The sequence below is a fragment of the Tunturiibacter gelidiferens genome (assembly GCF_014201335.1).
Classification (GTDB): Bacteria; Acidobacteriota; Terriglobia; order Terriglobales; family Acidobacteriaceae; genus Edaphobacter; species Edaphobacter lichenicola_E.
The window spans coordinates 1-230,686 of sequence record NZ_JACHEB010000011.1 but is presented as its reverse complement, the minus strand read 5'-3'; the positions used below and the strand labels follow the sequence as shown (position 1 = coordinate 230,686).

The 230,686-nt window shown below is 56.5% G+C and carries 181 protein-coding genes, 1 tRNA gene, 1 pseudogene and 1 riboswitch (1 of these 184 cut by a window edge); of the genes and pseudogenes, 90 read left to right on the top strand and 93 right to left on the bottom strand.

The features are described 5' to 3' along the window. The 5 genes from HDF14_RS20770 to HDF14_RS20750 form a co-directional block, all read left to right on the top strand. Window positions 1-129 carry the final stretch of a hypothetical protein gene (locus HDF14_RS20770; protein ID WP_183980514.1) on the top strand. It extends 165 nt beyond the left edge of the window, so the window shows 129 of its 294 coding nt (coding positions 166-294); the start codon falls outside the window, past its left edge; its stop codon occupies window positions 127-129. A 159-nt stretch (window positions 130-288) separates the two neighbouring features. Further along, window positions 289-1,638, top strand: a complete 1,350-nt coding sequence (locus HDF14_RS20765; RefSeq protein WP_313899652.1) for a carboxypeptidase regulatory-like domain-containing protein — start codon at window positions 289-291, stop codon at window positions 1,636-1,638. Between the two features lie 10 nt (window positions 1,639-1,648). Next, window positions 1,649-2,500, top strand: a complete 852-nt coding sequence (locus HDF14_RS20760) for a zinc metalloprotease HtpX (protein WP_183980512.1) — start codon at window positions 1,649-1,651, stop codon at window positions 2,498-2,500. Window position 2,501: 1 nt separating this feature from the next. Beyond that, window positions 2,502-2,987 (top strand): DUF4149 domain-containing protein, encoded by a 486-nt coding sequence (locus tag HDF14_RS20755; RefSeq protein WP_183980510.1) that lies wholly within the window; start codon window positions 2,502-2,504, stop codon window positions 2,985-2,987. Between the two features lie 120 nt (window positions 2,988-3,107). Continuing rightward, a complete protein-coding gene (locus tag HDF14_RS20750; protein WP_183980508.1) occupies window positions 3,108-3,836 on the top strand; it encodes a ZIP family metal transporter in 729 nt (242 codons plus the stop codon). A gap of 19 nt (window positions 3,837-3,855) precedes the next feature. Here HDF14_RS20750 and HDF14_RS20745 read toward each other — a convergent pair whose 3' ends face one another. Next, window positions 3,856-6,336, bottom strand: a complete 2,481-nt coding sequence (locus tag HDF14_RS20745; RefSeq protein WP_183980506.1) for an Ig-like domain repeat protein — start codon at window positions 6,334-6,336, stop codon at window positions 3,856-3,858. Window positions 6,337-6,530: 194 nt separating this feature from the next. Then, window positions 6,531-8,642: a hypothetical protein gene (locus tag HDF14_RS20740; protein ID WP_183980504.1), complete on the bottom strand. Its 2,112-nt coding sequence runs from the start codon at window positions 8,640-8,642 to the stop codon at window positions 6,531-6,533. A gap of 607 nt (window positions 8,643-9,249) precedes the next feature. Here HDF14_RS20740 and HDF14_RS20735 point away from each other — a divergent pair. From HDF14_RS20735 to HDF14_RS20725, 3 genes are all read left to right on the top strand, one after another. Continuing rightward, window positions 9,250-10,110 (top strand): hypothetical protein, encoded by an 861-nt coding sequence (locus HDF14_RS20735; RefSeq protein WP_183980502.1) that lies wholly within the window; start codon window positions 9,250-9,252, stop codon window positions 10,108-10,110. 97 nt (window positions 10,111-10,207) lie between these two features. Continuing rightward, window positions 10,208-10,819 (top strand): ribosome biogenesis GTP-binding protein YihA/YsxC, encoded by a 612-nt coding sequence (gene yihA / locus HDF14_RS20730; protein ID WP_183980500.1) that lies wholly within the window; start codon window positions 10,208-10,210, stop codon window positions 10,817-10,819. 192 nt (window positions 10,820-11,011) lie between these two features. After that, window positions 11,012-11,527, top strand: a complete 516-nt coding sequence (locus HDF14_RS20725) for a hypothetical protein (protein WP_183980498.1) — start codon at window positions 11,012-11,014, stop codon at window positions 11,525-11,527. An 89-nt stretch (window positions 11,528-11,616) separates the two neighbouring features. Here HDF14_RS20725 and HDF14_RS20720 read toward each other — a convergent pair whose 3' ends face one another. Continuing rightward, window positions 11,617-12,972, bottom strand: a complete 1,356-nt coding sequence (locus HDF14_RS20720) for an inositol-3-phosphate synthase (RefSeq protein WP_183980496.1) — start codon at window positions 12,970-12,972, stop codon at window positions 11,617-11,619. A 149-nt stretch (window positions 12,973-13,121) separates the two neighbouring features. Between HDF14_RS20720 and HDF14_RS20715 the strand changes: the two genes are divergently transcribed. After that, window positions 13,122-13,697, top strand: a complete 576-nt coding sequence (locus HDF14_RS20715) for a KdsC family phosphatase (RefSeq protein ID WP_183980494.1) — start codon at window positions 13,122-13,124, stop codon at window positions 13,695-13,697. Window positions 13,698-13,771: 74 nt separating this feature from the next. On the opposite strand, the gene HDF14_RS20710 is transcribed toward HDF14_RS20715, so the two are convergent. Beyond that, window positions 13,772-14,776, bottom strand: a complete 1,005-nt coding sequence (locus HDF14_RS20710; protein ID WP_183980492.1) for a hypothetical protein — start codon at window positions 14,774-14,776, stop codon at window positions 13,772-13,774. 426 nt (window positions 14,777-15,202) lie between these two features. Here HDF14_RS20710 and HDF14_RS20705 point away from each other — a divergent pair, with 426 nt between their 5' ends. Beyond that, entirely contained in the window at window positions 15,203-15,508 is a 306-nt protein-coding gene (locus HDF14_RS20705; RefSeq protein WP_183980490.1) for a hypothetical protein, read from the top strand. Window positions 15,509-15,571: 63 nt separating this feature from the next. Here the strand turns inward: HDF14_RS20705 and HDF14_RS20700 are convergent, their stop codons facing one another. After that, window positions 15,572-16,198, bottom strand: a complete 627-nt coding sequence (locus tag HDF14_RS20700) for a DedA family protein (protein WP_183980488.1) — start codon at window positions 16,196-16,198, stop codon at window positions 15,572-15,574. 70 nt (window positions 16,199-16,268) lie between these two features. On the opposite strand from HDF14_RS20700, the gene HDF14_RS20695 reads away from it, so the two are divergent. Together HDF14_RS20695 and nth are read left to right on the top strand one after the other, a co-directional pair. Further along, entirely contained in the window at window positions 16,269-17,081 is an 813-nt protein-coding gene (locus HDF14_RS20695; RefSeq protein WP_183980486.1) for a chlorite dismutase family protein, read from the top strand. Between the two features lie 5 nt (window positions 17,082-17,086). Beyond that, window positions 17,087-17,857, top strand: a complete 771-nt coding sequence (gene nth / locus HDF14_RS20690) for an endonuclease III (protein ID WP_183980484.1) — start codon at window positions 17,087-17,089, stop codon at window positions 17,855-17,857. Here the strand turns inward: nth and HDF14_RS20685 are convergent. Further along, on the bottom strand, window positions 17,854-18,819 hold the full coding sequence (locus HDF14_RS20685; RefSeq protein WP_183980482.1) for a hypothetical protein: 966 nt from the start codon (window positions 18,817-18,819) through the stop codon (window positions 17,854-17,856). The genes nth and HDF14_RS20685 overlap by 4 nt on opposite strands. Before the next feature lie 70 nt (window positions 18,820-18,889). Further along, a complete protein-coding gene (locus tag HDF14_RS20680; protein WP_183980480.1) occupies window positions 18,890-19,663 on the bottom strand; it encodes a uroporphyrinogen-III synthase in 774 nt (257 codons plus the stop codon). 120 nt (window positions 19,664-19,783) lie between these two features. On the opposite strand from HDF14_RS20680, the gene HDF14_RS20675 reads away from it, so the two are divergent. Further along, complete coding sequence (locus tag HDF14_RS20675; RefSeq protein ID WP_183980478.1) at window positions 19,784-21,106, top strand: MFS transporter; 1,323 nt, start codon at window positions 19,784-19,786, stop codon at window positions 21,104-21,106. A gap of 64 nt (window positions 21,107-21,170) precedes the next feature. Here the strand turns inward: HDF14_RS20675 and hemC are convergent, their stop codons facing one another. Next, entirely contained in the window at window positions 21,171-22,145 is a 975-nt protein-coding gene (gene hemC / locus HDF14_RS20670) for a hydroxymethylbilane synthase (protein WP_183980476.1), read from the bottom strand. A gap of 245 nt (window positions 22,146-22,390) precedes the next feature. On the opposite strand from hemC, the gene HDF14_RS20665 reads away from it, so the two are divergent. Next, window positions 22,391-24,928, top strand: coding sequence for an ABC transporter permease (locus tag HDF14_RS20665; RefSeq protein ID WP_183980474.1), 2,538 nt, complete (start codon window positions 22,391-22,393; stop codon window positions 24,926-24,928). A 26-nt stretch (window positions 24,929-24,954) separates the two neighbouring features. Here HDF14_RS20665 and HDF14_RS20660 read toward each other — a convergent pair whose 3' ends face one another. From HDF14_RS20660 to HDF14_RS20645, 4 genes are all read right to left on the bottom strand, one after another. Further along, window positions 24,955-25,728: a WecB/TagA/CpsF family glycosyltransferase gene (locus tag HDF14_RS20660; RefSeq protein ID WP_183980472.1), complete on the bottom strand. Its 774-nt coding sequence runs from the start codon at window positions 25,726-25,728 to the stop codon at window positions 24,955-24,957. A gap of 194 nt (window positions 25,729-25,922) precedes the next feature. Then, entirely contained in the window at window positions 25,923-27,755 is a 1,833-nt protein-coding gene (locus tag HDF14_RS20655; RefSeq protein WP_183980470.1) for a glycoside hydrolase family 55 protein, read from the bottom strand. A 318-nt stretch (window positions 27,756-28,073) separates the two neighbouring features. Next, window positions 28,074-29,231 (bottom strand): glycosyltransferase family 4 protein, encoded by a 1,158-nt coding sequence (locus HDF14_RS20650; protein ID WP_183980469.1) that lies wholly within the window; start codon window positions 29,229-29,231, stop codon window positions 28,074-28,076. 149 nt (window positions 29,232-29,380) lie between these two features. Beyond that, window positions 29,381-31,984 (bottom strand): glycosyl hydrolase family 28-related protein, encoded by a 2,604-nt coding sequence (locus tag HDF14_RS20645; RefSeq protein ID WP_183980467.1) that lies wholly within the window; start codon window positions 31,982-31,984, stop codon window positions 29,381-29,383. A gap of 186 nt (window positions 31,985-32,170) precedes the next feature. Here HDF14_RS20645 and HDF14_RS20640 point away from each other — a divergent pair, with 186 nt between their 5' ends. Further along, entirely contained in the window at window positions 32,171-33,382 is a 1,212-nt protein-coding gene (locus HDF14_RS20640; protein WP_183980465.1) for a glycosyltransferase family 4 protein, read from the top strand. Between the two features lie 106 nt (window positions 33,383-33,488). Further along, window positions 33,489-34,421 (top strand): hypothetical protein, encoded by a 933-nt coding sequence (locus tag HDF14_RS20635; protein ID WP_183980463.1) that lies wholly within the window; start codon window positions 33,489-33,491, stop codon window positions 34,419-34,421. Here the strand turns inward: HDF14_RS20635 and HDF14_RS20630 are convergent. The 6 genes from HDF14_RS20630 to HDF14_RS20605 all read right to left on the bottom strand — a co-directional run bounded on the left by HDF14_RS20630 (window position 34,418) and on the right by HDF14_RS20605 (window position 43,378). Continuing rightward, entirely contained in the window at window positions 34,418-35,716 is a 1,299-nt protein-coding gene (locus HDF14_RS20630) for a lipopolysaccharide biosynthesis protein (RefSeq protein ID WP_183980461.1), read from the bottom strand. The two genes, HDF14_RS20635 and HDF14_RS20630, sit on opposite strands and share 4 nt — an antisense overlap. 168 nt (window positions 35,717-35,884) lie before the next feature. Continuing rightward, window positions 35,885-37,240, bottom strand: a complete 1,356-nt coding sequence (locus HDF14_RS20625) for an O-antigen ligase family protein (RefSeq protein WP_183980459.1) — start codon at window positions 37,238-37,240, stop codon at window positions 35,885-35,887. A 155-nt stretch (window positions 37,241-37,395) separates the two neighbouring features. Then, window positions 37,396-38,406 (bottom strand): polysaccharide biosynthesis/export family protein, encoded by a 1,011-nt coding sequence (locus HDF14_RS20620; RefSeq protein WP_183980457.1) that lies wholly within the window; start codon window positions 38,404-38,406, stop codon window positions 37,396-37,398. Then, window positions 38,393-40,693 (bottom strand): GumC family protein, encoded by a 2,301-nt coding sequence (locus HDF14_RS20615; protein ID WP_183980455.1) that lies wholly within the window; start codon window positions 40,691-40,693, stop codon window positions 38,393-38,395. The genes HDF14_RS20620 and HDF14_RS20615 overlap by 14 nt, the downstream gene beginning before the upstream one ends. Window positions 40,694-41,130: 437 nt before the next feature. Continuing rightward, a complete protein-coding gene (locus tag HDF14_RS20610; RefSeq protein ID WP_183980453.1) occupies window positions 41,131-42,258 on the bottom strand; it encodes a glycosyltransferase in 1,128 nt (375 codons plus the stop codon). Window positions 42,259-42,562: 304 nt separating this feature from the next. Further along, entirely contained in the window at window positions 42,563-43,378 is an 816-nt protein-coding gene (locus tag HDF14_RS20605) for a 2OG-Fe(II) oxygenase (RefSeq protein WP_183980451.1), read from the bottom strand. 557 nt (window positions 43,379-43,935) lie between these two features. Between HDF14_RS20605 and HDF14_RS20600 the strand changes: the two genes are divergently transcribed. Continuing rightward, window positions 43,936-45,387, top strand: coding sequence for a sugar transferase (locus HDF14_RS20600; protein ID WP_183980449.1), 1,452 nt, complete (start codon window positions 43,936-43,938; stop codon window positions 45,385-45,387). A 60-nt stretch (window positions 45,388-45,447) separates the two neighbouring features. Here HDF14_RS20600 and hemA read toward each other — a convergent pair whose 3' ends face one another. From hemA to pqqA, 8 genes are all read right to left on the bottom strand, one after another. After that, entirely contained in the window at window positions 45,448-46,716 is a 1,269-nt protein-coding gene (hemA, locus tag HDF14_RS20595; protein ID WP_183980447.1) for a glutamyl-tRNA reductase, read from the bottom strand. Continuing rightward, window positions 46,713-47,522, bottom strand: a complete 810-nt coding sequence (gene ccsA, locus HDF14_RS20590) for a cytochrome c biogenesis protein CcsA (protein WP_183980445.1) — start codon at window positions 47,520-47,522, stop codon at window positions 46,713-46,715. The genes hemA and ccsA overlap by 4 nt, the downstream gene beginning before the upstream one ends. A gap of 184 nt (window positions 47,523-47,706) precedes the next feature. Next, window positions 47,707-47,907 (bottom strand): hypothetical protein, encoded by a 201-nt coding sequence (locus HDF14_RS20585; RefSeq protein ID WP_183980436.1) that lies wholly within the window; start codon window positions 47,905-47,907, stop codon window positions 47,707-47,709. Window positions 47,908-48,204: 297 nt separating this feature from the next. Continuing rightward, the gene (gene pqqE, locus HDF14_RS20580) at window positions 48,205-49,290 is read right to left on the bottom strand and encodes a pyrroloquinoline quinone biosynthesis protein PqqE (RefSeq protein ID WP_183980434.1); all 1,086 of its coding nucleotides are present in this window, start codon (window positions 49,288-49,290) and stop codon (window positions 48,205-48,207) included. Between the two features lie 328 nt (window positions 49,291-49,618). Beyond that, window positions 49,619-49,906, bottom strand: coding sequence for a pyrroloquinoline quinone biosynthesis peptide chaperone PqqD (pqqD, locus tag HDF14_RS20575; protein WP_183980432.1), 288 nt, complete (start codon window positions 49,904-49,906; stop codon window positions 49,619-49,621). Further along, the gene (pqqC, locus tag HDF14_RS20570; RefSeq protein ID WP_183980430.1) at window positions 49,903-50,682 is read right to left on the bottom strand and encodes a pyrroloquinoline-quinone synthase PqqC; all 780 of its coding nucleotides are present in this window, start codon (window positions 50,680-50,682) and stop codon (window positions 49,903-49,905) included. The genes pqqD and pqqC overlap by 4 nt, the downstream gene beginning before the upstream one ends. Continuing rightward, entirely contained in the window at window positions 50,655-51,569 is a 915-nt protein-coding gene (gene pqqB / locus HDF14_RS20565; RefSeq protein ID WP_183980428.1) for a pyrroloquinoline quinone biosynthesis protein PqqB, read from the bottom strand. Before pqqB ends, pqqC begins: the two co-directional genes overlap by 28 nt. 11 nt (window positions 51,570-51,580) lie before the next feature. Then, the gene (pqqA, locus tag HDF14_RS27715) at window positions 51,581-51,667 is read right to left on the bottom strand and encodes a pyrroloquinoline quinone precursor peptide PqqA (RefSeq protein WP_183792039.1); all 87 of its coding nucleotides are present in this window, start codon (window positions 51,665-51,667) and stop codon (window positions 51,581-51,583) included. Between the two features lie 170 nt (window positions 51,668-51,837). Between pqqA and mutS the strand changes: the two genes are divergently transcribed. The 5 genes from mutS to HDF14_RS20535 all read left to right on the top strand — a co-directional run bounded on the left by mutS (window position 51,838) and on the right by HDF14_RS20535 (window position 60,744). After that, complete coding sequence (gene mutS / locus HDF14_RS20555) at window positions 51,838-54,504, top strand: DNA mismatch repair protein MutS (protein ID WP_183980426.1); 2,667 nt, start codon at window positions 51,838-51,840, stop codon at window positions 54,502-54,504. 121 nt (window positions 54,505-54,625) lie between these two features. Then, window positions 54,626-55,810, top strand: a complete 1,185-nt coding sequence (locus HDF14_RS20550) for an anhydro-N-acetylmuramic acid kinase (RefSeq protein ID WP_183980580.1) — start codon at window positions 54,626-54,628, stop codon at window positions 55,808-55,810. After that, window positions 55,810-56,388 (top strand): hypothetical protein, encoded by a 579-nt coding sequence (locus tag HDF14_RS20545; RefSeq protein WP_183980424.1) that lies wholly within the window; start codon window positions 55,810-55,812, stop codon window positions 56,386-56,388. The genes HDF14_RS20550 and HDF14_RS20545 overlap by 1 nt, the downstream gene beginning before the upstream one ends. Window positions 56,389-56,502: 114 nt before the next feature. After that, window positions 56,503-57,963: an ABC transporter substrate-binding protein gene (locus HDF14_RS20540; RefSeq protein WP_313899651.1), complete on the top strand. Its 1,461-nt coding sequence runs from the start codon at window positions 56,503-56,505 to the stop codon at window positions 57,961-57,963. 267 nt (window positions 57,964-58,230) lie between these two features. Continuing rightward, window positions 58,231-60,744, top strand: a complete 2,514-nt coding sequence (locus HDF14_RS20535; RefSeq protein ID WP_183980420.1) for an alpha-galactosidase D — start codon at window positions 58,231-58,233, stop codon at window positions 60,742-60,744. A gap of 472 nt (window positions 60,745-61,216) precedes the next feature. Here HDF14_RS20535 and HDF14_RS20530 read toward each other — a convergent pair whose 3' ends face one another. Both HDF14_RS20530 and HDF14_RS20525 read right to left on the bottom strand, forming a co-directional pair. Beyond that, window positions 61,217-63,520, bottom strand: a complete 2,304-nt coding sequence (locus tag HDF14_RS20530) for an alpha-galactosidase (protein WP_260698454.1) — start codon at window positions 63,518-63,520, stop codon at window positions 61,217-61,219. Between the two features lie 34 nt (window positions 63,521-63,554). Next, window positions 63,555-65,984 (bottom strand): glycoside hydrolase family 95 protein, encoded by a 2,430-nt coding sequence (locus HDF14_RS20525; RefSeq protein ID WP_183980418.1) that lies wholly within the window; start codon window positions 65,982-65,984, stop codon window positions 63,555-63,557. Between the two features lie 193 nt (window positions 65,985-66,177). Between HDF14_RS20525 and HDF14_RS20520 the strand changes: the two genes are divergently transcribed. Further along, window positions 66,178-67,293 (top strand): LacI family DNA-binding transcriptional regulator, encoded by a 1,116-nt coding sequence (locus tag HDF14_RS20520; RefSeq protein WP_313899650.1) that lies wholly within the window; start codon window positions 66,178-66,180, stop codon window positions 67,291-67,293. 36 nt (window positions 67,294-67,329) lie between these two features. On the opposite strand, the gene HDF14_RS20515 is transcribed toward HDF14_RS20520, so the two are convergent. From HDF14_RS20515 to HDF14_RS26895, 7 genes are all read right to left on the bottom strand, one after another. Continuing rightward, window positions 67,330-69,336, bottom strand: a complete 2,007-nt coding sequence (locus tag HDF14_RS20515; protein WP_183980414.1) for a glycoside hydrolase family 97 protein — start codon at window positions 69,334-69,336, stop codon at window positions 67,330-67,332. A 155-nt stretch (window positions 69,337-69,491) separates the two neighbouring features. After that, a complete protein-coding gene (locus tag HDF14_RS20510; RefSeq protein ID WP_260698453.1) occupies window positions 69,492-73,040 on the bottom strand; it encodes a TonB-dependent receptor in 3,549 nt (1,182 codons plus the stop codon). 546 nt (window positions 73,041-73,586) lie between these two features. Continuing rightward, window positions 73,587-75,020 carry a sugar porter family MFS transporter gene (locus HDF14_RS20505; protein WP_260698452.1) on the bottom strand — a complete coding sequence of 478 codons (1,434 nt, stop codon included), beginning with the start codon at window positions 75,018-75,020 and terminating at the stop codon, window positions 73,587-73,589. Window positions 75,021-75,022: 2 nt separating this feature from the next. Continuing rightward, window positions 75,023-78,460, bottom strand: coding sequence for a DUF5107 domain-containing protein (locus tag HDF14_RS20500; protein ID WP_183980410.1), 3,438 nt, complete (start codon window positions 78,458-78,460; stop codon window positions 75,023-75,025). Window positions 78,461-78,652: 192 nt separating this feature from the next. Next, window positions 78,653-79,336 carry a galactose-1-phosphate uridylyltransferase gene (galT, locus tag HDF14_RS20495; protein ID WP_313899654.1) on the bottom strand — a complete coding sequence of 228 codons (684 nt, stop codon included), beginning with the start codon at window positions 79,334-79,336 and terminating at the stop codon, window positions 78,653-78,655. Then, window positions 79,309-79,689, bottom strand: a complete 381-nt coding sequence (gene galT / locus HDF14_RS27275) for a galactose-1-phosphate uridylyltransferase (protein ID WP_313899649.1) — start codon at window positions 79,687-79,689, stop codon at window positions 79,309-79,311. The genes galT (HDF14_RS20495) and galT (HDF14_RS27275) overlap by 28 nt, the downstream gene beginning before the upstream one ends. Further along, complete coding sequence (locus HDF14_RS26895; RefSeq protein ID WP_260698463.1) at window positions 79,686-80,084, bottom strand: hypothetical protein; 399 nt, start codon at window positions 80,082-80,084, stop codon at window positions 79,686-79,688. The genes galT (HDF14_RS27275) and HDF14_RS26895 overlap by 4 nt, the downstream gene beginning before the upstream one ends. On the opposite strand from HDF14_RS26895, the gene HDF14_RS26890 reads away from it, so the two are divergent. Then, on the top strand, window positions 80,052-80,234 hold the full coding sequence (locus HDF14_RS26890) for a hypothetical protein (RefSeq protein WP_260698467.1): 183 nt from the start codon (window positions 80,052-80,054) through the stop codon (window positions 80,232-80,234). The two genes, HDF14_RS26895 and HDF14_RS26890, sit on opposite strands and share 33 nt — an antisense overlap. A 101-nt stretch (window positions 80,235-80,335) precedes the next feature. Here HDF14_RS26890 and HDF14_RS26885 read toward each other — a convergent pair whose 3' ends face one another. Then, window positions 80,336-80,524 carry a hypothetical protein gene (locus HDF14_RS26885; RefSeq protein ID WP_423247788.1) on the bottom strand — a complete coding sequence of 63 codons (189 nt, stop codon included), beginning with the start codon at window positions 80,522-80,524 and terminating at the stop codon, window positions 80,336-80,338. A 65-nt stretch (window positions 80,525-80,589) separates the two neighbouring features. Next, window positions 80,590-80,859 (bottom strand): galactokinase family protein, encoded by a 270-nt coding sequence (locus HDF14_RS26880; RefSeq protein WP_260698451.1) that lies wholly within the window; start codon window positions 80,857-80,859, stop codon window positions 80,590-80,592. 324 nt (window positions 80,860-81,183) lie between these two features. Between HDF14_RS26880 and HDF14_RS20485 the strand changes: the two genes are divergently transcribed. Next, entirely contained in the window at window positions 81,184-82,188 is a 1,005-nt protein-coding gene (locus tag HDF14_RS20485; RefSeq protein WP_183980408.1) for a hypothetical protein, read from the top strand. On the opposite strand, the gene HDF14_RS20480 is transcribed toward HDF14_RS20485, so the two are convergent. The 21 genes and pseudogenes from HDF14_RS20480 to HDF14_RS20390 form a co-directional block, all read right to left on the bottom strand. Then, window positions 82,142-82,390 (bottom strand): hypothetical protein, encoded by a 249-nt coding sequence (locus HDF14_RS20480; RefSeq protein WP_183980406.1) that lies wholly within the window; start codon window positions 82,388-82,390, stop codon window positions 82,142-82,144. The two genes, HDF14_RS20485 and HDF14_RS20480, sit on opposite strands and share 47 nt — an antisense overlap. Before the next feature lie 234 nt (window positions 82,391-82,624). Continuing rightward, a complete protein-coding gene (locus HDF14_RS20475; RefSeq protein ID WP_183980404.1) occupies window positions 82,625-83,371 on the bottom strand; it encodes a hypothetical protein in 747 nt (248 codons plus the stop codon). 340 nt (window positions 83,372-83,711) lie between these two features. Next, window positions 83,712-83,873 carry a hypothetical protein gene (locus HDF14_RS26875; protein ID WP_260698450.1) on the bottom strand — a complete coding sequence of 54 codons (162 nt, stop codon included), beginning with the start codon at window positions 83,871-83,873 and terminating at the stop codon, window positions 83,712-83,714. Between the two features lie 310 nt (window positions 83,874-84,183). After that, complete coding sequence (locus tag HDF14_RS26870) at window positions 84,184-84,330, bottom strand: hypothetical protein (RefSeq protein WP_260698449.1); 147 nt, start codon at window positions 84,328-84,330, stop codon at window positions 84,184-84,186. 470 nt (window positions 84,331-84,800) lie between these two features. Next, window positions 84,801-86,282: pseudogene (locus HDF14_RS26155) on the bottom strand (GH92 family glycosyl hydrolase). Continuing rightward, window positions 86,279-87,196, bottom strand: a complete 918-nt coding sequence (locus HDF14_RS26145; protein ID WP_221304796.1) for a hypothetical protein — start codon at window positions 87,194-87,196, stop codon at window positions 86,279-86,281. The pseudogene HDF14_RS26155 and the gene HDF14_RS26145 overlap by 4 nt, the downstream one beginning before the upstream one ends. A gap of 68 nt (window positions 87,197-87,264) precedes the next feature. Then, window positions 87,265-87,597 carry a hypothetical protein gene (locus HDF14_RS20460; protein ID WP_183980390.1) on the bottom strand — a complete coding sequence of 111 codons (333 nt, stop codon included), beginning with the start codon at window positions 87,595-87,597 and terminating at the stop codon, window positions 87,265-87,267. A gap of 293 nt (window positions 87,598-87,890) precedes the next feature. Continuing rightward, on the bottom strand, window positions 87,891-89,036 hold the full coding sequence (locus HDF14_RS20455) for a TonB-dependent receptor domain-containing protein (RefSeq protein ID WP_183980573.1): 1,146 nt from the start codon (window positions 89,034-89,036) through the stop codon (window positions 87,891-87,893). Between the two features lie 215 nt (window positions 89,037-89,251). After that, window positions 89,252-89,758: a hypothetical protein gene (locus HDF14_RS20450; RefSeq protein ID WP_183980389.1), complete on the bottom strand. Its 507-nt coding sequence runs from the start codon at window positions 89,756-89,758 to the stop codon at window positions 89,252-89,254. Further along, a complete protein-coding gene (locus HDF14_RS20445) occupies window positions 89,755-90,948 on the bottom strand; it encodes a TonB-dependent receptor (RefSeq protein ID WP_183980387.1) in 1,194 nt (397 codons plus the stop codon). Before HDF14_RS20445 ends, HDF14_RS20450 begins: the two co-directional genes overlap by 4 nt. A 610-nt stretch (window positions 90,949-91,558) precedes the next feature. Continuing rightward, window positions 91,559-93,241 carry a patatin-like phospholipase family protein gene (locus HDF14_RS20440; RefSeq protein WP_183980385.1) on the bottom strand — a complete coding sequence of 561 codons (1,683 nt, stop codon included), beginning with the start codon at window positions 93,239-93,241 and terminating at the stop codon, window positions 91,559-91,561. 489 nt (window positions 93,242-93,730) lie between these two features. Then, window positions 93,731-94,147, bottom strand: coding sequence for an EamA family transporter (locus HDF14_RS20435; RefSeq protein WP_183980383.1), 417 nt, complete (start codon window positions 94,145-94,147; stop codon window positions 93,731-93,733). 12 nt (window positions 94,148-94,159) lie between these two features. Continuing rightward, window positions 94,160-94,597, bottom strand: coding sequence for an EamA family transporter (locus HDF14_RS20430; protein WP_183980381.1), 438 nt, complete (start codon window positions 94,595-94,597; stop codon window positions 94,160-94,162). Between the two features lie 37 nt (window positions 94,598-94,634). Continuing rightward, window positions 94,635-95,681: an SIS domain-containing protein gene (locus tag HDF14_RS20425; RefSeq protein ID WP_183980379.1), complete on the bottom strand. Its 1,047-nt coding sequence runs from the start codon at window positions 95,679-95,681 to the stop codon at window positions 94,635-94,637. A gap of 21 nt (window positions 95,682-95,702) precedes the next feature. Continuing rightward, window positions 95,703-96,620 carry an ROK family protein gene (locus HDF14_RS20420; RefSeq protein ID WP_183980377.1) on the bottom strand — a complete coding sequence of 306 codons (918 nt, stop codon included), beginning with the start codon at window positions 96,618-96,620 and terminating at the stop codon, window positions 95,703-95,705. Between the two features lie 5 nt (window positions 96,621-96,625). After that, window positions 96,626-97,786: an N-acetylglucosamine-6-phosphate deacetylase gene (locus HDF14_RS20415; RefSeq protein WP_183980376.1), complete on the bottom strand. Its 1,161-nt coding sequence runs from the start codon at window positions 97,784-97,786 to the stop codon at window positions 96,626-96,628. Further along, window positions 97,764-98,525 (bottom strand): glucosamine-6-phosphate deaminase, encoded by a 762-nt coding sequence (locus tag HDF14_RS20410; RefSeq protein WP_260698448.1) that lies wholly within the window; start codon window positions 98,523-98,525, stop codon window positions 97,764-97,766. The genes HDF14_RS20415 and HDF14_RS20410 overlap by 23 nt, the downstream gene beginning before the upstream one ends. A 37-nt stretch (window positions 98,526-98,562) precedes the next feature. After that, window positions 98,563-99,948, bottom strand: a complete 1,386-nt coding sequence (locus tag HDF14_RS20405; RefSeq protein ID WP_183980366.1) for an MFS transporter — start codon at window positions 99,946-99,948, stop codon at window positions 98,563-98,565. A 46-nt stretch (window positions 99,949-99,994) separates the two neighbouring features. Further along, complete coding sequence (locus HDF14_RS20400) at window positions 99,995-101,089, bottom strand: Gfo/Idh/MocA family protein (protein WP_183980364.1); 1,095 nt, start codon at window positions 101,087-101,089, stop codon at window positions 99,995-99,997. Then, complete coding sequence (locus HDF14_RS20395) at window positions 101,086-103,800, bottom strand: hypothetical protein (RefSeq protein ID WP_183980362.1); 2,715 nt, start codon at window positions 103,798-103,800, stop codon at window positions 101,086-101,088. The genes HDF14_RS20400 and HDF14_RS20395 overlap by 4 nt, the downstream gene beginning before the upstream one ends. A 236-nt stretch (window positions 103,801-104,036) precedes the next feature. Continuing rightward, window positions 104,037-107,381 carry a TonB-dependent receptor gene (locus HDF14_RS20390; RefSeq protein WP_183980360.1) on the bottom strand — a complete coding sequence of 1,115 codons (3,345 nt, stop codon included), beginning with the start codon at window positions 107,379-107,381 and terminating at the stop codon, window positions 104,037-104,039. Window positions 107,382-107,536: 155 nt separating this feature from the next. Here HDF14_RS20390 and HDF14_RS20385 point away from each other — a divergent pair, with 155 nt between their 5' ends. The 8 genes from HDF14_RS20385 (at window position 107,537) to HDF14_RS20350 (ending at window position 119,940) form a co-directional block, all read left to right on the top strand. Continuing rightward, window positions 107,537-108,331, top strand: coding sequence for an IclR family transcriptional regulator (locus tag HDF14_RS20385; RefSeq protein ID WP_183980359.1), 795 nt, complete (start codon window positions 107,537-107,539; stop codon window positions 108,329-108,331). Window positions 108,332-108,382: 51 nt separating this feature from the next. Continuing rightward, the gene (locus tag HDF14_RS20380; RefSeq protein WP_183980356.1) at window positions 108,383-110,191 is read left to right on the top strand and encodes a glycoside hydrolase family 9 protein; all 1,809 of its coding nucleotides are present in this window, start codon (window positions 108,383-108,385) and stop codon (window positions 110,189-110,191) included. A 154-nt stretch (window positions 110,192-110,345) separates the two neighbouring features. Then, window positions 110,346-111,371: an NAD-dependent epimerase/dehydratase family protein gene (locus HDF14_RS20375; RefSeq protein WP_183980354.1), complete on the top strand. Its 1,026-nt coding sequence runs from the start codon at window positions 110,346-110,348 to the stop codon at window positions 111,369-111,371. Next, window positions 111,371-112,423: a dihydrodipicolinate synthase family protein gene (locus HDF14_RS20370; RefSeq protein WP_183980352.1), complete on the top strand. Its 1,053-nt coding sequence runs from the start codon at window positions 111,371-111,373 to the stop codon at window positions 112,421-112,423. The genes HDF14_RS20375 and HDF14_RS20370 overlap by 1 nt, the downstream gene beginning before the upstream one ends. 88 nt (window positions 112,424-112,511) lie before the next feature. Then, window positions 112,512-113,459 (top strand): carbon-nitrogen hydrolase family protein, encoded by a 948-nt coding sequence (locus HDF14_RS20365; RefSeq protein ID WP_183980350.1) that lies wholly within the window; start codon window positions 112,512-112,514, stop codon window positions 113,457-113,459. Window positions 113,460-113,477: 18 nt separating this feature from the next. Then, the gene (locus HDF14_RS20360) at window positions 113,478-114,662 is read left to right on the top strand and encodes a Gfo/Idh/MocA family oxidoreductase (RefSeq protein WP_183980348.1); all 1,185 of its coding nucleotides are present in this window, start codon (window positions 113,478-113,480) and stop codon (window positions 114,660-114,662) included. 101 nt (window positions 114,663-114,763) lie between these two features. Then, complete coding sequence (locus HDF14_RS20355; protein ID WP_260698447.1) at window positions 114,764-117,100, top strand: GH92 family glycosyl hydrolase; 2,337 nt, start codon at window positions 114,764-114,766, stop codon at window positions 117,098-117,100. Window positions 117,101-117,147: 47 nt separating this feature from the next. Next, the gene (locus HDF14_RS20350; protein WP_183980344.1) at window positions 117,148-119,940 is read left to right on the top strand and encodes a GH36-type glycosyl hydrolase domain-containing protein; all 2,793 of its coding nucleotides are present in this window, start codon (window positions 117,148-117,150) and stop codon (window positions 119,938-119,940) included. 468 nt (window positions 119,941-120,408) lie between these two features. Here HDF14_RS20350 and HDF14_RS20345 read toward each other — a convergent pair. Beyond that, window positions 120,409-120,482, bottom strand: a tRNA-Gln gene (locus HDF14_RS20345). A gap of 546 nt (window positions 120,483-121,028) precedes the next feature. Here HDF14_RS20345 and cas1 point away from each other — a divergent pair. Continuing rightward, complete coding sequence (gene cas1, locus HDF14_RS20340) at window positions 121,029-121,760, top strand: CRISPR-associated endonuclease Cas1 (protein ID WP_183980342.1); 732 nt, start codon at window positions 121,029-121,031, stop codon at window positions 121,758-121,760. Between the two features lie 736 nt (window positions 121,761-122,496). Here cas1 and HDF14_RS20335 read toward each other — a convergent pair. Continuing rightward, the gene (locus HDF14_RS20335) at window positions 122,497-122,862 is read right to left on the bottom strand and encodes a hypothetical protein (protein WP_183980340.1); all 366 of its coding nucleotides are present in this window, start codon (window positions 122,860-122,862) and stop codon (window positions 122,497-122,499) included. Window positions 122,863-122,942: 80 nt separating this feature from the next. Further along, the gene (locus tag HDF14_RS20330) at window positions 122,943-125,600 is read right to left on the bottom strand and encodes an arylsulfatase (protein WP_183980338.1); all 2,658 of its coding nucleotides are present in this window, start codon (window positions 125,598-125,600) and stop codon (window positions 122,943-122,945) included. Window positions 125,601-126,113: 513 nt separating this feature from the next. Between HDF14_RS20330 and HDF14_RS20325 the strand changes: the two genes are divergently transcribed. After that, window positions 126,114-126,617 (top strand): DUF1572 family protein, encoded by a 504-nt coding sequence (locus HDF14_RS20325; RefSeq protein WP_183980336.1) that lies wholly within the window; start codon window positions 126,114-126,116, stop codon window positions 126,615-126,617. Between the two features lie 352 nt (window positions 126,618-126,969). Here the strand turns inward: HDF14_RS20325 and HDF14_RS20320 are convergent, their stop codons facing one another. Beyond that, window positions 126,970-127,566 carry a CGNR zinc finger domain-containing protein gene (locus HDF14_RS20320; protein ID WP_183980334.1) on the bottom strand — a complete coding sequence of 199 codons (597 nt, stop codon included), beginning with the start codon at window positions 127,564-127,566 and terminating at the stop codon, window positions 126,970-126,972. A gap of 246 nt (window positions 127,567-127,812) precedes the next feature. On the opposite strand from HDF14_RS20320, the gene HDF14_RS20315 reads away from it, so the two are divergent. Next, entirely contained in the window at window positions 127,813-128,694 is an 882-nt protein-coding gene (locus tag HDF14_RS20315) for an alpha/beta fold hydrolase (protein WP_260698446.1), read from the top strand. A gap of 118 nt (window positions 128,695-128,812) precedes the next feature. Next, on the top strand, window positions 128,813-129,631 hold the full coding sequence (locus HDF14_RS20310; RefSeq protein ID WP_183980324.1) for a carbonic anhydrase: 819 nt from the start codon (window positions 128,813-128,815) through the stop codon (window positions 129,629-129,631). Window positions 129,632-129,650: 19 nt separating this feature from the next. Here the strand turns inward: HDF14_RS20310 and HDF14_RS20305 are convergent, their stop codons facing one another. After that, window positions 129,651-130,820, bottom strand: a complete 1,170-nt coding sequence (locus HDF14_RS20305; protein WP_183980322.1) for a VWA domain-containing protein — start codon at window positions 130,818-130,820, stop codon at window positions 129,651-129,653. 91 nt (window positions 130,821-130,911) lie between these two features. Here HDF14_RS20305 and HDF14_RS20300 point away from each other — a divergent pair, with 91 nt between their 5' ends. Both HDF14_RS20300 and HDF14_RS20295 read left to right on the top strand, forming a co-directional pair. Further along, window positions 130,912-132,738 carry a SpoIVB peptidase S55 domain-containing protein gene (locus tag HDF14_RS20300; RefSeq protein WP_260698445.1) on the top strand — a complete coding sequence of 609 codons (1,827 nt, stop codon included), beginning with the start codon at window positions 130,912-130,914 and terminating at the stop codon, window positions 132,736-132,738. 166 nt (window positions 132,739-132,904) lie between these two features. Then, window positions 132,905-133,912: an NAD(P)-dependent alcohol dehydrogenase gene (locus tag HDF14_RS20295; RefSeq protein WP_183980320.1), complete on the top strand. Its 1,008-nt coding sequence runs from the start codon at window positions 132,905-132,907 to the stop codon at window positions 133,910-133,912. 82 nt (window positions 133,913-133,994) lie between these two features. On the opposite strand, the gene HDF14_RS20290 is transcribed toward HDF14_RS20295, so the two are convergent. Then, complete coding sequence (locus HDF14_RS20290; RefSeq protein ID WP_183980319.1) at window positions 133,995-135,017, bottom strand: glycosyltransferase family 2 protein; 1,023 nt, start codon at window positions 135,015-135,017, stop codon at window positions 133,995-133,997. A 242-nt stretch (window positions 135,018-135,259) separates the two neighbouring features. On the opposite strand from HDF14_RS20290, the gene HDF14_RS20285 reads away from it, so the two are divergent. From HDF14_RS20285 to HDF14_RS20260, 6 genes are all read left to right on the top strand, one after another. Beyond that, on the top strand, window positions 135,260-137,500 hold the full coding sequence (locus HDF14_RS20285) for a hypothetical protein (RefSeq protein WP_260698444.1): 2,241 nt from the start codon (window positions 135,260-135,262) through the stop codon (window positions 137,498-137,500). Then, the gene (locus HDF14_RS20280; RefSeq protein WP_183980318.1) at window positions 137,500-138,147 is read left to right on the top strand and encodes a trimeric intracellular cation channel family protein; all 648 of its coding nucleotides are present in this window, start codon (window positions 137,500-137,502) and stop codon (window positions 138,145-138,147) included. The genes HDF14_RS20285 and HDF14_RS20280 overlap by 1 nt, the downstream gene beginning before the upstream one ends. 136 nt (window positions 138,148-138,283) lie before the next feature. Beyond that, the gene (locus HDF14_RS20275; RefSeq protein WP_183980317.1) at window positions 138,284-139,576 is read left to right on the top strand and encodes an FtsX-like permease family protein; all 1,293 of its coding nucleotides are present in this window, start codon (window positions 138,284-138,286) and stop codon (window positions 139,574-139,576) included. Continuing rightward, window positions 139,569-140,051: a carboxymuconolactone decarboxylase family protein gene (locus HDF14_RS20270; RefSeq protein WP_183980316.1), complete on the top strand. Its 483-nt coding sequence runs from the start codon at window positions 139,569-139,571 to the stop codon at window positions 140,049-140,051. Before HDF14_RS20275 ends, HDF14_RS20270 begins: the two co-directional genes overlap by 8 nt. A gap of 95 nt (window positions 140,052-140,146) precedes the next feature. Continuing rightward, window positions 140,147-140,944 (top strand): ABC transporter ATP-binding protein, encoded by a 798-nt coding sequence (locus HDF14_RS20265; protein WP_260698443.1) that lies wholly within the window; start codon window positions 140,147-140,149, stop codon window positions 140,942-140,944. Between the two features lie 383 nt (window positions 140,945-141,327). After that, window positions 141,328-143,796: an ATP-dependent Clp protease ATP-binding subunit gene (locus HDF14_RS20260; protein ID WP_183980315.1), complete on the top strand. Its 2,469-nt coding sequence runs from the start codon at window positions 141,328-141,330 to the stop codon at window positions 143,794-143,796. A gap of 134 nt (window positions 143,797-143,930) precedes the next feature. Here HDF14_RS20260 and HDF14_RS20255 read toward each other — a convergent pair whose 3' ends face one another. Together HDF14_RS20255 and HDF14_RS20250 are read right to left on the bottom strand one after the other, a co-directional pair. Then, complete coding sequence (locus HDF14_RS20255) at window positions 143,931-144,227, bottom strand: YtxH domain-containing protein (RefSeq protein ID WP_183980314.1); 297 nt, start codon at window positions 144,225-144,227, stop codon at window positions 143,931-143,933. 291 nt (window positions 144,228-144,518) lie between these two features. Continuing rightward, complete coding sequence (locus HDF14_RS20250; RefSeq protein WP_183980313.1) at window positions 144,519-145,235, bottom strand: uracil-DNA glycosylase; 717 nt, start codon at window positions 145,233-145,235, stop codon at window positions 144,519-144,521. A 123-nt stretch (window positions 145,236-145,358) separates the two neighbouring features. On the opposite strand from HDF14_RS20250, the gene HDF14_RS20245 reads away from it, so the two are divergent. The 5 genes from HDF14_RS20245 (at window position 145,359) to lon (ending at window position 153,042) form a co-directional block, all read left to right on the top strand. After that, window positions 145,359-146,669 carry an aldose 1-epimerase gene (locus HDF14_RS20245; RefSeq protein ID WP_183980312.1) on the top strand — a complete coding sequence of 437 codons (1,311 nt, stop codon included), beginning with the start codon at window positions 145,359-145,361 and terminating at the stop codon, window positions 146,667-146,669. Between the two features lie 178 nt (window positions 146,670-146,847). Further along, window positions 146,848-148,281, top strand: coding sequence for a trigger factor (tig, locus tag HDF14_RS20240; protein ID WP_260698442.1), 1,434 nt, complete (start codon window positions 146,848-146,850; stop codon window positions 148,279-148,281). Between the two features lie 15 nt (window positions 148,282-148,296). Then, window positions 148,297-148,917, top strand: a complete 621-nt coding sequence (clpP, locus tag HDF14_RS20235) for an ATP-dependent Clp endopeptidase proteolytic subunit ClpP (protein ID WP_256369948.1) — start codon at window positions 148,297-148,299, stop codon at window positions 148,915-148,917. A 166-nt stretch (window positions 148,918-149,083) separates the two neighbouring features. After that, complete coding sequence (gene clpX / locus HDF14_RS20230) at window positions 149,084-150,370, top strand: ATP-dependent Clp protease ATP-binding subunit ClpX (protein ID WP_183980311.1); 1,287 nt, start codon at window positions 149,084-149,086, stop codon at window positions 150,368-150,370. A gap of 245 nt (window positions 150,371-150,615) precedes the next feature. Continuing rightward, on the top strand, window positions 150,616-153,042 hold the full coding sequence (gene lon, locus HDF14_RS20225; RefSeq protein WP_183980310.1) for an endopeptidase La: 2,427 nt from the start codon (window positions 150,616-150,618) through the stop codon (window positions 153,040-153,042). Window positions 153,043-153,115: 73 nt separating this feature from the next. Here the strand turns inward: lon and HDF14_RS20220 are convergent, their stop codons facing one another. Further along, window positions 153,116-153,265 carry a lmo0937 family membrane protein gene (locus HDF14_RS20220; protein WP_183980309.1) on the bottom strand — a complete coding sequence of 50 codons (150 nt, stop codon included), beginning with the start codon at window positions 153,263-153,265 and terminating at the stop codon, window positions 153,116-153,118. A 297-nt stretch (window positions 153,266-153,562) separates the two neighbouring features. Between HDF14_RS20220 and HDF14_RS20215 the strand changes: the two genes are divergently transcribed. Further along, window positions 153,563-154,450: an alpha/beta fold hydrolase gene (locus tag HDF14_RS20215; protein WP_183980308.1), complete on the top strand. Its 888-nt coding sequence runs from the start codon at window positions 153,563-153,565 to the stop codon at window positions 154,448-154,450. A 66-nt stretch (window positions 154,451-154,516) separates the two neighbouring features. Here HDF14_RS20215 and HDF14_RS20210 read toward each other — a convergent pair whose 3' ends face one another. Both HDF14_RS20210 and thrC read right to left on the bottom strand, forming a co-directional pair. Further along, a complete protein-coding gene (locus tag HDF14_RS20210) occupies window positions 154,517-154,798 on the bottom strand; it encodes a MoaD/ThiS family protein (RefSeq protein WP_183980307.1) in 282 nt (93 codons plus the stop codon). Next, entirely contained in the window at window positions 154,798-156,078 is a 1,281-nt protein-coding gene (gene thrC / locus HDF14_RS20205; RefSeq protein ID WP_183980306.1) for a threonine synthase, read from the bottom strand. Before thrC ends, HDF14_RS20210 begins: the two co-directional genes overlap by 1 nt. A 122-nt stretch (window positions 156,079-156,200) precedes the next feature. Beyond that, window positions 156,201-156,318: riboswitch (SAM riboswitch) on the bottom strand. Window positions 156,319-156,480: 162 nt separating this feature from the next. Here thrC and HDF14_RS20200 point away from each other — a divergent pair. Then, complete coding sequence (locus tag HDF14_RS20200; RefSeq protein ID WP_183980305.1) at window positions 156,481-156,696, top strand: hypothetical protein; 216 nt, start codon at window positions 156,481-156,483, stop codon at window positions 156,694-156,696. A gap of 94 nt (window positions 156,697-156,790) precedes the next feature. Here HDF14_RS20200 and HDF14_RS20195 read toward each other — a convergent pair whose 3' ends face one another. From HDF14_RS20195 to HDF14_RS20180, 4 genes are all read right to left on the bottom strand, one after another. Next, the gene (locus tag HDF14_RS20195; protein WP_183980304.1) at window positions 156,791-157,183 is read right to left on the bottom strand and encodes a hypothetical protein; all 393 of its coding nucleotides are present in this window, start codon (window positions 157,181-157,183) and stop codon (window positions 156,791-156,793) included. Between the two features lie 200 nt (window positions 157,184-157,383). Next, window positions 157,384-160,095: a methionine synthase gene (gene metH, locus HDF14_RS20190; RefSeq protein WP_183980303.1), complete on the bottom strand. Its 2,712-nt coding sequence runs from the start codon at window positions 160,093-160,095 to the stop codon at window positions 157,384-157,386. Further along, window positions 160,092-161,192: a homocysteine S-methyltransferase family protein gene (locus HDF14_RS20185; RefSeq protein WP_183980301.1), complete on the bottom strand. Its 1,101-nt coding sequence runs from the start codon at window positions 161,190-161,192 to the stop codon at window positions 160,092-160,094. The genes metH and HDF14_RS20185 overlap by 4 nt, the downstream gene beginning before the upstream one ends. Before the next feature lie 102 nt (window positions 161,193-161,294). Then, window positions 161,295-161,798: a NuoI/complex I 23 kDa subunit family protein gene (locus HDF14_RS20180; RefSeq protein ID WP_183980299.1), complete on the bottom strand. Its 504-nt coding sequence runs from the start codon at window positions 161,796-161,798 to the stop codon at window positions 161,295-161,297. Window positions 161,799-161,837: 39 nt separating this feature from the next. Between HDF14_RS20180 and HDF14_RS20175 the strand changes: the two genes are divergently transcribed. After that, on the top strand, window positions 161,838-162,389 hold the full coding sequence (locus tag HDF14_RS20175; protein WP_183980297.1) for a molybdopterin-dependent oxidoreductase: 552 nt from the start codon (window positions 161,838-161,840) through the stop codon (window positions 162,387-162,389). 13 nt (window positions 162,390-162,402) lie between these two features. On the opposite strand, the gene HDF14_RS20170 is transcribed toward HDF14_RS20175, so the two are convergent. The 3 genes from HDF14_RS20170 to HDF14_RS20160 all read right to left on the bottom strand — a co-directional run bounded on the left by HDF14_RS20170 (window position 162,403) and on the right by HDF14_RS20160 (window position 165,184). Then, window positions 162,403-162,984, bottom strand: coding sequence for a hypothetical protein (locus HDF14_RS20170; protein ID WP_183980295.1), 582 nt, complete (start codon window positions 162,982-162,984; stop codon window positions 162,403-162,405). Between the two features lie 8 nt (window positions 162,985-162,992). Then, window positions 162,993-163,490, bottom strand: a complete 498-nt coding sequence (locus HDF14_RS20165; protein ID WP_183980293.1) for a hypothetical protein — start codon at window positions 163,488-163,490, stop codon at window positions 162,993-162,995. A gap of 104 nt (window positions 163,491-163,594) precedes the next feature. Continuing rightward, window positions 163,595-165,184: a UbiD family decarboxylase gene (locus HDF14_RS20160; protein ID WP_183980291.1), complete on the bottom strand. Its 1,590-nt coding sequence runs from the start codon at window positions 165,182-165,184 to the stop codon at window positions 163,595-163,597. A 247-nt stretch (window positions 165,185-165,431) separates the two neighbouring features. Here HDF14_RS20160 and HDF14_RS20155 point away from each other — a divergent pair, with 247 nt between their 5' ends. Continuing rightward, entirely contained in the window at window positions 165,432-166,154 is a 723-nt protein-coding gene (locus tag HDF14_RS20155) for an energy transducer TonB (RefSeq protein WP_183980289.1), read from the top strand. Window positions 166,155-166,188: 34 nt separating this feature from the next. Here HDF14_RS20155 and HDF14_RS20150 read toward each other — a convergent pair whose 3' ends face one another. The 4 genes from HDF14_RS20150 to HDF14_RS20135 form a co-directional block, all read right to left on the bottom strand. Continuing rightward, on the bottom strand, window positions 166,189-167,211 hold the full coding sequence (locus tag HDF14_RS20150; RefSeq protein ID WP_183980287.1) for a VTT domain-containing protein: 1,023 nt from the start codon (window positions 167,209-167,211) through the stop codon (window positions 166,189-166,191). 145 nt (window positions 167,212-167,356) lie between these two features. Continuing rightward, on the bottom strand, window positions 167,357-167,953 hold the full coding sequence (locus HDF14_RS20145) for a Dps family protein (protein WP_183980285.1): 597 nt from the start codon (window positions 167,951-167,953) through the stop codon (window positions 167,357-167,359). A gap of 65 nt (window positions 167,954-168,018) precedes the next feature. Continuing rightward, window positions 168,019-169,329 carry an HlyD family secretion protein gene (locus tag HDF14_RS20140; protein WP_183980283.1) on the bottom strand — a complete coding sequence of 437 codons (1,311 nt, stop codon included), beginning with the start codon at window positions 169,327-169,329 and terminating at the stop codon, window positions 168,019-168,021. A gap of 2 nt (window positions 169,330-169,331) precedes the next feature. Beyond that, entirely contained in the window at window positions 169,332-170,855 is a 1,524-nt protein-coding gene (locus tag HDF14_RS20135; RefSeq protein ID WP_183980281.1) for a TolC family protein, read from the bottom strand. Between the two features lie 451 nt (window positions 170,856-171,306). Between HDF14_RS20135 and HDF14_RS20130 the strand changes: the two genes are divergently transcribed. Further along, window positions 171,307-172,380 (top strand): Gfo/Idh/MocA family oxidoreductase, encoded by a 1,074-nt coding sequence (locus HDF14_RS20130; protein ID WP_183980279.1) that lies wholly within the window; start codon window positions 171,307-171,309, stop codon window positions 172,378-172,380. A gap of 132 nt (window positions 172,381-172,512) precedes the next feature. Here HDF14_RS20130 and HDF14_RS20125 read toward each other — a convergent pair whose 3' ends face one another. After that, entirely contained in the window at window positions 172,513-172,902 is a 390-nt protein-coding gene (locus HDF14_RS20125) for a hypothetical protein (protein ID WP_183980277.1), read from the bottom strand. Window positions 172,903-172,948: 46 nt separating this feature from the next. Here HDF14_RS20125 and HDF14_RS20120 point away from each other — a divergent pair, with 46 nt between their 5' ends. The 11 genes from HDF14_RS20120 to HDF14_RS20070 all read left to right on the top strand — a co-directional run bounded on the left by HDF14_RS20120 (window position 172,949) and on the right by HDF14_RS20070 (window position 189,070). Then, the gene (locus HDF14_RS20120; protein ID WP_183980275.1) at window positions 172,949-173,833 is read left to right on the top strand and encodes a hypothetical protein; all 885 of its coding nucleotides are present in this window, start codon (window positions 172,949-172,951) and stop codon (window positions 173,831-173,833) included. A gap of 205 nt (window positions 173,834-174,038) precedes the next feature. Further along, a complete protein-coding gene (argJ, locus tag HDF14_RS20115; RefSeq protein ID WP_183980273.1) occupies window positions 174,039-175,277 on the top strand; it encodes a bifunctional glutamate N-acetyltransferase/amino-acid acetyltransferase ArgJ in 1,239 nt (412 codons plus the stop codon). 247 nt (window positions 175,278-175,524) lie between these two features. Further along, window positions 175,525-178,200, top strand: coding sequence for a pyruvate dehydrogenase (acetyl-transferring), homodimeric type (aceE, locus tag HDF14_RS20110; RefSeq protein WP_183980271.1), 2,676 nt, complete (start codon window positions 175,525-175,527; stop codon window positions 178,198-178,200). 84 nt (window positions 178,201-178,284) lie between these two features. Continuing rightward, a complete protein-coding gene (locus HDF14_RS20105) occupies window positions 178,285-179,157 on the top strand; it encodes a thiamine pyrophosphate-dependent enzyme (protein WP_183980269.1) in 873 nt (290 codons plus the stop codon). Between the two features lie 89 nt (window positions 179,158-179,246). Continuing rightward, entirely contained in the window at window positions 179,247-181,163 is a 1,917-nt protein-coding gene (locus HDF14_RS20100) for a capsule assembly Wzi family protein (protein WP_313899648.1), read from the top strand. A gap of 107 nt (window positions 181,164-181,270) precedes the next feature. Beyond that, window positions 181,271-183,523 (top strand): GumC family protein, encoded by a 2,253-nt coding sequence (locus tag HDF14_RS20095; protein WP_183980267.1) that lies wholly within the window; start codon window positions 181,271-181,273, stop codon window positions 183,521-183,523. Then, window positions 183,520-184,602, top strand: coding sequence for a polysaccharide biosynthesis/export family protein (locus HDF14_RS20090; protein ID WP_183980265.1), 1,083 nt, complete (start codon window positions 183,520-183,522; stop codon window positions 184,600-184,602). The genes HDF14_RS20095 and HDF14_RS20090 overlap by 4 nt, the downstream gene beginning before the upstream one ends. A 52-nt stretch (window positions 184,603-184,654) precedes the next feature. Continuing rightward, window positions 184,655-185,908 (top strand): glycosyltransferase family 4 protein, encoded by a 1,254-nt coding sequence (locus tag HDF14_RS20085; RefSeq protein WP_183980263.1) that lies wholly within the window; start codon window positions 184,655-184,657, stop codon window positions 185,906-185,908. Between the two features lie 66 nt (window positions 185,909-185,974). Continuing rightward, complete coding sequence (locus tag HDF14_RS20080; protein WP_313899647.1) at window positions 185,975-187,186, top strand: glycosyltransferase family 4 protein; 1,212 nt, start codon at window positions 185,975-185,977, stop codon at window positions 187,184-187,186. A 73-nt stretch (window positions 187,187-187,259) separates the two neighbouring features. Beyond that, window positions 187,260-188,435: a glycosyltransferase gene (locus HDF14_RS20075; RefSeq protein WP_183980259.1), complete on the top strand. Its 1,176-nt coding sequence runs from the start codon at window positions 187,260-187,262 to the stop codon at window positions 188,433-188,435. An 11-nt stretch (window positions 188,436-188,446) separates the two neighbouring features. Further along, window positions 188,447-189,070, top strand: a complete 624-nt coding sequence (locus HDF14_RS20070; RefSeq protein ID WP_183980257.1) for a putative colanic acid biosynthesis acetyltransferase — start codon at window positions 188,447-188,449, stop codon at window positions 189,068-189,070. A gap of 86 nt (window positions 189,071-189,156) precedes the next feature. Here the strand turns inward: HDF14_RS20070 and HDF14_RS20065 are convergent, their stop codons facing one another. After that, window positions 189,157-189,540 (bottom strand): response regulator, encoded by a 384-nt coding sequence (locus tag HDF14_RS20065; RefSeq protein WP_183980255.1) that lies wholly within the window; start codon window positions 189,538-189,540, stop codon window positions 189,157-189,159. A 166-nt stretch (window positions 189,541-189,706) separates the two neighbouring features. On the opposite strand from HDF14_RS20065, the gene HDF14_RS20060 reads away from it, so the two are divergent. From HDF14_RS20060 to HDF14_RS20050, 3 genes are all read left to right on the top strand, one after another. Then, window positions 189,707-191,059 (top strand): nitrate/sulfonate/bicarbonate ABC transporter ATP-binding protein, encoded by a 1,353-nt coding sequence (locus HDF14_RS20060; RefSeq protein ID WP_183980253.1) that lies wholly within the window; start codon window positions 189,707-189,709, stop codon window positions 191,057-191,059. Continuing rightward, window positions 191,056-192,846 (top strand): ABC transporter permease, encoded by a 1,791-nt coding sequence (locus HDF14_RS20055; protein ID WP_183980251.1) that lies wholly within the window; start codon window positions 191,056-191,058, stop codon window positions 192,844-192,846. The genes HDF14_RS20060 and HDF14_RS20055 overlap by 4 nt, the downstream gene beginning before the upstream one ends. Window positions 192,847-193,000: 154 nt before the next feature. Then, window positions 193,001-193,750: a PEP-CTERM sorting domain-containing protein gene (locus HDF14_RS20050; protein ID WP_183980249.1), complete on the top strand. Its 750-nt coding sequence runs from the start codon at window positions 193,001-193,003 to the stop codon at window positions 193,748-193,750. 83 nt (window positions 193,751-193,833) lie between these two features. Here HDF14_RS20050 and HDF14_RS20045 read toward each other — a convergent pair whose 3' ends face one another. Then, window positions 193,834-194,310 (bottom strand): AI-2E family transporter, encoded by a 477-nt coding sequence (locus tag HDF14_RS20045; protein WP_183980247.1) that lies wholly within the window; start codon window positions 194,308-194,310, stop codon window positions 193,834-193,836. Window positions 194,311-194,455: 145 nt separating this feature from the next. Between HDF14_RS20045 and HDF14_RS20040 the strand changes: the two genes are divergently transcribed. From HDF14_RS20040 to HDF14_RS20030, 3 genes are all read left to right on the top strand, one after another. Further along, window positions 194,456-195,793: an alpha-amylase family glycosyl hydrolase gene (locus tag HDF14_RS20040; RefSeq protein ID WP_183980245.1), complete on the top strand. Its 1,338-nt coding sequence runs from the start codon at window positions 194,456-194,458 to the stop codon at window positions 195,791-195,793. A gap of 340 nt (window positions 195,794-196,133) precedes the next feature. Beyond that, window positions 196,134-196,832, top strand: a complete 699-nt coding sequence (purQ, locus tag HDF14_RS20035; RefSeq protein WP_183980243.1) for a phosphoribosylformylglycinamidine synthase subunit PurQ — start codon at window positions 196,134-196,136, stop codon at window positions 196,830-196,832. A 38-nt stretch (window positions 196,833-196,870) separates the two neighbouring features. Beyond that, the gene (locus HDF14_RS20030; RefSeq protein ID WP_183980241.1) at window positions 196,871-197,662 is read left to right on the top strand and encodes a tyrosine-protein phosphatase; all 792 of its coding nucleotides are present in this window, start codon (window positions 196,871-196,873) and stop codon (window positions 197,660-197,662) included. Between the two features lie 9 nt (window positions 197,663-197,671). On the opposite strand, the gene HDF14_RS20025 is transcribed toward HDF14_RS20030, so the two are convergent. Both HDF14_RS20025 and HDF14_RS20020 read right to left on the bottom strand, forming a co-directional pair. Beyond that, window positions 197,672-198,400, bottom strand: coding sequence for an SDR family NAD(P)-dependent oxidoreductase (locus HDF14_RS20025; protein ID WP_183980239.1), 729 nt, complete (start codon window positions 198,398-198,400; stop codon window positions 197,672-197,674). A gap of 20 nt (window positions 198,401-198,420) precedes the next feature. Next, window positions 198,421-198,990: a carboxypeptidase-like regulatory domain-containing protein gene (locus tag HDF14_RS20020; RefSeq protein WP_183980237.1), complete on the bottom strand. Its 570-nt coding sequence runs from the start codon at window positions 198,988-198,990 to the stop codon at window positions 198,421-198,423. 307 nt (window positions 198,991-199,297) lie between these two features. Between HDF14_RS20020 and HDF14_RS20015 the strand changes: the two genes are divergently transcribed. From HDF14_RS20015 to HDF14_RS19995, 5 genes are all read left to right on the top strand, one after another. Further along, complete coding sequence (locus HDF14_RS20015; RefSeq protein ID WP_020713919.1) at window positions 199,298-199,597, top strand: co-chaperone GroES; 300 nt, start codon at window positions 199,298-199,300, stop codon at window positions 199,595-199,597. A gap of 103 nt (window positions 199,598-199,700) precedes the next feature. Further along, complete coding sequence (gene groL, locus HDF14_RS20010; RefSeq protein ID WP_183980235.1) at window positions 199,701-201,374, top strand: chaperonin GroEL; 1,674 nt, start codon at window positions 199,701-199,703, stop codon at window positions 201,372-201,374. After that, complete coding sequence (locus HDF14_RS20005; protein ID WP_183980233.1) at window positions 201,343-201,516, top strand: hypothetical protein; 174 nt, start codon at window positions 201,343-201,345, stop codon at window positions 201,514-201,516. The genes groL and HDF14_RS20005 overlap by 32 nt, the downstream gene beginning before the upstream one ends. Window positions 201,517-201,735: 219 nt before the next feature. Beyond that, window positions 201,736-202,698 (top strand): class I SAM-dependent methyltransferase, encoded by a 963-nt coding sequence (locus HDF14_RS20000; protein WP_183980231.1) that lies wholly within the window; start codon window positions 201,736-201,738, stop codon window positions 202,696-202,698. Between the two features lie 231 nt (window positions 202,699-202,929). Next, window positions 202,930-204,984: a phospholipid carrier-dependent glycosyltransferase gene (locus tag HDF14_RS19995; RefSeq protein WP_183980229.1), complete on the top strand. Its 2,055-nt coding sequence runs from the start codon at window positions 202,930-202,932 to the stop codon at window positions 204,982-204,984. Between the two features lie 78 nt (window positions 204,985-205,062). Here the strand turns inward: HDF14_RS19995 and HDF14_RS19990 are convergent, their stop codons facing one another. Next, on the bottom strand, window positions 205,063-205,704 hold the full coding sequence (locus HDF14_RS19990) for a TetR/AcrR family transcriptional regulator (RefSeq protein WP_183980221.1): 642 nt from the start codon (window positions 205,702-205,704) through the stop codon (window positions 205,063-205,065). Between the two features lie 123 nt (window positions 205,705-205,827). Here HDF14_RS19990 and HDF14_RS19985 point away from each other — a divergent pair, with 123 nt between their 5' ends. The 3 genes from HDF14_RS19985 to HDF14_RS19975 all read left to right on the top strand — a co-directional run bounded on the left by HDF14_RS19985 (window position 205,828) and on the right by HDF14_RS19975 (window position 209,913). Then, on the top strand, window positions 205,828-206,607 hold the full coding sequence (locus tag HDF14_RS19985) for a VOC family protein (protein WP_183980219.1): 780 nt from the start codon (window positions 205,828-205,830) through the stop codon (window positions 206,605-206,607). Between the two features lie 101 nt (window positions 206,608-206,708). Continuing rightward, on the top strand, window positions 206,709-207,212 hold the full coding sequence (locus tag HDF14_RS19980; RefSeq protein ID WP_183980218.1) for a VOC family protein: 504 nt from the start codon (window positions 206,709-206,711) through the stop codon (window positions 207,210-207,212). A 352-nt stretch (window positions 207,213-207,564) separates the two neighbouring features. Next, window positions 207,565-209,913 (top strand): protein kinase domain-containing protein, encoded by a 2,349-nt coding sequence (locus HDF14_RS19975; RefSeq protein ID WP_183980216.1) that lies wholly within the window; start codon window positions 207,565-207,567, stop codon window positions 209,911-209,913. A 242-nt stretch (window positions 209,914-210,155) separates the two neighbouring features. On the opposite strand, the gene HDF14_RS19970 is transcribed toward HDF14_RS19975, so the two are convergent. The 4 genes from HDF14_RS19970 to HDF14_RS19955 all read right to left on the bottom strand — a co-directional run bounded on the left by HDF14_RS19970 (window position 210,156) and on the right by HDF14_RS19955 (window position 216,325). Next, a complete protein-coding gene (locus tag HDF14_RS19970; RefSeq protein ID WP_183980214.1) occupies window positions 210,156-211,328 on the bottom strand; it encodes a TIGR03118 family protein in 1,173 nt (390 codons plus the stop codon). Window positions 211,329-211,681: 353 nt separating this feature from the next. Further along, window positions 211,682-212,635: a hypothetical protein gene (locus HDF14_RS19965; RefSeq protein ID WP_183980212.1), complete on the bottom strand. Its 954-nt coding sequence runs from the start codon at window positions 212,633-212,635 to the stop codon at window positions 211,682-211,684. A 94-nt stretch (window positions 212,636-212,729) separates the two neighbouring features. Beyond that, a complete protein-coding gene (locus HDF14_RS19960) occupies window positions 212,730-215,162 on the bottom strand; it encodes a TonB-dependent receptor plug domain-containing protein (RefSeq protein WP_183980210.1) in 2,433 nt (810 codons plus the stop codon). Window positions 215,163-215,269: 107 nt separating this feature from the next. Continuing rightward, window positions 215,270-216,325 (bottom strand): quinone oxidoreductase family protein, encoded by a 1,056-nt coding sequence (locus HDF14_RS19955; protein ID WP_260698441.1) that lies wholly within the window; start codon window positions 216,323-216,325, stop codon window positions 215,270-215,272. 105 nt (window positions 216,326-216,430) lie between these two features. Here HDF14_RS19955 and HDF14_RS19950 point away from each other — a divergent pair, with 105 nt between their 5' ends. The 4 genes from HDF14_RS19950 (at window position 216,431) to HDF14_RS19935 (ending at window position 220,099) form a co-directional block, all read left to right on the top strand. Continuing rightward, window positions 216,431-217,450 (top strand): ATP-grasp domain-containing protein, encoded by a 1,020-nt coding sequence (locus HDF14_RS19950; RefSeq protein ID WP_183980208.1) that lies wholly within the window; start codon window positions 216,431-216,433, stop codon window positions 217,448-217,450. 20 nt (window positions 217,451-217,470) lie between these two features. Continuing rightward, window positions 217,471-218,508 carry an LLM class flavin-dependent oxidoreductase gene (locus HDF14_RS19945; RefSeq protein ID WP_183980559.1) on the top strand — a complete coding sequence of 346 codons (1,038 nt, stop codon included), beginning with the start codon at window positions 217,471-217,473 and terminating at the stop codon, window positions 218,506-218,508. Window positions 218,509-218,654: 146 nt separating this feature from the next. Beyond that, complete coding sequence (bla, locus tag HDF14_RS19940) at window positions 218,655-219,512, top strand: subclass B3 metallo-beta-lactamase (protein WP_183980206.1); 858 nt, start codon at window positions 218,655-218,657, stop codon at window positions 219,510-219,512. 47 nt (window positions 219,513-219,559) lie between these two features. Further along, window positions 219,560-220,099, top strand: a complete 540-nt coding sequence (locus HDF14_RS19935) for a hypothetical protein (protein ID WP_183980203.1) — start codon at window positions 219,560-219,562, stop codon at window positions 220,097-220,099. A gap of 22 nt (window positions 220,100-220,121) precedes the next feature. On the opposite strand, the gene HDF14_RS19930 is transcribed toward HDF14_RS19935, so the two are convergent. The 3 genes from HDF14_RS19930 to HDF14_RS19920 all read right to left on the bottom strand — a co-directional run bounded on the left by HDF14_RS19930 (window position 220,122) and on the right by HDF14_RS19920 (window position 222,412). Continuing rightward, window positions 220,122-221,096 (bottom strand): glycosyltransferase family 2 protein, encoded by a 975-nt coding sequence (locus tag HDF14_RS19930; protein ID WP_183980201.1) that lies wholly within the window; start codon window positions 221,094-221,096, stop codon window positions 220,122-220,124. 128 nt (window positions 221,097-221,224) lie between these two features. Next, window positions 221,225-221,560: an energy transducer TonB gene (locus tag HDF14_RS19925; protein WP_183980199.1), complete on the bottom strand. Its 336-nt coding sequence runs from the start codon at window positions 221,558-221,560 to the stop codon at window positions 221,225-221,227. A gap of 66 nt (window positions 221,561-221,626) precedes the next feature. Then, the gene (locus tag HDF14_RS19920; RefSeq protein WP_183980197.1) at window positions 221,627-222,412 is read right to left on the bottom strand and encodes a DeoR/GlpR family DNA-binding transcription regulator; all 786 of its coding nucleotides are present in this window, start codon (window positions 222,410-222,412) and stop codon (window positions 221,627-221,629) included. Between the two features lie 254 nt (window positions 222,413-222,666). On the opposite strand from HDF14_RS19920, the gene HDF14_RS19915 reads away from it, so the two are divergent. The 6 genes from HDF14_RS19915 to HDF14_RS19890 all read left to right on the top strand — a co-directional run. Continuing rightward, a complete protein-coding gene (locus HDF14_RS19915) occupies window positions 222,667-226,122 on the top strand; it encodes a TonB-dependent receptor (protein WP_183980195.1) in 3,456 nt (1,151 codons plus the stop codon). Window positions 226,123-226,330: 208 nt separating this feature from the next. Next, window positions 226,331-227,266: an N-acetylglucosamine kinase gene (locus tag HDF14_RS19910; RefSeq protein ID WP_183980192.1), complete on the top strand. Its 936-nt coding sequence runs from the start codon at window positions 226,331-226,333 to the stop codon at window positions 227,264-227,266. 168 nt (window positions 227,267-227,434) lie between these two features. Continuing rightward, window positions 227,435-228,181 carry a copper homeostasis protein CutC gene (locus tag HDF14_RS19905; protein WP_183980190.1) on the top strand — a complete coding sequence of 249 codons (747 nt, stop codon included), beginning with the start codon at window positions 227,435-227,437 and terminating at the stop codon, window positions 228,179-228,181. A gap of 913 nt (window positions 228,182-229,094) precedes the next feature. Beyond that, complete coding sequence (locus HDF14_RS19900; protein ID WP_183980188.1) at window positions 229,095-229,343, top strand: helix-turn-helix transcriptional regulator; 249 nt, start codon at window positions 229,095-229,097, stop codon at window positions 229,341-229,343. A gap of 109 nt (window positions 229,344-229,452) precedes the next feature. Beyond that, window positions 229,453-230,382: a hypothetical protein gene (locus HDF14_RS19895; protein ID WP_183980186.1), complete on the top strand. Its 930-nt coding sequence runs from the start codon at window positions 229,453-229,455 to the stop codon at window positions 230,380-230,382. Between the two features lie 23 nt (window positions 230,383-230,405). Next, window positions 230,406-230,686 (top strand): hypothetical protein (locus tag HDF14_RS19890; protein ID WP_183980184.1); only part of this gene is annotated, 281 nt, incomplete at its 3' end.

The following is a 230,686-nucleotide window of genomic DNA, read 5'->3' as shown; positions in this document are numbered from 1 at the left end:
GCTGGGAAATATCCCGAACAAGACTATGCGGATCAGCGGGCGGGGTTGGAGGATGAAGCGGCGCGAGTGATTGCAGAGATGGATTCGCTTGAGGCTCGTGGTGATTTTGGACGACGAAGCCGAGCTTAGTGCGCCCCGCCGTATAACGAGTGGTCCGTTCTTGCTTCACGGTCATCGCAAAAAAACACACCTCCGAGTGCTCCGAATGAATCGTGGGCATGGATGATAACTTCCCTTCCCTGTTTCAATCGCAGATTGCATGGCGAGGGTTTGACGTAAACTTGACGGGTGAGCTTTCTATCCCCTTTCCTCCGACGTTCTGTTGTTGCTGCTGCGATGGTGGCAGCGTTTTCGAGCTTTGCCATTGCCGATTCGATCACCGGCACGGTTACAAATAAGACGACCAATAAGCCTGCGGCTGGCGATGACGTGGTGTTGATTCGTCTCCAGCAAGGTATGCAGGAGGCTACGCGGACCAAGACGGACGCGAAGGGCCGCTTTACGCTGGATGTGCCGGCGAACGAGAGCCAGGCGATTCACCTGGTGCGGGTGACGCATGATAAGGCGAACTATTTTCGGCCGGCGCCTCCGGGAACGCAATCGGTTGAGGTGGAGGTTTATAACGCTGCTGCGAAGGTGAAGGGTGTGAGCAGCGAGGCGGACGTGATGCGCCTGCAGACGGATGAGAGCGGGAAGGCGCTGCATGTGGTCGAGAATTTTTTTGTGAAGAACGAGTCGACTCCTCCGATGACTCAGTTCAGTGACAGGCCGTTTGAGTTTAATCTGCCGGAGGGTGCGGTGGTGGAGGGTTCGGCGGCTCTGGCACCGGGTGGGATGCCGGTGCAGGCTTCGCCGGTTCCGTTGGGAGAGCCGAATCACTATGCGTTTATCTTTCCGATTCGACCGGGTGAGACGCGGTTTCAGATTACGTACAAGTTGCCCTATAGCGGGAGCTTGAAGTTTTCGCCGCGGGTGATGATGCCGACGGACACGATCGCGGTGATGATGCCGAAGAGTATGACGTTCAAGCCGGGGCCGTCGGCTCCGTATACGCCGGTGACCGAAGAGACGACGGCGCAGACTTATGTTGCGCGGAGTGTGGCTCCGTCGCAGGCGCTGGACTTTACCGTGTCGGGGACTGGGCAGATGCCTCGAGATACTGGTGCTGCTGCGGCTGCGGGTGAGGGTGGACCAGCGACGGGGGATGCTTCGGCGCAGGCTGGTTCGGGTGGCGCTGCGGGTACTGCGGGTACGGCGGCGAGCGATACGCGGCCCGGTGGGGGGTTGGGGACGCCGCTCGATCCCGAGGGGACGAATGATCCGTGGGCGAAGTACAAGTGGTGGATTCTGGGTGGGCTTGGGCTGGTGCTGGCGGTGGGTGCGGGAGTGATGTTGAGGAATGGACCTGCGCCGGTGGCGAGTCCGGTTGGAGTGGGGGCGACGGCTGCTGGTTCGGATTCCCTGCTTGCGGCGATGAAGGAAGAACTATTTGCGCTGGAGACGGATAGGCTTCAAGGCAAATTGACCGAGAGTGAGTATGTTGAGCAAAAGGCTGCGCTTGAGGTGGTGTTGCGCAGGGCGCTGGCGCGCGGCGAACGGAGTGTGGATGCGTCTAATGTGGCGGGACCCGTAGTTTGAGGTGTTGGCGATGAATACGTTCAAGTCGACGTTGCTTCTGGTGTTGCTGACGGTGTTCCTGATCCTGATTGGGGATCGGTTTGGTGGACGCAATGGAATGGTGCTGGCGTTTGCCTTGTCGGTTGTCTTCAACTTTGTGACTTATTTCTTCTCGGATAAGTTGGCGTTGAGGATGTACAACGCACAGCCGGTGACTCGGGAGCAGTTGCCACGGGCGTATGCGGCGGTGGAGAGGTTGACGGCGAAGCAGGGACTGCCGATGCCAAAGATTTATGTGCTGCCGACGGAGTCGCCGAATGCGTTTGCTACGGGGCGGAGTCCGCAACATGCTTCGGTGGCAGTGACGCATGGGATTCTGCAGCTGCTGGATGATGAGGAGTTGGAGGGCGTTCTGGCGCATGAGCTGGGGCATGTGAGGAACAGGGATATTCTGACGAGCTCGATTGCTGCGACGCTGGCGGGCGCGATCACGATGGTGGCGCGGATGGGATATTGGGCTTCGCTGTTTGGTGGTGCTGGAAGCGGGCGCGAGAGACGCGGCGGGGGCGGGCTGAGCGGCCTGCTGATGATTATCGTCGCGCCGATTGCGGCTTCGTTGATTCAGCTCTGGATTTCGAGGACGCGTGAGTTTGAGGCTGATGCTACGGGCGCGGCGACGACCGGGAATCCGTATGCGCTGGCGCGGGCGCTGCAGAAGCTTGAGGATTACTCGAAGAGGATTCCGATGCAGGCTTCGCCTTCGAATGCGCATCTGTTTATCGTTGCGCCATTGCTGGGGAGTGGAGGAATTGGGAATCTTTTTTCGACGCATCCTCCCATGAAGGAACGAATTCAACGGTTGATTGGAAGGGATCACGTCTAGGATGCAGATTTTGCTGCGGGCCTTGCGGTTGTTTGCGATGGTGGCATGGGTGGGTGGACTTGGATTTTTTGCGTTTGTGGTTGCGCCGGTGGCGTTTCATAGTTTGCCGAGTGCGCATGAGGCTGGGATTGTCGTGGGGGGGAGTCTGCGGGTGTTGCACTGGATTGGGCTTGTGGGCGGCGCGATCTTTTATGTGGCGACGGGGCTGTTGTGGCTACGGGCCGGAGTGACGGCGAGAGTCGAGTTTGCGATCGAGATGATTCTGGCCGGGATGATGATGGCGGGAACGTTTTATTCGCAGTTCAAAATACTGCCGGCGATGGAGGTGGATCGGGCGCTGGCGGGTGGGGTGGTGGAGACGGCTCCGGTGGAAAATGCGGGGCGGGTGGACTTTGAAAGATTGCATAGGTTATCGGAGAGGTTGGAGGGGTTCGTGTTTTTTTGTGGGTTGGGCGTGGTGTTTGTGCTGTCTCGTGAGTCGCAATGAGAGACGGTAGAATCGTAAGAACATGAAAATCTGTGGTGTTGGTCTGTTGCGGCTGGGCGCGGCTGCTTTGCTTTGTGGGACGGATGGCGATGCGCTGAACATCGTCCTGAGGAGCTAGCGGTGTCGGCGCTGTGGTTGAGCCTGACGCTGGGTTTGGTGGCGGGACTGGCGGACTATCTCGGAGGTTTTTTGCTGGTGCGGCAGTCGCCTTCGGCGCGCGCGCTGCGCTACTTTGTCGCGTTGGGTGCTGGTTTCATGTTGGCGGCGGCTGTGCTTGAGATGATTCCGGAGGGGCTGCATGTGAATCCGCGGTTTGCTCCGCTGCTGATTTTGGTTGGGTACTGCGCGGTGCATCTGGTGGAGCATTCGCTGGTGCCACATTTTCACTTTGGGGAGCAGACCCATGAGCACGAGTTTATTGCGGCGAAGACGAGCTACTCGGTTCTGTTGGGATTAGCGACGCACACTTTTTTTGATGGCGTGGCGATTGGGTCGGGCTTTGTGCTGTCGCATTGGCTGGGATGGATTTTGTTCTTCGCGGTGTTTCTGCACAAAATTCCTGAGGGCTTTACAGTGGCGAGCGTGATGCTTGCCGGTGGAAGAGGCGCGGCGACGGCGCTGAACTCTGCGTTGTTTCTTGGGGCAACGACGGTGCTTGGTGTGCTCGTGATTAATCTCGAGCCCAGCTGGGTGCGGGTGGGGTTGCCGCTGTCGGCCGGGGTGACGATCTATGTGGCGGCTACGGATCTTGTGCCCGAGGTGAACCGCGAGCCGGGATTGCGAATGGCCCTGGTCTTCCTTGCAGGCGTGGTGGTGTTTTTTATTCTGCGCTTGTTGGGGCCAGGTTAGTTGCTGTGTGGCTGAGGAATTAGCTGGCGGGATCGAGAACGAGGGTCACAGTTGCGGAGTGTTGCAGGGCGTTTCCGGTTGGACCGGTGGCCGTACCGGTGACGGTGATGGTGTAGGTTTTCGCCTGACTGGTCAATGCTGGATCGGTCTTGATGCGGTCTCCACAGCCGCTGGCGAGTAGGAGAGTGATGCCGGCGATGGTAAGCAGGAAGAACCTTGTTGCGGTGCCGCGTTTGCGTGGATGGGCTAGACCGGCAATGGGGCTGAGCAGAAAGATTGCGGCGAGGAATGGCTGAAAGAGGCGGACGCGCTGATTGACGTTCGTCGCGGTGGTCTTCGGGGTTGCGATGGTCATGGTGAAGGTGTTGGGCGTACCGCCAGGGGGTAGATACGCGGGGCTGAAGGATGCGGTGGCGAGATTCGGCAGGCCGGTGGCGGCCAGCGTGATTGGACTGGATAGATTGTTCTGCATCTGGACGGCAAAGGTGAAGCTGGTGCTTGCGCCGGAGAGAATCGCCTGAGTGGTGGTGCCGGTTGCGGCGAGTGTGAAGTCGGGGTTTGCGGGTGGGGCCGTTCCGATTGTGATCAGTTGAGGGGCGGAGAGGCTGGGGTTGAAGTTCGCGCTTCCGTCATAGACAGCGGTGAAGTTGTGCGAACCCTGGGCGAGCGTGGTGGTGAGGAAAACCGCGTCGCCTAAGTTTGAGAGTGGGGTGGTGAAGAGGGGGCTATTGCCATCGAGCAAGGTGACAGAGCCTGGTGGGGTGCCGATGGTTGTGCTGGCGACGTGCGCGGTGAGGGTCACCGTCGATCCGGTGGTTCCGGTTGCTACGAGGTTGCTGAGCGTGATGATAGTGGCGGCTGGGTGGATGGTGATTGCTGCGGGTGAAGCGACAGCGTAGTTCCCTGCCGCTGAGCCTTTGAGGACGGGCGTGATGGGATAGCTACCGGCGGGTGAGCCGACCGTGGCGGTGGTGATGAACGTGGCGGTGAGATTTGCTGCGTCCTGGGGAAGGACGCCGGTGATAGTACCGCTCAGATTCGGAATCGGTTGTCCGTAGAGAAGGGAGATTGGCGCGATGGTGGCGGTGAGTTGCAGAGGGGTGATGGTCAGCGCCAGCGGAGGACTCTGTGCGGACGGATGGGTCTGATCGCCGGAGTAGGTTGCCGTGAGATTGTAAGCGCCGGCAGCCAGGGTTGAAGTCGAGAGAGTGGCGTTGTTGGAGACGAGAGGGGACGAGCCAAGGGTTTTAGATGTGGTGTTGACGGTTTCGAAAAATGTAACCGTGCCGATGGCTGGGCTGGTGGCGAGAGAGGCGGTGAGTTGCCCTGTACCGTAGGCGATAACGGAGGGAGCGGTGAGGTTGAGGACTCCCGCGGCGGTGACGCCGATACCTGCGATGGTGGTGATCGAGGTTGAGGTAGGTTGCGTTACGACCTGACGAATGCGCTGATTGCCGGTGTCGGAGAGGGTCAGGTTGCTCGCGGGCGAGAGTGTTGTTGCGGTAGGACTGTCGAGCGAGGCGGCGGTAGGAGGACCGTTGTCGCCGGCGAAGGCCTGGGTGCCATCGCCAACAACGGTTGTGATGATTCCGGTAGTGGCATCGATACGGCGGATGCGATGGTTGGCGGTGTCGGCGAGGTAGAGGTTGCCGGCGGAGTCTGAGGTGAGGCCGTGGGGGAGCGCCAGGTTGGCAGAAGTCGCGGCGGTGGTGTCGCCGGAGAAGCCTGGTGAGCCGGTGCCGGCGATGGTGGTGATGACGCCGGTCTTGGCGTTGATTTCGCGAACGCGATGGTTATGGGTGTCGGCGAGGTAAAGATTGCTGGAGGCGTCCAACGCGATGCCCGTGGGGGAGTCGATGGCAGCAGATGTGGCCGGACCGGTGTCGCCGGAGAAGCCTTGTGTGCCATTGCCCGCGATCGTCGTGATGATGCTGGTGGTGAGGTTGAGCTTGCGGATGCGGTGATTGCCTGTGTCCGCGATGTAAAGATTGCCGGAGGAGTCGAGCGTGAGAGCAGTCGGGAGGCTGAGTTGGGCGGATGTGGCAGAAGCGCCGTCTCCGGAGAAGCCGGAGGTGCTGCCGGCGATCGTTGTGATGACGCCTGTGGTGAGGTTGAGTTTGCGGATGCGTTGGTTGTGTGTGTCAGCGATGTAGAGATTGCTTGCCGTGTCGAGGGCTAAACCCTGCGGGGAGTCGAGCGTTGCAGAGGTGGCGGGGCCGAGGTCGCCTGAGAAGCCCTGGGTGCCGGTGCCAGCAATGATCGTAATGTTGCCGACTGTGTCGACCTTGCGGATGACGTGGTTGCCTGTTTCTGCGAAGTAGAGGTTGCCAGTTGCGTCAAAGACGATGGCAGACGGAAGAATGAGGGGAATCGTCAGTGCGGAGACCGAAGCGGTCTGGGCGGAGAGTCTGGGGAGATAAAGGAGGCAGAGAAGAAAGAGGGCAATCCCGCGGACATCGTATTTGGTGCGGGGAGAATGCGGGAGGCTCTGCTTACCCATGAGAAATCGTCAAATGCATTGTGCGGAGAAGATGGGCTGGATAGTGTTTGCGCAACTGCTCTTACTTTACCGGAAGAACCAGTGCTGTTATCGACGCCGAGACCAATGAATATGGATCGGTCAATTACGGGGTGAATGAAGAAGACCCCGGAGGAATGACTCCGGGGTCTCTTGTGGTTCGGTCAAGCGTTGGGTTAGGGAATGGTCTGGAAGCGGCCCTTCTGCAGACCGAGTGAGTAGGGCTGGAAGATCGGTACACCAGCGCCGACGATCTCGGTGACGAAGTTGATGCCGTCGCCTGCAACCCAGACGTTTCCTGCCTGATCGACCGCAAGAGCACGGCCGCCGGTAAGGTAGGAGGCATCCTTCTGGAAGCCGGTGGAGGGTGAGAGACCCAACGCCGCGCCATTCGTGCTTCCCAGTTCGCTCACGCTCGTATTGCCGGTTGCGTTGTTCGGAATCCATACGTTGAGACGACCATCCACTGCGATCGAGGTGGGAGTTGCGATTCCGATGGTTCCCGGAGTCGTGAAGGGGAAACTACCGAGCGGGACGTAGTTACCGCCAGAGAGGGTGAGGGCGGTGATGGCACCGCTGTCGACGGCAGAGACATACAGATTATTTTGCGGTCCGAGCGATATGCCGTAAGAGTTGCCGCTGGTTGGGATTGTGGAGGTAACAAACCCGTTGAGGTAGCCTGGTGCGGTTGGCAGGGCACTTGGCGAAACTTCAGCCACCGAGGTGGTTCCAGAGGTGACGAAGATGTTGCCCTGGATCGTGACGTTGCTACCATTCTTCTGATAGTCCGGCATGAGCCGCACCGGGTTGGGACCAACGGTGTTGGAGATCTGAATGGGGGCAATGGCTGCGGTCGCGCTTGCACCGCCCGGGATTTGATAGAGGGAGCCAACGCCACCGTTGACAGCAGTGAAGTAGATGTTGCCAAGGCCATCTGCAGTGACGCCGATGGGAGTGACTGTGGCAGGGAAGGCAAGAGTGTTTCCGTTACTGTAGCGGTAGAGGCTTGTGCCTGAGCCAGTCCAGACATTGCCCAAGTTGTCGACGGTTGCTCCGCCGAGAGAGCTGCCAGTGCCCTGGAGGACGCAGGTGAGGGGAACACCAGCTCCGCTGATCTCGGAGAGATTGCCGCCGCCGGTGGCCTGGACGTTGTCGATCCATACGTTATCCGCAGAGTCGATATTGATGTCGATGGGCGAGTTGATGAATGAACCGGAGGCGCTGCCGCAAGTGTTGGTGCTTGCGTAGCTGATCGCGATGGTCCAGTCCGTGGGCTGGGTGGCGAGTGCCGGCTGATATGGGCCGCTGACTCCACCAGCGAGACCGAAGATGGTGCCGATGTTTCCAGAGCCACCACTTGTAGGATTCGAGAGCAAGTAATAGATGGCCTGAAGGGTGTCGATCGCCTGAGGGAAGCTTGCGGTAGTGAAGTTGGCCGTGTAGGCGGTGTTCGGAGGTGTTGCCGAGGTAAAGAGCGTGGTGCAGGCCGGAGTGGCATTGTTGGGGCCATTGATGCATGCGGACAAGATGTTGGCCAGGAGGTTGACTTTGCCGGGCTCGGGCGTCGCTGTGACGGAGACGCTTGGATCAACGTTGCTTCCGCTGGCAGCGATGGTCGTGGAGGTGACCGCGGTGCCTGCAGAAGGATCGGCCAATAGGGCGATCGTGGCTGGTAATTGAGTTACGATGTTAGACTGCTGACCCGTGCCGTCGAAGATGATGGAGTTCTTGATTCCGCTGGCGGGCACGGGATTGAAGAACTGTTGAACCGCAGCCATTGTGGCTACCGTGGTCACTTCTGTCATGTCGACGTGATTGGCCGCGGTGAGTTCCAGGCAGTTGCCATAGACCGAGATGAAGGCTGCGGCGGTATTGGTCTGCGTTGAGTCACCGTTGTTCTGAGTATTTCCGCCTGTCGAGATCACGTAGACCAGTGGGTCGAAGCCTAAAGGGCAGGAGAAGGTGTTTCCGGTATTGGGGTCGCCGTTGGTGGCGTCCTTGCTAAAGGCGAAGGAGCCTGCAGGGTCGGTCGTCGTCGTAGCGGCGAGAACGGCTGGCGTTGTGCTGCCTTTTAGTCCGGAGAAGTACAGGTTGACGGTTGCGCCGATGACAGGTTGATTGCCGCCATGGATCTTTCCGCTGAGTGTGGCAGCGTGGCCGAGAGGGGTTGGGTTCGAAGCCGTCGTCGCCATATTGGCGCAACCGGCTGTGAATACCGCGCTCGAAGCCATAAGCGCGAGCAGATTTCGCTTTGAGCCCGTCAGCCGGGCGAAAGAATTGCCAATCATGGGTGTTCCCTCCGAAGATGGTAGTGCGGTTGCTGTTCAAGGTAGATCCGAAGCGACAAGTTGTGCTGACCAGCGGGACAACGTCAGATTAAAAGTGAGACAGGCTGGGGGAAAAGGTATCGAATTGCCAGGTCAAAGCAAAAGCTCTAATAGAACATCTGGAACATCCTTCGATAACGGAGCTTCTTCGGGAAGGAAGGCCCCTGTGGGGAGGACAATTACCGGAAAACTGAAAACTTCTCGACATCTCAAGATGGAGCATAACCGAGGTTGGCCATTCTGTTGCTAAATAAGTCGTGACACTTTTGGGTCATTGGTACGGCGCAGGTTGGAAGTGTGGACCGCGGAGGCGGTGTTTTGCAAGGGCTTTGACTGCCGCGATATGCAAGTAATTGCAGCTTCCGAATAGCGGGCTAATTGGTTCCATTTGGTTAATGACGGCCAAGAACCGACACCCGGATGACAGAACTGATCCAGGTAAGCGATCAGGTATTGAAGACCTGGCATAGTCAGTGCCCCCTAATTTTCGGACAACTTTCAGTAAAGAAGGCTAATCTATCCCAGTAGAGTGCTTCGCCAATCAGATCATTGCGACCGGAGAAAGACCATGCGTTTGAAAACGATGTATCTCGCAGCAAGCTTAGCCCTTTCGTCGACCCTACTTTTGAGCGGATGCAAGAGCTCAACGCCTGCTCCAGCTCCGGCTCCGACACAAAGCCAGAACCCTGATGGAACACCGGCAGCTCCAAACTCGTCGAGCGCGGCTACGGCCCCGGCAACTCCTGCAGTGTCGCCGACAACCGGGGTACCGGCTGTGCCACCACCGCCTTCCGATCAGGCAATGACTGCGGCTCCCGGGCAGGCGATGACTGCGGCTCCTGTCGCCCCACCGCCTCCTCCTCCGCCGGTGAGGATTACGGCTCCCGCTGGAGCTACGGTTACGGTGACGGTGACCGAACAGCTGAGTGCGAGCCATAACAATGTCGGCGATGGATTTACCGGCGTGTTGGCCGCTCCAGTGAAAGCTTCCGGCGGCGGAACTGTATTCCCCCGTGGGGCACACGTTGTCGGCACGGTAGTGGCTGCGAAGGGTCGCGGTAAGTTCAAGGGGGCGGGTGCGCTCGGTATCGCTGTGACCTCTATTTCGGGAATGTCTGTCAGCACGAGCTCCTACGAGAAGGAAGAGAAGGGTAAGGGAAAACGGACCGCCGGGTTTATAGGCGGCGGTGGGGGTGGTGGTGCTCTGATTGGAGGATTGGCTGGCGGCGGCAAGGGTGCGCTGATCGGCGGTCTGATTGGAGCTGGCGCTGGAACGGCTGGTGCGGCGTTCACGGGCAACAAGGATGTTGTGATTCCGTCGGAGTCCACCGTGACCTTCCACCTGACGGCGCCGGTCACGGTTACGGCGAGGGCGAGGGAGCCGAGGGAATCAGATACAGCTCTGCCTCCACCTCCTCCGCAACAGTAACTTTAGCTGTACGGCACCTGCTCCTTCTTTGGGGCAGGTGTTTTTTTTGCTGCGACGATGTTGGGAGAGCGCAGGCTGCTGACGGTAGACTTGTGAGATGCGGCTCAATCCTGTTTTTTTGTTGTCTGCGACCGACGTCGCGCACTTCCCTTCTGAAGCGAAGACGTATGGAGCGCCTGAGGTGGCGTTCCTGGGGCGTTCGAATGTGGGCAAGTCCTCGCTGATTAATTCACTGCTGGGATCGCAGGAGGCAAAGGTTTCGTCAACGCCGGGACGAACGCGGGCGATCAATTTCTTTGCGTTACATGAGGGTGCGGGCGACAAGATGAAGATTCGGCCTACGTTGATCTTCGCCGATTTGCCTGGATATGGTTACGCGAAGATCTCGAAGTCGATCTCGGCGGAGTGGCCCTCGTTTATTGAACCTTATCTTGCGGAACGGGAGACGCTGGCGCTTTGTATCTGCCTGGTGGATACGAATATTCCGCCGCAGGAAAGTGATACTCAATTGATTACATATTTCAAGCAGACGCAGCGGCCGTACCTGGTGGTGGGAACCAAGGCGGATCGGCTGTCGAATAATCAGCTGGCGAAGTCTATTGCTGTTTTGAAAAAGGCCCACGAAGTTGAGGAGATTCTTCCGGTTTCGGCTAAGACGGATGTGGGGACGAAGATGCTTTGGGCGAAGATGATGGAAGTGGCGGAGTAGCTTTTTCGAACTGTCGCATCTGCAGGCGGGTGTATCTTGGCTTCAAACAGCGAATGCCTGAATCGAAGGCGCGCAGAACTGTGTAGAGTTGACAGTTGGGTCGGCCTGATATCAGATGGCGCCGATCCGTTTTCCGGGCCAGTCGTATGTCGAACATAATACAAACGTGAAAATGAGAAGGAAAAGACATCTATGACGACGAAAAATCTTCTATCGATCAGCCTGGCATCAATTTTGATTTTGACTGGCGTGTCTCGTGGTCAAAGTTCGGCGCAAACACCCTCCAACCCACCGGCCCAGAACACGGTAGATCAGGACGTTGATTTACTCAGGAAAGATATTCGCTCTCAGAAGAAACAGATTATTGCCGCGAATCTTCAGCTGAGTGATGCCGAGGCAGTGAAGTTCTGGCCTCTTTATGACCAGTACACGGCAGAGTTGGTAAAGATCAATGATGCGAAGTATGGGGTCATTAAGGAATATGCCAACACCTTCAACAGTTCGCTCACGGATGAGCATGCCCTGGCATTGACTAGCAATTTGCTGACAGTCGATGCGCAGGCTGCGCAGTTGCGACTGAAGTACGTCCCGATCTTCAGCCAAGTAATCTCCGGCAGAAAGACCGCCCTATTTTTCCAGATGGATCGGCGTCTGGTTATGCTGATTGACCTGCAGCTAGCGTCGCAGGTTCCTCTGGTCCAACCTTAGGATGAGCAGGCGGGTATCTCGTTAAAGACAGAGGCGGCAGTGAAGAAGGTCTTCACAGCCGCCTTTTGTCGTCGGATTTCGACGTGAGGCTAGTCGCCGTAGTAGTCGAGGCCGAGGTGAGTGATGAGGTCTTCGCCCATGATGTGACGGAGGGTGTTCTTCAGCTTGATGTGCTGGATGAAGAGATCGTGCTCTGGGTAGACGCCGGGTGCGGAGTCGGGATCTTTGAAGTAGAAGCTGAGCCACTCCTGAATACCGAGGCCACGCAATAAGGGTGTTCGAGCGGCGAGGTCCATAAAGAGGATCAGGTCAAGGGCGAGAGGTGCGGCGAGGATGGAGTCGCGGCAGAGGAAATCTACCTTGAGCTGCATGGGATAGCCGAGCCAGCCGAAGATGTCGATGTTGTCCCAACCCTCTTTGTTGTCGCCGCGAGGTGGGTAGTAGTTGATGCGGACCTTGTGGTAGAGGTCCTTGTAGAGGTCGGGGTGGAGTTCGGGCTGGAAGATGTGCTCGAGGACGCCGAGCTTCGAGACTTCCTTAGTCTTGAAGGAGTCAGGATCGTCGAGGACTTCGCCGTCGCGGTTGCCGAGGATGTTGGTGGAGTACCAGCCGGCGACGCCGAGGTTGCGGACCTTGAAGGCGGGGGCGAGGACGGTTTTGATGAAGGTCTGGCCGGTCTTGAAGTCCTTGCCGCAGATGGGAGCGTTCATCTTCTTCGAAAGCTCTTGCAGCGCGGGAATGTCGACGGTGAGGTTTGGTGCACCGTTGGCGAACGGGATGCCTTCCTTAAGTGCGGCCCATGCGTACATCATCGAGGGGGAGATGCCGGGGTCGTTGTCGACGAGGCCCTGCTCAAAAGCTTCGAGGGTCTGGTGGACGGCGGTCTGCTCGAGGTAGATTTCGGTGGAGCCGCACCAGATCATGACCTGGCGGTCGGTCTTGGTTTTGAACTCGGCGATGTCGTTGCGAATCTGGTTGGCGAGGTCGCACTTGTTCTTGCCGGTCTTGACCTTCTGGCCAGTGAGGCGCTTGACGTAGTGCTGGTCGAAGACGGCGGGCAGAGGCTCGATGGACTCGAGGAAGGGACGCATCTGTTCGAGTTGGTCGCGGTCGAGGACCTGCGCGGTCTTGGCTGCGTCGTAGAGATTGCCGCCGAAGATGTCCCAGCCGGTGAAGACGAGATCGTTGAGGTCCGCGAGGGGGATGAATTCTTTGATGAGTGGGCTGCGTGCGTCGGTACGTTTGCCAAGGCGGATGGTAGCCATCTGCGTGGTGGAACCGATGGGTTTGGCGAAGCCGCGGCGAATAGCTTCTACTCCGGCGATGAGTGTGGTGGCGACGGCTCCCATGCCGGGAATCATGACGCCTAGTTTTCCAGTGGCAGGCTTGATGGCTGCCGCGTCTTGCGCAGCGGATGCTGGCTTAGCGGCCGGGGGTGTAGACATTCTTGGCGGTACCCTTCTATCGTGCGATATTCCGTGTAATGCGGACTCTTTAGTATCGCTTAGCGGGAAGGGTGGCGGCAAATGGGGTGGCGCGAGGGTATGCGATACGGAGTACCGAGTGCGACCGCGTCTGCATTAGAATCGTTCGTATGACCGACGTAGCTGTTGCCCTCGCTTCGCCCGATGTACTGGCACGCGCCCGGAAGATTAAGCTCTTCCTGATGGACGTGGATGGCACCCTTACTGATGGTGGCGTATGCCTGATTTCATCGACTTCCCCTGATGGTTCGGCGGCCGTGTCCGAAATGAAGGTATTCAACGCCCAAGATGGGCAGGGGCTTTCGCTTGCCCACACGATGGGAATTCAAACAGGGTTCATCACTGGTCGGTCCTCACCCGCTGTAGCCAAGCGCGCCGAGGAGCTGAAGGTCACTTTTGTCTATCTGGGACAGGCGAAGAAGACAGAGGCTTTCGAGGAGTGCATGCGAAAGGCTGGCGTGACGGAAGAAGAAGTCGCATATATGGGCGACGATTTGCCTGATATTCCTCTGGCACGGCGTGCCGGGCTGGCGGTGTGCGTGGCCGATGGAGTACCCGAGTTGCGAGCAGTCTGTCACTTCACTACTCGGCGACTTGCGGGGCGAGGCACCGCGCGCGAAGTGATAGAACTCATTTTGAAAGCACAGGGGCGCTGGGAAGAGGCCGTGCCGCTAGCGCTTGCGTAGTACATCGGGCTGGCCGTTTCGATTTCTGATCTCGCCGTGTTTGTGGACGAATCGACCGCGACTGTTCCCTCGAGCTAGTTGCTGCTCGAATCTGCGGCTGGCGCAGTGGCCTTGTCCCGATAGTACGTCGGTTTCCATCGCAACAGGTTGGCGGCCGACTTGCACGGTGTCATCCAGAATAGGGTCGTCAGATAGAAGCGATTCTTAACATGTTCATGGATCTTCGGCATGATGTAGCGGTCGATCGCATCCTCACCAACATTCCAGCCAAATCCGTACACAGGTGTGATGACGAAATCCTGAAATCCTGTTTCATTGGTCGTGCGGCCAAGATGGGCGACATAATAGGTATTTCGCCCGCTGTTGCCGATCGAAGCTTCACTCACCGGCCCGACTTTCCATTGAGCGCTATACACCGCAGAGTACGCCATCGCCTTCAGCCTGCTCCGCCAGTAATTTCCGTTGTTCTCGAACACAAGCGCGCGCGCCTTCGGGTCGTTCTGTTCAAAGATGCTGCTGACAATTGCGCCCATCATCGGATGGCCGACGTCATGCACGATGAAGGTCGTATCGTCCGACCATTGATACCAGCGGTAGTGCTCAACGCAGAATACGTACGTGGACCAATAAGGATTTGTTGTAAGGTCGTGCCGGGTTTCGGAGTCCAACAGAATGTTGCCCGAGTGCTGCGCCGTAAGAAACTCGAACGACTGCCCCAGTATTGGCCACCAGTGCACCTTGCAGGCCTTTCCGCGGATTCTACCGGTCTCGCATCCCTCGGTCAGCTGCTCTCGGGCGATCTCCTTCTCTGTCGCCGGTGCAGTCGCGGTTGACTCAATGCCCGGATTATCGCTGACTCCCTCGTATCGAAAGTTGGTCACCCTCGCAGTCGAAATTAGGGCGGGAAACGGGGCATCGGGCAGGGGTTGGACCGACGCTGTTCCTTCGGTCAGCTTTGTCTTAGGCTCGGCAGGTTCGCGAGCACCCGCAAAGGCAATGGAAGTGCCTGTCAGAAGAAAAACACCGAACGTTCCAGGCAGTGAACTGAGAAGGCATCTGCGAAAGAGGGATCGGGTCAAGTGAGCTCCGAAGGTTGGGGGACGCGAGCTGGGGAGTGCAATGTTCGAGCGCGAAGGGACGAGATCAAGAGGCGCAGCCGAGCGTACTCGACGAGACTCATCAAAAGCAACGCTAAATTTGTCGGCAGTGTGTTACGTGTTCGAAAGGTTAATGCCGCCATTCTAGGCTTGCTCAGCCTCTTCGCGAACAGCTATAGTGATGCGCGATCCATAGTGAACTGCAAGGGGAGTAGCAGAATCCGCGCCTGCTTTCTACACTTCGTGCTTTGCTTTGCCCTGCTCCTGACTGCTTCGGCAACGGGGCGGGCGCAGTCGTCGACGGCAGGGTGGCAAGTCGTAAAAACTATTAAGTCAGGCAGCTCGATCCGAATCACCCTGAGCAAAGAGAAGTTTTTTTGTTCCTTTGACTCAGCCGACGAGAATGGTTTGGTCTGCCACAAGAGAAAAGCTGGCGTTGAGCATTCAATCTCGCTCCAAAGGGATGAAATCCTGCTTATCCGTGCACGGAACGCGACCGCATCGATCATCGGTGGAACGCTTATTGGAGCAGGTGTCGGTGCAGGGATCGGCGCCATAGTCGACTCCGGGATCAAGAACCCTGAGACTACGAACAACGCGAAGTTCACGGGCGGTCTGGCCCGCGCCGGCGGTCTCTTTGGAGCTTTGATGGGCCTTGCCACGGAGTTCGTGCCGGGCAAGTTGCTTTATCGAAGCGAGATTCAACATCGTTGAAGGCAGCTTGGCTGGTTCAGCTCAGGATCGAAATTTCTGTTTACAAACGGTAAACCGTAATTCCTAAGCGGGTTCGGTGCGGATGCGGTTTTTCCAGTGGGAGACTACGAACCAGATGAAGCCGAGGATGATGACGGCTTCTACGCCGAGGTGGAAGCGGTGGAAGATCTCTTTGAAGCGGGGGTTGGTGTTCCATGTTGCGCCCAGCTTCATGCCGATGTAGGCGAGGGCGTAGCACCAGGGCCAGGAGCCGATGAAGGTGTAGATGTGGAAGCGGAGTTGGTTCATCTTCGCGACACCGGCGGGGAAGGCGATGAAGGTGCGAACGATGGGGAGCATGCGTCCGATGAGCACGGTGATGGAGCCGTATTTGGCGAAGAAGTGATCGACGAGATCTAGGTCGCGACGGCTAAGGAGCATCATGCTGCCGTAGCGTTCGACCATGGGGCGCCCGCCCTTTGCGCCGACCCAGTAGGCGGGGATGGAGCCGAGGTTCGATGCGAGAGAGGCTACGGTGGCGAGGATGATGAGCTGGAGTTGGGTGTGTGCGAGCGCGTAACCCGCGAGCGGCATGATGACTTCGGAGGGAATGGGGATGCAGGCGGATTGGATGGCCATGAGGAGGACAACACTGGCGTAGCCGCCGCTGGCGATGGCGCCGATGAGGAGGGCGATGATCTTCTCTGACATGTAGGTGCAGTATACGAGGTGAGGGTTAGGGGCGGATGAGCTAGCATGGAAGAGTCAGGAGATTTGCACCATGTCAAATACTGTTACTGAAGCGGGAACCTCGATCTCTAGTGAAACTGCGGCGGCTGCACCGACGACGGGACGGCCGGCGAGCAGCTACGGGGCGGCACCACACGATCCGTCGAAGCCGGCGGTGAAGCGGCAGATTGTCTGCTTCAGCTTCTATAAGGTGATGCCGGAGTGGCGGAGACTGCCTGCGGACGAGAAGGCGAAGCATAAGGCGGCGTTTGTCGATGTGCTGACGAAGTGGAATAAGCCGGGAGAGTTTGTTTCGTTGACGTACTCGACGATTGGGACGCGGGGCGATGTGGATATGTGCGTCTGGTCGATTGGGTATGGCGTGGATGAGTTGAATGAGATGCGTAGTGAGCTGATGCGGACACCGCTGGGAGGGTATCTGAACTCGCCACATAACTTTCTGGCGATGACGAAGCGTTCGCAGTATCAGATTGATCGTCCGGATGAGAGTGAAGGCGAAGGACGTGGTGCGATTCGTCCGGGTGGGCAAAAGTACATCTTTATCTATCCATTCTGGAAGACGCGGCCCTGGTATCTGCTGCCAGCGACGGAGCGGAAGCGGTTGATGGATGAGCATATTCGCATTGGACTGATGTATCCGCGAGTGAAGCTCAATACGACTTACTCGTTCGGGATCGACGACCAGGAGTTTGTGGTGGCGTTCGAAACGAATTTTCCGGAGGACTTTCTGGATCTGGTGCAGCAGCTTCGGGAGACTGAGATCAGCATGTATACGCTCGAGGACACACCGATCTTCAGTTGTGTGCGCGTTCCGCCGGCGGAGATGCTGGACCGGCTGGGTTAGAACGCATGGCGAAGACTACCGTTGTTCGAACTGCTGCGAAGGCTAAGGCTGTGGTTGGGGCGAAGGCGCGGGCGATTGCGAAGTCCGAGCCGGTGGCGGCTAAGAAGAAGGCTGGGAAAACGGCGAACCCGCTGGCGCCGGAGCGGGTTGCGGCGATTCTGGATGCTCTGCGGAAGACTTATCCGGGAGTAGTTTGTGCGCTGACCCATAAGAACGCGTGGGAGCTGACGGTGGCTACGATTCTGTCGGCGCAGTGTACGGATGTGCGAGTGAATCTGGTGACGCCTGCGCTGTTCAAGGCGTTTCCTACACCGAAGGCGATGGCTGCGGCTTCCCTGCCCGAGCTTGAGGAGTTGATTCGGACTACAGGATTTTTTCGGAATAAGGCGAAGTCGATTCAAGGTGCGGCGCGGGTGGTGACCGAGGAGTTTGGGGGGAAGGTGCCTCAGACGATGGAAGAGATTTTGACGCTTCCGGGGGTGGCTCGGAAGACGGGGAATGTGGTGCTGGGGTCGTGGTACGGGATTGCTGTGGGAGTGGTGGTCGATACGCATGTGATGCGGCTGTCGAAACGGCTGGAGTTGACCAAAGAGAGTGCGCCGGAGAAGGTGGAGCGGGACTTGATGAAGATCATTCCGCAGGATCGGTGGATCGCGTTTTCGCATGAGCTGATTCATCATGGGCGGCAGATCTGCGTGGCGCGAAAGCCTCGGTGCGTGGATTGCACGCTGGAGAGGCTTTGTAACTCTGGGGATAAGACGTGGAGTTCTCACTAGGTGCTGCTTGGTTCGCCAAAGAGTGCGTGGCGTAGCGGCTTGCCTGAGGACTGCCAGCATTTGATGGTCTCGTAGACGAGGACTGTCGCGTAGGTCACTGCGATCCAGAGACAGACTTCTTCAATCGGAAGCGCTCCCCATGCGGTGATGCGAATTCCTAACATTTGCTCGCTGCGAAAGTTCCACCAGCCGTACGGGATCGCGAGGGTTACTTCCCATAGAAGGCTTATCAACAGAATGAAGAACGCTGCGAAGCTGAAGGCGCGCCAGTTGATGACGGGACGGGCCGATGGAAGTAACGCGGACGATGGGACGAGCGCAGTGAGGGAGAGAAAGATGAAGTAGCCGGGAAAGCCGACGGGCTCGTTTGAGAGATGGCGCTTGTAGAGGATTGCTCCTGCGATGAGGATCACGGCCAAGAGGATTGATTCGGGATGGAGTTTGAGAAGCCGTTGGAACTGTCGTCGCTCAACAGCCTCGCCGTGAATGTTGTAGGCGGCGAGCCAGTACTGATCGAACCAGATGTAGATGAGGAGAATGCATAGAAATCCGGTTAGGTAGAAGGCGTACTCTTCGATCGGGACCGGATCGCCTAGAGCTGGGGCTTTGACTCCTAGGGTGGCGCCTGCGTTGGGGAAGACGAAGAAGTACCTGGCGAAGAAGAAGTCGAGGGCTGCGCCGATGGGAAAGAGGAGAGCGATGGTGCACCAGAAACTTTTCTTTTCGATTCTGACTCCTTCTGATGGGACAAACCAGAGGGCGATCACGAGGATGGGGACTACGAAGAGTAGCGTGCTTACGGTGTAACCGTAGGGGGAGGAGTACGGATTCGTCGCCGTTGCGGGCTTCAGCGCGGAGAGATGTACCGTGTGGAGAGTGAGGGCCGCGGGCAGAACGATCATCGCCAACATTGCGACTACGAGAAGAGAGCTGAGGCGCGGTGAGCGAGATGGATTACGCATACAGCCTGCTTTCTGCGCCATCGGAGTGTAGGGGCCGCTTGCGAAGTCTGAAACAGGAGCAGCGATGATGCTAATCGGATGGGCGAAGATGGTCGAGGAGTGATTGCACCAGCGAGGGGATGGTGGCTTCGGCGGCTTCGAGGGTCGGCTCGTAGCCGAATTCGCGGAGGGCTTGGCTGGTAATGGGGCCTATGGACGCGAGAGCGATGTTCGGTGGGAGCGTCTGGTTGGCGGTCTCAAGGAGTGTGATGAGGTTGCGGGCTGTCGAGGCGCTGGTGAAGGTGATGGCGTCGGGATAGTTTGCCGGGGTGCTGAAGAGGGCTTGAAGTGCGGAGATGGAGTCGGGGGGGATTTGGTTTCGGTAGGCTTCGGCGATGGTGACGATGGCTCCGGCGGCGGTGAGGGCTTCGGGGATTGTGTCGCGGGCTTCGGCGGCGCGGATTAGAAGGAAGGATTTGCCAGGGGCTTCGGGGAGGAGCGCTTGGGCGAGAGATTCGGCGATGTACTTCGGCGGGACTAGATCGACTGTGAGGCCGATATTGTTGGCGGCGCGCAGGGTTGCGGGGCCGATGACGGCGATATGTTTGGGGAGTTGGGTGAGGCGCTGGAACTGGGCACGGTGGTGGAAGGCTTCAACGGCGTTGGCGCTGGTGAAGACGAGCCAGTCGTAGGTGCGGAGACAGGTTAGTGCGGCGTCGAGTGGGGCGTAGGTTTCGGGAGGGGCGATCTCGATGGTGGGGATAAGGATTGGGGTCGCGCCGAGGGCTTCGAGTTGAGCGGCGAGGTCGGAGGCCTGGTGGCGGGTTCGCGTGATGAGGATGCGTTTGTTGGTTAGGGTTGGCATCCTTGGGATATTGTATGTTGTCTTTCTCCTGTCCCTCGGCAGCTAATGACTGCTATCCTTGCCCGCTATGAATTTGACCCTGCATCGCTGCTTGAGGTTGAGGCCAGAGGAAGACCATCGATGAGAAAGCCAAACCGGAGCTTCTGGCAGATATGGAACATGAGCTTTGGCTTTCTGGGGATTCAGTTTGGCTGGGGTCTGCAGATGGCCAATATGAGCGCCATCTACGAGTACCTGGGAGCGAGGGCGGATCAGATTCCGATTCTGTGGCTGGCTGCTCCGCTGACAGGATTGCTGATTCAACCGATCATCGGGCACGCCAGCGATAACACGTGGGGACCGCTTGGACGACGGCGTCCATACTTTCTTGCGGGAGCGATACTCAGCTCGCTGATGCTGCTTTTGATGCCGAACTGTGCGAGCTTGTGGATGGCGGCGGGGATGCTGTGGATTCTGGATGCGTCGATCAACGTGAGCATGGAGCCGTTTCGCGCGTTTGTCGCGGACATTCTGCCGGAGGGTCAGAGGACCCGGGGCTTTGCGATGCAGAGTCTGTTTATCGGCCTGGGCGCGGTGATTGCATCGGCACTTCCCTGGTTACTGACCAACGTATTTCACATGAATCAAGTCGTTGGGGACATGAGGGCTGTACCGACCACGGTGCGGATCTCTTTTTACATTGGGGCGGCTGCGTATATGAGCGCCGTAGTGTGGACTATTGTGACCACTCCAGAATATCCACCAGAAGACATGGAGGCTTTTCGCAGAGCCAAGAGCCGCAAAGCCGGACTCATGGCCAGTGCGAAGGAGATCCTGGCGGCGGTTAAGGATACGCCGGAGACAATGCGGAGGCTGGGGCCGGTGCAATTGTTTACCTGGCTTGGCCTTTTCTGCATGTGGCTTTATTTCCCGGTAGCGGTGGCACACAACGTTTTTGGTGCAAATGATCCTGGTTCACCGAACTATAAAGCGGGGATCGAGTGGGGAGGAGTCTGCTTCGCAGCCTACTCGGCCGTGTGCTTTGCATTCTCATTTGTGCTGCCGGGACTTGCCAAGGCGATTGGTCGCAAGAAGACTCATACTGCGTGTTTGCTATGCGGCGCAGTCGGGCTGATGTCCGTGGTCTTGATGCACAACAAATACATGCTGCTGTTTACGATGGTGGGTGTGGGCATAGCGTGGGCGAGCACGCTTTCCATGCCGTATGCAATGCTGGCGGCGTCACTGCCACCGGAGAGAACCGGAGTCTACATGGGGATCTTCAATTTTTTTGTGGTGACGCCAGAGATCCTGGCATCGCTGTTCTTCGGATGGATTATGACGCACTTTCTTCACAACAATCGGATATACGCAATTATTGCCGGGGGCGTTTGTATGCTGGTCGCCGCTGGCCTGATGCAGCGCGTGACAGATCCGCGAACGTTGAGCGTTCAAGATTTGTGAGGCCAAGGGATCGATTCAACTACGTCCGCTGGGACCGACTCTATCGGGACTTCGTGCACGGCCTTCAGACGGTTGCGACAGCGAGGAGATCGAGTGCTCCCCTGGATTTGAGGTCGTCGGCGACACGGAGGCCAAGGGCGGTGGGATCGGCGTCGTTGGCGGCTTCGGTTTCGACCTGAACCATGGATTCGCCGTCGGGTGAGACGACCTGAGCGGCCATCTTCCACTTCCCTTCTTCGTGGAAGCAATGAGCGCCGATGGGGAGGGAGCAGCCACCGCCGAGTGCGTCGAGGGTGGTGCGTTCGGCGTCGATGGCGAAGCGGGTGTAGGGATGCTCGAGGAAGGCGATGGCGCTGCGGATGTAGGCGTCGCGGGCCTCGTCGATGACATGTGATTCGCTGCGAGTTTCGAGGGCTAGTGCTCCCTGACCAGGAGCGGGGCAGAGTTCGCAGGGGGAGAAGCGCTGGTGGACGGATTCGGTGCGCTTGAGCCGATCGAGGCCGGCGGCGGCGAGGACGAGGGCGTCGCATTGGCCCTGTTCGAGTTTGCGGAGGCGGGTGTCGATGTTCCCGCGGACTTCGACGAAGGTGACGTCGGGTCGGAGCGCGAGGATTTGAGCGCGACGACGAGGACTGGTGGTGCCGATGCGGCCTCCGGTGGGGAGGGTATGGAGCGCCCAGTAAGGTTCGCAGACCCAGACGTCGCGGGCGTCAGCGCGTTTGGGGATTGCTGCGAGGGTGAACTGAGGGGCGAGTTTGGTGGGGAGATCCTTCAGGCTGTGGACGGCGAGGTCGATGCGGCCTTCTTCAAGGGCTTCTTCGATTTCTTTGATGAAGATGCCTTTGCCGTCGAGGTTGGGTGGAGGGACGAAGCCGGGCTGCTGCATGCGGTCGCCCGTGGTGCGGATGATCTCGAGTTCGACGTGATAGCCGGCGTCGCGAAGGGCGTAGAGGATATGGTTGGCCTGCCAGAGGGCTAGTTGAGAGCCTCGGCTGCCGATGCGGATGGGATTGCGAGGGTTATTGTGTTCGGAACTCATATTCCTAACTAGGATACGGGATGCGAAGTGCGATGGTTCAGATACTTGTCATCAATATGGCTGGAATGGAGCAGGTTTTTCCACTTTGGACGGAATGATATGACTCGGACGGTGGAGTGGCGTTCTGAGTGGTTATGGCTGGTATCGAAAGAGTGGCCTTGGTCGAACGAGGTGAAATTGTCTGGAACTAACCGGGCGAAGGGAGCGTAAGAGCCTGAGAGACACGCGAGCGTTGGAGGGACTTCATGCAGGATCTGTGGGTTGCTTTGCGTCAGTTCTACAAGTCACCGGGCTTTGCAATTACGGTTGTGCTGACGATTGCGTTGGGGATCGGGGCAAATACGGCCATCTTTACGCTGGTGCACGCGGTGCTGATGAAGTCGCTGCCGGTGGCGGATCCTAAGACGCTGTTTCGTGTGGGCGATTTGAATGACTGCTGCGTCAATGGCGGCTTCATCAATGACAACGGTGATTTCGATCTCTACTCTTACGAGTTGTACAAGCATCTGCAGGAGACTACGCCGGAGTTCGAACGGCTGGCGGCGATGCAGGCGGGGGGCGAACAAAAGACTACGCGACGAGGCTCTGAGCCGGCGAAGTCTGAACGAGCGCAGTATGTTTCAGGGAATTTTTTTACGACGTTTGGGATCGGCCCGTTTGCTGGGCGAGTGTTGACGGATGCGGATGATATGCCGGGTGCGGCTCCGGCGGTGGTTATGAGCTATCAAGCGTGGCAGTCGGACTATGGTGGCGACCCAAAGGTGGTGGGGTCGACTTTTTATCTGCAGGGGCAACCCGCGACGGTGGTGGGGATTGCTCCGCCCGGATTTTTTGGCGACCGGATCAGGAGTAATCCGCCGGGGTTGTGGATTCCGTTGGCGATGGAGCCCGCGATCGAAGGGAAAAATTCGATTCTGCATGTGCCGGATAGCAATTGGCTCTATGCCGTGGGGAGGTTGAAGCCGGGGGTTAGCGTGACCGCACTGCAGGACAAGATGTCGGGTAGCTTGAGGCAGTTTCTTGCGACGCTGCCTAGCTACTCTCGAAATGGCGGGTCAGCGAATATTCCAAAGCAGCATGTGGTGATCGTGCCGGGTGGCGCTGGGATACAGAATCTGCAGAAGGAGACGGGTAAGGGACTTTATCTGCTGATGACGATCTCGGGGCTGGTGCTGCTGGTGGCGTGCGCGAATGTGGCGAACCTGTTGCTGGCGCGAGGAACGACGCGGAGGGCTGATACTTCGGTGCGGATGGCACTGGGCGCGGCGAGGAGCAGGTTGATTCGGCAGATGTTGACGGAGAGCTTGCTGCTGGGGTGTGTGGGTGGTTTGGCCGGATTGGCCGTGGCTTATGCGGGGACGCGTGTGATTTTGTCGCTCGCATTCCCGGATTCGCCGAATCTTCCAATTGCAGCGAGCCCTTCTCTGGCGGTCCTGGGGTTTGCGTTTTTATTGTCGCTGCTAACGGGAGTGATCTTTGGAGTTGTACCAGCCTGGATTACATCGCGTGCAGATCCGGCGGAGGCATTGCGCGGCGCGAACCGCTCGACGCGAGATCGGGCGTCCCTGCCGCAGAGATCATTGATTGTGTTTCAGGCAGCGCTGTCCCTGGTGCTGTTAGTTGGCGCGGGATTGTTGACGAAGAGCCTGCGGAATATGGAGCACCAGAACTTCGGAATTCAGACGTCGAACCGGTACGTGCTGCATCTTGATCCGGCTGGGGCAGGTTATAAGCCAGAGACGCTTCCAGCGTTTTACAGAGCACTGGAAGATCAATTTGGGGCGTTGCCGGGAGTGCAGAGCGTTGGGCTGGCGCTTTACAGCACGCTTGAGGGAAACAACTGGGGCGAGGGTGTGTTCGTTAGCGGACGACCGGCGCCGGGACCAAACGACCACAACGGATCTTCGTGGGACAGAGTGAGTACGCGATTCTTCGAGACCGTGGGACAGCCGATTGTGCGCGGGCGAGGATTTACGGAGAGCGATACGGCGACTTCGCAGCCTGTGGCAGTGGTGAACCAGGCGTTCGTGAAGAAGTTCTTTCCGAAGGAGGATCCCATAGGGAAGCATTTCGGAATTTTCGAGCAGAAGTTCTCGTCTGCATTCGAGATTGTTGGCGTTGTGGCAGATGCCAAATATACGAGGCCGCGCGATGAGGTAAGGACGATGTACTTTCGTCCGTTGACACAGACGCTGACGGGACTGACGGATCCAAATGAAGCGATGGCTGAAGGACGCGGACTTTTCATCAACTCGGTAACGCTGAATTTCAAGAGTGTGCCGCAGAATCTCGATGCGACAGTGCGGCGCACACTGACGAATATAAATCCAGACCTGACAGTGCTTGATCTGCACTCGCTGGACTACCAGGTTGCCGACAACTTCACGCAGGAGCGGTTGATTGCCCGGTTGACGATGTTGTTTGGAGGGCTTGCGCTGGTGCTTGCTTCCGTGGGTCTGTATGGAATCACGTCGTATCAGGTGGCGCGAAGAACGAGCGAGATCGGACTACGGATGGCGCTGGGAGCAGACCGTGGGAAGGTGGTGCGGATGGTGATGCGAAGCGCGTTCGTTCAGGCAGGACTGGGGCTCGTGATTGGAGTACCGATTGCGATCTTCGGAGCGAGGGTGATGGCTGATCAACTGTATGGTGTGCGCTCGTACGATCCGGTGAGTCTGTTGATTGCGGTGGCAGTGCTGCTGGGATCGGCAACGATTGCTGGGTTTATTCCTGCTCGCCGTGCCGCGAATATCGAACCGATGACGGCATTGCGGACCGAATAGACGATGTTGCCCAGATGCTTCGCTTCTCACATAGAGAAGCGGCGGAGACGGGATAGCTGTAAAAAGCTGAGCCAGATAAATCTTGGATTGTTCAGGAGGTAACGGCGCCAGAGACGTTTCGGTTCTTTGATGAGGCGGTAGAGCCACTGGAGACCGGAACGTTTCATCCAGTCGGGGGCTTCCGCCAGATTGCCGCTGAGGAGGTCGAACGCTGCGCCGACGCCGACCATGAGCTTTACAGGCAGGCGGCCGCTATAGGCGGACATGAAACGCTCCTGCTTGGGCGTGCTGAGGCCGCACCAGAGTATGTCGGCCCGAGATGTTTCAAGCTGTGTTCGCAGATCCTGCTCCTCCTCTGCGTTCAGCGGTCGGAAGGGAGGAGTGTAGGTGCCTACGATTTGCAGGCCCGGATATCGGCGGATCAATTCTCTTCGTAACTCCTCGGCGACGCCGGGCCTGCCGCCGTAGAGGAAGTGGCGGTAGCCGCGCTGCACGGAGAGCTCACACATCTTCAGCATGTAGTCGGGGCCATAGACGCGGGTCATGTGCCTGAAGCCGTGCAGGTGGCCGAGCCATACGGTGGGCATGCCGTCGGGGGTTGATAGGAAGGATCTGTTGAGGATGGTTCGGAAGGACTCGTCCGATTGGGCTTCGATGATGCCGTGGACACCAGTAACGCAGATATATCCGGTGCCGTCGCGGTTCAAGAGCGCCTCGCTCTGCTCGAGCGCGCTCTCCATGGAGAGTGCACTGATGCCGACACCAATGATGTTGATTCTTGGCGGATCGCCCGAGATCATGATCTGCCCCCCAATTGCGAAATAATGCTACGTAAGTTTTCGTATAGGTCGATAGGGAGTTCCACTCGATGGGATCGAGCGCTTGCCTGGCTCCCTGAGCCTGACTGCGTTGGTGTCCGTTGAGTCGAGTATACGAAAGCAGTATGCGGCTGTCGACCGATTGTGTCGGTCGACAGCACACGGTTGAATAACTTCTATTTGTAACCAACGAAGAGCGGCATGCGGAAGTTACTATTGGTCGGTGCTGTGATTTTTTTGGTGACGCCAGAGCGTGTCTCCTGCACCTGAGTGGCATATCCGCAGCCACTGCAGTAGACGTCTTCTTTGTAGATGTAGGAGGTTTGTGCGTCTGTGGAGACGAAGGCGGCTTGCGTGGAGGGGACAGCGATTGCCGGATAGATCATTCCGCCCAAAAGCTCTGTCTCGCCGCCGCTTGCGGTGCTGATGACTGTACCGGCCTGCTCGGTTTTGAGGCCGAGGATCCAGAGAGAGCCGCCGAGGTTGGAGATCTTGGTTGCGGAGATCTCATTGTCGAGTTGACGAATATACGCCTGCTGGCCTTTCTGGATGTTGAAGCTGTCGATCCCGATATCTTCAAGGAAGAGCCTGCCGGCGCCGGGGTAGCTCGCGTAGTTGTTGATGAACCCATCTTTGAGAACGACGGGACGACTGCCGCGATGATCGATCTTTATTCCGTAACCAAACTGCTCGATGATGAGTGGCGTGGTGCTGTTGCTGGTGACGACGAAGCGAATGCCGCCGCCATTTGTCCCTGCGCCGAGGTTGACCACAGAAGAGAATCCTACGATTCGATCGACGGTGTCGGGTACTGTAACGTCGGCTTCGTTGTAAGAGAAATATGCGGCGAACGGGAAGTAGACGGTGTGCTTACCACTGTTGAGCACGGCCTGAAGGCCTGAGGTGTCTCCGTACCACTTAGGCGTGAAGACAGCCCAGTCCGAGAGACTTGTGCTTGTGAAGGATGGTGTCTCTCCAATAGACATGTTGACACCGGTGGTGGAGGATGCGGTTCCCGTCAGGGTTGAGGGAGCGCCGCCGACTACGAGATGGGCGATGGTGCCTTTGGTGAGGGTCGGAGTGGCGGTGCTTGAATCCTGCAAGGTCGCTTCGTATCCGCTCGAGGCTACGTTTCGCAGGTACATCGTGCTGTTGGTCTGGATTGCGGGAACGGAGGCGACACCGCCCGAGAGGCTGCCGTCCAGCAGGACGACGAATCCGCCGCTGTTGGTGATGGCAGGAACCTTGTTGGTGCTGGTGAGTCCGCGAACGTTAACCAATTGATTGCTGTTGCGAATGCCAGCGATGTTCTGGCTGGCGAGAGTTATGCCTTCGATGGTAGTGCTGTACTCGGCGTTCTTGAGATCCACGCCTACGTCGAAGCCTTGTACCTCCGCGTTGCGGATCATGAGAGGACCGGCGTACTGCCGCGTCAAGTCGATGCCTGCGTGGCCTTTTCCGTCTTCGCTTTTTACGAGGACATTGTGGATGGAGCCGATGTTATTGGAGACATAGTTGAGCGCGGTGGCGCCAGGGTTGCCGGGACCGATCGAGAAGCCGAGGTCCCATATGTTTTGACGGAAGGACTGATTGCCAAGTGGGGTGAGGATCACTGGCTTTGGAACTGACGAGTTGTTGAAGCCGCTGGCGTCGGGCGCGAGGCGAATGATGCTGCTGGACGGACCTGATCCCTGCAGCGTGACGCAGCATCCGACCCACTGCAGAGTGTTCTTGACGAGGTAGGTTCCAGGCGGGAAATACAGCGCCTTCGGAACTCCGTAGTAGTCGGCGGATGCATTCGATCGACCGTCGGAGAGGGCGCTCTGAATTGCTGCCGTGTCATCTGTGACTCCGTCACCTTTGGCACCGTAGGTTTCGACGGAGGTCATGAAGCCAGCAGGAAAGGTGAGAGTTCCCGCGTTCAGCTTTGCGCCCGGTATGGTGAGCGGCTGCGGGGCAGCCGTGCCACCCTCTGTGACGGGAATGGTTTGTCCGGAACAACCCGCCAACACGAGGATACAAAGGGAGACGATCGCGGTTATTGCTGCGCGAGAGGTTGTTGGTACTCGATGGATTTCGCGGAGCGCAGAAATCTCAGAGAGAAATTGGGGAGGGGGAGGGCATTTTCTCATACGCAAATAGTTGCATATTTCGCCGGGCGCGACAATGGTACTAAAGAGTGCCTTTCCCGCTTCGATGGGCTGAAGCTCTTCGATGAGACCAAGTTGCGTAGGATAGATATTTTTATCGAGGCATGTTTTTAACGCTCGAGAATTTTTGGATTTTTCATAAAGCACTTTCCTTTGGGTTGCGCTAGCTTGGCACGTCTATCGGTGATTTGCTTGCTCCATTGCCAGGACAAGCCTGCGAGAGATCTCGCTCCAAGTGAAATCGTGCTCGATCATCGATTTTGCCGAGGCTCCCATTTGCATGCGTTCGCTGGCGCTCAGTTTTTCTGCTTCTTGCAGGAGTTCGGCGAGACGAACGGGCGTATTGGGGACAAGTACCATGCCGGAGTTCCAGTGGCGTACGAAATCGGCAAGGTTGGTTTCTTCAGAGACGATCAGCGGTACCCCGCATGAAGCCGCTTCAAGGCATGCTGTGGGGATGACATCGAAGCGGGAGGAGTGGACGAAGAACATTGCCGATTTTAGAGTGGTGCGCAGAGGCGCTCCAAAGATTTGTCCTGTCCAGGTGATAGCGTCGGCAATGCCATGTTGATCAGCGAGCGCTTCCAGCTGAGGCCGGTCAGGACCGTCACCCACCATCGTCAACTTCAACGTGCCTCCTGATTTTCGATATTGTGCGAATCCTTCTACAAGAAGATCTAGTCCCTTTTGAAAGATCGCCATTCTTCCGCAATAGACAATTGAAGGCTCGCTGATCTTCGCGTCTGCCGATTTTTCTTTCATGGCCTGATCGGAGATGTCCTGGGTGGCGGGCAATTCGAAGCCGTTGGGGATGAGGGTGATCTCAGGAACGGCAGGAAATTTCGACTTGAGGTCGTCTACTTCCGTCTGGCCGATAGCGTGAACCAGAGAAGCGTTTCGCAGGGTCCAGCCTTCCCACAAGGAGAGATAGAATCGCTTCCTTAGTCGGCCTGCGAGCGAGCGGCCCTTGCGGTCAGAGAGGTAGCCCCCATGGGGAGTGACACCGAATCGTATGTTTCTTTTGCGAAGAAATTTTGCGACTGATGTGAGCTGCGGAACAAAGACAGAGTGCAGTTGCACCCAAGTACCTTCCGGAAGGTTGGAAAGGGCTGCGCGGAGGTCTTCGGTCAATCCGAACTGCGATCTGCTATTTGGGAAAGCAACCAGCTTGTAGGTGCGGGGGTGAGTGGGAGGTTGCTCCGTTGCGAGTAATGTCCAGACCTCGCAGGCATGCCCCTGTGCCATCATGTTGGTGCCGAGCCAGTGTACGACTTTGTTAACTCCATTGGCCGTGTTTGGATCGGCGGTCCCTGGAATTACATGGATGATGCGCAATCGTCAGGTCTCCTGCGATGTGTTCTGGAATTTAGATGCAATTTGTCCATGCTTTACACGAGATCGCGCTCGGTAGTTGTGGTCGCTGAAGGTTGTATCTGGACGCGATCTTCTTTCGATATCGACGCCGTCAGACGGGGAGGGCTGCTTTAGAAACTAGTGATGGTGTCGTGAATCTTACGGACAGAGTTAACTGCCGCCTTTTTCCCTCCGTAGGAGTAGAAGACGTGGAGGTGTTGAGGGCTGTTGACACCGGGTGCGGCGAGGCGTGAGGTGCTACCGTTTCTGGTTTCAATGACCCAGTTGGGTGCTCCATAACCGGCGATGTTGATGTTCTCGTATCCAGTCGCGAAGAGGTTCGAATCAGTTATCTTCATGGTCGTTGAGTCGGGAGCTGCAGTGGTGAGTTTGTAGAAAAAGAATCCGAAGATCTCGATCTGCGCGTTGGTGGCGACGAGATCTGTGCCATTGTGTTCGGTTTTGTAGCCGAGCATCCAGAGCGTGCAGCCATTGCAGGTTATCTGATCTGCACGGGCTTGCTCCTGATCAAGTTGCCGAGCCCAAATGTGCTGGTTGGGATAGAACGTGACGGTGTTGCCTGGATTGTTGTTGGCGCCGAGGATGGCGTCATCAAGGTAGAGATTGCCTGCACCTGGAGCGGCCGCATAGTTGTAGGTGTTGTCGTCGATCAGAACGAGTGTTCTTGATCCGGTGTGATTGATGTTGCAGGAGGTATTCGGGCACCCTTCAATGATCAGCGGAGTCTTCGAAGAACCGGCGACGTTGAGATTGATGAAGAAGGTTCGGCCCGGCGTGGGCACGGCAGTGAAGAACTGGAGATGATTGACCGTGTCGGGGACTGTTATGTCGAACGAACCACGACCTCCGTATTGGCCTGGCGGAGCGTAGACGGTAGGCGACTTCGATCCCGCGATGGTAGCTGCCCAGGTCGAAACGGACGATCCCAACATTGTCCATGTGCGTGGATCGGGGTCGTTGGGCTGTGGTGTCTCTGATTCGGGAAGATGAAGCGAGCCCGGAGTGGCAGATTGATCGAATACAGTTTGAGCTTCGCCCGACCAGGTCTCTGTGAGGTCGCCTTTGTACATTTTTGCTGGAACTACGCAGTAGTCTGCCTCCGACGTTGCGTAGCCGGTGACCTTGACGTTGCGAGTATAGAGATGACAACCCGGTTGACCACGCTCTTTGCCATTCTGCAGGCCGATGCCGCTGGAGTTGTCTCCGAAGAGCTCCGAGTCGATGATGGTTGTGTTGGCGTGAAAGAGCTCTGCCTGGAGTGCGGGGACGCTGTTGTCGCTTAGGAGATGCCGAATGCTGAACTTCATGTTCGTGCTGCCGATGCCTGCGACGGTCTGACCTTCGAGGGTGATGTCCTCGAAGGTGAAGCTGTACTCCTGCTGGTTGCTGTAAATGCCGTTCTGGCATCCGTAGGCGGCTACGTTGCGCATCATGCCTGGACCGGGATAGGCACGACGGATGTTGAGAGCGTTGACGCAGTTTGAATCGTCGGACCAGATCTGGACATTTCTGACTGCGCCGATGTTGTTCACCTGAGTAGTGAAGATTTCGGCGCTGGGGTTTCCGACGCCTGACTCGAAGCCGATGTTTTCAATGAAGATGTGGAAGTTGTCGTTCTTGTTGACGCTTAGCGGGCTGAAGAACTGAACGGGTGTTGTGCCTGTGTTGAAGGCAGGTGAGTTGGGTGCGAGCTTGATGATGGATGTCTGAGCTCCGGCTCCAAAAATGGACCAGTAGTTGCCGTAGGGGATGATGGTGTCGCTTGCTAGATAGACGCCAGGTGGGAAGTAAAGGAACATCGGAAACGCGCCAAGCTGGCCGCCTGCGCCTGCGCCGTAGAACATATTGACATTTTTGAGTGGGGGCGCGGCGGTGGTGAGTTCGAGGTGGGTTGCATCAGTAACGGATGCAACTTTGTAGAAAGCGCTGCCGATTTGAAGGCTGAAGTTCGGCTTCAGCGCTGCGAAGGTTGGGCCGCTGATGGCTGTTACCGTGGTTCCATTAGTGCTGACTACGTTGGGTGATAGTCGAGCGCTTACGTTGGCGAGAGCGCCGGGGTTTGTGGTGAGCGTAAGATGCTGCGGATCAATAACGGCGGCGATCGTGTAGAGTCCGCCTGCTATTCGGATGGGAGAGCCGGGTGCGAGTCCGGTAAAGACGGAGCCGCTGATCTGGGTCACAGTGTAGATGTTGCCGCTGACAGAGGTGCTGACTTTGCTTTCCGCTGATCCTCTGTCGAAGGCAAATAACTTTTGTAGCCCCGCAGTGTTGTCGGTGGTTCCATCGCCAACGAGATTGGCTATTGGGTTGTGTGTCACGTCGATGATTGCAAATGCAGCTGCGCTCGTGAAGCCTGGAGGGTAGACGATGTTGTTGGTAAGTCGAGCACCGATTCCATCGGCAGGGATGATTGAAAGGGTTCCTTCGACGAAGGTCAGACTGTCAGCCCGATTGACGGTTGCCATGGAGCCTGCTGAGATTCGGATTGGGTAGTTGCCTGCGGGTGCACTCGAAGTGGCGGACGTGCTCAATTTTGGCTGCCCTTTGAAGAGGCTGGCGTAGGTTCCGGAGTAAGACGACATCTTGAAGATCAAAGGCGGCAGAGGATCGCCGACATGCATGGTGAGATGCGTCGCAGTGGCGGTATAGGTTGCGGCCTTTGCGGAGATGCCGCTTAGAAAGAGCAGCAGGAATAACGCCAAGCGCATCTTCATCGTGTGTCCTCAGGTGGAAGTACGATCGGGATGGACGATTGAGGATCTGTTGTCCCCTCATAATTAGCATCAAACATACAGTTCTCGGTAAACTGTTCCTGCAGATGCAATTGCGGCTTGCCGGCCGCTTCTTAATTATACAAACAACGTAGAAAAAACATTTTTGAAGAAGAGGGTCTGTTGCGAATGAATGTTCTGCTTTCTGCCTATGCATGCATGCCAAATTCTGGTTCTGAACCGGGCAACGGCTGGAACTGGGCGATGCATCTGGCAGAACGTGGAATCAAGGTTACAGTTTTGACTCGCCGTGAGGGGCGCGATGAGATTGAAGCTTACCGGCGGGCTCATCCGAATGAGAATCTTGCTTTCGGCTATGTGTCGGTTCCTACGAAATTGTTCAAGCCTGGAACTGGGATGCACTACGCCCTTTGGCAGATGTTCGCGGTCGGTGTCGCGCGATCGCTGAATCGTCAGTGCCGCTTTGATTTGGCGCACCACGTTACCTACACGAGCATTCATGTGCCAACGCAGCTTTGGCGGTTAGGGATTCCAACTGTGTTCGGTCCGGTGGGAGGAGGTCAGACGGCTCCTGCAAGCATGCTTGAGTACTTCGGATCGAGCAGGCGTGCAGAAGAGCGTCGAACACTTTTGACGAAGGCACTTCCCTTCTCTCCTCTTCACAGACGGTGGCTCGGGAAGATGACTGCGGTACTCGCGGCAAACGAAGACACGATGCAACTCATACGGGCCATGGGACGATCGGATGTCAGGCTGCAGTTCGATAACGGAGTTGGTGCGGATTATCTTACACAGGAGCCAAAGAGTTTCAGGTTGAACACGCCTGTGGTGCGGTTGATCTGGGTGGGGAGAATCTTGCCGAGGAAGGCTCTTCCGATGGCGCTCGATGCGCTCGCCAAGGTGCAGCATGACTGGACGCTTACGATCGTTGGGAATGGGCTTGCGGAGGCGACTGTGAGGCAGATGATCGCTGAGCGAGGGTTGAGTGACCGGGTTCACTGGGCAGGAAGACGACTGTCATGGGAGGAGGTTCGTGCAGCGTACCTGGAGCATGACGTACTCCTGTTCACGAGCCTGCGCGAAACTTCCGGAGTGCAGTTGCTGGAGGCGATGGCGGTTGGACTGCCAGTGATTACGCTGGACCTGCATGGCGCCCGTGACGTCGTGCCTGAAGAGGCTGGTATCAAGGTACCGGTCACGACTCCTGTTGAGGTTGTGTGCGGTCTTGCCAATGCAGTCGATCGATTCGCGTCAATGAGCGTTGGTCAGAAGAACGCTATGTCGCGTGCGAGCTGGGATTTTGCCAGGACGAGTACGTGGGCCTCTCGCGCGGCGAAGGCTGAGACGCTGTATGCGGAACTTGTGGAGAGGGAGACGTGACAGCTGAGTTGGCTCAGAGGGAGATTAACACTTCTGTCCGGGGTCGCCGAAGAGAAGAGTCTTTGAACATTTTTGGTCTTTTTCACGATTTACCGGGAGGCACTCGTTGACTCTGCGCGCCGCGAAGACTGACTTGTCGAGTCAAGCCATTCAGACCTGGCTGTTCTTCCTAAGAAACGAGACGAAAGTTACGAAGTTTCAACTAACGCGCTTGCGTTCTCGCAATGAGCGGTCGAAGAAACCGGTGATTGCGCCCGGCGGGCCTGTGGTGTCAATCACTACCTACGGAGAGCGACTAAGTACGGTTCATCTAGCACTGGAATCGATCGCTGCCGGCTCTGTTCTGCCGTCACGGCTCATTTTATGGGTCGATCGCGCTGAAGCCTTCGCCAATCGGTCTCCCGGCCTCAACAGGCTGGTGGAGAGAGGCCTTGAGATTTACCTGAGCGATAACTTCGGTCCGCATACGAAATATTATCCGTATCTTTTGTCTACCGATACCTTCGAAACACCGCTTGCAACCGCCGATGACGATCTTCTCTACAGCAGATGGTGGCTGGAGGGTCTGGTTCGATCGCATCGCGAACTCCCAGAGACGGTTAATTGTTATCGAGCACATCGGATAAAGCTTTCGGAGGGCGTTATCACGCCGTATCACACGTGGGCATCGTGCATATCGACGGAGCCTGAGTTTCTTCACTTTGCTACGGGTGTGTCTGGCTGCATCTATCCGCCGTCACTGTTGCGGAGATTAAAACTTGCCGGAACTGAGTTTCTGCAACACTGCCCGAAGGCGGATGATGTCTGGCTACACGTCAACGCGTTGCGAGCCGGGATGAAGACGCGCCAGATATGGAGTCGCCCTCTGAGGTTTCCGTTTGTTCCTGGGACTCAAGACAGCGGGCTTTATCATGGCAACGTTCTTCTGTCTCGAAACGACGGGCAGATTCAGAATACTTATACGGCGGAAGATATCGCTCTTCTTGAAGAAGCCGCGGCATCGTCCGGCCACCGCCTGTCAGAAAAAGCCTGGCGTTAGTGGGGATGTAACGCTTCGGCGGTCTCTAACGCGGCTTCGCGACGGATCTTACGGATTCGCATCCAGAACGCTATTCCGATCAGTCCCTGGAAGAGAACCTGGCTTGAGACCATTCCCACCATGACTCCATTCATCCCAAGTTTGCGAGCCAAGGGCCCTGCCAATGCTACCGAGAAGACGATCATAACGGGATAGGTCCAGAAGACGGGAGCAGTATATTCAAGGGCCTGCAAACCATAACGTAACGGACCCGAGACGAAGACCACCAGGTAGAGGCAAGCGTACATCCGGAGCACATTCCCGTCGCCGGCATACTTTGATCCATAGGCGAGCTTCAACCAGAACGTTGGAAAACAACCCACGATCCCCGTGAAGGCAAGCGTCACGCCACCCCACTGCAAGAAGATTCGCCTGATGTAACGCAACATGGCTTCAACGCCACCATGACGCATACGACGCGCAGCTTCTGCCGGCACAACATTGTCCAAGCCGAGGAACCAAACATGCGCGACAGCTACGAGGTTCTGCGCAGCGCGGAGAGCGGCCGACGCTGCAGCTCCGAAGTAGACCGGGGCTGACAACTGAAACAGATTACTTGCTCCCCATTGCATAAAGGCTGATGGCGCGAGCCACCGAGACATACGCCAGTGCCGGAGAAAGACGGTTCGAAGGGAATGCCAACTGAAGGTGACGTGCTCATACCAACGGAGGCAGGTGAAGAATCCGATCAGCGAGGTAGCAGCGATGATCCAGAGCATCGTGGACAGCTTCGCACCGTGGCTTCGGGAGAGCCAGAAGATGATTGGCACCTGGGTAATGTAGCTCACGATGTCGCAGGTGAGAGCCCGCTTGCTTTGGCTGGTGCAGAAGAAGTAGCGGCGCAGAAACTCCTGAAGCATGTAAGCGATTGTTGCGAAGCTGATCGGGATAGCCAGATCTGCGACTCGCCACGAAGGGAAAAACCTCGCGGAGAGCCACACGCATATAAACATGACGAGTCCCACAAAGAGACCGAAGACAATCTCCTGGACAAGCACGGAGCCGTAGTAGGCTGGCCGGTCTTCTGGATCTTGTTTGGGCCCGACGCTCATCATGGGCGTCACGATCATGGCATACTGAAGGCTGTTCGCAAACAATACAGCGACCCATGCGAGGGCAAATACGCCATACTCTCGCACACCGAAGGCACGTGCCAGAATAACGTTCGTGATGAAGTTTGCGCCGCTGACCAGGCCCTGATCGAAGAGCGCAGCAGGCGTCTTGCCACCACCAATTCGTGCAAGAATTCGTGCCAAAAAAGTCTGCTTTGTTTCGAGGTGATCAGCGCCCAATGGAACCTCTGTGGGCTTTGGTGGATAAGAATGGGAAGGCATGGTCATCAGGAGAAATCCAAAGGCGACGGCCGAGTGCTCTTGTTGAATCCATGAATTGGGTTAAAGATATCACCGGCCCAGGCAAGGTATCTATGCGCCGACTTCCTGAGGGATCGCGTGAGTTGAAGACCGCGACGCCTTTAAAGGTTTCCGTCGAGATGATTTTATCGACGCTCCGCCGACAAGCCCTATGAATATCAGCAGAAACACACCACCAGGTCTAGTGAAGATGTAGGTCATGTTTGGACCTCCGAGAGATCTGACCGTGAAAAGTATCATTAAGAATAGAAGAAATACCTGATGGGGACCACGATGTGCGGTTCTGAAGCCGGCCCAGAGTGCTCGGGCATAGATACAGAGGGCCAGAAGAGCAGCGAGAATGCCGCCACTTAGAAAAGCATGAATATACTCGTTGTGTGCGTGAGGCGGAATCCAGTGCGCGTAAAGCCAGTGATCTTTCAGCGCGTTCTTCGCGCCGACAACGTAGCCATATCCAAGAATCGGTCTGGCACGAATTGCTTCGATAGCGGCCGCCCACACGCGAGTTCTGTCATTCAGCGTAGCTAGCGAATTGGCATTTTGACCACGAGAGATGTACTCGAAGATCGCGCTTCGAAATAAGATGCCAAGCGCGGCTAAAACTGCTGTGGAGATAATTGTGGCAATCCTCAGAAAGAAGAGGCCCGAGAAAAAGATCGCATACAAAAGGATCAGCATCAGGAAGCTGCCCTGCTCGATGCGCGTATGCGCCAAGACGAGGGTGACGAAAGCGACGACGCATCCGCAAAATCTGACGAGACCACGGGGGAAGAAGAAAAGAGAGTAAAAAAAAGCGGCCACAGAGAGCGTGGAGAGATAGGACGGCGATAGCAATTGACCACCAAGCTGTGCGTGAGCGCTGGCAATTTCGCCTTCACCCGCGCCGCCGTAGACCTGTGACGGCATGATCGGAAGGATGAGGTAGGTCATCGCAATCCAAATCCAAGACATGCGCCCGATGAGCTGAACCATCAGCTCCGTTCCACGTTCTTCGGGAGTACGGGTGTAGAGCGCAAGGACAAGAGCGAAAGCGAGTATCCACTCGTACATGCGGTAGAGAGCGATGAGGTTATCGCTGAATAGGGGAGGGGTGAGGCGACTGGCTGGCGCAAGAGCAGTCGACAACAGCATCTGGAGAAGGAGGACAATCCAGAGCCAACCCGCAATGTTCACTTTGCGGCACAACAGAGGTCGACGCGACAGTAGCACGACGACGATCAGGACATAGGTCGACAGGAAATTGATCGCCATCGTACTGAGGGACGTTGGGTTGAGAAGTCCCTGCGTGTGCGTACGGCCCGTTACATCGAAGTGAATGAAGTTCGGAACCCCTACGAGGAAGATCAACGTCGTCCAGTACAGAAGGGGATTCTGTTTCTGTAATGGGTATGGTTGATCTGCCGTCATAAAGACTTCCATCCTGTCTGAGAAGCGATAGCGTCAGACTGCAACAAAGAGAGATTCGCAGTTGCCACTTTCAACATAATCGCAAAGCGACGTGGCGATCTTCCGGTGTTAGCTGTTCGGCACGGCGAAGCTGCGACTGAAATCAGCAAAGAGACCTAGTGATAGACGTAAAGGGCGGCCTGCGAAGTGCTTGCGAAGATTCCGCTTGTGAGAACTGTCTTTGACTTACTGATAGGAACGTAGATAAGGTCCTCAGCCTGCAACCGCGGGGGCGGAATTTTTCCCTTCTCGATGTCCCTGTATGGAAGGGGGGTCTCCTGTACCCGGCCGTCCGGAAGCTTGCGGATCAGCCGCATGGAAGAGACTGCGGCGTTGAGCGTAGTCCCATAGGCGAGCGCGAGAGCTTGAGTCAGATTCAGTTCGCCGCCTTCCTGCATGACGTACCCGCCTGGTCGAGTCACCCCACCTAGCACGTAGACGACTCCAGCACGCCGCACAGTGACTGTGTCTCCTGGATGAATCTTTGTGTCCACGAGCGTCATGTCGTCCGGGTCGCGGGAATAATGGATCATCTGTTTTTGTGGAGTAAGGCCTTCCGGATGACGAATCTCGATAGTGTTTCCCGCTAACTCGGTTTCGCCGCCGGCCAGAGCGATGATGTCCTCGAGGCTATGAGGCGCCAGCAATTCGATCCGTCCGGGATTGTGTACTTCGCCCAGAACGCTGACGTTTGAACCGGCATATTGACTGATATTCAGATTGACCTGGGGGTTGTTGAGAATCTTTCCGTCCTTGAGACGTGTCTCGATCGCTGTCGCAGCTTCGGTCATTGTCTGGCCGGCGACGTGGACTGGTCCGATCATGGGTAAAGTGATGTCCCCATGGGTGTCAATGCGGGCGTCGGTGGATAGCTCGGGAGCGTCGTACACTTCCATGCTGATAAGAAAGCCGGGTGCGAGTTGAAGGGCCGAGAAATCCTCGGGAACGGGAGTTAGAGTTGTTAGCCTTCTTCTACCTGGATTATCGTTCGCACCGCCACCATCAAAGGTACCGACTCCTCCTACCTTTGGCTGAGGAGGTTGACCCAAGACTGTCGACGAGACTGTAATGATCCCTAAAAACAGCGGAGCGAGACACATCTTTCCATAAAGCTTAGATAGTCGCATGAACCTGACCTTCCTCTTGCCTGGAGTAGCTGTAACCATGGAATCCGTCAGCCGCCGGATTGCGAACATCGTTCAGCACGACACCCAGTACGGGGGTGTTGGCGTGATGCAAGCTGTCGATCATGCTGGAGAGCACCGACTGGGTTGTTCTGCGTGAACGAACCACTGCGATGGTACCGCCCACCTTGCTCGCAATGATCGAAGTGTCCGTGACCGACAGGATGGGAGGACTGTCGATCAGAACGTAATCGTAGCCTGCTGCGCAAACGCGCAGCAGCGTATCGAAGGCCCGCGATTCGAAGAACTCGGAAGGAAACTCGGGCGGGCGCCCGGCGGGGAGCATGTAGAGGTTCGGTAATGAAGTGTGCCGAACGATGCCGAGAACTTCGGGCTCAGTGACCGGGTCTTCGAGGTCGCTTACGCCAGGAGAGATCGCGCATCCGAAGAGACGATGCAGATCGGGGTTGCGAAGATCGCAATCCAACAGAAGAACGCGCGCACCTTGCTGAGCAAAGGCCACTCCGAGGTTATAGACTGCTGTGGTCTTGCCGTCGCGGCCGGCAGCACTGGTGACGAGTAGAGTTCTAGGCCCATTGGATGGGAATACTCGCAGGATCGAGGTTCGGATGACACGGAAAGCTTCGGAGAATGGAGCCTTTGGCGCGTCGATGAGCTTGCTGTCTCCACCCGATACCGTCAACAGACTCTTGGTTCCCATCCGGGGGACATAGCCGAGCATGCGCAGTCCTCCAATGAGTTGGAAATCGCGCGGTCTGCGGACTGTCTCATCGAGAGACTCTCGGAGAAAGGCAGACGAGATTCCGAAGAACATGCCGACGCCTGCAATCAGAGACAGATACTTGAGATAGTTCGGTATGGCCGGGGTTCCGGCGGGACGAGCCTGATCTGCGATATCGATTCGAGTGGCGCGAACGCCCGAGGCAAGGCTTGCCGTCTGCAACTTCGAAAAGAGATTCTCGTAGAGAGTTCGATTGGAGGCTGCTTCCTGTGCCAAGACCTGAAGGTGGACGGTCGAGTCCGCCATCTCGTTGGCGGCAGACTGCTGTTTGACGAACTGCTGCCGAATCGTCTCCTCATTGTTCTTTGCGTAGATATAAGAGTTCTCAGCGCGCTTACTGATGCGCTGAAGCTCGGCATGCATCTGCGCCCTGATAGCATCAAGCTGTTGTTGGGTCTGCACGAGACGCGGATTATTAGCGCCGTACTTCACAGCCTCTCCCGCATACTCCTGGGCGAGTTCAGCCTCTTGAGTTCTAAGGGAGCGGATAAGCTGAATCCCCCCATCTCCAGGAAGTGCGCCCGCGCCGCCTCCGCCGCCGGCGCCCGCTGCTCCCAAGCCAATCACCACCTCAGGATCTTGCGACTGGACGAGGTGGAAGGTTGTCTCCGCGGCGATGCGGTTTGACTCTGCAGCGGTCAGCTCCTGGTTTAGTCCATAGAGCCGATCCGTCACGGTGCTATGTTGTGTTGTGCCTGCGTTCGCACCGTTGTCGCCGGGACCACCGCCAGCTAGTTGCACTCCCGCCAGGCCAGATTCTCTTTGGTAGTCCGCCAACTTCTGTTCAGAATCTTCGACCTGCTTCTTAAGGTCTTCAAGCTGTTTTCGAAGCCAGTAAGAGGATTGAATTGTCGAGTTGTGGCGACGGTCCATCGCGCTGTCGATGAACTTCTGCGCGATTGCGTTTGCTACGTTAGCTGCCACGACCGGATCTGGATTTAGAAACGTAATCGTAATGAGCCGGGTATCCGGCGGCGACTCAACGGTGAGACTCTTCTCAAAGCGTTTGATGAGCTTTTCGCGAGTGAGAGGCGCCTGATCGAGAGGCTTACCTTTTTCGGACGCAACAATAGCTTTGTTGAAGGGTCGCGTCTGCGTCAAGTTGAGGTCATGAATCACGGCGAGCGCCAGACCGTCACTTTGGAGCACGCTGATGTCGGTTTCGATCTCGGCCTTCAACTCATCAGCAGTCGGCGAAGCAGGCACGACATCCGTGGAGACATTTGCGCTGTTGTCTTCTTTGTTGATCTCGATGGTGGTCACTGCAGCGTACTTCGGGGTCATCAACAGACAAACCGCCAAGCCCAGAAGAAAGATACCGAGTGTTACGAGAGCAACGGTCTTCCATCGCCGACGCAGAACCCTGAGGACGCCTGAAAGCGTCTCGTACTCAGAAGGCACGGATCCGAAGAGCGAGCCATCCGATAAGGTGCCCAGAGCAGTAGATTGTGGCCTGGTAAGAGAAGAGTGTGGCTGAAGTGCACTCATAGCAATAATCCTTTTGCGCATTCGCCCTTGGTCGGTGCTGCTCCATGGGGGAATGCTATGAATTGTGCTAGCTCAAGAGGAACACCCTCGTGAGGCTCGAGGGATAAAATTTTTTCAGTGCAGATCAGATATTTACTCATGAATATACCACAGGATCTAGAAGTCTCCTCGAATCGTCTGTCATGCAATAGAGCTCTCTCGGAGCCGTAGACTTGCAGATCGTTGCAGGTCGTAAATGTCATCCATGTTGTATTGCATACGATCATTTGCGAGCTCTGCTTAGGATTTCCGTACTTGGTGAGACCTATCCCGAACTTCAATTTGTTCAAAACATGTAACAAATTTCAGATTACTCTCGTTAGTTGAAAGGGTTGTTACTTTCGCACATGCTGGTCAATCTATGAGACTGACTCTACTGCGAGAAGGTACCGCACTGTTTATTGCTGCAATCGACTCTCCATTCCGATGGGTTGGGGAGAAATGTTAGTGAGGCATTGATGAAAGATATCCATAAGCTGCCGATAGTTTTGATCCTCAGTGTAGACAGCAAGATATTTAGCTCTCGCCTGGATCCTCATTAGATTGAGACGCTCTGAACTTGTCATTAGGATGCTTACAGCGGAGGCGAGGTCCTTGCTGTCGCCGGGCTTATAGAAGAGACCGGTCACGCCATCCTCAATCATTGCCTTCATCGGTGGGGTCATAGCGGCAATAACAGGGGTTCCCTTGGAGTAGGCCTCGACGATTGTGCGACCGAAGGGTTCATACCACTCGGAAGGAAAGACAAGGAAGGCGGCTCTGCCGAGATATTCGCAGACTTCGGAGAGCGACTTTCGTCCCAGGTACTCGATCCTGGGATCAGCATCCGACGCCTGACGGACGATGGACTCGAGGGGGCCATCACCAATGATCTTTAATGAGACTGATTGCGGAACATCCGGCCAGGCCTCTAGAAGCGAGCGAACACCTTTTTCCTCAGTCAACCGGCCGACATATAAACCATAGCCGCCAGAACCGTCGCCGATACCGCTATCTGAGATAAAGTTCGGCTTCACGAGAATTCTCTCCTCGGGAAACCCGCCTTCGATGAGCTGCTGCTTCACAAAGCTGCTGACAGCGATGTAGCGATCGACGGAGTGCGTCCAGGTACCGCGGAGATGAGCATATGCGTTACTGGCAACGACGGCAGCCGACTGCAGATAGCTCTGTCGGTAGCAGCGATGCTGTATGGCGGCGAATGCGACTTTGCTGCCGATGCAGGTAGTACATACGTGGCCTTCGCGAAACAGATTGGCGGAAGGACAGATAAGCCGATAATTTCGGACGGAAAGTGCTGTGGGGACGCCCATTGCCTTCGCGGCGGCGAAAACCGACGGCGAAAGGAGAGGAAAGAAATTATCGACCTTCACAAGGTCAGGCCTAGTTGATCGAATCAAGTCTTTCAGTCGATCAGCTTCTTTGGCGTTCCAGATGGAACGCATACCCACGGTGATCAAATTCTCAGTTTTTATTTCGGCATTGTCGAGCACGTAATCGAGTACTTCTTCTCCGCGAGCGCGAAGCATCGCGATCTCCTGCTCTCGGGATTCATCTTCTCCACCTCGGTATATGTATCGATTGTGTAGAAACAGAATCCGCATCAGACCTCAAATTTCTTCCAGAATTTCGCTGTACCGCAGTCATTCCGACTCTTTCATTGTGAAGCAATATGGTGCAGATTGAGTGAGAAGACTGACTCATCCGAGATGGACGTGAAGCGACTCTCGGCATAGGCACATTAGCTGAGATGCAAATCTCAGTTTGGTTGCCCGTGAAGTTCAGGCCGAAAGCCTGCGGGCAACTTTTGAATTACTACATCTACGAGACGAACTACCTCATCCTCTGACGAACAAAATCGTAGAAGACCGGAGGCGTCCACTTCCGAACGACGCTTCGCACTGTGGGCTTCGGCTGATAGCAGGCCGGAGCATAGATCGAACTGTGCACGCCTAACTCTTTTCCGAGAATGCTTCCAGCGGTGTTGTAGTAGATCATGAAGGAATAGCGCGATCTTCCGTTCGGCTCTACTACCGGATTGATACCGTGGTAAGTGGTCTCCGAGATCTCCATGAGCAAAGTTCTGTTGAAGATAGGCTCTATCTCAGCTTCCTTGTGAGTGGCATCCTTATTCCACAACTCGAGTTGGCCGCCATATTCGGGACTCCAATCGCGATTGAGGTAGATGATCAGGGCCAGGCGACGGATGAGACCACTGGTAATGTCGGCATTGGAATCGATGTGAACATCGAACTTTCCCTTTGGCGGAATAATGCTGTAGCCAGCTCCATGCATATATGGGTCAGGCAAGAGATTCCAGATTCCAGTAATCTCGGACAGAAGATAAAGGAATGGAGCGGAATGGAGCAGAGCCACGAGCTGAAATCCGGCTGGACCGAGCCCCGCTGCGGACTTCTGTCCAAGCTTTTCGAGATTCTTGGAATTGTGATGCACCCAGTCGGAACTTCTGGCCTGGGACATCTCCTGAACCAGGGCCGTGAGCTGCTCTGATTTGAACAAGTCATCGATGGTGAGATGAGGAAACGGCAGACTATTCCGATATCGGCTGGCTAAGCCGGCTGAGCTCTCTGGGATCGAGAGTTGGTCAAGCAGTCTGGAAACATCGCGGATACCCGGTTCGTTTTGCATATTTCTCCGTCACACGGAAACGCCAGAATCTGCATTAACAATAAATTCATTATAGTGCCGTATCGCGGTTAGTGAATGCGACTAAAGTGCACCCGCCGAGATACGAAAGGTACAAAAGTTCCCAACTAGTAGCAATTTTTTAGCACTTCCAGTTTTTCAAAGCAGACAATCTGTCTTTCTCATGGCCGTTCTCTCTTTTCTTTGTGAAGAGATTATCGCTGCCATGAACTTGGAGCATTTTGTAGTCCAAACCGCAAACCCTTTGACACAACTCTCGAGTCTGAGGATTACTGCCCAAAATGGTGTGCCCAGCCGCCTTTATTGTGCTCTTCATTTAGCCGGAAAATTAGCTTCATTGATTGTGTATCCGGCCTCAAAATTGCTTACAGGAGTGAAGATAGCGACATTCGTTGAATATGAGAAGGTTTTCTTAGATCATCCGCTTCATTGCGGAGCCTGATTCAACTAGTTACTCTAGTGATGTGTGGTAATCGATTTTTTCCTTGTTGGCTTCGCATCATAACTTGCTGGAACGCATTGATAAAGGGGCTACACCAATGACGCCACCTAACAGAAAAATGTTTATTGAGTTGGTGGAACTAGGCGACATTTGCCTGTTGTTCGGTACTCTGGGGGCTGTGTATGCCTCTACCTCCGGGCATCGCTTCTTTGGCTTTCTAGAGTCGCTGGAAACTCGACACCCTATACAGGTCTTCCTCGAGACGCTGGCATTAGGGGTAGTATGGCACGGAATTCTCCGGTCGAATAAATTTTATCGGTCTCGAAGAGTGGACGGGCTTCTAAGAGAAGTCAGGGATGTAAGTCTGGCGTGCTTGCTTTGCGCGCTCTCCTGCTTTGTCTGGCTGCGATTAGTGAGCTCGCACTCGAGGCACAGCATCGCCCAGCTCGGTTTTATCAGCATTGTTTTCGGAGTGGTGAGCTTCGGTATCTTCGTGTCCACTCGGCTTGTGGGTCGAGCTTTAGCACGTGTCTTTCGTTCGAGGGGATATAACCTACGTCATATCTTAGTGGTCGGTACAAATCAGCGCGCCCACGGCTTTGCGCAGGATGTAGCGCTTCATCCGGAGTGGGGTTATCACCTGCAGGGTTTTGTCGACGATCAATGGTGGTCTGATGAAACGGCCGCCTCCAACGCGGGTGCTCTGCTAGGGGGGTTGGATTCGATTCCGTCTTTGCTGCGAACGATGCCGATTGACGAAGTGATTGTTGCGTTGCCGCTGGCATCTTTTTATCAACAGATCGCGGAGATAGTCGCCTCATGTCGCGATCACGGGATTGCGGTTCGAAGCATCGGAACGTTTTTCGATCCGGACCAGCCGAAGCGAACTGCATATCTTCCGGGCGGTGTCGGCACGATCACGCTGCATGACGAGTCATGGAATGCCTGGGGTTTCATGATCAAACGGATGACTGATGCAGTGGTGTCTGCGGTGCTGCTGTTGGCTCTGGCACCCGTTTTTCTGCTGGCGACGGCGCTCATCAGGTTGACTTCCAAAGGACCGGTCTTTTTTCGGCAGACCCGAATAGGCTACGGAAAGCGTCCGTTCGAGATTTTGAAGTTCCGTACGATGGTGGTGGATGCCGAGAAGCTGATGGCGCAGGTAGAGCACTTGAATGAGACGAAAGGCCCGACGTTCAAGTTGAAGAACGATCCTCGTATCACACCATTGGGAAAGTTTTTGCGGAAGTCGAGTCTCGATGAGATCCCTCAACTTATTAATGTTTTGCGTGGCGACATGAGCCTGGTCGGTCCTCGGCCGCTTCCTGTGAGAGATTATGAAGGATTCTCGAAGGACTGGCATCGGAGACGGTTCAGCGTCAAACCTGGAATTACATGCCTGTGGCAGGTGATGGGACGAAGCTCGATCAGCTTCGATGAGTGGATGGCTCTGGATATGCGGTATATCGACCAATGGTCAGTGTGGCTTGATATCAAGATCCTGTTTCAAACAATTCCGGCAGTCTTTCGTGGTTCCGGCGCAGTTTAGTTTCGCTTTACTGGTATGGATCAAGATAATTCCGAGTGGCTCGGGCCAAGATGGCCTTGTCTACTCGGAATTTTTTGTGCGCGTGGACTCACGCAAGGCAGCCAGTTGGGGGTGTAGGAGCTTGGCAGTCAGGGAACGGGTGAGGGCTTCTACCGCTTCGCGTTGTTGAGGGGAAAGATCTGCGAGTTTGGATTGGGAACGCGCCAGTTCGGCCATGCGGAGTTGTTCGGCGTGCTGCTGAAGGGCCTTGATGGCGGGAACAGCGTCGCGGGATTGGAGACGCTCCTGGTATTTGTCCACTTCCCTGCTGACGATATTCTCGGCTGCTGCAGCTTCGCGGCTGCGATCGGCCAGATTCGCAGCCGCAACCTGCTGGAGATCGTCGATGTCGTAGACGAAGCAACCTTCGACCTCGTTCATGCGCGGATCGACGTCGCGAGGGACGGCGATGTCAATGAAGAACATCGGGCGGTTACGACGCCGCTGGAGGAAGTGCTGGCCGTGGGAGCGTCCGAAGATCTTTTGTGGTGCGCCGGTAGAGGTGATGACGATGTCGGCGCGATCGGCCTGCTCGTAGAGGGCCTCGAAGGGAATGGCTTCGGTGTGGACGGTAAGGCTACTGAAGTTCTCGGCGATTTTTTCTGCGCGGGACTGGGTGCGGTTGGTGACGAGGATGGACGATGCGCCCTTCTGGATGAGGTGACGGGCGGCCAGCTCAGACATTTTACCGGCGCCCACCAGCAGAACGGTCTTTCCGTAGAGTGATCCGAAGATCTTCGTGGCGAGATCAACAGCAACGGACGCGATCGAAACGGAGCTTGAACCGATTTGAGTTTCAGTGCGGATTTTTTTCGCGACCGTGAAGGTGCGTTGCAGTAGGGCTTCCAGATGGGTCGAGACCGCGCCTGCGTCACGCGCGATGGTGTAGGCCTCTTTGACTTGGCCGAGAATCTGAGGTTCGCCGACGACCATGCTGTCGAGTGAACTGGCGACGCGAAAGAGATGGCGGACCGCTTCTCGTTCGCGGAACTCGTAGAGGTGGGGCTGGATGTCGTGGGGCGAGACGGCGAAGTACTCGTGAAGGAAGCGAAGGAGATCGGTTTTGGTCTGTGGCAGCGTGGCTTCGGCGTCGTCCTGGAGCGTTAGGAGTTCAACTCGGTTGCAGGTAGAGAGGATGAGGCCTTCGCGAACGCCGGGCTGGTGGAGGAGGGTGAGGGTGGCGTCGGCCAGGCGCTCGGCGGGGATAGCGAGCCGCTCGCGAACCTCGATTGGCGCGGTGTTGTGGTTGATGCCGAGAAGGACGAGGCGCCCCTGTGTCAGTGTGCTCATGGGGCGGCGAACCTGTGGACCGCGGAGAATTGGTTTGCGACCCAGACGGTGAGCACGACCAGGAAGACGAAGCTGGAGAGGTAGACGGCTCGTCGGCCACGGAGACCGGAGATGCGGCGTATGTGGATCATCGCTACGTAGACCAACCACATGGCGAAGGCGAGAAGGATCTTGGGGTCGCGGAAGTAGGAAGCGCCGACTGTAGCTTGGGCGATGAGCGATCCGATGAGAAGGCCGGCGGTCATGCAGGGAAGGCCGAAGAGAAGAGCTTTGAGTGCAATCTGATCGGTGGTTTCAAGCGGCGGCAACCAGGAGATGGTTGGCGACTTCTGTTTAAGACGGCGCTCTTGAACGAGATAGAGAAGGGAGGCAAGCATGGAGAGGAAGAGAGCGGCGTAAGCGGCAAGAAGAAGAGCGACGTGGAGGAAGATCCAGCCGGTGTGGAGGATGGGGAAGGTGGTGTTCTCCCGGCCGGGATGGAAGGCTGGAACCAGACCGAGGAGAAAGCAGATAGGCAGAAGGAAGATGCCGAGGGAGACAGTGCGGTAGCGGGCGTAGACGAGGAGGAAGGCCAGGGCCAGGAGGAGGCCAAGGAGGGTCTGAGTTTCGTGGGTGTCGACGGGAAGACGATGGTGGGCCTGGTTGAGCATCTCGGCCAACGATACGAAATGGAAGAATACAGCGGCTACGGTGCCTGGGATGGCTATGTGACGCCAGCGGGGGCGGTCGTAAAGAGCTGCAGGCAAGACCGCGAGCGCGGCGATGCCGTAGAGAGAGACCGCGACTCTGAGCCAGAGGAGAGACATAAGTGACGTACTGGGTGGTGCTTCGCGGAGTTTTCCGCAAACATCAAGTATATCGCTTATGAGTTTGATTCTGGAGGGATGCCGACGGGTTCGCTGTCTATGCTGGGAGCATGCGAATCGGCCTGAATATTCGTTGCTTTACGTGGAGGATCGCTGGCACATCCTGTGTTGACGCGGCTTTGGCTTAGCGAGCGGCGAGGAACATGGCGTGGATGCGGTAGATTCCGTATGCGAGGAACATCCAGGCTATTAGAGAACAAAGAAGGCCGAAGATGATGCCGTAGGCGGCGCTTGAGCCTTGTTTTTTGCGGTTTCTTGCGGATTTGGTGGGTTTCGTGGGGTTGAAGTTGATACCCACTTGCATCGACGACACTGCTCGGGCCATATTTGCTGTCCTTTTCGAACGAAGACGAGAGTACGGCTGTTGGAATACACCTTGATATCCCTCGAAGGGGGTATGTGTGGAAATTTGGGTACGAAATTAAATCCGGCGTGGTGAATGCGTGGATTTTGTGGGGGTTTTGGGGATTTCAGGCGTTTTTGCGGTGGTGAAAACGTGGTGAGAGTGTGGTGGATTGCGTGGCGGAGGTGGTGTTTTGACATCGACTTTTTCCGGTGTCGAAAATACGCCAAACTTTTGAAGTTTATTTTTGGTCGGATTTGAGGATGATCGCACAGCGAATCAGGAGTTTGCGAGGATGCGGTAGACCCATTGGGTTGGGGGCGGATGTGGGGCCTGGGTGATGGCGACTAGGTCGGCGTGGAGGTCGCTTAGGCTGCAGGCTGGGTCGGTGTTTGCGGCATCACCGGTTAGCTGGAAGGCTTGGCAGCGGCAGCCGCCGAAGTCGATCTCTTTGCGGTCGCAGTCGCCGCAGGGGTCTTTCATCCAACTTTGGCCGCGGAAGCGGCTGAAGGCTGGAGATTGTTGCCAGAGCCATTCGAGGGAGTGGGTGCGGACGGAGTCGAACTCCATGTCGGGGATGATGGCGGCGGCGTGGCATGGGAGGGCGAGGCCGGTGGGGTCGATGAGCATCATTTGGCGGCCCCAGCCTCCGACGCAGGGTTTGGGGTAGCGCGCGTAGTAGTCGGGAAAGACGGCCTGGAGTTGGATGCGGCCGCTTAGGCGGGATTGAGCTGCCTGGATGAGTTGGACGGAACGCTCTACCTGGATGGGGGTGGGCATGAGGCGGTCGCGATTCTTTAGGGCCCAGCCGTAGTACTGGACGTGGGCGATTTCGATTCTTTGCGGTTCGAGGGATTCGGCGAGGGCGAGGATGTCTTCGAGGCGGTCCAGATTTTCGCGGTGGACTACTACGTTGACGGTGAAGGCTATGTCTTGTTGGCGGATGAGAGTGGCGAGTTTGAGTTTGTGGGCGTGGGCGCGGGCTCCTGCGAACTCGTTGGCTTTTTTTTCGTCTGCGTCCTGAAGGCTTAGCTGGATGTGTTCGAGGCCTGCGTCTTTGAATTCGGTCATGCGATCGGCGGTGAGGCCTAGGCCTGAGGTGATCATGTTGACGTAAAGGTTCGCTTCCCTGCCCACGGCTATGAGTTTTGCGATGTCTGGTCGCGCTAGGGGTTCGCCGCCGGTGAGGTGGAGATGGAGGACGCCTAGGGCTGAGGCTTGGTGAAAGACCCTGGTCCAGTCTTCTGTTGATAGCTCGTTAGTCGCGGACTGCATTTGGAGGGGGTTGGAACAGTAGACGCAGTGGAGAGGGCAGCGATGGGTTACTTCTGCTACGAGCGAGAGTGGACCGGCGGGTGTCGACATATTTGCTGCTTGAAAAGATTGTATGCGCCCTGCGCGGGCGGCGGTCACTTCGTGACTTGTATACCCCTTCGGTTGGTGCTCCCGTAGGTCGCGGTGAAGATTTTTTGCCGACCATCGGGAGGCCTGGGCGAAGCGGTATACATGTCACGAAGTGACCGCTCCGCGCGTAGCGGGTCTTCTCTCTTCATCTATATAAAGACAGAAGCAGATCCCCTTCGGGGATGAGAACAAGAACGGCAACGACAACAGCAAGAGCTAATACAGGGATCCTTCCCCTTCGGCTTCGCTCAGGGTCAGGATGACGACATCCTTGATAAGGAAGAAGGGTTTAGTTCTTGTAGAGGAGGACGCTGCGTGCGTAGAGTTTGTCGAGGAATTGTTTTACTTCGGCGGCGATTTGCGATGCAGCGGTTGTGGCGTGCTTCTGTTGAAGAAGAGTTGTGATTGCACCTACGGAACGTTGTCCGTCGATAAGGCCGATGATCTCGCTGGCTGCGCCTTTGAGTCGTAGTGCGCCTTCGGGGACTAGAAGCATCGCTTCATCAGGCGAGACGGTACGGACGCGGCAACCTACTGCGAGACGCGGGATTCTTGTGTCTGCGACGGGTTCGCTCATGATAGCTCGGGGCGGAAGACGTTGGGTTGCGGGGGGAGCGATCCGGGTTCGACGTAGCAGTATTGGAGAGCGTCGAGCTGCGCCCAGAGGAGAGCGCACTTTCGCTCAAGCGAGCGGACTACCAACGATTGGAGATGAGGGGTGGTGGCGTGTTCGGCTGCGTAGTCGAACGCGAAGGCAGCGTCTTCGGGAGCTTGGGTGAGCCTGCCCTGAAAATAGGCGAGTCCATTTTGCAGCCAGGGGTAGTGCTTCGCGAGAGCGTCCATACGCAGAGCGATGAGTTGGCCGGCGAAGAGTTCGGTGAGCGAGGAGGAGACGGCTTCGAGAAGAGAGCTGTTGGTGACGAGGTCGATGTAGGCGTCTACTGCGTAGCGAACGCCGGGGAGAATAGCGTTGGTGCTGATGACGTAGTCGCGGTCGAGTCCGGCAGCCTCTGCGAGTTGCAGCCATTTTTCGATGCCACCTGCACCAGTGTCGCCGTCGTGGTCGATGATACGTTTTCGCCAGGCGCGGCGGAGGGCCACGTCTTCGGATTTGGAGAGGATGATGGCGTCTTTGATGGGGATGCGGCTCTGGTAGTAGTAGCGATTCAGCACCCAGGCCTGCATCTGGCCGCGTGTGAGCTGGCCTGCGTGCATTTGCAGATGAAAGGGATGTTTGTGGTGATACATCGCCTCGCCTACCTGTTGGAGGCGTTGACGTAGTTCGGCCTTGCTCAGCAGAGCCGACTCTGTTTGGTCTGTCTTGGTTACAGCGTTATCTCTAGTCCGTCCCATGCCACTTCCCAGCCTGCGTCTTCTACTTCGCGACGCTCTGAACTTTGTTCCTGCAAGATCGGATTTGTGTTGTTGATGTGGGTGTAGATTTTGCGAGTGTTCTTAAGGTCCTTCAGAGTTTCGAGCGAGCCGTCTGGGCCGTTGATTGGCAGATGGCCCATGGAACGGGCTAGCGGGGTTCCTGGTTGGGTCTTTTGTAGTTCGTCGTCGCTCCAGAAGGTTCCGTCGATGAAGATAGTGGAACACGTGGAGAGGAGCTGCTTCAAGGGATCGGAGACGGAGGGTAGCGCGGGAAGGTATGCGGCGCGGGCGCCGGTCGAGTCTTCGAGGATGAGTCCGATGGTTGCGCCGGTTGGGTCAAGGGCGGCTCGGTCTGCTTCGCTTATGTAGGTTGGGAGGTTGTTTGATAGTGCGATTGGAGTGCAGGTGAGGCCGCTACCTGCGTCGAAGGGGATGCTTGGTTCGATCTCGGTCCAGCGGGATTGTCCGGGGAGGCGATCGAGCATGTGAAAGAAACTGTTTTTCTTGAGGATGCTGATAACCGGGCGCGTGGCGTAGATGCGGACGGGGGTGAACTCGCGCATCAGGAGGAGGCCGAGGACGTGGTCGAGGTCGGCACTGGTGAGGATGATTGCGGCGACGGGGGTGTTACGTAGGCCCTTGGTTGGGTCTGGGTGGATTTCGGGGTTGTTGAGGAATTGTTGGCGGAGATCAGGAGAAGCGTTGATCAGAAACCAGGTCGCGTCATCTGCTGTGACGGCTAGCTGAGACTGTGTTCTGGCTTGGATGTTGGGGTGGCGCTGGCGGAGGGAGGTGCAGTTTGCGCAGGTGCAGTTCCATTGTGGAAGGCCGCCACCTGCGGCGGCCCCCAGGACTTTAATCCGCACAGAAACTCTGCTTAGAGTTCTACGGGAGCGTAGGAGTTGATCTCGCAGTTAAGGGATACTTCTTCAAAGTCGGGCGTGGCCCAGGTCGACTGTGTCATTGGGTAGAACCTCTCGTGGAAGATCTAAGACTTCTGGTTATGAGTGTACCGCATTGGCTTTGGGTTGGGTAAAGGCAAAAACGGGCAACGGCGTGCTGCGCGCACGGCGCGATCTGCCATCGAGGCTGACGCGCCTTCGGCGCCTTTGTTGTTGTGGGATTATGAATGGGATGGCGAATGAGACGGTAACGAATTTTGCGGAGGCGGCTGCTGGGGCGACGCCGGCGATGCGGCAATATTTTGCGGCGAAGGAGCAGTATCCCGACTGCCTGGTGTTTTGCAGAATTGGGGATTTTTATGAGCTGTTTTATGAGGATGCAATTCTTGTCTCGCGTGTGTTGCAACTTACGCTGACGGCGAGGGATCGCGAGAAGAAGCAGCCGATGTGCGGGGTTCCGTACCATGCGGCTGAGGTTTATCTGCAGAAGCTGCTGCGCCTGGGGTATAAGGTTGCGCTGCTGGAGCAAATGGAAGACCCGAAGCTGACGAAGACGGTCGTGCGGCGGGAGGTGACGCGGGTGCTGACGCCGGGGACTGCGCTCGATCCGACGTTGGGAGCCGAGCAGAGTAACTATCTGGCAAGTGCGGGGGTGTTGGGTTCGGGGGCGGCGCAGGTTTGGGGGCTGGCGTTGCTGGATCTTTCTACGGGGGAGTTTCGGGCTACGGAGTTTGCGGGTGTGGGCGGATGGGCGGGGCTGGTGGACGAGTTGGGGCGGGTACGGCCGGTGGAGTTGCTGTATGGGAGCGGGTTGCTGGGTGGCGTGAATCTGGCGGGTGAGAGCGAAACGGCGGCGGGACTGGATGGGATTCGAACGAAGACGGCGGTGGAGGAGTGGGTGTTTACGGCCGATCATGCGGTGCCGTTGGTGAGGAATCACTTTAAGGTGCACTCGCTGGATGGGATGGGGTTGGGTGGGCATGAGGCGGCTGCGATGGCTGCTGGGGCTCTGCTGCATTACATGCGGGCGACCAAGCAGGGTGGGCTGGAACATGTGGATGGGCTGCGGTTTTATGAGCGGTCTACTTGTCTCGAGTTGGATGCGGTGAGTGTGCGGAATTTGGAGTTGGTGGAGCCGCTATTTTCGGGTGAGTCGGTGCAGACTACGTTGTTTTACACGATGGATGCTTGTTGTACGCCGATGGGAAAGCGGTTGCTGCGGGCTTCGCTGCTTAGGCCGGCGAGCGGGTTGGGGGAGATTGAGGCGAGACTGGAGGCGGTGGGTGAGGCTGCGGGGGATCTGCGACGGCGTGAGGAGCTGCGGCGGTCGATGGATGGGGTGCTGGATTTAGAGAGATTGCTGGGGAGGGTGGCGCTGGACTCGGCTGGGCCGAGGGAGGTGATGGCGTTGGCGAAGACGCTTGGGTGTTTGCCAGGGGTGGTGGCGGCGGTTCGTTTGTTTGGGAGTGCGAGGTGGCGGGAGTTGGGGGAGAGTATCGATCCGCTGGAGGATCTGCACGAGATGATTGTGCGGACGATTGTGGAGGAGCCGCCTGTTTCGCTTGGAGATGGTGGGGCTATTCGCGAGGGGGTGGATGCGGAGTTGGATGAGCTGCGGGAACTGAGCCGGAGTGGACGGCAGGCGCTGGCGGCGATTGAGGAGAGGGAGCGCGAACGGACGGGGATTGGATCGCTGAAGGTGCGGTTTAACAATGTGTTTGGCTATTACCTTGAGGTGACGAAGGCGAATGCCAAGGCGGTGCCGTCGGATTATGAGCGGAAGCAGACGCTGGTGAATGCGGAGCGGTTTACTACTCCTGAGTTGAAGGAGTATGAGACGAAGATTTTGACCGCGCAGGAGCGGAGTGGGGAGATCGAGAAGAAGATCTTTGCGGAGTTGCGGCGGCAGTTGCTGGACGCCGCGGGGCGGATGCGGGACACTGCGAGGAAGATCGCGGAGATCGATCTGCTGGGGTGTTTTGCGCACCTGGCTGCGCTGCGTGGATGGGTGAGGCCGCAGGTGGAGGAGTCGGGCGTGCTGGAGTTTGTGCAGGCTAGGCATCCGGTGGTGGAGAAACGGATGGAGGAGTCGGGTGGAGGACGGTTTGTGCCGAATTCAGTTCATCTGGATGCGGATGCGGGACCGGCGGTGCTGTTGATTACGGGGCCAAATATGGGAGGAAAGAGTACGTATCTGCGCATGGCTGCGTTGCTGGTGGTGATGGCGCAGATGGGGAGCTTTGTTCCTGCGGAGAGGATGCGGCTGGGGTTGGTGGATCGGATCTACACGCGGATTGGGGCGAGCGACAATGTGGCGCGGGGGCGGTCGACGTTTATGGTCGAGATGACGGAGACGGCGGCGATTTTGAATACTGCGACGAATCGCTCACTGGTGTTGCTGGATGAGATGGGGCGTGGGACTGCTACTTATGATGGATTGAGTCTGGCGTGGGCTACGGTGGAACATCTGCATGACCGGATTGGTGCGAGGACGCTGTTTGCGACGCACTATCATGAGCTGACGCTGCTTGCGGATCGGTTGGCGAGGCTGACGAATTTGCGAGTGACGGTGAAGGAGACGGCGGGGGGGATTGTGTTTTTGCATACGGTGGAGGCTGGGCCTGCTAGTAAGAGCTATGGAATTGAGGTTGCCAGGTTGGCGGGGCTGCCGACAGGTGTGATTGCGCGGGCTCGCGAGGTGTTGAAGGTACATGAGCGGGCTGAGACGCAACAGGTGAGAGAGGCTTCGCCTGCGCAGGGAGCGCAAATGCAGATGACTATGTTTACACCGCTGTCGCAGAGGATTGTGGATCGGTTGGCCGAGGCTGATGTGGATGGGCTGACTCCGCGTGAGGCTTTGAATTTGCTGGCGGAGTTGCAGAGGGAGTTGAAGGGATGATGTCCTGCCGGACGGGCCCGCTGCGCGCGGGGCGGTCACTTCGTGACTCGTATACCTTTTCTGTGAGATGCCAGGTGCGTGGGTCCGGGCTTTGCCCGGTTTGGGAGGATTTGTGAAGAGCATGGTGGTGGCTGGAGTGATGAGTGGTACCTCGGCGGATGGAGTGGACGTTGCAGTCTGCAGGATTTCGCCGCCGCTTCATGCAGGTGGGACGCCTCGGATCAAGCTACTGGGTCATTTGGGGGTGGCTTATCCCAAGGCTGTGCGAGCGGCAGTGCTGTGTGCAATGGATGCTGATGCGATTCCGGTGGCAGAGCTTGCGCGGTTGAACTGGCGATTGGGTGAGGTGTATGCAGATGCAGTAGCGAAGGCACAGGAGAAGTTTGGGGTGAAGGTGAAGCTGGTGGGTTGTCATGGGCAGACGGTGTACCACCAAGGGGCTTCGGAGAACTATCTGGGGAAGGCGACCCGTGCGACATGGCAGATGGGCGAGGCCGCGGTGATCGCGGAGCGGTTGAAGATTCCGGTGGTGAGCGACTTCAGGCCAGCGGATCTGGCTGCTGGAGGACAGGGCGCTCCGCTGGTGCCTATGCTGGACTACTGCATGTTTCGCTCTGCGAAGGTGAGTAGGGTTTTGCTAAATCTTGGCGGAATCGGGAATGTTACCGCTGTGCCAGCAGAGGCGGGAGTGGGTGGGCTGATGGCGTTCGATACGGGGCCGGGAAATATGGTGATCGATGCCTGTATGAAGAGACTGTATGAGCGCGAGTTTGACCGAGGCGGTGCTGTTGCTCGGACAGGACTCGTGCTGCGGGATGTGGTGGAGATGATCCTGAAAGAACCTTACTTCTCTGCCCTGCCGCCAAAGTCTTGCGGGCGGGAGCAGTTTGGAGAGACGTTTGTTTCGCGATTTATTGCGATGTGCCGCAAGGCTGGTGGGAGTGAGGATAGAGACGAAGATGTTGTTGCTACGGCAACTGCGTTGACGTCTGCGTCGATCTTGAAGGCTTATCAGAAGTTTGTATGGGCGCACGTTGGACAAGCTGCACCGCTGTCGCCGGTGGAGTTCGTAGTTGCCGGAGGAGGGACGAAGAATGCTTCCTTGATCGGGTTGCTGACGGAAGGATTGGAGCCGATGGGAGTGAAGGTGCGGTTGATGGAGGAGTTGGGCGTTCCGTCACAGGCCAAGGAGGGCGTGGCGTTTGCGCTGCTTGCGTGGTTGAGCTGGCATGAGTTGCCAGGGAATATTCCTGCAGCTACCGGAGCGAAAAGAGAAGTAATTTTGGGAAAGGTGACCCGCGCGTGATGGTTGGCGATAAAGTTCGATGTTGGAATCGAAACGTACCAATTGGGCGCATCTGTTTTGTTGTCGGACTTATTCTGGTAGCGCTTTGGCTTTTGCCTTATGTAACGATGCCAGCGAGTGATTTGTGCTGGGGATTGAGCCACAACTGGACGCCCACATATCAAAATAGACCACTCAAAGTTCCTTTGATGTGGCGACAAGAACCGACGCCAGCTGGAACACACTCGATTGCACTTCGCCGATCATCGAGACGACTCACTTATCTCGGTTCTGAATCGATTGACATTCAAGATAACAGGCTGAAGCCGTTTGATTCGACGGCAGCGATGCAGCGCTGGAAAAGTATCGAACCTCGTTTGCAACAACCAGGAGATTGGACCGAAGAGTTTTCCGGAAACACATTCGTACAAACGCACTACTCCTGCCTCTCAACCCATCGCATAAGACTTTTGTCTGTCCATGTTGTTTGTTTCTCAAACGATGGAATGTGGTCAGCGGCGCTGATGGGCTCCGAGAAGAGCGTGGAGGATTTTCAAAAAATCTTGCACAACTTGTCTACGTTGTACGACCCGACTTAGGTTATGACTAAAAGAAATTTCCCTTGTACCTCACACATTGCGATCAAGACCTTGTTTCTCATATGCGTATCGCTGTGTGGTTGCAGCCGGCGCGCGGAAGAGCCGGGGTCGGTGGTGGTGATTATTGAGAGCAGTCCGAATAATTTGGACTTGCGGGTGGGCGCGGATGCGCAGTCGGAGCGGGTGGGTGGGCTGATCTTTGATGCTCTGGTGAAGAAGGATGAGCACTATGAGTTGCAGCCCTGGTTGGCTAAGAGTTGGGAGCAGCCTGACCCTTTGACGTGGGTGTTTCATCTGCGGGATGGCGTGCGATTTCATGATGGGAGGCCGCTTGAGGCGGAGGATGTTGCTTACACGATCAGGAGTTTGATTGATGGTTCGGTTGTGACTGCGAAGGGTGGGGGCTTCGCGGCGGTGGACAAGGTTGAAGCGACGGATCGGCTTACGGTTGTCGTGCATATGAAGCGGCCTGATGAGGGTCTATTGTTCAATGTGAGCGATGGTTTGTTTGGCGTGGTGCCGCGTGGGAGCGGGAGAGATTTTGGATTGCATCCGGTGGGGTCGGGGGCGTTTCGGTTTGTGAGCGCGGTGCAGGATAAAGAGGTGATCGTTGCGCGGAATCATGAGTACTGGGCGGGGATGCAGGAGGTACCTGTCGGTGCCGAGCGGATTGAGCAGGTGCGGTTTGAGGTGGTGCCGGATGCGATTACGAGTGCGTTGGAGCTGAAGAAGGGATCGGCGGACCTGGCTAGCAACGTGGTGACGCTGGATATGGTGCATGCGCTGGAGAGCGCGCGGAACCTGAAGGTGGAGTCGGGGATCGGGTCACCAGTGGTTTATGTGACATTTAATGTTACAGATCCGTTGTTGAAGGACAAGCGGGTGCGACAGGCGATTGCGTGTGCGATGGATCGTCAGGCGATTGTGGATGCAATCTGGCGGGGGCAGGCTCGGCTGGCGGATACGTTGCTGCCGGAGGGACACTGGGCAGCGGCGACGGATGCGGAGTTAGCGCAATATCCGCATAATGTGGCGCGGGCGCAGAAGTTGCTGGAGGAGGCGGGCTTCCCTGCCGGTAAAGATGGGGTGCGGCTACGGCTGACGATGAAGACGAGTACGGATGAGACGACTCGGCTGATGGTGACGGTGTTGCAGCAGCAATTGCGGGCTGCGGGGATTCGGTTGGAGATACGGTCGGCAGAGTTTGGGACGTTTTATGCTGACGTGACGAAGGGTGCGTTCCAGATGTATGCGCTGCGATGGATTGGGAGCAATGAAGATCCGGATATCTTTCGGTATGCGTATGCTTCGAGCAGCTTTCCGCCGAAGGGGGGAAATCGAGGGCGGTATTCCAATGGGCGCTTGGACGCTTTGCTGACGGAGGCGGCAGCTAGTTCGGATCGGGCGGCGAGGAGAGCAGATTACGTTGAGGTGCAGAAGATTCTGGCGGAGGATTTGCCAGGAGTTCCGATGTGGTATCCGAACAATGAGGTAATTCATACCCGCCGGGTTGAGGGAGTTGTGCCTCGTGGGGCGGGGAGCTTTGATTTTTTACGGGATGCCTGGGTGAGGTAGCGTTAACGTAAACTTAAATTTTGCGCCAACCTCCCCATTTCTCTCTTCTTCTATCTGCATCACTGGCAAATGGGCGGCTAAAGACCAATATTTATGATGATTTCTCGGTAAACAAATAAATTACATTCTTTTTCTTGACAGATGTAAATCGGCACATCTACAGTCGGCGTGCTTCATTTTTGGCTTAAATAACGTTTACGTTACCGTCTTTAAACTTCGCCACACTCTGCTCTTACGCGAGTACACAAAGTGCCAGGAGGCAATCCCATGGAAACCAGGCTTCACGGTTTTGGTTCGTTCCAGACTTGTAAATATGTTTGTTCCCTATTTCTAGCCGCGACCGGATTTCTCCTTCCGTATTCACGTGCACAGGCACAGGTGAACGGCGTAGGACAGAAACCCTATCTTGGCTGGAGCACCTTCAGCGAGCAGACTATCAACAGCAGTTTTCTTACGCAGGCCAACATTCAGGCGCAATCGGATGCGTTGGCAGCCTCAGGGCTTCAGCAGCATGGCTTCCAATACATCAATATCGACTCGGGATGGATGTCCACGTTTGACGCGAACGGGCGCCCGATTCCCGCTGCTCCAAACTTCCCTGACATTAAGGCATTGATTGATCACATCCACGCGAATGGCCAAAAGGCGGGCATTTACTGGATTCCCGGCATTGAGCAGCCGGCAGTTGACGGCAACTTCCCTATCCTTGGAACGCTTTACACAACGCAGCAGATTGTCGCCATTCCGCTGGCGCAGGGCAATACGTTTGCGGCTGCGCCACCCAATCCTTTCCACGATAAGATCGACTTCACCAAGCCGGGCGCGCAGGAATATATCAACTCGGTTGTGAATCTCTTTGCCTCATGGGGCATTGACTTCATCAAGTTGGACGCTGTGGCTCCGGGTTCAGATGTCGATAGCCTTGCCATTGATGATCGTCCCGACGTAGAAGCATGGTCGAAGGCCATTGCACAGAGCGGTCGGCCTATCTGGCTGACAGTTTCGTGGGATATCGACCAAGACTTCCTCGGTACATGGCAGCAGTTCTCGAATGCTCGCCGCATCGACCAGGACATTGAATGTGAAGGCGGTTGCGCCACGCTGACGGACTGGCCACACGTTGTTCTACGCGAGTATGAGGCCGTGGGTTGGGAGCACAGTGTGGGCACCACGATGGGCTGGAACGATCTGGATACTCTCGATGTGGGAGACGGCACACTTGATGGCCTTACCCAGGATGAGAAGCAATCGGCCATCACACTTTGGGCCATGGTGAATGCACCGATGTACCTGGGAGGCGACCTGACTAAGCTGGACAGCTTCGCCAAGTCAGCCCTGAGCAACGATGAAGTTATCGCGATTGATCAGTCGGAGCATCCGGCTACGCAGGTGCGAGGCGGCTTCACTCCAGTTTGGGTCTCTGACACGAATGACGGATATGAATATGTGGCGCTCTTCAACCTGAATGCCTTTCCTACCAAAGTGGCGGTGAGGTGGAGCGACCTTGGTTTTGCCACTGCCGCCAGCGTGCGCGATGTGTGGAATCGGATCAACCTGGGCGGCTTCTCCAACAGTTTCAGCACAGTTCTGGCTGGGCATGGATCGCGCGTGCTCAAGGTTCGGCGCGTGGGCAGTGTTTCGGAGCCGGGGGGGACTGTTTACGAGGGTGAATCGGGCAGCTTTACTGGAACCGCCACCGTGAGCAACTGCTCGGCATGCTCAGGGGGAGCTGAAGCCGGATTTCTGGGTGGCGCTCCTGGCACGGATACTGTCACCTTCAACAATGTAGAGGCTCCACGCGCTGGAACTTACTTCATGGAAGTGGATTACCTCACCGAAGACCCACGCGCGTATGAGTACAACATCAACGGAGGCCCCTCAGCTACGCTGAACCTTGGTGGGGGAAGCTTCAACCTTCCATCTTCCACCACTGTTCCGGTCACACTGAATAAGGGGCACAACACGATCACCTTCGGTAATGCCGGGACCTTTGCGCCGGGACTCGATCGCATCATTATCCGTGGGAACGGCGATGCGATCCCCAGCACATCCACTACCTATGAGGCCGAGGCCGCGACGCTGACTGGAACGGCCAGCGTGGGCGGGTGCCCGTATTGCTCGGGAGGCGCGATTGTCGGTAGCTTTGGAGGAGGTGCGGGCAATAGCGTGACCTTTAATTCCGTGACGGTTCCTGAGAGCGGCATGTACCAGCTTGAGGTGGACTATGCCACGCAGGGTCCGCGCACTTTTTTCGCAACCGTCAACAATGGGACGCCGATCGAGCTTGATCTTAACGGCAGCACCTTCAGCGACCCACAACCCGTGGTCATTCCGGTGCAGCTCCATGCCGGGGTCAACACTATCTCGTTTGGTAATCCTAATGCGAATGGATTTGCTCCGGGGTTGGACAGCATTACCGTCGCTCCGATTGTGGGCACTCCCAACCTGAGTGCGACGGTTACACGCAAAGCCGGACCCGTCGACCTGCGCCTGTGGCAGGTGACGCTGGCCAATGGAGGCAACTCGGCTGCGGGACAGACGCTGCTAAATAGCTTCACGATTGTTCCGAATACGGGCAACCATGGCTGCAGGGTAAGCGTTCTGCTGCCGGTTCCGCTTCCGGTGGGACCGATTGCTCCTTCGGCGACACGCTCGGTTGAGGTGCCGATCTCGTTCGCCCCGGGTTGCGGGAAGAGCGATACCTTTTCGGTGCAAGCGGTCTTCTCTGCGGGCAACGGAAGCGACGTAGGCACCTTAGCTCTAACCGACGAAACCGAATAAACCCTAACTACGCCGATAGGGGCTTCTTTTGGGAAGGCCCTGTCGGTATTCACAAATAACTACGCTTTCTGTAACGACGGTTAAAAAGCGAAAGGACGAACTCTCTTTCGAGAACTCGCCCCCTGCTTACCGATTTTCGAAGACCAGGTTCGGCGCCCCAGTCACAACTGATTGCAATTTCAGAATTGTTTGGTGACTGCGAGCAGAGCCCGAGCCTTCCATACGTTTCCGCTATCGAATTCGCTGTAAGAGCTTCCTCGGTTTCATCCAAAGCATCCAGTTGCCTGGGTGCTTCTTGAGTTCCGTTGCCGGTTCTCCGGATGGCCTCTGTCTACTCTCTCCTACTGGAAGATTTCTCCTCCGTTGATTCGTAAGATACTCGCAATCTGCTTGAAAGCATCCGGTCGTAATACCTTTTTTTTGTGGAAATAACGCCTGTATTGTGGAAACAAGGTCAGCCGATTGCCATAGGCTACCGCTCCACTATCTCCAATCTGAAAGCAGCGGCCTGGAAATCACCGCGGAGCTCAACATCAACACCATGCTCCATCCAGAAAGCACCACTGGCAACAGGCGGGAGATTTTTGGATAGCTTCCCGTCAAGCGCGTCGATGCGATACATCGCGTCGGTCTTCAATCCTCGAAGATAGATCGTTGGAAAGGGATATAGCATCTGGCTAGAGTGGAGAAAGGCGAAGGCGACTGCATGTCGTTGATCTTCTGACACCGATTCAGTTACAGATTGCTCACTTCCCTTCTGGGGTGAGATCAAGCGATAGAGCGAGCCTCGCTGCACGGTTTCCCGAATTTGTTTGTACTGGGTCACCATTTTTTTCGCAGTTGCAAAATCTTCTGGCTTCCAATTGTTTAGATTTGCACCAACGCCGAGCGATCCCTGCATGGAAGAGAGAAAGCGGTATTCGAGGGACAAAGAGCGTTTATTGACCCAGGTTGGCGAGTCCGTGACCCACGCCATCATCACACCTGGAGCATAAGCATAGGTGAACCCATCCTGTATCAGGAGACGATCGAACGCATCGGTATTGTCGGACGGCCAAACCTCGTCCGTGTAATACATGATGCCGAGGTCCACTCGACTGCCACCTCCGGAGCAACTTTCAATCTCGACGTGGGGATGTTTCGTACGCAGCTCATCGAGGATGGAGTAGAGATTTTGGATATAGGCGATGTAGACCTTCTTCTCGTCCTCAGGCGCCACGGCCGGCCATCCCGGTTCGGACCAATTGCGGTTGTAGTCCCACTTGAGGAATGCGATGTCATTCTCGTTGAGTAGCTTATCGAGTGATTGAAAGACATAGGCACGAACATCTGGACGGGCAAGATTAAGCATCAGTTGGTTCCGGCCTTCAGTCCGCGGCCGGCCGGTGAAGTTCAGCGTCCAATCAGGGTGCTTACGGTAGAGATCGCTATCAGGATTGACCATCTCAGGCTCGACCCAGAGGCCAAAATCCATGCCCAGTGAATGCACCTTGTCGATCAGTGGCTTCAGACCGTGAGGAAACTTGACCGGGTTGACATACCAATCGCCAAGCCCAGCGTGATCGCTTGATCGTTGTCCAAACCAGCCATCGTCAACAACGAAGCGTTCAATGCCGATGCTCGCTGCCTTCTCCGCGAGGGCTTCCTGTCCAGCCTCATCCACCTTGAACTCTGTCGCCTCCCAGGAGTTGTACAAAATGGGACGAAGCTTCGGACTCGGGGCGTGGGGCAAGATGTTTGAGATCTCGAAACGATGTAGAAGTCTTGAAGCCCCACCGATGCCGTCACGCGAGTAGCCGGCATAAAAATCGGGTGACTGCAGGTGCTCTCCAGGTGCCAAACGATAGCCAAAATCAAAGCGATTGGGGCCTCCCGTTACGCGAACTTGCTCTGTAGCATCCTGTTCAATGCTGATCTGCCAAGAGCCGCTCCACCCCAGAGCGCCAAACCAAACGTCGCCATACTCCTGGTCGTTTGAACCGTTCTTATCGATGGCGAACCATGGGTTGTTCTGGGCGCCCGTCGATCCGCGACGGCTTTCGAGAATGGTTTTTCCAGGCTGAACGATTTGTTCGCGGAGGCTCCACTCCCCTGCCCAACGACCGGTGAGGTAACGCAAGCGGTAATCCGTGCCGTGCGGCAAGTTCCACGTGGCCGAAGCAATTTCCTCAACCGTGAGCGGCGCGGAAGTTCTGTTATGTACTTGTGCTGATCGTGTCAGAACACCCGTAGAGGCATCGATTTGATACTGCAACTCGACATAGACCTCCCGCGAAATGTCCTTCAGCAGAATCGTGAGCTGGTTCCCGTCGATCCGATGCGAGACATACTCCAGAACTAGGTCTCTATTTCCATCCGGGAAAGTAACCTTCAGATCAGGTTCAACGTAGAGCCCTCCCCCCCAACCAACGAACTCTTGTCGCGTCGTGTTGGTCGAAGACTCGAAGGAAGATACACCAGGATCGGAATGGGGCATCGCGAAGGTATCAGCTGAACTCAGACGTTTTCCCCAATAAATCGCCTGCAGTTGTTTTTTTTCATTAATTCCAAACACATAGGACATATCAGCCGTATCCATACGAAAGACCTGCGCTTGACTGTCAAAGTGAATCAGAGCTGCATTCGATTGCCCTTCCGCAAACAGAGGAAGGTGCGTGCTCCCGAACGCAATGCAAAGTAAGACTATGAAACGAAGCTTCCGTCTGTGCTTTGCCGCCGCACAAAAGGTGCCCGCGTTCGTCCCTCGTCCAATCATCCTTGCTACCTCAGCAATCATTTGTGGCTCCATCTAATTGTTATAAATAGCTGCATTACGAAGACACTGTCGGTTCGTGTGTTGCTACATTCTCTTTGTTTCGGAAGGACAGTTCCGTCAAGCGCACTCTACGGCCTCGCTCTACGCGAATCGGCAGCACTGTTTTTCCGTAACGGACGTTGCACGTCCCACCGAGTTTGCTCGATATCGCCGCAGAAATCAGTCGGCTCGAACGCCAGCGCATGTCGACCTGAAAGCCGTCTCGAGCACAAAGCCCGCTTACCCGTCCGTCGGGCCACTCCGCCGGCAGCGCAGGTAGAAGATGGAGGAAATCACCCTGTGATTGCAAGAGCATCTCGGCAAGCCCTGCCGCTCCAGCAGTGTTGCCGTCGACTGCGAAGATATTTTGCTCCGCGCCAGCAACGCCACCACGAGAGTAAGTCAGGAGATTGTCTTCGGTCGCTTTTGCGATAAGGCCAACTAAGTGATGGTGTGCCGCCTCTCCATCCCAGAGTCTGGCATAGTAGTTCACGAGATTGGCGCGGCTCCACTCTGTATCCTCCCAATTGGGTTGATTGATACGCCGCTCCAGCGTGACGCGTGCAGCCATGGCGAGGGCAGGGGTCTTTTCCGGGGAGATTTGGTTTTCCGGATATAGGGCGATCAGGTGTGAAGTGTGCCGATGATTCGGCTGAGCCTCTTCAAAGTCTTCCAGCCATTCCTGAAGCTGGCCGTAACGACCAATCTGAAGTGGGGAGAGCTTCTCTCGCGCCCGTCGAAGCTCGCTGCCGAAGCTGGAGTCAATCGAGAGCCTCGCTTGAATTTCCAAAGAGATACTAAAGAGCGCATGGACAAGGACACGATCACACGTAGGTCCCATCGATTCGCTGCATTCGACGCCAGATGAAGTGCGAAACCAATTCTCCGGTGAGTCGGATGGTCCTGTGACGAGCCATCCGTGTTTCGGATGCTCCACCATGTATGCAATGAAAAACTCAGCCGCTTCCTTGAATACCGGATACACACGTTCGCGAAGGAACTCTATGTCCTGCGTAAAACGAAAGTGCTCCCACATCTGGAGCGAAATCCAGATACCCGACGTGACGAAGATTCCCCATCCCAAACCCCATCCGGTTGCCGTATAGCCCCACGGATTTGTGACCACATGGCTGACCCATCCATGTACACCGTAGAGGCTCTGTGCAGTGCGCCTGCCTGAACTCTGTGTGTGCTCGATCAGAGTGAAGAGTGGAAGCTGTGACTCAGTGAGGTTGCCGACCTCTGCTAGCCAATAATTTTGCTCTGTGTTGATGTCCAAATGAAAATCGTCCGTCCAGCCCATACTCGAAGCAAGCCCATCGTTCCAGATTCCCTGCAACGCAAGCGGAAGAGGTGAGTTCGCTCGCGAACCGGCAATCGTAAGGTAGCGCCCATATTGAAAGAAGAGCGCACACAATCCGGGATCGCTGCCGCCTGCCTCCAATGACCGTCGCCTCTGATCGGTTGGAATTCTTTTGGCTTCAGCTCGAAATCCCAAGTCGATCTGAACACGACGGAACAGGGTTTGATGGTCCGCGATATGGTTTCGACGAAGGTCTGCATAACTCTTTGAGGTGGCACCTTCTAATGCCTTATTGCAGTCTATCTCCGGAACGTGGCCACCGTAGCTGGTGGCAATTGCGACGATTAGCGTCACTGCATCTGCACCGCCGATCTGCAGATACTCTTCCCCGCCCGTAACCACTCCCCCAACATGGAGGAGACGAACGCGGCACTCCACCTCAACGCCCTGCTTTCCGTCACTGTGCTTCGATTCGAATGCGTGGCCCTGAAAGATAAGAGTGTCAGATCCGGACCGAATGATCTTTCCTGGTAACTTGATGCTCTCGAAGATCATTTTGAGGCTGACTTGCCCAGGGGTGTCGCTTCGCAGATTTACGACAAGGGCGCCTTCTGGATTTGAAGAAAACGTCTCTCGCGTAAAGCGATGCCCATCGGCTCGATACTCTACACGAGCAACTCCCTGGTCCAGATCGAGGGTACGCCGGTACTGACTTGGATCACCGCGATGAGTCAATTCCAGAACCAGATCGAGCAACGGCAGGTTTGTGCCGAAAGAAGTCGGGTGGCTGAGAAGACATTCTTCACAGAGCTTCCGGGCCTGAACGTAGTCCCCCTGAAAGAGGAGTGCGCGTATTTGATTGAGCTGCGTTGCTCCTCTTGGATTGATATCGGACACGCCTGGCGCTCCGGACCAAACCGTTGACTCAGTCAAAGCGATCCGCTCCTTCATGACGCCCCCGTAGACCATCCCGCCAATCCTTCCATTCCCAATTGGAAGGGCCTCGAGCCAACGCCTCGCTTCGCTGCGGTACCAGAGGACCTGGTCAGCCACCCCCTCTTCGCCAAGTGCAAGGCGGGCGTTCACCGGAGTGGCAGTGAGAGCCAGACCGCCCCGGACAAATTCTCGTCTAGTAGGAGTCATGGAATCTTTCCGCAGAGCCGCTAAAGCCGCTGCCGGCTCGAAGGAACCGATATCTAAGCTTGTTTCCTTGATCAGGATCGACAGGTGCGATGCCTCTCATCAATCTTGGGATTGACGGGCTACGTGAGTCTCGGTAGCCTCGGCAGAAATTCATGACAAAAGGACTGTTCCGTGGACGCAAAATCGCCGTACGATGGAACCTGCGCTCAATGCTGCCACTATAAAACCTATGAATAGCACACCGAAGAACGCGGGAATCAAAGAAATAGCTGAGGCACTCGGGATATCGATTGGAACTGTGGATCGTGCATTGCACGATCGTAGAGGCGTCAGCCTGAAGACAAAAGCGAAGGTCCAAAAGATAGCGGACCAATTGGGATACAAACCTAATCTCGCGGCTCAGGCTTTGAGACTCAATCGCAGAATCAAGATCGCCGTAGTCCTTCCCAAAGAAATCTCTCACTTCTTCGACCCTTTGCGTGCCGGCATACGCGAAGCGGCTGCGGCATCGGTTGGAATGCACGTTGAGGTCACGTTTCACGAATACGCGCGCCTCGGATATGGGGATTCGGAGCTTCTCGAGGCCCGGCTGAAGGAAGACAACGACGGCATTATCTTCACGCCGGGGAACCCTAGAAAGCTTGACTCGATCATTCACCGGTTGACGGAACATGGAACCGCGATGTTCTGCGTGTCGAGCGACGCACCGAACAGCAGCCGAATCGGCCTGGTCTCGACACATGCTTACACCAGCGGAGCGTTGGCCGCCGAGCTTCTCGCTCTGAAACTTAACCGCAGGGCGCATGTCGCCACAATCACTGGTGAGCTTTCCACGCTTGACCATGCCGAAAAGCTCCGCGGCTTTGCGGCAACCCTTGCTATGATTGCTCCTCATCTCAGCCTGCTTCCCGCAATCGAATCGCATGAGCGTCCCAAGGAAGCCTACCGGCAAACGTTGGCGCTTGTCCGCGAAGAGGTGAAGCCTCAGGGGCTGTATATCAGCACAGCGAATAGTGCCCCTGTCCTTAAGGCGCTTCATGAAGAGGGTTTGCTGGGAAAAATCCAGATCGTCACGACGGATCTCTTTGGAGAGCTGGTGCCGCTGATTGAAAATGGTCAAATCCTCGCGACTCTTTACCAGCGGCCATTTACTCAAGGAAAGGTCGCCTTTGAGAACCTCATGACTTACCTGCTTGAAGAGAAGAAGACCTCTTCCGTAGTTCGTCTCGCACCGCATATTATCTTCCGCAGCAACCTTCCTCTGTTCTCAGACCGTGTCTCCGGCCTCGGTGGCACGGAGCCATCTTGAAGAGGGCGAAAGTTTCCGCCCTCTTCGGAGAGTTGCTCAGTTGTTGCTCTCTGGTACAAATCGGATCGCGCAGCCTCCTCCCGGTGCGAGCTTCAGAGTCAGTGTCTCGCTATTGCGTACACTCTGCTTTTTGATCGAGACGTTCTTCGGATTGGTGCCGGCGTCGGAGGCGTCTTGATAGATCTCGGCAGTGTAATGGCCCGCCCCGAGGAAGTTGAGCGGGACACGAAGCTCACGTGGAGTCCAATTCGTGATGCTCCCCAGGTACCACTCTTTTCCATGACTTCGGGCGATGGTCACGTACTCACCTGGATCACCATTCAACACTCGCATTTCGTCCCATGCTGCCGGAACATCCCGAATAAATTGGAAGGCGGGTTGGTCTAAATACGCCTGAGGACTATCCGAAACCATCTGGAAGGGAGTCTGAAAGACGACGTAGAGTGCAAGCTGCTGCGCTCGGGTGCCCATAATCATTGGGCTAACGTCTCTCCCAATGAACTCGTCTTCGGTTACGTTGTTGAATCCGCCCGGCGTGTAGTCAAGAGGCCCTGCGACCATGCGTGTGAACGGAAAGACTGTGCGATCTACTGGACTATCGCGTCGCGCCACCTTGCTGTTCTCGGCTCCTAAGACTGCTTCATAGCTGAGCACATTTGGGTAGGTCCGCTCGATACCCCAGGGCTTGCTCGCGCCATGAAAGTCGACCATCAGATGGTGCTCTGCAGCTTCACGCGCAACGTCATAGTAGAACTTGATCCCATCCTGGTCGTCTCTGTTGATGAAATCGATTTTTACACCGGCCACTCCCCAGCTCTCGAAGAGAGGAAAAGCTTGCTTCATCTGATCCATCACAGAGGTCGAGTAAAGCCAGATCCAGACCTTGACATGCTTGCTCGCCGCGTAACGCACAAGTTCGGGGACGTCGACATTCCCGCGCAGTTTGGTGATGTCGCGTCCGTCTGCCCAACCTGCATCGAGTAGCATGTAGGGAAAGCCGGAGCTTGCGGCAAAATCGACGTAGTATTCCATGTTCCTGGTTGTGTACGCGGCCTTACCGTCAGGACCAACGTCGCCCGCCCACCAGTTCCATGAAGCTTTCCCCGGGTGAATCCAGCTGGTGTCCTGCACCCGATTTGGCGGATTCAGATCCGATACTATGTTGGACTCCATCAGTTTGCCAGGCTCCTCAGCGACCAATAAGACTCGCCAGGCAGAGTGGTGTGGCAAAGTTCCTGTAAGCGCAAGACTTGGATCGTCGAATCGAGGTGAGAGCTTCGAGACGAAGTAATGGCCAGCCCAATTCCCTGAAGGATTAGTAACGTACATGCCGGTATTACCTTCAAGATCGGCCTCTGTCAGCGCCATCCACGCCGCGCCTGGAGAGTGCATCAACAAAGGCAAACCGATTAAGAAGCTGCTTGACACACCACCCTGATTGCTGAACGCCGTGATCGGCAACTTCACATATTCACTCTCATAGCTGCTGCGGTAATTCGGAAGGGCCAGCGCCCAGGTCGTCGCATCCGTACTGATGCGAAACTCAGTGTCTTCCTGCTTTAAACGCAGTTCTTTGAGCCCATCCTGCTCAGGTAAAACATAACGAAACGCAATCCCATCGTTATAAGCCCGTGCTTCAATCACAAGAGACCGATTAGGGGCAGCATTCTCGACAGCGCGTAACTGAACACTGTTGTATTGATCGTGAATTCCGCTCGCTTTACCTGCTATCAACGTGTAATCGTCACTTCCCTTTCCAGGCGTGCTTTCAACGATCTGCACCTTGCTTCCCAAAACTGGCTGATCGACAAGCTCCAGAGCAAGTGCGGACTGATCGACTATTTGCTTCCCAGCGAAGGTCACCGAGTAAACCAGCTTGCCACCAGTTCCAGCCTTTTCAGTTCCGGCTACTGTCGAGAACTGAATGGAAAGCCGTTGATTAGGAGAGGCCAACACGACAGGGCCTATTTCGGAAAATCCGGTTTGGCAACAAACAGTCGCAAAAACGGCCGCGAGAATCCTGCTCTTCGAAAACCACTGCATGAAAAGACTCCCTAAAAAAGTAAGCGAAGGAGGTTTCCCTCCTACCTTTCAGTGTCAATGCTGCGTTCGACAGGTCGGACAAAGGAAGGCCGCACTATGCGGCCTCCTTCGTCCCTTTTCAAATGGAATGTATGGGAAAAACGTTCGCATTTCTGCTAGAACGCATATCTCAGGGACAGTTGAAAGAAGCGGGAGTTCGGGGTATTGCTTTGGATAATCCTTGGAGCGTTCAACAAACCTCCACCTGGACCATCGGACGTATTGGTTGGATTGGCGATCGTCGGATGGTTCAGAACGTTGAAGGAATCTGCCCGGAATTGAAGGTACTGTTCGTGATACGTCGTAAAGTTTTTGAAAACGGACATATTCACTGCGTTGTTCCCAGGTCCATAGAAGTGGTTCGACTTGCCACCGAGGTATTGAATCGCGGTCGCCGGGTCGGTAATTTTTGTACCTGCCGCAAGCGTTGGCAGAGGATTTGCGAATGCGCACGGATTATAGAAATTGACCCGATTTTTTACTGAAGTCGGACACGGGATAAGACCGCCTGAGTTATCAGTAAATGCAGCAATGTTTGAGGGATCAGGTGTGCCTCCAGGAGCAAAGGGATTGCGTACCGGGATAGCTCTTCTTTCGTCTGTTCCAGATACTCCATTGTTGCTTGGAAATACAGTGAAGGGCGATCCGCTCTGGGCAGTAAAGGTCAAACTCGAAGACCATCCTCCGGCCAAGAGATCAACCAGTTTGTTGGAGTTCGCCAAATAGGTTCGTCCCCGGCCAAAGGGCAACACATAGTTCCCATTCAAGGTCACACGATTGCGAACATCGTAAACAGAGTTGGTGTACTCGGTGATGGCCGGAAGAAGAGCTCTCTGCCGTGCGTCGATGCCGGTCGATAGACCGCCGGCTGAGTTGCTGTCGTCAAACGCGTGCGCCCAGGTATAGGTGGCCAGAAAGCTCAGGCCGTGTGAGGTACGCTTCTCCAGCTTGGTTTGCAGGCCGTTATACGTACTGACTCCACCGTAATGAATCGTACCTATTCCACCGAGATCGGGATATGGCTGTAGGGCCTGCGTGTTGGTTCCAGAAGGATACAACGCCTGAACTTGGTTCGGATCGGTGTAGGTACCCAGATGGCGGGAGACATTTCCCACGTAGCTGATGGTCGCAGCCAGGTTCGTCGATATCGACTCCTCAAACGACAGGTTATAGTTCTGCGTATAAGGAGACTTGAACTCGGTATCCGTGGCGTGAAATCCGGGTTGATTGACGGCGTTCAGAAGGCCATTAGTGAGCGTGCCAGCCAGTCCTCCCTCCAGCGTAGTTCCGTTCGAAGGGCAATTTCCTAACGAACAGCCAACAGGATTAGTGTTGACCTGACCCCTGAACGGAAAGTTATCTCCCAGGTTATTGCCGCCATTGCTTTCCAGACCACCAAAGAAGATGCCATAGCCACCGCGGATGACGGTCTTCGGGTCCGGCTGAAAGGCAAAACCGACACGCGGAGCAAAGTTCGTCGATTGAGTGTTTACGAGACGTTCGTTGTTCACGTATCGGACAGTAATGTTATCCTTCGCCAAAATGGCCGGGAATAACGTACCTAAAGAAACCGTATTCTGAATGCTGGTCGGCAACTCCAGGACGCCTGTGCCGGCTCCATTGGCGAGTGGTGCGCCAGGAATGAAGTTTTCCTGACGTCCCGAGTTCTCCTTATAGGGGAGGAAGTAGTCGTACCTCACACCCAGATTCAAGGTCAAGCTCTTCGAAAGCTTCCAATCGTCCTGCGCATAAGCGGAGTTATACCATCGGGCATCGTTGACGTTTGGCGCAGTCGAGATCGCAGAGGTATTGATCTGATCGGCAAGAAAGTCCGCGATACCGGAGCCAGTGGTCGCACTCGACGCTGGATCACTCGTGTAAAGTCCGGTGAAATAGTAGTTGCCAAGGGAAGACGGCGCATACCGGTAGAAGTTTCGGATGGATTGGAAGGCGACGCCAAACTTCAGAGAGTGATTGCCCAGGGTCTTGGTGACGTTATCCAGTATCTGGTAGACGTTTTGGGTTTCGTTCGAAGTGCCCTGTGAGCCGGCATTCGAAAGACCGTTGATATTGCCAGTGCCGTTATTGTAGATAAGGAACAACGGCAGTCCCCCTTCGTTCGGCGAGAATGGAACGCCTCCCAACCCAAAGCTGGGAGCCAGGTCGACATTGGCGTTGGGCTGAAGGAACTGTGATTTCCCCGCGGTGAAGCTAAAACGAAACTCGTTGATAAGAGTCGGGGTAAAGAAATGAGTCTCACTTCCTACAAAGCTTTGATACAGGTTAACGTCGTTCTCACCGCCGTAGGGGCTACCGTCAAGAATGGGACCAAGCGGAAGACCATTAACCGTAATTCCATGAGTATAGCTATATCGTGCATAAGCCTGGTCGTGCGCGCTGATGTTCCAGTCGAGCCTTTGATCCCATTGAATGGTATTTAGGTGCACAGGGACGTTTACCGCGTAATTTTGAAATGTCTTTCCTCCATTCACATTAGGCAACGGATAAAGGTCGATGAGCTTCTTCGCAACCGCATTGAGCCCATTCGGATCGAAGACGTTATTTCGTCCCTGAAAAGATTGCGTGTTTGCCGCTCCTCCGCCTGAGTTCGGGCGATACAGTTGCGTGCTCACGCTGTTCAGCAGGGGGTTGAGCAACTCTGAAAAGTCCCCATTCCGCTCCAGCGCTGTTGGCACCGTGTATGTACCAGGATTATTGAAGGCAATACGATTGGCCTCGATATCACCGAAGTAGAAGAGCTTGTTCTTGATGATCGGGAATCCCAACGTGGCTCCGAACTGATTCTCATGATAGGGAGGGGTCGTCAGAGCGTTGAAGTCAGTCGCATCCAGACTTGTATTGCGGACATACTCCCATAGGCTGCCATGAATCTGATTGGTACCGGATTTAATGCTGGCACTTAGTACTCCGCCTGCGGAGTGTCCGAACTCGGCACTGAAGTTGCTGGTCTGCAGACTGAACTCCGACAGCGCATCCGGCGGAGGGCGAATGATGTAGGTTGATCCATTCAGAAAATCCACGAGGTTCGTGTTATTGTCCACGCCGTCGAGGATAAAGTTGTTCTGTTCCGCGTGCTGCCCGTTCGCTACAAAGTCGCCCGAACCAGAACCCCTTGTCTGATTGAAGGTCGATACGACTCCGTTGGTCAGTTGCGCAATATAAACATAGTTCCGACCATTAAGAGGCGTATTGCTGATGGTATCGGCACTGATCACCTGGCCAATCGAACTCGTCTGCGTTTGCAGAAGGGGTGGAGCATCAGTGACAGTCACAGTCTCTGAAACCGAACCTGGCTTCAGGGCGATGACAAGGTTCAACCTCTGCTGCGCATCGAGATGAACGTTCTGCTGTATTGTTCTCTCGAAACCCGATGCGGAAGCACCAATCGTGTAATTGCCAATCTTCAATGGAGAAAAAACGTAGACTCCGCTGCTGTTCGAGGAACCCTCGAGAACCAGGCCGGTGTCGGTGTTGGTCACGGTCACCTTAGCGCCAGGGACCACTGCGCCGCTGGGGTCCTCCACGACGCCAGTGATGGTGCCTTGATCTACTTGGGCTATCGCATATCTGTTGCCGAACAGTATTCCCAGAACGCACGCGAATAACAACGAATAGTGCCGAATCCTCACGTAATTTTTCTTCAATCTACTCTCTGCCATTTCACTGCCCTTTCTGTACTTCATTCTTTTTTCTGTCGAAACTTCTGGCCACTCGGAATCTGTTACAGCGCCCAAACACGCTCACCGGGAATCAACTCAGCAAAAAAGAGTGTACGTTACCGGAGAAAACACTATGCCTTTATTTGCTGGACTGTCAAGCATAATTCTTTTATCTCTTTTACGTCCGAAAACATTGGCCAATAGTGAAATATTGTCACTTCCTGAGGAGTGAACGTGTACGTTGCCTCAGTTACTCCTCTTCCCTTTACTTCCAGCCCCTTCCAGGCGCTACTTTGACCGGGCCCGAGCAGACCAGTACACGTCACGGGAGGGTATCCGCGGATTGGATGAATCTGGAGTAAGTTGGTTACGAAAAAGGGTTTTTTTCTCCAAGACATACGTCTGATCGTCCCGTCTCTCGCGCTGAAAACTCACAGTCGTCGCATTGATTTCTTGCCGAAGACGCTATGACTGGAATCGGACAACGGAGGCTCAGTCTGCTTTACGCTACGTGTCGAGCAGACTGAATGATTAGTTGGAGGTTAGGACCTTGGCCTCAATCTCTTCGAGCGTTTTGCCCTTGGTCTCAGGCACATAAACGAAGACGAAAGCCGCGCCAAGCATGCAGATGGTTCCGTACCCAAGGAATGTACCTGAGCTGCCGAGGACACGATTGATAAGAGGAAAGGTATAGGTGAGCGCGAAAGACGCTACCCAAAGGGCACTCACGGCCACTGAGACAGCCCTGGAGCGAACATGGTTCGGGAATATTTCCGAGATAAGAACCCATGTCACTGGAGCCAGGGTCAACGCATAACAGGCGATTGCACTGAGGGTTAGCACCAGCACTGCACTGCCGTGAAGTCCGGCTCGGTAGGCATATCCCGAAAGAAGATGAGACAAGCCGACCCCAACACAACCGAGAAGCATCATTGGGCGTCGTCCGACGCGGTCCACGATCAACATGGCGATTACGGTAAAGATCAGGTTGATAGCACCAGTGATAACGATGTTAAGGAGGATGTCATTCTCACCATAGCCGGCGCTGCGGTAGACCTCCGCGGCATAATTGAACAGAATATTGATGCCCGTCCACTGCTGCAGGACAGCAAGTCCGGCTCCAATGAGGACGATCTTCCGCACCCCAGGCAGCCACAGTTCTCGCCAAGACGCTTGTGCGTTCTCTTCCGCCTGAAGGGTCACTTTGATGTTGGTCACTTCACGGATCGCATAGGAAGGCCCCCCAACTCGGCTGAGAACTTTGTATGCCGCATCGCTTCGTCCCCTGGCTAACAACCAACGAGGGCTCTCAGGAATAAAAAGCGACATCATAGTAAACAGCAGTGCTGGAACGACCACCGCGCAAAACATCCAGCGCCATCCATACTGTACGTTCCAAGTCTGTAGGAAGAGAGCCTGGCTGATGTGGTCGGGAATCGGGCGAGCGATCTTCCAATTTGCTATCTGTGCCAGAAGAATACCCACCACAATTGCAAATTGATTCAGACTGACGAGTCGGCCGCGTATCGTCGCTGGACTGATCTCAGCGATATACAACGGCGAAATGTTCGAGCTCAGACCGATCGCCGTTCCGCCCACGATCCGCCAGCAGATAAATGTCGCGAAGGAGTAGGACCAGCCCGTCAATCCGGACGATACCGCAAACAGAATTGCCGAGGCGATTAGCACGCGCCTTCGCCCAAAGCGTTCCCCGGCATAGCCGGCAACGAATGAGCCGGCGAAGCAACCAACTAGTGCGCAGCTGTTTGCCCATCCGATCATCTCCTCCGACGTCAGGTGGAAATAGGCTTCGTAGAACTGCCTGGCTCCTCCAATGACAACCCAGTCGTATCCGAACAGCAGCCCGCCCATCGCCGCTGCGAGGGTGATGGCCCAAAGATAGACAGTTGGTTGAGGCTTCGCCATAGAAGCGCTGGTTGACGGATGAGCCGTGGCACCTACCATCCCTACCTCACAGCCGTTTCGATCGTCGACTGCAAATCTGCGGCTGCGGTATGGTTTGCGTCAAGGCTCCTCACCTCGGCCAACATCTCCGCCCCTTCCACGGAACGACCTGAGCCCAACAGCGCCTGAGCTTGAAGGAATTTTGCGGTAATATCCCGTCGAAGAAACAGATCTTCCTCAAAGAGCAACATTGCTGGAAGCGACGTCGCGAAGTAGTCGATCTTAGGAGTTTGATTCGCAAGCTCGATCGAATAATCGTATATCTGCTGAAGCAATTCTTTCGCTTCTTCCTCTCGCCCCAAGCTGGAAAGGGCCAGGGCGCTCCAGTAGGTATTTTCTGAGACTGCGTGGACCTGCATCTGCTGAAAGTCGCCTCGATGCTCCGCCGCCCGTCGCCAGTGCAAGACTGCCTTCTCGTGATCCCGGTTGGCAGCAAAACTGACACCCAACCAATAATCGATCATGCTGAGATTCATGAGTAGATGCTTAGCCTCACTGATGCTCTGCGGCGGATTCCCGGCGGATTCGAATAGGAGGATGGCCTCTGAGATGTCTCCTGCCGCCAGTGCCTTCTGACCGAGCAGAAGGTTGGCACGGACATACTGAGATAGCACCAGGCCTTCGCCTCCCTCCCATGGCTGAAACTTGCGAGAAAGCAACACCTTCAACGCCTCCTCCGGTTGTCCAGCCTGGTTGTAGAGCAGGGCTAACTCAACCGAAAGATCGTCGCGAGAAGCAACCAGGTTGTTCAACTGCTTCAGAGTAGAGAGCCTGAGTTCTGGCGACTCGCCGGTGCGCTTCATCAACAGATCGTGCTCATATAAGATGCGGGCGTCTGAGGGGGCTGCTACGCGTGCGCGCTCGAAGGCCCTGCGCGCCTTGTCAGCGTCGCCAAAGACGTTGTAATAAGCGATCCCAAGGTTGCGCCACACCGTCGGATAATTGGGGTCCAATTTGGTGGCTCGCTCCCATTGCTCTATCGCCTCTTCATGGCGGCGTCGGTCGTAGAACAGATTCCCCAGGTAGTATGGAGCGCGTGAATCCATCGGGTTCCGCTCGATTGCAGCCTTTAGAAGATGGATCTCCTCGAGTCGGTTGGGAAATACATAGGTACCATCAGCAGCGGCTGCCAACCGATAGGTCTCGGTCCCCTTCTCAGAATCGCCAAGCAGAACGTAGACATGCGCAAGCGCATAGAGCAGCATGGTGGCGGCCCCATCTCGTCCTTCGATCTGATGAAGAGAAAACACATCCCTCGCCTCTTCGAGCAAGCCGGATCGAAGAAGGTCGAGTCCGAGGTCCAAACGCTGCTGTCCGTTGTTTGGCACCGCGCGCGACAAGATGTACCGGCTCCAGTTGTCCAGGGGATCGAGCTTAAGTGTTGCCTCGAGACAAGCGTCGGCCTCCTTTTGTTTGCCTAGCCGCTGAAGGACCACCGCCTTCAAATTGCGCGCGTTCAGGTTGTCCGAATCTGCGCGCAAGGAACGCTCGATATGCTCCAGCGCCTGCTTCCACTGCCGCCGTCTGCAATCGATCTCGGCAAGACGATGGTATGCAGGTCCGCGCCAGGCTGCATTCCAGGTTGACTTGTAAAACGCCTCGTACCCCTCGAATTCTCTTCCTTGGTAACCGAGTGTCAGTCCTAAATTGTAGTGTGGCTCACCGTCGTATGGATTGGGATTGCGCTGCGTCATTCTCTCAATGGCCGCACGTATGTACTGCTCGGCAACCTCAAATTCTCCACGTCTCAAGTGCCAGCGGCCTAACGCATGGTTGGATCGACTGTCTCCGGCGTCCCGACGAACCGCCTCAAGCCAATACTCGTCCGGATTTCGCGTCGCGTGCCTGTATTGCTCCAAATGCAAACCGACAAGGTATAGCTCATCGTTCGATTCGATATCGTGAGGCAGGTTCGGCTCCACTGCAACAATCGGACTCGGCGCAGCAACAGTCTCCGCGGGCGCAAAACGAAGGATGACCTCTTCTTCAGCGCCTTCGCCTGCCTTCAGTGTTAGTTCCAGTCCCTTCGCTTCCGACCCGACCGAGAATTCTTCATGCAGTGGGAGCTCAGGCTTCAACTCTCCGTGCCATGTTGCGATCCCCCCGTTCTCAAACTTAACCGATAGAGTTGCCTGACGCAGTACACGAGTGACGAGCAGGTGAACCACGACCTTGCCCGGAAGCAGCTCCACCCGAACCGCCGCATCTGTGTTTGCGAGATCCGGCACACCGATCTCTCTAACCGGATACCAGAATTGACTAAACGTCTTCGTCTCTCCCGGAGCCAGAAATGAGAAGTCAGGCTGGTTGTCGGTATAGACTCCCGACATCAGTTCGACGTAAGGTCCATCGGAGTCGGTAAGGCTTCGGTCCCACGCGTAACCGAACTCATGATTTCCCCAGGTCCACTGCTTCTTTCCTGGAGAGATGTGGTGATTGGCAACATGCACCATTCCGGCACCTGCGGCGTGATCGTACCCTCCCGCAAAATCTCCCTTTGAGTTCGCAACCATGTAGCTTGTCGGGACAGGAATATTCGCGTACCAACTCAGATCATTGGGAGGATACGAACCATCTGGCACGAAATGCGCGGGCATCTCCTCCACCGGAACCCCGTTGATCGCCCGCTCTCCGTAGTCGATACCGTAATAGCGTCCTTGACTGAAGGGAAACTCTGTGACGGCGCGCTTAGCATGATCAGCGACGAAGCGGACATCGGTGGGAAAGAACGACTGATACTTCTCGTGGACCTTGGTCGCAACGTTTGCCCACCATAGAAAAGTCTGCGTATCCTGCGTTCGATTGTAGAGACGAACCTTTAACTCCAGAAAGCCTTTCCCCGGATGCAGACAAACACCATGCATCCCCTTCATTCTCACCATCGGGTCCTGATCGCTGCACCAGATCGTAACCGATCCATCTTCTTGATTGCGCTCAATCGAAACTTCTACCGGCATGAAGGTCGCAGGTCGATGATGTTGCGGCCAGTTAAACTCCACCCCACCGGAAATCCAGGGACCAGCAAGACCAACCAACGCTGGCTTGATCACGTTCTGACGATAAAAAAAATCATAGCCACTGAGTTTGTCGTACCCGACGTGAATGCGTCCGCCGATTTCCGGCATAATCATCAGTCGGATGAACTCATTTTCGATATGGACCGCCTTCCACTCCTGCGGTCGCGGTTCCGTATCGATTCTGTCGACAACCGCCATCGGGTAGACCCGACCACTACTGCCCTGATAGACCCTCTTTTCGAGAAACAGTGGATTCGGGTCGGGATCTGCAGGAAGGTAAGAGAGCATCACCACCGGCTCTTCCCAGGCTTTTACTGCGCCCGTCTCGGTGGACGGCGCGTTTGGCAACTGCAGCAACTTTGGAAGCCCCTCCCCCGATGGGACGACGCAGCCGCTAACGAAAGAACCGTTCTGTCCTGCCATATCTCCCCCGGATAACGTGCGTGCGCCGACCCCGAGCATCTCAACGAAGCCTGCCCTAATGCCATCGCGACGAAATCAACCGTTTACGTTACCGCAAGTCAGACTCTAGGCTGCCATCGCACCCTTGTCAAGGAAAGATGACACGCAATGCTCTCATCGCCGCCTATGCTTTGCGATGACGAACAACGAAGTCTATGTCGTCGCCAGGGTTCGCGCAGACGCTTTGCGCAACACATCCGCTGCCGACTCTGGAGTAATGTCCCTCTGCGGTCCACCGAGCAGTTCGAACCCTACCATGAACTTCCGAATCGTCGCGGATCTCAATAAAGGGGGACAGAAGTGAACATGGAACTGCCATTCAGGATGCTCTTCCTCATCGTAAGGGGCGGGGTGCAATCCCATCGAATAAGAAAATGGAGTCTCGAAGACCGCGTCGCAGGTCGCGGTGACGGTTTGCAGTATATCCGCAAACTCCAGCTTTTCTGCGGCGGTCATGTCCTCCAGCCGCGCTACAGGTCGGCGTGGCAGAATCATGACTTCGAACGGCCAAACGGCCCAATACGGGACGAGCGCTACAAACCCCGCATTCGCTCCCACGATACGTTCTCCACGAGCCACTTCAATTGCGAGGTAGGCGCACAATAAAACTTCATGCTTCTCTTTGAAGTGGGTCTGCTGCCCCCGAAGTTCTGTCATTACTTCATTGGGAATCGATCGGCTGGCCCAGATCTGTCCATGCGGATGGGGATTGCTCGCTCCCATCATTGCGTCTCTGTTCTCGAAGACCTGGACGTAGGCGATGTCCTTCCGTGTGCCTAGTTCGACAAACTGCTGCTCCCAGACATCGACTACAGCTCTAATGTCCTCCAGCGACATCTTTGCCAAAGTAAGGTCGTGACGTGGTGAGAAGTAGATGCCGCTTTCCCGTCGGCGACCAGAAGCCCCTTCCCGTCCTCATCGTCGGCAAAACTCGGAGCGTCGAGCTTTAAGGCCGCATAGTCATTCTCGAAGACATAGGTATTTGTGTACTTGTCCGTCTGGGCCCCTCCAGCACGACTATTTCCAGGGCAGAGATAACAATCAGGATCATAGGTCAGCGCCACGGCAGTCGCGGTTTTCTCCACCTCCCCCTGCCACGGCCTTTGCGTTCGATTGGGAGACACCAGCACCCACTCTTGCTTCAAAGGATTGAACCGGCGATGCGGATTCATTCGCTCCAGTGGATTCATCGTGCTGTCTCCCGCGGTGCGATCGCCAGAGCACCGTCGGAGGGTTCACACACATAGCAGTTGGCCAAAATCCCTTTGGACCGCTCATACTGTCGTTGTATCGCCTCGATAAACCGGTCGGCATGGTCCGCTCTAACCAGATTCACCGTGCAACCGCCAAAGCCGCCGCCCGTGATTCGAGCTCCCAAACATCCATCTTGTCTGGTTGCGATCTCGACAAGCGCATCGACCTCTTCGCAACTTGCCGAAAAGTCATTGCGCATACTGACGTGCGCCTCCACTAAAAGTCTGCCGAACTGCTCGAGATCCGAGTGCAACAACGCTTCCCTTGCTCTAAGAACTCGAGAATTTTCGGAGATTATGTGGCGGCACCGCGCGAAACTTTCCTCGGACATCTCGTCTCTGCAAGCGTCGAGGTCCTGAAGCGTCGCGTCTCGCAGGAGTTCCACGTGGAGAAACACTCTCCGCAAAACTGCCTGACCGGCTTCAACTTCATCGCGCCGGTTGCCATACTCTCCGGTCGCTACGGCATGCTTGACCATTGAATTGCAGATCACGACCTTCACCTCATCCGGTAGAAGCAGTAATTCATACTCCAACGATCGACAATCAAGCAGCATCGCCCGGTTCGCAACAGCTCCAGCAATCACGAATTGATCCATGATGCGCTCTTCGCCCCGACGAATTCGTTTTCGGCGCGCCGACAGAGATTTGCAACCTTTTCGAGAGGCAACTCGACTTTCGCGTGACTCAACAACGCCGCTACCGTCGCAACCTCGACCGATGCCGACGAACTCAGTCCCGCGCCAAGGGGAACATCTCCGGCGAGACTGATATTGAAGCCACCGATTTCAATACCTTCTTGCAGGAGACTCCACAGTACACCTATTGGATAATCGCTCAGTGGCCCCGAGGGTGGTGGCTCAGACTGGCAAGCTCGAAAATAATTTGCTCCCCGTAGTTTGCCGAGTAGATGACCGCACGATCGTCATTACGCGGGCTAATAGCGGCCGAGGTGTGAAACCCAATCGCCATCGGCATCACGAGCCCGCCCGTATAGTCCGTATGCTCCCCGATGAGGTTTACCCGAGCCGGAGCGACAAAGTTCCGGCCTGCCTTTCCAAACAGCTGCTCGTGCTTCCGCAGTGTCTCTTCCTGTTCCTGCACCATGTAAAATACCAACTTTGTTCGTTTATTTGAGATATGGAACGCTCAACAGAATTCTGTCATCCACGCCCGAGGTCCTTAACGAGATCGCCACGATCTGGATCACACCTTCAACAGTGGATATGCGCACGAGCAGAGTATGATGGACCTCTTAAAAGTGTAGGTACACGAAGTCTTTCATTACTATTGGCTTCACGACAACTACCAACCATTTTCGTGTACGATACCGTCAAAGCAAGGTGTCATATCGAGTCTTTCCTTGTCAAGCCTGTTTTTTCAATGCGACTCTGAAAGTACAGATTGATGAGAGAAAATCATCCAAACCCCATGAGCGAACAAGAACTGCTGTGGCTTCAGAACGACGCGCTGAGGGTCGAGTTCCTCCCCGCCTTCGGTGGAAAGATTACCTCTTTGCGCAGTGTGCGAACGGGGGAAGAGTTTCTTCTTCCACCGCTCGGCGGCTATCACCGTGTCTCCCCTTTCGCGAACTTCAGCGAGAGTGACGGCGGAGGCTTCGACGAATGTCTGCCGAGCGTGGCAGCCTGCGAGCGCTCCCCAGGTCAGGATCCAGTGCCGGACCACGGCGATCTCTGGCGTCTGAATTGGCATGTCGATTCTCAGCGTGACGAAGTCACGCTCTATGCTGAAGCAGAATCGCGTCCCCTTCGCCTGACCAGAAGCGCGCATCTTCAAGGGGCATCTCTCATTCTCGACTACGACCTACTGAACCTATCTGACTCGACCACCGGTTGGCTCTGGTCGGCTCATCCGCTGCTTCGCGTGCAACCAGGAGACCGCATCGTGTTGCCAAAGAGTGTCGACCAGGTTTCGGTCGAATATTCGGCTGGAGATCTGTTCCCTCGAAACACTTTGATCAGCTGGCCAACTGCGAAATCGACGTCAGGTCTTATGACAGACCTAAGCAGAGTCGGCGAGAAGGATGGTGTAACTGCACACAAGATATTTGCGCCAATGGAAACAGCCGCCTGGGGCGCCCTGTATCGGACAAAGTTGGCTCAAGGTCTCGTCTTCCGCTTCAACCAAACCGCGCTTCCCTTCCTCGGCATCTGGATATGTTCTGACGCGTGGCCCCAGGAGAGACAGGACAAGCAATACACGGTGGCGCTGGAGCCTACGACATCGAATGTCGACTCCCTCGCTGACGCAGAGCGAAATGGCACAGCAAGGAGTCTTGCGCCCAGGGACGGCTGCCAATGGCGAATTGAGATTCAACTTGTTGAGGCTTCGTCGTTGGCGGAGTTCGAGTCGTTGTGCTCGAAAGTTCCTAACCTATCCAGTCCATCACATGCCGTAGATTTGTCGACGCAGTAGAGGTCGTTCCTCTCGGCAGAGTGGGAGCAATCGCGCATGCGATTCGATGGCCCTCGAACCAGACCAGAAAACGAGACTGCTCTGCACCGACGAGCCGCGATTGATTGATCCACGTATAGTAAGCGCCCATATCGGCGTCCACCAGAGAGCCTTCTCCATCCTGCGGCTGTTGCAGCGGGTCGCGGACCAGAAGTTGCTCCATCGGAGCACTCACCTGCCGAGTTGAAGAACGGGCAAACATAGTAAGCGGCTGCGCGCGATGCAGACACTCACGCGCAGCCCATTGAACAAACGTTGTACTGTAGATCTGGCATCCTGCCCCCTGGGTCAACACATTCACTTCAAAGTGACGTAACACCGCATCGGCGCGTTACCTCTGAGGTCTAGATCTTCGGGGCTGAGGCTCGCGACATATGAGCTGGCAGCTTCTACCCCATCAGGCCCATTGGGGCTTCGTCCAGAGGCGAGCTGATTCAAAAGCGAGAACTCTCGTCTTGCTACAGGCACAAGTCGTTCGTAAGACATCGCGGTCAGGGTAAGTCGCACCGACACTTGCAGCATGCAGAGCGCCGCCCTCGATATACCAGAGACCATATTCAATCGGATATCGCTGCGCGCGCGACCGCACCTCAGCCAGCAGGATCTCCAATCCGCCAGTGGGATCAAGCTGTGTAAACAGCGTTCCATGGGGTTGGAGCTTCCGAAACAACTGGCGATCTGACTGTTCGGAGCCCTGACCGATAGTGACAATCGTCCATCGCGGGCTGGCGGGCGCTGTCTTCTTAAGAGCTGTCTCGACAAACTGCTGATAGCCTTGAGCGGCCTTATGATAACGATCAATCTGATGCTCCGACCACAGATACGCTGTCAAATGTTCTCTGAACAGCTGCGGATGATCGACCCACTCCATGTCGCGAAGCTCGGAGGAGAGCGTTATTGTGGAAAAAGCCGACATCAGGCCATCGAACGACGCATTGTCCATTTTGCTCATCAGATCGAACTGCCGGGACAACCGTTCGCGCTCTGCCGGAAAGCACCAGGGGAACTGGATCAACTGTCGTAGTATCACTGACACCAAAATCAACGGCATACGCTGCAGCACCTGAGGGTTCCTGATCGCAAAGGAACGCGCCTGTGGCGGATATAGCGTAAAGCTCTCGGCGCGAAGTTCGCCAGGCGTCATCAGAGCACCTCTGGGATGGGCCGTCCCTTGGCCAAAGGAGTTGCGAAGTTATCAAGGCACCGAGCGTCGGGACCAGGTCTACGGAATCAAGTGCTCGATCCACCGTCATATTCTGTCGGATGTGTGGGCCCATTGCCATGATCCATGTAGTTCGAGAGAGAGGGTCGCCGGTGCGATGGTCCTGGAATCCATTGCCGGACGCATTGAAGTCCAAATCGCGACCGAAATCCGGAAGGACAAGCATTGTTGTGCGCCCTTTGTACTCCGGATCGCTCTCGATCATCTGCCATATCTCTGCGCAAAGCCTGTCAGTTCGCCGAATGCCATCCAAATAAAGTGATTATGCGCCGGTGTGAGCAACGTCCATGTCATGAAGAGTGATCCAGAGAAGGCTAGGGGCGAACTGCCGCATCAACTGACGCATCACGTAGACCGAGAGTTCGTCCGGACTCGACAAAGTTTTTGCGTGATGAGCAAAGTCATCCACAGAGAGATGCAACATCTCCATAAGCCTGGGGAGATCGACGTCGGAACGAACAGGAGGGCTTCGTAATTGTCCTGCAGGAGAAATTCGAGTCCACCTAGATTTGTCATCGTCTTTGCCAGAACCGCCGCGAGCATATGCTTCGGCAAAACGACTTATGCTCCGTATGCTGCGGCAAACTGGCCGCCACCACTCTGACCGATCCGGTTGAAACCATTGCTAGGTGCAATCACCCATGTGTCATTCGCGGTCGGCTCAGTCCTTTGCGGAAATATTCAAAGACTGTAGGATTTTCTTGCGCTACGTCTGCGAAGTTGTCGAAACGTTCTTATACCCCGGTCGCCAGACTTGCTGTGGCGACATAGTGGCCCAGAATTCCACGATTCACAACCTGAGTGAAAAACGTCGCCTGAGGGATCAGCTCCTTCATCAGGTGAGGAATATTCCTGTCCCTCCGGTGCAGAGGTCTCTTCATCCCGGGCTCCGCCACCAAAAGTGACCACGACGGTCTTCTGTCCTTTTGGCAGGAGTGCAGCTTGCAGCGGATTGAAGCCGAACAGTCTACTGCCTGCGCCATATACAGTCGCGGAGCGTAGAAATGCGCGGCGGGTGAGAGCTCTTTGTTGCGCTAGATGCTGTAAGGTATCCGTACGAGTAGACCTCGACTACGTACTCTAGCAGCTTTACATCCGGCGCGTAAATGAATCCGGAAACGATAACTACTTTGTAGTAAGTCGACGCTGGAGCAATGCCGATTAGATCAACCGTCGCTCCGGGTATTGGATGAGACTGCGGGGCCGCCCGATAGCTCGCTTGCTTTGAACTTCGAGACATAACAGCGGGTTCCTCTCTGGTCATAACAGATCGCGGCGCAGCTGATAGCTGATTGCGGCTAATAATCCATGGCGTACAGAGAACGCGATTATTTCGCGCGGCGCCTGTCTCTCACACCCTCCCTGGCGAAGCGCTCATCGACGGCGGGAGATCGACGCTGCGGGTTGCCCAGTCCTTGTTTGGCTCAGGTCCCATGACGAACTCCAACACGCCGCCCACGGCAATCTCGCTGTGCCGAATCCATGCGCGCGACAACGGCTTTCCATTGAGCTTCGCAAGTTGGATGTAGGGGTGGTCAGGCGCCTGGTTCTCAGCCGTAATCGTAAATTGCGCTCGCTTGTACCACTCCTCGTCCAAATGGAGCGTTATCCGGGAGAACAGTGGACTCCCGAGGATGTAGATTCCATCTCCAGGACACACAGAATAGAAACCCATTGCGCCGAGAACATACCACGCGGACATCTGGCCCACATCGTCATTTCCGCAGATACCATTCACATCGTTGTGGTAGGCATTGGTTAGGATACGGCGCACCCATCTCTGCGTAAGCCATGGCTTGCCCGCGTACACAAACAAGTAGGGAACATGGTGCACCGGTTCATTGGCGTGGTTGTAATAGTCGTTCCATCCAAACGAGGAAGGCGTCTTTTCAAAGAAGTCTTCCAGTTGACGAGAGAACTCTTCCGCGCCGCCTTTCAGCTCCATCAGTCCAGCAACATCGTGGGGAACAAACCACGTCTGCTGAAGCGGATTGCTCTCCGTGCACCCCTGGCCGAATGCAGTCTTACCCAGCCACGGAATCCCTCCGCCCTCGGCATTTTTCGCTCGCATGCTTCCAACGTGCGGGTCGTATAACTTCTTATAATTTGTCGCGCGGGTTGAAAATAAATTCGCGTCCTCTGTCTTACCCAACGACGCGGCCAAGTTTGCCATGCACCAGTCGAAGTATGCGTTGTCCAGCGTCCACGAAACCTGGCCTGGAACGTATCCATGCTGCATATAGAAATCGTTATCAGGGCGGTTTGTCGAACCGTTCGGACCCGCCGCAGTCTGCCTGCAGGCGGCATAGGCCTTCTCTACATCGAAGCCCCTAATCCCTTTCGAATACGCGTCGAGGATTACCGACGTTGCCGGGTCGCCATCCATGCATCCGCTATAGGAGTTCATAATTTCCCAGCGTTCGAGATACCCTTTTCGGCTCGTCGAAGCCAAGGTGACAAGTGAGTTGATCTCGTCGTTGATCATCGTCGTATTGAGCAGAGTCATCAGCGGAAAATCGCCGCGAAATACATCCCATCCACTAAAGATGGTTCTTCATGTGTACCCATCGGCCGTGTGGATTTTGCCGTCGGCGCCCGTGTAGTTTCCATCCACGTCCGCAATGATCCTCGGATCTATCATGGCGTGATACATAGCGGTGTAGAAAATCTTCCTCTCATCATCCGATGCGCCTTCGATCTCAATGGAGTTCAAAGCATCATCCGAAAGCGCCCGTCCCCTCTTGCGAACCTCGTCGAAATCCCATCCTGGTATGTCGTACGACAGGTTCTTGCGTGCACCCGCTGGACTGGTAAAGCTGATGCCCGACTTCACCAACACCTTATCTCCGGTTGCAAACGAAGGAAACTCGACGAAGAAACCGATATGGTTCCCTTCCTGCTCTGCACCCGGCCAGCACCTCTTCTACGCACAAGCTCCTGATACTGGTCGGTTTGGAAATACGACGTTGCCAGTCCCCGCTGCACGGGAAATGCATCATCTGGAACATCAATCTTCCATACGCCGAAGCGCTTGAGCGGCTTTGAAAATTCCATGTGGAAGTAAACCGTATAGCCTACCTTGCCCTCGCCATTACCCCAGCCGCCGCCAGCCGCGGGACAATGCATCCATCCCTCGATCGCTCGATCTCCCACCACTTTCACATATTGGCGCGTAGAAGTGCCCGCTATGCGTCGCGCCAGATTGATTTGAATACGGGCCGTCTCCGTCTGCGGAAAGCTGAACTGGAGCATACCCGCGCGAGGAGCAGCCGTGAGTTCTGCCTGAATACCATAGTTCTCCAGTGTGACGGCATAGTAGTTTGCCTCAGCGCGTTCGTTTGCGTGACCATAAGTTGAGCGCCAGCCTTCACCCGGATGGTTGACCCTCCCGCTATCAAGCTTCATAGGTCCGATAGAAGGCATAACCTGCAAATTGCCGAAGTCGCCGTAGTATCCCACTCCGCTCATGTGCGTAAAGCTGAAGCCTTCGGTCGTAGTCTGTTCGTAAGAGTATCCCGGGCCGCTGTCGCCTTCATAGGAATAGCCTGGACCTTTGATACCTCCCGTAATCGTGTCAGGGCTGAGCTGAACCATGCCAAACGGTGTTGTAGGGCCAGGGAAAGTCTTGCCTTCGCCGAGCAATATGCTCGTGCTGGCTCCGATGAGCGGATTGATGAAACGCGAGGCCCGATCTAAAGCACTCGAGGACTCTCCTCGCAGTCCCCTGCCGGACCGTAGCGACGACATCCAAATGAGAGAGCCCTTCGCAAACGATCGACGAGAGATTAAGCGTCTCTTCGGTAGATTGATGTTCTTCATTGTTTTCGCAATCCCAATGTCATCTGTCGGTTCTTAAGACAAACAGGAGCAAGGCTGCATACGCGGCCAGGGTCATGAGCGAAGCGGCGGAGAAACAGCAAAAAAGTGTCCCCGCCGCTGATAGCGTAGCTGTCAAACTCAGAAAGTGAGATGGAAACCAACTGAATTTCTCTGGGCGTCGTTACGTTATTCGTGATGACTCCCGCAGTAGGGTCGGAGATGTTGTTATCGGGTACGCCGTAGTTCTGGATGTTGAAGATATTGAAGACCTCCGCCCTAAAGTTGAGCAACCACTGTTCCCTAATTGGAAAGTTCTTGAACAAAGACATATCCACCTCGGCGACATGGGCCGAAGAGAGAGAGTTTGTTCCGGAGTTTCCATAGGTACCAGTTGCAGGCGATACAAAAGCGGCCGTGTTATACCACTCGTTCCTCGTGGGATGAGCAAGCTTAGGGTTCCCGATTACGTTCGGCCTCATGTAGGAAAACCAACTATCACCAGCTGGTGCTTCAATGTTCGCGATGTCTCCACTTATGGCCATGTTGTAGGGTTGACTTGACCGCAGTTGAATTGCGGTATTCGCTTGCCAGTTGCCGAGAATGTAGGAGGCGATGCCATGGTTCAGGTAGCGCTGTCCTTGCCGACCGGTACGGCGTACTGACCAGCTATCGCAAGAAAGTGCGGAATGTTGAAAGCTAACACGCCCATGGATGCCTTCAGGTTATAGTAGTTTTGCCAAATGGAGTACCCGCCCGATCCAGGCCCATTTTCCACGTCGAACAATCCGCTTCCTCCTTCGCCGATGGCCTTAGACCAGGTGTAAGAAACCAGGTATTGGAACCCATTGGAGAACCTCCGATCCAACTTCAACTGGAACGCGTTGTAGTTCGATGTCCCGTTGCTTGTGCTGTAGAAGGCCGAAGTGTTGTACCACGGGAAGGGAGTACGAGCTCGAACCTGGGCCGCAGTGCCAGTTCCTGGGGTTTGCGCCGTGTTCCATAAACCAGTGATACCCACCCGATCATCAAGGCTACCGACATATCCCATTGACAGTGCAGTGTTCGGCCCTAGCTCACGTTCGACACCCAGGTTGTATTGCTGCGAACGTGGATCTTTGATGTGGGGATCCATGAACCAATTGCCCAAGCTCCACGGATCGGCTGCCGGCAGGACAGTGCCGACCTGACCAAAGGTCGATTCAATATTTGCGAGAGGACTGCCCGTCTGATTCATCGCAATGCTCGATACAACGGAACCACCGCCGGGCCAATTACCGGAGTTGCCCTTCCAGTCCTGTTCCATACCCATGGTCGAGTCATAGACGATGCCGTAGCCGCCACGTAGTGTTGTCTTCGGGTCGATGCGCCATGCGATACCAAAGCGCGGCCCCCAGTTTCCCCAACCTCCTTTGGCTCCCCACGTGGTGCCATACGGTGACAATTGAATCGGGGGCTCTGCCGCGTTGTAGTATGGCTTGCCGGTTGTCGGATCAATTGGCGCGACACCACCGTCAATGCCAGCCAGGGAGCCGTCCGCTGACGGAATGCAGGGAGCCGCATTGGTTACATTGCAAGCCGCTGGCAACGCCTTCATGCCAATCCAATAGACCCCATCGGTATTCGGACCGGAGACAATCGTTCCCGAGTCGGGAGCGAAGGGGCGACGGTGATCGAGCCGCAAACCGTATGTGATCGTAATGTTCCGGCTCACCGTCCAGACATCCTGAGCGAAGTAACCATACGAAGAAACCCGGTTACCGCTCGCTATTAGAGCCGTGTTATTTGTTTGCCGACGGTAGACTCAGAAGTGCGGACGCCAGAGAATTACCAGTGGTGCCCACATTGTTCGGATCACCGGTAAGAGCATTCGTAAAGGCATAATTTCCGTAAGGAGGGCTGTCGGAGTCATTACCTTGCCGGATGTACTGCATTCCGAACTTGATGTTATGCACGCCGCGCACCCACGTTACAGTCGGGGTGTAGCTAAGCTACCGGATTTGAGATCGTATTCGGCGCTTGACTGCCAAAGCCGCTTGCAATCCCAGGGATAGCGTATGGAGCACCTAATCCGAGGAATGTTCCGCCGGTACTGGAAAAACCCAGTGCCTTGGCCGGACCATCTCCGTTTATATCGGGAGTACCGCGAAGGAAGGGTCTGGTCGCGATCCCGAAGCGAAAATCGAAAAGAATGCTTGGTGTGAAAGCACGGCTCCATCCAGCGCCCAAACCTTTAGCCGCAACCGAATTCGTAAGGCTCTGGCTGATCGAAGTTGGGGACACGTCCGTCACGTTCAGCTCATCGTAGCGGAAGAAAAATGTGTCTTTGCTGCCAAGTTGCTCATCGATGCGGACCATATAGTGATCAGAATCATCTGTGTGCGGATTCGCTGCGTAGGCGTTAAAGTTCGGGTTACCAGTCAGCGGCTTACCAGTGTCATACGTTTTAATGAAATTGATTATCTTCTGATCCAGCCGCCCAGGAGCGATCACGTTCGGTGTTCCGCCTTAATTAAACTGAGTCCGCGTGTAACCATTCGCGGTTTCCTGAGTTGTTGCAGGATCGTAGATATTTTGAGAGAGAAGGGAGTGAGAAGAGTCGCCTCGCAGTTCCCACTGGTCGGCACGTTATAAAGTATCTCGCTCGACTTGGAATATCTCCAGCCTTCATATCCGAACTGGAAAAATGTGTGGTTACGACCGTTGTAGAGGTGGGGCAACCAGACAGGGCCGCCCACCGTAGCCCCGAACTGATTCTGCCTGTAGGGCGAAGGCGATGAGCTGTATTCGTCAGCAAAGGAATCGCGCGCATCGAAGACGTTATTCCGTACAAACTCCCATGCAGCACCATGGAGGCTATTCGTCCCGCTCTTGGTAACAACGTTGACTACGCCGCCAAGCACGCTTCCGTATTCCGCTTTGTCGTCGTGCGACTGTACCTTGAACTCCTGCATATCATCGATGATCGGCGGAATCACGTAAACGCCGTTGGTAAAGTCCGTGTTCACTACGCCATCCAGAAGATAGAGATTTTCCCGGTTGATCTGTCCCTGAATCGCTGGCTGTGAAAACTGCGCCGATGGAACGCCGAGCACACCCTGATCGTTTACTGCGACTTTGTTGCTCTGGGACGTACTGATAGGCGACGCGCCGGGAGTAAGGGTCAAAAGTTCGGTGAAATTGCGCCCGTTCAGTGGCAAATCATGGATCTGGTGCTCTCCGATCTGAGTGCCCAGCTCCGAACTCGTTCCCGCAACGTCGGTTGCTTGGTCCGTCACGGTAACTGTCTGGGTAGCGGCCCCAATCCTAAGAACAACGTCCAGTGCAAGGCTCGCCTGTACACCTGCCGCTAGGCTCGTAATGGTGGTGTTGTTAAAACCACTGGCGCTCACGGTCATGGCGTAATTTCCTGGCTTGACAGATGGGAAGGTATAGAGCCCTTCATTGTTGGACATTGCCTTCGCTGCGACGCGCGTATCCGATTCCGTCAAGGTGACCATGGCTCCGGGGATAACTGCTCCCGTGGAATCGGTGATGTGCCCGGAGACAACGGCATTGGCCGTCAGCGCACCGCCTGGTCGCACTCCGCAGACTCCAAATGAAAGAATAAGAAAAACTTGTAACCACCAACAACCCGTTCCTTGTACACGTCTGCCTGCTGGCCTCTTAGTCGACTTCTTCATTTTTGAAATCTCCTTGATGTTTCGCAGTGGCTCCTACGCTGCATGGCGTGAGGTTTCTGCTTCTCCTGCGAACATCTGCCATGAAATACCTATTCCACCGAATGAGGAACGTACTAAGCAGTGTGTTGAAAAACCTTTTACGTATAACCTTTTGGCATCATAGGTTTACGCGCTAAACGGTTGATGGGGTTGCTATGGCTTGAGTGGCAAACGAAACAGTTTGCTGTGAGCATGACTACATATGTCATGCTTTTTCATGTATTTACCGTGGTCACGTTTGTTGCCTGTCGGTGGCACCTCTTGGTGATAAACTTTCGCCCATTGTTGAACAGACAAAAATGTTGACGTTGGAAGATTTCGCGAGTAGCCTGCCCCCGCGTCTAAGAGCAGGCACCGCACCACAAGAGGGACTGCCATTCAAGTAGGATGCATCATACCCGGAGGGCAGCCGCCATCGTTTCGAACACTTCCTGGCTATAGTTCCGCGAAGGCCTTAGGCAAAGGCTGAAGCTGCGGTCACCGCTTCTTCTCCAAAGCGTTAAAGCTAACCCCCATTGAATCCCGAACTGATGAAAACCTTCGAGGCGTCCGCATTTCCACCCGCGCCACGCTACTCCCGAAACAAATGATTCAGGATCGCATTCATCAGCGGTTCGATCACCACTACGTCCGCCGGATAAGACCAGAACCCAATCAGGTATCTCACCATCTCGCTGACGCGCTTCTTCACGCCCTCGCGAAATTCCTTTTGCTCCTCGATCGACAGCTGCGACAGTTGCAGCCCGTTCAGGGTGCTGTCGATAGGGTTCGTATGCGTCGGCGTATAGCGTATCGGCCCCAGCTCTCGGGCTTCACTCATCACGGGATCGGTCAACACCATCCTCGCCACCATCCGTCCCCGGTCATAGTCATGCACGCGATACCGCTCATCGAAGAACCCCAGAAAGCCCGTCAAGTCCGCCCCCGCCAGCAACTCCTCCGACACCGCGATTCCATAGATCCGCATATAGTCGCACTGCCCGAGATTCGCCGCCGTCTCAAACGCAAGCACCGTATCGCGAAATGCATCGGAAGCGTAGCTGCCTGCCCCCAGACTCGCAATCTCCTCCTTGTACTGGTGTTCAATCCGCCGCCTGGCCTCAGCAAGAGTTTCTTTTCCAATCTTCGCGACCTGCCTCGTCCCGGTGCGCGTCGGCTGCGTAAATAACACCCTCAGCAAACCGTCCGCGGTCCGCTTCAGGCTTCCGCTCCTGATCTCGCCTGACCGCAGCCTTTCTGCCAGTTCGCTGGCACGAGCGTCCATTAGAGCAATCTGCTCATTCATCTCCACCGCTGTGATCCAGTCCTGAAACTCCGATTGGCCGAGCAGTACCTTCGCCCACCGCTTCATCATCTGAAAGTAGTCTGCGTTCACTTCGCAAAAACTCGAGTCCGCGCTCGAAGTTCTCCCATGCGGCGACACAAACAAATAAAACCGGCTGTCGTTGTGCCAGTGCTTGTCGATCTCATCTACCAGATTCTTTGCCATGCCCAGTGGCTCGTTCTGCAGGATCCCGCCGTCAGTGTACGTAAACCTCGACGGATCATCCGTCCACGGCTCCAAGCCGTTTTTTGCGTAGTCCGCCCGCCAACGGTCCAACTCCTTTGCGCGAAACGCCAACGGATACGCCCCGCTTGCCACTGATGCGTCGGCCAACTCACGCCACACCTCCGGGTTGTCGCTCCCGTCTACACTCACCACTCGTGTCATCTGGTCTTCATGCCGCGTGTAGATAAACTTCCCGCAAGGCTGCATGTCATATCCGTAGTCCACGCCGTTCAGGTTCGTCAGCGTCATTCCGATGGAGATCGACCGCGCAGCCGCCATATGCGTTATGGGAGCGGGCCACTCCCCCGGCGCATATCGTCCCAGTAGCGTATCTTTTGCGATCCCCTCCACCACATTCGACGAAAAGATCGAACGCAGCGGCGGCTCTGCCTCGCCGGTCGTTTTGTCCACCGTCTTCAACAACCCAGCAAGGTCAATGCGTTTTACCCACACGTTGTACAGCGGGTTATCATACGGGCCGCGAAACTCATTGGCCGAGTACAACATCTTATGCGCCACAATCGCGGCCGTCATCGCACCGGCCGAAGCACCCGTCATGACATCGATAAGAATCTTCTCGTCATCAGTCACCCCATCGGCGGAGTTATGCTGATGAATTGCATCGAGCACCTCATACAGAACACCCGCCTCGTAACTCCCCAACGACACAGCACCAGCAATCGTAATAGCCAACCGCTTCGGCATATTTCTCCTCGCAGCGGAATTAGAGCACCTTCCCGAACCGGGAACCATATACCTAATTGGTCATAGCCCCTTAGTGGTACTCACACCATCCGATTGCCTCACGAGCACAAGCCAGTTGTGCATCGATTTGGCACCAGTTATGGATAGTTTGCAACCTGGGAAAGGGGCGTTAGGTGCAACCTACCCAAAGAACAAGGTTCAATAATTGCGCTAGCTGTCCCGTCCTGCTCGCCGCAGTGATGCCAAAGGACATATCATCCTGAGGGCTGAGGTAGTCGGGGCGGCGTTCATCTTACCCCTAAGCAGGAGCAGATCGAGCTTATAAGAGCGAGTTTCCGCAATGCGTGGGGGGGACGCACTCAGACCGCCATCAAGGATGCCGCTGCACTGAGGAGCGGACTAGCAAAGCACAGGACTCGTAAGCAGCGAGTGTTAGGACAGATTGATCTGGCGGAGCGCCTGCCCTTGCAAGATATTCGATGGTGCGGTTCAGGCGGACAGCAGCACGACTGCGATTAGAGAGCAGGCGACTCCAGCCCATTGCAGACGGCTGACTGACTCATGCAAGATCAATGGAACAAGCACAATGACCACCACGGGATAGAGTGCCGTAAGTGGCGCGACGATTGACGCCTTTCCTCCGCCCTTGAGAGCTGCGAAGAGCGCCCAGGCACCAAGGGCGTTGAGCAGACCGCTAACGATTGCATAGGTTAAGTTGAGCTTTGTGTAATGCAGTACCGCAGGTCCTGGGTAGAAAAACGGTTCCAGGAGGAGAAAACCTACTACCAGCCAGATCAGCGACGACTCTGCGGAGATGTAGTTGGTTGAAAGTTTTTGAAGGATACCGACAACGCCCCACGCAAGCACGGTCAGGATGGAGTACCAAAGCCAGGGGGGAATATGCACGACGCAAACCTCCTAAAGGGAAAAGATGACGATGGCAATTGCGGCGAAGAACAGGCCGAGTGCCTGGATAGGACGAAAGCGCTCACGCAGGATCGTGATCGCGAGAACGACGGTGATCATGGGATAGAGCGCTGCAGCCGCAGTGATCAGGGTGGTGTTGCCGTTGGTGTGATACGCGGCGAAGAGCGCAAGGCCGCCGATTCCAGACAGCACGCCGTTGAGTATGCCGTAGGCGATACCCCGAGGACTCTTTTCAAGCTTCCCGCGGCGGGCAATCAGCAGTACTAGTCCGACGGGAACGGTGCCTATCGTGAACAGAAACTGCATCGTATCTGGGGGGATCTCTTGTGAGCCAAGTTTGGAGAGAAGCGCCCAGGCGCCCCAACAGAGCACGCAGATCATCGAGTACCAGAACCAGGATGCGTTGCGCATTTGTTTCAATAGGCTCATCGTTCCTCCTGTAAGTTCCCCTTCACCGCAAGACGTGTCATTGGTTGAAGCTGGCTTCGTCGACCGCCACCTGCGGCGCGTAGCGAAAACTTCCCGGCTCGATTCCTCGCAAAACCGCCAGTTGAAAGGCGGCCGCCTGCAAGGGAACTATCTCAAAGAGGGGTGCGAGGGTTTCGGAGACGGATGGGAGATCACACCAGCGTGCATCGCGGACTTGTGAGCCGGATGGGCCCATCAAGCGGATCTCGCCGCCAAATTGTACAAGGTCATGGGCCAAAGAAAGATTTAGATCCCGCGTAGGGCCCTGCGGTGCGAAGACGAAGCCGCGGAAGTTTTGATCGACGACCTCGACCGGACCGTGCCGAAAGGAGGCGATCGGCATCGCGACCGCCGAACTCTTCGCGACTTCATGAAAGAGCAGTGCACCCTCATGGGCGGATGCCAGAGAAGGGCCTCGCGCGAGCAGATACGGCGTTGCAGAGGGCGACAGAAAGGCGCCCCAACTGGTGAGAGTCTTCATGCTTGCCTCGACGAGAGAGGCGAACGAAGGCAGCAGTGTTCGAACCTCTTCTGCGGCGGCGTCGAAGGAGTCGGCAACAAGATTTCCCAACAGGTGCAGCGTGAGGAGGGTGCCGCTGTAGGTCTGGATTGCGACCATCTCATCATTGAGGCTGGCGATCGAGATGCTGACGTCCGCGGATCGGGACAACTGGCTGAGTGGCTCGTTGGTGACACCGATGATGGGCACCTTGCCCTTCATTTTTTCAAGCAGTTTCGCGATCTCAACGGACTCACCCGACCGCGAGACCAACAAGACGACGGCATCCTTCCAGGCGATGTTCAGGTAGTGCAGGAGTTCTCCGGCTTCAATCGCAACTGCGTCAAGCCCCAATGAGCAAAGGAAGTATTGGAGCGGGATGGAGGCGAACAGCGACGCGCCCATGGCCGTGATGACGATCTTTTTTCCAGAGCGGAGAAGTGTGGCAGCGTGCTTCATGGCCAGTGCGCCGTCTTTGCACTGATGGTGCAGCGTGCGGGTGAGTGATTCGGGCTGGGCGTGAATGTTGCTGGCTAGATTGGGCATGTTTCACCTTTTGTGAATTGTTCAGCATGATGGATTCCGAAGCAGCCATGACTGCGCCGCACCCAGCAAGCCGATGTCGGGTCCGAGCGAAGACAGCGTGATGGTGGTGTATTCAACGGGCACTTGCGTGCACAGGCTTCGCACTATCGCCCGAACATCATCGAGAAACAGATCACTGCTTCGCATCACTCCGCCTCCCAGGCAGATGATCTCGGGAACAAACAGGGTGACAAGGTTGGCCAGGCCCAGTCCGAGGTAGTGGGCCTCGCGTTTGACTGCACGAAGTGCGAGCGGATCGCCCTGTTGGGCAAGCCCGCATATCTCAGCAGCCGTCAGCAGGCCTCTGTTGGGATCGATTTCGGAGAAATACGCAGTCATCGATAGGCCGCTCGCAAGGCTCTCCCAGCACCCGGAGAGTGTGCAGTAGCAACGAGGTCCGGTGGGGTCGATGAGCTGGTGGCCGAACTCGGGATGGGAGCCGCGCACGCCGCGATACAGCTGGCCGCTTTGCACAATCCCACCACCGATGCCGGTGCTTATCGTGACATAGACAAGAGTCCCTGACGTCTGCGTTGCACCCCAGGCATACTCCGCAAGAGTTGCCGCGTCCGCATCATTCTCGACGACGACAGGGAGGCCAAAGCGCTCGCTAACGACATCGGCGAGATGACCCCCCTCCCACCCGGGCAACGTACCCACTTCACCAATGACGCCGGTTAACGGATCGAGTGGGCTCGGGCATCCAATGCCGATGCCGTCGATGCTGCCGCATTGATCGATTGCTGCTTGCAGCATTCGATGAATTCGGTCGACCGCGTCGTGCAATCCGCGCTTCGGCTGAGTGGGACACTCGCTGCGGTGAAGGATCTTTCCGTCATCACTAACAATGCCGGCGGCGATTTTGGTACCTCCAATATCTACAGCCCCGATGCGTCTCATCTTTACTATCTCCCCGGCTGCCTGCCGACTTCGGTGCGTGTATGGACTTGTTCTCCGGCCAGCCAGACATCCTCGATGAGGATCGAGTCCTGCCAGCGGAATCTGAGGAGGTCAGCGCGAGATCCGGTTGTAAGTTGACCTCGGCCTCCGGCAAGTTTTCCGGGATTCGTTGTGGCCATGGCCAGCGCCTCGTGGAGAAGCACGTCGGAGGTTCGGACGAGAGTGCTGATGCCTTGCGCGAGTGAAGCCGTAGCCCCCGCAAGAAGTTCGGAACCGAAGACACAGAGTCTGCCATCGGGCCGAAGCTCGACACGACCTCCAACGGGAGTGACGTAGGTACCTGGGGGCATGCCGGCGAGCGCGACCGAGTCAGATACGAGCACGCTGCGCTGCAGAGTTTTCGCGCGCAGCATTACTTTGAGAACGTCGGGTGGCAGATGGTGGCCATCCGCGATGAAGGTCGCGGAGACACGGTCGTCGGCGAGAAGGGACCAGATGGCATTGCGGTGCCGTGGGATCTCCGGCGCAATTCCGTTTCCAAGGTGGGTTGCAAGGCGTGCCCCCGCATCGATTGCGCGGAGTATCTCTTGAGGCGAAGCGTGCGTGTGGCCGATGGCAACATAGATTCCCTGTTTGACCAGCGTCGCGATATATGCGCAGGACTCTTCGAAATGCGGAGACAGCGTGACCATGCCGACGAGGCCGCCGGAAGCCTGCTGCCAGCGCTCGAACTCCTCAATCGAGGGTGGCCGCACGGTGTGGGCAGGATGGGCGCCGCGGTATCCGTCCAGCGGAGAGATGTGCGGACCTTCCACGTGAACAAACGGAATGCATGCGGCCGCGCGTGGATGGATCTGGCGCGCCTCGGCAATGATGCTGAGGGCGTGGCAGATCTTATCCTCCGGGGCGGTGATGATCGTCGGCGCGAAACAGGTGACACCACGGAACAGCATCGCATCGACCAGCTCCGTGATTGTGTCCGGCGTGAGTTGCGGCGAGTTCACATCAAATCCAGAGCAGCCATTGACCTGAAGATCGACTAAGCCGGGAGAGAGAAAGAGATCGCTACTTGCAGAGCTTTCTTCTACGCGCACAATTACACCCTCGTCGACGACAAGGGTGTAATTGTGTCCGCTTTGCGGATCACGTCCGGTTATGGTTGTCATGCTCATAGATCTCACGCATTGAGCTCGACTCATGATCGAGGTAAAGGGTGCACCGGGGGTGGGTGCGCAGGGCGGTTGCCGGGCAATCCCCGCTAATGGGCGCCTCGAGCGCATCCCGCACCGCAGCGCTCTTATGCCGGCCCAGCACACAGCAGAAGAGCTCGCAGCCTGCAAGAAGTGTGGGAATTGTAAGCGTGACTGCGCGGTGCGGCACGGCGTCGAGGGTGGGAAAACAACCATCAAGAACTTGCTGCTCGCGACACATCGTATCCAGCGTGACGACCTTGACGGGAAGGGGATCGTCGAGGTCCGCGGGTGGATCGTTGAAGGCAAGGTGGCCATTGGTTCCGATGCCGAGCAGAACGACATCCACAGGATCTTCGGCCAGGAGCGCGGCGTAGCGCTTGCACGCTGCTTCAGGATTGTTGCCCGGATCGATTGGCTCAAAGCGGGCAAACGGAAGGTGGCCGACGAACTCCCTTTTGAGCCAGTTGGCGAACCCCTGAGGCGCGTCAGCCGGCAGCCCGATGTACTCGTCCATGTGGAACGCAGTGATGCGGGTCCAGTCAATTTTTGGCTCCTGACGAAGGGCCGCGAGCATATCGCTCTGGCTTGGCGCAGCTGCCAAGATCAAACGAAGATGCGTCTTAATACGCAGACCTTCGCGTAGTGCTGCGCTGATCTCACCCGCAGCGAACCGGCCTAGTTCTGCACGGGATTTCGCTACGTGAACTTTCATGACGTCCTCCATGCGTCCGCTGCTTGAAACAGCCAGGTCATACGGTTGCGACACTCGGGGTACGGGAAGCGCCGAGGTGCGAATCGGGTTTCTTGATGTCATCCGGCTCGTGCCCCGTCGCGATGGAAGCAGGTTCAGCGCGTCCGTCGCGCATGATGTTGCGATAGATAAAGAAGACCACCAGCGCAACGGAACTCAGACCGAAACCGAACCAGAATGCGACGATGTAACTTCCGGTCCACTTAATCAGGAAGCCGGAGATAGCGATGACGGTGCCAGTGCTGAAGTTGCGCACGAGCGCAACTGTCGATGTGTAGGAGCCGGTATCTGCCTTGTCCATGGTCCTCCAGAGAATCGTGTCTCCTGCTACCTGCAACGGAAGGAAGAGGAAGTACAGCGACATGAGAAGGACGAGGCCGTGAGAGTTCGTAACATGGATCGAGCTGAGTACGAGTGTCAGCATAATCAACCACTGGATGCAGAGCGCGAGGTAGCTTCCGAAACGATCGATGAGCCAACCCGCCGGGTAGGAGAAGGCGACCTGCAACAGCAGTCCCCAGGAGATTGCGACGCCGGTATCACCGATGGTCAGACCGAGCTTGCTCTTCGCGTAGAACCACACCCACGTCTTGAAGATCATGGGAAATGAATTGAGCAACGCAACGGCGACGATGAGTACGAGGATTCGTTTGTCGCGGCACGCGATCTTGATGGGCGCCAACAGATTGAAGCTGCTCTTGGCCGGGTGATAGACCGGTGGCTCCTTGATGCGCCAGAGTGCGACCAACGTCATGCTGGTCATGACGGCGGCGGCGATGAAGAACACGCCTTTGGGATTGACGTCCGCCATCTTCGCTCCGAGGCGGGTCGATAGGAATCCGGCCATGCTGACGGTGATGGCGACCAGGCCGGAGACGCGTGCTAGAACTTCCTTAGATACACAGTCGATCGCGAGGAGCGGGTAGGTAGATGCTTTCATATCGTTGAAGAAAAAGTACGTGAGCATCAACGTGATGAGCATCCACTTTTGTGTAGACAACGGAAAGAGCACGAGCGCCACAGCGATGAATGGCAGTGACAGCAGCGTGTAGGGTGTGCGGCGTCCTAATCGGCTGGTGCTGTGGTCGCTCTTCCAGGAGAAGTACATAACCAGAAAACTGACTGCCCACAAATTTGCCGAGGTCAGCAGGCCAACACTCGATTCGCTGACACCGATCGCTTTGAGCCGCAGATTCATGAGCGGCTCGACGATGGTCATCGAGACCGACATGCCAAATTGCCCGAAGGTAATCCAAAGGACGTTGCTCCACATTCGCTTGCGGTCGGCGTAGAAGGCGTTGAGCGCGCTGTTCGTCGCAGAAGGCGGTGTAACCCCTTCTATGGCGGGTATCACAGTTTCCGCGCTCTTTTCGTCCTGCATCATTCATGCCTCCGGCCCAAACACAGCCTCATCTTCCTCAAGCTTTGGTTCATTTGAGTTCATCCAGGCGGACGGGACGCTTTTCAGCAGCCGATAGCTCAGCAGCAAAACAGAGTTGTGTCGTTTCCAGCGCATCGCGCGGGTTGATGCTGGGACACTCACCCTCGGCAACGCGACGCACGATGTCGAGAGCCTGGTCGTGTGTGTTGTGGAAGTAGGCGAAGTCATTCTCCGGATCCCAGGTCTCGTTCTGGATCCATTTGCTGGTTTGACCGTAGTCGTCTTCGCCGAACTCCCAGCGCTTAATCGTTCGCTGAAAGACATCCGTCTCGGCAGCACCCTTTTCCCCGTAAATCATGTAACGCAGCACATGACCGTCTCCGGTCTGTTGCGAGACTGCGTTCTGCAGTGGGTCTCCCTTGAAGCTGGCAGCGGGCCCCATCATGAAGGTGAGGTGACTGACGGCGCCGTTCTTGAAGCGGTAACTGCAGTGATAGTTGTCGTGGACCTCATAGTATGGAATCACGTTGGGAGCGCAGGTTGCGTACACTTCCTCCACCTCGTCGCCGATCCACCAGCGCACCAGATCGACATAGTGACTGAGCTTCTCCCCAAACATGCCGCCGCTGGTTTTGGAGGCAACCCTCCAGACATCGTGACGTCCCCAGGCGCTTGAGCAGTAGGTGCACTGCGTATTGAGCACACGGCCAAGGAGGCCGCGAGCGATCCAGTCCTTCACCGTGGTGTAGAGATGAGAGTAGCGCAACTCGAAGCCGATCTGAAGAAACCCGTTTGTTCGTTCGGCTGCTTCCACCATGGCTTGCGCGTCCGGAATGGTGGTCGCCATGGGCTTCTCGCACATTACGGCCTTCCCCGCCTCGAGTGCCGCCACAGTTAGTTCTCGGTGCGCATTGTTGGAGGCGGTGACAAAGACCAGCTTGATCGCCGGATCCTGCAGTACGTCTTCGAGCGCTGGAGCAGACTTCACCCCGAACGTCGCTTTCAACTCTTCCATGTGCTCTAGGTTTCGATCAAACACCGTGATAGCACGAACCCTCGAGCTGTTTTGAAGCGTACGTAAAATATTCTGGCCCATTTTTCCGCAGCCGAGAATGGCCACCTCGATTGCTTTTTCCCCGCTCATATTCCCGCCTCCGTGTCGTTTTTTTCAGCACCCGTTTTCTTGAAGGACGCACGGTGCGTATTCAGCGTCTTCCAACTTTCCTCTCCAATGTACGTCCAGGGAGCGAGGTGGAAACCAAGTGCATTTTCGGGATCAAGCCTCCCCTGCGCGTAGAGTGTCCCCGTGCCGTCGTCTGCGTCGTAGGTCATGTCGACGCGCAGGGCGAAGGAAATCTCACTGCTCCCGTGGCGCAGCCGGAGGAGACCGAGCGCAGTAATTTTTCGTGCTTCCTCATCCCACAACAGACATTCGCAGTCACACTCGAGGCCGAGCGCTTCGACAGTGCGATCGCCGAAACGGAGGTGGCCGCCTTGCGGCAGGTGGACAACACCGTCAACGTACGCGATCTCTCCAGAACGCGGACTGAGCGCCAGGAGAAATCGACCCTGCACCGCGGGCTCAGCAACTTCGAGGCGCCAGCGCCGATAGCGTGGAAAACGCCCTTCGCTGATGTCTTCCTGACCGGTGTTGTTCAGTCCGTAGATGTATCCCGGGACCCAGCGGGGTTCCTCCCCAACGACACGGGCGGATTCGGGACTCTCCAGGATCTGCACGAAGATCTCTCCTCGTTCGGCATCATCGAAGCCCTTACTGCCACCCTTAATTCCTGCGATCAGGTTTGCCTGACCGCCGGTGAGGCGATACTGCTGGCCACCAAGTTCGGTCACCGATCCAGAGCAATGAAGATGCGTGGCAAATCGTATCGGGCGCTCGCCTTTGAAGGCATCCGAGACAATAATCGCCGCTGTCTTTCGATCCAGCATAAATACTCTGTCGGCGTGTTGGACCTGGAGCCTCGGATCGAGCGCATAGGTGATGACGATGTGGGCGTAGATGAAGCGATCGCTGATGAGACAGCGACGAATGACGCCACCGCACTCCGGCGGCACGGCACCGTTCAGGTACTGACCGTTGGTGAGCGCGCCGCCGTCTTCGAAGCACATCGTGTTGGTCAACGCACTATTGAGACCATAGAGCCCCATGTTGATGTTGCAGATTACCGGTGCTCCGTCGACAGTGATCTCCAGCGCTCCCATCGACGGCGCGAACTCGCGGTTTTGCGGCATCAGGTGGAAGACAGCCTTGCGCCCCGCCTTTGGGCCACCACTCACCGACACCGCTATCGTGTGCTCTCCGCGAACCGAAGCAATGAGATCGCCAACATCTTTTGCAAACAGCGGCCGATCCGGGAAAGAGGCGATGGGGCCGGTAGACGGGGGAGCATAGAGTACGTCGAATATGCCCGGCACCACGTTGCCAGTGGCGCGTTTTTCTCTCTGGACAAACGCGCGATAGATCGAATCGATTCCTTGCGTAGGGTGGAAGCGGCAAAGAAACGCAGTGAGAAACCGATGCTCGCGGGTCCTCAGTCCACGTTGGAGTTCCTGACTATTCGGCACCTCGAAGCTGGCTAAGAGTGCCTCGCCAAGGTGATCGAGGAAAGGGCTTTTGTCGAGCTCTTCCCTCTTTCCGCCGAAGGTATGCGCAGCCGCGAGGTAGAGCACGAGGTGGAAGGGAAAGTATGTTGCCCAGGCCGCCTTGCCGCTGTCTGGAAAGAGAGTAAGGCTTTCGCAGAAGAGACCGTGGAAGAGAGGCAACGCGTGACGCGCGATCGCAAGCTCCTCGAAGAACGCCATGCAGGCGATGGCTGTACCGTTCCATGCGCCGAGCGAGTGCGGATCGATGGCTGGACAGCCCATGTAGCCGCGTTGCAGTAGTGTGAAGTCGTACATCTTGCCGATGTACTGCTCCGCCTTTGCAAGTATGGCGTGGCGTTCGGAATCGCCGAGCAGGGGCTGCAGATAGTCCCAACCCAGCGCGGTGAGGTAGAGCCGGAGGCTGATGCCGCGATCGTTATCACCGCCCATCAGCAGTGGATCGGGGCGGCCGCTCCAGGTCGGAGCATGCGCAAGTTCCAGTATCCGATCTTTGGCGCGCGTGCCGATCGCCGCATCGCCCGTGAGCGCGTAGAAGAGGCAGGCTAGCTCAAGTGTTCCCTGGCTGTTGTCCGTTAGGAAGACAAGCTCTTCAGTGGACAGCCGATTCTTTAGCTCCTCAAATTCAGCGGTATTTCGCCAGCGTTCGCGGAGCCGTCCGAGCTCATCGGCATGCAAGAAGATGCGTGGATGATTTGTCGTGGACGGTCTTAGAGGGGCGGGGTGTCGATCATCTTCGCGCAGTTCGAAGTACGCGAGCTTCCCCCAATCCATGCGAGTGCGGTCACGTTCGATCAACTCAAGGACGAGTTCGTTGACGCCATCCTGCGCTTCAAAGCCGAAGTCTGCCGTGAGACGTCCCTCGGCGATCTCCTGCGGGCCAGGCATAGAGAACCAAAGGCCACCCTTGAGGCTGCCATTGACGTAGGTGCGAACCATCGGGACGGCCATCACGTTGTGAAGGTGATCGAGATCCCACGGTCCTACGGGAACGCGCTTACCGTCGGGAACCTGGACCATATCGATCATCGCGGTGGCCATGTCGAAGGAGCCGGGTAGGGTGGCGAGTACGCCACGATAGAGGCCAGCTGTGAGAGAGAGGTGCAAGATGAGGCGATGCTTGTTCGCCTGGATGTCGGTCACGCGACCGGTCAGATCGATCAGCTGGACAGTATCATCGCCGCTGAACTGAGAGGCGATCGGTTTGAAGTAAGCGATGAGATCGCTGTTTATCATCTTCTCCGTCCGGCGCTCCAATCGCCCGGGAAACAGACGCCATGGATATTGAAAGGCTGTCGAGCGCATCGGCCAAGGCTATTTGCGAGTAAGCGAAGCCGCTGGAAGTCTACCCTACGCAAAGGCGCGGGATTCTAAAGAGAGACACGGCGCCGGACCTCGGTTTAGTGCTGCCGCCCGATAGCCAGACGCCGCGTGATTACAACTGATTGTTTCAGCCGGCGTGTAAGACCGGGTTAGAAGTTATATTTCAGTGCGAATTGAATATTTCGCGCTCCTTCTGACGTTTTGATCTGACCTATTGTGCCGCCATCGGGGTTCGCAATGTCGATGCCTCCGTTGCTCGGCGCGTCGAGAATCACGTGGTTGAAAGCGTTGATGAACTCGCTGCGGAACTCGATATTCTGATGCTCCGTGATGGCAAAGGTCTTGGCAAGGCTTAGGTCAATGTTCTGCTCGCCTGGGCCGTAGACCGAACTCACACTGCAGCTGCCGAAGGTACCAGCGCCGGGCTCCTGGTAGGAAGCGGGATCAAACCACCGGTACCCATAGAATCCGTTTCCGATAGTCTGCTTATGCAGTACACGCGGGGGCGCTATGCAATCCGGACGGTTCTGGAAAGAGTTGGTGCCAGAGTGGTCGCTATTAGAGCTAAGCGTAAGCGGGAAACCGCCGCGGAAGGTCGGTATCACGTTCACTTTCCAGCCACCCACAACAGCATCGGCGGCTCTGTTCATATTGCTGCCGAACTGCCTTCCGCGGCCAAAGGGCAGATCATAGATTACGTAGCCGGTGAAGACGTTCTTAGCGTTGTAGTAGCAGGCTCCGTTCTCACCCGACGGATTGTAGGTGTTCTGCCACCAGGCACTTGGCGCTGAAGATTGCCCGCCTTCCCCCCAGAATCCCTGCGAATCGGTCATGCAGCGAGACCATGTGTAGCTGAGCAGATACGACAGGCCGTGGTTTAGCCGTCCCTGCATCTGGGTCTGCAAAGCGTTGTAGTTCTGGTGTGCCTCGGCGAAAGTGCCGAAGATATACGCTAACTGATTAATTACTGGCCGGTTCTGTGCGAAGAATGGTGATGGGCTAACGACACCCGGCGAGTCCCACACAAGCTGCGTAAGCAGCTCTGCGTTGGTCAGGTGTGCAGTCGATTGCCCAACATATCCCACTTGAAAGACGGCCGACGGCGATAATTCGTGCTGCACGAACATACTCCACTGATTCGATTGTGCTGGCCGTACTCTCTTGTCCCACGAGTAGATGATGGCGCCCTTGTAACAGTTCGGCGCGGCGCTCTCCAAACCGGCAATCGTACATCCAGCAGGAACCGCGACCGGGGTAAAGCCCTGGTCCAGCGTCGTCGTCGGGTAGGCGAGGGCGCTGTAATTGGCGCTGGCCGCAATCGGCTGCGGCGGGTTACCGGGCAGACGAAGCCCCAGACCCGTGCCTTCCATGAACGACGACAATCCGTAAGCCGCACGAATCGTGGTCTTTGGCATCAACTGGTAAGCCACACCGACGCGAGGCTGGTAATTCCCGACGCCGTTGTACGAGTTGTAGAGCGCGCGGCTATTGCCGTTTTGGCCGGGCAATTCGAAGATACCGGTCTGCGGGTCCCAGTTGACCTGGTCGTTGTGGGCTTCGACAAAAGGTGTGTGTGTCTCATAACGGAGACCGAGATTGAACGTCAACCGATCGGTCACCTTCCAGTCGTCCTGAACGAAGCCGGCAAAGACGTTGTTGCGCTGTCCCCACACCGAGCCTAAGTTGCCAACACCAACATTGGTGGGCAAGCCGAGCAGGAAGTCCGTTTCGGGGCTACCTGAGTAGGTGGTATTGAAGCCAAAGCTTCCGGCCTGTCCATTGCTGCCATTGAACAAACCATTGGTACGGATCCGCCATCCTTGGAAGCCAAAACGCATGCTGTGCTTCCCACGCACCCAGTTCACTACATCCGAATATTGAATTGAGGTGTCGTAGTTGTCGGTAACGCTGTCCTTGGTGCCAAAGTTACTCACATACCCGCCACTGAACCCCATGGCGGGAAGGAAGCTTGTCGTCAAACCAGGAATCTTAAACAAGCTAGTCGCGTCTCCTGAAAAGTTTGACGTGGTCTGGTTCTGTCCGACCCTGACGTAGTTCACACCCAGACGCGCATCGTTTAGCAAGGTTGGAGATATTGTCCGCGTGTAGCCGGTGACAAAATTCCACGTCGAAACCAAATTGTATGGGTTGTAGTCGAGGGCAAATGAGTTTACGGTCGGGACCGTCATATCGGAGTACGAGAAGCGACCCATGAAGTGGTCCTTAACACTTGCGGCGTAATCCAGACGGCCATCCCCCTGGTCGCTGTCTGTCTTGACGGCAGTCGTGTTGTGCGCGTTCGCCTGCAGCAAGCCATTGATCGGCGTTGGGTAATACTGCGAATTGATAATGGCCAGAGCTGACTGGCTGAGGCTGTGTTGCGGAATGACGTTACCGGGGAAGGGTAATCCAGTTTGCGGATCCACGATCGTCTTGCCCGCCGCCACCAGTTCAGAGACGTCGCCAGTACGCTCCTTCGTAGTAAATACAGAGATGGTGGATGTTGTCCTGGGAAAGTCAAACCGCTCGCCCTGGTAGTCGGCAAAGAAGAAGAGCTTGTTTTTCAAGATTGGGCCGCCGATTGTGCCTCCAAACTCGTTCCAGCGCAGCTTCTGCCGGGGAATGATGCTACCCGGGATCAGCTTATTCATCCACTGGTTCGCGTTGAGCACGTCGTTGCGGAAGAACTCGAAGGCGGTGCCATGGAAGGAGTTTGTGCCTTCCTTGATCGAGGCGCTGATCACGCCGCCCATGTAGTTTCCAAAGTCGGCAGGAGCATTCTGCGTGAGGACGCGGAACTCCTGGATTGCGTCAGGCTGCGGGGAGTATGCAACGTAATTACTTCCGGCATCGTTATTATCCATGCCGTCGAGCAGGTAGCTGTTCGCATCGAAGCGGTTTCCGTTGATCTCCGGACGAGCGACCTGTCCAGCATTTTGGCCACTCTGAAATCCTGTGGGCTGAACAGTCACAGCACCGGGTGTCAGAAGCGTAAGCTGCAGGTAGTTGCGGCTGGCCAGCGGCAAGCTGACGTTAGTGCGCGCGTCGATGACCGTGCCGACATCGGTCGTATCGGTCTGCAAGAGTGGCGCCTCACTCGTTACCTGTACCGTTTCGCTGGCCGAACCCACGACGAGTTTGATGTTCACCGCAGCCACTTGATTGAGCTGCAGTTCAATCGGCGTCTCCACTGCTGTCCGGAAGCCAGGAGAGACTACGCGAACCTCGTAGCGCCCGACCGGGAGCCGTGTAATGGTGTAAAAACCTGACGCATTGGTATGGGTCGGCCAAATCGTGCCGCGGTCCAGATCCTGAGCCTTGATATCGGCATTCGCCACGATTCGACCAGTTGGATCGGTGACGATGCCAGTGATGGTCGCGGTCACTTCCTGCGCGAACGCAGAAGACCCGGAACAACAGACTGCCAGGATAAAAACGATCAAGGCCCGAACGCCTGAGTGCCTCTTCACCAAACGCGAATGCGCAGTGTTCATGGTTTTCTAGACCTCCCTATCGATGATTGCGAAACCGGGGCCTATCTGATCGAAATGCAGTGTTGTTCCGCATTACGAAACAAATGTTTGTAATGCGGATCAACTTAATCGAACTTGCGTTGCGCTGTCAAGACATATCGTGAGAGTGTTGCTACATGAAGAAGGCATCCACGGCCATGAGCTCCACGCTGCGTTGCCTCAAAGTTTTGGAATTGCTGGCCGAGGAACCGTTTGAACTGTCGTTCACCGACCTTGCTGCGAAACTTGAAATTCCAAAGGCGTCCGCGCATCGACTCTGCACCACTCTCATCGAAGCGAATCTCATCGTCCAGGAGCCAGTGACCCGACGATACATGCTCAGCAGCCATGCGCTATGGGTCGGCTCCGGATATCTTCGCCATTCCCCCATCTACAGGGCCGCGTTTTTTCCTATGCAGGAGCTCGCTCGCCAGGTACCGGGCACGGTGCAACTTGGCGTGCTGGACCAGGACTACGTGCTGTTCATCCATTCCGTCGGATACTCCGGTGCGCCCCATGCTTTCGCGGATGTGGGCTTGCGCCGGCCACTCAACGCCACCGCTTCCGGAAAGATATTTCTGGCGGGCATGTCGCAGGAAGACGTCGAGCGCATCATGGCGAAGAGCGCGGAAAAATACACCAGCAGCACCATCACCTCGATCGTAAAGATGAAACAGGAGATTACGCAGGTGAGGAAGATGCGCTACGCACGCAACGTGGAGGAGCTTTTGCCGGGTTACTGGGTGCTGGCCGCAGGTGTGGGTAGACAGGAAAACAGCCCCGCGGCTGCTATCAGCCTTACGCTCCCGCTCGGAGAATTTTCTCCTGAAAATGAAATCACGATCTCAGCCTTGGTCACGGATGCTGCGCGTAAAGCGTCTCTACAGCTTGGCCCTAATGGAGCGGGGCGAAGCATGGGAACATGGCCGTAGATCGCCGGCGGCGATAGCACGATCGGATCCCGATCATGCATAGTGGTGAGCATGCGACTCAGTTTAAGTCATCTCGGGTACCTGCCCAATAGCCCCAAGACCCTCACGCTGCTTGCAGAGGGCGCCGAGGATCTCCCGGACACGCTGCCTTTTTTTCTTCGCCAGAATTGTCTCCGCCTGCCTCGCCAAACTCCACGTCTGACGGGCTTTTCCGAGCGCTTCCCTGCACCCTACGACCTGATGAAGGGACGGCTCGAGCCAGTTCCCTCCAGCGCTGTGTTCTACAAGGGCGAATTGCGTCGCACAGACACTCGCTGGGGCAGGTTATGGCAGGCAGACTTCAGCAACTTCACCACGCCAGGCAGCTACCAGATTGAAACTGACAGCCAGATCTCTCCACCGTTTGCCATTCGCGAGCGCTTATACGATCGCATCATCCTTGGCTATCTTACGTTCCTGAAAGCACAGCGATGTGGCTGCGCGATCTTTGGCGTGCATGCCGCATGTCATCTCGATGACGGGATTCTGGATGTTGATGGCTCACCGCATGATGCGACCGGCGGCTGGCACGATGCAGGGGATTTTCGCAAATGGCTTGCTTTCACGCTGCCGCACATCGAAGCTCTCTTGAGCATCCGCGAACACTGCGAAGAAGATCTTCGGCGGGGAGGCTATGCATCGGACGCGCTGCTGGAGGAGCTACGCTGGGGCAATCGCTTCTTTCATCACATGATTGCAGCCTCTGGACAAGTTCACGAAGACGTAGCAGGTGGACGCGCTCCTGCAGGAAGTAAGCTCAGTTACGAACACGATTGGTGGTTTGAGAATCATCCGGGCTGCTTTGGCGACGCCAGCGATAACCGATGGACCGACAACATCGCACGCTCCGGCGATGAGCGCACGATCCGCACGACTTACAACCCGCTTGTGCAGTGGAGCTTCGTGCAGATGCAGGCGCGGGCGGCCCTGCATCTGCCGGCTAACGAAGCACGGGAGTGCGCCGCCATGGCAAAGCGCGCCGCCGACTACGGCACTCGGCGCGGACACGATGGACGCACCTTGTTCCTCGCAGCAGAATTGCGTGCTCGGCTGGAGATGCGGATTCTTCACGAAGCTGCTGATGATTCTGGCCCACTACTCGCGGTTGCGCAACGGCTGCTCGACCGGCAGGTGATGCACAGAGACGGACTTGCCGGCTTCTTCCTCGAAGAGGAAACAGCCAAAGATGCTTTCCGGTCGATCGCCTTCGCCGCCGATCCAGCCTTCGCACTGCTGCGGCTCTGGGAGTTGCGTTCGAGATTTGATTCCGATGCGCTCGCGGAGCAGGCACGTACAGCAGTGATTGAATACGTGGAACGCTATCTGCTTGCCGACAGCACCAGCAATCCATTTTCGCTGACTCCCTACGGCGTCTATCCGAATCCTCCACATCCCGAGCGCCAGCTCTTTCGCGATGCCGGAGCGGGTTATGGGATCCGCACGTTCATGCACCCATTCAACGCGCAGGGCATCGTGCACGGAACAAGTTCCGTGCTGATGGCGCACGCTCACCTGCTGGCGCGGGGGGCTGTGCTGCTCGACCGACCACAATGGCGTCCGGCGGCCGAACGACTGCTGCACTGGTGCCTAGGACACAACATGTGCAACCATTCACTCTTTACGGGGATTGGCTATCGTCAACCCGTAGGATATTCGTTCCGCGTACCCCAATTGCCCGAAGCTATGGTTGTCGGTTTCATCGGACGGCCGGACGATACACCCTATCTGGAAGAGTCGACGGCCATTGAGTGGAACACCCTTGAGTACTGGAGCGTGCCCTATCAACAAGCGGCGCAGGCAGCGGTGTGGCTGCGTCGCTGAATGCTCCGAGTGCTTGACAGGCAGACAGCCGCCTAATACTCTTTATCCGTTATTCAAACACGGTGTTCGCATTTCGAAACTATCAACCGTATCTCAACCAACGCAGAGGTGAGAGAATTTTGTCCCAAAACCTCATGTGGAGTATTCCCTACCGATGATTTCGCCTAAATCGGAGCCAGAACTCGATCGATCGCTGACACAGCCGAATGCCGCCGACATCGCGTTTGCGCGACGGATCGAGGGAGACACGATCGTTTTGGGGGCTGGCGGAAAGATGGGCCCCACTCTGGCCAAGCGTCTCCATTTGGCCCTGCGTGAAGCAGGCAGCAACGCGCGTGTTCTGGCTGCCTCGCGCTTCCAGTCTGCCAGTGCCGTCGCTGAACTTCGCGATGCGGGCGTAGAGACCCTTAACTGCGACTTCCTCGACACCGCCAAAGTTCAAGCACTTCCGCGCGTGCCGAATGTGCTGTTTCTGGCTGGCCGAAAGTTCGGCTCCGCTGGTGATCCTGAGCTTACGTGGGCTATGAACACCATCGTTCCAGCGCACGTGGCGGAGCAGTACCGCGATTCGCGCATTGTCGTGTTCTCGACCGGGAACGTTTATCCATTCGTCACCCCGGAGCAAGGCGGCTGCGTGGAAACCGATGCGCCGGCCCCGCGAGGGGAATACGCTCAGTCGTGTCTTGGCCGCGAGCGTGTATTCGAGTATTACTCCAAACAGTATCAGACGCCTTGTCTCCTCTTCCGGCTCAATTATGCAATCGATCTGCGATACGGCGTGCTGGTCGACATCGCGCAGCAGGTCTACGCGGGTAAACCGGTGAATCTCTCTGTGCCCGCGGTGAACGTGCTTTGGCAGGGCGATGCGAACTCGTACGCAATGCGTTCACTGGAGCTTTGTACTTCACCGGCACGCAGTCTCAACGTGACCGGACCTGAAACAATCCAGGTTCGTCGAGTAGCGGAGTTTTTCGCAAAACGCTTCGATCGCGAGGCGTTCTTCAGCGGCGAGTCGTTGGGGGTCGCGCTGCTCAACAACGCAAGCGCCTGTCATGCCGCACTGGGATATCCCGAAGTGACCGCGGATCAACTCATCGAGGCGGTCGCCATCTGGGTGGAGTCCGGAGGCACGACCTTGAATAAAGCAACCAAGTTTCAAGTTACGGATGGAAAGTTCTGATGTCGGATAGCACCCAGGAATTTCGCGCTCTCCTGCAGCAGGGTCTAGTGATCCCCGCACACCCTCTGGCTTTGACAGAGGATCTCCGTCTCGATGAGCGACGCCAGAACGCGCTGACTCGTTACTACTGCGAAGCAGGCAGCGGTGGCGTAGCCGTTGGGGTTCACACAACGCAGTTTGGGATTCGAGACAGCAACGTCGGACTCTTCGAACCGGTGCTCGAACTTGCAATGGAGGAAGTGCGCGCCTTCGAACACCGCACGGGCAAGCGACTCGCCAAGATTGGCGGGATCTGTGGCGACACGCGCCAAGCATGCGCCGAAGCTGCCACGATCCGCAAACTTGGTTACGACGGCGGCCTGCTGAGCTTAGCCGCTCTCGCTGATGCTTCCAATGCGGAACTGATCGAGCATTGCCGGGCTGTTGGCGACAATGTCCCCATCATCGGTTTCTACTTGCAGCCGGCTGTTGGCGGGCGTCCGCTGAATGCTGCGTTCTGGGAAAAGTTTGTAGAGATTGAATCCGTCGTCGCCATCAAGGTGGCCTCTTTCGACCGGTATCAAACAATGGAAGTTCTGCGCACGGTCGCACACAGCGGTCGCGGCGACGAGATCGCCCTCTACACCGGGAACGATGACAACATTGTTGCCGACCTCCTTACCGAATTTCGCTTTGGCGATCGCACTGCCCACTTTGTCGGAGGCTTGCTAGGTCAATGGGCCGTGTGGACGAGCCGAGCCGTCGAACTGCTGCAGACTGTTCAGGAAGTGAAGCGCAACCGCGCGCGGCTCGACACTGTGCTGGCACGAGGTGCTGAGATTACCGACGCCAACGCCGCCATTTTTGATGCCCGACATGAGTTTCGCGGCTGCATCCCCGGCATTCATGAAGTTCTGCGCAGACAGGGGCTCCTCGCTAACCGCGCTTGTCTTGATCCCCACGAGTCGCTCTCGTCGGGGCAGTTGGAGGAGATCGATCGAGTCTATGCAGCGTATCCTTTGTTGAATGACGATCAATTCGTCGCAGAGCACCTGGACCGTTGGTTGTCCTAGCGATTCGGGGTCATCTCGCAGATCCTGTCGTTGATAACTTTCAATCGTACTGCGAGCGCGATTGCAACCAGCAGACCGAGTAGGTGCCATGAACGAGAAGACGATTGCGACAATCGCGCTCAGCGACCAGGGCTTCGCCGATTTGCAGGCAGTGCTTCGCGAGGCCGCCCACTGGGTTGAAGCCGCATCCGTACAGGGGGCGGACTTGGCCGTGCTGCCTGAGACGGTCAACCTGCTGCATCGATCTGCACACGACGCTCCTCCTGAACATTTCGCTCTCGAGGACTGGCGAACTGAGACAGCCATTCTCCGCGAAGCCGCGGCTAAACATCGGATATCGCTTGTGCTTCCACTGTTGGTGCGCGATGGGGCAAGTCTTGCCAACCGATTTTATTTGCTTTCACGTGATGGATCTGAGCTCGGCTTCTATCAGAAGCAGGTTCCCGCCACGGGCGAGCGCCTGGCCGGCGTTCAGCCCGCGCACAATACGCCGCTTCGTTGGGAGGGTCTTACGTTGGGCGGAGGCATCTGCATTGATGTCTACTTCCCCAACAGCGTCTTCGATCCGCAGATGGAGGCTGGAGCGGATCTCTTTGTCATCCCCAGCATGACACCGGCAGGAGCGTTCTTGGATTCTTGCGCAGTTCTGTATGGTGTTCCGTTCGTGCTTGCCTATTCGCCCTGGAGTCGCATCCTCGATCGTGATGGCAAGGAGCTCGCGGCGGGCGGCTTCCGCTCGGAGACGTTGCGCGCCAGCTTGGGTTCGCCGATGCAGCAGGCAAAGATCAACTTCGATGCGGTAAGCCTCTTCGCGGACTTCAATGGGGAAAAAATTCTGGCTCTGCAGCGGCATTACGGCCCCAAAGTCCGCGTTCGTTTCGATCAGTCGAATTGCCTTTTCTTTGTGGAGTCGCGCTCGGTCGACCTTTCCATCGGCGAAATTATGCGAGAGTTTGGTCTTATCTCGCGCCGAGACTACTTTGCTCAGCTTGACCCTGAAATGGCTACACGCTCCTCTGCCAAAAATATTCTCTGAAGGAACAGCACACTCATCGTGACCAGCCTCGCTGAAAATCGACCTCTGCACGTTGCCGTCATCGGTTGCGGCTCTGTTGCTCGCGCGCAACATATCCCTAACATCGTTCAATCTCCGAGAATGGTTTTACATACCTGCGTCGATCTCGATGACGCCATCCTTGCTGAGTGCCGGGACGTCTTTGGCGCGTTGCATATTCGCAAAGACTTCGAAGGATCTATCAACGATCCTGAGGTTGACATGATCTGCCTCGCGACCACGGAAAAGCTTCGGCTCCCCGTGATCGCTCTCGCCGCGAAGGCCGGTAAGGCTGTCTACGTCGAGAAGCCACTGGCGACAACCCTCGAAGAGATGCGCGAGATTCAGCGCGTGGTGATCAGTGCGGGCATACCGTTTTGCGTTGGCCACAATCGCCGCGCCAGCCCCGCAATGCTCGATGCACAACAAATTTTCCGCCAGCACATGACCCATCCGCAACCGTGCCCCTGGCGCTGGCGGCGCGAAGGCGACCATCTTCCGGCTCTTCCGGACGATGGGGTTCCCTCCGTTTCCGTACGCATCAACGATGACTGGTACAGCTGGAAAGGTTGGGTCTTCGACAAGTCGCAGGCACCTCACGGTCCCATGCTCTTCGAGATGACGCACTTCACCGACGTCTGTAATTGGTTCCTTGCGGAAGAGCCCGCGGAGGTAACCGCTGTCGCAACGGGAATGCTTAACCTCGCCGTCATCGTCCGCTATCAGAGTGGCGCGCTGGCAACGATCGTACTCGGCAACAACGGCACTATGGGCTATTGCAAAGAGCTTTATGAGTTCATGGGGAATGGGGCCTATCTCGCCGTCGATCAAATGCTGGAAGTGCGCACGGTTGGAATCGGAGGTGCTGCAGCAAGAACAACCTACCCCGTGGTGCACGACCGTCATCCGCAGATCGGTGTAGAGGGCGGCGTCCCGGGTTGGCTTGCCAAGAAGCGTGTCGCATGCGAAGAGGCAGTGGCACATAACGATCCTGTCCTCCAGTTCACAGCTGAGCCCGACAAGGGACATGCCCACGCGCTGGAGCGGTTCGTCGATCAGATGCTGGGCATTGGCCCCGAAGTCTGCGGCGTCGACGCCGCTGTGCTGGCGACGCTTGTTGCGTTTGCTGCTATCCAGTCGGCACGCGAAAGGAGACCCGTTGCGCTTGCAGAAGTTGGGTTTTGACGGCGCATTCAACGACACCGCCTTTTCGTGATGATGCGGTCTCCTTCGATGTTGGAACCGAATCGAGGAACGTTAGCTTTCTACGCAGCAGAAAGGTCCGAATGCGAAGAAGGACGAAAATTTGGTCGTGCGCGGCCGGGGCACTCCTTGTCTTACTGTTAACACTATGGATGGACACGTCGCGTGCGCAAGACGCGCCTTCGGCCGCGCCGCCTGTAGACAGCGTCCATCCCCTGATCGGCACTGGCGGCGATCCGGACAATGGCGCCAACCTCTACCCCGGATCCGTCAGACCGTTCGGCATGGTTCAGCTCAGCCCAGATACCGAAGATCATGGGTATGGCTATCACACCGTTCAAAGTTGGATCAAAGGCTTCAGCATGACCCACATGAGCGGGGTCGGATGCGCAAACCAGGGCGATGTATTCTTTACCGCGACCACCGGCCCTATCGTCACACAGGTCTCGGACTATCAAACACCTTACTCGCACAGCTCAGAGAGCGCGTCCCCCGGCTACTACCAGGTCCAGCTTCTGCAATGGGGCATCCACGCCGAGCTCAGTGCTACGGAACGAACCGGCATTGCGCGATTCACCTTCCCAGCTCACCAGGTCGCCAACATCCTGGTGCCCATCAGCCATACGCTGAACAACACGGCTGCAGCGTCCATCCGCGTCGTCGGCGACCGCCGCATCGAAGGCTTTGTCGAGAACCACCTCTTCTGCAACAGGACACCGACCTACAAGGTGTACTTTGTGATGGTGTTCGACAGGCCGTTCACTTCCTTCGGCACCTGGTTCGGTAAGTGGGTCGACGACCAGGACCGCGGTGGCACTGTCGCGCCAGGAACACGCTCAGCCGAGCAGACCAGCCACGAGCAATCAACCGGCGCCTACGCAACGTGGGCGCCGGAAGATCATGCGCAGGCAGTTACGGCCAGGGTCGGCATTTCGTATGTCGATATCGCAGGCGCGGATAAGAATCTGCAGTCAGAAGCTCCCGAGGGCGACTTCACCAGCATCCGTCAGGCCGCCACGAGTGCATGGAACAAGGAGCTAAGCAACATTGAAGTCTCAGGCAGCTCCGCAAAAGATCGCACGGTCTTCTATACCGCGCTCTATCACAGCCTGCTCATGCCCTCGCTCTTCGACGACGCCGATGGCCGCTACCTCGGCTTCGACGGAAAGATCCATATGGTCCCTCCCGGTCACCATGTCTACACGAATTTTTCCGGTTGGGACATCTATCGCAGTGAGATTCCTCTGCTTGCCATGATTGAGCCGCAGCGCCTGCAAGACATGGCGCAGTCTGTCGTCTTGATGTACCTGCAAGGTGGCTGGATCGATCGCTGGCCGCAGATCAATCTCTACACAGAAGATATGGTTGGCAGCCCGCTCTCCATCGCGCTCACAACGACGTACCTTGACGGACTTCACGGCTTCGACATCCATACTGCCTGGGAAGCCATGTTGAAGGATGCCACCGAGGCTCCTCCGCCCGGCCATCCCTACGTCGGAGAAGAAGGCATCGACTGGATCAACAAGCTCCACTATCTTCCTGCCGACAAGGTGACGTACGGCTCGGTTGCGATGACCCAGGAATACTCACTCGCCTACGCGTCTCTATTTCGTCTCGCGGCCGCGCTCGGAAAAACTACAGACGCCCAGCGCCTGTACGACCGCGCGCTAAATTATCGCAACCTCTTCGATCTCGAAGACAAGTTCTTCCGCCCACGCAATGCCGATGGTACCTGGGTGCAAGGATTCAATCCCGCGCAGGATAGTCACGGATTCGTCGAAGGCACCGGCTGGCACTACCGGTCGTTCGCTCCTGCCGACCTCGGCTGGTTGGTGAAGGCATTCGGACAAGAACGATTCAACGCAGCCATGACGGAATTCTTCAACTATTCCTCGCCTGGATGGTATGGGCAGTATTACAACCCCTACAACGAAACCGACATTCAGGCGCCGTTCGTCTTCAATTTTTCCGGCCAGCCGTGGAAGTCGCAAGAGGTGGTTCGGCGAGTCCTGAAGGAAAACTACACGGACGCTCCTGACGGCGTCCCCGGCAACGACGATTGCGGAGCCATGTCGTCATGGGCTGTGCTCAGTATGTTGGGCATCTACAGCGTGGACCCGACAAGCCTCGCCTATCAGCTGGTAAGCCCGGTCTTTTCGAAGGCCGTAGTGCATCTGCATTCACCCTATCCGGGAACGACCTTCACCATCACAACCAGTGAACATCCTGACACGACGCCATACATTCAGAACGTCACGCTGAATGGTCTCAAACACTCCCAAAACTGGATCGCTTTTCACAACATCACGGACGGCGGCACGTTGCACTTCGACCTTGGCACTGCTCCCGATCGACACTGGGGTGCAGCTCCTGAAGACGCACCTCCCTCGCTCAGCGACGCTCTGCCCGTAACCCAGTAGCGCATCACGCCGCAAGAATTCCGCACACCGCAGAAAGGATCTCCCGGATGAAACGCCGAACCTTCCTTGAGTTAGCAGGCCTGGGTCTGGCCAACACTCTCACTCCGCGAACTCTTGCAGCGCAGGCAGCACCGCACGCTTCGCCGACCAGGCAGGATCCGCAGCAGACCGCAACTGAGGCCTATGGCTCGGGACACTTTGGCCGTTGGCAAAGCGATGCCCACGGCCTCCCCGCATACCGATATACCTGCAATCAACTCACTGACCCGCTCGCAGTCTTGCCTGTCGACAAGGTTTGGCGCTCGCCCACCGACCATATGCATCAGGTAGGCAACGACCGTCTCGTTGCCATCGCCTCCAACTACGGCCATGTGCAGGTTCGTCAGGATGAAGGCAGCCCAAAGTTCCTCAACGACTTCTGCCCGGAGGAAGATCGCTATGGAGCTGGAATCGGCTTCCTGGCAGACGATAATGGCTTCGTTCTCAGCACGTACTACACTGGCGCCGCCACAACCTTCGATCGCGTCTTCGGCATGGGCTACCTGCAGAAGCGCGTTGCGGCTCACAGGTACGTTGTCGATCAGATCGTCTTTGCCCCCTATGGCGATGACCCAGTCCTCATCTCTCAAGTCACCATCACGAACCAATCCGCTCAAACAGTCAGGCCTCGCTGGGTGGAGTATTGGGGCTGCCAAAACTACCAGTTCTCTTGGCGCTCACTCATGGAGTCCGGCGTTCTCCCATCGCCTCCAACAGCCGTCAAGCGCCGTCGCGACTTCGCCGCTCGCTTCTCTCATCGCTTCCGCAAGCTACCTGGCGGCAAAGGGCTTCTTGAAACGCAGACCTTCCTCGGACGAACCCCTGAAGAGCAGCTTGCCTGGCAACAGACGCAGGAATCTCTCCGTGCGAAACCGACCGGGTTCTTCGGCGGGCCGACCGCTCCTCTAGCTGCCGGCGCCGCAATGGAAGATCTCTCGCCACCGGCCACCTTTCTGGTTACACTTGATGCGCCGGCCGACAACGTTGCGACCAGCGGGAAACAGTTCTTCGGCGGCAGCATCGAGCATCCGCCTGGAATGACGGCATCCCTGGACAACGACATGAGCGCGGAGGGACCCGAAAGCGCATTCTTGCTGGAGCGAAAACTCGTCTTGAAACCCGGCGAGAGCCGGACCCTAAGTTTCCTCTATGGCTATCTTCCTGAGGGCTTCTCCGCGGATGAACTCATCGCCAAGTACAGCATTGAGCCAGAATCACATTGGTCGCGATCCTGTGCTAAATGGAAGTCGATTGCTCCCATCTTTCGCACGCCAGCTCACCTGTGGGTTGAACGCGAAGCTCTATGGAGCAGCTACTACCTGCGTAGCGGCCTTACCTACGACAGCTTCTTTCGTGAACACATTCTTTCTCAGGGGGCGAGCTACCAGTATCTCGCGGGCCTGCAGGGCGCCGCTCGCGATCCGCTTCAACACGTGCTGCCCTTCATCTTCACCGATCCTCATATTGTCCGATCGGTTCTCCGCTACACCCTCAAGGAGATCCAATCCGACGGCTCGATTCCTTACGCGATCGTCGGTTATGGTGTCCCGATGCCGTGCGTCTATCAACCCAGCGACCTGCAGCTCTGGGTGCTCTGGGTCGCCAGCGAATACGTGCTCGCAACCCACGACCGGGAATTTCTCCAGGAGCGTATTCCGCTGTACCCTCGCCATGATGCCAGACCCGACGACCCCACGGTCCTCGATCTTCTGTCCCGTTGCTTTACGTACTTTACTTCCAAGATTGGCGTTGGACGACACGGTTTACAACGCCTCTTCAACGGCGATTGGAATGACAGCATCGTATACAGTCATCTCACGCCAGAGCAGAGAGAAGAAGTAACTCCAATCGGCGAGAGCGTTCTGAACGCTGCTATGGCAACCTACGTCCTCGACTACTATGCGGAGATGCTCGACAGCATCGACCGCAAAGAACAAGCCACCCTGGCCCGCGCAAAAGCAAAAGACCAACGCGAAGCCGTAAACGCCCAGTGGTATGACAGGTGGTACCGCCGCGCGTGGCTCGACGAAAAACTCGGATGGATGGGCGAAAAGCAAATGTGGCTGGAACCTCAGCCGTGGGCTTTGATCGGCGGCTGCGTGCCTGAAGAGAAGATCGCAACCCTGGTGACGACAATCGATGAATTGGTACGCAAGCCTTCACCGATCGGCGCAATGTTACTAAGTCAACCCGACCCGACCATGAAAGATGAACCAGGTACCGGCACTAACGGAGGCATCTTCTACGCGATCAACGGAACCCTCATCTGGGCTCTCTCGTTGGAGAACGGAGAGATGGCTTGGGACGAGTGGGAGAAGAACACTCTCGCTCGCCACGCCGAGATCTATCCGGACAAGTGGTTCGGCATCTGGAGCGGCCCCGATGCTTATCACTCGTCGCAATCCACGCAGCCCGGCGGCACAGGGGTGGACTTTCCTGTCCTCAACATGCACGCGCACGCGTGGCCCCTTTACACATCCGTTAAGCTTCTTGGTGCCGAGTTTCGCCTGGACGGCATCCGCTTCAAGCCAGATCTACCTCTCGACGACTACGAGTTCAACACTCCCCTCCTGGGTTTTAAAAAGACGGCCGCGGGCTACTCCGGCTGGTATGCGCCGATGACGGCGGGATATTGGCACGTCGAAATTACTCTGCCAGAAAAGATATTCCGTCCCCTCAAGAACCTCACCGTTAACGGCAAGCCGGAAGCGCTGCGTTCGGACTATGGGCGGACTAGCTTTGGAGGCAGCAGTTCGCCCGGTGCCCCGCTGCGATGGGATATTAACTTCGGCCAGCTATAGTTAATTAGTAGCAGTCACTTCCCTCCGGTCTCCGTCCGACATTATTGTCGTCGTGGTCTGAGCATTCTTTAACTGAAGATGTAAGCGAGCTATTTCCAATGCCTTATGGAATAGCGATTTCGCAAATAGCGTTTTCGGGAACTCGGCCAAGATTTGGCCGCTGAAGCACCGTTTGCGATCTCGAAGATCAATGACTGTCTCCAATAAACCATTCGATTTTAAGTTCTGGCCAGCACCCTCAACCTCGATAAATACAGCATTATCCATAAAACCTTTGCCGTGCCGCGGCAGAGGTCTAGAAGCATCGAACCTGTCTCCAACATCCGAAAACATACCCACATTATTCCCCACACTTAATCGCCGCTAGAACCCGGCCTGTGTTCCTGAATTTGGCAAGAAGGACGCAACCGCTTGATACGACGGTGCGAAGTTCTAAAGGCCGAACCTTAAGCGGGAGCTTTAAGTGCGTGGTTGCCCCCCAGGGATTCGAACCCCGATTGATCGGTTCAGAGCCGACTGTTCTACCATTGAACTAGGGGGCAAAATGCTTAGCGTTGTGCGCTTTGCGTCGCGAACAGAGTGCTCGCCGACTGCCTCTTAAGAGTGTACGAGGTGAGGGAGATAAGGTCAACGTCTGGCGGGGATAGGAGACAGAGGGCTCTAAAACTGCCCCCCGAGCATTCTCGGGTGTGATCGTCGGCCCAGGGATCGGAGGAATGGACGCAAGTACAAATAACTTATCGGCTTATACATGCTCCTCTGTAGTCGAGAAGCTCAAGAGCAAGGTTTCTCATAACCTCACAGCACATCGACGATCTATTGGCCCATGGAACATAGGGCCGAAACGCGGGCTCGATCAGAACGTTCAATGCTTGAAGTACGGTGCTGGCGGGCAGCTATGAAGGCTCGTTCGTCCTAACCTGGCAAATCACGAGAAAACAGATCTTCAAACTGAATTATGAGGATGTCTATTGCTCCGCGAGTTTGGTTACTCGAAAGTATTCTCCGCCGCCCTCGACCCTGCTAGCACTGCGCACTACTTGCTCCCTCACGTAAGGGTCGTTTTATGCGCAATAGCAATTCCGTGGGTGGCCAAGAGTGACGCAACGCCGCGGCGCACGCTATCTCCGCCGGAACTCAACCTGCCGAGTGTGTACATCCAGTGGTGGTGGACGCGATGCGCGAGGTGCCGTCTCAGCGCATCGCGACAAGTATCAGACATCCGTTTACGCCGCGCCCAGGCATTAGCTCATCACTCGGGTGCGGCGTTTCGGATTAGCAGAGAGCTGATTGATCGAAAGCTTGCGGGACAAGAGCGCGTCGCGAGCGAACACCTCAAAGACGCAGCGATATCGACACCGCTCCAACAAATCAGGTCAGAATTGGCTGAAGTCGAAACCATGGATGAGATCCGCTCAGTAGAGTTACGCGCACCCAAAGTCTATTGGAAAGCTTGGCGGGCAGTCACAAGCAAATTCCCCGACAAGGATCTGCCTCGCATACCCGAACATTGGCGGATCTTTGGCTCACGCGCCTCTGCTCTGTCAGGTTCTCCGCGACTCGCAGTAAATCCGGTCAACGCAATTTTGAACTATCTCTATGCACTGCTGGAGGCGGAGTGTCGTCTGGCTATCGCAGCCCTCGGACTCGATCCGGAGATGGGAGTCTTGCACATGGATACGATCAACCGAGACAGCCTGGCGTGCGATCTGATGGAGGCTATCCGACCCGATGTTGATGCCTATGTTTTAGACCGCATTTTGAAGCAGCCTCTAAAAAAAACTGGTTTTTCGAAGAGCGCAACGGAAACTGCCGTCTGATGGCTGACTTGGCGAGTCAACTCGCGGAAACTACCTCTATGTGGGCGCGCTTAGTCGCGCCACTCGCCGAGTGGACTGTGAAGGCGATTGCCTCAACGACTAAAGCTGGTAGAAGGACGCCTGCAACTCGTCTGACACAAAACCACAAGCGCGAGATGCGAGGCGGCAATCCGTTTGTGGCTTCAAAGAAGCCGATGACCCTGCAGAACGTTAGTAGTGACTGCGGTATTCCAATCATCAATGCAAATGAGAAGTGCAGAGGCTGTTCAGTTGAAGAGTCGAAGCAGCGGCTTACAAAAGTCGCAACAGAGGGTCGCGTCGTCTCTCATTCATCAGTGCACAAGCTAAGCGGTCCGAGACGCAGATAGCAAAGCAAGCCAATATACGGGAATGGTCGATTTCAGACCAACCATCCTGGCTGACAACTGAGTTCTATGCCGAAAAGGTTCAGCCGCAAATCTCGTCTTTGTCTTGCAGCTCGATAACGCGACAACTTGCAGTTTCGCGAGGTTATGCAGGCGAAATTCGACAGGGCCGAGTGCCGCATCCCCGGCATTGGCTAACTTTGGCAAAACTCACGGGTACGTCCGGGTAAAAGTTATCGTGCGAACCCATGTAGAGAAATACCCATTTTTTTGAGATTTATTTTTGGTTGGCTTGGAGATGTGGCTCCAGACGCTTGTCGGTGAGATTCGGACTGGCCGCCGAGTGTGAATTTGGTGAGTGTCTCCCTCCTTCATGACGGAGTGTAGGCGGGCCGGGCTAGCAGGAGGGCGAGGACGCCGTGGAGGATGCAGGCGGGGAGCAGGAGGATGCTGGTGAAGTCACCTTTGAGTTTGAGGTAGCCGAGGAAGCAGGCAGTGAGGAGATTGAAGACGAAGATGGTGCGGCTGCGTTGCGTGAAGTCGCCTTTGCCGATCGGCCAGCAGGCAGCGCCGGGGGAGAAGAGAGCGAAGCCGCCGACGCGGGCTACTGCGTCTCCACCGGAGTTGAAGGTGGCGGAAAAGAGGAAGCTGACGACGAGGCTGGGGACGGCGAAGAGGGCCGCTCCAGTGAGGAGTTCGAGGGAAGAGGCGGCGACGAGAAGGGTCTTGGTTTTCATGGAAGGTTCGGGATGTCGGTGGAATGAACTGCGCTGCCGGATACTCCCTGGGCAGCGCAGTTTGTCTGGACTGAGTTGAGTTAGTCGCTCGCTGAGGCGATTGCGGCCTTCATCTTTTCCTTGTCGGGAGCCTCGAGTTGCTCAGGGCCTAGTTTGTAGGTCAACTTGTCGATAGTGCCGGTGAAATGGAAAGGCAGATCGTAGCTGAAGTCCACCGCCGAACGGGTGTCGGCTCCGATATCGAATGTTTCGTCGATCGACATCATGAGCGGGATGGAATGGGGGATCGTCTTCTTATCAACTTCCTTGCCGTCGACTGAAAGGATGCCCGTGCCGCTTTTGCCGGGGCCGGGACCGTCGTATTTGAAGTCGAAAGAGATGGTGTGTTTGCCTGCTCCAAGAGAAGGACCGGACCAGCGGAAGCGTTCGAGATCGAGGAGGTTGTAGACGAAGACGGGGCGGCCGCGACCGAAACTGAAGAGGCCGGTGAAGAGACCGGCGATGAGCCAGAGCGGAGCGAAGAGGATCATGAGGTAGGCGAGGTATTTGAAGCTAAGCTTCCAGCCGGTCCACCGCTTGTTCCGGGTGAAGAGGAAGAGGAGGAGGCCAAGGATGAAGATGCTCCAGATGATGATCTTCATGGCGGTGCTGCGGAGCCACCAGTCATTGCTTTGGCTGAGGAAGAGGCCGTAGCCGCCGAAGCGACCGCCGAGAGTGGCGATCATGCCTTGAGCGCCCCCTTCAGGGATGTCGATATCGGCGGTGATGGTGTAGTCCTTGTCGAGAATGCTGGGTGCGTTGGCGAGCGGGATGCCGATGTTTTCACCGGTGTAGGTGAAAAGGGTGCGGCCAGCAACGGCGCTTGGGCGTGCCGTGAGAAGCCGCGAGAAGGCGGTGTTGTCGAGAGGAAAGACGTTGTACTTCATCGCTTCGGTTTGAAAGAGCGCCTGCATCTCTTTCAGCTTGTCGGGGAACTTAGCTGCGAGGTTGTTATTCTCGGAGTAGTCCTCATTGATGTTGTAAAGTTCCCACGCGTAGCCGGTTGTTACGTCGGGGAGTTTGCCTGTGGCGAGTTCCCACGGCGGAGCGAAGGGAGTGGTGGCTGCTATCCAGCCGTCGTGATAGATGGCACGATTGGCGGCCATTTCGAAGTACTGTGTGGTGCGGGTGGAGGGGGCGTTGGCGTTGGCTTTGTCGAAGGTGTAGTTCATGCTGACGCCTTCGATGGGCTTCTGCGGGATTCCATTGACGGTGGTGGGTGCAGGGACCCCTGCGGCCTCGAGGATCGTGGGGACGATGTCGATGACGTGATGAAACTGGGTGCGGATGCCGCCCGGATCGGAGATGTGACCGGGCCAGGAGATAGCGAGGCCTTGTCTGGTTCCGCCGAAGTGCGAGGCTACCTGTTTGGTCCACTTGAAGGGGGTGTCGAAGGCCCATGACCAGCCAACAGACATGTGTGGGTATGTCTTATCGGAGCCCCAATCGTTGTAATGCAACATCTGTAAAGCTTCAGGCGCCTTCAGGATTCCGTTGTAGGCCGTGAGCTGGTTGAAGGAGCCGGAGAGTGTGCCTTCGGGGCTGGTGCCGTTGTCGCCACAGATGTAGATGATGAGGGTGTTGTCGAGTTGGCCTTCGTCCTGGACTTCCTGAATGACGCGGCCGATTTCATAGTCGGTGTATGCGGCGTATCCGGCAAAGACTTCTGCCTGGCGCGCATAGAGTTTCTTCTGCAAGGCGGAGAGGGAGTCCCAGCGGGGAATGGAATCTGGCCAGGGTGTGAGCTGGGCGTTAGCGGGGATGACGCCGAGACGTTTCTGGTTAGCGAAGATCTGGTCACGGAGTTTTTCGTAGCCCATGTCAAACTTGCCCTTGAATTTTTCGATCCACTCTTCCTTGGGCTGGTGGGGCGAGTGCGTGCCGCCGGGGACGTAATAGAGGAAGAAAGGCTTGTCAGGAGCGGCAGCTTTCAGGTCGCGCATGTGCTTGATAGCTTCGTCGGCGAGGTCGGTGGTGAGGTTGTAGTCCTTGCGACCGACATATGGCGTGATCTGGGTGTGATCGCGGAAGAGGTAAGGTGTCCATTGGTCGGTTTCTCCACCCATGAAACCGTAGAAGTATTCGAAGCCAAGGCCGGATGGCCATTGGTCGTACGGACCAGCGACACTGTACTGGAAGGTTGGCGTGTTGTGGTTTTTGCCGAACCAAGAGGTGGAGTAGCCATTGTCGCGGAGAATGGTGCCGATGCTGGCGTTATCGAGACCAATGACGGAGTTATAGCCGGGATAGCCGGTGGAGAGTTCTCCGATGACGCCAGAGCCAACGGAGTGATGGTTACGACCGGTGATGAGAGCGGCGCGCGTTGGGGAGCAGAGAGCCGTCGAGTTGAATTGCGTGTAGCGCAGGCCGTTGTTGGCAATGCGGTCGAGAGCGGGAGTGGGGATGATGCCGCCGAAGGTGCCGGAAACACCGTACCCTTGATCGTCGGTCATGATGAGCAGAACATTGGGTGCGCCTTTGGGTGGGACGACGCGGGGTGCCCACCACTGCTTGGAGTCGGTGGCACTGGGCTTAATGACTCCGCCGAATTTTTGGGGAGGTGCGGGCAGTTGGTGGCCTTCGATGGTGGTGGTGGCGTTGGGGGAACCGAGCTGCCCGGTGACAACTTGGGCGGGAGCTGAGGTTGCGAAGAAAGTGATGCCTGCCAGTAGAAGGCCGAAAGGCTTTTTGTTGAACATGAGTGAATCTCCGGTGATGCAGCGTTCTGAGACCCCACTAAAACTTCCGAGGTGTGATGGCACCGAGATGAGCACTGCTAATAAACCGAGTCACGAAGTTAAGGAGTCACAGGGGCATTCAGGTCGATCAAGCTCATCCCTCATATAGATCGAAGTCGACTTTGAACTGGCAATTAGTTGGCCAACGTAGCCCGTTACCCGAAATAAGCATTAGTACCTATACATGTTGTATTTAAGGCGGCCGAGCTGTAACCCTGCGGCGCTCAGACTCCGAGTGGTCGGAGTCTCCTCCGAAGGGTCGGAGTCTCTACGAAGGGATAGTGCAAGGTCATTCTTGTGCGGCAGGCTGCCCTTATGGGGACCATCTCGCTGACGCCGCCGCAGGTAAATCCACATTCTTTTAAACCAGCAGCTGGTTTACTGGCAACCCGCAAAAGGTTGGGGCGCAGTTTGGGGGCTTCTGTCTCCTATCCCGTCAACGTCTGGCGCTGTGGTGCGGGTTAGAATGCTGGGATGACTACGACGCTTGATGCTGTTGCTGCCGATTTTATTGATGTTTCTTGTCGCAGACTCGACATGATGACTGAGTGCTTTGAGGCTTGTTTGCGAAAGCTGAGCTACGAGCAGGTGTGGCAGCGACAGGGGGCGCATGAGAATGCTGTGGGAAATCTGGTGCTGCATCTTTGTGGGAATGCGCGGCAGTGGGTGATGCATGGAGTGGGTGGGGCGGCGGATGTGCGAGTGCGGGATGCGGAGTTTAGTGCCGATGGTGGGATGAGTGGGGAGGAGCTGATTTTGCTGTTCCGGTCGACGTTCGATGAGGCGAAGGGTGTGATCGCGGCGGTGCAGGCGGAGCGACTGGCGGAGAGGATTACTCCGCAGGGACGGGACGTGAGCGTGCTGGAGGCGATCTACCAGGTGGTGGGACATGTGCAGCAGCATGTGGGGCAGATTATTTTGGTGACCAAGCAGATGACGGCTGCGGATCTGGATCTGACGATTCCGAGACCGAGATAGCAGGTTGGGTACCCCCTCCCCTCGCTGGGGTATTTTGCAGGGAAGTTACTTGTTTTGTGCAGCTTGGGCGCTACCCTTTCCGGTAAAATATTGATTACAGATGACTTGCTAGCAAAATACTTGTAATCAATAAGTTAGAGCCAATACATGGCAATTTGGTGAACATGCTTTTTATCTTCTTCTTAAGTATAGTTCGGCGAGATTATCTAATACGCCACGTGGATGTTGCTTGGATTCAAGTATTTAGATAGATGTAGGGCTTGACAGCTTGATTTGCTGGGGTTTGGGTGCACTCAGCAGCTGTGTGGTTCGGGCGAGATGAAGGTGGTGGTTTGTGGTCGTGTTGTGGTGTTTACCTGGTGAGTTGTTGGCGCTGGCGAAAGGCAGCTACCTTGTTGCGGTTGCCGCAGGTGGCCATGCTGCACCAGCGGCGATGGTGCGAGCGCGTTCGGTCGTAGAACCAGAGGACGCATTCGGAGTCTTCGCAGTGGCGGACAAGGTTGAAGTCGCCTGTGGCGAGGAGTTCAGCTGCGGCCTCGGCTACGGGGGCGAGAATCTCTTCGGGCGTCCGCTGTTTCCATTCGCGTTCGAGGTTCAGCGTTCCTCCTTTGCCGGGTAAGAGTTTGAGATTGCTTTCTGATTCGGCAAGGAAGGCGTTGAAGTGCGCTACGTCGGCGCGCTTGCCTGCCTTTCTGGTTTCGACGAGTTTGCGGATCGCCTCACGTAAGGTTCTGGCGCTGTGCAGCAAGGTGTCGGGTTTTGAGTTCGCAAGATTATCCTTGACCGGCCAACCAATGTCGGCAAGCCATCGGAGAACGTCCTTGTCATTTTGGAGAGAGTCTACGAGTTCGCCGTTGAGTACGAAGACCGTATTAAGGAGTTCGAGTGCAAGATGGTCTGCCACGCGAGGGGGCGTGAGTGGTGGAACGGATTGAGAGGGGTTCGGCATAGTGTGAATCTCCTCTGAAATTATGTAACCTTTGAAACTTCTTTGTACAGGTTACATCTTATCAGCAACTCATGAAGTCACTTTTCAGCGATTTATCGGAATTGAATTGCGTTCGGAGGCAGTATGGATCGTCGAAGCTTTATTACCAGTAGTGGGAGCATGCTCGCATCGGCCAGTGTCACGGCTCCTGCTGCCCTTTCACAAGGTTTGTTGGCAGACGCTAGAGATGCCAGAGGAGAAAAAGTTATGGATAAGAGTTCGCAGGTACCGCTGACTACCGTTCATCATGTTGAGGCCGATGGTGTGAGTGTGTTTTATCGTGAGGCTGGGCCGGCTGATGCGCCGGTGGTGCTGCTGTTACACGGCTTCCCTACTTCGTCGTTTCAATATCGCGAGCTGATTCCACGGCTGGCGGATAAGTATCGAGTGATCGCACCGGATCTGCCGGGGTTTGGATTTACTGAGGTTCCGAAAAACAGACATTACAAGTACAGCTTCGATGCATTGGCGCAGACGATGGTGGCGTTTACCGATGCGCTTGGTTTGAAGCGGTATGCGTTGTATGTGTTCGACTACGGGGCGCCTACGGGGTTTCGTCTGGCGATGGCTCATCCGGAGAGAGTGACGGCGATCGTTTCGCAGAACGGGAATGCGTATGAAGATGGGCTGGGGGATGCGTGGGCTCCGATTCGGCGCTATTGGAACGATCCTTCGGCTGCGAATCGCGAGGAGGTACGCAAGGCTGCGGTCAGCTTCGAAGGGATCAAGTTCCAGTATGTGCATGGGGTGCCGAATCCTGAGGCGGTGAAGCCTGAGGGGTACTGGCTGGACTATGCGCTGGTGAATCGGGCGGGCAATACGGATATTCAGCTGGATCTGTTTCTGGACTATCGGAATAACGTGAAGCTGTATCCGAAGTTTCAGGAGTACTTCAGAAAATCCAAACCGCCGTTGCTGGCGATCTGGGGGAAGAACGATCCGTTTTTCATTCCGCCGGGGGCTGAGGCGTACAAGCGTGATATTCCGAATGCGACTGTCCAGTTCCTGGATACGGGACACTTTGCGCTGGAGACGCACGTGGAGGAGATTGCGGCGGCTGTGAGGGAGTTGTTGCAGAAGGCTATTTGATGATCTGAACAGATTTTATTGGGCCGTTCACAGAGTGACTGTGAATGGCCATTTTTATGGCCGGTTTTCGTAACGCATGGTAAAGTGAGCATCCCGGCCCCTAAAGGAGATTTCATAGATGAAGAGGGATTTCGCTCTTGCTGTCCTGGTGTGTGCCTTGTGCGGTATCTCAGCCCATGCGCAGATTCTCGCTGCCGCTGCTGGTGTCAACGCTGACGATTTTGCTTACTCAGGAGATAAAGGTCCGGGCTTCTGGCCGGAGTTGCACGGCAAAGACGGAAAAGAGTTTTCGGCATGCGCTCCGTCGCCTTCTGCCCGACAGTCGCCGATTGACATTGAAACAGTGGTTGAAGACCCGGCACTTCGGCCTCTGGATGTCAGTTTTGTCGAGGCCCCATTCGTGATGAAGAATCTGGGTTTCACGATTCAGGTTACGCCTGCGTTCGGGAGTTCTTTGACCCTGGATGGACGCAACTATTCTCTCCTCCAGTTTCACTTTCATACTCTCTCGGAACACACTGTGGCGGGCAAGCATGGCGTGATGGAAGTGCACTTTGTCTTCAGGCACTCGGATACGGATTTTGCAGTGATTGGAATGTTGTACAGGGTTGGAAGGTCGAACGCGTTCCTAAAAACCTTGATTGATGCTGGTCTGCCTGAAAAGACGACATCAGCGGACGTCACGGTAAAACCAAATCTTGAGAAGGCATTGACCGATTCATCGCAATACTTCACGTATCCCGGATCTCTTACGACGCCGCCCTGCAGTCCGGTGGTGACGTGGCTGGTTTTGAAGCAGTGGGCGGAGCTGTCGCCGGAGCAGGCTGAGACGTTCCGCAAGATTCTTGGGAATGATTTCCGTCCACTGCAAAGCCCAAACAATCGGGTAATACATTCGACCGTGAGGCGATGGCCTTTTGATGGGGGCCAGCCGTAAACCACTCGATAAGTCTGCACTACTCGACGGGGAGTTTTGCGCTGTAGCCGTCGCGGGCGATGACCGAGTATTTTTGCGGTTTTCCCTTTTCGTCCTGCATGCGGAGGGGGTGGCCTTCGTTGTCGACCAGAAGAACTTTCACCTTGCGATAAGTGCCGTCGTTCTTGTTGTTGGTGGGGCGGTAGGTGAGGATGTACTCGTTGCGGATCGATTGGTTGATCTGGGAGAAGATGTCGGGGAGCTCGCCCTGGAAGATGGGGGCGAAGCTGAGACCGCCGGTCATCCTGGCGAAAGTTTGTAACTGATTTTGCGCCTGAAGGTAATCCATTTCGCGAGGGCCTCCGCCGCCACGCATTTCATTCAGCATCGCGCCAGTGCTGATGGTGAAGATGGTGATGTTCTGGGTGGCCTTAACTTTGGCGAGCATCTTGTCGAGGGTGAGCTTTGAGAAGGTGTCGCGGCCGGATCCGATGAGAATGATGTACTTACGGCCTTCGATACGACTGGTTCGATCGAGGGTCTCGTAGAGGGCGTCGAACATGTCGGTGTCGGAGAAGCCGGGGATGATCAGCGAAGAGAGCGACTGCGCGATGAGCTCTTTATTGTTGGTGAAGTCGGTGAGGATGTGGGTGCGCAGGTCATAGGTGACGACGGCGATGTAGTCATCGGGACGTAGTGTGCGGAAGAAGCTATAGGAGGCGTTCCGCATGTCGTTGATGAGGTAGTAGCTGTTGGCGGCGAACTCAAGCAACATGACGGCGGTGATGGGGGTCTGGGTGGTGCGGACGCTGGTGATGGTCTGGGGGACGCCGTCTTCGAGGATGAGGAAGTTGTTGGCTTTGAGGCCGGGGACGAACTGGTGGGTCTTGTCGAGGATGACGCTGGCGTCGATGTTGACAATGGGGACGTCGACGCGGAGGGAGAAGGTCTCGTTGTCGGGATTCTTGACCTTGGGAGCGACGGGGGCGGGAGGGGGCGGGGGCTCGTCAGCCTCCTTCTTTTTCTTGAGGACGATGGTGCCGTTGTCGGTGTCGGGACCGGCGTCGTCTGGGGGAGGGGTGGGTTTGGTTTGCTGGGGCGGAGTCTGGGCGGGGGCGTTCTGGGCGTGGGCGGCGGGCAGGGTGAGAACAATGGAGCAGGAGAGAGCGAGAAGGATGCGAGCCCTGAAATGCGGAAGGATAGTCATCATCTGAAACTTTACTCCGAATGTTGGACGGCTTTTCAATGCAATTGTGAGAGACGAGCCAAGTAAGAGAAGGCTCTAGTACTCTGTAGACGTGATGGCAGCGGTAAAGACTCGATTGTGGATGGTTGGCCTGGCCGTGGGCGGGATGTTGGGGAGTTCTGTGCTCCCGGGTGAGGCTTGGGCGCAGGTTCAGACGGTGAGTGGAGAGGGATGGGCGGCAGTGCCGGTGCCTTCGGCTGCTCCGGCGGTGACGAAGTTCTTTCCGCTGGCTGAGGTGAAGCGGGGGATGCGCGGAGTGGCTTATACGGTGTTCGAAGGGGTGAACCCGGAGCCGATGCAGGTGGAGATTCTGGGGCTTTTGAAGGACGCCCTGGGGCCGGGACAGGACATGATTCTGGCGCGACTGCATGGGGACAAGCCGGAGTATACGGGCGTGGTGGCGGGAATGAGCGGCAGCCCGGTCTATATCGACGGGCGGCTGGTGGGTGCGCTGAGTTATCGGATTGGGCAGTTCAGCAAAGAACCGATTGCGGGGATTACGCCGATCGAGTCGATGTTGCAGGTACGGGATGAAGATGGCGCGGCGGGGATGAGGCTGGCTTCGGTGAGCAAAGAGTTTGAGGGGCAGCCGCAGATGCGGGCGATAGAGACTCCCCTGGTGATGGGCGGGTTCAGCCAGGAGACGGTGGAGCGGTTTGGGGATAGGTTCCGGGCGATGGGATTGACGCCGGTGGTTGGATTGGGTGGCGCTGACTCTGCTGCGGAGCAGCCGGAGCCGCTGGTGCCGGGGAGTGCGGTGAGCGCGGTACTCGTGCGGGGCGACCTCTCGATGGCGGGAACTTGTACGGTGACTTATGTGGATCCTAAGCGGCTGCTGGCTTGCGGTCATCCGATTACGCAGTATGGGCCGGTGGATATGCCTATGACAAAGGCGACGGTGCTTGCCTCGCTGGCGTCGCCGCTGAATGCGTTCAAGATCATCAATACGACGGAGACGGTGGGGGCGTTTACTGAAGATCGGGCCTCGGCGATCATGGGGCGGTTTGGGTTGGAGGCGCGGATGATCCCGGTGGTGGTAGAGGTGGTGCCTCCTCCAGCGGATAAAGGAACGAAGGCGGAGGCGAAGACGCTGCACTTTGAGGTGCTGGATAACCGGCAGCTGACACCTTCGGCGATGCTGGTGTCGGTGTATCAGAGTTTGCAGACGAATAATACAGCGGCGGAGGAGTTGAGCTATCGGCTGTCGGGCGAGATCGATGTGAAGGGTCTGCCAACGGTGAGGATGCAGGGGTTGATGGCACAGAATGAGTTGAACCCGGCGACGATCAATGCGGCGCTGCTGGTGAACGACCGATTCAGCAAGGTTTATGGGAATGCGCTGGATCAACCAGTGGTGACGGGGGTCAGGCTGAAGGCGGAGGCGATTCCAGCGAGAATGACAGCGGTGTTGGAGTCGGCGCGATTGAGCAGGATGGAGGTGCGCGCGGGGGACGAGATTGAAGTAGAGGCAATGGTGCACCCGTACCAGTCCGAGGCGCGGATGGTGCGAGTGAAGATCAAACTGCCCGAGGATTTGGCCGCGGGGTCGATGCGGGTGGTAGTGAGTGATGGCGCGACGGTGGACCGATTGACGACGAAGACCGGGGCGGAGCGGTCTGTGGGGCTGGCTGATACGGTGGCGGCGTTGAACAGGATGCATGCGAACGACAGGGTGTATGTGACGCTGCTGGATCATGCGACGCAGGCGGTGCTGGAGGGAGAGGCTTTGCCGGAGATGCCGTTGTCGATGGCGAATGTTTTCGACCCGTTAAGAGACGCTCAGAAGATGCAACTAACGGGGGAGAGTGTAGTTGCTGCCGGGTCGACCGATGCGGGATATGCTGTGAGTGGCTCTCAGGTGCTGAACATGATTGTGAAGTAGCACGGTGCGAGATACGGCAGGGCCAATAAGTGTTGAAGCAGGTCTTGTTACACGATTGTTGCAATAGTGCGATTAGCGTGTGGATGATTTTTTTGCTCTGGGTGGTGTTGTAGCATCAAAGGGTAGGCGCGACGGTTAGGTTCCGCGCTAAAAGGAAAGATTTCGAATGAGTGAAATACATGGCTTTGCGGTGCACGCAGCCGGTGCACATTTACTGGCGTACAAGTATGATCCGGGCGAGCTGCAGACCCATGAGGTGGAGATCAAGATCTCGCATTGCGGCGTGTGCCACAGCGACGTTCATCTGATCGATAACGATTGGGGGATCAGCAAGTATCCATTTATTCCGGGCCATGAGATTGTGGGAACCGTTGTGGGGGTGGGGTCGGGTGTGAAGGACCGCACGATGGGTGAGCGGGTCGGAGTCGGCTGGCAGGCGGATAGCTGCGGGATCTGCGAATGGTGCCGGCAGGGACAGGAGCAGCTGTGCGCAAAGGCGCAGCCTACGTGCGTAGGCCGGAATGGAGGGTTCGCTGACCGAGTTCGGGTTAACTCGCGGTTTGCGATTCCAATTCCGACGTCGCTCGACAGTGAGAATGCTGCCCCGCTGATGTGCGGCGGAATTACGGTCTATGCACCGCTGATGAATTATGGGGTGCGGCCATCGTCACGTGTGGGAGTCATTGGAATTGGTGGGCTTGGGCACATCGGAGTGCAGTTCGCGAAAGCCTTTGGGGCGGAGGTGACGGCGTTTTCGACCTCGAAGGATAAAGAGGCGGAGGCAAAGGAGCTGGGTGCGCACCAGTTCGTAAACACGCGGGATACTGGCGCGTTGAAGAAGGTGGCGGGGTCGTTTGATTTTCTGCTTTCAACTGTGAGTGCGGATCAGGACTGGCAGGCGTATGTGAGTGCACTGCGTCCCAAGGGTACTTTTTGCATTGTCGGCGCGCCTCCTTCGCCACTGCAGATCCAGGGGGCGTCGTTGATTCACAGCCAGAAGGCGATTGCGGGTAGTAACACGGGTAGTCCGCATGAGCTGAGCGAGATGCTGAATGTGGCAGCGCGGCACGGAGTCAAAGCGGTCACCGAAAAGTTTGCGATGGCGAAGGCGAACGATGCTGTGACCAAAGTGAAGAAGAACCAGGTTCGGTATCGGGCTGTCCTGACGAACTAAGACCTCATGGATTGCGCCGAACGGGGCTTCAGCCACTAGACCATCTACACCCAGCCCAATCCCTTCAAGGGGTTGGGCTTTTTCATCTTTGAGTATTACTGCGATGCTCGCTGCCGGGGAGTTCTGGATGCAGTTGCATTCCCTCTACAGTCGCTCCGCGGAGGTCGCCGCTGGTAGTTACTGGAATTCTTTCCCGGAACAGCATCCTTCCTATTCGTTTCGAAATATCGATCGGGTGGAGAACCGAAGCGGCTGTCAGATTGACTGCGGCTCTCAGATAATTGCCGTCGAGGAGATGTTGTCCAGCGATGCGGGTGTGAAGCTTCCATAGACCCAGTCGACGGCGTTGAAGTCTTGCAGGAATATTTCCGGGCAGCTGGATCAGATATTCCTCGAAAGAGAGTTCGGGAAGATTCTGAATTCGACGACGGTGTGAGTCCTCTGCCCAATATCTCTTTCGCTGCATCTCAGCGAAGATTTTGTAGGTGCTGGCGTCGCGATGGAATCTATACGCGACCAGAGGCTCACACACCACCAGTACCTGTCCTTTCTCGGCAAGACGGCACTCCAGGTCCCAATCATCCACGGGATAATATCGCTCCCGGAATCCACCGATCTCGCGCAGAGCCGAGGTACGAACCAGCATGGTAGAACCCAGAAGACACCCATCGTTTATGGGATCGTAGACCCTGATACAGTTGGTCGCCGTCAGCTTATCTGAGTTTGCCCACGAATGTTTCCTGCCGATCTTGGTGTTGTAGGCGAACACGCCAAGAGTTTCGGGATACTTATCCGCTACTGTAATCTCGCGATCCAACCGATGCGGAAAGCTGATGTCGTCCTGGTCACTACGAGCGATGTATTCACCGCGAGCTTCTTGTATGCCCAGATTCAAAGTGGAGCAAAGTCCCCCATTCTCCTTTTGCATCACGCGTATCCGCGGGTCTGAGAAGGACTCTATGATTTTGACGGAGTTGTCGGTACTCCCGTCGTCGATGATCAGGAGCTCGAAATCTTTGTAAGTCTGAGTGAGCAAAGAAGTTAGCGTCTCACCCAAATGAGACGCTCCGTTATAGACGGGAACCAGGACAGTAATTCGTGGCATTTGGTCTCCTTGCAGTTGCCACACATGCGTAAACCCGCTGCCTTGTATTCACTTCAGATTCTCCTCCAACTGCAGAGGCGCCACACTTCTCCGCTTGCTTCTTTAGCCTCAATAACTTCGTGAAAAGGATCTTAGCGCAAGAAACGGCGAGTGCTGCACTAAAAACACGCATCGTTCGAAGTCTGAGTTGATTCTTCAATGAAATGCCGCTCAGGGCGAACTGCTTTAGACTCAGGATCAGAATGATGCGACGAGTGTTGGTTACGGGATTGGCGGTGGGGTGTTCCCTGCTGTCCGGGTGGGTGAGCGCGCAGGGTACGAAGCTGTGGAGCGTTGAGCGCTACGACGAGATGGAAAAGGGCAACGGTGAGGGTGTGGCTATCCGCAGCGATGGGCGACTGGAGCCAGGACCCGTGACTTCCCTGATGTATGAGAGCGGGAAGAGCTACGCGTGGTCGTTGGCGAGCGATGCTGCCGGGAACGCTTATGTGGGGCTTGGGGGCTCGGCGGCAGGGTCGGCGCTGGTCATGAAGGTGACACCTGCGGGGAAGGCGACGCAAATCTTTGCGGGGAAGGAGCTGGCGGTTCAGGCGGTTCATGTCGCGGCTGACGGAAGCGTGCTCGCGGCGACGTCACCGGATGGGAAGGTGTATCGGATTCCAGCGGATGGAGGGGCAGCGGCAGTTGTGTTCGATCCGGCGGCGACGGAGGAGAAGCCGAAGTATCTGTGGGACCTGGCGGTGGGAAAGGGTGGCGAGGTTTATATTGCGGCGGGGGCTCCGGCGGTAGTGTACCGAGTGCCTGCGGGGGGTGGCAAGGCAGAGGTGTTGTTCAAGACTGCAGATCAGCATATTCGGTGCTTGCTGCTGAGTGCTGATGGGACGCTGTGGGCCGGGTCGGATGGATCAGGTGTGGTGTACCGTTTTGCGACAGAGACAGTCGGGGCGAAGCCGTTTGCGGCGTACGCTGCGGGACGACGAGAGATTACTGCGCTGGCGATGGATGCGGCTGGGAATATTTACGCAGCGGGAGTTGGGACGAAGGGACACTCGACGCTTCCACCGTTGCCGGTGACGGGCGGCGTTGGGGTGACGATTACGTTTGTGCAGCCAGGGTCGTCGACAGCTGCGGGCGCGAATGCGCTGGTGCCGGATGGATCGGAGATCTACCGGATTGCGGCGGACGGCGCTCCGCAGAAGCTGCTGACGCTGAAAGATGATGTGGTGTATGCGCTGACGGTACGGAACGGGAGCCTGTTGGCAGCTACGGGAAATAGGGGCCGCGTGTATCGCGTGGATACGGATGGCAGCGGACGTTTTAGCGATGTTGCTCATTTGGAGGCATCGCAGGGGATGGCGTTTGGAGCAGTGAAGGATGGTTTGCTGATCGCTACCAGCAACAGCGGGAAGGTGTTTCGACTGGGTGATGCGGTTGCGACCGGCGCGACGTATACGAGCGACGTCTTCGATGCGCAAAGCTTCTCGCAGTGGGGACGTGCGGAGGTGAGGGCCGGTGCGCCAGCGGAGTTCGATCTGTTTGTGCGGAGCGGCAACGTCGAGAGTCCTCTGATGGGATGGAGCGAATGGGTAAAGGTGGGAACAGGTGGGAATTTCACGGTTCCAGCGGGACGGTTTGTGCAGTGGAAGGCGGTCCTCCGGCCGAGGGGCACGGTGGATGCGGTGGCGCTGAATTATCTCCAACGGAATCTCGCTCCAGTAGTGGACGAGGTGGTGGTACAGCCCGGAGCGCGGGTAGCGGCGGTTACTCCGGTCGCGGCGAATGCGACGGTACAGGTGGTCTTCCCTGCTGCTGCGGGAGCGGCGCCGGTGATCTTTTCCCCGGATGCGAGTTCCACTCCAATGACAGCGCAGAAGGATAAGACCGCAGTGACGGTTCGGTGGATGGCGCATGATGACAATGGCGATGACCTGATGTTTGCTGTGTGGTATCGCGGCGTGGGCGAGGCGAACTGGCGGCTGTTGAAGGACAAGATCTCGGAGAAGGTGTACAGCTTCGATTCGGCTCTGTTGCCGGATGGTAGCTATGAGGTGAAGGTGGTGGCAAGCGATGCGCCAGACCATACGGACACGGAGGCGTTGGCAGGAGAGCGGGCGAGCGAAGTGTTTGTCGTGGATACGACGCCGCCAGTGCCTGGAGTGCTGACGGCGACGATGGTGCGAACGGTTACGAAGAGCGGCGCCGGAAAAGCGAACGAATATTCCGGGGAGTCGATTCATGTGATGTTGGAGGCTCGGGATGCGACGTCGCCGATTGCGCATGCAGAGTACTCGATTGATGCAGGACCGTGGCAGTATCTGGAGCCGGTGGGGAAGGTTTCGGATTCGCTTGCAGAGCGCTATGACTTTATCGTTGCTGTGCCTGCGGTGGCTGCTCCAGTTGCCGACGCGAAGGAGCATGTGTTGGCGGTGAGAGTGTACGACCGGTATGAGAATGTGGTGGCTGTGAAGACGGTCGTGCGGTAATGGCGCTGCGAGACTGGTTCCCGAAGTACGGGCAGGACGTGGTGCTGCTGTCGGTTGACCTCGTGGGGACGTTTGTCTTTGCAGTAGAGGGGGCGCTGGCTGGAATTCGGGGCGAGCTGGATCTGCTGGGGCTGCTTGTGGTGTCGTTTGTGACGGCGCTAGGAGGAGGGACGGTGCGAGATTTGTTGATTGGAGCGGTGCCTCCGAACAGTATTCGCGACTGGAGATATGGAGCTACGGCGTTTGCGGGTGGAGCTGCGGTGTTTTGTTTTTCTCCGTCGTTTCAACATGTGCCGCAGCAGTTGTTGATTACGCTCGATGCGGCGGGACTGGCCCTGTTTGCGATGGCGGGTGCGGGAAAGGCGCTGGAGTTTGGAATCAATCCGATGATTTCTGTGCTTATGGGCGTGCTGACTGGTGTAGGTGGTGGGACGATTCGTGATGTGCTCATGGCGCGGGTGCCGGGAATTCTGAATACGGATATCTATGCCTCGGCTGCGTTGGTGGGAGCTGCGGTGATGGTGATTGGACTGGCGTTGAAGGTGCCTCGAACGATTGCGATGACCGTGGGTGGTGTTTGTTGCTTTGTGTTGCGGATGGCGGCGGTGGCGAGGCATTGGAATCTGCCTAAGGTGATAGCGCATTAGAATTAGTGTCCTGCCGGACGGCCCACTTCGCGTGGAGCGGTCACTTCGTGACTTCTATACCTTGTTCCGGCCGGTGAAAAGCGCGGGCCTCGCGTTGCTCGGCGCTCGAGGGATGTGAATAGTAAGCTGGGATTCGATGCGATTTGAATTTTTTATTGCGGCGCGTTATCTGCGGGCGAAGCGGCGGCAGGCCGTGGTGGGAGTGATCACGGCAATTTCAGTGATCGGCGTGGCTGCGGGTGTGGCTTCGCTGATCATTGCGTTGGCAATTACGAATGGGATGCGGAGGGATTTGCAGGAGCGGCTGGTGGGGTCGACTTCGCATGTGGATCTGATGCGCGTGGCTGGCGACGGAATACGGGACTGGAGGCCATTGCTGGAGCGGCTTCGCGGTGTACCACATGTGGTGGCGGCGGCTCCGGGATTGTATGGGCAGGTGCTGATTTCGAAAGGAGCCCGGAGTGGTGGCGGGTTAGTGAAAGGGGTGATTCCGGCAGATGAGAAGACCGTGGGGGATCTGCTGCAGAGCGTGGTGCAGGGCTCGGCATCGGCGCTCGAACCGTTAGCTCGGGGAGCGGCTCCTTGCGCGGATGGAGCGCGTCCGCGAAACGACTGTGGGGCCGGTGTGTCGCGAGAGATTCCGCCGATTGTGATTGGGCAGGATATGGCGGACACGTTGGGAGCAAAGGTTGGGGATGGGGTGCTCGTTACAAGCCCGCAGGGCGAGCTGACACCGCTAGGGCTGGTCCCGAAGTATGAGCGGTTTCAAGTGGCGGGGATCTTTAAGTCGGGGTTTTATCAGTATGACTCGAGCTACGCGTTTCTTGGGTTGGCGGATGCGCAGAGCCTGTTTAGCGAGCCGGATCTGATCTCGGTGATCAGCTTCAAGGTGGACGATCTTTATCACGCTGATCGTGTTGGTCGGGCGATTGAAGATGCGGCGGGTAAGGGGTTTCAGACAACGAACTGGATGGAGCAGAATCGGGAGCTGTTTCGTGCGTTGAAGCTGGAGCAGGTGGTGACGTTTATCGTGCTGGCGCTAATTGTTTGCGTGGCTGCGCTGAATATTCTGATCGCCTTGACAATGATGGTGATGGAGAAGACTCGCGATATCGCGGTTCTGATGAGCTTCGGGGTGCGGGCGGATCAGGTGCGGCGGATTTTTTTGATGCAGGGATTGTTGATCTCGGTGATTGGCACTTTGTTGGGGTTGATTGTTGGTTATGGATTGAGTTGGCTGGGTGGGCACTACCGGTTTATTCGGCTGGATGCAGCGGTTTACTCGATTGATTATCTGCCATTCGCGCCGCGGGTTCTGGATGCTGTGATTGTGGCGGCAGTCTCGTTGGGGGTGAGCCTCATTGCTACGATTTATCCAAGTGCAAGCGCAGCGAAGGTGCTACCGGCGGAGGCTTTGCGATATGAATGACCCGAGATTGAAGTATGGGCAGTTGGCGCCGGAGGGTTTGGCGAAGATGACGGCGCTGGAGCACTACCTGAATACGGAGACGGGACTAGAGGCTTCTTTGCTGGGGTTCGTCAGGCTGAAGATTTCGTTGATGAATGGGTGCAAGTATTGCGTTCGCGTCCATACGGCAGAGCTGAAGCGGGCGAATGAGACCGAGGAGCGGGTGGCGGGTGTTGGGGATTGGCGCGGGTCGGAGTTTTATACGAAGCGCGAGCGGGCGGCGCTGGCGTGGGCAGAGGCAGTGACGAATATCCAGGAAGGACATGCTCCGGATGCCGTGTATGACGAGGTAAGGGCGCACTTCGATGAGGTCGAGACAGTGAATCTCACGTTGGTGATTACGACGATGAATGCATGGAACCGCATTGCGATCTCACTGGGGAGACGTCCGGAGCAAGACGCTGCTAAGGGCGTCGGTGAAGAGATACATGGCTAAAAGGCAAATGCAGGGGTCTCTCCACTACGGCGGCAAAAGCGCCACCTCCAGTCGAGATGACGCTTCTATTGGGAATGGATGGATGAGGTGAAGATTTGAGCGATCCGCTGGATGGCGATGTCAGGTTTGAGAATGAGGGGACGCTGGAGCCGCTGCCGGTGGTGCGGGAGCGCACGGTGGTGATGCGTGCGGTGGGCTTGACGAAGACGTATGCGGCGGTCGCTGGGAAAAGTGGTTCGGGCAGAGCGGCGTTGGAGCTGTTTCGTGGGCTAGACCTGAAGGTACATGCGGGAGAGATGGTCGCGATTGTTGGTGAGAGCGGCGCGGGAAAGAGTTCCCTGCTGCATCTGCTGGCGGCGCTCGATACGCCTACGGCTGGAGAGGTTTGGTGCGGGGAGAGCCGATTGAGTTCTTTCACACCGCGGCAGGCAGCGGAGTTTCGCAATCGGGATGTGGGGTACGTCTGGCAATTTCATTATCTGCTGCCGGAGTTTTCAGCGCTGGAAAACATTGCGATGCCGCTATTGGCTCGTGGGATGAGATCGGCGGAGGCGCTGGAGAAGGCACGGTTCTGGTTGGGCGAGGTGGGGCTTGGGGATCGAGGGGAGAATCGTTCCGGGGAGTTGAGCGGAGGTGAACAACAGAGAGTGAGCGTAGCTCGGGCACTCGTAACGGAGCCGAGACTACTGCTTGCGGATGAGCCGACGGGCGATCTGGATGGGAAGACCGCGGAGGCGGTGTTCAGCTTGATTCAGCGCCTGCATGAGGCGCATGGCCTTACGAGTGTGCTGGTCACGCACAATCTGGAGTTTGCCGAACGGTGCGACCGGGTGTTGAAGCTGCGGGAAGGACGGCTCACGGACGGGCGAACGATGGGGCCGGGTCGCGTTTAAGCTGAATGGGTTCGTCGGGTTCAAGCTCTAGAGGGAATTGGCATTATTCGCGAGGTCAAAGCCAATTTAGGCCCTTTTACAGCTTCTTCGGGCTCGGAAAATCTTCGAATAGTGCAAGGACTGGTACTCGACAGAGAGGATGCACCCAATTTGGTGCTGGTTTTACACAGGCGACGTCTAACAAGAGTGCTAAGTTTATGCATAACTTTCGAGTGATTTCGAATATTTTGTACATGCGACTACACTAAGAAGTAGTGGGATGGATGCTTCGCAGGTTGAAGTAGCCTGAGTTGTCTCCGGGAGTGAGCGGTACGGAGACGGTTGTGGGACCAACGGCGCTATGCGGCCTTCGGGCTGGGTGGTGGCCGGCTTGAAGGGGATATATGTTCGAACGCTATACGGAGAAGGCGCGGCGAGTGATCTTTTTTGCTCGCTACGAGGCCAGTCAGTTTGGTTCGCCTTACATCGAGACCGAGCATCTTCTGCTCGGATTGTTGCGTGAGGACAAGGCATTGACGAACCGCTTTTTGCGGTCGCACGCGTCGGTGGAGTCGATACGCAAACAGATTGAAGGGCATACGACGATTCGAGAGAAGGTATCGACCTCGGTCGATCTGCCGCTGTCGAATGAGTGCAAGCGAGTGCTGGCGTATGCGGCAGAAGAGGCAGAGCGGCTCTCACATAAACATATCGGCACCGAGCATCTGCTGCTGGGACTGCTGCGCGAAGAGAAGTGCTTTGCAGCGGAGATTCTTCAGGAGCGTGGATTGCGGCTGCCAGCGATTCGCGAAGAGCTTCAGCGGACGACGCAGGAGAAGGCGCCTTCTTCAAGTGGCGGCAAGGGACAGCGCGGCGAACAGAGTATGCTGGCGGAGTTTTCGCGGGACCTGACGCAGTCGGCGATGGACCAGCAGCTGGATCCGCTGGTTGGGCGCGATAGCGAAGTTGATCGAGTGATCCAGATTTTGTGCCGGCGCACGAAGAATAATCCGGTACTAATTGGTGAGCCTGGTGTGGGTAAGACGGCGATCGTTGAAGGGCTGGCGCAGAAGATTGCCGATGGTGAGGTGCCGAGTTTTCTTGCCGACAAGCGTGTGCTGGCGTTGGATCTTTCGTTGATCGTTGCGGGCACGAAGTATCGTGGGCAGTTTGAAGAGCGGCTGAAGACGATCATGAAGGAGCTGATGGAGAATCAGAACTCCATTGTGTTCATCGATGAGTTGCATACTCTGGTTGGGGCTGGGTCCGCAGAGGGTTCACTCGATGCCGCGAACATTCTGAAGCCTGCATTGAGCCGCGGCGAGATTCAGTGCATTGGCGCGACGACGCCTGCAGAGTATCGGAAGTCAATTGAGAAGGATCGCTCGCTTGAGCGCAGATTCCAGGCGGTGAAGGTTCCTCCGCCGAACGAAGAAGATGCGATCAAGATCATCATGGGGATCAAGGAGAAGTACGAGAAGTTCCACGCGGTGAGCTATACCGACGATGCGATCACGTTCTCGGTGTCGCACTCCAGCCGGTATATTCCGGATCGTTTCCTACCGGATAAGGCGATCGACTTGATCGATGAGGCGGGTGCTCGCGTGAAGCTGCGGCAGACCTCGATGCCTGAGGAGTTGACCGAGGTGCAAAAGCGGATCAAGTTCATCGTGCACCGGATGGAGAACGCGATTGCGAATCATGAGTTCGAGAAGGCTCGGTTCTACTCGGATGAAGAGCGCAAGGAGCGGGAGAACCTGCGGGCTCTGCGGGACAAGTATCATCTGGATGATTCTTCGGCGGGGATCGTGACGCGCGGGGATATCGAAGACGTCGTGAGCCGCTGGACGGGCGTGCCGATTACGTCGCTGAAGGAAGAGGAGACGCAGCGGTTGCTGCGTGTTGAGGAAGAGCTGCACAAGCGCGTGATCTCGCAGGATAAGGCGATCTCGGCATTGGCGCGGGCTATTCGACGGTCGCGTGCCGGGTTGAAGAATCCTGCTCGGCCGATTGGAAGCTTCCTGTTCCTTGGACCAACCGGCGTGGGTAAGACAGAGATGGCGCGGACGCTGGCGCAGTTCCTGTTCGGTAGTGAGAAGGCGCTGATTCGCTTCGACATGTCGGAGTTCATGGAGAAGCACTCTGTGAGCAAGTTGATCGGTTCGCCTCCGGGTTATGTGGGCTATGAAGAGGGCGGGCAGCTTACAGAGCGTGTGAAGCGCAATCCGTATTGCGTTGTGCTGCTTGATGAGATCGAAAAGGCGCATCCCGATGTATTCAATCTGCTGCTGCAGGTATTCGAGGACGGGCAGTTGACTGATGGTCTGGGCAACACGGTCGACTACAAGAACTGCATCATTATCATGACCTCGAATATTGGAGCGAAGCATCTGCAGAAGCGGCAAGGGCTGGGCTTCCAGAGCGAGAAGGAAGACATGGTGCTGGACAAAATGGAAGAACTGGTGCGAGGCGAGGTGAAACGGACCTTCAATCCAGAGTTCCTGAATCGTCTGGACGAGATCATCATCTTCACATCGCTGTCGGATGCGGACCTGATGCAGATTCTTGAGCTTCTGGTGCAGCAGTTGAACGCGAATCTGGTGCACAAGGCAATCACCATTTCGGTGACCGACGATGCGAAGAAGTGGATCATCGAGAAGACGGCGTCGGATCGAAGCTATGGTGCACGACCTTTGCGTCGAGCGCTACAGCGGTTTGTTGAGGATCCTCTGTCAGAGGCTTTGATCGGCGGCGGGATCGTTGAGCGTCCAGCGTTCCTTGAGGTTTACATGGAGAACAACAAGCTGTTCTACCGTCCGATCGCTGCCGATGGCGAGGAGAAGGTAGCTGGGCTTGAACTGACTACTGTTTAGGTCTGGATAGTGAACGAAAAGCCCCGGCTAGCTCGCCGGGGCTTTTCATTTGGAATGTTGGCTCATCGCGAAACATCCCGGAAATCCGGGATGTTTCGCGTTCCAGAGAAGGCAGATTGGTACAGTGAAAAACTTTAGACCAGCGATTGAGCAGACTTTACAGCAGTGTTGACGGCGTCGCCTGCCTTGTCGACTGCGTATCCCACTTGGCCCTTGGTGCGCTTAATGGCCTTCTGGGCCTCGTCGCTGAGGCGCTCGGCTTGATCCTTAAGGTAGTTGCCCGCATCCTCCAGATAATCGCCAGCGTCCTCCGCTCTTTTGCGGATTTGTTTGCGAGTTTTGACTCCGGTTTGGGGAGCATAGAGGAGAGCGATTGCGGCTCCCGCGGAAACGCCGATTCCGAAGGCAAGCCAATAGTTCTTTGCACTCATTCGAATACCTCGTACGAGATTTAACGTCTCTGGATAGTTGGATTCGTAGGGGTGGTATTTGGTTGGATGTTTTTTGATATTGCGAAGCATTTGAAGCAGTTACGAGGAATCTTTCAAGATAATGGCGAAGCGGCTCCCTAATTTTGTATGTGCTGCGAGGATTCAGCAACGGCACGCTACATTGCGGAAGAGGTGAGTAATGAGAGACGTTGTAATCGCGCTTGTTTTTCTTGCAATGATCGTGGGGCCTGCATTTTTTGCCTTGGACGTATTCGGTGAAAAGAATCAGCTTTAGATAGACAATCCGGCCAGTTCCCTTGCCCGCAGAAAAACGCGCGTGAACATCACGCGGTTCAGGCGACCGGTGTTGGTGTTACGCAAAGATGGGTGGTAAGTGGCGAGAAGATGCAGACCATTCGGTAGAAGATATTCGGCTCCGTGCGAGAAGTGGTAGTCAGATTTTCTGGTGATGACGCCTGTTTGCAAGAGAAAGGCCATATATCCATCGAAAGCAATCTTTCCGAGGCACACGACGACGCGCACGCGCGGGAGGGCCTGGATCTCCTGGGCGAGGTGGGTGCCGCAGTTGCGAATCTCCTGCGGGAGAGGCTTGTCGCCGGGCGGGGCGCAGCGGACGACGGAAGCGATCCATGCGTGACGGAGCTTGAGGCCGTCGTCGCGGGTGACAGCGCGGGGCTTGCTGGCAAGCCCGAGTTCGTGGAGGACCGGATACATGAAGTCGCCGGAGCCGTCGCCGGTGAACGGACGGCCAGTGCGGTTGGCTCCATGAGCACCTGGGGCGAGACCGAGGATCAAGATTCGGGCTCGAGGATCGCCGAAGCCAGGTACGGGACGCGACCAGTAGGTCTGGTCAAGGTAGGCGCGACGTTTGGTTTCGCCAATACCACGACAGTAATCGCGAAGGCGTGGGCAGCGCTCGCAAGAGATGATGGTTTCGCGAATCTGCAGCAGGAGTGGGGACGTAGTTTGTGTGTTGGCTGGCGTCACTTTTCTAATGATAGTTGCAGGCAGACGGTCTAGACGGTGGGTGCGTCAAACAACTAAGTAGAATGATGTTCGTATGTCACGACGGGAATAGGCGGGAAGTTGGAAGATCCGAGACTGAGCAGGATGTATTGGGCGCTCCTGAAAGAGTGGGCCGCTAAGCGTCGCAGAAGCATATGGCATGTGGCAGTGATGCGCTCCGGCATGCTGACTATGCTGGTTTTGACGTTGCTGCTGGCGGGTTTGGCCTTTGGATGGCGAACCCACAGACTGGGACAGTTTGCGATGCTCAAGAAGCAGCTTCGGGCTAAGCCGAATCAGGATGTTGTGTTTCGTCCGGGTGGGCAGGAGGTTATCAAACTGCAGCGCACGCAGATGATAGGTGGAAGCGGCCCCGAGTTTCTGTCGGCTACTATACTGCCAGGACGCGGGATGAATATGCTGCAGATTTCTGCTTATCTTCCACAGAAGGGCGAGGTGAATCTGCTTGCCTCGCCGCCAGTGAGCGAAGCGACGGAACAGTTGGGCGGCGGTGGGGAGGACGCTACAGGAGCAAAGAGCCTGGCGATGGGCGCGGCGATTGAAATGCCCTGGGCAGGCCGTCTGTCGGGGACGCGGGCACCGGATGGGACCGATCTGACGGCTGTATGGCGAGGAGTTCATTTGAACCTGCCGACGGGCGTGAAGGATAGCTATGGGCTGGACGGTGCGGTAGCCGCCGGCGGTCTGCTGCTGAAGGAACCCTCCACCTCGGTAAAGACGAGTACTATGCCGGATGGAGGAGAGGCAAGAGCAACGTTTCGGCCCGGAAATTTTGATGGCCACTGGCTCTCGCAAACGGAGATTACTACGACGGTCGAGCTAAGCGGCCGGCTCATTGAGATCCGGATCGTCGCCCATAACATCGGCGATACTGCGGAGCCGATCGGGATCGGTTGGCACCCGAGGTTTGCCATTCTTAGCGGGCATCGCGGGCAGATGGTTTTGCGACTGCCGGAGGGACTGCGAGCGGAGGTGAAGGATCGCCGCACCGGTGAACTGAGTGGCCGCCTGCTGCCGGTTACAGGGACCGAGTATGACTTTACAGGCCGGAATGGAGCTCAACTAGGCGCCTTGAATCTCGACGACAGCTTTGTGCAGTTGAAGCGGGGCATGATGGCAGATGGGCCGGTAGCAGAGTTGCGCGATCCGGAGAGCGACTACGGGCTGCGAATCACCGCGACGTCACCTACCATCAAGGCTTTGCGGGTGTACGCTCCGCTCGATGGATCGTATATTTCGATCGAGCCGCAGTTTAACTACGACGATCCGTTCGGGCGAGAGTGGGCCAAACAGGAAGATACCGGGATGGTGGTGCTACAGCCGGGGCAGTCAACCCAGTGGAGGATTCGGCTAGAGATATTCTCGCTGAGCGCGGCCTCGCCCGAGCACTTTTAGAGCACTTCTCCGTGGATTGAACGATCGGATTGCGGCTTCGGGTCGACCGGAAGAGAGCGAAAGATGGCGCGAGGTTTGACCCCCTCAGTCCCGGACTCGTACAGTAGATAAGAGGCGTGGATCGCGCTCGTCAGGGTATCGGCGACGGTGCGGCATAAACAGACGCTGACTGGAAGGCATGGATTTGACCCCGACTGAGATGACAGAGACAAATGGGACTGCAGAGCTGCAGCCAGAAGTAGCGACTACGCATGAGCACGAACATCATGACCACGCTCACGACCATGAGCATGCGCATCAGCATGCACCCGCACTGAACCCCGAACTGACCCGCGAGATTGAAGTGGAGGTTGGCGCGGATGAGGTGTCGAAGAGCTTCAAGACCGTGGTGAAACGGTACCAGAAGCTGGCGAGGATCCCTGGCTTCCGTGCAGGCAAGGTACCTGAAACGCTGGTGCGGTCGAAGTTTGCCAAGGAAGTTCGACAAGAGGTTCTGGAGAGCCTGGTGTCGGAGCGTTTCCGTAAGGCGATCGACGAACAGAAGCTTCGCCCTGTGTCGGAGCCACAGTTGCTGGATCTGCAGTTATTCGACGGACAGCCGTTGAAGTTCAAGGCAGCGTTTGAAGTCGCTCCTGAGATCGACATTGCGGGCTACGACAATGTTTCGGTGACGAAGCCTGAGGCTGCGTTGACCGATGAGGAGTACGCCGCAGAGTTGGCCCGCGTGCTCGATAGCCATGCGACGGTTGAGCCGGTGGAAGAAGATCGGCCGCTGGTAGATGGCGACTGGGCGGAGATCCAGTTCCGCGGCGATATCAAGGATCTGGCGCAGACGGTGACCGAGGATGGAGTGCAGAACGCTTCGACCAACGAACCGATTACGGGCGAGAATGTGCTGATCGAGATTGGCGGGAAGAATACGCTGGCTGCCTTCAATGAAGCGCTGCGCGGAGCGAAAGCTGGGCAGGAGCTGAAGTTTGAGGTGGACTATCCGGCGGACTTCGGCGAGCGGCGTCTTGCGGGCCAGACGGTGAGCTACGACGTGACCGTGAAAGGCATCAAGCATAAGAGCTTCCCTGAGCGGGATGCGGAGTTCGCCAAGCAGCTGGGCAACTACGAGAGCTGGGATGAGTTCGAGACGAAACTCCGCGAGCATACGTCGGATCGCAAGAAGAGCGCCCTCGAGAATGCCGCGAAGGACAAGATGCTTGGAGAATTCATCGAGAAGTTCCAGTTCCCTGTTCCGGAGGCGTTCGTGCAGCAACAGATCGAGGCACGGCTGGATCGCGGTCTGCGTGCGTTGGCTCAACAGGGCATGAAGGTTGAGGATATGCGCAAGCTCGACTTCCAGCAGTTGCGCGCCTCACAGCGCGATCTCGCGGTGAACGAGGTGAAGGTTTCGATGATCCTCGACCGCATCGCCGAGGTGGAGGGTGTCACGTTGAGCGAAGAGGATCTGGAGCGCGAGCTGTTGTTGCTCTCGATTCAATCGCGTGAGCCATTGGAGACCCTTCGTGACAGGTTGTCGAACGATGGCGGTCTGGACCGGATTCGCGAGCAGATGCGGCGCGAGAAGACTGGAAGCGTGCTCTACGAGAAGCTGGCGTCGTAGAGTGAAGTTGTCGGATTGCTAACGGACAGAAAGAAAGAGAGTGTTATGGGACTAGTACCGATGGTGATCGAGCAGACGAGCCGGGGCGAACGCGCCTACGACATTTACAGCCGTCTGCTGCGGGACAACATCATTTTTCTGGGAACACCAATCGATGACAACATCGCGAATGTGATCATTGCGCAGATGCTGTTTTTGAGCGGCGAGGACCCGGAGAAGGACATTCAGCTCTACATCAACTCGCCAGGTGGATCGATCACGGCCGGCCTGGCGATCTATGACACGATGCAGTACATCAAAAACGATGTGGTGACCTTCTGCATAGGGCAGGCTGCCAGCATGGGCGCGTTTTTGTTGATGGCGGGCAAGAAAGGCAAGCGATTTGCCCTACCGAACTCGCGAATCCTGATCCATCAGCCTTCCATGGGGGGCTTGAGCGGTCAGGCTACCGATATCGACATTCACGCGCGGGAGATTCTGCGGATTCGCGAGATTACGAACAAGCTGATGAGCGCCAGCACGGGCCAGACGCTGGAGCGGATCGAGCGAGATGTGGAGCGCGACTTCATTATGACGGCCGCGCAGTCGAAGGAGTACGGGATTATCGACGACATCATCGATCGGCCTCGCACATAACTACGGCACTTGGATTGCAAGAGCCCGGGCCAACGGTTCGGGCTCTTGCGTATATGACTATTTCGGGGTACTGTCGTGCACCCTCGAACCATGCTTTGTAAGTTGAATCGGGTGTAAACTTACAGTAAGACTTTGTTGCGCGCACGACTCAGGAGTAGTCGCATCTATGAAAACTTCACGGGGCTCAGACGAATCTCTTCGCTGTTCTTTCTGCCATAAATCGCAGGACGCCGTTGCCAAGCTGATCTCATCTCCTTCGGACTATCCACGGGCATATATCTGTGATGAGTGCGTGGCGGTCTGCAACTCGATTCTGGAAGATGATCGCACTGAAACGCAGCCAGGTGCAGCGCCTGCTCACTTGCCTAAGCCTCAGGAGGTAAAGGCGTTTCTCGATGAGTACGTCATCGGGCAGGACCAGACGAAGAAGAAGCTCGCAGTGGCGGTCTACAACCACTACAAGCGCATTCAGATGAACAAGACCCGCGGCAACGATGTGGAACTCGCGAAGTCGAATATTCTGCTGGTAGGCCCTACGGGTTCTGGAAAGACATTGCTCGCGCAGACGATGGCCAAGATGTTGGATGTGCCGTTTGCGATTGTGGACGCCACCACCCTGACCGAGGCGGGTTATGTAGGCGAAGACGTTGAGAACATCATCCTGAAGCTTTTGCAGGCTGCAGACGGCGACGTGCAGCGTGCGCAAAGCGGGATTATCTACATCGACGAGATCGACAAAATTGGGCGCAAGGATGAGAACCCCTCAATTACCCGTGATGTTTCGGGTGAGGGAGTACAGCAGGCCCTGTTGAAGCTGTTGGAGGGGACGGTTGCCAATGTCCCACCCCAAGGTGGACGGAAGCATCCCCACCAGGAGTTTACTGCTGTTGATACGACAAATATCCTCTTCATCTGCGGGGGAGCGTTTGTTGGTCTCGAGAAGGTGATCGGGCGACGGATTGGCAAGAAGGCACTGGGGTTCAAGGCCATTGCCGATCCCGACGCGAAAGATGGAGATGTAACGCCGATTCGGGCTCAGCGAGATGCAGAACTGCTGCGTCAAGCAGAGCCGCAGGATTTGTTGAAGTACGGGTTGATTCCAGAGTTTGTTGGCCGGTTGCCGGTACTCGGCATCCTGGACGAATTGGATGAAGTAGCCCTAGTCGAGATTCTGACCAAGCCGCGCAATGCGATTTTGAAGCAATACACGAAGCTATTCGACTACGAGGGTGTGAAGGTGATCTTCACCGAAGAGGCTGCGCGAGAGATCGCTCGTGAGGCCCTGCAACGGAAGGTTGGAGCGCGCGGTCTGCGGATGATTCTGGAAGAGTTGATGCTGGATTTGATGTATTACGTTCCGGGGAACAAGAAGGTCAAAGAGCTTTCGATCACAGCGGAGATGGTAAAGAAACACAGTCTGACTCTCCCGATGCTATTGGAAAAAGCAGGTTAAGGAAATACGCGGTTGTGGAACGCGGATTGCTACGTATTGTTGTGTTTAATTTGATTTTTTCGATGTTCAGTGTGTCGCAACGGCTTAATCTGTCGTTGCGATTGCTGCTTAAAAGCGGATTGCGGTTTCAATTTTGATCGGGCGCATTTTGTGTAATACCTTTATACCGTCCGAGGAATTACAATCACCTGAAGCCGCGACGCCGTTGCATCATTTCCGGCGTTTTAACGTCTAATTGGAGAGAGATGACAAATCAACCAAAAAAAGCGCTAAGCGGCGATGTTCGCAAACTTCCGATGATGCCCATTCGTGACATGGTCATCTTTCCCCATATGATGACGCCTTTTGTCGTAGGACGCGAGTCCAGCGTTCGGGCCTTGGAAGAGGCGCTATCGGGTGACCGGAAGATCTTTCTTGCAACGCAGCACGACGCTTCCGTGGACGAGCCAAATGCAGACGATATCTACGAGACGGGAACGATTGGCAACATCGTTCAGAGCGTCAAGATGCCGGACGGAAACATCAAGGTGCTGGTTGAGGGTGTCGAGAGGGCACGCGCGACTGAGATCAATGATATCGATGGCTTTTTCGTAGCGACGGTTCGCACCGGCCAGACGCAGCTGGAGATGACTCCCCAGGTGGAGCAGTTGATGCAGCGGGTCCACTCTCTGTTTGAGCAGTATGTGAAGCTGCAGCAGTCGTTGAACTACGAGACGATGGCGGCGAGTGTGCGCGCGGATGAGCCTGCCAAATTGGCGGACACGATTGCGGCGAATCTGCAACTGTCTATCGAAGAGAAGCAGCAGCTTCTCGAAGTTTTCGATCCGGAGAACCGGCTGACGAAAGTTGCGGATGTGCTCGATGTGGCAATCGAAAAGCTGAATATGGATCGCACCATTCAGTCGCGTGTAAAGCGGCAGATGGAGAAGGCTCAGAAGGAGTACTACCTCAACGAGAAGATCAAGGCTATTCAGAAGGAGCTTGGTCGCGGAGAGAAGTCAGAGTTCGATGAGCTGAAGAAGAAGATTGAAGCAGCGGCGATGCCGAAGGACGTTTTGGAGAAGTCGCTTCAGGAGCTGAAGAAGTTGGAGGCGATGCCCCCAATGTCGGCTGAGTCTACCGTGTCGCGGAACTATCTGGACTGGTTGCTCGCTGTGCCTTGGAAGAAGCGGTCGAAGGAGATTCGGTCGATCGAGCATGCAGAACAGATTTTGAACGAAGATCACTACGGGCTGGAGAAGATCAAGGAACGGATCCTTGAGTTCCTTGCGGTTCGTCAGCTGGTGAAGAATCCGAAGGGATCGATTCTCTGCTTCGTTGGGCCTCCGGGTGTAGGAAAGACTTCGCTGGGGATGTCGATTGCCAAAGCTACGGGCCGTAAGTTTGTGCGCCTGTCGCTGGGCGGCGTTCGGGATGAGGCCGAGATTCGCGGGCATCGTCGAACTTACATTGGGGCGTTGCCGGGACAGATTATCCAGTCGATGAAGAAGGCTGGGACCAAGAATCCGGTGTTTATGCTGGATGAGATCGACAAGATGGCTTCGGACTTCCGCGGCGACCCAGCAAGTGCTCTGCTGGAGGTACTTGATCCGGAGCAGAACACTTCGTTCCAAGACCACTATCTGGACGTTGAATACGACTTGTCGCAGGTTTTGTTCGTCGCGACGGCGAATGTGCTGCATACGATTCCGGGGCCGTTGCAGGATCGCATGGAGATTCTGCGTTTGCATGGATATACCGAGATTGAAAAGCTGGAGATCGCCAAGCAGTACCTGGTGAAGAAACAGCGGGAAGCCACTGGGCTGACGGACGAACAGATCATCTTCGAAGACGACGCACTGAAGCTAATCATTCGTGGCTATACGCGCGAGGCTGGTGTTAGGAATCTGGAACGCGAGATCGGAAATGTGTGCAGGAAGGTTGCTCGACGCGTGGTGAAGAACGGCGCGGAGCATAAGGAGACAATCACCGGGGAGAACCTTGGGGAAATTCTAGGCGTAGCGAAGTTCCGCGACTCGCAGGTGCATGAGAAGAGCGAGGTTGGTCTTGTCACGGGCCTCGCCTGGACGGAGATGGGTGGGACAATCCTTCAAACCGAGGTCCAGGTGCTCGACGGCAAAGGCAAGATGACCGCGACTGGGCAACTCGGCGATGTGATGCAGGAATCGGCCCAGGCTGCTTTGACCTATATTCGTTCGCGCTCCCATCATCTCGGTTTGGCGAAGGATTTTTATAAGAACGTGGATATTCATGTGCACGTACCGGAGGGAGCGATTCCGAAGGATGGTCCGTCGGCTGGCATTACGCTAGCCACTGGGCTTGCGAGTGCGCTTACCAAGATCAAAGTGAGACGGGATATTGCTATGACCGGTGAGATCACGCTGCGCGGCAAGGTGCTTCCGATCGGCGGCCTGAAGGAAAAGCTGTTAGCCGCGCATCGGGCCGGAATCTTCGAAGCAATTCTGCCTGAGGAAAACCGCAAGGACATGGCGGATCTTCCTGAGTTGCTTAAGACAAGCATGAAGCTGCATTTTGTCGAGGAGATGGATCAGGTGCTGAAACTTGCGCTTGAGGGCAATCTCCCCGAACTGCAGGAAGAAACTCCTGAAGCCCTCGCAAACGTTATGCCTTCAGCTGGGATCGAGATTCCTCAGCCTATCGCGCATCAGTAGATTTAACTAGTTCAACAACAAGGCCGAGCCCCGATGGGTTCGGCCTTTGTCTTGGATGTTTGTTCATTTCGAGCTAGACGGTGCGTCTGCCGCTAACAAAATTCATGATGATCGAGATTAAAGCAAAGATCAGCAGAAGATGAATGAGGAAGCTGCTCACGTGAAGAACGAAAAACCCACCAAGCCAAAGCAATACCAAAACGACAGCCAGAATGAGAAACATAAGTGACCTTCTTTCTTGCTACAAGTTGCCGCGGGTCGCGGTATGGCTACAAGTCATATGAGGTGCTTTGGCGCTGAATCGTTGCTCCTTCAGCCAAAATTATCGCTGCGAGCAGCCAATCTATAGCTAAATTGCTGGCTAAACTCGGAAGTTGGGCTTTGTTTCATCCATAACTTCCCCATTTTTTCCGGCATCGTTCTTTCTCTCTGAACGCTCCAATCAGCGTAATCGTAAGGGCCTGGATATATTGGGGTGGCTTTCGTCATCCCTGCAAATTTATTGAAATGGAGATGCTCGATGACAACTACGCCCACTTCTGCACGATTCCCTGTTCACTACAAAACGGTTCGAGTGAACGAACAAGACGTGTTCTACCGAGAAGCAGGCCCAGAATCCGCGCCTACGATCCTTCTCCTCCACGGATTTCCCACTTCGTCGAATATGTTTCGTAATCTGATTCCGTTGCTTGCGAACTCATTCCACGTCGTGGCTCCCGACTACCCCGGATTTGGTTTGAGCAGCATGCCCGACCACAAGAGTTTTGCTTATACGTTTGAGAATCTGACGAACATCGTGGAGGGGTTCGTCAAGGCACTGAACCTCACGAGATATTCGCTATATGTGATGGACTACGGCGCGCCCATCGGTTATCGGCTTGCGTTGCGTTTACCCGATCGGGTGCAGGCTCTCGTCGTGCAGAATGGCAACGCATATGAGGAGGGACTACTCGAATTCTGGAATCCGATAAAGACGTATTGGGCTGATCCCACGCCGGAGAACCGGAAGGCACTCAACTTTCTGGTCGATCAAAAGTCAACCCAATGGCAATACGAAACCGGAGTGGCCGACAAGACATTGCTCGATCCGACGGCTTGGGTTTTAGATCAAGTCGGGCTGGACCGTCCTGGGAATCTCGACATACAGATGGATCTCTTTCTCTCGTATGGATCCAATGTGCCGCTGTACCCGGAGTTTCAGGCCTTCTTCCGCAAGTATCAGCCGCCCACACTCATTGTCTGGGGCAAGAACGATTTCATCTTTCCGCCTGAAGGTGCAGCCCCATACAGTCGCGATCTGAAGAATCTCGAGACACATTTATTGGACACCGGCCACTTCGCCCTGGAGACGCATGGCGGAGAGATCGCGGATCGGATCGAAGGCTTTCTCCTTAAGCAGAAACTATGAAGTTGCTTGACAGCTCATGTAGCGCTGAAGCGTCTCTTCGCTGCTGCACGGGAAGACCATTTCCGGTCAGGCGATTCCGCCGGCGATAGAGGGGATCAGCATGATCTCGTCGCCGTCCTGGAAAGCGTAGGTTTCGCCGCCTAGGAAGCGGATATCTTCGTCGTTGACGTAGATGTTGATAAAGCGGCGAAGCTTGCCCTCTTCGTCCTTGATCTGGGTCGATAGCGCCGGAAAGGTCTGGTCGATGTCGGCGATGAGACCAGGAAGATTTGAAGCCGCGGAGTTGAAGTGCTTGCGGCCATCGGTGTGGCGGATGAAGGCAGTAGGAAGAGTCACTTTGATTGACATTAGAGGGCTCCTGCGGTGGTCAGTTCCAGCTCTGTGATTCCGTCGAGTTCGCGGAGGTAGGCGTCAAAGTCTGCTAGCCGCGGGCGGACTGCGCGTTCCTGTTGATAACGGCCGATGAGTGCGTCGGTGGTCTTGAGTCCGTTGCCCGTAATGCAAGTGACCGTGGTCTCATTCGCCGAGATGCGGCCGTCGGCGTAGAGGCGAGCGGTGACGGCGGTGGTGACGCCGCCAGCGGTCTCGGTGAAGATGCCTTCGGTTTCGGCGAGTTCCTGTATGCCAGAGACGATTTCGACGTCGGAGACGTCCTCCGCCCAGCCGCCGCTGCTGCGGATCATCTTGGCGGCGGCGGGGCCGTCGGCGGGGTTGCCAATGGCAAGCGAGCGGGCGATGGTATTGGGACGCTGTGGTTCGATGGTGTCGGTTCCCTCTTTGACGGCGACCGAGATCGGCGAGCAGCCAGAGGCCTGAGCTCCGAAGAAGCGAACCGGTTTTTCTTCGACGAGGCCTAGGTAAATGAGTTCGTTGAAAGCTTTGCGAATTTTTCGGATGAGCGAGCCACCGGCCATCGGAACGACGACGTTGTCGGGAAGACGCCAGCCGAGTTGTTCGGCGATCTCATAGCCGACGGTCTTGGAGCCTTCGGCGTAGTACGGGCGAAGGTTTACATTGACCAGGCCCCATGCGTACTCGTCAGCAATCTGGGTGCACAGACGATTGACGTGGTCATAGTTGCCGTCGATGCGAACGAGGCGTGCGCCATAGACAAGGGTGTTGAGGATCTTGGCGGGCTCGAGGTCTGCGGGGACGAGGATGGTGGCCTTGAGGCCCAGGCGAGCGGCTTGCGCAGCAACTGAGTTGGCGAGATTGCCGGTAGAGGAGCAGCCTACGATGTCGAAGCCAAACTTCTGCGCGTTGGCCAAGGCTACAGAGACGACACGATCTTTGAAGCTGAGAGTTGGGAAGCAGACGGCGTCGTTTTTGACGTAGAGATTCGCCGCGCCGATTCGCTTGCCGAGATTCTTGGCGCGGACGAGTGGCGTGAAGCCTACGGGGAGATCGGGCTGGAAGCCGTCTGGGATCGGGAGGAGAGCCGCGTAGCGCCAGATGTTGGCCGGACCGGCTGCGATGTTTTCCTTGGTGAAAAGGTGCCGGGCAGCCTCGCGGTCGTAGGTAATTTCGAGAGGGGCAAGGCAATCGGGGCAGGCGGAGAGAGGTTGGTTGCCGAACCGCTTGCCGCACTCGTTGCACTTCAGCTCATACCGGCTACAGGAGTAGTTCATCGTGCTCTTTCCGAGGGGAAAGGGTGAACTTTTGCGCTTACTCTCTTGTTTGGGGGTTGCCGGTTAGGCTGGGAAGTTGAAATGCGGGGTGCAAACCTGGAATTCGGGCTTGCGTGCTCCGAATCTCATGTTCCCTGTAGGCCAAAAGGCTCCCAGGAGAGAGTTGACACCGGTACGTCTTTGTTCTGTCCGGTTGTCGTGGCGTCAAAGGGCTCGTCCCTCAACCACTCTGCATGAAATTCAAATCTGCCGAAGCAGACTGGAATACATCGTTTGTATCACAGGCCGGGCGGGGTCGCAACTTGTGGAAGAATTTGATGCAGAAGTTGTATCGACGACGAGCGGGTGGGTGGGTGTACTGGGCAGATGGCGAGTACAAACCTGGTGGAGGAGACGTCATCGATGAAGAGGGAGTTCGAGTTCGCCGGAAACTTCGCGTTGAGTGTGTTGTTGCTGGCTGGTTCGTTCGCGGTGGCACAGAGTGCGACGACTGCGACCGCAAAGAAGACCGGTACGATGACTACGGCGGCAGTTACAGGCAGTTCAAGTCAGGGCGCTCCGGCTGCTCAGCCGACACAGGCTGCTGCAGTCACGAACAGCCAGACGCCGAAGCTGTAGTGCCGACCGCAACACCCCAGAATCAACCAAGCGCGACGACTAAGCCAAAAACGATCGTGAGTGCAGACAAACGGACGATTCCGGTGCCGCAGCTTTAGCTTAGGATTTGATCGCCGTTCGGGGGAATGATATCGCAGACCCCCTGCGCGAAGGCCGCGGGATCGAACTCTGTGCGAACGATCTCGTCCGGACAGTCGGTGAGAATAGCGACGCGCCAGTTGCAGACGAAGGCAACCAATTGTTCGGGCTGAGCCGTTTTGATCTCGGAACACATTTTTTCGGCCTGCGGTATTCTCTCTTCGCCTTCCACGTCGATCAGAACGAGATCATACTGTCGCGCCCAGAACATGGAAAGACCTTCGGTGTGGTTAAGGGTGGAGTCTACGACAAATCCTGAGAGGCGAAGAACCTGGTCACGGAGAGGGCGGATCGTCTCGCGAGTACAGATATGCAGGACGGCGCGCTTGTTGCTGGTCGGAGTTTCCATTGTTTTCTTACTTTCGTTCAAGGTGTGCGCTCCGGAGAGGGAACGCAGGGCGGACGGTCGTGATAGTCCGCTCAAGAAACCCCTGCGAGAGGGTTTTTTATTATTTTATCGAAGATTCAGCAGGACCCGTGCCGGTTTGCCCCTATGTTGGGTAGGCAATATAAGACTTACGGGCTGCCTTCTGCTCCGAGATGTGGTGCCTATTGGCGAGGGTCGTAGTTCAGATTTTGGCCGAGCCATCTCTCTACCTCGGCCACGCTCATTCCCTTGCGTTGGTGATAGTCGTCGACCTGATCGCGGTCGATCTTGCCGAGGCTAAAGTATCGTGATTCCGGGTGCGCAAAATAAAGACCGCTCACGCTCGATCCGGGCCACATCGCGAAGGACTCCGTAATCTGCATGCCAGTGTTGGCCTGGACATCTAGCAAATGCCAGAGCGTCCCCTTCTCCGTGTGATCCGGGCACGCCGGGTAGCCTGCGGCCGGCCTGATACCGCGATACTTCTCCTGAATGAGATCCGCTGGACTGAAACCTTCCTCAAGCCCGTAACCCCACTCATCACGCACGCGCTTGTGCAGGCATTCTGCGAAGGCTTCGGCCAAGCGATCGGCAACAGCCTCCGCCATGATCGCGTTGTAATCATCGTTCTCAGCCCTGAAGCGGTCACAGAGTTCCTTTAGGCCGATCCCACTGGTCACCGCGAACGCGCCGATGTGATCGGCTAGTCCGGTTTGTTTGGGCGCGATGAAGTCAGCGAGCGATCGGCAAGGTTCACTGCCTTCCTTATTTGCCTGCTGGCGGAGGAAGTGGAAACGATCGAGGGGGGTTGTGCGCGACTCATCGGTATACAACTCAATGTCGTCACCCACGGCGTTGGCAGGAAAGAAGCCGTAAACCCCGCGAGCAGTAATCAGGTTCCCATTGATGATGCGGTCCAGCAATGCATTGGCATCATCGAATACCTTCTTCGCTTCGACACCTTGCCGCTCGTCATCGAAGATGCGCGGGTAGATGCCTTTCAGTCCCCAGGTATGGAAGAGCGGCGACCAGTCAATGAATTCGCGCAGCGTAGCGAGGGGAAAGTTGTCGAGCAGCACGCGAATGCCGGTGAACGCAGGACTAGGCAGGTCCTCAGACCGCCATTTTATTGGAGTCCGCCTTGCGCGCGCAGCCTCAAGGGAAACGACCGGTTGTTTGGGCGCGGAGTGTGCTTTGCGAACTGCCTCATATTCTGCACGATACGCAGTAACAAACGTGGCGTTGCCATCTTCACTCAGTAAACTGGTCGTCACCGGTACAGCGCGGCTCGCATCGAGCACGTGGATCACCGGCTGACTGTAGTGAGGCGCAATTTTCACGGCTGTGTGTGCCCGGCTCGTTGTCGCTCCGCCGATCAGCAATGGTTGCTTGAACCCTTGACGCTCCATCTCCCGCGCCACATGCACCATCTCGTCGAGCGACGGTGTGATGAGGCCGCTAAGGCCAACGATATCCGCTTTCTCCGCCTTGGCGCGTTCAAGAATCTTTTCGCTCGAAACCATCACACCCATGTCGATGACTTCGTAGTTGTTGCAGGCGAGAACGACACCGACGATGTTCTTGCCGATATCGTGGACGTCACCTTTGACCGTTGCAAGTACGATCTTGCCCTGCGCCTTGACGACCTGGCCAGATGCCTCCAGAGCAGCCTTCTCGGCCTCCATAAACGGCGTCAAGTGCGCCACGGCCTTCTTCATCACGCGGGCAGACTTGACCACCTGAGGCAGGAACATCTTGCCTGCTCCGAAGAGATCTCCCACCACGCTCATTCCCGCCATCAACGGGCCTTCGATGACCAACAGAGGACGACCTAGCTTGACTCGAGCTTCTTCTGCGTCAATTTCGATGTAAGTATCGATGCCCTTGACGAGCGCGTGAGAGAGGCGCTCTTCGACGGTGCCGTTGCGCCATTCTTCGGCCTTTTTTTCACTTACTACTGCGCCGACGTTCTTGAGTTTTTCGCCATGATCGACCAGGCGTTCCGTTGCGTCGGGACGACGGTTGAGCAGTACATCCTCGACGAGTTCTTTCAGTTCAGGCTCAATCTCTTCATAGACCTCGAGCATGCCGGCATTGACGATGCCCATATCCATGCCTGCGCCGATTGCATGATAAAGAAACGCAGAGTGCATGGCTTCGCGAACTTTGTTGTTGCCTCGAAAACTGAAGGAGATATTCGAGACGCCGCCGCTGACCTTCGCATGGGGCAGGTTGGCTTTGATCCATCGGGTGGCGTTGATGAAATCAACCGCGTAGTTGTTATGCTCCTCCATGCCGGTCGCCACGGTAAGAATGTTCGGATCGAAGATGATGTCTTCTGGCGGGAAACCGACCTCATCGACCAGCATGCGATAGGCTCGCTCGCAAATGCGGATCTTGTCTTCGTAGGTCGCAGCCTGACCCTGTTCATCGAAGGCCATCACCACTACCGCGGCACCATATTTCAGCACTGCGGCAGCGTTGTTACGAAACTTTTCTTCGCCCTCTTTCAACGAGATCGAGTTTACGATCCCCTTTCCCTGCAAACACTTAAGCCCCGCCTCGATGACCTCCCACTTCGAGGAGTCCACCATGAACGGCACCTTGGCCACTTCGGGTTCGCTCCCCAACAACTGCAGGTAGCGAGTCATAGCAACAGCGCCGTCGATCATGCCCTCGTCCATACAGATGTCGAGGACGTTTGCTCCATTTTCAACTTGCTGACGAGCAACGCTGACAGCTTCCTCGTACTTGCCTTCTTTGACGAGCTTCGCGAACTTGGGCGAACCTGCCACATTGGTGCGCTCGCCGATCATGATGTAAACGCCGGGCTGCTGGGTAAAGGGTTGGGATCCGGACAGACGGAGCGGCTTAGGCTCGGTGACCAAGCTCATGCTGCTCTCCCGTTCCGGACTAGCTCTCGCGGAGGCATCCCTTCGAGCGCTTTCGCGATAGCTGCGATATGTTCGGGGGTGTTGCCGCAGCAACCGCCTGCAATATTGATCATTCCTTGGCGTGCAAAATCACCGAGATAACGTGCCATGTCCGGTGGCCCGAGGTCGAACCCGGTCTCCGAAAGCGGATTCGGCAAACCGGCATTCGGATAGCATGAGATCGCCACGTTCGCCTTCTCCGAGAGTTCCTCAAGAAACGGATACATCAGATCCGGTCCAAGGGAGCAGTTGAGACCAACCGACAGTGGCTTCGCATGCTCGACCGCGTTCCAGAACGCTTCGGTTGTTTGTGCCGAGATCAGAGTCTCGCCACCACGTCCTACCGCCGCCGATATCATCACCGGAAGCTCTTTGCCGTCTTGATCAAACACCTCACGAATGGCGACGAGCGCTGCCTTGGCGTTGAGCGAATCAAAGATCGTCTCGACAAGGAGAAGATCTACGCCACCGGCGATGAGGGCACGCACTTGCTGCATGTAAGAGACCTTGACCTGATCGAAGGTGACTACACGGAAGCCCGCATCATCGGCATCGGGCGAGTTCGAGAGAGAGACGGTTAGCGGACCGATGGCTCCCGCTACGAACCGCTGGCGCGAAGTTGCGGTGCCGACACGATCTGCCCACTCCCGGCACTGCAACGCTGATTGCTCATTGATCTCCCACGCGAGGTTGTCAAGCATAGGATCGTCAATGATCTTCTGGTAAAACTCGGGATCCTTCCGGCCACCGTGCTCTCGCGGATCGTCTACGAAGAACTCGCTCTGAGTGATACTGGTCGCCCCAAATGTATTCGTCTCGATGATGTCTGCTCCCGCCTCAAGAAACCTGCGATGAATATCACAGATCATCTTTGGCTGAGTGAGGGAGAAGAGATCGCCATTGTTCAACAGATCCTTGGTAGAGTCTTTGAATCGCTCCCCGCGAATGTCTGACTCCTTCATGCCATAGGTACGGATCGTCGTTCCCATCGCTCCGTCGATGATGGCAATTCGGCTCTCCATAATCTTTTCAAGAGGATGTTGGTTGGCTTTGGTCATTGGTATTAGATGTCCTTGCTTCGTTGCGCAGTGCGTTGGCGCCCGGCGAAGTCCGGCAAGTCCCTAAAGACTTGCCGCTGATTGAAACTTTATCCTGAAGGTTTAAGCGAGAATTTCGGCTTGGTCTTTGTCCGAGCGGACAACGTCCGGAAGCATGGGATTGGGAATCAGGAGGTCTTCTTTGCGCATGACCAGGGTGGTAGCGTTGAGGCTGGCGAGTTCAAAGCCGTGGCCATGCGTGATGGCGTCGGTGGGACATGCTTCGACGCAGTAGCCGCAGAAGATACACCGGTTGTAGTCGATGTTGTAGACCTTAGCGTAGCGCTCGGCGGAGGAGATGCGTACTTCTTCAGTGTTCTCCGCAGCTTCGATGTAAATGCAGTTCGAAGGGCAGGCGGCAGCGCAGAGGAAGCAGGCCACACACTTCTCAAGGCCGTTCTCGTCGCGTTGCAGCTGGTGCTTGCCGCGGAAGCGCTCCTCAAACTTCGCTCCGCGCATAGGACCTTTGCCGTCAGGATAGTTCTCGACTTCGGTCGGCTGGAAGGCCTGCTTCAGCGTGATGCTCATTCCCTTGGCAATGGCTGCGGCGTCGCGGACGATAGACATACCTTGAGTATACGACGGGGGCGCTATAGGCTGGAAGCCATGAAAAGAGCCTCCCTGACAATCCCGCTGCTGGTAAGCCTTTGCTTTGCAGGAGTGAGCGCCGCAGAGGCTCACGCTCAGACTGTACCGAACGGGGGCATAGCGGAGCACCAGCACGCTACTACGCAGCCTTCAACGAGCCTGGTACTGACGGTGGATGGTAAGGCGACTACGCTGTCTGTTGTTGACCTGGCTACGATGCCCCAGAAGACCGTGACCGTGCATAACGAACATACGAAGACAGATGAGACCTACACTGGGGTGCTGCTGGGGGATCTGCTTGCGAAGTATGGGTTTCCAGTGGAAAAAACGACCCACCGGAAGATGCTACGGAGCTACCTCGTAGCTGAGGGGATGGACAAATATTGGGTGTTGTATTCGGTGACGGAGATTGAGGGCTCCGAACATAACGGGAACGTGATCGTTGCGACCAGCATGGGAGGCAAGCCGCTAGGGGAAGATGGACAATTGAAGCTTGTCGACAGCGAAGATAAGAAGCCGCAGCGGTGGGTACGGAATCTGAGCGCGATTACGGTGAAAAGCGCGGAATGACCTCGACCTCGCTCTAATGAGTTGCGGAGTGGATGACGGCCCATGTGGAGATGACACTGGCAGCGGTCGTCAAGCCGCCATATTTTGCATATATCTGAGCCGCTGCGTCGCCAGCCTGTTTGATGCTGTTGGTGGGATTAGGGATCTGAGGATCGGACGCGTTGCGAATGGCATGCCAGGAGAGATTCGGAATGCCCTGTAGCGCGCTGGCGACCATAGCGTCGCCCATATCGCAGGCTTGCCCGAGACCTTGTAGCTTGTAAAAGTTCGTGGAGTCATCGAAGGCGAAGAAGTCGGTTGTGACAATTGCATCGCTGGCGGAGCTCCATATCTTTGGAGTCGCTCTGGCGTTCGGAATGCGCGAGGCATTTGGTTGAGTGAGTGCCGGCGTGATGGCCGCGAGAGCGCCAGCGGGTAACTTCGACGGGGAGAAGACCGCATCGTGCCAAGGCTCGTTCTTGAACTGGGTACGACAGTCGAAGCGCACCTCGCCTGCAATGACAACGTCTCCCAACAGCACTTCGGATCCGATGCCGCCGCCAGTGCCGGTCGTGATGAAAAGCTTGGGACGAACTGTTTGCGCGATTTCGGTCATCAGCTTCTTCACTGGAGTTGCCGGCCATCGTAGTCCAGATGCAAACCGCTCTTGACTAGAAGAACTTTTGCTTTGCCTATCTGGCAGGGGAAGTAGAGGGCGAGGGTGTGATAGTACCGGGCCATCTCGGGCGTGTTGTCGTTGAAGGGAGCTACATTCCCCGTCACTAAGGGGATATATTGGGCGACGTTGTGGCGATAGAGAAACCAGGTACTGGTTGGGTTGGCGGGGGTGAAGAGAGATGCTAGTGCGGCGGCTTCCGCTGAGGTCCAGGTGACCACTACCGCGTCATAGCCTTCGAAGCGCGACAGGTCGTCGGTATCGACCGGAAGTGGAGTGAGCGTGATGGGCGTCGGCGCTGCACCTGCCGGCCAGGGGATCGCATGAGGAAGCTGAGCCGCTGGCGCCAGGAACGCGGCTTCGAGGCCAGCATTGCGAAATCGCTGCTGGGGCTGTGAGGGATCGTAGTTGAGCCTTACATCTGCGAAGTTGAGATTAGCTGACATCGTGTCACCCCTCTCTCTTTGTGGATAGTGACCTGAAAGCTCTGCTCGTTACTATTCGCAAAAACTGAGCTAACCCGAACAAACGACGAGGTAACGATAGCGGACTACTCAATCCCCAATTTTTTCCAGAGTGCGTCGATCTTCGACTTTACCTCCGCGTCCATGGTGAGCATGGGCGGCCAAGGCCGGGTGAAGCCTTCGGCAGCCCATTTGCGTGTGGCATCGATGCCCATCTTGCTGCCGAAGTTTGGCAGGCGACTGGCATGGTCGAGCGAGTCCACGGGCCCGAGGGTGAACTGGATATCACGCTCGGGATCGATGTTGTTGGCGGTGCGGAGCGTGACCTCCGCGAGGTCCTGAACATCGCAATCTTCGTCGACAACGATGATGCACTTGGTGAACATGGCCTGACCCATGGCCCAGATTCCATTCATGATCTTTCGCGCGTGGCCCGCGTAGGACTTTTTGATCGAAACGATCATGAGGTTATGGAAGACGCCTTCGGGGGGAAGGTTAACATCGACAATCTCGGGCATGGTGAGCTGCATCAGCGGAAGAAAGATGCGTTCGACCGCCTTGCCCATCCAGGCATCTTCCATTGGAGGCTTGCCGACGATCGTTGCAGCGTAGATGGGGTCTTTCCTGTGAGTGATACACGTTATATGGAAGACGGGATAGTCGTCCTGCATGGTGTAGAAGCCAGTGTGATCGCCGAACGGGCCTTCCGTTCTGAGTTCGCCTAACTCAACATAACCTTCGAGGATGTACTCCGCATTAGCGGGAACTTCGAGGTCGACGGTTTCGGCTCGCACGAGTTCGAGGGGTTTCTGGCGAAGAAAGCCGGAGATGAGGTACTCCTCGACATCGGGTGGTGCAGGAACGATGGCGCTGAAGGTAGTGGCAGGATCCGTGCCAATGGCGACGGCTACCTCCATACGGTCTTCACGAATCTTGGTGACCGTTGTTGCGTTGAGGGTTTCGAGGGAGGATGCGGCAGCTGTTCCACCCGACGTGATGGCCATGAGATCGACACGGGCGGCGGAGTCCGGGGAAGCTTCGCGGAGGCGTTCGCGCATGTGTTCGGCGGCAACCTTCTGTCGCTGCCAGTGCATACCGGTGGTCTTGCCGTCGTACACCTGCATGCGGTACATGCCGACGTTTCGCTTGCCGGATTTGGGGTCGCGCGTGATGACACAGGGAAGGGTGATGAAAGGACCGCCGTCCTGCGGCCAGGTTTTGAGGATGGGCAACTCAAGAAGATTGACGTCTGCTCCACGGCGAATGACTTGCTTACATGGCGCGTCTTTAGCGGCGATTACTTTGGGGAAGAAGTTGCCTACCTCAGCAAGGATGGGGAGCATCTTGAGCTTGTCCATCAAACTCGTCGGAATCTGTGGCTTGATGAGGGTGCGGATACGGTCGGCGATGGCATCGAGCGAGTCGGTCTCTAGTGCGAGCCTCATGCGGCGTTCGCTGCCGAACTGGTTCATCAGGACGCGAGCGCTCGGGTAGCCCTTCACGTTTTCAAAGAGTAGTGCGGGGCCGCCGGCCTTGGGTGTGCCTCGACCAAGCTTGGCAGTGCGGTCGGCAATCTCGGCCATCTCCAAATCTGGAGATACCTCTGCGGTGATGCGCTTTAGTTCTCCGGCTTTTTCTAGCTGCTTAATCCATTCGCGTAGATCGTTGTAGGCCAATTCCCTCTCCTGCTGCAGTCGGTTAAGGCTGCAAGCCTATGGTAATGGTTTCGGTTGTGTCGCGTTTGCGTCGAAGTTTTGGTGATGATGCTCCGCAAAGAATTGGCCTTGATTCGCGGCCGATGAAATCGTGCACGTCTCGCGATGACCAGCGCGGGAACATAGATGCGTTGGAGGTGTCTAACGTAGTACGGCCGCATTCCTCGCTGGAGGCGCACCTAAAATCCGGACGTTGGAGGGTGCTTCTATGTTTGAGGACAGTCTTGTAGAGTCGCGTGTTGGTGAAATCTCTTCAAGCCGGCGGTGGACGACTGTGGCGTCGATCACCTTACAGTTTGCGGTCGCCGGTTTGGTGATCGCGTTGCCTTTGCTGCATCCGGAGGCGGTATCGTTTGAGATCGAAGCGCCAAAGATGTTGCTTCCGTCGCCTCCGAAACCACCTAAGCCACCGGTGCGCGTGCAGCGAGTAACGGAAGCTGCTTCGAATGCAGCGTCACCTGAGTTATCACGCCCGCCAGTCATCTCGACTATGGTCCCGAGCAGCGTTTTTTCAGCGAGCGAAGAGCCTTCGCTTCTGGCTCCAGACAGCGGAATGGGGATGCGCACTGAGCTACCCGGCGGACTTCTCGGCGGGAGCGGACCTCATCCCAGCGTGACGGTCGGCTCGGGCACTCCTCATAAAAGGATTGACGTCTCTTCTGGGGTCTCGGAGGGGATGTTGATCACGCCGATTCGCCCGGGATATCCGGCAATCGCCAGAGCGGCCCATGTTGAAGGGACAGTTGTGGTGGAGGCGGTTATCTCGCGAAATGGAACCATCGAAAGTCTGCATGTACTCAGAGGGCCTACGATGCTGCAAAGCGCCGCAATTGAGGCAATACGAGGAGCGCGGTATCGGCCTTACCGATTAAACGGAGAACCCGTTGACGTGCAAACGATAATTACCGTTAATTTTCGGATGGGCGCTTGAGGCGCTGCGGGTCGAACCCGAGACATTCGCCGACTTACATCGACGGTACGGCAGTGTTGGAGTTCGCCGGCAGGATCTTCTCCACAACCTCGGAACTCGGCGTCTCAGAGACGTAATCGACCAGAGGGTAACCAGCTTCCTTCCAGCCATCGAAGCCACCGCGGAGAGGACGCACCCGGTATACCCCCATCTTATGCAACTGCAGGGCAAGCTTCGCGCTGGTTTCTTCGCTGGGACAGGTGCAATAGAGGATCACGTCGCGATCACGCGGAATAATCTCACTGTGCTGCTTGAGTTCGTTAGGACCGATGCGGAGCGCTCCCGGAAGCACCCGAGGATCCGGCAGATAGTCCAGTGGGTGGCGCAGGTCAACGATGAACGGAGGCTTCAAACCGCCAGCCTCTGCCGCATCCAACATCCCTTTCAACTCGCTCGGTTCGAGGCGCAGTTCGCGAACCTGCTGGAGGAACTTGCGCTGCTTCCAGATGCGATGACCGAGAAACCCGAGGACCATCAAGACAAAGATGAGGAAGGCAAAGTGGCCTAGCCAGTGCAGGAAGGGTGCGCTCTTTTTGGCAACGTCGCCGAAGAACCGGCCGGCCAGAATGAACGTCTCCCCCCAAATGAACGAGCCGGCAAGATCCCACATAAGGAACCTCGAATAGGGCATCCCGGTTTGACCAGCGATAGGCGCGGCAACGGTGCTGAGGCCCGGAACGAACTTCGCGAAGAGCAGAGTGACCGGTCCGCGCCGAGTGAAGTAACCCTCGGTCTTGCTGACACAGGTGGAAGCTTCAAAGGAAAGCCGACAGAGCAGCTTCAAAACACTGTTGCCAAAACGGCGACCGAGCGCGAACCAGATGGTGTCCGCGATGAGGCACGCAAACAAAACCGAAATGACGACATAGAGGTGACTGACTGTGTGTGTCGCGCTAAGAGTCCCAGCGGTAAGCAAAACCGGCACACTGGGAATAGGAATGCCGACCTGCTCCACCAATACCCAAAGGAAGACGATCAGGTAGGCGTAGTGGACGAAGAATGCGAGTGCGATCGGCATAGGCTTATGTAGTACAGATGATTGGAGCGAGCAGTTGGATGCGGGCTCACAGCCTTTAACATACACAGCCCGGAGGCTTCGCGCGACCGGGCTGCTTGCTTCAGCGTAAAAATCGAATTCGAACTAGTTTAGGAGTGCTCCTCGGCTATTTTTCAAGAATCAACGGCATCTCCACCAAATGCTGGCCAATGAACCAAGACTGCAGCTCATTGGGGCGGAGAATATCGCTGATCACCAGATCGTTTGTTCCCTGATCTCCCGCTTTGTCTGCCAAATCCGAGATGTCTAGGCAGCTCTGAATGATGATCTTGTGAGCCTCGAGGAGACGGGAGATCTGTACCGGAACTTCTTCCCTGCCACGAGGCGGCCGTTGGAGGCGGGTGACCTCGGCTACATCCCCACCCATAGCGATGGTGACGCCGCCGAGTAACTGGACGCGTTCGGCTATGGTATCGACCATCTCAACCTGCTCATCAAAGTGCTTGTCGAAGAGAAGATGAAGCTGATAAAAGGTCGGACCGGAGACCTGCCAGTGGTGCTTCTTGTACATGTCACGCAGGGTGATGGAGTCGGCCAGAAGCTGGTTAAGCTGGGCGACCATGTCGGCCCGGACCTTCGCACTCAGCGGGTGAGGGATATCCTCGACCACGGAGCCGTACTTCTGGATCTCCTTTGCGTGTGCATGCCAGTGCGGCGCCACGTTCGCGTTACTCGAACTTGCCTTCTTGATTGCAACTGCCATTTTCCACCTCGTAAACTAACCTTCCAGTTTTCAGATGCCGCAGAGAACAGCTCGGTTTCCCTTTATCATTTGACCTCTACATCCGGAGTCACCGACATTCCTGGACGCAGGGCATAGTCGCCGTTTTCCTGTTGCAGATTCGTGAAATCAATTCGAACGGGGATTCGCTGGACGACCTTGACATAGTTTCCGGTAGCGTTTTCAGGAGGAAACAGGGAGAGCCTCGAGCCAGTAGCGCCGCCGATTTGGGTTACTTTACCGTGGAACTTACGACCGCCCAGGGCATCGACCTTGAGAGTGACTGGCTGGCCAGGCTTCATCTTTGAGAGCTGCGTCTCCTTGAAGTTTGCGGTCACCCAGAGGTTAGTCAGAGGGATGATCGTCAGCACATCTTGTCCGATACTGAGATTCACACCCACCTGAACGTTCTTTTTGTTGACGATACCCGTGGTGGGGGCGGTGATGTGGGTGTAGCCGAGGTTGAGAAGAGCTTGATCGACCTTCGCCTGCGCCTGCTTGACGTCGGCAAGAGCTGAGTTCGCCTTCGCCTGCTGGACACGCACTTGGTCGGGGCCGGTTTTGACGGATTGCGCCGCTTGGAAACGCGACTGGGCAAGCTTTTGAATTGCCTGACTCACCGCAGCTTGATTCCCAATGACCGTAGCTTCAGCCTCCAGCACAGATGCCTGATTCGCAGCATCTGTCGCTACAGCAGCGTCAAATTGCTGCTTCGAGATGACATCCTTCTCCACCAGCGGGGTGTATCTTTCCACGTCGAGATGCGATTTGATCGCGGTTGCCTTGGCAGCGACGACGCGAGCCTCTGCGGCCTGAGCTTGCTTGCGGGCCTGCTCCACCGCTGCAGAACTGCCAGTGACATCGGAGCCGGTGGTGCTGACACTGGTGTTAACGTTGACGCCAATGATGGGCACATTGACCGTCGCCTGGATCGCAGCGGCTTGCGAGCTAGCGAGGTTAGCCTGGGCCTGCTCGAGCGCTACCTGATAGTCGCGCGGGTCGATCTCGGCGATAGGATCGCCTACTTTGATCTGCTGATTGTCTTCGACATAAACCTTGATGACCTGGCCGGTAACTCGGGAGCTTACCTGATAGAGATCGCCGTCCACCTGGGCGTCGTCAGTGTCCTCGCTGAAGGTTGAACGCCAATAGAAGATTCCCGCTCCGATGACAAGGAGGATAATCACCGCGATGACGATAAACTTGCGGCCGGATTTTTTCTCAGGGGCGTCGTCCTCTTCCTGCTTGTGCGAATCCTCCGGAGGAGGCTGTTTGTCTCCTGTGTTCTGCTTAATTTGCACTGTCCCGCTGATCTGCGCGGTCTGGCCACCTTGCTGCTGATCTGATTGGTCTGGCAAGTTTACTTTCCTCCGAGATAATCTTTGTAATTGGTCTGCGCCACGCCCAGGGCACGGGCCAAGGCAAGCTTGGCGACATTGTGCTGATAGAGCGCGCTGATGTATTGATCGTTCGCCTGTTCTGTCTGCGACTGCGCCTGTGAGACAGGTAGATTGTCCGACACACCGGCATGGAATCGTTGTTGCGCTTCGCTGAGAGCCTCGTTCGCGAGATCCACATTCGAGTGCGTGGATTCGACCAGCTTCGCCGCCGACTGAATATCGAGCAGGCTGTCGCGCACATCCTGGTTGACCTGCTGGATTTGGTCGGAGAGCTTCGCTCGTGCCTGTTCATACTGGGCGTCGGCGACCTGTTCCTGCCCTCGGGTCTTCGCAATCTGGAGGATCGGCGCGCTTACCTGTCCCGTTGCTGTGAAGGTTCCATGCGAGTGGCCTGGCGTGGTGCCAATGTCGCCGTAGTCGCCCGAGAAGCTGGCGACCGGAAGCTGGTAAGCCCAGGCCGAAGTCTTTTCGTCCTTGGCAGCCTTCACCTGTTCGGCGTATGCCTTCAGATCCTTTCGTGTCTTCAGCGCCTGCTGAAACGCGACCTCAGGGTCGACGTGATCGAGGGCCTGGAAAGGAACGCGGTCGGTCAAACGGAAGACCTGGTCAAGAGGCAGTCCAATCGTACGCGCCAGGGCGAGCTTGTCCTTCTCAAGGCTATTCTTCGCCGAAATCAGAGTCTGCTCTTCGTTCTGGTAGTCGACTTGGGCGCGAAGCACGTCAAGCTTTGGGCTAGTGCCGGCATCATGCGCTGCGACGGCCTGATCGAGCGAGACTTTTGACGTTGCCAACTCCGCAGTGACCGCTTCGATTCGCGCGGTGTCCGCAATGCACAGCAGATATGCGTTCCCCACGGTGAGAGCTACGAGGTCGCGTGCGTCCTCTGCGGTAAGACGTGCGCCCTGGAAGTTGTGCTTCGCTGATAGATAATTCTTTAGCGCTGAAACGTTGACCAGATTCTGAGTCAGATATGCGCGAAAGTCGACCACCTGGAACGGCCCAATGATGGGCGCGACACCGGGAAACTTCAAGCCGAATGCAGCAAGATTAATTTGCTCGACTTCTATGCTCGCGGACCCGGTAACGGTGGGCAGAAGCGGCTGCAGTTCCTCCAGACGCTGACCGGCGGCGTTTTTTACCGACGAAGTCTGCAGAATTAGACCGAGGTTCTGCCGCAGGCCACGTTGAATGGCGTCGTCGAGCGAGAGATCGAGCACGCCGTCTGTAGCCTTGCCCGTGACCACGCTTCCCTTGAAGGAGTCCTGCGTAGGTTGAGCGCCGTTTTGCCCGGTGGCGGTGTACAGACTTTGTTGGGCGTTCGCGACGACCGAGCTATTGGTGGCGGTGCCGGGTCCGCTGGCTGGGGTCTGCGGCGCCTGACCGCCCGGTGCCTGTGCGTACGACAGATTGCAGGCTAAAAGGAGGCCGAACCCAACAGAACTAACTGACGCCCTTGCAGCGCCCGTTGTTTTGCTTTTATTCATACGTTTGATCGTACCCTGCATCTTGATTGGATTCACGGTCTAGTTTATGGCAAGCCCGACTCAACTACAGAAGCCATTGGTGTTGTAACAAATTACTCGTATGGGTTAATGATGCGCCCGATTATCAAAAATCTTCAAAAGATGCATTCGTTACACTCTCATCAAACTTGTCTTGAGGACTGCGTACATGCTTTTGGGGATTGACGTTGGTGCCGGGGGTGGCGCGAGCCGTGCTGATCGACCTGTTAGGTTAGCTTGAAGAGGGGCAGCGTTCGGTGCGGCGTTGCTGCCTGGAACAGGCATGGAGTGTGGCAGGTGTGGAGGTAGCTTCTGCGGCGACGGTTCATGGGGCGCAGACCATTGCGCCGAAGAAAGCCGCTGTAGTGGACTAGGCTTACGAACAGTATCGTCGGATCTATCCGGCGTTGCTTGAGATTGCGAGGAGGTGAGGATGGCTGGTGAGATTGGGGTTGCTGTTGTTGGGTTTGGATTGGCAGGACAGGTGTTTCACGCCCCCTTTGTAAGCGCTGTTCCTGGGCTCAAGCTGGAGGCGATCGTTCAGCGTAAGGGCGATGAGGCTGGGAAGGCTTATCCATCGGCTCGGATTCTGCGGTCGTTTGAGGAAGCTCTGAGCGATCCAGCGATCCAGCTTGTCGTGGTTGGAACTCCGAATGAAACTCACTTTGACCTTGCGAAACAGGCTCTGCTGGCGGGAAAGCATGTGGTTGTCGACAAGCCGTTCGCTGCTACAAGCGATCAGGCTTTGGAGTTGAAGGAACTCGGGCTGAAGCAGCGGCGTGTGCTGGCTCCATTTCACAATCGGCGCTGGGATGGAGACTTTCTGACCGTGAAGAAGATCTTGCAGGACGAGTCGGTGGGGCGGTTGGCGACCTACGAGTCGCACTTCGACCGTTTCCGGCCATTGCCTCGCGAGAACACCTGGAAAGAAGGCGCCAGCGGCTGCAACGGACTGCTGTTCGACCTTGCCCCACACCTTGTGGACCAGGTGTTGACGCTGTTTGGTGTACCGGAGGGGATCACGGCCAGCGTCCGGATGGATCGCGACTCAACCGATATCGAGGATGCGTTCGATATCACGCTCGAGTATCCGAAGTTGCGGGCCCACTGCCGTTCGAGCATGCTGGCTTGCGATGCTGCGCCCAGGTTTCTGCTTCATGGGACTCGGGGCAGCTTCAAGAAGTTTGGCCTCGACCCCCAGGAGCCCGCGTTGCTTGGCGGAGCGAAGCTGCCTCGCATGGGTAAAGGCGAGTGGCTGGCCGATGCCGAAGAGCACTGGGGCACGTTGACCATCGCTCCCCATCCGAGCGACCCTGGCACACTGACCCGGACGAAGGTGAGGACCGAACTGGGTGACTACCGGAACTACTACGCCAATGTTCGCGACGCGATCAATGGTTCTGCGGAGTTGGCGGTAAAGCCTGAGGACGGCTATCGGACAATCAAGCTGCTTGAACTGGCTCGCCGTAGTTCCTTGGAGGGTCGTACCTTGCCGATTGCCTTTTGAGCTCCCCCCGGTTGCCTGACGCGCAATTCGTTTATTTTGTTTTGTTTACGAAGATTAAGCCCCTCTGGACTAGAATGGCGGCCTCTATCCGTTCCATCGCGCGTGACGAGTTCGTGAAGGTGATGCAGGAAGTCAAATCCGGTCTTTGATGGGTGACCAAAAATCCAATTGCCTAGCGATATCCGGGAGAACGAAAATGAGAGTTTTTATCTCTGTCCTTGCCGCAGCTTTAGTTGGCTGTTCTGGCGGAATATCTCCGACCGCTCCCCCGACCGTGACATTGCCACCCTCTAACCCAACGCCTCCAACAACTTCCACGCCTCCTCCTACGTCCACAGCGCCACCCACAACAACGGCTCCGCCTACCTCAACTCCTCCTCCAGTAACAACACCGCCTCCGGTCACCTCAAATCCAACGCCGCCCCCGATTTCGACGCCTCCGCCTGTCGCTGCCTCGACACCACAACTCTTAGTCGCATGGGGAAATTCACAGACCGAAGGAATTGGTCTCCCTGACTGCATCGCTCAACCCAACACGTGTGAATCTACCTACGCATGGCCGCAAATCATGGCGACCGACAAAGGCTGGAACCTCGACAATCAGGCTGTCGGCGCAACAACCTGCGGTGACCTCACCACCCAAGGACGCTCTGAATCCTTGTGGGATCTGAAAATCGACGAGAATAGCGTAAACATCTACGCACACTTCCATAATGAAGAAGCAAATTGGGGATTTGAAGCGAGTGGTGTCTACTACACGCACAACTGCATCGAAGCGCAAACCGCGTGGCTCGCCATTCCTGAAAGTCAAAAGGTTCGTGCAATTAACTGTGCTCAAACTGGGACGTGGACGGCAGGGCCGAACTCTGCCGCCGCGATCACAACCGATACCGGTGCAACTCTTACCTGCACGGTTACCGGCACAGTCGTCTATCTCTCCACAGCTCGCACGACAGGCGCAGTAGGCCAAATAGGAACATATTCTATAACCGTTGACGGCAATCTGGTAACCGACACAGAGAGTCAATCTGCCCTATTTAGCGAGTACCAGAACGTTTCACCACAGGCCGTCGCTAACTTCGTGCGCGTTGGGAATCTCCAGAACACAACCCATACGATAAATTACACATGCACGTTTGCTGGCAGTGGTTGTGCCGTCTTCTACGCAGCCGGATTGACCGGAGGGACGAATACACCCATCGCCTATTCCCTATCGCCTGTACCAAACGCATCAACCGTGACCGGAAAAAACTTTGATCCTGCGACCTACGCTCAGTACTATGCCGAATGGAAATCACTGGTAACGGAATTGCAGGTTGACGGCCTCAACATCATCCCAATCGACGTCAACAATCCCAAAATTTACGACCCAAATACACAATCTCAGCCTGATGGAATTCACGAAACCGTTGCCGGACATGCCGCAATCGGCAATTACGCCGCAACACTGTAATTTCGGAGTAATTTGGGGCTTGACAAGTTTTGGGACGGTTCGATTCCGCAAACGTGAAAGATACCGGCAAATCCCCTTCGGGGATGACGACCAGAAATGCAACGGCACACGCACCGGCAAGTGCGACGACAGAAGCTGGAAACATGCGGCTGGCTAAAATGCGTGCGGATTACTTCACTTTGCCGAGGAATTGTAGAGTAGAGGTATGGAGAATGAGCAGGTTTTGAAGGCGCAGGGGTTGCCACAGGGATTTATGTGGGGCGCGGTGAAGGCAGGGATCAAGGTTAGCGGCAAGCCGGATTTGGCCGTCGCAGTTTCCACCAAGGGTGCCAATGGCGCGGCAATGTTTACGAAGAACCGGGTGGTGGCGGCTCCGGTAACCGTTGGGCAGCGGCATATGGCTTCGACCGGTGGGCGCGTGAGCGTGGTGCTGGTGAATGCGGGAAATGCAAACTGCGCGACCGGACAACCGGGAGTCGATGCGTGCGTGCAGACGTGCGTGGCGGCAGCGGAGAGGTTCCACTGCATCTTCGATGAGGTGTTCCCTTCTTCGACCGGAATCATCGGCGTTCCCTTTCCGGCGGAGAAGGTCCTCGTCGCGCTGCCTGAGCTGGAGCAGGTGATGGGCGCGACGCTGGAGCACGCGGATTCATTTGCGCGGGCGATTATGACGACCGATACGAAGATGAAGGTGGCGAGGGCTTCGGTCGACGTCGATGGAGTTGAAGTGCGGATCTTCGGCGTGGCGAAGGGCGCGGGGATGATCCATCCTCAGCTTGGCGCGCCAGTGGGGCCGGCACATGCGACGATGCTGGTTTATCTGTTCAGCGACATTGCGGCTGAGAGCGAACAGCTACGTGCGTTGCTGGAGCCTGCGGTGGAGCGGAGCTTCAATTCGATCTCGATTGACGGCGATACTTCGACCAATGATACGGTGCTGCTGCTAGCCAGTGGAGCGAGTGGGATAAAGCTGGATGCGCGCACACAGGAGCCATTTGCGAATGCATTGAAGCTGGTGTGCGGATCGCTTGCGTATCAGATTGTCGATGATGGTGAGGGCGTGGGGCACGTGGTGACGCTGCACATCGCCGGCGCGCGGACGGAGGCGGAGGCGAAGCAGATTGCGAAGGCGATTGCTCACTCGCCGCTGTGTAAGACTGCGTGGTCGAGTGCGGACCCGAACTGGGGGCGGCTGCTGGCGGCTGCGGGATATAGCGGGGTGGCGTTTGACCCGGCGCTGGTGAATATCACGATTGGGGCGCAGCCAGTGTTCGAGCTTGGGGTGCGGTCGCCGGCTTTTCAGGATTCGGCGGCACATGCGGAGATGCAGGCACGGGATTACACGATCACAATTGACCTTGGGTTGGGTGAGGCCGAGTGCCGGTTTCTGACGTGTGATCTGACAGAGGAGTATGTGCGGATTAATGCGGATTATTCGTCTTAGAGGCGGTGTCCTGCCGGACGGGCCTCCTACGCGGAGGGCGGTCACTTCGTGACTTGTGTACCGGTTTGGGTGGGGCGAGCTGTATGGACCTCGCGTTGCTCGGCTCTTGATTCCGACCAACGGGAGGACCAGGCGAAGCATTAAAAAGGGCGTGCGAACGCCCGCCCCGCGCGTAGCGGGCACCTGCCCAGATGACGTTTTCGAGCAACCCTTATATCGTTATAAGCGTGGGAGCGCGAGAAGACTTATGACAACGAAACTTGAAGAAGCCGCCAAACAGGACTTTACCGCCGAGCTGTCCGAGTGGATTGAGGCGTTTGACGACGTCGTTGCCGCAGACTGGGAGCAAGGCTCCGAGCTGCTGGAGGCTCTGCGCAAGCGCGCGCATGAAGCGGGAGTTCCGACGCCGAGCGAGTTGACGACGCCCTATCGCAACACGATTCCGAAACACGATGAAGTTCCGTATCCAGGCGACCGAGCGATGGAACGGAAGGTCGAGAGCCTGATTCGCTGGAATGCGATGGCGATGGTTCACGGCCAGAATAAAAAAGATGCCGGAATTGGCGGGCATATCTCGACATACTCCTCGCTGGCTACCTTGTTGGAGGTTGGGTTTAATCACTTTTTTCATGCCAAGTACACATCAGCTGGGAAGGAACAGCCGGGAGACTTTGTTTACTTTCAGGGCCATGCTTCGCCGGGAGTGTATGCGCGGGCTTATCTTGAGGGGCGATTCGATGACGACCGACTGAAGAACTTCCGCCATGAGCTGCGGGATACACCTGGACTAAGCTCGTATCCGCACCCCTGGCTGATGCCGAACTTCTGGAACTTCCCTACAGTCTCAATGGGGATTGGGCCGCTGAATGCGATTTATCAGGCGCGGTTTATGCGGTATCTGGAGAACCGGAAGCTGATTGAGCCGACCGAGCGCAAGGTGTGGGCGTTTGTGGGCGATGGCGAGACCGATGAAGTCGATAGCCTTGGAGCGATCTCGGTGGCGGCACGCGAGAAGCTGGATAACCTGATCTTTGTGGTGAACTGCAACCTGCAGCGGTTGGATGGTCCGGTGCGTGGAAACAAGCGGATCATCGATGAGCTGGAAGGCGTGTTCCGCGGCGCTGGATGGAACGTGATCAAGGTAGTTTGGGGTTCGGATTGGGATGCGCTGTTTGAGCGCGACCATACGGGGCTGCTGCTGCGTCGGATGGAAGAGTGCGTCGATGGCGAGTACCAGACGTTCAAGGCGAAGGGTGGAGCTTACCTGCGCGAGCACTTCTTTGGGAAGTATCCGGAGCTGTTGGAGCTGGTAAAGGATATGAGCGATGACGAGCTAGCGTTGCTGCATCGCGGCGGACACGACCACACGAAGATTTACAACGCGTATAAGCGGGCGGCCGAGCACAAGGGCGGTCCGACGGTCATCCTGGCGAAGACGGTGAAGGGCCACGGGCTGGGTTCGGCACAGAGCAGGAATGCGACGCACTCGGAGAAGAAGCTGGCTGATGATGGACTGGCGGCGTTTGTGAAGAGATTCGAGATTCCGATTCCGGAGGCGGCGGCGAAGTCGGGCACGCCTTATCGTCCGGCGCAGGATTCTCCTGAGATTGTCTATATGCAGGAGCGGCGGAAGGAACTTGGTGGATATCTGCCGACGCGCGAGGTGCCGAAGATCGACTTCAAGGCTCCGGGACTCGAGTACTTTGGCGAGTGGACAGCGGGGTCGAATAAGCGTGCGGTGTCCACGACGATGGGTTTCGTGAGCATATTGCGGCACCTGATGAAGGACCCGGTGATTGGAAAGCTGATCGTGCCGATTGTGCCGGACGAGGGCAGGACGTTTGGGCTGGAGTCGGCGATTCGGCAGGTGGGTATCTATGCGCCGGAGGGGCAGAAGTATGAGCCGCATGACGCGGATATGCTGCTGTACTATCGCGAGGCTAAGGATGGTCAGATTCTTGAGGAAGGGATCACGGAGGCGGGGTCGATGGCCTCGTTCACCGCGGCGGGCACCGCGTATGTGAACTACAAGGTGCCGGCGATTCCCTTCTACATGTACTACTCGATGTTTGGATTTCAGCGCATCGGGGACATGGTGTGGGCGTTTGCAGACTCGCGCGGTAAAGGCTTCCTGATGGGCGGAACGGCCGGGCGGACGACGATGCTTGGCGAGGGACTGCAGCATCAGGACGGGCACAGCATCGTGCTCGCGAGCACCGTGCCGACGTGCGTAACCTATGATCCGGCCTACGTGTATGAGCTGGCGGTAGTGATTCAGGATGGGATTCGGCGGATGTATGAGAAGGGCGAGGACTGCTTCTACTACATCACGATGTACAACGAGGATTACGCGATGCCCGCGATGCCGGAGGGTTCGGCTGAGGGCATACTGCGCGGCATGTACAAGCTGAAGCCTGCAAGCGGTGAGGCGACGGTGCAGTTGTTTGGCAGCGGGCCGATTCTGAATGAGGTGCTGCGGGCGCAAGAGATTTTGGCTTCGAAGTACAACGTGCCCGCCGATGTATGGAGTGTGACCAGCTATACGGAGCTGCGGCGCGATGCGCTGGCGGTGGAACGATGGAATCGGCTGCATCCGGCGGAGAAGGAGAAGGTGCCGTATGTGCTCGAAGCCCTTGGGAACTCGGCTGGGCCGATTATTGCTACCAGCGACTATATGAAGTCGGTGCCGGATCTGCTGTCGCCTTGGCTACCTTCGCGGTTGGTAACGCTGGGCACGGACGGGTTCGGCCGAAGCGATAACCGCGAGCATCTCCGGAGGCACTTTGAAGTGAGTGCTGAGGCTATTGTCGGGGCTACGTTGTCGAAGCTGGCGCGTGACGGAAAGTTCAAAGCGAAAGCGGCGCAGAAGGCGATGGCGGAGCTTGGTCTGGATGTCGATGCGGCTGACCCGGCGCGTGCCTAGGGTCTTTTGCAGGGTTTGATTGCGAAGAGGGTTCCTTGGTGGAACCCTCTCGTTTTGTAATCTGAGATTTGCCTGGAGGGTTGGTTGAGCGAAGCAGGGTCGTACGAGAATCCATTGGTGCCGAACAAGAAGCTGCTGCAGATGTATGGAGTGATGGCAGATGCGCGAGCTTTGGACGAGCACATTCAGAAGCTACAGAAGGGCGTGAAGGCGCGGCAGAGGCTTCATTCCACGCGTGGGCAGGAGGCCTGCCGGGTGAGCACCGCTCTTGAACTGTTGCCGGGAGATCTTGTCAGCGACTCGCAGGCCGGGGTGGTGATGGATCTGATCTCTGGCGCACAGTCGAAGACGCAGATCGATTCTCTGCTGGGACGTGTCGCGGAGTTTCATGAAGGAAAGATCGACGGAGCCAAGCTGGCGAGGGAGGGTGCGCTGGCGCGCGTGCTGCCCTGGGTTGATGACGCGGGCGACCGGCTAAAGATGGCAATGGGAGCGGCGCTCTCGTTCAAGACACTGAAGCGCGGAAGCTTGGTCGTCGCTTATGTTGGCCACGACGAACTGGGCAAGAAGGAGTGGCGACAGATCCTGGAGACTACTTCGAAGCTGGAGCTGCCAATGATCTTCGTAGTCTTGCCGGGTACCGGAAAAGATCAAGGCGGAGTGCGCCAACTGAGCGCGAAGGCACGTGGTTGGGGGATGCCGGGAATGCCGGTCGATGCGCATGATGCGGTGGCTCTGTACCGGGTAACGCAGGAGTCGCTGGGGAGGATTCGGGGGGGTGGCGGTCCGGTTCTGATTGAATGCAAAGGATATCGGGTGGAAGGTTCGCAAGAAAACTCTACCGACGATCCGCTGGCGCAGATGAAGACCTTTCTGCTTGGCCGCAAGGTTTGCACCGAGGCCCGGCTGAAAAACGCGGGGGAGCGGCTTCGCAGGCGCATTTCATCGTCTCAATGAGCTGTCAGGTCATTAGTTGGTAACTGCGAGTCGGAAGTTGCTGGCGGTTACACTGGTGTCGGCGTTCAGGCCCCGGGATTGAGGTGTAAGTGCGGACCAAAGCTTCTCTTTGTTTTGCGGCGCTGAGTTTATGGGCCGCATCGGCAGCGATCGCGCAGACGCCAACGCCCCCACCCGCTCCCCCTCCTGCTTCCAATCCTCCCCCGACACCGGTTCCGGACGCGACGTTCCCGAGCGAACCGCCCTACGCGGTGCAACAGGCCCCGCTGCCGAGTTCTCCGGTTCCCACGCCGACGCCTCCGCCGGTCGTAACGCCGCCCGCACAACCAACCCCGGAGAAGCCCTACGTCGGTTATCCCGGCTACGCTCCGCAGGAGCCGAAGGAGCCGACGGATTGGCTGGGATCGACTTATATTCCCGTCGACAGCTGGGTATATCCCGAACTCTCGAGACTCTACTCGATGGGCTTCGTCAATACGATGTTCCTCAGCATGCGCCCTTATACGCGACGAAGCGTTCTGCATATGCTGGAGAAGTCGCAGAGCGACATCATCAACAGCGACAATGAGCAGGCTCAGTCGATTCTCGCGAAGCTGATGTATTACCTGAGCGCAGAGGATCCTGACGGCGGCCTGATCTCGCGCAACATCGTCTATGGGCTGGATACGTCGTACACGCGGGTAGTGGGGATCGACGGACCCATTCTGAATGACAGCTATCATCTTGGCCAGACGATCAGCAATGACTACGGAAGACCGTACCAGTCCGGCTTCAACGCGATTGCAGGAGCCTCCACGGTTGAGGAGTGGGGGCCGGTTTCGCTCTATGTGCGTGGCGAGTATCAGCACTCCCCGTCGGCGACGGGATACTCTACTGACCTGGCGATGCTTCTGTCGATCAACGACTTCATCGACCCCTATCCTGCTGCGCGTCAACCCACGATTCCGCTAGGGCCGATTGTGGAGGAGAATCCGTTTCGCCTGGTAGAGGCGTATGCGTCGGTGCATGTGCTTGGCCATGAAGTCTCCGGGGGCAAAAGCGACGCGTGGCTGGGACCGGCTGCGGGAAGTTCTATGGCCTGGTCGAACAACGCGGAGAACATCTACTCGTTTCGCATCAACCGGGTTGAGCCGCTGTATATTCCTTTCGTCTCTAAGATCATGGGTCCGCTCCGTTATGATTTTTTCTACGGCAGCCTGAAGGGACATACGGTGCCGCGCGCTCCCTGGGTGCACTCGGAGATGTTCTCGTTCCGGCCGACGGACAACTTTGAGTTTGGGTTTTCGCGAACGATCATCTTCGGCGGAGCGGGACACGCTCCGGTGAATCTGCACCTCTTCCTCAAAGGGTTCTTCGATCCCAACGATACGACTGGCGAGGAGAAGCAGGGTCGAGATGACCCGGGTGCACGTTTCAGCGACTTCAGTGCTTCCTACCGGCTTCCCATGCTGCGTAAATACGTAACGTTCGTTGTGGACTCCATCTCGCATGACGATGTGACGCCGATCAGCGCTCCTCGCCGGGCGTCGTATAGAACAGGGCTGTATCTCTCTCAGGTTCCCGGACTGAGGGCGTTGGATTTCAGGGTGGAGGCTGTCTCGACGGACCCGGGCGTTTCGTCGGCCCATCTCGGCCAGTTCGCCTATTGGGAAACCATCCAGAAACAGGGCTACACCAATAAAGGATTCATTATGGGCGACTGGATTGGGCGAGAGGCCAAGGGCGGCCAGGCATGGCTGACCTATCACCTATCGGGCAACGAGTGGGTTCAGCTGGAGTATTTGAACAAGAAGACGCCTGCGAACTTCATTCCGGGCGGAACGACGCAAAACCAGTACAAGGCAACCATCGTGAAGCGGCTGGGAAAAGATGTTGAGCTGAACGCATGGTTTCAGTACGAGCAGTGGAAGGCGCCGGTCTACATGCCGGGGCTTCAGAAGAATACTTCGACCGCAGTGCAGCTTACCTGGTATCCGCAGTTACGTTCCTATCCGTCGATCCACTAGCGTCCTTGGCTGCGGGCTAAGAAACCAGGTAACACTTTTGGACCATATGGACTCCGGCGGTCATCTAATCCTCCTTCCGGAAGGCCCGCTCGGGTAGACTAGAGTGAATGGGTTCTAAAAATACGCAGCCGCCGCTTGTGGGTGTTCCGGAAACGAACCAGGCAGGGTTCAGTACTACGGTTACCGATACTACGCTGTCCGAAGCACTGATTGTGCTGCGGAAACGCAAGCTGATTCTGATAGTTGCGGCATTGCTCGGGCTGGCCTACGGCATATTCAAGGCAGAATCCCAACCAAAGCTCTATGAGTCCTATGGACGCATTCAAGTGCGGTCCGGCTCGGCGAATGAATACCGGGTCAACGCCCAGTCGTACGGCGGCGATTCCAGCTCGAAACTGTTGAGCGAAATCGAGATCCTGAAGAGCGATTCATTGATGCTGACTGTGTGCCGTGAGTTGGACCTGGCCAACAACGCAGATTTTCTCGAGGAGAAGGGCCCTATCGAGCATGCGAATCTGGATGACGGCGAAACCAGGCAGGATACGGTCCATCGAATCCAGAGCAACCTGCACGTAAGCATCGTTCCGAAGACTGACATTATCAGCATCAGCTATAGAAGCCTGAATCCAAAGCTTTCGGCCGATATCGTCAACAAAGTGATCTCGGACTATATGCAGCACACCTATCAGACGCGATTTGAGTCCTCGCAGCGCGCCTCGGTGTGGCTTTCGGGCACGCTGGAGGGCCTGAAGCAGGAGGTCGAGGCGTCGCAGGAACAGATGATGGACATGCAGCGCCGGCTGGGCATCCTGGGATTCGACCCGAACCACAACCAGATCAGCGCGTCGCTTGACGACCTTGCCCGGGCGGCGGGCGCGGCGAAGCTTGCCCGCATCATCGCCGAAGCACGCTATCGGGTGGTAAGCGGAATGGATCCGAACACGATCGAAGGAACGATCGAGTTGACTCCAGGAACGGCGCCAGGAGAGCTCAACCTGCTGCGTGGACAGCTCGCGGGAGCGAAAGCGAGCTATGCGACGCTCGAGTCGTCGCTGGGACCGAATCATCCGCAGGCCAAAGCCGTCAAGGCTCAGATCGATGAATACATCAAGGAGATCGACGAAGAGCAGAACCGTCTGATCACACAGGCGAAGCAGAACTACGTAATCGCGAAGGCGAATGAAGACCAGACGACCGCGGCGCTTGAGGCTCAGAAGACCGATGCCTATAAGCTGCGCGACCAGCTGGTGGAGTACACCCTGCGGCAGCGCGAGTACGAGGCAAACCGAACCCTCTATGACGGCCTGCAACAGCGGCTCCGAACTGCAAGTGTGCAGTCAGGACTCGAGTCGCTGGAGGTCGATGTTGTCGATCAGGCACTGCCACCGGCCGAGCCTCAGCTGCGGCCGCAGTCGACGGTGATCCTGACAGCTCTCGTCTTCGGCCTCCTGGCAGGCATTGTGGCAGCCTTCCTGATGGAGAGCCTGGACACGGGACTGCGGAGCATCGCGGAGATCGAAAGCATTACGGAGTTGCCGTCACTCGCAATTATTCCTCGAGCGCGCAAATCGTCGGTGGATCAGGCCGCGACACTCAGTACGGCACAACGGAATGTCGGTATTCTGACACAGCCAAAGTCGCAGTTTGCAGAAGCGTTCCGTTCCCTGCGAACGTCGCTGCTTCTCTCCAATACCGGACATCCGCCGAAGTACATCGTTTTGACCAGCGCTACGCCCTCTGAAGGAAAGACAACGGCAGCGAGCAACCTTGCTGCGATTCTGGCGCAACGGGACACGCGCGTTCTGCTGATCGATGGAGACCTTCGCCGGCCCAATATCCATCACCGGTTCGGGTTGAACGGGAAGATCGGGTTGACGACCGTATTGACCGGTGCAACCAAACTGGAGGAAACCGTCCAGAGAGTGCCTGAAATTCCGAACCTCGATATTCTGCCGAGCGGCCCTGTTCCGCCATTCCCTACCGAGATGCTAAGTTCGGAGGCGATGGAGACCATTCTTAAGCGCTGTGGAGATCTGTACGACTACATCGTGATCGACTCTCCGCCAATCCTCTCTGTGACCGATGGTGTGATTCTGGCGCGCCAGGCGGACGCCGTTGTGCTGGTGGTACGTCATGGCAAATCGAGCAAGCACGTGGTGCGTCGAGCAAGAGATCTGCTGTTGCGCTCTGGGGCAGCGATTACCGGAATTGTGCTGAATGCAGTTGACCTGAATTCGCCCGAGTACTACGGCTATTACGGCTATTCGGGTTACTCCTACTCAAGTGTGGATTCGGATAGCTGGGAGTCGCAGGCTGTCGCCCACGGAGACCACACCAACGTCGGGGAGACGAAGCGATGAGACAGAAACAGGAAGGCCTCCGGACTAGCGCAAGCACGCTTGTGAATCAGGTCGTCTGGCGCAGGGTATGGTTTGCTTCAGTTGCTCTTCTTCTGATGGTCGTCTCCGCGCGCTATGCCGAGGCACAGTTCAGCGGGCCTGCACTTGGGATCTCGAGCGAAGTAAATCCTCCTTTCACGATAACGACCGATCCGGCAATTCTGTTTCCTGGCCCCCGAGACATCTATCTGGGAACGGGAGACGTACTGGCCGTGCACATATACGGAAACACGGACTACAGCCCGGTGGTGCGGGTCGGTCTCGATGGCACCATTCAACTACCTCTGATTGGAAGTTTGATGGTGGACAATCTGACGGTACATCAGACTCAGGATCTGATAGGGCAAAAACTAAAAGCGGCAGGCATGTATCGCGATCCTCAGGTGGCCGTTCAGCTCACGGAGTCGCCAAACCAGATCGTCACTATCGTGGGTGAGTTGCACGGGATTGTACCGGTGATTGGCGAGCGCCGCCTGTTCGACGTGTTGGCGGCCGTTGGCGCGGGAGGCGGAGGCGGAGGCGGCGTTGGGGCAACGACGGTTGTAGTCGGAGGCGGCGGACTGCCACCGACAGCAAGCCACGTGCTTACCATCAATCGCTATGGCATGGCGCAACCGATCATTATCGACCTCGGAACCGACCCTCAAAAGAGCGCGCTGATTAATATTCCAATCTTTCCACGCGACACAATTATTGTGCCTCGGGTTGGCGTCGTGTATCTGCTGGGCGCCTTCAAGACCCAGGGCGCCGTTCCGTTGCAGCAGAACTCCCCAATCACTTTGATGAAGGTAGCAGCGCTGGCAGGCGGCGCCGGTTGGGAAGGTCGATTCAACGATCTCAGGATCATCCGCACGACTGGCACGACCCGGCAGGTGGTCAAAATCGACATCTCGAAGGTGATTAACGGCAAGGCACCTGATCCTGTCCTGCAGGCCGAAGACATAGTATTCCTGCCATCCAATCCGATGAAGGCAGCAATCAAGAACGGCGGTATCTCCACGCTGTTAGCGATCGTCTCCATTCTGATTCTTGGCGTTTAGTAGCAGTCCTTGGCGCACGAAAAACCAGGCTTTGTGCGAGAACCGAAAAAATATGGTTTCACCACCGTCAGAGGTTGGCAACGGATTCAAGAGAAAGGTGAGGCTGGCCTATCTGGTGAGCCACCCGATCCAGTATCAGGCTCCTCTGCTGCGGCGCATCGCGCAGGAGCCAGACATCGATCTGACCGTGTTATTCGGCTCGGACTTTTCGGTCCGCAGCTACCAGGATGAAGGTTTCGGCGTTGAGGTGAAGTGGGACGTGCCGCTGCTCGATGGATACCGCCATAAGTTTCTGCCGGTGATTCGTGACGACGGCACGCAGACGATGATGACTCCCTTGAACTACGGCATCTTCAGCGAGCTTCGCGGCCGCAACGGCGAGCCCGGCTACGATCTGTTATGGACGCACGGCTACAACATGGTGAATGCACTCCATGGAATGCTGGCCGCCAAAGCGCTGGGGATTCCAGTGCTGGTACGAGCGGAATCGTGGCTGCGCGACCGTTCGCGAAGTGGGCCAAAACTTCTTCTAAAGAAGATGTTCTTTCAGTTCTTGAAAAACATGGTGGCCGGAGTCTTCCCGGTTGGGACGATGAACGCAGAGTACTGGCGCCACTATCTTGGCGACGATGTGCCGTTCTTTCTGATGCCATACGCAGTCGACAATGAATACTTCCAGAAGCGAAGCCACGAAGCGGTTGCAAGGCGCGACGAGTTGCGAAGAGAGCTTGAGCTGGACGCGGCAAGGCCGGTCATTCTGTTTGCTTCGAAGCTGCAAAAACGAAAGCACTGTATCGATCTGCTGGATGCCTACGAGCGTCTGGTCAACGACGAGACGGACCATCCACATCCCTACCTGCTCATCGTTGGCGACGGTGAGGAACGAGCTGCGCTGGAAGAGAGGGCGAAGGCGAAGGGATTGACTGACGTTCGATTCTGCGGTTTTCGCAATCAATCGGAGTTGCCAAGATTCTTCGATCTTTCAAGCGTCTTCGTGTTGCCTTCGCGTCATGAACCCTGGGGGCTGGTCGTCAATGAGGCGATGAATGCCGCCCGGGCTGTGATCCTTTCTGACGATATCGGGTGTCAGCCTGACCTTGTAACCGACGGTGTAGAGGGATGCGTGTTTCCTGTCGGCGATGTGAACGCGTTGACTGAGGCGCTGCGCCGCGTACTTGCTACACCTGAAACCGCGGAACAGATGGGCCAACGTGCGCTTGATCGAATTAACGCATGGAGCTTTGAAGAGGACGTTCTGGCGCTGCGCGCAGCCGTCGCACAGCTGACACGTAAGATCGTTGCGTAGAACGGGCAGCCAACTTCCATGAGGGCTCGCGACCGAAGCCGACAAGGCAACACGAAGAGAGTGAAGGTGGCGTACCTGGTGAGCCATCCGATTCAGTACCAGGCTCCCTTACTGCGAAGAATCGCGCAGGCGCCCGACATTGATCTGACAGTCTTCTTCGGTTCGAATTTTTCCGTTCAGGAGTATGTCGACAAGGGGTTTGGTGTGGACGTGAAGTGGGACGTGCCGCTACTTGATGGGTATCGTCACGAGTTTCTACCCTCGATCTGGGATAAGCGAAGGACCGGGCCGACCGCCCAATTGAGCTACGGCATCTTCAGCCGGCTTCGTGAAAGCAAAGAGGCAGACGGGTTCGACGTGCTCTGGGTACACGGGTACTCGACGTTGAATACGCTGCAGGCAATGATAATGGCGAAGGCGCTGGGGATTCCGGTGCTGCTCCGTGCCGAGTCACGGCTGGGAAAAAAGCGGAGTGGCATGCTGAAGCAGGTAACGAAGAGTTTGTTCTTCAGCGGATTGAAGCAGCTGGTCGACGCAGTGTTGCCGATTGGGAGTGCGAATGCCGCGTATTGGCGCCACTTTCTGGGAGAGGACCTCCCGCAGTTCCTGGTGCCCTATGCGGTAGACAACGATTATTTTCAGAGCCGCAGCCGGGAGGCCGCTTCTCGACGAGAAGATCTGCGGCGAGAGCTCGGCCTCGATCCATCCCGGCCTGTCATTCTGTTTGCTTCGAAGCTGCAAGGACGGAAGCGATGCGGAGATCTGCTGGAGGCCTATCTCGACCTTTGCTCTGAAATCGAGGACGAGCCAGACGAGCCAGTTCCCTACCTCGTGATCGTGGGGGATGGTGTTGAGCGCGCCGCTCTGGAGAGACGTGCGAAAGAGAGCGGAGTCAGCGGAGTTCGGTTTTGCGGCTTCCGCAATCAATCGGAGTTGCCACGATTCTTCGATCTTGCGGCGGTCTTCGTTTTGCCCTCGCAGGACGAGCCCTGGGGGCTGATCGTGAACGAGGCCATGAACTCCGGACGGCCTATGATCCTATCGGATGACGTGGGCTGCCAGCCAGATCTGGTGACCGATGGCGTTGAGGGTTGTGTGTTTCCGGTTGGCGATGTGAAGGCGCTGACCGATGCCTTGCGAAGAGTTTTGACCGAGCCTGGGACTGCAAACGCCATGGGAGAACGTGGGCTAAAGAGAATCTCTGGATGGGATTATGAGCAGGATATGATCGGGCTTCGACAAGCAATCGCGTTCGTGACAAGGAGGTTGTCGAGGTAACTACCACTTAAGTTCGCGCAGCATTGGACGACAACCTCTGCTGCTATGCTTAAGAGTCAATAGTCGAAGATTTATGCGGATTCTGCACATCATTGGAACACTGAACCCCGAGGCCGGCGGCCCAACGGAGTCGGTGCGGGTTCTGCTCAGTTACGGCCCGATTGGATATACCGGCGAAGTGGTAACGCTGGACGATCCATCTGCACCCTACTTGGACGATGTTGGATTTCCGGTTCATGCGCTGGGTCCAGTGCATACCACCTATGGCTTCAACTCGAAGCTGTTGCCGTGGTTGCGTGACAACCGTCATCGCTTCGACGGTGTCGTGGTGAATGGACTTTGGCAATACTGCGGCTATGCTGCATGGCGAACGCTGGCGGGCAACACGCCCTATGTGGTGTTCACCCACGGCATGCTCGATCCCTACTTCAAACACGCGTTTCCGCTGAAGCATATCAAGAAGTGGCTGTACTGGATTCCGGCGGAGTACTGGATTCTTCGCGGAGCGTACCGGGTGCTGTTTACGTCGAAGGCGGAGAAGCGGCTCGCGGAGCAGAGCTTCTGGCTGCATCGATGGAATGCGTATGTGGTGCCGTATGGTGCGAGTGGTCCGACCGGCGATCCTGATGTACAGAAGCGTGCTTTTTTTGCGAAGTGCCCTGAAGCGAAGGGTAAGAGATATCTCGTCTTCCTTGGGCGTATTCATCGCAAGAAAGGCTGCGATATGCTGATCGACGCGTTCGCGAAAGTCGCAGCCGATGACCCGGATCTTTACCTGGTGATGGCGGGACCGGACCAGCAGCAGTGGAGCGCAAAGTTGAAGCAGACGGCCGCGAACCTGGGGATCAAAGACCGCGTCTTCTGGCCCGGCATGGTCACCGGAGATGCGAAGTGGGGAGCGTTTTACGGGTCGGAGGCTTTCATCCTGCCTTCGCACCAGGAGAACTTCGGGATTGCGGTTGCCGAGGCTCTGGCTTGCGGAAAACCGGTCCTGCTGGCCGATAAAGTGAATATTGCAGAAGAGATTTCTGAGGACGGCGCGGGGTTGATGGAGCTTGACACCCCCGATGGCACCTTGAGGCTGCTTAAGGGTTGGATTGGTATGACGGTTGCCGAGCGTCAGCGCATGGCTGAGTTGGCCTACCAGTGCTTCCATCGCCGTTATGACATGCGCGAGAATGCGAAGGCGATCATCAGGCTATTTGGCACAGCTACCGTACTTACTCCCACTGCAGTCGAAGCCGAGTAGGAAGAGCCCTCATGCCGAAACAGATCCACTACAACGCGGCTGAGCATATCCCGGCTGAGACAGCCGCGGACCCCTATCTCCGTCCGGCGTTTTCGGTGCAGGACCGACTGCGCCGCCTGAACTGGAATCTGTGTTGGGCAATCTTGTATAGAACGTCACCACGGCCGTTACATTCGTGGCGCGCGTTTCTTCTGCGTCTCTTCGGTGCGAAGATGGGGCCTGATTGTCACTTCTATCCGCGTTCGAAGGTTTGGGCCCCGTGGAATCTGATCTGTGCCGAACAAGTGACAGCTGGAGACGGCGCCGAGATCTACAATCCCGCTCCCGTCACTCTGGGTTCGCATGCGATTCTGTCTCAGGACGCGTATGTGTGCGCGGCGACGCATGACTATGACGATCCGGCGTTTCCTCTGATTGCTTATGCGATGCAGATCGGGGCGTACGCCTGGGTGTGTGCGAGAGCGTCGGTGGCGCCTGGGGTGAATGTCGGTGAGGGAGCGGTCCTCGGGCTGGGATCGGTTGCGACGCGAACTCTCGAGCCCTGGACCGTGTACGCGGGGGTGCCTGCTGTCAAAGTGAAGGAGCGACGTCAGTTCCCTGTTGCTTCTTCGATCCCTTCATCAATTCAGGAATAACGGTAATTTTATTATTTTGGAGCAAAAGAAAGCAGGACCGACGTGGTCCCGCTGCTTTCGTCGTTTCTTATCACACGGCCGAAGAGCTAGCCGCGCAACTTTGCCAAAAGATCAGTAGGGTGGACGGGCTTCGCGAGGATTTCAAACTCGTGCCCTTGCGCGCGAGCTTTTTCGAGCAGATCCGCTGTAGCGGCCTGGCCTGAAAAGAGCAGGATTTTACAACTCGGCAGCTTACTGCGGGTGATGATTGCTGCTTCGATGCCGGTCATACCGGTCATGATGACGTCGCTGATGAGCATGTCTGGTTTGAAGCTCTCGAGCGACTCGACGGCCTTTTCGCCGCTGAAGACTGCGCGAGCTTCAAAGCCTGCCTGGTTGAGGATTATTGCAAGAGTATTCGCAATCACCTGCTCGTCGTCAGCGACCAGCACCTTGGGCTTGGGTGTTGCGGTAGAGGTTAAATCTGCCATGCTAAGTTTCCCCAAAAGTAGAAGGTTCAAGGTTCAGTTTTAAATTGACGTACGCAGGCGGCAGATTGATATTTCGCCCACACAGTAATGATACGCTGAGCGAAGAGGGGTTGTTCGACAACCACCGCAAAAATCCTCAGACCGCATCCGTACCACCAAATTTCCTATGCAGACAGCCATCATACGTGCCGAACGCGTCGAAAAATACTACGCGCAACCAAGCGAAAATCGCATTCAGGTAATCTCGCCGACAGATCTTTCGATCGGGGCGGGCGAGATCGTTGCCTTGCTTGGGCCGTCGGGCTCTGGAAAATCTACTCTGCTGCGAATGTTGACCGGTCTTTCGACCCCTTCTGCCGGCGAAGTTTACTGGCACGAGAAGCCTATTGCAACGGCCAGTGTGAACGTCTCCATCGTGTTTCAAAGCTTCGCTCTCTTTCCATGGCTCACCGTGCTCGAGAACGTCGAAGCACCGCTGAAGGCCCTTGGCATGGAGCCGGCAGAGCGCCGAAAGCGCAGCCTGAAGATCCTCGATACGGTTGGTCTGGACGGCTTCCAGGCCGCTTATCCGAAGGAGTTGTCCGGCGGCATGCGGCAGCGGGTCGGTTTCGCGCGCGCGCTAGTCGTCGAGCCTGAAGTATTGTTCATGGATGAGCCGTTCTCTGCTCTGGATGTGTTGACGGCAGAGAATCTTCGCAGCGAACTGCTAGAGCTCTGGCAAAACAAAACGATTCCGACACAAGCAATCTTCATCGTTACACATAACATCGAAGAGGCGGTTTTGCTAGCCGATCGCATCATCGTGCTTGGTCGAAATCCTGGCCACGTGCGCACCGACTTTCAGGTCGCGATTCCCCATCCACGCGACCGAAAGGCCACCTCCTTCACGCAGCTGGTCGACTACATCTACAAGGTGCTCACGCAGCCGGATGCACAGCCGCCGGCGCTACCACAGACCTCGACCGGAAAGACCGTACGCGATCAAAGGCAGATGCATTACCAGATGCTTCCGCACGCGCGGCCCGGTGGAATCGCAGGTTTGCTCGAGTTGGTGCTCGACCACAACGGCAAGGACGACATCTACCGGTTGGCGGATGATCTCGCGTTTCAGATCGACGATCTCCTGCCCATTGTGGACGCCGCGCAACTGCTTGGCTTTCTGACGGTTACAGAAGGTGACGCGGCCATTACTTCCACCGGCGCTGAGTACGCCAACTCAGAGATTCTGCGGCAGAAGGAGCTCTTTCGCAATGCCGCAGTGGAGAACGTTCTGCTCCTGCGTCAGATCGTGCGCGCAATCGAGTCCAAAAGCGACCGCAGCGTGCCCGAGGAATTCTTCCACGACATGCTCGACGAGCAGTTCAGCGAAGACGAAACTCTGCGTCAGTTAGAGACCGCGATCAACTGGGGCCGCTACGCAGAACTCTTCGACTTCGATGCTTCGCGGCGGCGCTTCATTCAGTCCGAAAAGTTACATCACGACGCGGACGCAAGCTCTACCGCGGAGATCGATGCATGATGAAGTTTCCGGAGAGCTTCAGCAACATCCCAGGCCGGGAGACGCTGGCGCGTTCGCAAGTGCTGCAGCGCAGCTGGCCGGTATTTCTCGACCTCTGCGTTGCGGGTATCGGCCTGGCCTGTTTCTACGGCGTCGTCGTGATTGCACGCTACTGGTTCGGGCATCCCGAGCCGGAGATCGCCATCTCGCTGAGCCCACGCGCGCTGCCACAGTACGCGTTTTATTCCGTCGTGAGAATCTTTCTCGCGTACCTGTTGAGTCTGATCTTCGCCATCGGCTACGGCTACATCGCGGCATACAGTAAGCGCGTCGAGCCGCTGATGATCGCAGGACTCGACATTCTGCAATCGATTCCGGTGCTGAGCTTTTTGCCTGGCGTCATGCTGGCAATGGTGGCTCTGTTTCCCACCCGGCAGATAGGCGTCGAGATGGGCGCGATTGTGCTGATCTTCACAGGCCAGGTGTGGAACATGGCCTTCAGCTTCTACTCGTCCATCAAAAGCATTCCGAGAGAGCTGACTGAAGCCGCAAGCATCTACAAGTTTTCGCGCCTGCAGAAGTTGATCCAGTTGGAGCTTCCCTACGCAGCCATTGGGCTGGTGTGGAACTCGATGGTTTCAGTTGCCGGTGGATGGTTCTTCCTCATGGCGTGCGAGATGTTCGTCCTGGGGACGCGCGACTTCCGCCTTCCTGGTCTGGGATCATATCTTCAGACCGCAGCTGGAACAGGAAACTACACCGCAATCACCTGGGGATTATTGACGATGGTTGCAATCATCGTCGCCACCGATCAGCTCGTCTGGCGGCCAGTCATTGCGTGGAGCGACAAGTTCAAATTCGAACAGGTGGAGAGTGCATCGCGTGTGCACTCGCCGATGCTGCATCTGTTCCAGCACTCTCGCGCTCTACAAAGCTTAGGGCGGAATACACTGGTTCCGTTAGAGGAGATTCTCTACCGGCGGCTCGCAGAAAAGCGTGTTGATGCAAGCCCTGCCAGCACGCCGAAGGCGGATCGCGGAGCGACAAAGAACGGAATCGTATCCAGGATACTGCGTGGGCTTGTCATACTAGTTGGTGCGATTGCGGTTCTTTACGCAGCGTGGCAGGCGTTGACTCTGCTGCGTGAGGTACATGGGAGCCAGTTCGTCGGCATTCTGAAGGGCGCGGCGGCCACCTTCCTGAGAGTGAATATATCCCTCATTCTCGCGGCTGCGTGGACGATTCCAGCCGGCGTTGCCATTGGGTTTCATCCTCGACTGGCACGAATTGCTCAGCCCATCGCGCAGATTGCGGCATCCGTTCCCGCCACCGCGCTCTTCCCCGTCATCCTCCTTGCTCTTATTCGCATCGGCGGCGGCATGAACATCGGCTCGATTGCACTGATGCTCCTTGGAACGCAGTGGTACATCCTGTTCAACGTCATCGCCGGTGCAATGGCGATTCCCTCCGACCTCAAAGAGGTCGCAACGCTCTTCCACTTCACGACCATTCAGAAGTGGAAGACCGTAATTTTACCTGGAATCTTTCCGTTCCTGGTCACAGGCATGGTGACGGCGTCGGGCGGCGCGTGGAATGCGAGCATCATCGCCGAGTACTTCCGGCTAAAGAATCAAACGCTGCAGACGGTCGGGCTTGGAGCTACCATCAGCGCGGCGACAGACAGCGGACAGTTTCAAATTCTGTTGCTGGCGACGATCGTGATGGCGATCATGGTGGTTACGATCAATCGGCTGGTGTGGCGGCGGCTCTATCGACTGGCTGAGACCCGTTACAAATTAGGCGACTGAACGAGCCGAAGTTAGATATTCATTTCCAAACACCTGTCATTACCCACAGTAAGAGATTGTTTTCTCATTTTTTGCGTATCCTTTGCACATGCAGCACAGGTAAGTTCATGCGGTCCCACTCTTACTCTTTCCCATGCATCCAATCGGAGGAAACATGAACTTTTCGTCTGCCCCAAAAGCGGTGTCCGCAACTCTTTATAGAGCTAATCAGGGATTTCGTTGGAATATTCTCGCCTTGGCTCTCGTCGGCGTGTCTGCACTTGCCGTTACGCCCGCCGCTCATGCTGACTCCTACGCTTTCTCATTCAGCGGTGGTGGTATGAGCGGCTCAGGCGAAATCACGTATTCCCCAACAGCAGTTCCGGGCGTACCGGGCGCGTATCAGGTCACCGGTATCTCCGGTAGCTTCTCCGATACGAATGCCGGAGTCTCAAACGCAGCCATCACAGGAATTCAGAGCACATCCCTGCCCACCGTCAACCCGGACGGCACCTTTCTTCCCCCAGGCGGAGACTCCGCAGGACTTCCATATTCGTTTTCCAACCTCTTCTATCCCGGCGGAAATTCCCCCGCAGTCTGTCCTCCTCCCGCGCCTGGCGACCCAGAGCCGCCATATCCCTTCGGCGGCGGATATTTCGATATCTATGGTCTGTATTTCAACGTCGCCGGCGGCTACAGTGTTGATCTGTGGAGTAACGGCGTCGTCCCCGGATTCGGTCTGACCTACGGTGTAGGCGATGCTCACAACGGAACTGGTCTCAACACCTATGGAGAACCATTCTCGGGCACCAGCGTGAATGTCTCCGTGGCCCCGACTCCAGAACCAGGGACTCTCTTGCTTTTGGGCACCGGAATGATTGGTTTCGCAGGTTCCTTGTCTCGCAGACTGCTTAAGCGCGCCTAAACAACAGCTTCAACAAAACATGACCGAAATAGAAAAGCTATCGTCCCGGCGGACGATAGCTTTTTCTGTCTTTGCCTAACGGACTAGGCGGAGGAACTCGGCTTACGGAACGCAAATACGATAGCCAGCAGCGGGGGCGCCAGCAACACTCCCCAAAACGGGATGAGTATGCCCAACACAATAGGTCCAAGGAACGCTGCCCACCACGGAACTTTCGTGGTGCGGTGCAGTACGTAGGGTCCAATGACGAGCCCTTCAAGGATGACAATCAGTCCATACAGTCCGAGCACCAGACCGAGTCGCCACTCATCGTGTCCGCTGAAAGCTACCGCGAGGACAGGGCCGATCAGCCCGATCATGCCGCCAAAGGTTGGAATGATCTGCAGGACGCCGGCAAGGATCGCCCAAAAAGGCGCGAAGGGCACGCGTATCAATTCGAGGCCGATGAGCCACAACACGCCAACGATAAGTGCGTCGAGCGTAGCAGCTCGCCACCAGTTGAGCAGCGCTCCGCCGGCCGTCTTCAGGTGAGTCGTCGTGTTGCTGTTTCGGTAGTCCATACCAACCTGAGCACCCTTCCGCGCATCTGACCTGCTGAAGCAGAACTATAAACCAAGCCACTTCCTTCGATGCGAACAATACTGGCTGCTTTGGCTGGTCAATGAAGACGCGCGCGCGGACGGCGAACAATGGAGCACGATCAAGATGGCTGTCATGATGCAGGCTTTTTACTGGGACGCCCCCAAACACGAAAAAAAAGAGGGCGAATGGTGGAACTTCATCGCCGAAAAAGTAGAGGACTTGGGCAAGGCAGGTTTCAATGCGCTGTGGCTGCCTCCGGTCTCGAAGGCCTCCGACCATACCTCTGTCGGCTACGACCCCTATGACTACTTCGACCTTGGTGACTTCGACCAGAAGGGCGGAGTGAAGACGCTCTACGGCAACCGGGCTGAGCTCGAGGCGCTGATCGCCAAAGCACATAAGAACGGAATCGGCCTCTATGCGGACATGGTAATCAACCACAACTCCGGTGCCGACGAGGAAGAGGTCAATCCGCTGGATGGTCAGAAGCGGTGGACGAAGTTCAATCCAAAAAGCGGCAAGTTTCCCCGCGACTGGAACTGCTTTCATCCCAGCCGCTACGAACAGGTGATGATTGAAGGCGAGAACTTCGCAGGCTTTCCGCACCTTTGCCATCGCAACCCCGTCGTCTACACGGCGATGTTCGAGTACGCTCGCTTTTTAATTGAAGAGCTTGGCTTTGACGGCTTCCGCTTCGATTTCGTGAAGGGCTTCGGGGCATGGATGATCGGTCTGCTATCGAAATATCGCTACGTCAAAGACGGCAAAGACTTCGCGCCTTACGTCGTCGGAGAGATGTGGTCGGGCTCCGAAGACATCGATGGGTGGCTCGATAGAGTGAACAAAATCACGGACAATCAGATCGCAGCCTTCGACTTCCCTCTTCGCTACAAGCTGAAGGATGTCTGCGACAAACCGAACTACGATCTGCGAAACCTGACTGACGGCGGCGCCGTCGTAATGAAGCGGCCGATGAACGCCGCCACCTTTGTCGACAACCACGACATGGGAGACAACGCGATCATCAACGACAAGATGATGGCCTACTCGTTCATCATGGTGCACGAGGGGTATCCCAGCATCTTCTGGTACGACTATTACAACAACGAGCTAGCGCGGCCGCTGACTCCAAACGGCATCGACGCGCTGGTCATCGCTCATCACAAATACGCCGGTGGCGATTCGCAGATTCTCCACGCCGATCCCGATCTCTACATCATGCAGCGGGTTGGCTTCAAGGACGACAGCGTCGATCAGCCGGGCTTGATCTATGTGCTGAACAACCTCGGCGACAAGTGGTCGGGCACCTCGGTCAAGACGAAGTGGCCCAACCAGAAGTTTGCTCCAATCGCCTGGGACGGACACGACACCGCGCATCCTGACGAACGGACGACGGACGCAGAGGGCAACTCCGAGTTCCCTGCTCCGCCGCGCGGCTTTGCCATCTACGCCCCGGTCTAAGTCACGGGCCTCCCGGTGGTCGGCAAAAGATATTCATCGCGACCAACGGGAGCGCCAACCGAAGGGGTACACAAGTCACGAAGTGACCGCCCCGCGCGCAGCGGACCGTCTGAAAAATAAAGTTGAAAAAAGTGGCGTACTTTTAGCACCCGAAAAACGTGGTGCTAAAACTCCACGTAAGCCACGCAAAACACCACGTTCTCACCAGCAAAAAACCACCAATTTGAACGGTGGAAAACCACAAACCCCCTGTAAAACCGCACCTGCCACCACAACCACAATTTTTTCCAGATTCGCCCCCGTTTTTAAGCTCCCGGGCGACGAATGCTATCCTTAAGGTATGAAATTTGGCGTTTTGGTCTTCCCCGGGTCCAACTGCGACCATGACACCCACCATGTGATCGAAGCGATCGCGCACCAGCCTGCAACCTTCCTCTGGCACGCCTCCGAAGATCTGCAGGGCTGCGACGCCATCCTCGTCCCCGGCGGATTTGCCTACGGCGACTACCTGAGAACCGGCGCCATTGCACGCTTCGCGCCGGTGATGCAGTCAGTAAAGAAGTTCGCGCAAAACGGCGGCCTGGTGATGGGAATCTGCAACGGATTCCAAATCCTGTGCGAGGCGGGGCTGCTACCGGGAGCGCTGATGCGCAATGCCAGCCAGCACTACATCTGCAAGCAGACGTTTCTGCGCACCGAGACAAACGACTCTCCGTTTACGCACGGACTGTCTCGCGGGCAGGTGTTGCAGATGCCGATTGGGCACATGGAAGGCAACTATTTCTGCGATGCAGCCACAATGGATGCGCTGAAAAAGGAAGACCGTATCGCGTTTCGCTATGCGACGCGCGAGGGTGCCGTGACGGCTCAAGCGAATCCGAATGGATCGCTTGAGAATATCGCGGGCGTGCTCAGCGAAGGGCGCAACGTGCTGGGGTTGATGCCGCATCCGGACCGTTCAAGCGAAGCGCTGCTTGGATCGGCCGATGGCCTGTTGCTGTTTCAGGCGATGGCGGGGTCGTTGGCTTCGGCTCGATAGACTGCGGCCAACCTGACGTGGTGTAACCTAGCTACGCAATGATTGACATTCACCATCACCTTCTGTGGGGCATGGACGATGGTGCTTCAAGCCTCGAGACCTCTGTTGCCATGGCGAAGATGGCTGCGGCAGATGGGATCACTCATATCGCCTGTACGCCGCATTCGAACGGACAGTATTTCTACGACCCACCCGAGATTGACGCAAAGATTGCTGAGTTGCAAGGCATCCTCGATCGTGACGCGGTGGGTCTGAAGCTGGGCCGCGGATGCGACTTCCATATGTCGTACGAAAACATTCAGGAAGCGAAGTTGGATCCCCGGAAGTTCAGTATTAATGGGTTGGGATATCTGCTGGTCGAAGTCCCGGACTACGGCCTGCCGCGAGGCCTCACGGAGATCTTCTATCAACTGCAGCTTGCAGGTCTGACGCCGATTTTGACGCATCCGGAGAGGAACCCTACGCTGCAGAGCGACGAGACCCGGGTGGCGGAGTGGCTACAGCGTGGCGTGCTGGTGCAGGTGACGGCGGGGTCTGTCCTAGGGCGCATGGGCAAGCGCGCCGAGCGGATGGCACATGAGCTGCTGGAGAACCGGTGGGTGCATTTTCTAGCAACAGATGCGCACAATACAACCTCGCGCGTTCCAAAGATGCGGGAGGCGTTCGAGCTGGTGGCAAGCAAGTATGGCCCGGACTACGCGCACCTGCTCTGCGTGTCCAATCCTCTGGCGGTGTTTCTGGGCAAGCCGATGCCTCCACAATTGGAGCCGTTGAAGCTCTACGAAGAATTCAAAGAGAAGAGCTGGTGGCGCAGGGTGCTAGGCGTTTAGGAACTGATGCTATAAGCCAAGCCCGCCATCGACGGCGAGGAGCTGGCCGGTGATGAAATGGGGCGCAGTTGCAAAGAAGATGGCGGCAGCAGCCACATCTTCCGCCGTGCCGTTGCGTTGCATCGGGGTCTTGCGGGCCAGGTGCTCGTAGGCTTCGTCGACCTCACCCTGAACGATCATACCGGGGGCGATACAATTGACGCTGATCTCGGGGGCCCAGGCCTTGGCCATGGTCTGCGAGAGCATATGCAGGGCAGCCTTCGAGGTGCAGTAGTGGGCATGGGTAGCCCAGGGGTGCAGGCCGCCTAGCGAGCCTATGTTCAGGATCCGCCCTTTGACTGCGCGAAGATGCGGGAATGCGGCTTTGGCCATCAGAAAAGGTGCGCGGGTGTTGGTGGTGAACATCGCGTCCCATTGGTCGGCAGAGATTTCTTCGAGAGCCTCGGATGCAAAGATGCCGGCGTTGTTGATTAAGAGGTCGATGCGGCCGAAGTCGTTGATGACGGTCGAGACTGTTTGCTGGATATCTTCGGGGTTGCGGAGGTCGCAGCGGATGGCGAGCGCATCGACGTCGTGAGCTGTGAGTGCGTGCACCGTCAGCTCGGCTTCGGCCTGGGAGGCGAGATAGGTGATCACTACGTCCGCGCCGCGCTCGGCAAGAGCCAGGGCGATGCAACGACCGATGCGCTTGGCTGCTCCGGTTACGAGCACAGTCTTTCCTGTTAGCGGCCTGTCCATAAACTCCTTGTTGCTATCCGTTACTGCTGAGGTGTTGAGTTTGGAGTCGTGGGCTGCTGTGAAGTTGCAGGAGGAGTGCTGGGCGCGGGCTTAGTTGCTGGCGTGGTAGGCCTGATCGGCTCCTGCACGCCGGGTTTTCTGGTAGCGTCTTTGCCGTCATTGTTCACGTAGGAGGAGATCTGTTCCTTTGGGCGAACCATGGCGATGGAGATCTCTTTCGTGGGATCGTCCACCTGATACTCCTCGGCAAAGGTGGCGAAGCCTGGAGCGATGACTTGCACACGGACGGTGCTGCCGGTGGGGATGACGTCGATGGTCGCTTTGCCGTCGGGGTCGGTTTTGACTTCGAGGTTGCCCTCGTCCTTGCCGTCCATAGAGGGATTGAATACGACGGCGGCGTTCATGATGGGCTTGCCGTTGAACTTCTTGAAGACGGTGACCTCGATGTGCGAGGTGGCCGGGGGAGCTTTATACTTGCGGCCGCGTTTTACGGGAGCATCCTGATCCTGAGCTTTAGCCGGGAGACAGGATGTGAAGGCCAGGAAGAGAACGAGAATCGAGAGAGACCAGACGGTGCGACGTGACGACATGGGCTCATTTTACGACTTTTTGAGCTAGGATTGTGCGGATAGGCACCAGGCGGGAGAGCCTGGATAAGGCTTGCGCGAGTTTCACTCACATTTCACGTATTCAGGTTGACAACAGGAAGCGGCCTGACTATCGTTAGCAATCGGAAGGCTTGAGTGCTAACGGCTCTCTGGTTTGCTTGCGAGCCGGGCCTGTGGCCTGTTCCACTCATTCATTTGCGGCTGCGGCCAGCGGTTGATGGCCGATGCTGCGCTTGACAATCGCGAACGGCTTGCCGTTCGCCAAATCGCACTAAGGAGATGCAAAGCAATGGCGACAACATCATTTACACCGCTGCACGACCGGATTCTGGTTCGGCGCATTGAAGAAGGCGAAAGCATTCGTGGCGGGATCATTATCCCGGATTCGGCAAAAGAGAAGCCACAGCAGGGCGAGGTAATCTCCGTCGGGAAGGGTAAATCGAACGACGAAGGTAAGGTATTTCCGCTGGATGTTAAGGCTGGCGACAGCATCCTGTTCGGCAAGTATTCGGGTACCGAGATCAAGATCGACGGCGAAGAGTTGCTGATCATGCGCGAAGAAGAAGTTCTCGGCATCCTCAAGAAGTAGCACTCCGTGCCGTATACCTCGGCTTCGCCGCTAATCGGCGCTTCGGGCGCCTCATCACAAACATTTTTCACCGGCTTTTTGAGCTGGTAACAGGAGTAAGACAATGGCAAAACAGATTCTGCATGGAGAAGATTCGCGTCAGGCTATCTTGCGTGGTGTCAATATTTTGGCCGACGCAGTGAAGGTGACGCTTGGACCCAAGGGTCGCAATGTTGTTATCGAGAAGAAGTTCGGTTCTCCGACGATCACGAAGGACGGCGTGACCGTTGCCAAGGAGATCGAGCTTGCAAACGCGCTCGAAAACATGGGCGCGCAGATGGTTCGCGAAGTAGCTTCGAAGACCTCTGATGTCGCCGGTGACGGTACCACCACTGCTACCGTTCTGGCACAGGCGATCTACCGCGAGGGTGTGAAGACGGTTGCTGCCGGTGCGAACCCGATGGCTCTGAAGCGCGGTATCGATAAGGCTGTGGAAGCCATCATCGGCAAGCGCGATGAGAACGGCGCCCCGGTTGGCGGAGAACTGAGCAAGCTATCGAAGCCTGTCTCGGGCGATATGATCGCTCAGGTCGGGACCATCTCAGCAAATTCCGACTCGCAGATCGGCGTGATCATCGCCGAGGCGATGAAGAAGGTTGGCAAGGATGGCGTCATCACCGTTGAAGAGTCCCGCACGATGGAGACTCAGCTGGATGTCGTAGAGGGCATGCAGTTCGATCGTGGCTATCTTTCGCCTTACTTCGTAACTGACGCAGAGCGGATGGAAGTTGCCCAAGAGAATCCCTACATCCTGATCTACGAGAAGAAGATCTCGTCGATGAAGGACCTGCTGCCGTTGCTTGAGCAGATCGCACGCACCGCCAAGCCCCTCGTCATCATTGCCGAGGATGTGGATGGTGAGGCGCTTGCAACTCTGGTCGTCAACAAGCTGCGTGGCACCTTAAATGTTGCGGCCGTGAAGGCTCCTGGCTTCGGCGATCGTCGCAAGGCGATGCTGCAGGATATCGCGATTCTAACCGGCGGCAAGGCGATCACGGAAGACCTCGGCATCAAGCTCGAGGGCGTCAAGATCGAAGACCTTGGCACTGCGAAGCGCGTGACGATCGACAAGGACAACACCACCATCGTTGATGGCGGAGGCAAGGATGGCGATGTCGAAGGACGCGTGAAGGAGATTCGCGCACAGATCGACAAGACCACCTCTGACTACGACCGTGAGAAGCTGCAGGAGCGTTTGGCCAAGCTGGTTGGCGGCGTTGCAGTGATCAAGGTGGGCGCGGCGACTGAGACCGAGATGAAGGAAAAGAAGGCTCGTGTCGAGGATGCGATGCATGCGACGCGTGCTGCGGTTGAGGAAGGCATCGTCCCGGGCGGCGGCGTGGCGTTCATTCGCTGCACGGCTGCAGTTGAGGCAGTGATCAAGAGCCTTGAAGGCGACGAGAAGATCGGCGCAACGATCATCCGTCGCGCAATCGAGGAGCCGTTGCGCATGATCGTCTCGAACGCAGGCGAAGAGGGCGCAGTCGTGATCGGCAAGATCCACGAATCGAAGGAGTCCAACTACGGCTACAACGCCGCTACGGGCGCCTACGAGGACCTGGTGAAGGCTGGTGTCATCGATCCGACCAAGGTGACGCGCACTGCTCTGCAGAACGCGGCTTCGATTGCTGGATTGATGCTGACCACCGAGGCGATGATCTCCGAGATCCCAGAGAAGAAGGAAGCTGGCGGCGGCGGACATCAGCATGGCGGCGGCGGTATGGACGGCATGTACTAAGAAGCTGTTTCAAGAAAAAAAGCAAAGCCCCGGTGAACCCGGGGCTTTGCTGTTTTTGTTGAGCTTTTTAGGGGTGTTTTGGGAAAAACGTGGTTTTGAACGTGGTTTTTCGATGGTGAAGTTGTGGTGTTTTGCATGGTAAACGTGGTGTTTTGGACGCATGTTTTTCGACGTCGAAAAATACGCCAACTGAATCGAAACTTTTTTTGTGAAAATTTCGGTCGTCGATTGGTCTTGGGGTGAAATCGGACGAAGATTTGACGATTGTCTGACGGCGGTGTGACAAGACCAGGATTGGGGAGTGATAGTTTTCTCTTGTTCCCATAATCGCAGGGAAGGCTTGTCGGAAATGCCACAGGAGATGCCAGTCAGAACGTTGTTGAAGGCGACTCTACCGGAGAGTTTGTATGGAGGGCTTCGTTCGGTTAAGAATTCTCCTGCACGTGCGTTTCAGTGGACGATGGATCGGTGCGGATTTGTGGTGGCGCGGAAGAGCGACTACTATTCCCCGCTGCCGTCGCGCGAGGCACTGAAGTCTACGAAGAGACGATGGAGTGGGCCGAGTTCTCTGCGTGGTGTGGAATACGACCTGGAAAAGATGAAGACGAAGCTGGCGGATCTGCTGGGCCGCTATCTCGGCGAATTTTCCGAAATCTTCACCTCGTATGAAGAGGCACTGGAACTGGGGTTTGGGCCGGGGTATCCGAGGTTCGATGCAGAGGTGCTGTACGCGATGCTGCGGGCGAGGAGGCCTGCGCAGTATGTCGAGGTTGGGTCGGGGCTGTCGACCTACTATGCGAGCCTTGCAGCGATGAAGAACGCGCGTGAGGGCTATCCGATGAAGATTACCTGCATCGAGCCTCATCCGTTTGTCGCTCTGAAGACTCTGCCCGGGATTAGCATTCTGCAGCAGGAGGTGCAGGATGTGGGGTTAGAGGTGTTTACTTCGCTTGGCAAGGACGATGTGCTGTTTATCGACTCGAGCCACATCGTCCGGGTGGATGGGGATGTGCCGTTTTTATTTCTTGAGGTGTTGCCGGCTTTGCATTCGGGCCCGTTGATTCATATTCACGACATACCGTTTCCGTATCACGGTCCTTATCCCGCGGAGTACTGGGTCTACGAGAGTGTCTGGCCGATGTGGTGGAACGAGTCGATGCTGCTGCATGCGCTGCTTTGCGGGAACAGCCAGTTTTCTGTGACGCTGTCGACTCCGTTGATTCGCCATCATGATGAGGCGTTTCTTCGGACGGTGGCGCCGGGGTATCGGGGCATCGACGAAGAGCCGAATACGTTTTCTTCGATCTGGATTGAGCGGGTTTAGCAGCGGATCTTGCGCCGACCCAACTCGTCGCCTATGCAACTTCCGGCATTCGGGTCATCCCGGAATAACTGACGAAAAGCGCGTTTGTCAGGACTGATCCTCTCCCAAAGGTGCACCGCCACGATCAAAGTAATCCTCCTAAATGCCGTTATCAGTGTCCGCAACGCTCGTCCGAGAGAGGCCCCGTCGAGGTATGGCGTACGATTGTTATCCGAACTTGAGGCAGCTGAATTGACAAAAATAACTACTTTTCCAGCTGTTATCTGGCTGCTTGGAGCGGCACTTACGGGTGCGTTTCTTTGGCAAATGCTCGCGGTCACCAACCGGGAAGTCATTACCAACGATGAAGGCTTTCACACCTATGCAGGCTATCGGTACTGGCAATGCGCCGATTTCGGAGTGAATCCAGAGCATCCTCCGCTCGGGAAGATGATTGCCGGTTTGGTGCTTCAAGTCGCGAAGATCCCAGCTCCGAGTGGGTCTTGTCCGGTGGTTTCGACGGCTAAGGGGTCAGGATATGCGGATTCAGCGGAGTGGCTTTACGGCTCCACTGGTCCGGGTGTGGAAGCGAAGATCGATCGAGTAATTCCACTCGCACGTCGCGGGATGGCGACATTTGCATTGCTTCTAGCACTAACAGCCTTCTTCTTCACCCGAAGAATGTTCGGTGATCTCAGCGCTCTGGTGAGCCTCGCTCTTATCGCTTTCGAGCCGACCCTCGTAGCACACGGCTCACTCGTCACCACGGATATGGCGCTTTCCGCTACCAGCCTTCTCGCGGTGGCGTCATTTTTCCTGTTTCACCGGCGACGCAACTTTCACGGACTTCTTCTTGCAGGTCTCTCCTGTGGCTTGGCGCTCTCCGTAAAGCACTCTGGCGTGCTGATCGTGCCGACTATTTTGCTCTTGGCGCTTGCGGAGCTCGCATTTGATTGGAACCGCGTCGAGCAGGTGCGAACCAACAAAGTATTAAAAGAAGCAGCGGCCGTCCTTTTCATTCTTTTTTTAGGCTTCGGGGTTCTTTGGGCAACGTATCACTTTCGCTATGCGGCCAGACCAGATGGGGCTCAGATGACCACGTCACTGAACGACTTCATCGCGGACACACGAGCTAAGGAGAATCACAGCGTCATTCTTGAGACCATCCCATTTCTTGCGCATCACCATCTACTCCCAGAGGCGTATCTCTATGGCTTCGTTGATGTCCTCAGCATCTCCGATCCTGGCCAGTCTGCATTTCTTTTCGGGCATTTGTATCCCCACGGTGTTCCGCAGTACTTCCCCTCTGTCATCCTGATAAAAACCACGCTTGGAATGATCGGCCTCGCTCTCCTTTCTCTTCTGGCGTTCAGGAAATACAGCTTCGACATACGGCCCTTCTACTTTTTGGCTCCCAGCTTAGTGTGGCTACTTGCAGGCATGGTCAGCACACTGAACATCGGATATCGCCACATCCTCCCTGCGATCGCACCTGCCTGCTGCCTCATAGGAGCGGCAATCGTTCATCTTTGGCGAACAAACGGGCGCTTCGTTCGCTTCGCTATTGCAGTGTTGTTAGTGGCGCATGTTGCTTCATCGCTTGTCGCATTTCCAAACGAGCTCGCTTACGGCAACGAAGTCTTTGGAGGAGTTTCAAACAGCCACAATCTCCTCACGGACTCAAACAACGATTGGGGGCAGGCTCTGCCGCAGGTCGCGACGTGGTTGAAAGATAATCGAGTCTCTGATTGTTCGTTCGCCTACGACGGCTTCGCAAGACCAGACCATTCAGGTATCGCCTGTAATCGCATCATCGCCAATCTCTTCGAGCTGAACGGGGACAAGGGCGAAGCGCAGTTGTCCAGAATCCAGTCGGGAATCTTCATCATCAGCGGGCTCAGCTGGTCAGGCATCGAGTGGGAGCGCCCTGATCTGAATCCTTATGAGGTGTTTCAGAAAGCCAAGCCGCGCGCCGTCATCGGTGGGGCGGACATGGTCTACACCGGGACATTTGACATGAGCAGAGTGATCGCCGTCAACCAACTCGCTGAAGCGATGAGCTTGAATGGCGACAAAAAGTTTTCTCAAGCACTCGGACCAGCCAGAGACGCTGTGCACGAGATGCCCACAAGTGCATTTGCCCACCTGGCGCTCGCAAATGCGTTGGCTGGAATCGGTCTTAATGATCAGGCCCATCAGGAATACCAGGAAGCCGACACCATCGCGGCTTCCCAACCAGAATGGTATTTCCTTCAGAGAGCAGAAATTCATGCCGGACTCGCAGCTAGTGCCCGTGCCTCCCGATAAAGAGCGATAAGTCGGCTTGTGGGAAGTGACAAGGACTATAGCGGTCGTCTCCGAGGAGCGCGTTTCTCGTTACCGAATCTAGCCCAGACCACGTTCCACCATGAGCACCAGCCGCTCGCCTAGCTCGAGCACCGTTTCTCGTGGCATCTGATGCAGCGGTCCTTCAAGTACCAGGAGTGACAACCCATGAACTGTCGACCATGCAAGATACTCCGCGTCCTGGCGAACCTTCTTACTGAGCAAGCCGCTCTCCTGCATGCGGTCCAGAGCCAGCGAAAGTAGTTGAAACGGATTCAATCCCATAGAGGCTGTGTTCGCAGGGTTTTGCTCATGCACAGCTGGTGGGACCGAGAAAGCTGTGCGAAACATTCCCGGCTCTCTCATCGCGAATCCCAGATACCCCATGCCTACCGCGCGCAGACTCTTTCGCGCAAATGCTTGCGGATCGCGTCCTGCTCTGTGCTTGTTCATCTCATCTTCAATTGCCGCGGCGACTCGCGACAGACATGCCGACCGCACCGCATCCAGCAACTCAGCTTGCCCGGCAAAGTGCCTATAAGCCGCATTCGGAGAGACACCCGCCCGCCGGGTCGCTTCTCGTAGAACAACTGCATTGGGTCCTCCAGCACGGGCCATCTCAAGCCCGGCTGTGACGAGTGCGTTGCGCAGATCGCCATGACGAAAGGTCTTGCGTTTCTCAATGGTGACGTTCTTTTTCATTGTCCGTTCAAAGGAGAGTGTAACGCGGAAATGGCTACTTGTGGACAGTATCCACTTTCCGGTGGTAGCGTATGTGGACTGTGTTTACTTTATGGCGATACGTCGCCCGATGGGAGATGCGAAATGGCGGACGGATTCATCTGGTATGAACTTGTCACCAATGACATGGACAAGGCAGTCAACTTCTACAAGAAGGTCGTCGGCTGGGACATCAAAGATTCCGGCATGCCGGGCATGACGTACATGCTCTTCGGGAAAGACGGCAAAGATGTCGGCGGCATGATGACCTGGGCAGGCGCCGGTGCGCCTGAACTTCCTACTCAGTGGATGGGCCACATTCACACTGCGAAGCTCGACGAAGAGCTGAAGGCTGTAACTGCTGACGGCGGGACTATTGTGAAGCCGGCTCAGGATATCCCCGGCGTCGGACGTTTCGCGGTCGTGCAGGATCCACAAGAGGTGAAATATCTACTCTTCGAACCCGGCAAGGGAGATGTTCCGCCTCGTTTGGATCAGATGGCGGTGGGTAATGTGGGCTGGCACGAACTCCTCACCGATGACGCAGCAAAAGCCTTCGACTACTATTCCAAGCATTACGGCTGGCAGAAAGACTTAGCGCACGACATGGGTGCAATGGGTACCTATCAGACCTTCCGCGCCAACACGCCTCTCTACACTGGCGGAATGATGAATCGCAAAGGCCCCGGGATGCCTGAAGGTATTCCGCCACACTGGCAGTTCTACTTCACCGTCGACGACATCGAAGCGGCCCAGAAACGGGTCATCGAAGCGGGCGGCGAGATCGTAATGCCTCCGATGGACGTGCCAGGGGGCTCGCGCATCCTGCAAGCCACAGACGACCAGAAGGGCCACTTTGCTCTGATGCAGGGACCAAAATCGTAACCGCAATGTACTTGATGCCAGGCGGAGCCGTTTTTCATTCGCAGAAGGGCGGCTGCCGTCGAACTTACGACGAGTTTTAAAACCTGAGAGGAGTGAGCAACATGTCCAAGAAGATGATTACCTGCCTGTGGTTCGACCATGGGAAAGCCCACGAAGCAGCTGAATTTTATGCCGCCACCTTCCCCGACAGTCACGTCGGTAAGGCCAGCGCGTCGCCCACGGACACGCCGTCGGGCCCCAAAGGCCAGGAACTCATCGTCGAGTTCACTGTCTGCGGGCGTGATTTTCTTGGCCTCAACGGCGGTCCGAAGTTCGTGCCCAACGAATCGGTCAGCTTTGTCATCCTCACCGAGGATCAGGCCGAGACGGACCGGCTGTGGAACGCGATCGTCAGTAACGGCGGCGAGGAAAGCATGTGCGGTTGGTGCAAGGACCGCTGGGGCTTTTCATGGCAGATCACACCGCGCGCGCTGTTGGCAGCGACGACAGACCCGGATCGCGCCGCAGCCAAGCGCGCTATGGACGCGATGATGACGATGCGAAAGATCGACATCGCCGCGATCGAGGCCGCGCGCGCCGGTGGGCTGGCGAATGCATCCGCATAAACTTTGAGCAGCCGACAGTGGCGTTTAGCCCAAGCATATAAACGCCGATGCACTCGCCGCCTCAAGTGATCAAATAGCGATAACAGACCATAGCGTTGATGGAGAATGAGCTCGGGGCCAAACTGAGTCTTCATAAACGCGCTTCTCGTCAGTTACTTCAGGGATGGTCAGCTGATCGGAAGCGGTCCGACGTCATGCAGTGCTGACTAGTTCTTTCAAATCGATATTTGCGACGAGTATTATGAGTCAAGCCAACCATGGCCTCGCGACTCACACCGTCGATCGAGGCTCTATGATCTGGTTTCATTCCGGCCCGAGAAGTGCTCATCTTTGCTCGATCAGGCGACCCTACATGAAAAGCAAATTCGAGCAGAGGCCGCCTCAGGAACGTTCTGCTGAAGGTGGAACAAACACCAACCCCGGGGACACTACGGTTGCTTGCTTTCCAGCCACAAGATGCCTGGGACGGTATGTGATCGAGAAGATAATTGGTGCTGGGGGTATGGGCGAAGTGTATCGCGCACAGGACACACGCCTGGAGCGTAAAGTCGCGATAAAAATGTTGCCGCATGACACAGCCGCCGATAGCTCATTTCGACGGCGTTTCCTGAACGAAGCTCGCACAGCATCGTCGCTCAATCACCCCAACATTGTGGCCATCTACGACATTTGTACGGAGAAGAACGTAGATTTCATCGTGATGGAGCATGTCGACGGACTGACTCTCGAGAAGCTCATCGCGAAAGAGACCCTGAGCCTGGATCAGCTGGCTGGATTGGGCTCTCAGGTCGCTTTGGCTTTGGGTGCCGCACACGCGGCGGGCATCGTGCATCGAGACATCAAGCCCGCAAATATCATGGTCACCAAGGCACAAGAAGTCAAAGTGCTCGATTTCGGCCTTGCGAAAGTACACCGGAGCGGAGTGGATACGCAGTTGACCGGCGTAGGCCAGATCGTCGGAACGATCGCGTACATGTCGCCTGAACAAACGCGTGGCGAAGACATGGATCATCGGTCGGATGTCTTTTCGTTGGGTAGCGTGCTCTACGAGGCGGCCACAGGCCGTAAGCCGTTTCAGGCGGCCAGCGCCCTTGGTCTGATGCATGAGATCGCAACCGCCGATCCTGAACCGCCGGGCGTACATCGTCCGGAACTTCAGCCGGAGTTCGTTCGCCTGGTCATGCGGTGTCTCCAAAAGGAACGGCGCCTGCGGCCGGAATCTGCCATCGAGTTGGCCACGGAACTGAAGTCTCTTACGTTCTCCAATCGCCCTCGAACGGAGATAAGGTCGAAGTGCCGTACGGTGGCAGTCGTTCCTCTGAAACTGCGAGGTGCGGCAACAGACCAATATCTATCGGTTTCGCTTGCAGAGGCACTGATCCATCGACTTTCGTCCACCGGCAAGCTCATAGTGCGTCCAATCGCAAGCGTTATTCGTTACTCCGGCGATGAGATTGATTGGCCGAGGATCGCCAGGGAGTTGAACGTTGACCTAGTTGTGGAAGGCGCCGTTCAAATTGCCGGTGGCAAGATTCGCGTCCTGGTGCAGATTCATCGAGCGAGCGACTCGGAGACCATCGCCTCTCTGAAGCAAGACGGCGATTCAGATGACCTCTTCGCGCTGCAGGACCGTCTGGCTGACAAAGTGAGCGATGTCTTCGTCCCTCGCCAGAAGGCCGAAACCGGTGCACGGGAACTTCCAACGAAACACGCCGGGGCGTTTGAACTCTATCTTCGCGCAGTCGATCGCCAGGTTCATGTAGATAAATTTGAAATGGCATCGGCAATCGAGTTGCTGACCCGCGCCACAGAATTGGACCCCACTTTTGCGGACGCCTGGGGGCTGCTGGCCCAGGCTTGTGCTCAGATGGGGTCTCATCTGGATCGTGATCCAAAGTGGTTCGAATTGGGAGAGACCGCTATCGCACGGACCCTCGAACTTGACCCGATACAGTGCACCGCCTTGTGCGCCCGTGCCATGATATTGTTTTCGCCTTCACGAAGCTTTCAAAACCGCGCGGCACTCCGTGCAATAAACGCGGCGGTGAAGATCGATCCCTCAAGACAAACCGCGCGCCACCAGCGTACCGCGATCCTTTGGCATCTTGGCTTTCTCGACGCCGCGGAGCGGGACGCGATCGAGCTGCAGGCGGCGAATCCGTCTATGGGCGCAATGCATCGTGGCGCCATAGCCCTGCAACGTGGCGATTTCGACCTGAGCTCGGAGTTTTGCCAACGTGCGCTCGAACTGGAGCCAAACACCATACTGAACCACGTAATGTCGCCATTTCCAGTTTTATACGCTGGACGGCTGGAAGAGGCCCGGTCAGCAGTCGCCAAATCCCGGCAGATGTTTCCCACGGAGCCGTTCGGTCTCGGTATGACAGCCATTATGGCTGGGATAGAAGGGGACCATAAGCGTGCTGAGGCACTTGCCGATGAAGCGGCCCAGAGCAGCCATAGCCTGACACACACCCACCACACCTGGCACTTGTGCGCTGCGGCATACGCTTTGAGTGGGAAGCCGGACAAAGCTATGCATGAGCTCGAACGGTGTGCAGCGATGGGCCTGCCGAACTATCGCCTGTTCGAAGTTGATCCATACCTTCGGCCTCTGCGCAAGGATCCCCGGTTTGGCGAACTCATGACCGGGCTGCGACGTGAACATGACTCGATGCGGGATGAGTTCGGGTTGGAATGATTAAGACGTGTCGTTAGAATCGACAGTTCGTCAAGACGCTCCATGTCCCGTTTGCACAAGCACTCCCCAAGCCAATCTCACTCTTCACTCAATCGCCAACGCGCTCATTGAGGTCTGGATTAGTACCGAGACGTCGGCTTATCGTCAGCGATCTTCGAAGACTCTTCGATGGGAGTTGCGGCAGCGGGTGGCGTGCGTGAACTTGCGCGTCACCCGCTGCTGGGTTGGGTTTCAGGTCGTGCTTACTGGCTGTTGCCTTCGGTCAGTTCGTCCACGAAGGGTTTGAGGTAACCGAAGAGGCCGCCAGTTCCCTGATTGGGGCCGGCAGTGAAGTAGATTTCAGCGCCAGGGGAGCCTGCGGCGTCGTAGCTTCCGGGAGCGACACTGTTTGCAGGGCTGAGAGCCCAGAGGCCGTTGATGGCTAGTACCGTGCCGACAGAGTTCCTGATCTGACCCTCGAACTGACCGCTTACGAGGTCGTAGATTGCGATGGTTCCGCTGTTTTCGGTTGTGCCCCCGCCGGCAAATTGCCCGATGAGCAGCTTATGGCTGGAGAGGCCGAAGTCCTGCGGTGCGAGTGCGACCCCCCATGGAGCGTTGAGCCAATCTCCGTGCTCGAGGCGCAGGATTAAGACACCGGTGGAGCTGTAGACATCGACATACCCGAGGCCGGGACCGTCGGTCTCACGAGGCTGACCTGGAGGGATGAGGGCGTAGGTGACGACGACATCATTGCCTACGGTCTGGACGTTGAAGGGATTGTAGTTCGGGGGGAGCTGGGAGTCGACGAAGGCGGGCGTCGCTCCTTTTTCGCGGGGCAAGGTCACAGGGGCGAAGTTGTTGTCATAGACATCGACCCGGCCCTTCGAGGAGTTGGCAGCATAGAGAAAGGGCTTGCCGCCTACGAAGGCACTGGTGAGGCCAGTGTAGACCGATCCGTCGGTGGTCTTAACGGCAACGACAGCGTTCGTGGAAGGAGGCGCGGCGCCGGGAGCGACGGCGACGGCGGCGTTCCAGGCGGAGATTGTTCCGTCAAGCGTGGCGAAGAGGAAGGTTGCCGGTTTGCCGGAGATAAGAAAGTCCGTTTGAGCGCCGTTGAAGATGGTTCCGGTGGGTGTGCCGGTGGGAAAGGTCTTGCTGTTGGGATCGGCCTTGGGGATGGTGACGATCAGAGACTGTTTGGCGCCAGCTCCGTTGTAGAGGGTGCTGAGTCCGGAGCCATTGTCGGAGACCCACCAGGGGCTGTTGCTGCTGCGGGAGAGTCCCCAGGGGTTGATGAGGGTGGGGTCGGTGACGGGTGCGATGCCTGCGGCGTTAGCGACCAGGTTGACTTGTGTGTAGTTTTGACCGAAGGCTGCTGTCGCAAACGACAGGGCCAATGAGATGCGTGTGGCAGTGTGAATAAAGTTCTTCATCCGACTTCTCCTGATGCGGTAAGTCCCTGCGATTATTTACGTCCCGGAGCGACGGGCGGCTCCGGCAGACGCGGATCGTGCTGCATGCGGGGAGATCTGCAGTGTTCATCCATATCGGGAAGAACACGCTCGCTTTGCGGATATTCCCGATGGAATTTGAGGGTAGCGTCCGCGGGGAGTTTCGATGTCGCAAAAATGTCAGAGACGTGTCATCTCTCGGCACTAATTTGCGAATCGAATTTGGTTGCTCAGAAGTGTGTTGCAGGGAGAAGAATTTTTTCTATCGAAAGCCAAAATGCAGATGGCGGCTACCTTCTCGAGATAGCCGCCATCTGCTGATGAGACGTGTGAGGTTAATTCGAGAGGATGGTTCCTGGACGTACTAGAGTTGGGGCACGAAGTTTGGTTTTGGGCAGATCGGTTGAGGTTTTTAAACTGACGAGTTTTTTGTTGGAGTCTACGGGGAAGGTGGCGACGTAGGTGTTGGCGATGTCGTTCTGAAACTGTTTGAGATATGGGGCCATGGAGACGGGGTTCTGACCGGTGCTTTGGTAGAGGGAGAGACCGCCGGTTCCTTCTGCTAGTTCAGCCAGGTAATTTTGGCCGCTGAAGCTGCCACGGCCACGACCGAATCCGGCATCGTTGAAGAAGATGGAGTAGACGGGAACGCCTGCGCGCTGTGCATCGGCGACCGTGGCGTCAACGTACGGGCTGTTCTGATTGAGCGGGCTGGTGCTGCCGTTATAGGGGTCGACGCCGTTGGTGATCATGAGGACGAAGCGTGGTTTGTGTACGGGGCCTTCTCCGCGCCGAATCGGGTTGACCTCATTCTCGGCGCGACCGGGCCAGTTCTTCACGAACTCAGAGAGGCAGAAGTAGGGGCTGGCGCTTGAGCCGGGAATGCCACTGGGTATGCGGATTCCCTGGGCTACGCCTGCGAGGTTGGAGGTGAAGCCTGAAGCGCCCGTGCCAGGGAAAACCGTGCCGTTCTGCATGTAGCCGACATAGACTTCGGTGCCTGCAGGGAGGCCGGTGATGAAGGCGCGGAGATTGTTCATCTCGCGTGCGACGCTGGTACGCAGGCCGTCGTCGATCAGGAGCGCGACCTGTGCACCGCCGGGCGGAATGGCGGTGAGGTTCGCAAGTTGGGTGGCGCGGTTGTCTACCTTGATCGTGAGGTTGCTTGCGGCGGGACGAACGGGATTTTTCGAATCGAATGCGACGAGAGCCTGGGTGGCAGTGAGGCCCTCCTGGGCGTTTGCTGCCGTTGCTGCGAGGAGAGTAAGTGCAAGGAGATATCGGGTCATTTTTGTTTCCCTTCGGTGATTTAGACGGTCCAGCGGGGCTCCGTGATTCAGAGAGCACAAGAACATACAAGATAGAAACACCGAAGAGACAAAGTTAGTTGTCACCGCCGATGCGGATCTTCATTCCGGCGCGGATCGTGAAAGGCAGACCGGGATAGCCAATGGGACCAATGTGTTGCTGGCTGAGAAGATTGTCGAGCTGCGTGAAGGCGGTGACGTGGCGGGTGGCGTAGTAGAGGATGTTGAGGTCAAGCTTGGCGTAGCCGAAGTCGAGATCGCGGTTGGGGAGCAGGAGCGTGTTGCCGCCGTTGCGATCGTTGTGGAGTTGGAAGGTGGAGTCGTCGCTGCGGCTGGCGAACGCGCCGCTGATGGCGGCGGAGATTTTTTTGGATGTGTATTGAACGGCGAAATAGCCTGTGTCGGGAGGCAGGCGGAAGGGACGGTTGCCGACGATGGGCGACAGAGCGCCTATGGGTATGCCAGGGAGCTCGGGGTTGAAGGTGGGTGCGACGTTGTCGGAGGTGAAGGACTGCTCGACCTGGGAGTTGAGGTAGGCGTATCCGCCGCGGAGGAAGAGGCGAGCGAATGGCTGGTATTGCAGCTCGGCCTCATAGCCTCGGGCGATGTAGGCGAGAGAGTTCAGTGAGGCGCCGGGTATCTGGAGAGCGATGTTGGCAGGGATGCCGAAGAATTCTTCGAGGCCATTGGGAGCGAGGCTTTCGATCTGATGGCTGAACTGGTTGTGGAAGTAGTCGGCTTTGAGGATGAGCTTCTGACCGACGATGCTCTGGTCGAAGCCGAGGTCGAAGGTGCGGGAACGCTCGGCGGAGATTGGGCGGATGTTGTAGGTGGCGATTGCGGATTCGTTGCCCGTTTGATCGAGAAGGGTGGAGAGGCTGGTGAATTGATCGTCGAGGGTGGGCTCCTGAACACCGGTGGCGCCGTTTGCTCGAAGGACGGTGCCGCGAAAGAAGTCGTTGCCTTGAGGAGCGGCAATGTAGGTGAGGCCGAAACGCGGTGTGCCTTCGGTGCCGTAGAGGTGATTGCGTTCGATGGCTCCGCCGAAGGAATAGAAGACTCGGTGGTTGAAGTCGCCGTGGAGTTGGAATGTGTACTGATAGTTAGTGCGGTCGGCCTGCTGGTTGAAGCCGGAAGTGGGGTTGTAGAGGCGACCACGCTCGTCTTCGTAGTGGAAGCCGAAGAGGGTGCCGATGCGGAAGGGAAAGATGTAGTCGGTCTGGGAGTAGAACTCGTCGCGGTTGTGGACGTTGTCGAGGGTGGGTGAGATGAAGGCGGCCTGACCGGTGGCGGTGTAGCCGTTCGCTCCGCGGAGGGTGACGATGTCGCCGTAGTTGACCGTGGGTTCGGCGACTCCGTCGATGACGACGGTGGATTGATCGAACTGCTGCTCTTGTTCGCGCTTGCGCGCGATGCCGTAGCGGGCGAGGTTGTGCCAGTTCCCTCCCAGGACATTTTCGATCGTGAGACCGGAGTAGAGATCCTGGTCGGCGTGTTTGCCGGAGGCGGAGAAGCCGTAGATGTCATGCGCCTGGGGGAGGCCCACGGCGGAGTCGGCGTTGTGAATGGTAAAGCGGGCCGAAGTATTGGAGAGGATGTTGTAGCCGATGTTGGCGGCGCTGGTGATGAGATGGTATTGATCGAGCGGGAGGGCGTTAGAGGTGTTGAAGCGGCTGAAGGCGGCCTGGTAGTCGAGCCTGCTAAAGGCGCCGGAAAGGATGGCTTCGTTGCGGTAGGTGCGGAAGTTTCCGGCGTCGCCTGTGTAGTTGACGGTGGGGCTGAGGAAGTTGCTGCGAGTGGTGGCAAGGTTAACGACGGACGCTTCGGCACCGGTGCCATAGAAGGCGCTGTTGGCTCCGCGATAGATCTCGGGACCGTTGAGGGAGGTGGTGGAGACGGTGCTGAAGTCGAAGTTGCCGCCTATGTCAGTGGCGGGGATGGTATCGATGAGGATTTTGTTGGCGTCGGAGGGACCGCCACGTACATAGAGGGTGATGGGACCGCCGGCCTGGCCTGTCTGGACAGCGTTAGTGCCGGGAACCTGGCGGAGGCCGTTGAGCAGATTGACTTCGGTATCGAGGTCTTTTTGCGGCATGAGGGTGATGGCTGCGGGGACCTGCTCGATGGGCGTGGAGACGCCGGAGGCTGTGATGGCGAGCTGTGGAGTGACCTTGGAGTACTCCATGACAATACCGCGGGTTACGACAGAGGTGCGGCCACCGTAGAAGGCGTCGCTGATGCTGGGTGTGAACGGCGCTTCTGCGGAGAGAAGGACGAAGCGGCCGGAGAGGGAGCTGCGGATCTCGTAGGTCCCGTCCATGAGAGACATGGTGAAGGCGATGACACGCTTTCCCTGGACGAGTTGGATACGAGCGTTGCCGAGAGGGGCGCCGAGTGGAGTGGTCACGGTGCCTCGGACGACTACAGCGTGGGCAGGTAAGGCGATGAGAACCGCGGCGATGAGGGCGAGAAGTTGTTTGATCGAGCCGCGAGACGCCGGAAGAAGCATGTTTCGATTGTAAGTTGCTGGTGAGAACTCATCTGGCAGGAGCTGAAAGGGAAAGCAGATCGCCGCGGGGTCATGACAAAGAACTCATGGTGACAAGAAGCGTCATTTTATGGGATGAGGAGGATTTTGCCTGTGGTTCGGCGGGACTCGAGGTCGCGATGGGCCTGGGCGGCGTCGGCGAGTGGGTAGACGTGTTCGACGCGTAGCCTTAGTGTGCCGTTTGCGATTGCATCGAAGACATCGTTTGCGCGGGTTTCGAGATCGGCGCGGGTCGCGATGTAGTCCTTGAGGGTTGGGCGGGTGATGAAGAGGGAGCCCATGGTGGAGAGGCGGATGAGATCGAAGGGTGGGACGGCTCCGCTGGATCCGCCGAAGAGAACCATGACGCCTCGGGGACGAAGGCATTGGAGAGACTGCTCGAAGGTGGTTTTGCCGACGGAGTCGTAGACGACGGGAAGTCCTTTGTTGCCGGTCAGGATTTTGACCTTTGCGGCGAAGTCTTCCTGGGTGTAGAAGATGATCTCGTCGGCCCCGGCGGCGCGTGCGAGGGTGGCTTTTTCTTCGGTGGAGACGGTGGTGATAACGCGGGCACCTAAGGCTTTCGCCAGCTGAATGAAGAGGAGGCCAGTACCGCCTGCGCCGGCGTGGATGAGGACTTCGTCGCCGGATTGAACGGGATAGGCGGCGCGCAGGAGATAGTCGGCGGTCATGCCCTGGAGGATCGCAGCGGCGGCTTGCTGGGTGGTGACGCCATTGGGGATGGCTACGAGACGGGCTGCGGGAGCTACGGCTAGCTGGGCGTAGGTGCCGGGGATGAGGCACCACGCTACGCGGTCGCCGGGTTGGAAGGTGGTGACGTCGGAGGCGACAGAGACGATGGTGCCGGCGGCTTCCTGACCGAGGGTGTAGGGGAGTTTCGCGGGGTAGCGGCCCTCGCGGAAGTAGGTGTCGATGAAGTTGACGCCGGAGGCTTCGATGCGGATGAGGGCTTCGCCGGGGCCTGGGGTTGGCATGGGGAGGTCGGCGAGGGTGAGAACGTCGGCGGCTCCGGTGGTGAGGATCTGGATGGCTTGCATGGCTGGTTCAGGGTACAACATGGCGAGAGATTGTCTGGAAGTTTTCAGACTCACATCGTTTTGGAGCGAGCCGATGGCTTTGTTCATCTAAACTTGATATATCAGATTCGGGCTGCTGCTTACGCCGGTAAGGCCTTAGTAACCGAGTGGTGATTTTAGAGTCGAACTTTGAAGAGGATGTGAAAGAAGATTATGTCCAGCCGTCAGTCTTTGCCGATCGCGATTTATTATGAGCAGCCAATCTGGTTCAAGCTTTTGTTTGAGGAGCTGGATCGTCGTGGTGCGAACTACGTGAAGCTGAGTGCGGTGGAACATAGTTATGGGCCGGCGGATCATCCGGAGGAGAAGTACGCGGTGGTGCTGAACAAGATGAGCCCCTCGGCGTGGAATCGTGGGCATGGGGATCAGATCTTCTATACGCTCGGGTATTTGGAGCATCTGGAGAAGCGTGGCGTTCGCGTGGTGAATGGAGTCAGGGCTTTTCGGAGCGAGCTGTCGAAGGCGGCGCAGCTTTCGATGCTGGAGGCGCTGGGGATGGGGTATCCGAAGGCGCGGGTGATTCATCGGGCTTCGCAGGCGAGTGCAGCGGCGGAGGGTTTGCGCTTCCCTGTTGTGGTGAAGCCGAATATTGGCGGCAGTGGAAGCGGCGTGGTGAAGTTCCAGACGAAAGAGCATCTGGCGGAAGCTTCGGCTACCGAGGACGGACTGATGCTCGGGATGGATTCGACGGGGTTGGTGCAGGAGTTTGTGCCGGCACGTGGGTCGTACATCGTTCGCGTTGAGGTGTTGAACGGAAAGTTTTTGTACGCGATTAAGATACATATTACGGGCGAGACGTTTGACCTTTGCCCAGCCGATATCTGCAAGACGCCGCTGGGGGTCGAGTTGGATCGTGCAGCTTGCCCGATCGATGCCGCTAAAGATGGGCTGGCGGTTGAGGCCTTCGATGCGCCGCCTGAGGTGATTGCGGAGGTGGAGCGACTAATGGCTGCGGCGGGAATTGAGCTGGGCGGAGTGGAGTTTATGATCGATGATCGAGATGGAGTGAGGATGTACTACGACATCAATGCGCTCTCGAACTTTGTCGCGGATGGGCCGAAGGTGGTGGGGTTTGATCCGTTCGTGAAGCTGGCGGATTGGCTGGAGGCTGAGGCGAAGATCGTCAATGAGCGTCGGGCCGGTGTGCGGGAGTTTGCCGAGGTGGGGCGGTGAGTCAAAAGGCAAAAGCAGGGATGCGATACGGTTTCTGGTTGCCTGTATTTGGGGGCTGGCTGCGCAACGTCGATGACGAGAAGATGGCTGCGAGCTGGGAGTATGTGCGCGACCTGGCGAAGAAGGCCGAGACGATTGGCTACGATCTGACGTTGATCGCCGAGCTGAACCTGAACGACATTAAGGGTGTGGACGCTCCTTCGCTCGATGCGTGGTCGACTACGGCGGCGTTGGCTGCGGTGACGGAAAAATTGGAGTTGATGGTTGCGGTGCGACCTACGTTTCATAATCCGGCGTTGCTGGCGAAGCAGGCCGCGACGGTCGATCAGATGTCGCGTGGGCGGCTGACACTGAATGTGGTCTCGAGCTGGTGGAAGGATGAGGCGACCAAGTACGGCGTTCACTTCGATGAGCATGATGACCGTTATGCGCGGACGTCGGAGTGGCTCGACGTTGTCGATGGGTGTTGGAAGACGCAGGGATTTTCTTATAAGGGCACGTACTACGATGTGCGGGAGAACGTGCTCTCGCCCAAGCCGGTGAGCAAGCCGCGACCTACGCTGTATGCGGGGGGCGAGTCGGAGACGGCGAAGAACCTGATCGCCGCGAAGTGCGATGCTTACCTGATGCATGGCGATGCGCCCGAGGCCGTGGAGAAGAAGATTGCCGATATGCGTGAGCGGCGGGAGAAGCTGGGGCTGGGGCCGATGACGTTTGGCGTGGCTGGGTATGCGATTGTGCGGGACTCGGAAGCTGAGGCGCTGCGCGAGGTGGAGCGGATCACGGATGTGAAGCAGTCGGCGCGCGGGTATGCGAACTATGAGCAGTGGGTGACGGGTTCCAACCTGCAGACAGAGATTTCACTGAAGGATTATTCGGTGTCGAATCGCGGGCTGCGGTGCGGGTTCGTGGGGACGCCGGAGCAGGTGTCGGAGCGGATGGAAGAGTTTGCCGCGGTGGGAGTGGATCTGGTGTTGCTGCAGTCTAGTCCGCAGGTGGAGGAGATGGAGCGGTTTGGGGCACAGGTGATCCGCAATACAGGAGGGGCGACGGCTTAGCTTTCATTGTCTGGTTTTCGCGTTGAGGAGCGTTCGTCTTGCGGCGGGCGCTCTTTTCTTTTGCGTGAAACGGAATGTACCGGAAAGGTTAATTCTTCGCGAGGGTGGCGGCTGGCTGGTCGTTACGGGGAAGGTTATGCTTTGCTATGCTGCTTCGTTCCCTCTTGCTGACCTTCGTATTTGTGTGCGGTCTTTTTGCGCAGGATCCCCCTGATTGGACCGCTCCCCACGAGCCTTTTCGTATCGTCGGCAATGTGTACTACGTGGGGGGCAAAGACCTGGCATCGTATCTGATCACGACGCCGGAGGGACACATTCTGATCAATAGCGATGTGCCGAAAGACATTCCGCAGATCAAGAAGAGTGTTGAAGCGCTGGGGTTCAAGTTCAGCGATGTGAAGATTTTGCTGGTCAGCCATGCACATCGGGATCATTGTGGCGGAAGCAAGCTGCTGAAAGAGCTGACGGGCGCGAAGTATATGGTGATGGACCGGGATGTGCCGGTGGTGGAGTCGGGTGGGAAGTTGGACTTTCAGTATGGCAAAAGATCGGAGAACTGGTATCCCGCTGCGAAGGTCGATCGAGTGCTGCACGATGGAGATGAGGTTCGGCTTGGGGATGTTGTGTTGGTCGCGCACCTGACGCCGGGGCATACCAAGGGGTGCACTACCTGGACCATGAAGGTGCGGGAGGCGAGTAAGGTTTATACCGTTGTGATCATTGGGGGCCCGAATGTAAATCCGGGATACAAGCTGGTGAAGAGCAGCGTGTATCCGACAATGGCGCAAGACTATGAGTTGACGTTTCGGACGCTGAAGTCGTTGCCGTGCGATGTGTTTCTGGGAGCGCATGCGGGCTTTTTTGATATGGATGAGAAGTTCGCGCGGATGAAGGCAGGCGACGCGAATGCGTTTGTCGATCCTGCGGGGTACAAAGCTTATGTTGCGGATCGGCAGCAGGCGTTTCGGACGGAGTTAGCCAAGCAGTCGGGCAGCAAGAATTGAATGTATCGTCGAGGCGAAAAGTGAGTGAATGGGCGGAGAGCCAAAGAGTGGGCGCGATACTGCGGGCGGGGAGCATCGCCGGGATTCTGCTGACGGCTGGTTGTCACTCGGGGGAGCGAAGGAGTTCCCTGCTGGAAGGCCTAACAAGCGCTGCGCAGACAAAGGCTTCCAATCTTGGGCCCAATCATCTGGCGGCTGAAGGTTTGGCTACGATTACGGCCGCGTGCGAGAAACAAACTTTTGAAAATGCACGCAGTGGCTTGATTGTGAGCCAGACAGGATTGCATGAAGATGTGTTTGCGCTCCGGGATCGCAGATCGTACGCTTCCATCGCATTCAGCATGGATGATGCACTAAAGCTTGAAGAGGTATTGCGTAACCAGTTGAAAGAGAACAAGCAACCGTGGGAGCAGAGCGAATGCGTTCAGCAGTTTGAAGGGTATCTGGAGACGCTGACAGATCCATTGGTAGAGCAGGACAAGCTGGCCAAGGAACTCGACGCCTCTGCGTTCAAGGATTCGAACAAAGAGGCGCAGGAAGAACTAAGAAGAGAAAAAGAGACGGAGGCGCTAGCCCCCAAAAAATAATGCGGGGCTAGCGGCTACTCGGTTACTGAATGAGGCTCTCTTCGGAGCGCAGGCGAAGGATGCGGTCTACGGCGTAAGGTGCGCGGTGGGCGGCTGTATGAAAGTGCCGTACCTGGAGTTCTCCGAGCAGACCTATACCCATCATCTGGATTCCGGCGAGGATGAGAACGCCGGCAATGACGAAGAGTGGGCCGTGAAGGCTCATAATGTGCTGGCCGGTAACGATTTTGAGAATGAGAAGCCACGCGGACATACCAAAGCCGGCTACCATGCCAAAGGCTCCGATGGTGCCGAAGAAGTGGAGCGGGCGGGTCATGTAGCGCAGCAGGAAGCGAATGGTCAGCAGATCAAAGAAGACGCGGAAGGTGCGAGAGATACCGTAGTGACTTTCGCCGAACTCGCGGGCAGGATTGGAGATTGGAATCTCGCAGATGCTCGCTCCGTACCAAGAGGCGAGGGCTGGGATGAAGCGGTGCATCTCGCCGTAGAGGGGGATGTTCTGGATGACCTCGCGGCGATAGGCCTTGAAGGTGGTGCCGAAGTCGTGGATGTCGACGCCACTGAGGGCGGCCATAAGCCAGTTCGCGGCGCGTGAAGGGATGCGGCGCATGATGAAGTTGTCGCCGCGCTGCGAGCGCCATCCGCTGACAACGTCGTAACCCTCTTCAAGTTTGGCGAGGAAGCTGGGTATTTCGTCGGGATCGTGCTGGAGGTCGCCGTCCATGGCGAGGATGAAATCACCCTGAGCGTGGTCAAAGCCGGCGGCAAGGGCGGAGGTTTGACCGAAGTTGCGGCGGAGCTTAATGACGAGGACTCGGCTATCTACGGCAGCGATCTCTTCCAGCAACCGATAGGTGCGGTCGCGAGAACCGTCGTCAACGAAGACCAGCTCGAAGGTCTCGTTGACGTGCTCCATGACGGCCTTGAGCCGGTCATAAAGTGTGGTGACATTCTCTTCTTCGTTATGGAAGGGTACAACGATCGAATATTTCGGCACTTTTCAATGATACTCCTGTGTTTGTCCTACTTGGATGACGGCAGGAGGACAAAAAGTTCGGAATTTCTTCGATTTTTTCGGCAGGTGTTTTGCGGCGCAGAAGCTATGCTACCGTTTTTTTTCAAGTCCTAGAAGCTGAATCTTAAGACGTAATCCATATTTTGAGGTTTGCCCAGGTAGGAACCTGCGACGAACTCGGCCTGTTGGGCAGCCTCGGTGGCCGCCTCAGCCAAGACGGGGTCGCCGAGCTCGACTCTAACCTCGCCGACTTTGCCATCTGGGAGTACGTCGACGATGAGACGTACCTGGCCGTGAGTTCTATGGCAGGACTTCCCTGACCTGCAGTCAGGATTTGGGATGCTGATCAGCCTGGGCGGCACTACCGACGGCATGCTTTGAGCCTGAAGCGTCATAGTGACGGGCGCTACAAGAAAGATCACGAGAGGAGCCCAGGCTGGACGCATGGCTCATCGTCTCACGAGTTGGCTTGCGTGGAACGCTCATTTTTTGCTTCCGTGGGCTGACTCACGTTAGACGATTATCATCCTTACCTGCTTTCGCTGAAACTCCTCGACCAGTTTTGGATCGACGCTATCGTCTGTAATGATGGTATGCAGATCGGTGGTGGCGCAGACCTTGGTCGGGGTGAAAATGCCGAGTTTGCTTGCATCGGCGACGGCAATTACCTGCTTGGCGTGCTTCACCATCTCCCCGAGAATCAAGGCTTCTTCGGATTCGATGACGGTGAGACCGTGCTCCGGGTGGATACCACACGCGCCCATGAAGACTTTGTCGAAGAATAGTCGCTGCAACGAGTCGAAGGCTGTTGCACCGACCATTGAAAAAGCGCCCGGCCAGCGGATGGAGCCTCCGGTAAGGGTGACGCGAGCGTTTGGGAGGCTGGAAAACTCCATCCCGATGTTGACCGCGTTTGTGACGATGTGGATGCCCTCGCGATGCCGGAGGCTGCGGGCCACCTGTGTCGTGGTGGTGCCGGGTGAGAGCGCGATGGTGTCGCCCTCGTTGACCATCTCCGCCGCAGCGATGGCGATGCGTCGCTTTTCGTTGGCAAATCGCTCTTCGCGCAGGGGAAACGCGGCGTCAAAGCGGAACGGCTCGTAGGTCATCTTGCCGGCCAGTTCGACGCTGCCGTGGGTGCGGTTTACCAGACCGCGCTGGGCGAGTTTGATCAGGTCGCGTCGAACGCTGGCAGGGGAGGCGTCAATCGTGGTGGCCAAATCTTCAACGCAGCTCTGGCCTTTCTGCAGTAGGAGATGAAGTATCTGGTTTGCGCGATCCTGGGTTTTCTGGGCCATGTCCTGTCCATTCTAATCACGCACAAATCTGCAAATAATTGATTATGTGGCAGACCTGCGGTTCTATTTTGAGTATTTGGACTATTTTTCTTCAGAATTGTGAAAGTTCTGTTGACAAATGGTTACATAGATTTCTATGCTCTACCAACAATTTGATTTTTCTGACCGCACTAACCGAATCTTCGGCAAAGGCCAGCCGTAATGTGTAGTGCGGATCTTCCTATCTCCCACAGACACCCTGGAGTCGTTCAAAAATGAATAAGGCAGCGCAAAAGATGAAGTTTCTCAAACGTATCTCCGGGATTGTGCTCGCCCTGGCAGTAGTTTTCTGTGCGCCGGGTCTGCTTGCGCAGACGGTCACCGGGACAGTCACCGGCGTGATAACCGACCCGAGTGGTGCTGTGGTCGGTGGAGCGGTCGTCACTGCTCACAACTCGGACACCGGCGTGGACTCAAAAGTGACAACTAATGCGTCGGGACTCTATCGAATTCAGTTTCTGCCCATCGGCCGCTATGAAGTGACGGTGGAAGCAAAGGGGTTTGATAAAGAGACGATTCCAGCGTTTCAACTCGAGGTGCTGCAGACTACTACATTCAATGTCACGCTTACAGTAGGATCCTCGGCGGAGGTGGTGAACGTATCCGAAGCGGCGCCGATTCTGAATACCAGTGACGCCACTTTGAGCGGAACCTTTACGTCGAATACGATTCAGAACTTCCCCTTGAATGGTCTGGATTTTTCAGCGCTGACCCTCTATGTCCCTGGCTCTGTGAGCACAGTAGGAACTTCCGGCACGACCAGCATCGAGCGCAGCACTCAGTCCACCGATTCAATCAACCTTAACGGCAACCGCGCGCAGGCGAACAACTACACGTTGGATGGAATCGATCTGAACGAGACGTTCAATAACCTGATCGCGTACAGCCCCGCACCTGAAGCTCTGCAGGAGATCAAGGTATTGACGGCGAACTCGCCGGCAGACTACGGCAACGTCAATGGCGCCGGCGTGGTCAGCATTCTCAAGAGCGGAACGAATCAGTTTCACGGTTCGGTGTATGGCTACGTGCAGGACTACAAGCTCAATGCCAACTCGTGGACCAACAATCACGCGGACCCGATCATCCACACCAATCCTTTCTCCCAATCTCAGTTCGGGGGCACGTTTGGTGGTCCAATCAAGCGCGACAAACTATTCTTCTTCGTCGACTATCTCGGTTCGCGATTCCACCAGGGAGGAACTGCCCAGGCGAGCGTCTTTACTCAGGCTATGCGCAGCGGGGACTTTTCTGCTTTGCTCAGCAGCTCCAATCCGATTCAACTGTTCGATTCGCAAAACGGCTTTACCCCGTATGTTGGGAATAAGGGCGTTCCGATCAACAATCCGGTTGCGAAGTATCTCTTTGCTCATCCAGAGGTCTACCCTTTGCCAAACGCGACACCGTCAGACGGAATCGCGGCAAATGATCTGCAAGGCCCACAGAGAACGTTCCGAGCCAACAACCAGGGAGATATCAAGATCGAGTACACCCCGAACGCAGCGGACAAACTCAGCGCGTTTTATTCAAAATCAGATGCTTATGATGGTGCGACCTCGGTTCTGCCTGTCTCGTTTCCAAACGGAAGCACATTCCCGTCGCAGCTTGGCGGACTCACTTGGGTTCACATCTTCTCTGCGTCGATTGTGAACTCAGCGCGCATCGGCTATACGCGCGTGAATTGGAACCAGGGACTACCAATCGATGGAACAGGTCAGTTTGGCACCAATGGTGATGCGGTTGTCGGCATCACCTTTCCCAATCAGGCCTATCAGGGCTTTACCGCGCAAAATCTCCAGAACAGCACTTTGAGCACACTCGGCAACCAAGCTTCGAACAATGGAAGCCTGACGGATAACACTTTCAGCTATATCGATAACCTGACATGGCAACATGGCAAGAGTACGTACAGCATGGGTGTGCAGGCGCTTCGTTATCAAAATAACTACCCTACCAGCAACAACAATGGTTTCCTTGGATCACAAACCTATAGTGGTGCCTTCACCAGCAATCCTTCGCTGTCTAACGCAGGCGGTTACAGTGGTGCGGACTTCCTGCTTGACCGAGTGAGCACGGCAGCCGCCACGCTTTCCAGCGTCAATGTCGGACAGCGGCAGTGGCGCATAGCCGGATTCTTCGGCGATGACTACAAGGCGACACCGCGGCTGACCTTGAACGCCGGCTTGCGCTACGAATTTGATCAGCCCTGGATCGAATCCAACAACAAGACGGGCAACATCGATATCGCTACGGGTCAGGTGATCTACGCAAGCAAGATTCCCACGGGTGCGCCCGTTGGCTCCGGACTATGCAGCAATCGTGCATGCTATGACGCTAACTACCGCCAGTTCATGCCACGCTTCGGCTTTGCTTATCAGGCGACGGATCGCTTTGTCATTCGCGGTGGTTATGGCGCGACCAGCTTCTTTGAAGGTAACTCCTCCAACCAGCGCCTGACCTCGATCACTCCCTTCATTCAGGCCGTCAATGTCAACGTGGTGACGCCGACGCCTGGCAATCCGGGAGCTCCGCGAACGGCAGAGCAGGGATTCAGCGGCAGTGCGATTACAGGGACCGGAACCTTCAACGTGTACCCGCACAATATTCAACCGGCTTACGTGCAGGAGTTCAATCTCACGGCAGAGTATGCGGTGACGCGCTCCTTATCGCTGCAGGTCGGTTATGTCGGCGAAATAGGTCAGCACATCGAAGACTACGGGAACCTCAACCAGTGGTTGGTGAACGGAGATCCGACCTCAGCGCCCTACTACAACAACCAGTTCATCGGTATCAATGCGATAGATCCGACGGTCAGCATCGGCTCTGGTAACTTGCTGATCACAGAGTCACGTGCAGCATCGAACTACCAGGCGCTTCAGACTATTCTTCGTCAGCGCACCAGTCATGGGTTGGAGTTCACCGTGAACTACTCCTACGGCAAGGCTCTGACTAACAGTGCCGGCAACTACGCCGTAAATACCTCCGGCGCTTCCAACTTCGGTCAGGGCGCCTTTCAGAACTACTACGACTCCGCCGCGGACTGGGGTCCCGCCGCATACGATGTGCGCCACAACTTGAGTGGCACGGGCGTCTATTCCCTGCCCTTTGGCCACGGGAAGCAGTATCTGTCTGGAGTCAACCGTGCGGTGGACGAGGCGATTGGAGGCTGGAAGATCTCGACGGCAGCCGTGGCTTACAGTGGATTTCCCGAGACGATCCTTGGGCCTGGGAACAACTCCAACAGCGATGGCAATGCGCGACCAAATCAGTACCGTGCTCTGAAGATCGTGAACCGCAGTATCGATCACTGGTATGGAACTGATCCTTCGGCGACTCCCTGCACCACTCCTGGGGTGGATAACGGCCTGTGCGCCTTTGGAGCACCTGCCCCCAACACCTTCGGCGATGCAAGAAACGGCAACACACGCAGTCCACGATATCTGAACGTCGACATGTCGGCCTTCAAGGACTTCGCCATCGTCCGTGAGCAGACTCTCGGGTTCCGGTTTGATGCTTTCAACGCATTCAACATCGTCAGCTACGGCAATCCAGATACCAACATTGGCGATTCCAACTTTGGCAATATCTCAAATCAGGGAACCGCTAATGGGCTTCAGCAGGCCGTTCGTTCCACGGAACGCCGACTGCAGTTCTCCGCAAACTATCGCTTCTAGGACGGCTTGAACAGTCCTCGGATATTGGCCAACACCAGTATCAACATCACAAGGGCAGGGCTTCCGCTCTGCCCTTGTCACTTGCTGGCTGGTGTTTCAGAAATACGGGTCGCTGCACACGATGTGGCAACACCATCGCGATTAGGAACAAATATCCTGTCTCGGTTGCTGCTATCTTTTTGAAGTTGCGGAAAGAAGAGGAATCGGCTTGGCGTTCTATCTTGCACTGGATGTTGGCGGCACAAAGACGGAATATGTTTTGGCAGATGACACCCGCGAACTCGCACGAGTACGTGGGGGCACGATCAAACGCATGCGCACCGACGCAAGCACGGCAAAGGAGAACTTCGAGAAGGCTCTTGCTGAGTTGGCCGCGATGACCGGTATCTCTCTGGGGTCTGTCACTCGGAGCTGTGTCGGTGCAGCGGGCGTCACGGTCGCGTTGGTGACCGACTGGATACGCGAAGCCTTCGCCGAACGCGTCGGTGGCTCGCTCATATTGGTGGGGGATGTGGAGATTGCGCTCGACGCTGCTTTTTTCGGTGGACCGGGCGTGCTTGTAATGGCCGGTACGGGGTCAAACGTCGCTGGACGCACTATCGCGGGCGATCTGACCACAGCCGGCGGATGGGGCCCCGCACTGGCTGACCAGGGCTCAGGCAGCAGGATCGGCCATCAGGCGCTACGCGATACTTTTTTTGCCATCGACGAAGACCGTACGACTGCACTGCTCCCGGCGATTCTTGAACTGTGGCAGCTTCCCGATCTCGAATCGCTGATCGGATATGCCAACCAGATTCCATCCCCCGACTTTACCCGTCTTGCTCCCCTAGTCGTGAAGTGTGCCGCCGAAGGAGACGCCGTTGCGCAGAATGTTCTCCACCGCGAGGCAGAAGAACTCGCTCACCTTGCGCATCTCGTCATCGAGCGTCTGCGACGGGACACATCCAATGATCGCCCCGAGTGGGTTCCTGAACTGGCGTTCACCGGCAGCATCCTCGAACATGTAGCCCCAATCCGTGAAGGAATCGTCTCTGCTCTGCGACGCGACCACCCATCTCTGAAGGTTCTGCCGGGTACTGTCGATCCCATACTCGGTGCGCTCTGGCGGGCGCGTACCGGCTCGCTTCCCGTAGCGAGCTGATTTCCGGTGGATATTCTCAGAATTGTGATTATTTGGAGTTCAATTTTTCACTTTTTGAAGTTATCCTGTATCTGCAACTCTGGTAGGGCTCGTTAGCGGCTCATTCGCTTCGGGTCGTTGCGTCGACTATTTCCAAGGATCGGACAGCTTTGTGGTTTGTGTAATCTGATGCGCAAAATCATCTTCGAACTCTGTGCAGAGAGTCTTCAGGCCTGCCTCGCCGCGCGCGAAGGCGGTGCCGATCGCATTGAGCTTTGCACTGCCCTCAGCGAAGGGGGGCTTACGCCAAGTCATGGTCTCACGCGTGCTGCGATTCTTCACAGCGGCCTTCCCGTTCACGTCCTGTTGCGACCGCGAAGCGGCGACTTCCACTACAGGGACGATGAGTTCTCCCTGATGCGGGAGGATCTCCTTCACGCGTACAGTCTTGGAGCCAGCGGCTTTGTCCTTGGGATCCTTCGAACCGACGGTACGGTGGACATGGAACGCACACGCGAACTCGTCGAACTCGCTGCGCCACTCGAAATCACCTTTCATCGCGCTATCGACTACACCATCTCACTAGAGCAGGCTCTCGAAGACGTCATTGCCACCGGCTGCAAGCGCGTTCTTACCTCCGGCGGCGAACCCGATGTGCTGGCGGGAGCAGACAAGCTTGCGCGGTTGGTCCATATCGCTGACGGAAGAATTGATATAGCTGTTGGTGGAGGTCTCCGCATCAAGGACGCCGCAGCCCTGGCTCGGGCTACCGGTGCCAGCCACTTCCATGGTTCTCTGCGGCGGAGCGAAGCCAGCAAGATGCAACACGAGCGGCGCTGGGTGCTGGAAGATCCAGATTCGCTCGACGGCACCTCGCGCTTCGTCGTGGACGCGGGCGATGTGCGGACTATGATCGGGAATCTGCGTAGTTCATGAACTACTGGTCACATTCGACGCGGATCAATGCGGGTTGCAAGCGACCTGGATACTAATCCGGAAGGCCTCTAACTTTGCAAATGGAGCAGCAGCGACGGTGCTCGATAAGAATCTCCCTGGCTACGGCGTGTTCGCGCTTTACCGTCTGCAACCTTGCCTCGCGGACTAGACGCGGTGATGCGTCTGGAGAGGTACTATCGAGATCGTTCTCGGCGGCGAGAAGTGTTTTGGTAGCTTCTTCATACTGCCGTTCGATTCTGTAGCATTCAGGGTTCGACATGAGTAAGCCTAAAACGTCAGTGTCCTTTCAGCGATTGTCCGTCTCCTTGCATTCACGCTTCCATGCGAGGATGGCGAGGAAGACCCTTCGTCATGCGTCACAATGATAGGTGCGCCCTCGCAAGAACGCGAGGACAGTCGCTTCTGGAGCCGCCAAAAGAGCGGAACGAGACCCGTTCACCGCGTGGCCTTTGTTGTAGCTGGGATGGTTCTAGAGAAATAAGTGGTGGGCAGTGAGGGACTCGAACTAACTACCTAACTCCAGTGTTGTGATCAAGATACGTTTTATTTTCTAAAGAGTACCCCCACAACTACCCCCTTTTCAAACGCAGGTGCCTTCTCTGCGCATCAAGACGTGACGACTCGAATAATCTGTAACGTAGACAGACACATATAGATTCCTCCGATCAGTGGACTCAAGCGCAGAGGCTGTGTTGGCGGTGTGCCTGTCAAGCCCATTATTTTTGCTGTTCCATATCTCCTAATAATTCTCGTTCTGTCTAAAATTGCCCGTTTCTTCTAAGTGAATTGACCCGAAACTGGTGCGTTTTTGCTGAAAAACGTACACCCACACTCGAGCTAAAAATGGCTTCGTCTAGAGTAGCCCAATGACGCACGATGACGGGGTCTACCGATGATCGCAGAACAACAGAATCTTAGCTTCTTGCGCCTTCCCGCAGTACAGAGAAAGGTGCCTTACTCGAAGTCATCTATCTACACGATGATTGCTGCGGGGCAGTTTCCTGCCCCATATCGTCTAGGTGGTCGCGCTGTTGCTTGGTTGGAGCGTGACGTCGATGACTTCATCAGACGCCGCTTACAGTCGGAACCAGATATTCCAAAAGCGCCACGTCCACCGGTGCGCACCACGCGAAGTAAATAAAAAAGGGCCGGGCGGTCGAATCCGCTGCGGCTCCGGAGTTTTATGGACAAGGAAACGATAACATCGTCGCATCAGCGGCAGCAGCACGCACTCCAACTAGAGGCCGCCGATGGCGATCATTAGGGCTAAAGGGCTGTACGAAGGAGAGAGATTGCGCGCCTGCACCGATGCAGCGCAACTGCATTGGCCCCGGCTCTACCTTCTCGGCAATGGACATTCGCGTTTCGAACGTGACTACGAGCGCATCATCGCTGTCGTCTATGCGAGCTTTCACACAAAGCCAACTGCTGAAGATGTGCGCGGATGGCTCGGCGAGTATGCTGACAACTTCCTTTTGTTCCTCTACGAGGATGCCGCGACCGGAGCTATGTGGGCGCAATGGATCACCGCACAAGAGAACCTCGCGAATTACAGAACTGCTGAAGACAAGCGAAGCCCGGCACCAGACGAACGAGAGATAGACGCTTACCGCCGGGCCTACATCGACCGCAAAAGATTCAACTCACGGAAAACAAAAGACATTTTAAAACCACTTGAAATCATTGCAAACCATTTTCCGAATCCCCAAATCACTTCTGTTGGAGTAGGAGATGGAGATGGAGTAGGTAGAAACAAAGACAGGGACTCCTCGCCGCCTGCGGCGAGTGAGCCGCTTGCGGCGATAGTACTCAGCAACGTATCGCCTACGGCTCAGTCGGCTGACGCCGACGACTCACTGTCTCTTCATGAGGCTTTAAGTCAGAGCGCATCCAGCTTCAAAGACGAACAACACTGGGAGCTTAGCGCCTATCTGGAATTCTGGAATGCGGCCTGCCCGCGATTCAAACAGGCACATGGGATGACCGATCGTCGCGTTGCGAAGCTACAAGCGCTGATCGGCGACGGAATGACCACGCAGGAATTCATGGAAGCAGTTCGTAAGGTCGCGTCCTCCACTAGCCTCCACCTCAAGCTCTGGAAACCAAATTTCGAGTGGTTTTTGTCGGAAGACAACTGGAGCGACGGGCGATTCGTTTGTGCTTACCTCAACAATTTCTAACGACGCCCAAACAGGAGCGAAGAATGCCAAGTGACGACCGCAAACCGTGGCACGCATTGGTTGAAAAGGCGGTCCGGGCTGCGCAGGATCGTGGAGTACCTTTCACCGTCGAGCAGATGTTGAACGGCGTCGGTCTCTTCTCATGGACGTTGGACCGCGAACAGGCGGTGGTCTATGCGGAGAAGTTGATCGCAGGGACCAGCGCGGGAAACCCAGCCATTGAGCGGCTCAACCGCAAGCCGTATCACGGTGCAGTGGAGCAGGCCGTCGAGATGATGATGCATCGCGGCGGCGAATCGATCTC

Coding starts and splice junctions, on each gene's coding strand:
- HDF14_RS20760 (WP_183980512.1), top strand. CDS start 1,649: ATGAATACGTTCAAGTCGACGTTGCTTCTGGTGTTGCTGACGGTGTTC.
- HDF14_RS20755 (WP_183980510.1), top strand. CDS start 2,502: ATGCAGATTTTGCTGCGGGCCTTGCGGTTGTTTGCGATGGTGGCATGG.
- HDF14_RS20745 (WP_183980506.1), bottom strand. CDS start 6,336: ATGGGTAAGCAGAGCCTCCCGCATTCTCCCCGCACCAAATACGATGTC.
- HDF14_RS20740 (WP_183980504.1), bottom strand. CDS start 8,642: ATGATTGGCAATTCTTTCGCCCGGCTGACGGGCTCAAAGCGAAATCTG.
- HDF14_RS20735 (WP_183980502.1), top strand. CDS start 9,250: ATGCGTTTGAAAACGATGTATCTCGCAGCAAGCTTAGCCCTTTCGTCG.
- yihA (WP_183980500.1), top strand. CDS start 10,208: ATGCGGCTCAATCCTGTTTTTTTGTTGTCTGCGACCGACGTCGCGCAC.
- HDF14_RS20725 (WP_183980498.1), top strand. CDS start 11,012: ATGACGACGAAAAATCTTCTATCGATCAGCCTGGCATCAATTTTGATT.
- HDF14_RS20720 (WP_183980496.1), bottom strand. CDS start 12,972: ATGTCTACACCCCCGGCCGCTAAGCCAGCATCCGCTGCGCAAGACGCG.
- HDF14_RS20715 (WP_183980494.1), top strand. CDS start 13,122: ATGACCGACGTAGCTGTTGCCCTCGCTTCGCCCGATGTACTGGCACGC.
- HDF14_RS20700 (WP_183980488.1), bottom strand. CDS start 16,198: ATGTCAGAGAAGATCATCGCCCTCCTCATCGGCGCCATCGCCAGCGGC.
- HDF14_RS20695 (WP_183980486.1), top strand. CDS start 16,269: ATGTCAAATACTGTTACTGAAGCGGGAACCTCGATCTCTAGTGAAACT.
- nth (WP_183980484.1), top strand. CDS start 17,087: ATGGCGAAGACTACCGTTGTTCGAACTGCTGCGAAGGCTAAGGCTGTG.
- HDF14_RS20685 (WP_183980482.1), bottom strand. CDS start 18,819: ATGCGTAATCCATCTCGCTCACCGCGCCTCAGCTCTCTTCTCGTAGTC.
- HDF14_RS20680 (WP_183980480.1), bottom strand. CDS start 19,663: ATGCCAACCCTAACCAACAAACGCATCCTCATCACGCGAACCCGCCAC.
- HDF14_RS20675 (WP_183980478.1), top strand. CDS start 19,784: ATGAGAAAGCCAAACCGGAGCTTCTGGCAGATATGGAACATGAGCTTT.
- hemC (WP_183980476.1), bottom strand. CDS start 22,145: ATGAGTTCCGAACACAATAACCCTCGCAATCCCATCCGCATCGGCAGC.
- HDF14_RS20665 (WP_183980474.1), top strand. CDS start 22,391: ATGCAGGATCTGTGGGTTGCTTTGCGTCAGTTCTACAAGTCACCGGGC.
- HDF14_RS20660 (WP_183980472.1), bottom strand. CDS start 25,728: ATGATCTCGGGCGATCCGCCAAGAATCAACATCATTGGTGTCGGCATC.
- HDF14_RS20645 (WP_183980467.1), bottom strand. CDS start 31,984: ATGAAGATGCGCTTGGCGTTATTCCTGCTGCTCTTTCTAAGCGGCATC.
- HDF14_RS20640 (WP_183980465.1), top strand. CDS start 32,171: ATGAATGTTCTGCTTTCTGCCTATGCATGCATGCCAAATTCTGGTTCT.
- HDF14_RS20625 (WP_183980459.1), bottom strand. CDS start 37,240: ATGACGGCAGATCAACCATACCCATTACAGAAACAGAATCCCCTTCTG.
- HDF14_RS20620 (WP_183980457.1), bottom strand. CDS start 38,406: ATGCGACTATCTAAGCTTTATGGAAAGATGTGTCTCGCTCCGCTGTTT.
- HDF14_RS20615 (WP_183980455.1), bottom strand. CDS start 40,693: ATGAGTGCACTTCAGCCACACTCTTCTCTTACCAGGCCACAATCTACT.
- HDF14_RS20610 (WP_183980453.1), bottom strand. CDS start 42,258: ATGCTTCGCGCTCGCGGAGAAGAAGTACTCGATTACGTGCTCGACAAT.
- HDF14_RS20605 (WP_183980451.1), bottom strand. CDS start 43,378: ATGCAAAACGAACCGGGTATCCGCGATGTTTCCAGACTGCTTGACCAA.
- HDF14_RS20600 (WP_183980449.1), top strand. CDS start 43,936: ATGACGCCACCTAACAGAAAAATGTTTATTGAGTTGGTGGAACTAGGC.
- hemA (WP_183980447.1), bottom strand. CDS start 46,716: ATGAGCACACTGACACAGGGGCGCCTCGTCCTTCTCGGCATCAACCAC.
- ccsA (WP_183980445.1), bottom strand. CDS start 47,522: ATGTCTCTCCTCTGGCTCAGAGTCGCGGTCTCTCTCTACGGCATCGCC.
- HDF14_RS20585 (WP_183980436.1), bottom strand. CDS start 47,907: ATGGCCCGAGCAGTGTCGTCGATGCAAGTGGGTATCAACTTCAACCCC.
- pqqE (WP_183980434.1), bottom strand. CDS start 49,290: ATGTCGACACCCGCCGGTCCACTCTCGCTCGTAGCAGAAGTAACCCAT.
- pqqD (WP_183980432.1), bottom strand. CDS start 49,906: ATGAGCGAACCCGTCGCAGACACAAGAATCCCGCGTCTCGCAGTAGGT.
- pqqC (WP_183980430.1), bottom strand. CDS start 50,682: ATGGGACGGACTAGAGATAACGCTGTAACCAAGACAGACCAAACAGAG.
- pqqA (WP_183792039.1), bottom strand. CDS start 51,667: ATGACACAGTCGACCTGGGCCACGCCCGACTTTGAAGAAGTATCCCTT.
- mutS (WP_183980426.1), top strand. CDS start 51,838: ATGGCGAATGAGACGGTAACGAATTTTGCGGAGGCGGCTGCTGGGGCG.
- HDF14_RS20550 (WP_183980580.1), top strand. CDS start 54,626: ATGGTGGTGGCTGGAGTGATGAGTGGTACCTCGGCGGATGGAGTGGAC.
- HDF14_RS20545 (WP_183980424.1), top strand. CDS start 55,810: ATGGTTGGCGATAAAGTTCGATGTTGGAATCGAAACGTACCAATTGGG.
- HDF14_RS20535 (WP_183980420.1), top strand. CDS start 58,231: ATGGAAACCAGGCTTCACGGTTTTGGTTCGTTCCAGACTTGTAAATAT.
- HDF14_RS20530 (WP_260698454.1), bottom strand. CDS start 63,520: ATGATTGCTGAGGTAGCAAGGATGATTGGACGAGGGACGAACGCGGGC.
- HDF14_RS20525 (WP_183980418.1), bottom strand. CDS start 65,984: ATGACTCCTACTAGACGAGAATTTGTCCGGGGCGGTCTGGCTCTCACT.
- HDF14_RS20520 (WP_313899650.1), top strand. CDS start 66,178: ATGGAACCTGCGCTCAATGCTGCCACTATAAAACCTATGAATAGCACA.
- HDF14_RS20515 (WP_183980414.1), bottom strand. CDS start 69,336: ATGCAGTGGTTTTCGAAGAGCAGGATTCTCGCGGCCGTTTTTGCGACT.
- HDF14_RS20505 (WP_260698452.1), bottom strand. CDS start 75,020: ATGGTAGGTGCCACGGCTCATCCGTCAACCAGCGCTTCTATGGCGAAG.
- HDF14_RS20500 (WP_183980410.1), bottom strand. CDS start 78,460: ATGGCAGGACAGAACGGTTCTTTCGTTAGCGGCTGCGTCGTCCCATCG.
- galT (WP_313899654.1), bottom strand. CDS start 79,336: ATGTCGCTGGAGGACATTAGAGCTGTAGTCGATGTCTGGGAGCAGCAG.
- galT (WP_313899649.1), bottom strand. CDS start 79,689: ATGAATCCACTGGAGCGAATGAATCCGCATCGCCGGTTCAATCCTTTG.
- HDF14_RS26895 (WP_260698463.1), bottom strand. CDS start 80,084: ATGTCCGAGGAAAGTTTCGCGCGGTGCCGCCACATAATCTCCGAAAAT.
- HDF14_RS26880 (WP_260698451.1), bottom strand. CDS start 80,859: ATGGTGCAGGAACAGGAAGAGACACTGCGGAAGCACGAGCAGCTGTTT.
- HDF14_RS20485 (WP_183980408.1), top strand. CDS start 81,184: ATGAGCGAACAAGAACTGCTGTGGCTTCAGAACGACGCGCTGAGGGTC.
- HDF14_RS20480 (WP_183980406.1), bottom strand. CDS start 82,390: ATGGAGCAACTTCTGGTCCGCGACCCGCTGCAACAGCCGCAGGATGGA.
- HDF14_RS20475 (WP_183980404.1), bottom strand. CDS start 83,371: ATGACGCCTGGCGAACTTCGCGCCGAGAGCTTTACGCTATATCCGCCA.
- HDF14_RS26875 (WP_260698450.1), bottom strand. CDS start 83,873: ATGTTGCATCTCTCTGTGGATGACTTTGCTCATCACGCAAAAACTTTG.
- HDF14_RS26870 (WP_260698449.1), bottom strand. CDS start 84,330: ATGAAGAGACCTCTGCACCGGAGGGACAGGAATATTCCTCACCTGATG.
- HDF14_RS26145 (WP_221304796.1), bottom strand. CDS start 87,196: ATGTCGTCGCTACGGTCCGGCAGGGGACTGCGAGGAGAGTCCTCGAGT.
- HDF14_RS20460 (WP_183980390.1), bottom strand. CDS start 87,597: ATGTCTTTGTTCAAGAACTTTCCAATTAGGGAACAGTGGTTGCTCAAC.
- HDF14_RS20445 (WP_183980387.1), bottom strand. CDS start 90,948: ATGAAGAAGTCGACTAAGAGGCCAGCAGGCAGACGTGTACAAGGAACG.
- HDF14_RS20440 (WP_183980385.1), bottom strand. CDS start 93,241: ATGCCGAAGCGGTTGGCTATTACGATTGCTGGTGCTGTGTCGTTGGGG.
- HDF14_RS20430 (WP_183980381.1), bottom strand. CDS start 94,597: ATGAGCCTATTGAAACAAATGCGCAACGCATCCTGGTTCTGGTACTCG.
- HDF14_RS20425 (WP_183980379.1), bottom strand. CDS start 95,681: ATGCCCAATCTAGCCAGCAACATTCACGCCCAGCCCGAATCACTCACC.
- HDF14_RS20420 (WP_183980377.1), bottom strand. CDS start 96,620: ATGAGACGCATCGGGGCTGTAGATATTGGAGGTACCAAAATCGCCGCC.
- HDF14_RS20415 (WP_183980376.1), bottom strand. CDS start 97,786: ATGACAACCATAACCGGACGTGATCCGCAAAGCGGACACAATTACACC.
- HDF14_RS20410 (WP_260698448.1), bottom strand. CDS start 98,525: ATGAAAGTTCACGTAGCGAAATCCCGTGCAGAACTAGGCCGGTTCGCT.
- HDF14_RS20405 (WP_183980366.1), bottom strand. CDS start 99,948: ATGATGCAGGACGAAAAGAGCGCGGAAACTGTGATACCCGCCATAGAA.
- HDF14_RS20400 (WP_183980364.1), bottom strand. CDS start 101,089: ATGAGCGGGGAAAAAGCAATCGAGGTGGCCATTCTCGGCTGCGGAAAA.
- HDF14_RS20395 (WP_183980362.1), bottom strand. CDS start 103,800: ATGATAAACAGCGATCTCATCGCTTACTTCAAACCGATCGCCTCTCAG.
- HDF14_RS20390 (WP_183980360.1), bottom strand. CDS start 107,381: ATGAACACTGCGCATTCGCGTTTGGTGAAGAGGCACTCAGGCGTTCGG.
- HDF14_RS20385 (WP_183980359.1), top strand. CDS start 107,537: ATGAAGAAGGCATCCACGGCCATGAGCTCCACGCTGCGTTGCCTCAAA.
- HDF14_RS20380 (WP_183980356.1), top strand. CDS start 108,383: ATGCGACTCAGTTTAAGTCATCTCGGGTACCTGCCCAATAGCCCCAAG.
- HDF14_RS20375 (WP_183980354.1), top strand. CDS start 110,346: ATGATTTCGCCTAAATCGGAGCCAGAACTCGATCGATCGCTGACACAG.
- HDF14_RS20370 (WP_183980352.1), top strand. CDS start 111,371: ATGTCGGATAGCACCCAGGAATTTCGCGCTCTCCTGCAGCAGGGTCTA.
- HDF14_RS20365 (WP_183980350.1), top strand. CDS start 112,512: ATGAACGAGAAGACGATTGCGACAATCGCGCTCAGCGACCAGGGCTTC.
- HDF14_RS20355 (WP_260698447.1), top strand. CDS start 114,764: ATGCGAAGAAGGACGAAAATTTGGTCGTGCGCGGCCGGGGCACTCCTT.
- HDF14_RS20350 (WP_183980344.1), top strand. CDS start 117,148: ATGAAACGCCGAACCTTCCTTGAGTTAGCAGGCCTGGGTCTGGCCAAC.
- HDF14_RS20335 (WP_183980340.1), bottom strand. CDS start 122,862: ATGAAAACCAAGACCCTTCTCGTCGCCGCCTCTTCCCTCGAACTCCTC.
- HDF14_RS20330 (WP_183980338.1), bottom strand. CDS start 125,600: ATGTTCAACAAAAAGCCTTTCGGCCTTCTACTGGCAGGCATCACTTTC.
- HDF14_RS20325 (WP_183980336.1), top strand. CDS start 126,114: ATGACTACGACGCTTGATGCTGTTGCTGCCGATTTTATTGATGTTTCT.
- HDF14_RS20320 (WP_183980334.1), bottom strand. CDS start 127,566: ATGCCGAACCCCTCTCAATCCGTTCCACCACTCACGCCCCCTCGCGTG.
- HDF14_RS20315 (WP_260698446.1), top strand. CDS start 127,813: ATGGATAAGAGTTCGCAGGTACCGCTGACTACCGTTCATCATGTTGAG.
- HDF14_RS20310 (WP_183980324.1), top strand. CDS start 128,813: ATGAAGAGGGATTTCGCTCTTGCTGTCCTGGTGTGTGCCTTGTGCGGT.
- HDF14_RS20305 (WP_183980322.1), bottom strand. CDS start 130,820: ATGATGACTATCCTTCCGCATTTCAGGGCTCGCATCCTTCTCGCTCTC.
- HDF14_RS20300 (WP_260698445.1), top strand. CDS start 130,912: ATGGCAGCGGTAAAGACTCGATTGTGGATGGTTGGCCTGGCCGTGGGC.
- HDF14_RS20295 (WP_183980320.1), top strand. CDS start 132,905: ATGAGTGAAATACATGGCTTTGCGGTGCACGCAGCCGGTGCACATTTA.
- HDF14_RS20290 (WP_183980319.1), bottom strand. CDS start 135,017: ATGCCACGAATTACTGTCCTGGTTCCCGTCTATAACGGAGCGTCTCAT.
- HDF14_RS20285 (WP_260698444.1), top strand. CDS start 135,260: ATGATGCGACGAGTGTTGGTTACGGGATTGGCGGTGGGGTGTTCCCTG.
- HDF14_RS20280 (WP_183980318.1), top strand. CDS start 137,500: ATGGCGCTGCGAGACTGGTTCCCGAAGTACGGGCAGGACGTGGTGCTG.
- HDF14_RS20275 (WP_183980317.1), top strand. CDS start 138,284: ATGCGATTTGAATTTTTTATTGCGGCGCGTTATCTGCGGGCGAAGCGG.
- HDF14_RS20270 (WP_183980316.1), top strand. CDS start 139,569: ATGAATGACCCGAGATTGAAGTATGGGCAGTTGGCGCCGGAGGGTTTG.
- HDF14_RS20260 (WP_183980315.1), top strand. CDS start 141,328: ATGTTCGAACGCTATACGGAGAAGGCGCGGCGAGTGATCTTTTTTGCT.
- HDF14_RS20255 (WP_183980314.1), bottom strand. CDS start 144,227: ATGAGTGCAAAGAACTATTGGCTTGCCTTCGGAATCGGCGTTTCCGCG.
- HDF14_RS20245 (WP_183980312.1), top strand. CDS start 145,359: ATGTATTGGGCGCTCCTGAAAGAGTGGGCCGCTAAGCGTCGCAGAAGC.
- tig (WP_260698442.1), top strand. CDS start 146,848: ATGGATTTGACCCCGACTGAGATGACAGAGACAAATGGGACTGCAGAG.
- clpX (WP_183980311.1), top strand. CDS start 149,084: ATGAAAACTTCACGGGGCTCAGACGAATCTCTTCGCTGTTCTTTCTGC.
- lon (WP_183980310.1), top strand. CDS start 150,616: ATGACAAATCAACCAAAAAAAGCGCTAAGCGGCGATGTTCGCAAACTT.
- HDF14_RS20220 (WP_183980309.1), bottom strand. CDS start 153,265: ATGTTTCTCATTCTGGCTGTCGTTTTGGTATTGCTTTGGCTTGGTGGG.
- HDF14_RS20215 (WP_183980308.1), top strand. CDS start 153,563: ATGACAACTACGCCCACTTCTGCACGATTCCCTGTTCACTACAAAACG.
- HDF14_RS20210 (WP_183980307.1), bottom strand. CDS start 154,798: ATGTCAATCAAAGTGACTCTTCCTACTGCCTTCATCCGCCACACCGAT.
- thrC (WP_183980306.1), bottom strand. CDS start 156,078: ATGAACTACTCCTGTAGCCGGTATGAGCTGAAGTGCAACGAGTGCGGC.
- HDF14_RS20200 (WP_183980305.1), top strand. CDS start 156,481: ATGAAGAGGGAGTTCGAGTTCGCCGGAAACTTCGCGTTGAGTGTGTTG.
- HDF14_RS20195 (WP_183980304.1), bottom strand. CDS start 157,183: ATGGAAACTCCGACCAGCAACAAGCGCGCCGTCCTGCATATCTGTACT.
- metH (WP_183980303.1), bottom strand. CDS start 160,095: ATGAGCTTGGTCACCGAGCCTAAGCCGCTCCGTCTGTCCGGATCCCAA.
- HDF14_RS20185 (WP_183980301.1), bottom strand. CDS start 161,192: ATGACCAAAGCCAACCAACATCCTCTTGAAAAGATTATGGAGAGCCGA.
- HDF14_RS20180 (WP_183980299.1), bottom strand. CDS start 161,798: ATGTCTATCGTCCGCGACGCCGCAGCCATTGCCAAGGGAATGAGCATC.
- HDF14_RS20175 (WP_183980297.1), top strand. CDS start 161,838: ATGAAAAGAGCCTCCCTGACAATCCCGCTGCTGGTAAGCCTTTGCTTT.
- HDF14_RS20170 (WP_183980295.1), bottom strand. CDS start 162,984: ATGACCGAAATCGCGCAAACAGTTCGTCCCAAGCTTTTCATCACGACC.
- HDF14_RS20165 (WP_183980293.1), bottom strand. CDS start 163,490: ATGTCAGCTAATCTCAACTTCGCAGATGTAAGGCTCAACTACGATCCC.
- HDF14_RS20155 (WP_183980289.1), top strand. CDS start 165,432: ATGTTTGAGGACAGTCTTGTAGAGTCGCGTGTTGGTGAAATCTCTTCA.
- HDF14_RS20150 (WP_183980287.1), bottom strand. CDS start 167,211: ATGCCGATCGCACTCGCATTCTTCGTCCACTACGCCTACCTGATCGTC.
- HDF14_RS20145 (WP_183980285.1), bottom strand. CDS start 167,953: ATGGCAGTTGCAATCAAGAAGGCAAGTTCGAGTAACGCGAACGTGGCG.
- HDF14_RS20135 (WP_183980281.1), bottom strand. CDS start 170,855: ATGAATAAAAGCAAAACAACGGGCGCTGCAAGGGCGTCAGTTAGTTCT.
- HDF14_RS20130 (WP_183980279.1), top strand. CDS start 171,307: ATGGCTGGTGAGATTGGGGTTGCTGTTGTTGGGTTTGGATTGGCAGGA.
- HDF14_RS20125 (WP_183980277.1), bottom strand. CDS start 172,902: ATGCAGTCAGGGAGACCAATTCCTTCGGTCTGTGAATTTCCCCATGCG.
- HDF14_RS20120 (WP_183980275.1), top strand. CDS start 172,949: ATGGCGACCGACAAAGGCTGGAACCTCGACAATCAGGCTGTCGGCGCA.
- argJ (WP_183980273.1), top strand. CDS start 174,039: ATGGAGAATGAGCAGGTTTTGAAGGCGCAGGGGTTGCCACAGGGATTT.
- aceE (WP_183980271.1), top strand. CDS start 175,525: ATGACAACGAAACTTGAAGAAGCCGCCAAACAGGACTTTACCGCCGAG.
- HDF14_RS20095 (WP_183980267.1), top strand. CDS start 181,271: ATGGGTTCTAAAAATACGCAGCCGCCGCTTGTGGGTGTTCCGGAAACG.
- HDF14_RS20090 (WP_183980265.1), top strand. CDS start 183,520: ATGAGACAGAAACAGGAAGGCCTCCGGACTAGCGCAAGCACGCTTGTG.
- HDF14_RS20085 (WP_183980263.1), top strand. CDS start 184,655: ATGGTTTCACCACCGTCAGAGGTTGGCAACGGATTCAAGAGAAAGGTG.
- HDF14_RS20075 (WP_183980259.1), top strand. CDS start 187,260: ATGCGGATTCTGCACATCATTGGAACACTGAACCCCGAGGCCGGCGGC.
- HDF14_RS20070 (WP_183980257.1), top strand. CDS start 188,447: ATGCCGAAACAGATCCACTACAACGCGGCTGAGCATATCCCGGCTGAG.
- HDF14_RS20065 (WP_183980255.1), bottom strand. CDS start 189,540: ATGGCAGATTTAACCTCTACCGCAACACCCAAGCCCAAGGTGCTGGTC.
- HDF14_RS20060 (WP_183980253.1), top strand. CDS start 189,707: ATGCAGACAGCCATCATACGTGCCGAACGCGTCGAAAAATACTACGCG.
- HDF14_RS20055 (WP_183980251.1), top strand. CDS start 191,056: ATGATGAAGTTTCCGGAGAGCTTCAGCAACATCCCAGGCCGGGAGACG.
- HDF14_RS20050 (WP_183980249.1), top strand. CDS start 193,001: ATGAACTTTTCGTCTGCCCCAAAAGCGGTGTCCGCAACTCTTTATAGA.
- HDF14_RS20045 (WP_183980247.1), bottom strand. CDS start 194,310: ATGGACTACCGAAACAGCAACACGACGACTCACCTGAAGACGGCCGGC.
- HDF14_RS20040 (WP_183980245.1), top strand. CDS start 194,456: ATGGCTGTCATGATGCAGGCTTTTTACTGGGACGCCCCCAAACACGAA.
- purQ (WP_183980243.1), top strand. CDS start 196,134: ATGAAATTTGGCGTTTTGGTCTTCCCCGGGTCCAACTGCGACCATGAC.
- HDF14_RS20030 (WP_183980241.1), top strand. CDS start 196,871: ATGATTGACATTCACCATCACCTTCTGTGGGGCATGGACGATGGTGCT.
- HDF14_RS20025 (WP_183980239.1), bottom strand. CDS start 198,400: ATGGACAGGCCGCTAACAGGAAAGACTGTGCTCGTAACCGGAGCAGCC.
- HDF14_RS20020 (WP_183980237.1), bottom strand. CDS start 198,990: ATGTCGTCACGTCGCACCGTCTGGTCTCTCTCGATTCTCGTTCTCTTC.
- HDF14_RS20015 (WP_020713919.1), top strand. CDS start 199,298: ATGGCGACAACATCATTTACACCGCTGCACGACCGGATTCTGGTTCGG.
- groL (WP_183980235.1), top strand. CDS start 199,701: ATGGCAAAACAGATTCTGCATGGAGAAGATTCGCGTCAGGCTATCTTG.
- HDF14_RS20005 (WP_183980233.1), top strand. CDS start 201,343: ATGGCGGCGGCGGTATGGACGGCATGTACTAAGAAGCTGTTTCAAGAA.
- HDF14_RS20000 (WP_183980231.1), top strand. CDS start 201,736: ATGCCAGTCAGAACGTTGTTGAAGGCGACTCTACCGGAGAGTTTGTAT.
- HDF14_RS19990 (WP_183980221.1), bottom strand. CDS start 205,704: ATGAAAAAGAACGTCACCATTGAGAAACGCAAGACCTTTCGTCATGGC.
- HDF14_RS19985 (WP_183980219.1), top strand. CDS start 205,828: ATGGCGGACGGATTCATCTGGTATGAACTTGTCACCAATGACATGGAC.
- HDF14_RS19980 (WP_183980218.1), top strand. CDS start 206,709: ATGTCCAAGAAGATGATTACCTGCCTGTGGTTCGACCATGGGAAAGCC.
- HDF14_RS19975 (WP_183980216.1), top strand. CDS start 207,565: ATGAAAAGCAAATTCGAGCAGAGGCCGCCTCAGGAACGTTCTGCTGAA.
- HDF14_RS19970 (WP_183980214.1), bottom strand. CDS start 211,328: ATGAAGAACTTTATTCACACTGCCACACGCATCTCATTGGCCCTGTCG.
- HDF14_RS19965 (WP_183980212.1), bottom strand. CDS start 212,635: ATGACCCGATATCTCCTTGCACTTACTCTCCTCGCAGCAACGGCAGCA.
- HDF14_RS19960 (WP_183980210.1), bottom strand. CDS start 215,162: ATGCTTCTTCCGGCGTCTCGCGGCTCGATCAAACAACTTCTCGCCCTC.
- HDF14_RS19955 (WP_260698441.1), bottom strand. CDS start 216,325: ATGAACAAAGCCATCGGCTCGCTCCAAAACGATGTGAGTCTGAAAACT.
- HDF14_RS19950 (WP_183980208.1), top strand. CDS start 216,431: ATGTCCAGCCGTCAGTCTTTGCCGATCGCGATTTATTATGAGCAGCCA.
- HDF14_RS19945 (WP_183980559.1), top strand. CDS start 217,471: ATGCGATACGGTTTCTGGTTGCCTGTATTTGGGGGCTGGCTGCGCAAC.
- bla (WP_183980206.1), top strand. CDS start 218,655: ATGCTGCTTCGTTCCCTCTTGCTGACCTTCGTATTTGTGTGCGGTCTT.
- HDF14_RS19925 (WP_183980199.1), bottom strand. CDS start 221,560: ATGCGTCCAGCCTGGGCTCCTCTCGTGATCTTTCTTGTAGCGCCCGTC.
- HDF14_RS19920 (WP_183980197.1), bottom strand. CDS start 222,412: ATGGCCCAGAAAACCCAGGATCGCGCAAACCAGATACTTCATCTCCTA.
- HDF14_RS19915 (WP_183980195.1), top strand. CDS start 222,667: ATGAATAAGGCAGCGCAAAAGATGAAGTTTCTCAAACGTATCTCCGGG.
- HDF14_RS19905 (WP_183980190.1), top strand. CDS start 227,435: ATGCGCAAAATCATCTTCGAACTCTGTGCAGAGAGTCTTCAGGCCTGC.
- HDF14_RS19900 (WP_183980188.1), top strand. CDS start 229,095: ATGATCGCAGAACAACAGAATCTTAGCTTCTTGCGCCTTCCCGCAGTA.
- HDF14_RS19895 (WP_183980186.1), top strand. CDS start 229,453: ATGGCGATCATTAGGGCTAAAGGGCTGTACGAAGGAGAGAGATTGCGC.